Origin of the sequence: Burkholderia ubonensis, from assembly GCF_902833085.1 — a bacterium.
In the GTDB taxonomy this organism is placed as follows: domain Bacteria; phylum Pseudomonadota; class Gammaproteobacteria; order Burkholderiales; family Burkholderiaceae; genus Burkholderia; species Burkholderia ubonensis.
Genome location: NZ_CADFEB010000001.1, coordinates 1 through 230039 on the forward strand (window position 1 = coordinate 1; position 230039 = coordinate 230039).

At 68.1% G+C, this 230039-nt stretch carries 203 protein-coding genes and 2 pseudogenes (1 of these 205 running past the window's edge); 95 read left to right on the forward strand and 110 right to left on the reverse strand.

Annotated features, from left to right (window positions below; translation table 11 throughout):
- Positions 1-464: 464 nt before the first annotated feature.
- The gene (locus HWX31_RS00005) at positions 465-716 is read right to left on the reverse strand and encodes a hypothetical protein (protein WP_059728689.1); all 252 of its coding nucleotides are present in this window, start codon (positions 714-716) and stop codon (positions 465-467) included.
- 97 nt (positions 717-813) lie between these two features.
- On the opposite strand from HWX31_RS00005, the gene HWX31_RS00010 reads away from it, so the two are divergent.
- Positions 814-1620: an AraC family transcriptional regulator gene (locus tag HWX31_RS00010; RefSeq protein WP_174965575.1), complete on the forward strand. Its 807-nt coding sequence runs from the start codon at positions 814-816 to the stop codon at positions 1618-1620.
- Between the two features lie 60 nt (positions 1621-1680).
- Here HWX31_RS00010 and hpaI read toward each other — a convergent pair whose 3' ends face one another.
- From hpaI to HWX31_RS00045, 7 genes are read right to left on the reverse strand one after another with little or no spacing between them, the layout of a single operon-like run.
- A complete protein-coding gene (gene hpaI, locus HWX31_RS00015; protein WP_174965574.1) occupies positions 1681-2487 on the reverse strand; it encodes a 4-hydroxy-2-oxoheptanedioate aldolase in 807 nt (268 codons plus the stop codon).
- Positions 2488-2493: 6 nt separating this feature from the next.
- Positions 2494-3297 (reverse strand): 2-oxo-hept-4-ene-1,7-dioate hydratase, encoded by an 804-nt coding sequence (hpaH, locus tag HWX31_RS00020; protein ID WP_059635807.1) that lies wholly within the window; start codon positions 3295-3297, stop codon positions 2494-2496.
- Positions 3298-3317: 20 nt separating this feature from the next.
- Positions 3318-3710 carry a 5-carboxymethyl-2-hydroxymuconate Delta-isomerase gene (locus tag HWX31_RS00025; RefSeq protein ID WP_174965573.1) on the reverse strand — a complete coding sequence of 131 codons (393 nt, stop codon included), beginning with the start codon at positions 3708-3710 and terminating at the stop codon, positions 3318-3320.
- 36 nt (positions 3711-3746) lie between these two features.
- Complete coding sequence (gene hpaD / locus HWX31_RS00030; RefSeq protein WP_174965572.1) at positions 3747-4595, reverse strand: 3,4-dihydroxyphenylacetate 2,3-dioxygenase; 849 nt, start codon at positions 4593-4595, stop codon at positions 3747-3749.
- A 43-nt stretch (positions 4596-4638) separates the two neighbouring features.
- A complete protein-coding gene (gene hpaE / locus HWX31_RS00035; protein ID WP_174965571.1) occupies positions 4639-6102 on the reverse strand; it encodes a 5-carboxymethyl-2-hydroxymuconate semialdehyde dehydrogenase in 1464 nt (487 codons plus the stop codon).
- 22 nt (positions 6103-6124) lie between these two features.
- Complete coding sequence (locus tag HWX31_RS00040) at positions 6125-6889, reverse strand: fumarylacetoacetate hydrolase family protein (protein ID WP_174965570.1); 765 nt, start codon at positions 6887-6889, stop codon at positions 6125-6127.
- Positions 6886-7575, reverse strand: coding sequence for a fumarylacetoacetate hydrolase family protein (locus HWX31_RS00045; RefSeq protein ID WP_174965569.1), 690 nt, complete (start codon positions 7573-7575; stop codon positions 6886-6888). The genes HWX31_RS00040 and HWX31_RS00045 overlap by 4 nt, the downstream gene beginning before the upstream one ends.
- Positions 7576-7729: 154 nt before the next feature.
- Here HWX31_RS00045 and hpaR point away from each other — a divergent pair, with 154 nt between their 5' ends.
- Positions 7730-8173 (forward strand): homoprotocatechuate degradation operon regulator HpaR, encoded by a 444-nt coding sequence (gene hpaR, locus HWX31_RS00050; RefSeq protein ID WP_174965568.1) that lies wholly within the window; start codon positions 7730-7732, stop codon positions 8171-8173.
- A 21-nt stretch (positions 8174-8194) separates the two neighbouring features.
- Here the strand turns inward: hpaR and HWX31_RS00055 are convergent, their stop codons facing one another.
- Complete coding sequence (locus HWX31_RS00055; RefSeq protein ID WP_174965567.1) at positions 8195-9400, reverse strand: SDR family oxidoreductase; 1206 nt, start codon at positions 9398-9400, stop codon at positions 8195-8197.
- A 582-nt stretch (positions 9401-9982) separates the two neighbouring features.
- On the opposite strand from HWX31_RS00055, the gene HWX31_RS00060 reads away from it, so the two are divergent.
- The 4 genes from HWX31_RS00060 (at position 9983) to HWX31_RS00075 (ending at position 14387) form a co-directional block, all read left to right on the forward strand.
- Complete coding sequence (locus HWX31_RS00060; protein WP_174965566.1) at positions 9983-10327, forward strand: DUF3564 family protein; 345 nt, start codon at positions 9983-9985, stop codon at positions 10325-10327.
- A 335-nt stretch (positions 10328-10662) separates the two neighbouring features.
- Positions 10663-12459, forward strand: a complete 1797-nt coding sequence (locus tag HWX31_RS00065; protein WP_174965565.1) for a peptidoglycan D,D-transpeptidase FtsI family protein — start codon at positions 10663-10665, stop codon at positions 12457-12459.
- Between the two features lie 138 nt (positions 12460-12597).
- Positions 12598-13602 carry an arabinose ABC transporter substrate-binding protein gene (locus tag HWX31_RS00070; protein ID WP_174965564.1) on the forward strand — a complete coding sequence of 335 codons (1005 nt, stop codon included), beginning with the start codon at positions 12598-12600 and terminating at the stop codon, positions 13600-13602.
- A 20-nt stretch (positions 13603-13622) separates the two neighbouring features.
- Entirely contained in the window at positions 13623-14387 is a 765-nt protein-coding gene (locus HWX31_RS00075; protein WP_174965563.1) for an SDR family oxidoreductase, read from the forward strand.
- A 21-nt stretch (positions 14388-14408) separates the two neighbouring features.
- Here the strand turns inward: HWX31_RS00075 and HWX31_RS00080 are convergent, their stop codons facing one another.
- The 4 genes from HWX31_RS00080 to HWX31_RS00095 form a co-directional block, all read right to left on the reverse strand.
- Positions 14409-16130, reverse strand: a complete 1722-nt coding sequence (locus tag HWX31_RS00080; protein WP_060187110.1) for a cation:proton antiporter domain-containing protein — start codon at positions 16128-16130, stop codon at positions 14409-14411.
- 212 nt (positions 16131-16342) lie between these two features.
- Complete coding sequence (locus HWX31_RS00085; RefSeq protein ID WP_174965562.1) at positions 16343-17740, reverse strand: cytochrome c; 1398 nt, start codon at positions 17738-17740, stop codon at positions 16343-16345.
- Positions 17737-19515 (reverse strand): GMC family oxidoreductase, encoded by a 1779-nt coding sequence (locus tag HWX31_RS00090; protein ID WP_174965561.1) that lies wholly within the window; start codon positions 19513-19515, stop codon positions 17737-17739. The genes HWX31_RS00085 and HWX31_RS00090 overlap by 4 nt, the downstream gene beginning before the upstream one ends.
- Positions 19515-20255 (reverse strand): gluconate 2-dehydrogenase subunit 3 family protein, encoded by a 741-nt coding sequence (locus HWX31_RS00095; RefSeq protein ID WP_174965560.1) that lies wholly within the window; start codon positions 20253-20255, stop codon positions 19515-19517. Before HWX31_RS00095 ends, HWX31_RS00090 begins: the two co-directional genes overlap by 1 nt.
- Positions 20256-20774: 519 nt before the next feature.
- Here HWX31_RS00095 and HWX31_RS34800 point away from each other — a divergent pair.
- Positions 20775-21266 (forward strand): RNA 2'-phosphotransferase, encoded by a 492-nt coding sequence (locus HWX31_RS34800; RefSeq protein ID WP_244143641.1) that lies wholly within the window; start codon positions 20775-20777, stop codon positions 21264-21266.
- Here HWX31_RS34800 and HWX31_RS00105 read toward each other — a convergent pair.
- The gene (locus tag HWX31_RS00105) at positions 21160-21576 is read right to left on the reverse strand and encodes a DUF3995 domain-containing protein (protein ID WP_059527288.1); all 417 of its coding nucleotides are present in this window, start codon (positions 21574-21576) and stop codon (positions 21160-21162) included. The genes HWX31_RS34800 and HWX31_RS00105 overlap by 107 nt on opposite strands.
- Before the next feature lie 380 nt (positions 21577-21956).
- Here HWX31_RS00105 and HWX31_RS00110 point away from each other — a divergent pair, with 380 nt between their 5' ends.
- The gene (locus HWX31_RS00110; protein WP_174965558.1) at positions 21957-22391 is read left to right on the forward strand and encodes a hypothetical protein; all 435 of its coding nucleotides are present in this window, start codon (positions 21957-21959) and stop codon (positions 22389-22391) included.
- A 114-nt stretch (positions 22392-22505) separates the two neighbouring features.
- A complete protein-coding gene (gene ald / locus HWX31_RS00115; RefSeq protein WP_174965557.1) occupies positions 22506-23621 on the forward strand; it encodes an alanine dehydrogenase in 1116 nt (371 codons plus the stop codon).
- A gap of 36 nt (positions 23622-23657) precedes the next feature.
- Here the strand turns inward: ald and HWX31_RS00120 are convergent, their stop codons facing one another.
- From HWX31_RS00120 to HWX31_RS00145, 6 genes are all read right to left on the reverse strand, one after another.
- Positions 23658-24992, reverse strand: coding sequence for a nicotinate phosphoribosyltransferase (locus tag HWX31_RS00120; RefSeq protein WP_174965556.1), 1335 nt, complete (start codon positions 24990-24992; stop codon positions 23658-23660).
- On the reverse strand, positions 24992-26776 hold the full coding sequence (polX, locus tag HWX31_RS00125; protein WP_174965555.1) for a DNA polymerase/3'-5' exonuclease PolX: 1785 nt from the start codon (positions 26774-26776) through the stop codon (positions 24992-24994). Before polX ends, HWX31_RS00120 begins: the two co-directional genes overlap by 1 nt.
- Positions 26777-27103: 327 nt before the next feature.
- On the reverse strand, positions 27104-29350 hold the full coding sequence (locus HWX31_RS00130; protein ID WP_174965554.1) for an FAD-dependent oxidoreductase: 2247 nt from the start codon (positions 29348-29350) through the stop codon (positions 27104-27106).
- Positions 29351-29401: 51 nt separating this feature from the next.
- Positions 29402-29794 (reverse strand): TraR/DksA family transcriptional regulator, encoded by a 393-nt coding sequence (locus HWX31_RS00135; protein WP_174965553.1) that lies wholly within the window; start codon positions 29792-29794, stop codon positions 29402-29404.
- A 112-nt stretch (positions 29795-29906) separates the two neighbouring features.
- Complete coding sequence (locus HWX31_RS34805; protein ID WP_244143601.1) at positions 29907-30434, reverse strand: hypothetical protein; 528 nt, start codon at positions 30432-30434, stop codon at positions 29907-29909.
- A gap of 34 nt (positions 30435-30468) precedes the next feature.
- Entirely contained in the window at positions 30469-30735 is a 267-nt protein-coding gene (locus tag HWX31_RS00145; protein WP_174965552.1) for a hypothetical protein, read from the reverse strand.
- A 283-nt stretch (positions 30736-31018) separates the two neighbouring features.
- Here HWX31_RS00145 and HWX31_RS00150 point away from each other — a divergent pair, with 283 nt between their 5' ends.
- The 3 genes from HWX31_RS00150 to HWX31_RS00160 all read left to right on the forward strand — a co-directional run bounded on the left by HWX31_RS00150 (position 31019) and on the right by HWX31_RS00160 (position 35425).
- Positions 31019-31192 carry a hypothetical protein gene (locus tag HWX31_RS00150; RefSeq protein WP_174965551.1) on the forward strand — a complete coding sequence of 58 codons (174 nt, stop codon included), beginning with the start codon at positions 31019-31021 and terminating at the stop codon, positions 31190-31192.
- A 919-nt stretch (positions 31193-32111) separates the two neighbouring features.
- Positions 32112-34313, forward strand: a complete 2202-nt coding sequence (locus HWX31_RS00155) for a glycoside hydrolase family 3 C-terminal domain-containing protein (protein WP_174965550.1) — start codon at positions 32112-32114, stop codon at positions 34311-34313.
- Between the two features lie 131 nt (positions 34314-34444).
- Positions 34445-35425 carry an aldo/keto reductase gene (locus HWX31_RS00160; RefSeq protein WP_059660295.1) on the forward strand — a complete coding sequence of 327 codons (981 nt, stop codon included), beginning with the start codon at positions 34445-34447 and terminating at the stop codon, positions 35423-35425.
- 326 nt (positions 35426-35751) lie between these two features.
- On the opposite strand, the gene HWX31_RS00165 is transcribed toward HWX31_RS00160, so the two are convergent.
- Positions 35752-36405, reverse strand: coding sequence for a pyridoxamine 5'-phosphate oxidase family protein (locus tag HWX31_RS00165; RefSeq protein ID WP_174965576.1), 654 nt, complete (start codon positions 36403-36405; stop codon positions 35752-35754).
- 144 nt (positions 36406-36549) lie between these two features.
- Positions 36550-37854 carry an ankyrin repeat domain-containing protein gene (locus tag HWX31_RS00170; RefSeq protein ID WP_174965549.1) on the reverse strand — a complete coding sequence of 435 codons (1305 nt, stop codon included), beginning with the start codon at positions 37852-37854 and terminating at the stop codon, positions 36550-36552.
- Positions 37855-38132: 278 nt separating this feature from the next.
- Between HWX31_RS00170 and HWX31_RS00175 the strand changes: the two genes are divergently transcribed.
- Together HWX31_RS00175 and HWX31_RS00180 are read left to right on the forward strand one after the other, a co-directional pair.
- The gene (locus HWX31_RS00175; protein ID WP_059491031.1) at positions 38133-38720 is read left to right on the forward strand and encodes an IMPACT family protein; all 588 of its coding nucleotides are present in this window, start codon (positions 38133-38135) and stop codon (positions 38718-38720) included.
- 305 nt (positions 38721-39025) lie between these two features.
- Entirely contained in the window at positions 39026-39316 is a 291-nt protein-coding gene (locus tag HWX31_RS00180; RefSeq protein WP_174965548.1) for an H-NS histone family protein, read from the forward strand.
- A 48-nt stretch (positions 39317-39364) separates the two neighbouring features.
- Here HWX31_RS00180 and ppk2 read toward each other — a convergent pair whose 3' ends face one another.
- From ppk2 to HWX31_RS00215, 7 genes are all read right to left on the reverse strand, one after another.
- Entirely contained in the window at positions 39365-40294 is a 930-nt protein-coding gene (gene ppk2, locus HWX31_RS00185) for a polyphosphate kinase 2 (RefSeq protein WP_174965547.1), read from the reverse strand.
- A gap of 101 nt (positions 40295-40395) precedes the next feature.
- Complete coding sequence (locus HWX31_RS00190) at positions 40396-41793, reverse strand: OmpW/AlkL family protein (protein ID WP_175933856.1); 1398 nt, start codon at positions 41791-41793, stop codon at positions 40396-40398.
- Positions 41794-41797: 4 nt separating this feature from the next.
- The gene (locus HWX31_RS00195; protein WP_174964325.1) at positions 41798-43093 is read right to left on the reverse strand and encodes an HlyD family secretion protein; all 1296 of its coding nucleotides are present in this window, start codon (positions 43091-43093) and stop codon (positions 41798-41800) included.
- A gap of 21 nt (positions 43094-43114) precedes the next feature.
- The gene (locus HWX31_RS00200; RefSeq protein ID WP_174964324.1) at positions 43115-44119 is read right to left on the reverse strand and encodes a lysophospholipid acyltransferase family protein; all 1005 of its coding nucleotides are present in this window, start codon (positions 44117-44119) and stop codon (positions 43115-43117) included.
- Complete coding sequence (locus tag HWX31_RS00205; RefSeq protein WP_174964323.1) at positions 44116-46236, reverse strand: peptidase domain-containing ABC transporter; 2121 nt, start codon at positions 46234-46236, stop codon at positions 44116-44118. Before HWX31_RS00205 ends, HWX31_RS00200 begins: the two co-directional genes overlap by 4 nt.
- 133 nt (positions 46237-46369) lie before the next feature.
- The gene (locus tag HWX31_RS00210) at positions 46370-46570 is read right to left on the reverse strand and encodes a hypothetical protein (protein ID WP_415493899.1); all 201 of its coding nucleotides are present in this window, start codon (positions 46568-46570) and stop codon (positions 46370-46372) included.
- Between the two features lie 212 nt (positions 46571-46782).
- Positions 46783-46956, reverse strand: coding sequence for a hypothetical protein (locus tag HWX31_RS00215; protein WP_088507726.1), 174 nt, complete (start codon positions 46954-46956; stop codon positions 46783-46785).
- A gap of 282 nt (positions 46957-47238) precedes the next feature.
- On the opposite strand from HWX31_RS00215, the gene HWX31_RS00220 reads away from it, so the two are divergent.
- Positions 47239-48660, forward strand: coding sequence for a TolC family protein (locus HWX31_RS00220; RefSeq protein WP_174964322.1), 1422 nt, complete (start codon positions 47239-47241; stop codon positions 48658-48660).
- An 11-nt stretch (positions 48661-48671) separates the two neighbouring features.
- Here HWX31_RS00220 and HWX31_RS00225 read toward each other — a convergent pair whose 3' ends face one another.
- On the reverse strand, positions 48672-49142 hold the full coding sequence (locus tag HWX31_RS00225; protein WP_174964321.1) for a winged helix-turn-helix transcriptional regulator: 471 nt from the start codon (positions 49140-49142) through the stop codon (positions 48672-48674).
- 249 nt (positions 49143-49391) lie between these two features.
- Between HWX31_RS00225 and HWX31_RS00230 the strand changes: the two genes are divergently transcribed.
- Positions 49392-50312, forward strand: a complete 921-nt coding sequence (locus HWX31_RS00230) for an alpha/beta fold hydrolase (protein ID WP_174964320.1) — start codon at positions 49392-49394, stop codon at positions 50310-50312.
- A 43-nt stretch (positions 50313-50355) separates the two neighbouring features.
- A complete protein-coding gene (locus HWX31_RS00235; RefSeq protein ID WP_174964319.1) occupies positions 50356-51552 on the forward strand; it encodes an MFS transporter in 1197 nt (398 codons plus the stop codon).
- 147 nt (positions 51553-51699) lie between these two features.
- On the opposite strand, the gene ggt is transcribed toward HWX31_RS00235, so the two are convergent.
- On the reverse strand, positions 51700-53421 hold the full coding sequence (gene ggt / locus HWX31_RS00240) for a gamma-glutamyltransferase (protein WP_059612289.1): 1722 nt from the start codon (positions 53419-53421) through the stop codon (positions 51700-51702).
- A 12-nt stretch (positions 53422-53433) separates the two neighbouring features.
- On the opposite strand from ggt, the gene HWX31_RS00245 reads away from it, so the two are divergent.
- The 4 genes from HWX31_RS00245 to HWX31_RS00260 all read left to right on the forward strand — a co-directional run bounded on the left by HWX31_RS00245 (position 53434) and on the right by HWX31_RS00260 (position 60149).
- A complete protein-coding gene (locus HWX31_RS00245) occupies positions 53434-53661 on the forward strand; it encodes a hypothetical protein (RefSeq protein ID WP_174964318.1) in 228 nt (75 codons plus the stop codon).
- 55 nt (positions 53662-53716) lie between these two features.
- On the forward strand, positions 53717-54241 hold the full coding sequence (locus tag HWX31_RS00250) for a metal-dependent hydrolase (RefSeq protein ID WP_059612291.1): 525 nt from the start codon (positions 53717-53719) through the stop codon (positions 54239-54241).
- Positions 54242-54368: 127 nt separating this feature from the next.
- Complete coding sequence (locus HWX31_RS00255; protein ID WP_174964317.1) at positions 54369-58745, forward strand: DEAD/DEAH box helicase; 4377 nt, start codon at positions 54369-54371, stop codon at positions 58743-58745.
- 114 nt (positions 58746-58859) lie between these two features.
- Positions 58860-60149, forward strand: coding sequence for an APC family permease (locus tag HWX31_RS00260; RefSeq protein WP_174964316.1), 1290 nt, complete (start codon positions 58860-58862; stop codon positions 60147-60149).
- Between the two features lies 1 nt (position 60150).
- Here HWX31_RS00260 and HWX31_RS00265 read toward each other — a convergent pair whose 3' ends face one another.
- The 4 genes from HWX31_RS00265 to HWX31_RS00280 form a co-directional block, all read right to left on the reverse strand.
- On the reverse strand, positions 60151-60447 hold the full coding sequence (locus tag HWX31_RS00265) for an XRE family transcriptional regulator (RefSeq protein ID WP_059774702.1): 297 nt from the start codon (positions 60445-60447) through the stop codon (positions 60151-60153).
- Between the two features lie 45 nt (positions 60448-60492).
- Entirely contained in the window at positions 60493-60852 is a 360-nt protein-coding gene (locus HWX31_RS00270) for a type II toxin-antitoxin system RelE/ParE family toxin (RefSeq protein ID WP_174964329.1), read from the reverse strand.
- A gap of 110 nt (positions 60853-60962) precedes the next feature.
- Complete coding sequence (gene pcaQ / locus HWX31_RS00275; protein ID WP_174964315.1) at positions 60963-61958, reverse strand: pca operon transcription factor PcaQ; 996 nt, start codon at positions 61956-61958, stop codon at positions 60963-60965.
- Positions 61959-62083: 125 nt separating this feature from the next.
- Positions 62084-62821, reverse strand: a complete 738-nt coding sequence (locus tag HWX31_RS00280; protein WP_174964314.1) for a helix-turn-helix domain-containing protein — start codon at positions 62819-62821, stop codon at positions 62084-62086.
- Between the two features lie 121 nt (positions 62822-62942).
- On the opposite strand from HWX31_RS00280, the gene HWX31_RS00285 reads away from it, so the two are divergent.
- The 10 genes from HWX31_RS00285 (at position 62943) to treY (ending at position 83391) form a co-directional block, all read left to right on the forward strand.
- On the forward strand, positions 62943-63620 hold the full coding sequence (locus HWX31_RS00285) for a YebB family permuted papain-like enzyme (protein ID WP_174964313.1): 678 nt from the start codon (positions 62943-62945) through the stop codon (positions 63618-63620).
- Positions 63621-63907: 287 nt separating this feature from the next.
- Positions 63908-64615 (forward strand): protocatechuate 3,4-dioxygenase subunit beta, encoded by a 708-nt coding sequence (pcaH, locus tag HWX31_RS00290; RefSeq protein ID WP_059612303.1) that lies wholly within the window; start codon positions 63908-63910, stop codon positions 64613-64615.
- Positions 64616-64618: 3 nt separating this feature from the next.
- A complete protein-coding gene (gene pcaG / locus HWX31_RS00295; RefSeq protein ID WP_174964312.1) occupies positions 64619-65212 on the forward strand; it encodes a protocatechuate 3,4-dioxygenase subunit alpha in 594 nt (197 codons plus the stop codon).
- A 607-nt stretch (positions 65213-65819) separates the two neighbouring features.
- Entirely contained in the window at positions 65820-69083 is a 3264-nt protein-coding gene (locus tag HWX31_RS00300) for an alpha-1,4-glucan--maltose-1-phosphate maltosyltransferase (RefSeq protein ID WP_174964311.1), read from the forward strand.
- A complete protein-coding gene (treS, locus tag HWX31_RS00305) occupies positions 69080-72406 on the forward strand; it encodes a maltose alpha-D-glucosyltransferase (RefSeq protein WP_174964310.1) in 3327 nt (1108 codons plus the stop codon). The genes HWX31_RS00300 and treS overlap by 4 nt, the downstream gene beginning before the upstream one ends.
- Entirely contained in the window at positions 72384-74624 is a 2241-nt protein-coding gene (gene glgB / locus HWX31_RS00310; RefSeq protein WP_174964309.1) for a 1,4-alpha-glucan branching protein GlgB, read from the forward strand. Before treS ends, glgB begins: the two co-directional genes overlap by 23 nt.
- Positions 74625-74628: 4 nt before the next feature.
- Complete coding sequence (gene glgX / locus HWX31_RS00315) at positions 74629-76845, forward strand: glycogen debranching protein GlgX (RefSeq protein WP_174964308.1); 2217 nt, start codon at positions 74629-74631, stop codon at positions 76843-76845.
- Positions 76842-78632, forward strand: coding sequence for a malto-oligosyltrehalose trehalohydrolase (treZ, locus tag HWX31_RS00320; RefSeq protein WP_174964307.1), 1791 nt, complete (start codon positions 76842-76844; stop codon positions 78630-78632). The genes glgX and treZ overlap by 4 nt, the downstream gene beginning before the upstream one ends.
- Positions 78629-80773, forward strand: a complete 2145-nt coding sequence (gene malQ / locus HWX31_RS00325) for a 4-alpha-glucanotransferase (RefSeq protein ID WP_174964306.1) — start codon at positions 78629-78631, stop codon at positions 80771-80773. The genes treZ and malQ overlap by 4 nt, the downstream gene beginning before the upstream one ends.
- On the forward strand, positions 80770-83391 hold the full coding sequence (gene treY, locus HWX31_RS00330; RefSeq protein WP_174964305.1) for a malto-oligosyltrehalose synthase: 2622 nt from the start codon (positions 80770-80772) through the stop codon (positions 83389-83391). The genes malQ and treY overlap by 4 nt, the downstream gene beginning before the upstream one ends.
- A gap of 65 nt (positions 83392-83456) precedes the next feature.
- Here the strand turns inward: treY and HWX31_RS00335 are convergent, their stop codons facing one another.
- On the reverse strand, positions 83457-83627 hold the full coding sequence (locus tag HWX31_RS00335; protein ID WP_174964304.1) for a CsbD family protein: 171 nt from the start codon (positions 83625-83627) through the stop codon (positions 83457-83459).
- 177 nt (positions 83628-83804) lie between these two features.
- On the opposite strand from HWX31_RS00335, the gene HWX31_RS00340 reads away from it, so the two are divergent.
- The gene (locus HWX31_RS00340; protein ID WP_076474806.1) at positions 83805-83951 is read left to right on the forward strand and encodes a DUF3096 domain-containing protein; all 147 of its coding nucleotides are present in this window, start codon (positions 83805-83807) and stop codon (positions 83949-83951) included.
- A gap of 33 nt (positions 83952-83984) precedes the next feature.
- Here HWX31_RS00340 and HWX31_RS00345 read toward each other — a convergent pair whose 3' ends face one another.
- Entirely contained in the window at positions 83985-85766 is a 1782-nt protein-coding gene (locus HWX31_RS00345) for a glycoside hydrolase family 15 protein (RefSeq protein ID WP_174964328.1), read from the reverse strand.
- Positions 85767-85771: 5 nt separating this feature from the next.
- The gene (locus HWX31_RS00350; protein WP_174964303.1) at positions 85772-85969 is read right to left on the reverse strand and encodes a hypothetical protein; all 198 of its coding nucleotides are present in this window, start codon (positions 85967-85969) and stop codon (positions 85772-85774) included.
- Positions 85970-86279: 310 nt separating this feature from the next.
- Between HWX31_RS00350 and HWX31_RS00355 the strand changes: the two genes are divergently transcribed.
- The 3 genes from HWX31_RS00355 to HWX31_RS00365 are packed head-to-tail and all read left to right on the forward strand — an operon-like array spanning position 86280 to position 89568.
- Complete coding sequence (locus HWX31_RS00355) at positions 86280-86618, forward strand: hypothetical protein (protein ID WP_174964302.1); 339 nt, start codon at positions 86280-86282, stop codon at positions 86616-86618.
- Entirely contained in the window at positions 86615-88807 is a 2193-nt protein-coding gene (locus HWX31_RS00360; RefSeq protein WP_174964301.1) for a VTT domain-containing protein, read from the forward strand. The genes HWX31_RS00355 and HWX31_RS00360 overlap by 4 nt, the downstream gene beginning before the upstream one ends.
- Positions 88804-89568 (forward strand): endonuclease/exonuclease/phosphatase family protein, encoded by a 765-nt coding sequence (locus tag HWX31_RS00365; RefSeq protein ID WP_174964300.1) that lies wholly within the window; start codon positions 88804-88806, stop codon positions 89566-89568. The genes HWX31_RS00360 and HWX31_RS00365 overlap by 4 nt, the downstream gene beginning before the upstream one ends.
- Before the next feature lie 76 nt (positions 89569-89644).
- On the opposite strand, the gene HWX31_RS00370 is transcribed toward HWX31_RS00365, so the two are convergent.
- A complete protein-coding gene (locus HWX31_RS00370; protein ID WP_244143603.1) occupies positions 89645-90016 on the reverse strand; it encodes a DUF3022 domain-containing protein in 372 nt (123 codons plus the stop codon).
- 218 nt (positions 90017-90234) lie between these two features.
- On the opposite strand from HWX31_RS00370, the gene HWX31_RS00375 reads away from it, so the two are divergent.
- Both HWX31_RS00375 and HWX31_RS00380 read left to right on the forward strand, forming a co-directional pair.
- The gene (locus HWX31_RS00375) at positions 90235-90591 is read left to right on the forward strand and encodes a DUF3175 domain-containing protein (protein ID WP_059650238.1); all 357 of its coding nucleotides are present in this window, start codon (positions 90235-90237) and stop codon (positions 90589-90591) included.
- 33 nt (positions 90592-90624) lie between these two features.
- Entirely contained in the window at positions 90625-91944 is a 1320-nt protein-coding gene (locus HWX31_RS00380) for a cation:proton antiporter (protein WP_174964299.1), read from the forward strand.
- Between the two features lie 4 nt (positions 91945-91948).
- Here HWX31_RS00380 and ligD read toward each other — a convergent pair whose 3' ends face one another.
- From ligD to HWX31_RS00410, 6 genes are all read right to left on the reverse strand, one after another.
- A complete protein-coding gene (gene ligD / locus HWX31_RS00385) occupies positions 91949-94738 on the reverse strand; it encodes a DNA ligase D (protein ID WP_174964298.1) in 2790 nt (929 codons plus the stop codon).
- Between the two features lie 22 nt (positions 94739-94760).
- Entirely contained in the window at positions 94761-95747 is a 987-nt protein-coding gene (gene ku / locus HWX31_RS00390) for a non-homologous end joining protein Ku (RefSeq protein ID WP_174964297.1), read from the reverse strand.
- A gap of 88 nt (positions 95748-95835) precedes the next feature.
- Positions 95836-96222, reverse strand: a complete 387-nt coding sequence (locus HWX31_RS00395) for a DUF3022 domain-containing protein (RefSeq protein ID WP_174964326.1) — start codon at positions 96220-96222, stop codon at positions 95836-95838.
- A gap of 38 nt (positions 96223-96260) precedes the next feature.
- Positions 96261-96422 (reverse strand): DUF1328 family protein, encoded by a 162-nt coding sequence (locus HWX31_RS00400; RefSeq protein ID WP_076474817.1) that lies wholly within the window; start codon positions 96420-96422, stop codon positions 96261-96263.
- Positions 96423-96465: 43 nt separating this feature from the next.
- Positions 96466-96654 (reverse strand): DUF3008 family protein, encoded by a 189-nt coding sequence (locus tag HWX31_RS00405; protein WP_059612342.1) that lies wholly within the window; start codon positions 96652-96654, stop codon positions 96466-96468.
- Positions 96655-96694: 40 nt separating this feature from the next.
- Positions 96695-98152: an RNA polymerase factor sigma-54 gene (locus tag HWX31_RS00410; RefSeq protein WP_174964296.1), complete on the reverse strand. Its 1458-nt coding sequence runs from the start codon at positions 98150-98152 to the stop codon at positions 96695-96697.
- Between the two features lie 355 nt (positions 98153-98507).
- Between HWX31_RS00410 and HWX31_RS00415 the strand changes: the two genes are divergently transcribed.
- Positions 98508-99272 (forward strand): DUF4397 domain-containing protein, encoded by a 765-nt coding sequence (locus tag HWX31_RS00415; RefSeq protein ID WP_174964295.1) that lies wholly within the window; start codon positions 98508-98510, stop codon positions 99270-99272.
- 64 nt (positions 99273-99336) lie between these two features.
- Here the strand turns inward: HWX31_RS00415 and HWX31_RS00420 are convergent, their stop codons facing one another.
- Positions 99337-99600 (reverse strand): hypothetical protein, encoded by a 264-nt coding sequence (locus HWX31_RS00420; RefSeq protein WP_174964294.1) that lies wholly within the window; start codon positions 99598-99600, stop codon positions 99337-99339.
- 290 nt (positions 99601-99890) lie between these two features.
- On the opposite strand from HWX31_RS00420, the gene HWX31_RS00425 reads away from it, so the two are divergent.
- Positions 99891-100103: a hypothetical protein gene (locus HWX31_RS00425; protein ID WP_174964283.1), complete on the forward strand. Its 213-nt coding sequence runs from the start codon at positions 99891-99893 to the stop codon at positions 100101-100103.
- A gap of 190 nt (positions 100104-100293) precedes the next feature.
- A complete protein-coding gene (locus tag HWX31_RS00430; RefSeq protein ID WP_174964293.1) occupies positions 100294-100785 on the forward strand; it encodes a PRC-barrel domain-containing protein in 492 nt (163 codons plus the stop codon).
- Positions 100786-100923: 138 nt separating this feature from the next.
- Here HWX31_RS00430 and HWX31_RS00435 read toward each other — a convergent pair whose 3' ends face one another.
- The 3 genes from HWX31_RS00435 to HWX31_RS00445 form a co-directional block, all read right to left on the reverse strand.
- Positions 100924-101313: a BON domain-containing protein gene (locus HWX31_RS00435; RefSeq protein ID WP_174964292.1), complete on the reverse strand. Its 390-nt coding sequence runs from the start codon at positions 101311-101313 to the stop codon at positions 100924-100926.
- Between the two features lie 65 nt (positions 101314-101378).
- The gene (locus tag HWX31_RS00440) at positions 101379-102461 is read right to left on the reverse strand and encodes a glycosyltransferase family 9 protein (protein WP_174964291.1); all 1083 of its coding nucleotides are present in this window, start codon (positions 102459-102461) and stop codon (positions 101379-101381) included.
- 328 nt (positions 102462-102789) lie between these two features.
- Positions 102790-103488 (reverse strand): BON domain-containing protein, encoded by a 699-nt coding sequence (locus HWX31_RS00445; RefSeq protein WP_174964289.1) that lies wholly within the window; start codon positions 103486-103488, stop codon positions 102790-102792.
- Positions 103489-103680: 192 nt separating this feature from the next.
- Between HWX31_RS00445 and HWX31_RS00450 the strand changes: the two genes are divergently transcribed.
- The 6 genes from HWX31_RS00450 (at position 103681) to HWX31_RS00475 (ending at position 112998) form a co-directional block, all read left to right on the forward strand.
- Complete coding sequence (locus HWX31_RS00450) at positions 103681-106152, forward strand: AsmA family protein (protein ID WP_174964288.1); 2472 nt, start codon at positions 103681-103683, stop codon at positions 106150-106152.
- Between the two features lie 29 nt (positions 106153-106181).
- Positions 106182-106550 carry a hypothetical protein gene (locus HWX31_RS00455; RefSeq protein WP_059725582.1) on the forward strand — a complete coding sequence of 123 codons (369 nt, stop codon included), beginning with the start codon at positions 106182-106184 and terminating at the stop codon, positions 106548-106550.
- Positions 106551-106641: 91 nt separating this feature from the next.
- The gene (locus tag HWX31_RS00460; protein WP_174964287.1) at positions 106642-107934 is read left to right on the forward strand and encodes a TolC family protein; all 1293 of its coding nucleotides are present in this window, start codon (positions 106642-106644) and stop codon (positions 107932-107934) included.
- An 11-nt stretch (positions 107935-107945) separates the two neighbouring features.
- Positions 107946-109448: an efflux RND transporter periplasmic adaptor subunit gene (locus tag HWX31_RS00465; RefSeq protein WP_174964286.1), complete on the forward strand. Its 1503-nt coding sequence runs from the start codon at positions 107946-107948 to the stop codon at positions 109446-109448.
- Positions 109445-112648 (forward strand): efflux RND transporter permease subunit, encoded by a 3204-nt coding sequence (locus tag HWX31_RS00470; RefSeq protein ID WP_174964285.1) that lies wholly within the window; start codon positions 109445-109447, stop codon positions 112646-112648. The genes HWX31_RS00465 and HWX31_RS00470 overlap by 4 nt, the downstream gene beginning before the upstream one ends.
- Positions 112648-112998, forward strand: a complete 351-nt coding sequence (locus HWX31_RS00475; protein ID WP_059617728.1) for a copper-binding protein — start codon at positions 112648-112650, stop codon at positions 112996-112998. Before HWX31_RS00470 ends, HWX31_RS00475 begins: the two co-directional genes overlap by 1 nt.
- 71 nt (positions 112999-113069) lie before the next feature.
- On the opposite strand, the gene HWX31_RS00480 is transcribed toward HWX31_RS00475, so the two are convergent.
- The 8 genes from HWX31_RS00480 to HWX31_RS00515 all read right to left on the reverse strand — a co-directional run bounded on the left by HWX31_RS00480 (position 113070) and on the right by HWX31_RS00515 (position 122420).
- A complete protein-coding gene (locus HWX31_RS00480; protein ID WP_059834278.1) occupies positions 113070-113897 on the reverse strand; it encodes a M55 family metallopeptidase in 828 nt (275 codons plus the stop codon).
- A 1-nt stretch (position 113898) separates the two neighbouring features.
- Positions 113899-114966: a DmpA family aminopeptidase gene (locus HWX31_RS00485; protein WP_174962582.1), complete on the reverse strand. Its 1068-nt coding sequence runs from the start codon at positions 114964-114966 to the stop codon at positions 113899-113901.
- On the reverse strand, positions 114966-115859 hold the full coding sequence (gene gsiD / locus HWX31_RS00490; RefSeq protein ID WP_059612365.1) for a glutathione ABC transporter permease GsiD: 894 nt from the start codon (positions 115857-115859) through the stop codon (positions 114966-114968). Before gsiD ends, HWX31_RS00485 begins: the two co-directional genes overlap by 1 nt.
- Before the next feature lie 7 nt (positions 115860-115866).
- Positions 115867-116787 carry a glutathione ABC transporter permease GsiC gene (gene gsiC, locus HWX31_RS00495; RefSeq protein ID WP_174962581.1) on the reverse strand — a complete coding sequence of 307 codons (921 nt, stop codon included), beginning with the start codon at positions 116785-116787 and terminating at the stop codon, positions 115867-115869.
- 46 nt (positions 116788-116833) lie between these two features.
- Positions 116834-118396 (reverse strand): glutathione ABC transporter substrate-binding protein GsiB, encoded by a 1563-nt coding sequence (gsiB, locus tag HWX31_RS00500; RefSeq protein ID WP_174962579.1) that lies wholly within the window; start codon positions 118394-118396, stop codon positions 116834-116836.
- A 126-nt stretch (positions 118397-118522) separates the two neighbouring features.
- Positions 118523-120466: a dipeptide ABC transporter ATP-binding protein gene (locus HWX31_RS00505; RefSeq protein ID WP_174962577.1), complete on the reverse strand. Its 1944-nt coding sequence runs from the start codon at positions 120464-120466 to the stop codon at positions 118523-118525.
- 35 nt (positions 120467-120501) lie between these two features.
- A complete protein-coding gene (locus HWX31_RS00510) occupies positions 120502-121479 on the reverse strand; it encodes an isoaspartyl peptidase/L-asparaginase family protein (RefSeq protein ID WP_174962575.1) in 978 nt (325 codons plus the stop codon).
- Positions 121476-122420: a MurR/RpiR family transcriptional regulator gene (locus tag HWX31_RS00515; protein WP_059728576.1), complete on the reverse strand. Its 945-nt coding sequence runs from the start codon at positions 122418-122420 to the stop codon at positions 121476-121478. The genes HWX31_RS00510 and HWX31_RS00515 overlap by 4 nt, the downstream gene beginning before the upstream one ends.
- 381 nt (positions 122421-122801) lie before the next feature.
- Between HWX31_RS00515 and HWX31_RS00520 the strand changes: the two genes are divergently transcribed.
- The gene (locus HWX31_RS00520) at positions 122802-123116 is read left to right on the forward strand and encodes a membrane protein (protein ID WP_042587683.1); all 315 of its coding nucleotides are present in this window, start codon (positions 122802-122804) and stop codon (positions 123114-123116) included.
- 10 nt (positions 123117-123126) lie between these two features.
- Here HWX31_RS00520 and HWX31_RS00525 read toward each other — a convergent pair whose 3' ends face one another.
- Both HWX31_RS00525 and HWX31_RS00530 read right to left on the reverse strand, forming a co-directional pair.
- The gene (locus HWX31_RS00525; protein ID WP_174962573.1) at positions 123127-123939 is read right to left on the reverse strand and encodes an alpha/beta fold hydrolase; all 813 of its coding nucleotides are present in this window, start codon (positions 123937-123939) and stop codon (positions 123127-123129) included.
- A gap of 105 nt (positions 123940-124044) precedes the next feature.
- On the reverse strand, positions 124045-124896 hold the full coding sequence (locus HWX31_RS00530; protein WP_174962571.1) for a class I SAM-dependent methyltransferase: 852 nt from the start codon (positions 124894-124896) through the stop codon (positions 124045-124047).
- A 309-nt stretch (positions 124897-125205) separates the two neighbouring features.
- Here HWX31_RS00530 and HWX31_RS00535 point away from each other — a divergent pair, with 309 nt between their 5' ends.
- From HWX31_RS00535 to HWX31_RS00570, 8 genes are all read left to right on the forward strand, one after another.
- Complete coding sequence (locus HWX31_RS00535; RefSeq protein ID WP_174962569.1) at positions 125206-125946, forward strand: ABC transporter ATP-binding protein; 741 nt, start codon at positions 125206-125208, stop codon at positions 125944-125946.
- Positions 125939-127153: an ABC transporter permease gene (locus tag HWX31_RS00540; RefSeq protein ID WP_174962567.1), complete on the forward strand. Its 1215-nt coding sequence runs from the start codon at positions 125939-125941 to the stop codon at positions 127151-127153. The genes HWX31_RS00535 and HWX31_RS00540 overlap by 8 nt, the downstream gene beginning before the upstream one ends.
- Positions 127146-128657 carry a TolC family protein gene (locus tag HWX31_RS00545; protein ID WP_174962565.1) on the forward strand — a complete coding sequence of 504 codons (1512 nt, stop codon included), beginning with the start codon at positions 127146-127148 and terminating at the stop codon, positions 128655-128657. Before HWX31_RS00540 ends, HWX31_RS00545 begins: the two co-directional genes overlap by 8 nt.
- Before the next feature lie 40 nt (positions 128658-128697).
- The gene (locus HWX31_RS00550) at positions 128698-129930 is read left to right on the forward strand and encodes an efflux RND transporter periplasmic adaptor subunit (protein WP_174962563.1); all 1233 of its coding nucleotides are present in this window, start codon (positions 128698-128700) and stop codon (positions 129928-129930) included.
- A gap of 286 nt (positions 129931-130216) precedes the next feature.
- Complete coding sequence (locus HWX31_RS00555; RefSeq protein WP_174962561.1) at positions 130217-130666, forward strand: hypothetical protein; 450 nt, start codon at positions 130217-130219, stop codon at positions 130664-130666.
- Between the two features lie 132 nt (positions 130667-130798).
- Positions 130799-131590: a hypothetical protein gene (locus HWX31_RS00560; protein WP_244143604.1), complete on the forward strand. Its 792-nt coding sequence runs from the start codon at positions 130799-130801 to the stop codon at positions 131588-131590.
- 280 nt (positions 131591-131870) lie between these two features.
- The gene (locus HWX31_RS00565) at positions 131871-133343 is read left to right on the forward strand and encodes a metallophosphoesterase family protein (protein ID WP_174962559.1); all 1473 of its coding nucleotides are present in this window, start codon (positions 131871-131873) and stop codon (positions 133341-133343) included.
- A complete protein-coding gene (locus HWX31_RS00570; protein ID WP_174962556.1) occupies positions 133340-134713 on the forward strand; it encodes a cytochrome-c peroxidase in 1374 nt (457 codons plus the stop codon). Before HWX31_RS00565 ends, HWX31_RS00570 begins: the two co-directional genes overlap by 4 nt.
- Positions 134714-134734: 21 nt before the next feature.
- On the opposite strand, the gene HWX31_RS00575 is transcribed toward HWX31_RS00570, so the two are convergent.
- The 4 genes from HWX31_RS00575 to HWX31_RS00590 all read right to left on the reverse strand — a co-directional run bounded on the left by HWX31_RS00575 (position 134735) and on the right by HWX31_RS00590 (position 141050).
- A complete protein-coding gene (locus tag HWX31_RS00575; protein WP_174962554.1) occupies positions 134735-135334 on the reverse strand; it encodes a recombinase family protein in 600 nt (199 codons plus the stop codon).
- A 55-nt stretch (positions 135335-135389) separates the two neighbouring features.
- Positions 135390-136034 carry a hypothetical protein gene (locus tag HWX31_RS00580; protein ID WP_174962552.1) on the reverse strand — a complete coding sequence of 215 codons (645 nt, stop codon included), beginning with the start codon at positions 136032-136034 and terminating at the stop codon, positions 135390-135392.
- A 97-nt stretch (positions 136035-136131) separates the two neighbouring features.
- On the reverse strand, positions 136132-140217 hold the full coding sequence (locus HWX31_RS00585) for a CheR family methyltransferase (protein WP_174962550.1): 4086 nt from the start codon (positions 140215-140217) through the stop codon (positions 136132-136134).
- A 95-nt stretch (positions 140218-140312) separates the two neighbouring features.
- Positions 140313-141050, reverse strand: coding sequence for a chemotaxis protein CheB (locus tag HWX31_RS00590; RefSeq protein ID WP_174962548.1), 738 nt, complete (start codon positions 141048-141050; stop codon positions 140313-140315).
- 462 nt (positions 141051-141512) lie between these two features.
- Between HWX31_RS00590 and HWX31_RS00595 the strand changes: the two genes are divergently transcribed.
- The 5 genes from HWX31_RS00595 to HWX31_RS00615 all read left to right on the forward strand — a co-directional run bounded on the left by HWX31_RS00595 (position 141513) and on the right by HWX31_RS00615 (position 143694).
- Complete coding sequence (locus HWX31_RS00595; protein WP_174962546.1) at positions 141513-141899, forward strand: hypothetical protein; 387 nt, start codon at positions 141513-141515, stop codon at positions 141897-141899.
- 99 nt (positions 141900-141998) lie between these two features.
- Complete coding sequence (locus HWX31_RS00600) at positions 141999-142196, forward strand: hypothetical protein (RefSeq protein ID WP_059610966.1); 198 nt, start codon at positions 141999-142001, stop codon at positions 142194-142196.
- Positions 142197-142327: 131 nt separating this feature from the next.
- Positions 142328-142882, forward strand: coding sequence for a phasin family protein (locus tag HWX31_RS00605; RefSeq protein WP_174962544.1), 555 nt, complete (start codon positions 142328-142330; stop codon positions 142880-142882).
- 112 nt (positions 142883-142994) lie between these two features.
- A complete protein-coding gene (locus HWX31_RS00610) occupies positions 142995-143231 on the forward strand; it encodes a hypothetical protein (protein WP_174962542.1) in 237 nt (78 codons plus the stop codon).
- Between the two features lie 187 nt (positions 143232-143418).
- Positions 143419-143694 carry a CppA family protein gene (locus HWX31_RS00615; RefSeq protein ID WP_174962540.1) on the forward strand — a complete coding sequence of 92 codons (276 nt, stop codon included), beginning with the start codon at positions 143419-143421 and terminating at the stop codon, positions 143692-143694.
- Between the two features lie 39 nt (positions 143695-143733).
- Here the strand turns inward: HWX31_RS00615 and HWX31_RS00620 are convergent.
- From HWX31_RS00620 to HWX31_RS00655, 8 genes and pseudogenes are all read right to left on the reverse strand, one after another.
- Positions 143734-144015 (reverse strand): annotated as a pseudogene (locus HWX31_RS00620) (PLP-dependent aminotransferase family protein); the annotation flags it as partial.
- Between the two features lie 28 nt (positions 144016-144043).
- Positions 144044-144466 (reverse strand): DUF6691 family protein, encoded by a 423-nt coding sequence (locus HWX31_RS00625; protein ID WP_059660371.1) that lies wholly within the window; start codon positions 144464-144466, stop codon positions 144044-144046.
- Position 144467: 1 nt separating this feature from the next.
- Positions 144468-144902, reverse strand: a complete 435-nt coding sequence (locus HWX31_RS00630) for a YeeE/YedE family protein (protein ID WP_095400331.1) — start codon at positions 144900-144902, stop codon at positions 144468-144470.
- Positions 144892-145242, reverse strand: coding sequence for an ArsR/SmtB family transcription factor (locus HWX31_RS00635; protein WP_174962538.1), 351 nt, complete (start codon positions 145240-145242; stop codon positions 144892-144894). The genes HWX31_RS00630 and HWX31_RS00635 overlap by 11 nt, the downstream gene beginning before the upstream one ends.
- Before the next feature lie 147 nt (positions 145243-145389).
- Positions 145390-146649 carry an NAD(P)/FAD-dependent oxidoreductase gene (locus tag HWX31_RS00640; protein ID WP_174962536.1) on the reverse strand — a complete coding sequence of 420 codons (1260 nt, stop codon included), beginning with the start codon at positions 146647-146649 and terminating at the stop codon, positions 145390-145392.
- Positions 146646-146879: a (2Fe-2S)-binding protein gene (locus tag HWX31_RS00645; RefSeq protein ID WP_059635967.1), complete on the reverse strand. Its 234-nt coding sequence runs from the start codon at positions 146877-146879 to the stop codon at positions 146646-146648. Before HWX31_RS00645 ends, HWX31_RS00640 begins: the two co-directional genes overlap by 4 nt.
- Complete coding sequence (locus HWX31_RS00650) at positions 146876-147994, reverse strand: NAD(P)/FAD-dependent oxidoreductase (RefSeq protein ID WP_174962534.1); 1119 nt, start codon at positions 147992-147994, stop codon at positions 146876-146878. The genes HWX31_RS00645 and HWX31_RS00650 overlap by 4 nt, the downstream gene beginning before the upstream one ends.
- A 5-nt stretch (positions 147995-147999) precedes the next feature.
- Positions 148000-148932 carry a 4-hydroxyproline epimerase gene (locus HWX31_RS00655; RefSeq protein WP_174962598.1) on the reverse strand — a complete coding sequence of 311 codons (933 nt, stop codon included), beginning with the start codon at positions 148930-148932 and terminating at the stop codon, positions 148000-148002.
- 252 nt (positions 148933-149184) lie between these two features.
- On the opposite strand from HWX31_RS00655, the gene HWX31_RS00660 reads away from it, so the two are divergent.
- The 5 genes from HWX31_RS00660 to HWX31_RS00680 all read left to right on the forward strand — a co-directional run bounded on the left by HWX31_RS00660 (position 149185) and on the right by HWX31_RS00680 (position 155362).
- Positions 149185-150105, forward strand: coding sequence for a dihydrodipicolinate synthase family protein (locus tag HWX31_RS00660; RefSeq protein WP_059528785.1), 921 nt, complete (start codon positions 149185-149187; stop codon positions 150103-150105).
- Positions 150106-150293: 188 nt separating this feature from the next.
- A complete protein-coding gene (locus tag HWX31_RS00665) occupies positions 150294-151919 on the forward strand; it encodes an APC family permease (protein WP_174962532.1) in 1626 nt (541 codons plus the stop codon).
- A gap of 67 nt (positions 151920-151986) precedes the next feature.
- Entirely contained in the window at positions 151987-153582 is a 1596-nt protein-coding gene (locus HWX31_RS00670; protein WP_174962530.1) for an aldehyde dehydrogenase (NADP(+)), read from the forward strand.
- The gene (locus HWX31_RS00675; RefSeq protein WP_174962528.1) at positions 153575-154594 is read left to right on the forward strand and encodes an Ldh family oxidoreductase; all 1020 of its coding nucleotides are present in this window, start codon (positions 153575-153577) and stop codon (positions 154592-154594) included. Before HWX31_RS00670 ends, HWX31_RS00675 begins: the two co-directional genes overlap by 8 nt.
- 234 nt (positions 154595-154828) lie before the next feature.
- A complete protein-coding gene (locus HWX31_RS00680; RefSeq protein WP_174962526.1) occupies positions 154829-155362 on the forward strand; it encodes a cytochrome b in 534 nt (177 codons plus the stop codon).
- 152 nt (positions 155363-155514) lie between these two features.
- On the opposite strand, the gene HWX31_RS00685 is transcribed toward HWX31_RS00680, so the two are convergent.
- The 4 genes from HWX31_RS00685 to HWX31_RS00700 all read right to left on the reverse strand — a co-directional run bounded on the left by HWX31_RS00685 (position 155515) and on the right by HWX31_RS00700 (position 158348).
- Positions 155515-156375, reverse strand: a complete 861-nt coding sequence (locus tag HWX31_RS00685; RefSeq protein WP_174962524.1) for an SH3 domain-containing protein — start codon at positions 156373-156375, stop codon at positions 155515-155517.
- Between the two features lie 66 nt (positions 156376-156441).
- On the reverse strand, positions 156442-156861 hold the full coding sequence (locus tag HWX31_RS00690; protein ID WP_174962522.1) for a hypothetical protein: 420 nt from the start codon (positions 156859-156861) through the stop codon (positions 156442-156444).
- A gap of 153 nt (positions 156862-157014) precedes the next feature.
- Positions 157015-158151 carry a CapA family protein gene (locus tag HWX31_RS00695; protein ID WP_174962520.1) on the reverse strand — a complete coding sequence of 379 codons (1137 nt, stop codon included), beginning with the start codon at positions 158149-158151 and terminating at the stop codon, positions 157015-157017.
- Positions 158148-158348, reverse strand: coding sequence for a DUF2905 domain-containing protein (locus HWX31_RS00700; RefSeq protein ID WP_059650155.1), 201 nt, complete (start codon positions 158346-158348; stop codon positions 158148-158150). Before HWX31_RS00700 ends, HWX31_RS00695 begins: the two co-directional genes overlap by 4 nt.
- A gap of 204 nt (positions 158349-158552) precedes the next feature.
- Here HWX31_RS00700 and HWX31_RS00705 point away from each other — a divergent pair, with 204 nt between their 5' ends.
- Positions 158553-159431: a helix-hairpin-helix domain-containing protein gene (locus tag HWX31_RS00705; protein WP_174962518.1), complete on the forward strand. Its 879-nt coding sequence runs from the start codon at positions 158553-158555 to the stop codon at positions 159429-159431.
- 299 nt (positions 159432-159730) lie between these two features.
- On the opposite strand, the gene HWX31_RS00710 is transcribed toward HWX31_RS00705, so the two are convergent.
- The 4 genes from HWX31_RS00710 to HWX31_RS00725 all read right to left on the reverse strand — a co-directional run bounded on the left by HWX31_RS00710 (position 159731) and on the right by HWX31_RS00725 (position 163134).
- A complete protein-coding gene (locus HWX31_RS00710) occupies positions 159731-160432 on the reverse strand; it encodes an HNH endonuclease (RefSeq protein WP_174962516.1) in 702 nt (233 codons plus the stop codon).
- Entirely contained in the window at positions 160413-161615 is a 1203-nt protein-coding gene (locus HWX31_RS00715; RefSeq protein ID WP_174962514.1) for an ATP-binding protein, read from the reverse strand. The genes HWX31_RS00710 and HWX31_RS00715 overlap by 20 nt, the downstream gene beginning before the upstream one ends.
- A 449-nt stretch (positions 161616-162064) precedes the next feature.
- Positions 162065-162679 (reverse strand): HAD-IA family hydrolase, encoded by a 615-nt coding sequence (locus HWX31_RS00720; protein ID WP_174962512.1) that lies wholly within the window; start codon positions 162677-162679, stop codon positions 162065-162067.
- Between the two features lie 20 nt (positions 162680-162699).
- Positions 162700-163134: a helix-turn-helix domain-containing protein gene (locus tag HWX31_RS00725; protein WP_174962510.1), complete on the reverse strand. Its 435-nt coding sequence runs from the start codon at positions 163132-163134 to the stop codon at positions 162700-162702.
- Positions 163135-163277: 143 nt separating this feature from the next.
- Here HWX31_RS00725 and HWX31_RS00730 point away from each other — a divergent pair, with 143 nt between their 5' ends.
- Positions 163278-163775, forward strand: a complete 498-nt coding sequence (locus tag HWX31_RS00730) for a DUF2938 domain-containing protein (protein ID WP_174962508.1) — start codon at positions 163278-163280, stop codon at positions 163773-163775.
- Between the two features lie 12 nt (positions 163776-163787).
- Here the strand turns inward: HWX31_RS00730 and HWX31_RS00735 are convergent, their stop codons facing one another.
- Entirely contained in the window at positions 163788-165302 is a 1515-nt protein-coding gene (locus tag HWX31_RS00735) for an acetyl-CoA hydrolase/transferase family protein (RefSeq protein ID WP_059610913.1), read from the reverse strand.
- A gap of 512 nt (positions 165303-165814) precedes the next feature.
- Here HWX31_RS00735 and HWX31_RS00740 point away from each other — a divergent pair.
- The 9 genes from HWX31_RS00740 to HWX31_RS00780 all read left to right on the forward strand — a co-directional run bounded on the left by HWX31_RS00740 (position 165815) and on the right by HWX31_RS00780 (position 175612).
- A complete protein-coding gene (locus HWX31_RS00740; protein WP_010089929.1) occupies positions 165815-166495 on the forward strand; it encodes a CDP-alcohol phosphatidyltransferase family protein in 681 nt (226 codons plus the stop codon).
- Entirely contained in the window at positions 166492-167301 is an 810-nt protein-coding gene (locus HWX31_RS00745) for a HalD/BesD family halogenase (protein ID WP_174962506.1), read from the forward strand. The genes HWX31_RS00740 and HWX31_RS00745 overlap by 4 nt, the downstream gene beginning before the upstream one ends.
- Positions 167298-168299, forward strand: coding sequence for an HpnL family protein (locus HWX31_RS00750; RefSeq protein ID WP_174962504.1), 1002 nt, complete (start codon positions 167298-167300; stop codon positions 168297-168299). Before HWX31_RS00745 ends, HWX31_RS00750 begins: the two co-directional genes overlap by 4 nt.
- 42 nt (positions 168300-168341) lie before the next feature.
- Positions 168342-169109 (forward strand): phosphocholine cytidylyltransferase family protein, encoded by a 768-nt coding sequence (locus tag HWX31_RS00755; protein WP_174962502.1) that lies wholly within the window; start codon positions 168342-168344, stop codon positions 169107-169109.
- On the forward strand, positions 169106-170794 hold the full coding sequence (gene aepX / locus HWX31_RS00760) for a phosphoenolpyruvate mutase (protein ID WP_174962499.1): 1689 nt from the start codon (positions 169106-169108) through the stop codon (positions 170792-170794). The genes HWX31_RS00755 and aepX overlap by 4 nt, the downstream gene beginning before the upstream one ends.
- The gene (gene aepY / locus HWX31_RS00765) at positions 170791-171978 is read left to right on the forward strand and encodes a phosphonopyruvate decarboxylase (protein ID WP_174962497.1); all 1188 of its coding nucleotides are present in this window, start codon (positions 170791-170793) and stop codon (positions 171976-171978) included. The genes aepX and aepY overlap by 4 nt, the downstream gene beginning before the upstream one ends.
- A complete protein-coding gene (locus HWX31_RS00770; protein ID WP_059613176.1) occupies positions 171978-173042 on the forward strand; it encodes a 2-aminoethylphosphonate aminotransferase in 1065 nt (354 codons plus the stop codon). Before aepY ends, HWX31_RS00770 begins: the two co-directional genes overlap by 1 nt.
- Positions 173043-173316: 274 nt before the next feature.
- Positions 173317-174531, forward strand: a complete 1215-nt coding sequence (locus HWX31_RS00775; RefSeq protein WP_174962495.1) for a phospholipase D family protein — start codon at positions 173317-173319, stop codon at positions 174529-174531.
- Positions 174532-174799: 268 nt separating this feature from the next.
- Positions 174800-175612 carry a PA3715 family protein gene (locus tag HWX31_RS00780; RefSeq protein WP_174962493.1) on the forward strand — a complete coding sequence of 271 codons (813 nt, stop codon included), beginning with the start codon at positions 174800-174802 and terminating at the stop codon, positions 175610-175612.
- Positions 175613-175649: 37 nt separating this feature from the next.
- Here the strand turns inward: HWX31_RS00780 and HWX31_RS00785 are convergent, their stop codons facing one another.
- Positions 175650-176801 carry an acyltransferase family protein gene (locus HWX31_RS00785; protein ID WP_059613155.1) on the reverse strand — a complete coding sequence of 384 codons (1152 nt, stop codon included), beginning with the start codon at positions 176799-176801 and terminating at the stop codon, positions 175650-175652.
- Positions 176802-177052: 251 nt separating this feature from the next.
- Here HWX31_RS00785 and pip point away from each other — a divergent pair, with 251 nt between their 5' ends.
- Positions 177053-177985: a prolyl aminopeptidase gene (pip, locus tag HWX31_RS00790; RefSeq protein WP_174962491.1), complete on the forward strand. Its 933-nt coding sequence runs from the start codon at positions 177053-177055 to the stop codon at positions 177983-177985.
- Positions 177986-178199: 214 nt separating this feature from the next.
- Here the strand turns inward: pip and HWX31_RS00795 are convergent, their stop codons facing one another.
- From HWX31_RS00795 to HWX31_RS00825, 7 genes are all read right to left on the reverse strand, one after another.
- The gene (locus tag HWX31_RS00795) at positions 178200-178949 is read right to left on the reverse strand and encodes a hypothetical protein (RefSeq protein ID WP_174962489.1); all 750 of its coding nucleotides are present in this window, start codon (positions 178947-178949) and stop codon (positions 178200-178202) included.
- A gap of 63 nt (positions 178950-179012) precedes the next feature.
- A complete protein-coding gene (locus HWX31_RS00800) occupies positions 179013-180035 on the reverse strand; it encodes a transglutaminase family protein (RefSeq protein WP_174962487.1) in 1023 nt (340 codons plus the stop codon).
- The gene (locus tag HWX31_RS00805; RefSeq protein WP_174962596.1) at positions 180032-182650 is read right to left on the reverse strand and encodes a circularly permuted type 2 ATP-grasp protein; all 2619 of its coding nucleotides are present in this window, start codon (positions 182648-182650) and stop codon (positions 180032-180034) included. Before HWX31_RS00805 ends, HWX31_RS00800 begins: the two co-directional genes overlap by 4 nt.
- A 260-nt stretch (positions 182651-182910) precedes the next feature.
- On the reverse strand, positions 182911-186324 hold the full coding sequence (locus HWX31_RS00810) for a transglutaminase family protein (RefSeq protein ID WP_174962486.1): 3414 nt from the start codon (positions 186322-186324) through the stop codon (positions 182911-182913).
- A 96-nt stretch (positions 186325-186420) separates the two neighbouring features.
- Positions 186421-187395 (reverse strand): transglutaminase family protein, encoded by a 975-nt coding sequence (locus HWX31_RS00815; protein ID WP_174962484.1) that lies wholly within the window; start codon positions 187393-187395, stop codon positions 186421-186423.
- 8 nt (positions 187396-187403) lie between these two features.
- Positions 187404-188345, reverse strand: coding sequence for an alpha-E domain-containing protein (locus HWX31_RS00820; RefSeq protein WP_174962482.1), 942 nt, complete (start codon positions 188343-188345; stop codon positions 187404-187406).
- Positions 188346-188415: 70 nt separating this feature from the next.
- A complete protein-coding gene (locus HWX31_RS00825; protein WP_174962479.1) occupies positions 188416-189831 on the reverse strand; it encodes a circularly permuted type 2 ATP-grasp protein in 1416 nt (471 codons plus the stop codon).
- Positions 189832-189907: 76 nt separating this feature from the next.
- Here HWX31_RS00825 and HWX31_RS00830 point away from each other — a divergent pair, with 76 nt between their 5' ends.
- The 12 genes from HWX31_RS00830 (at position 189908) to HWX31_RS35125 (ending at position 204014) form a co-directional block, all read left to right on the forward strand.
- Positions 189908-190228 (forward strand): hypothetical protein, encoded by a 321-nt coding sequence (locus HWX31_RS00830; RefSeq protein WP_174962477.1) that lies wholly within the window; start codon positions 189908-189910, stop codon positions 190226-190228.
- 193 nt (positions 190229-190421) lie between these two features.
- Positions 190422-191411 (forward strand): LysR substrate-binding domain-containing protein, encoded by a 990-nt coding sequence (locus tag HWX31_RS00835; RefSeq protein WP_174962475.1) that lies wholly within the window; start codon positions 190422-190424, stop codon positions 191409-191411.
- Positions 191412-192405: 994 nt separating this feature from the next.
- On the forward strand, positions 192406-192825 hold the full coding sequence (locus tag HWX31_RS00840; RefSeq protein ID WP_174962473.1) for a hypothetical protein: 420 nt from the start codon (positions 192406-192408) through the stop codon (positions 192823-192825).
- 39 nt (positions 192826-192864) lie between these two features.
- On the forward strand, positions 192865-193575 hold the full coding sequence (locus HWX31_RS00845) for a hypothetical protein (protein WP_244143605.1): 711 nt from the start codon (positions 192865-192867) through the stop codon (positions 193573-193575).
- A 173-nt stretch (positions 193576-193748) separates the two neighbouring features.
- A complete protein-coding gene (gene pgaA, locus HWX31_RS00850; protein ID WP_244143606.1) occupies positions 193749-195746 on the forward strand; it encodes a poly-beta-1,6 N-acetyl-D-glucosamine export porin PgaA in 1998 nt (665 codons plus the stop codon).
- A gap of 17 nt (positions 195747-195763) precedes the next feature.
- Entirely contained in the window at positions 195764-197854 is a 2091-nt protein-coding gene (gene pgaB, locus HWX31_RS00855) for a poly-beta-1,6-N-acetyl-D-glucosamine N-deacetylase PgaB (RefSeq protein ID WP_174962471.1), read from the forward strand.
- On the forward strand, positions 197851-199122 hold the full coding sequence (pgaC, locus tag HWX31_RS00860; protein WP_174962469.1) for a poly-beta-1,6-N-acetyl-D-glucosamine synthase: 1272 nt from the start codon (positions 197851-197853) through the stop codon (positions 199120-199122). Before pgaB ends, pgaC begins: the two co-directional genes overlap by 4 nt.
- Positions 199100-199663: a Biofilm PGA synthesis auxiliary protein PgaD gene (locus tag HWX31_RS00865; protein ID WP_244143607.1), complete on the forward strand. Its 564-nt coding sequence runs from the start codon at positions 199100-199102 to the stop codon at positions 199661-199663. Before pgaC ends, HWX31_RS00865 begins: the two co-directional genes overlap by 23 nt.
- A 59-nt stretch (positions 199664-199722) precedes the next feature.
- A complete protein-coding gene (gene glmS, locus HWX31_RS00870; RefSeq protein ID WP_174962467.1) occupies positions 199723-201546 on the forward strand; it encodes a glutamine--fructose-6-phosphate transaminase (isomerizing) in 1824 nt (607 codons plus the stop codon).
- 20 nt (positions 201547-201566) lie between these two features.
- On the forward strand, positions 201567-202850 hold the full coding sequence (locus tag HWX31_RS00875) for a hypothetical protein (RefSeq protein WP_415494053.1): 1284 nt from the start codon (positions 201567-201569) through the stop codon (positions 202848-202850).
- A gap of 210 nt (positions 202851-203060) precedes the next feature.
- Positions 203061-203825, forward strand: coding sequence for an SDR family oxidoreductase (locus tag HWX31_RS00880; RefSeq protein ID WP_174962463.1), 765 nt, complete (start codon positions 203061-203063; stop codon positions 203823-203825).
- A gap of 54 nt (positions 203826-203879) precedes the next feature.
- Positions 203880-204014 carry a hypothetical protein gene (locus tag HWX31_RS35125; RefSeq protein ID WP_279613136.1) on the forward strand — a complete coding sequence of 45 codons (135 nt, stop codon included), beginning with the start codon at positions 203880-203882 and terminating at the stop codon, positions 204012-204014.
- A gap of 47 nt (positions 204015-204061) precedes the next feature.
- Here HWX31_RS35125 and HWX31_RS00885 read toward each other — a convergent pair whose 3' ends face one another.
- From HWX31_RS00885 to HWX31_RS00900, 4 genes are all read right to left on the reverse strand, one after another.
- Positions 204062-204904: a DUF3626 domain-containing protein gene (locus HWX31_RS00885; RefSeq protein ID WP_174962461.1), complete on the reverse strand. Its 843-nt coding sequence runs from the start codon at positions 204902-204904 to the stop codon at positions 204062-204064.
- 216 nt (positions 204905-205120) lie between these two features.
- Positions 205121-206380: a Zn-dependent hydrolase gene (locus HWX31_RS00890; protein WP_174962458.1), complete on the reverse strand. Its 1260-nt coding sequence runs from the start codon at positions 206378-206380 to the stop codon at positions 205121-205123.
- Positions 206370-206912, reverse strand: a complete 543-nt coding sequence (locus HWX31_RS00895; protein ID WP_174962456.1) for an L-2-amino-thiazoline-4-carboxylic acid hydrolase — start codon at positions 206910-206912, stop codon at positions 206370-206372. The genes HWX31_RS00890 and HWX31_RS00895 overlap by 11 nt, the downstream gene beginning before the upstream one ends.
- 19 nt (positions 206913-206931) lie before the next feature.
- Complete coding sequence (locus tag HWX31_RS00900; protein WP_059658645.1) at positions 206932-208098, reverse strand: branched-chain amino acid ABC transporter substrate-binding protein; 1167 nt, start codon at positions 208096-208098, stop codon at positions 206932-206934.
- Between the two features lie 176 nt (positions 208099-208274).
- Between HWX31_RS00900 and HWX31_RS00905 the strand changes: the two genes are divergently transcribed.
- A complete protein-coding gene (locus HWX31_RS00905) occupies positions 208275-209171 on the forward strand; it encodes a LysR substrate-binding domain-containing protein (protein WP_059610858.1) in 897 nt (298 codons plus the stop codon).
- A gap of 25 nt (positions 209172-209196) precedes the next feature.
- Here HWX31_RS00905 and cuyB read toward each other — a convergent pair whose 3' ends face one another.
- From cuyB to HWX31_RS00925, 4 genes are all read right to left on the reverse strand, one after another.
- Positions 209197-209898, reverse strand: a complete 702-nt coding sequence (cuyB, locus tag HWX31_RS00910) for a cysteate racemase (protein ID WP_174962454.1) — start codon at positions 209896-209898, stop codon at positions 209197-209199.
- A 10-nt stretch (positions 209899-209908) separates the two neighbouring features.
- Positions 209909-211195 (reverse strand): dicarboxylate/amino acid:cation symporter, encoded by a 1287-nt coding sequence (locus HWX31_RS00915; protein WP_174962452.1) that lies wholly within the window; start codon positions 211193-211195, stop codon positions 209909-209911.
- Between the two features lie 15 nt (positions 211196-211210).
- Complete coding sequence (locus HWX31_RS00920) at positions 211211-212116, reverse strand: substrate-binding periplasmic protein (protein ID WP_415494045.1); 906 nt, start codon at positions 212114-212116, stop codon at positions 211211-211213.
- A 178-nt stretch (positions 212117-212294) separates the two neighbouring features.
- Positions 212295-212576, reverse strand: coding sequence for a hypothetical protein (locus HWX31_RS00925; RefSeq protein WP_174962425.1), 282 nt, complete (start codon positions 212574-212576; stop codon positions 212295-212297).
- On the opposite strand from HWX31_RS00925, the gene HWX31_RS00930 reads away from it, so the two are divergent.
- From HWX31_RS00930 to ahpF, 3 genes are all read left to right on the forward strand, one after another.
- Positions 212457-212879, forward strand: a complete 423-nt coding sequence (locus HWX31_RS00930) for a transcriptional regulator (protein WP_174962448.1) — start codon at positions 212457-212459, stop codon at positions 212877-212879. The two genes, HWX31_RS00925 and HWX31_RS00930, sit on opposite strands and share 120 nt — an antisense overlap.
- A 191-nt stretch (positions 212880-213070) precedes the next feature.
- Positions 213071-213634, forward strand: a complete 564-nt coding sequence (ahpC, locus tag HWX31_RS00935; RefSeq protein WP_059610848.1) for an alkyl hydroperoxide reductase subunit C — start codon at positions 213071-213073, stop codon at positions 213632-213634.
- Between the two features lie 120 nt (positions 213635-213754).
- Positions 213755-215350, forward strand: a complete 1596-nt coding sequence (ahpF, locus tag HWX31_RS00940; RefSeq protein ID WP_174962446.1) for an alkyl hydroperoxide reductase subunit F — start codon at positions 213755-213757, stop codon at positions 215348-215350.
- Positions 215351-215431: 81 nt separating this feature from the next.
- On the opposite strand, the gene HWX31_RS00945 is transcribed toward ahpF, so the two are convergent.
- From HWX31_RS00945 to HWX31_RS00980, 8 genes are all read right to left on the reverse strand, one after another.
- The gene (locus HWX31_RS00945; RefSeq protein WP_341829906.1) at positions 215432-216340 is read right to left on the reverse strand and encodes an extensin; all 909 of its coding nucleotides are present in this window, start codon (positions 216338-216340) and stop codon (positions 215432-215434) included.
- 66 nt (positions 216341-216406) lie between these two features.
- Positions 216407-216961, reverse strand: a complete 555-nt coding sequence (locus HWX31_RS00950) for a carboxymuconolactone decarboxylase family protein (protein ID WP_174962444.1) — start codon at positions 216959-216961, stop codon at positions 216407-216409.
- 23 nt (positions 216962-216984) lie between these two features.
- Positions 216985-218319, reverse strand: a complete 1335-nt coding sequence (locus HWX31_RS00955) for an aspartate aminotransferase family protein (protein ID WP_059658667.1) — start codon at positions 218317-218319, stop codon at positions 216985-216987.
- Between the two features lie 15 nt (positions 218320-218334).
- A complete protein-coding gene (locus HWX31_RS00960) occupies positions 218335-219384 on the reverse strand; it encodes a C45 family autoproteolytic acyltransferase/hydrolase (RefSeq protein ID WP_174962442.1) in 1050 nt (349 codons plus the stop codon).
- A 20-nt stretch (positions 219385-219404) separates the two neighbouring features.
- Positions 219405-220133, reverse strand: coding sequence for a glutamine ABC transporter ATP-binding protein GlnQ (gene glnQ / locus HWX31_RS00965; protein ID WP_174962440.1), 729 nt, complete (start codon positions 220131-220133; stop codon positions 219405-219407).
- Positions 220130-220837, reverse strand: coding sequence for a glutamine ABC transporter permease GlnP (gene glnP / locus HWX31_RS00970; protein WP_174962438.1), 708 nt, complete (start codon positions 220835-220837; stop codon positions 220130-220132). Before glnP ends, glnQ begins: the two co-directional genes overlap by 4 nt.
- A 15-nt stretch (positions 220838-220852) precedes the next feature.
- On the reverse strand, positions 220853-221605 hold the full coding sequence (glnH, locus tag HWX31_RS00975) for a glutamine ABC transporter substrate-binding protein GlnH (protein ID WP_059610832.1): 753 nt from the start codon (positions 221603-221605) through the stop codon (positions 220853-220855).
- Between the two features lie 317 nt (positions 221606-221922).
- On the reverse strand, positions 221923-222294 hold the full coding sequence (locus HWX31_RS00980) for an MAPEG family protein (protein ID WP_174962437.1): 372 nt from the start codon (positions 222292-222294) through the stop codon (positions 221923-221925).
- Between the two features lie 249 nt (positions 222295-222543).
- Here HWX31_RS00980 and alr point away from each other — a divergent pair, with 249 nt between their 5' ends.
- The gene (alr, locus tag HWX31_RS00985; protein ID WP_174962435.1) at positions 222544-223686 is read left to right on the forward strand and encodes an alanine racemase; all 1143 of its coding nucleotides are present in this window, start codon (positions 222544-222546) and stop codon (positions 223684-223686) included.
- 31 nt (positions 223687-223717) lie between these two features.
- Here the strand turns inward: alr and HWX31_RS00990 are convergent, their stop codons facing one another.
- The gene (locus HWX31_RS00990; protein ID WP_059636040.1) at positions 223718-224512 is read right to left on the reverse strand and encodes an enoyl-CoA hydratase; all 795 of its coding nucleotides are present in this window, start codon (positions 224510-224512) and stop codon (positions 223718-223720) included.
- A 131-nt stretch (positions 224513-224643) separates the two neighbouring features.
- Positions 224644-225582 (reverse strand): hypothetical protein, encoded by a 939-nt coding sequence (locus HWX31_RS00995; protein WP_174962433.1) that lies wholly within the window; start codon positions 225580-225582, stop codon positions 224644-224646.
- Positions 225583-225848: 266 nt separating this feature from the next.
- On the opposite strand from HWX31_RS00995, the pseudogene HWX31_RS01000 reads away from it, so the two are divergent.
- Positions 225849-226058, forward strand: a pseudogene (locus HWX31_RS01000) (integrase core domain-containing protein); the annotation flags it as partial.
- Between the two features lie 46 nt (positions 226059-226104).
- On the opposite strand, the gene HWX31_RS01005 reads toward HWX31_RS01000, so the two are convergent.
- From HWX31_RS01005 to tssF, 4 genes are all read right to left on the reverse strand, one after another.
- Positions 226105-226947, reverse strand: a complete 843-nt coding sequence (locus HWX31_RS01005) for a hypothetical protein (RefSeq protein ID WP_174962431.1) — start codon at positions 226945-226947, stop codon at positions 226105-226107.
- A gap of 88 nt (positions 226948-227035) precedes the next feature.
- A complete protein-coding gene (gene tssJ, locus HWX31_RS01010) occupies positions 227036-227680 on the reverse strand; it encodes a type VI secretion system lipoprotein TssJ (RefSeq protein WP_175933857.1) in 645 nt (214 codons plus the stop codon).
- Positions 227681-227726: 46 nt separating this feature from the next.
- The gene (gene tssG / locus HWX31_RS01015) at positions 227727-228707 is read right to left on the reverse strand and encodes a type VI secretion system baseplate subunit TssG (protein ID WP_174962586.1); all 981 of its coding nucleotides are present in this window, start codon (positions 228705-228707) and stop codon (positions 227727-227729) included.
- Between the two features lie 98 nt (positions 228708-228805).
- Positions 228806-230039 carry the 3' portion of a type VI secretion system baseplate subunit TssF gene (tssF, locus tag HWX31_RS01020; RefSeq protein ID WP_175933870.1) on the reverse strand. The gene runs 581 nt beyond the window's last position, so 1234 of the gene's 1815 nt are visible here — the last part of the coding sequence; the start codon falls outside the window, past its right edge; its stop codon occupies positions 228806-228808.

Below are 230039 nucleotides of genomic sequence, written 5' to 3' on the forward strand. Positions count from 1 at the left end.
GATAGTGCAAACTGATGCGCGCTCCTGTTTTTTGAGATACATATCGCTATCCTGAATACGTCCAGCGACGGCCGATTCACGGCTGCACTTTCGCATCGACGCACTTCGCTCAGAACTTCTCCTGAATACCAATCTCAATACCGCCGCGTTGGTCGCGTGGACACTGGCGCACGCGGAGCCAGCCAACCAAGCACATCACGGTTCGCTCATACAGCAAGCCGGACAAAGAAAAGCCCCGCAAGTCCGAGAACTTGCGGGGCTTGTTCCGCCAGAAGTGGCGGAAACGGAGGCCGGCAAACCAGATCTCAAGCCGACCCAATCGCATCCAGCGTTTGCTGATGGGCTGAGCGATGGGCTAGAAAATCGATGCCATCCCTATCGCACCACCTACGGGACCGCTTACACCGTTCTCTTTCAACAGCCTGCCAAGCATTTCCCTGCCACACAAAGCGCGAGGCACGCGCTCATTGCGCGTCGACCCACGCGCGCAACGCGGCGTCGCGGATCTCGAAGACGTCGAACAGCCCGAGCGCGCGCAGCGCCGGCAGCACGTCGGCGGCGTCGGCCGCCGCGCGGGACCGCTCGCCCTCGTCCGCATGCGGGTCGGTGAGCACTCGCGCATTCGCGAGAAACGCGCCCACGCTGCCCTTGCGGATCGTCGTGCCGTTGAGGTCGAGCTGGTTGAGGTGGTCGGGAAGCATTTCGTCGGCTCGCATCGCGCGGCCCTCCTGAAGTGTTGAACGAGCACCCAGTGTAGGGATGCGAACACGGCCGGACTCCGGTATAAATGCCATTCCATACCGAATTCCAGCCATGCCTGACGATCCGCTTCTTCCCGCCGATCTCGTGACGTCGTCCGACGGCCCGTTCGTCGCCGCTGCCGAACTGACGCAGCGCGACGCGCGCGTGACCGCGCCGCATCGCCATGCGCGCGGCCAGTTGGTCGGCGCGCTGACCGGCCTGCTGTCGCTCGGCCTCGACGACCAGGACTGGGTCGTGCCGGCCGTCCATGCGATCTGGATTCCGCCGCATTGCATGCATTCGCTGCGCTCGTACGGGCCGTTCTCCGGCTGGAGCGTGTTCGTTGCGGAACCGCGCTGCGGATCGCTGCCGCAGGCGCCGCATGCGATCCGCACCTCTGCGCTGTTGCGCGAGGCGGTGCGGCGCGCGGCAAGCTGGCGCGGCGGCGCGCTCGACGCGGCGCAAACGCGCGTGGCGGAAGTGATCCTCGACGAGATCGCGGCATCGCCGCCGGTCACGCTCGGCCTGCCGCACCCGCGCGATCCGCGGGTCGGACGGATCACCGACGCGCTGGGCGCCGATCTCGCGGACAACCGTCGTCTCGAGGAATGGGCCGCGTGGGCGGGCATCGCGCCGCGCACGCTGAGCCGCCGCTTCGTCGCCGAAACGGGGCTGACGTTCGCGCAGTGGCGCCAGCAGGCGCGGCTGCTGCGCGCGTTGGAGAAGGTGGCCGATGGCGTGCCGGTGACGACGATCGCGCTGGATCTCGGCTACGACAACGTGAGCGCGTTCATCGACATGTTCCGGCGCGCGTTGGGGACGACGCCGGGGCGGTATATGGAAGCTGGACACGACGGACGCCGGGGCGACGCCGCGTAGCGCGTCATTGCGCGCTCACATGCACGCATCGACGGTGGCGACATTCGATTCGCCGCGCCTTCAATACGTGCCGCCGCCCTGCTTCGCGGCTTCGGCCGGGTTCCCCTTGAACTGCGCCGCCAACCGCTCGGCACTTCGCGCCAGCAGCGTCGTATCGACCCCGACCGCGACGAACAACGCACCCGCTTCGAGATATCGCCGCGCCGCCGCCTCATCCGCACTGAGGATCCCCGGCGCCTTGCCGGCCGCCTTGATCGCGCGGATCGCATGATCGATCGCTGCCTGCACGTCCGGATGCCCCGGATTGCCGAGATGCCCGAGATCCGCCGCGAGGTCGGCCGGGCCGATGAATACGCCGTCCACGCCCTCCACCCGCGCGATCGCGTCGATCGCGTCGAGCCCCGCGCGCGTCTCGACCTGCACGAGCACCGCCATTTCACCGTTCGCGCGCTGCAGGTAGTCGCCGACGCGATTCCAGCGCGACGCCCGCGCCAGCGCGCTGCCGACGCCGCGGATACCCTCCGGCGGATAACGGGTCGCCGCCACTGCCGCGCGCGCCTCGGCGGCGCTCTGCACCATCGGCACGAGCAGCGTCTGCGCGCCGAGATCGAGCACCTGCTTGACGATCACCGGGTCGTTCCACGGCACGCGCACGACCGGATGCGACGGATACGGCGCGATCGTCTGCAATTGCGCGAGGATCGTCGGCACCGTGTTCGGCGCATGCTCACCGTCGATCAGCAGCCAGTCGAAGCCGGCGCCCGCGACGACTTCGGCGCTGTACGGGCTGGCGAGACCGAGCCACAGGCCGATCTGCGCATCGCCGCGCGCGAGCGCGGCCTTGAAGGAATTCGATGGCATCTGCATCGCGCGTCACCCGAAATGGCATTGAATGGTGCCGAGCGGACCGTAGTCGACGCTGAACGTGTCGCCGGCGCGCGCCGCGCACGGCCGCGTAAACGACCCGCCGAGCACGATCTGCCCGGGCTCCAGCGCGACGTCGAAGCGCGCGAGCCGGTTCGCGAGCCACACGACGCCGTTGGCCGGATGGTTCAGCACGCCGGCCGCAACGCCGGTTTCCTCGACCACGCCGTTGCGCGACATGATCGCCGCGACCCAGCGCAGGTCGACGTCGGCCGGCCGCACGGGCCGCCCGCCGATCACGACGCCCGCGTTCGCCGCGTTGTCCGCGATCGTGTCGAACACCTTGCGCGGGCGCTGCGTATCGGGGTCGATCGACTGGCTGCGCGCGTCGATGATCTCGAGCGCGGGCACCACGTAATCCACCGCGTCGTACACGTCGAAGATCGTGCAGTTCGGCCCGCTCAGGCGCTTGCCGAGCACGAACGCGAGCTCGACCTCGACGCGCGGCACGATGAAGCGCTGGGTCGGGATCGTGCCGCCGTCCTCGAAGAACATGTCGTCGAGCAGCGCGCCGTAGTCGGGCTCGTCGATCTGCGACGTGTTCTGCATCGCCTTCGACGTGAGGCCGATCTTGTGCCCCTTCAGCACGCGGCCCTCCACGAGCTTGAGGCTCACCCACGCGCGCTGGATCGCATAGGCGTCGTCGATCGTGATGTCGGGATAGTCGAGCGAGATCTGGCGGATCTGCTTGCGTTCGCGCTCCGCGTCGTTGAGGCGCCGCGCGAGCAGGTCGATGGTCGCGGTATCGAACATGGTCGGGTCGGTAATGGGGTTCAGCCGGCCCGCTTGTAGCGGGCGTGGATGTTGTTGTGCTTGTACGAGCCGCTCTCGCTGAACTCGGTCAGCTCCATCGACAGCGCAAGATAGCGCTTCGCGTACAGCTCGGCGAAATGCGCCTTGATCGCGTCGAACAGCGCGTCGCAAGCGGCCTTCTTCACTTCATCGCTGCGGCCCGCGCCGATCTTCAGCGTCACGTGGACGAACGCGTCGTCCGCGGTGCCGTCCGCGACGCAATAGTCGTGCAGCTCGATCGCGCGCGAGCGGATGCCGCCGGTCGGAAACACGCCGCCCTGCGCGATCAGCGTCGCGTTGATCGTGCGCAGCAGCGCGGGGATGCGCGCGTCGTCGCGAAGATTCGCGGTGTACTCGACGACGATGTGTGGCATGTCGGTTCTCCTGTCGGATGCACGGCGCGGCGGCGCTCAGGGCAACGGAAAGATCGCGTTGATCTGCCCGGTGCCCGAGCTCGCGAAGTAGTCGGTGACGATTTCGACGGGCTTGTCGTAGCGGTCCCAGCCGAGCAGGCCGAGCAGCATCGCGGTGTCGTGCATGCCGCCCTCGCCGAAGCAGTGCTGGCTGTACTCGGGCAGCATCTTGCAGAAGGTCGCGAAATCGCCCTGCTTCCACAATTCGACGACCCGCAGGTCGACCTGCCGGAAGAACTCGCGGCTGATCTGGTGGATCGATTCCTCGGGGCTGCCGTTGTCGTTGAAGCGATGCGACAGCGAGCCGCTCGCGAGGAACGCGACGTTCGCATCGCTCTTGTCGATCGCTTCGAGCAGCGCTTCGCCGAAGCGGCGGCTCTCGTCGAGCGTGTGCCACATGCACCAGCCGGCGATCGACACGACCTTGAAGTGCTGGTCCGCGTTCATGTAGCGCATCGGCACGAGCGTGCCGTATTCGAGTTCGAGGCTGTCGATCTCGTGCGCGCGCGTCGCGATGCCGCGCGCGGTCGCGGTTTCCGCGATCAGCCGGCCGAGCGCCGGATTGCCCGGATACGCGTAGGCCATGTCGCGGATGAAATGCGGCAGCTCGTTGCTCGTGTAGACGCCGGAAAACCGCGCGTTGCAGTTCACGTGATACCCGGCGTTGACGAGCCAGTGGACGTCGGACACGACGATCGTGTCGACGCCGAGCGCGCGGCAGCGCTCGCCGATCACCTGATGGCCGCGGATCGCTTCCGCGCGGCAGCCGTGATGCCTGCCCGGCAGCTCCGACAGGTACATCGACGGCACGTGCGTGATCTTTGCGGCGAGGGACAGTTTGCCCATCGTGAGTCTCCGTAAGTCTGCGTCTCGTTCTTTCACGCGCCGCTTACACGCCCCAGCGCGGAATGTGATGCGAACCCATCGAAATGCAGACGTTCTTGATCTCGGCGAACACCTCGAAGCTGTACTCGCCGCCCTCGCGCCCGGTGCCCGACTCCTTCACGCCGCCGAACGGCTGGCGCAGGTCGCGCACGTTCTGGCTGTTGACGAACACCATCCCGGCCTCGATGCCGCGCGCGAGGCGATGCACCTTGCCGACGTCCTGGGTCCAGATATACGACGCGAGGCCATAGCGCGTGGCGTTCGCGAGGCGCAGCCCTTCGTCCTCGTCGTCGAACGGAATCACGCACGCGACCGGGCCGAAGATCTCTTCCTGCGCGATGCGCATCCGGTTGTCGACGTCGGCGAACACGGTCGGCCGCACGAAGTTGCCGTTGCGCAGGTGCGCGGGGAGGTTCGCCGGCTGGTCGGCGCCGCCCGCGACGAGCCGCGCGCCTTCCTGCTCGCCGATGCGGATGTAGCCCGTCACCTTCTCCCAGTGCGCGCGCGTGATCATCGCGCCGAGCTGCGTCGCCGGGTCGGCCGGATCGCCGACCACCAAATTGTTCGCGCGCCGCGCGAATTCCTGCACGAAGCGGTCGTAGATCGAACGCTGCACGAAGATCCGCGAGCCCGCAGTGCAGCGTTCGCCGTTGATCGAGAAGATCGTGAACAGCGACGCGTCGAGCGCGCGGTCGAAGTCCGCGTCGTCGAAGACCAGCACCGGCGACTTGCCGCCGAGCTCCATCGAATACTTCTTCAAGCCCGCGCGCTCGATGATCTTCTTGCCGGTGACCGTGCCGCCGGTAAACGACACCGCGCGCACGTCCGGATGCCGCACCAGCGCGTCGCCGGCGGTCGCGCCGTAGCCCTGCACGACGTTCAGCACGCCCGGCGGAATGCCCGCCTCGAGCGCGAGCCGGCCGAGCTGGTCGGCGGTCAGCGGCGACAGCTCGGACATCTTCAGCACCGCGGTATTGCCGAGCGCGAGACACGGCGCCGTCTTCCACGTCGCGGTCATGAACGGCACGTTCCACGGCGAGATCAGCGCGCACACGCCGACCGGCTGGTACAGCGTGTAGTTCAGCATCTGGTCGTCGACCGGATACGTGCGGCCGTTCATCTGCACGCACACTTCCGCGAAGAAATTGAAGTTCTCCGATGCGCGCGGAATCAGCTGCTTGCTGGTCTGCGCGATCGGCAGGCCGGTGTCCTGCGTCTCCAGCGCCGCGAGCATCGGCACGTTCCGCTCGATCAGCTCGCCGAGCCTGCGCATCAGCTTCGCGCGCTCCCTCGCGGGCGTGTTCGCCCACTTCGGGAACGCGGCCTTCGCCGCGCGCACCGCCGCGTCGACTTCCGCTTCGCCGCCGGACGCGACGTCGGTGATGACTTCGCCGGTCGCCGGATTCAGCGTCGTGAACGTCTCGCGGCTTTCGACTTCGCGGCCGTCGATCCAGTGCTTGATGGTCATCTGCTCTCCTTGTGCGGCGGGCTCAGCCGGCGCGATAGTAGTCGTGATCGCCGACGATCGTGTTCACGAGCCGGCCGATGCCTTCGATCTCGGTGACGACCTCGTCGCCCGGCTGCGTGTCCGCGAGCCCTTCGGGCGTGCCGGTCAGGATCAGGTCGCCCGGCGACAGCGTCATGAAGCCGCTGATGTGCTCGATCAGCGCGGGCACGTCGAAGATCATGTCGCGCGTGCTGCCGCGCTGGGTCTCCCGGCCGTTGACCGTCGTGCGCAGCGTCAGGCCGCCCGGGTCGCCGATCTCGTCCGGGCTGACGAGCCACGGCCCGAGCGGCGTGCAGGTGTCGCGGTTCTTCACGCGCAGGTTCGGGCGGTAGTAATTCTCGAGGTAATCGCGGATCGCGTAGTCGTTCGCGACCGTGTAGCCGGCGACGTAGTCGAGCGCCTGCGCGCGGCGCACGCCCCGCGCGGGGCGGCCGATCACGACCGCCAGCTCGCACTCGTAATGCATGTGGGTCGCGTCGGCGGGCCGCACGGTGCGCGACCGGTGGCCGATGAACGTGTTCGGGCCCTTCAGGAAGATCAGCGGCTCGCTCGGCGCGTTGAACGCGAGCTCCTTCGCATGGTCCGCGTAGTTCAGGCCGAGCGCGAACGTCGTGCGCGGCGCGACGGGCGGCAGCCAGGCCACCGCGCTCTCCTCGACGACCCGCCCCGTATCGAGGCGGATCAGGCCGTCGCCGGCCGGTTCGGCCGCATGCTGCGCGCCGTTGTAGATCACGCGTGCGGTTCTCATCGGGCCTCCTCCGCGATCAGCGCATGCCGCAACGTGCCGATGCCGTGCGCGGCGATCTCGATCCGGCTGCCCGGCTTCGCGCGCGGCGCGCCGCCCGCCACGCCGAGCAGCAGCACGTCGCCGGCGTCGAACGACATGAATGCCGACACGTCGGCGATCAGTTGCCGCACCGGGCGGATCAGCGTCGCCGTCGACGCGGACTGCGCGACGTTGCCGTCGATCCGCACGGTCAGCCGGATCGCGTCGACGTCGTCGAGCGCGCCGGGCGGGACGATCGCCGGGCCGAGCGGGCAGAACCCGTCGCGGCACTTGAAGCGCACGGCGGGACGGTAGTAGTCGGGATGCGGCACCGACACGTCGCTCGCGAGCGTGAAGCCGTGCACGTAGTCGAGCGCGCGGTCGGCCGTCACGCGGGTCGCGCGGCGGGCGAACACGACGGCGACCGACGCGCCGATCTCCAACGCGTCGACGCCGGCCGGCACGACGACGGCCGCGCCGTCGGCCGCATGGGTGTTGGCGGGCTTGATGTACAGGATCGACGCCTGCGGCGGCCGCCCGTAAGGCGGCTGGTGCACCGCGTCGCCGAGCGCGTCGAGCGCGGCGCGCTCGTTGAGCAGCGCGCCGTAGACGGTGCCGATGGCTACCGGCAGCGGCGGCGCCGCGGCGGTCGTGCAAGACAGCTCCATGCGTCATTCCCCTGCCGCGCGTCGCGGCGCATCGTCAATACTTAACATCTTAAGTAAACAATCGGGCGGTGACAACCTCGATTACCCTGATACACGAAATTCGCCGCGACCGCCTGTTAAGATTGGCGCGTCCCCGTCCATCCCCTTCATCTCGATGAACCGTACGCTCGACCACCGCAATCTGGCCATGCTGCTGCTCGAGGCCCGCGAAACGCTGATGGGGCGGTTCCGCCCCATTCTCAAGGAATTCGCGTTGACCGAACAGCAATGGCGGATCATCCGCGTGCTCGACGGCGAGCCGTCGCACGCGCTCGAAGCGGGACAGATCGCGCGGCGCTGCTGCATCCTGAGCCCGAGCCTGACGGGCGTGCTCGAACGGATGGAGCGCGACGGGCTGATCAAGCGCACGCGCGCGCAGGAAGATCAGCGCAGGCTGCTCGTCAGCCTGACGCCGCAAAGCCGGACGCTGGTCACGGAAATCGGCCCGCGCATCGACGAACAGTACCGGCTGCTCGAGGCGCGCTTCGGCCAGGATGCGCTCGACGACATCTACCGCGCGCTCGACCGGCTGATCGAACTCGGCGACAGCCCGCCGTAAGCCCCAGCCCCGCGCGCGGGCTCAGGCCTCGCCGCGCATCAGCGCGGTGAGCGGCACGCCGCGCGACGTGCGCATGCATTCCTCGACGTAGTCGACGAACGGCAGCGGTTCGAAATCGATTTCGTCGCGCACGCGCCGGTTGTCGAACACGCGGTCGACGGCCGCGAATTCCGCGAAGCGCCGCAGCGCCTTGCCCACCACCCGCTCGAGCGCCGGATCGGCGCGCCCCAGCACGTCGCGCACCACGAGCGGCAGCTCCGCCGCCGCGCACGCCGCGTAGCGCGGCGCGCTCGCCATCCCGGCCGCCTCGTCCATCGCCCGCACGATCTGCGCGACCATCGGCGCCTCCTCGCCCGCCGACACGTGATAGACGTCGTGCGCGAGCGCCGGCTTGACCGCCAGCAGCATCGTCGCGCGCGCGACGTCGTCGACCGACACGATGTCGATGCGCGTCATCGGCCGCGCCGTATAGCGGCGCGCCGCATGCGCGAGACGGAACACCCAGAACGAGTTCGGCGCGGGCCGCGTGCCGAGCACCGTATGTCCGACCACGTGCGACGGACGGACGACGACGAGCGGCAGCCCGAGCGTGCGCAGGCGCTGCTCCATCTCGCGCTTGGCGCGCAGGTAGTCGGCCGCCAGCACCGCGCCCGCGAGCGCTTCGCCCGGGTCCGCAGCGTCGGCCGCGCCGGATGGCGCATCTTCCTGCACCGAGCCGCCCCGGCCGCCGTGCACGAACGCGGTGCCGACGTACACGAAGCGCTGCAGCCGCGCGGCGTGCGCAAACCGGGCGGCGAAGCGCAGCGACTCGTCGACGTCGGCCTGCAGGTGCGCGCCGTCCGACGTCGATGCGTGGCCCGCGCAGTGGATCACATGCGTCGCCTGCGCAAGACGGGGCGCTTGCGCGCCTTCCCAAACGTCGCCGAGCGAGCCGACGACCACGTTCGCGTCGCTCAGGCGCGACGCCCAGTACGGCGCGAGGCCCGCGCGCAGCGCCGCCTCGCGCAGCCGCGAAACCGCGTGGCCGCGATCCTGCGCACGCACGACGCAGACGATGCGGTCAAGCAGCCCCGCATTGACGAGCGCCGCCAGCACGGTGCTGCCGATGAAGCCGGTTGCGCCCGTGAGCACCAGTCGCCCGACGTTCGCCGCGGCGACCGGCGCGCACGCCGGCGATACGAGGCTCGTGCGCCAGTTGAGCGACAGCGCGGTTTTCCAGATCAGCACGGGAATCTCCTTCGAAAAATCGGCCGGACGGCGCGACGCCCGGCGCACTCGCGCCGGGTGTACGGCTGTCGGTCTGCGGGCCGTCGAGCGTGCCCGGCGTCCCGAACCGGCATCCGCCGCGCGACGAGTCGGCACGAGGGGCGACGCGGGCGGCGCCGCGAATGAGGGCCGCAACGCCAGCCGGGACCTTGCCAGTGTGGGGCCGGGTTCGCGACAAGTCTGTCCTGAAAGTTTTGCGAAAGTGTGCGGATTTGTATGAGATTGTCTGCGTGTGTGGCTCCGGCGGCCGCGCGCGATCCGGGCCGGCACCGGCCCCTCGGATCAGGCGCGACAGATCGACGCGCCCGCGGCCCCCGCGTGCAGTCGCGCGACGCGGGGCGACGCACCGCCACCCCGCGCTACGCCGCCTGCGGCGGGCGTCACGCGGCAGGCGCGATTTTCATCAGACATCATTTCATGTCGAATGCGGATGTGCGCTATGTTCATTTATTGCGCATTGCGTCTTGCGTTTCACCGCAGTCTATCTAGACTATCCAAGCCAACCTGGTCGAATGAGTCATTTTCTTATTAGGAGACGATCCAATGCGCCTCACCATTCGGATTAATGGCAGCGAACCGGCAACTCGACAGTCTTTTGCGGTGCTGTGGGTGGACACCGACGAAGGGCTGTGGTCTCGCGAGGCACATCAAGGCATCGATCTTCCGACGTGGGGCAAGGTCAAGGACGTCGAAGGCGCAATGGCGCTCTGCGCGGCCGACAGCGGCAAGGCCGTCTGCAAGCTGCAGGGGCTGTCGTTCGACGCGACGCAGCGCGAACAGGGCACCGCCGTGCTCGCCGACGAGCACGAAGGGGCCTGGCGGCTGCAGGAAATCGACACTTGCACGGTCCAGCCGGAATACCGGGAATTTATTTCCGTCGATCGATAGCCAGGTATTTTTGACGCATATTGTCTGCGGGCTTCGGGTTTATTCCAGTTTTATCGATTTTGTTTTTCCTGTTTTGAAAAAAAATCAACGCCCCTCCGGGGGCGTTTTTAATTGACCCGCATCAAGAAAATTAATCAGGGACGGGTCATTTCAGGCCTCGTTCCGATTCCGGCAAGCGGGTCGCACGCGCCCCTCCCGGCTTCAGCCCCGCATCCGCATCCGAGAAATCGGGGCCGGAGTCACGCACTTTTCCCCCACATGCCGATTACTCATTTATTACAATCACATTATTCAGACTGACAGCCCGCCGCCAGGCGGCTCGCCCCGGCCCTCGCATGAGCGTGAAAAAGAAGACCCATCCCGCCGATCCGTACGCAACGGCGACCAAGCACCCGATGCTCGCTTCGCGCCTGCCGATGTGGCGCTCGAAGCTGGTCGTGATCATCGTGTTCCTCGCGTTCGCCGCGCTGCTCGCCCGTGCATTCTGGGTCCAGATCGCCAACCAGGATTTCTATGTCGGCCAGGGCCAGAAGCGCTACCAGCGCACGATCGAACTCGACGCGATGCGCGGCCGCATCGTCGACCGCAACGGCGCGATGCTCGCCGTCAGCCTGTCGACCTACGAAATCTGGGCGAACCCGAAACAGGTCGCCGAGACCGACTACCCGCAGATCGCGAAGCTGCTCGACATGCCGCTCGCCGAGGTCAAGCGGCGCCTGCGCAACGACCGCACGTTCGTGCTGCTCAAGCGCCAGATCGACGCCGACACCGCGAGCCGTCTCGACAAGCTCGCGATCGACGGCGTCACACAGATCGCCGATTCGAAGCGCTACTACCCCGAAGGCGAATCCGCTGCGCACGTGGTCGGCTTCACGAACGTCGAGGACCGTGGGCAGGAAGGCGTCGAACTGGCGGCGAACAGCCCGCTGTCGGGCACCGCCGGGCAGCGCGAGGTGATCCGCGACCGGCTCGGCCGCATCGTGTCCGACACGCGGCCGCTCGTGCCCGCGCAGCACGGCGCGACGATCGAGCTGACGATCGACCGGCGCATCCAGCAGCTCGCGTTCAGCCAGCTCAAGGCCGCGGTGCTCGAGAACAACGCGCAGGCCGGCAGCGTCGTCGTGCTCGACGCGCAGAACGGCGAGATCCTCGCGCTCGCGAACTATCCGACCTTCGATCCGAACGACCGTGCGCGCCTGACCGGCCAGCAGCTGCGCAACCGCGCGGTGATCGACACGTTCGAGCCGGGCTCGACGATCAAGCCGCTCGTCGTCGCGCTGTCGATCGACGAAGGCAAGGTGCGCCCGAACACGATCGTCAACACGTCGCCCGGCACCTACAAGATCGGCCCGGCCGTGATCCACGATACGTCGAACCACGGCTCGCTGACCGTCGCGCAGGCGCTGCAGAAGTCGAGCAACGTCGCGCTCGCGAAGCTCGCGCTGAACCTGCCGGCCGAGACGATCTGGAACAAGTACCAGGAATACGGAATCGGCCGCGCGCCGGAGCTGACCTTCCCCGGCGTCGCGTCGGGACGGCTGCGGCAGTACAAGCGCTGGCGGCCGATCGAGCAGGCGACGATGGCGTACGGCTACGGGCTGTCGATGTCGCTGCTGCAGATCGCGCAGATGTACACCGCATACGCCGGCGACGGCACGCTGCATCCGGTGTCGCTGCTGAAGAACGGCACCGACAGGCAGACGATCGACGCGCATCGCGGCCATCGCGTGACGACGCCGCAGACGGCGGCGGCGATCCGCTCGATGCTCGAGATGGCGGTCGGCGAAGGCGGCACCGGGCGCCGCGCGCGCGTCGACGGCTACCGGATCGGCGGCAAGACCGGCACGGCGCGCAAGCAGGTCGGCAAGTCGTATGCGCAGGGCAAGTACCGTGCGCTGTTCGCCGGGATGGCGCCGATGAGCAACCCGCGCCTGATCGTCGCGGTGATGATCGACGAGCCGCGCGGCAAGGGGTATTACGGCGGCACCGTCGCCGGGCCGGTGTTCTCGTCGGTCACGAGCGGCTCGCTGCAGCTGCTCGGCGTGCCGCCCGACGTGCCGGTCGAGGCGGACAAGCTCGCGCCGCCCCAGCTGCCCGTGCAGGCGCAGGCGACGGCGGCCGCGCGCTCGTAAGGCGGCCCGTCGCCGCCGCCGGCATCCCACTTTCCGGGAACGCCTCGCAACATTTGAGCGTTCCCGCCGCGCTCTCCTACAATTTTTTCGCGCCGCAGGCACCCTGCCCGCGCGAACAAGTACAACAAGGAGAGACGCATGCGATTCCGCTGGAAAACGCTCGTGCTGGCCTGTACGAGCCTCGCGCTGTTCGGCGGCGCGCCCGCCCGGGCCGCCGGCTCCACCGATGCAGCCGACGTGAAGATCGGCTTCGTCGTCAAGCAGCCCGACGATTCGTGGTTCCAGGACGAGTGGCGCTTCGCCGAGCAGGCGGCGAAGGACAAGCACTTCACGTTGATCAGGATTGCCGCGCCCAGCGGCGAGAAGGTGTCGACCGCGCTCGACAGCCTCGCCGCTCAGAAGGCGCAGGGCGTGATCCTGTGCGCGCCCGACGTGAAGCTCGGCCCCGGGATCGCCGCGAAGGCGAAGCGCGCGGGGATGAAGCTGATGTCGGTCGACGACCAGCTCGTCGACGGCCGCGGCGCGCCGCTCGCGGACGTGCCGCACATGGGCATTTCCGCGTACCGGATCGGCCGGCAGGTCGGCCAGGCGATCGCCGCCGAGACGAAGCGGCGCGGCTGGAACCCCGCCGAGGTCGGCATCATCCGCGTCGCGTACGACCAGTTGCCGACCGCGCGCGAACGCACGATGGGCGCCGTCGACGCACTGAAGGCGGCGGGCTTCCCCGCCGCGAACGTGATCGACGCGCCCGAGATCACGGCCGACACCGAAGGCGCGTTCAACGCGGCGAACATCGCGCTCACCAAGCACCCGAACTTCAGGCGCTGGGTCGCGTTCGGCTCGAACGACGACACGACGGTCGGCGCGGTGCGCGCGGCCGAAGGGCGCGGAATCGGCGCTGATGCGATGGTCGCGGTCGGCATCAACGGCAGCCAGGTCGCGCTGAACGAGTTCGCGAAACCGAAGCCGACCGGCTTCTACGGATCGATCCTGCTGAACCCGCGACAGCACGGCTACGATACGTCGGTCAATATGTATGACTGGATCACGAGAAACCAGGCGCCGCCGCCGCTCGTGCTGACGTCCGGCACGCTGATCACGCGCGACAACGAGAAGCAGGCGCGCGCGGCGCTCGGCCTGTGAACACATCGCAAGGAGTCGACATGACACGCACCACCCTCGTCACGGGCGCCGCGGGCGGCATCGGCCAGGCGCTGTGCCGGACCTTCCTCGCCGCCGGCGACCGCGTGCTCGCGCTCGATCGGGACCGCTCGGCGCTCGACCGCTTCGTCGATGCGCTCGGCGAGCCGCGCGCGATTGCGGTCGTCGACGACCTGGGCGATCCCGAGCGGCTGTGCGCGCTGCTCGAAGCGCATCCGGCCGTCGACGTGCTCGTCGCGAACGCGGGCACCGCCGCGTCGGCGACGCTGCGCGAAACCACGCCCGCGTCATGGCGCACCGATCTCGACGCGAACCTGACCACGACCTACGTGAGCGTCGAGGCCGTGCTGCCCGGCATGCGCGCGCGCCGGCGCGGCGCGATCGCGATCATCGGCTCGGTGAACGGCGTCCACGCGCTCGGCCACCCCGCGTACAGCGCCGCGAAGGCCGGGCTGATCAGCTATGCGAAGTCGCTCGCGATCGAGTTCGGCCGCGACGGCGTGCGTGCGAATGTCGTGCTGCCCGGCACCGTGAAGACGCCCGCATGGGAAGCGCGCGTGCGGCGCAACCCGCAGGTATTCGAGCAATTGAGGAAGTGGTATCCGCTCGACGACTTCGCGACGCCCGACGACGTCGCGCAGGCCGCGCTGTTCCTGTGCTCGCCGGCCGCGCGGATCATCACGGGCGTGGCGCTGCCGGTCGACGGCGGCCTGCTGGCCGGCAATCGCGTGATGGCGCAGGAGCTGACGCTCGACACGTTCTACTAGGAAGCGGGCCGCCGCCCGCCGTCAATGCGCATGCGCGGCCGCGGCCGGCTTCGTCATCCGGCCGAGCACGTGCTCGGTCATCCCGCGAGCGAGCTCCGTCTCGCCCATGAACACCGTGCCGACGCCCTCGCTCGCGAGCAGCGCCGCTTCGTCGCCGCTGTTCGTGCACAGCGCGACCTCGAGCGACGGATTGAGCGTGCGCGAGATCTCGACGATCTGCCGCACGTCGAACACGTCCGGCAGCGTGACGACCAGCATCCCCGCGCGCGCGATGTGCGCCTGCACGAGCACGATCGGCTCGATCGCATCGCCCGACACCGCCGCGACGCCGTCGGCGCGCAGCTTCTCGACGATCTCGCGATTCTGCTCGACCACCACGCAGGCGATCCCGCGCTCGTCGAGCGCCTGCGCGATCCGCGCGCCGACCTTGCCGTAGCCGACGATCACGACTTGCCCGGTCAGGTGCGTCTGCGGCGTGGACATCGGCAGCGCGGCGAGCGGATCGTCGCGCGCCTCGAGCCGCCGCGCGAACGCCGAATGCCGGCGTATCCATGCGAGCGCCGGATCGATCATCGCGAACAGGAGCGTATTCAGCGCGATCGAGATCAGCGCGACCGCGAGGATCAGGCTCTGCCCTTCCGCCGACAGCAGCCCGAGCGCGCGGCCGAGACCGGCCAGGATGAACGAGAACTCGCCGATCTGCGCAAGCCCCGCGCCGACCGTCAGCGCGGTATTGAGCGGATAGCGGAACGCGAGCACCAGCGCGACCGCCGCGAGCGTCTTGCCCACCAGCACGATCGCCGCGACCTCGATCACGTGCAGCGGCTCGTCGAGCAGCACCTGCGGGTCGAACAGCATGCCGACCGAAATGAAGAACAGCACGGAGAACGCGTCGCGCAGCGGCAGCGTCTCGTCTGCCGCGCGCCGGCTGAACTCGGATTCGCGCATCATCATCCCGGCGAAGAACGCGCCGAGCGCGAACGACACGTCGAACAGCTTCGCCGCGCCGAACGCGATGCCGACCGCCGCGGCAATCATGCACAGCGTGAACAGCTCGCGCGAGCCCGTGCGGGCGACGAGCCACAGGATGCGCGGAAACACCCGCTTGCCGACCACGAGCATCAGCGCGATGAACGCGGCGACCTTCAGCATCGTGACGCCGAGCGTGCTCCATACGCTGCCGCCGCCCGCATGCGCGTCGCCGGGCGGCGTGCCGCCGAGCAGCCCGGCGACGGGCGGCAGCAGCACGAGCACGAGCACCATCACGAGATCCTCGACGACCAGCCAGCCGACCGCGATGCGCCCGTTCACGGACTCGACGAGCCCCCGGCCCTCCAGCGCGCGCAGCAGCACGACCGTGCTCGCGACCGACAACGCGAGACCGAACACGAGCGCCGCGCCGAAGCTCCAGCCCCACAGCAGCGCGAGCCCGCCGCCGAGCGCCGTGGCCACCGAAATCTGCACGATCGCGCCCGGCAGCGCGATCTTGCGCACCGCGAGCAGGTCGCCGAGCGAGAAATGCAGCCCGACCCCGAACATCAGCAGCATCACGCCGACCTCGGCGAGCTGCTGCGCGAGCGACAGATCGCCGACGAAGCCCGGCGTGCCGGGGCCGATCACGATCCCGGCAAGCAGATAGCCGACCAGCGGCGGCATCTTCAGCAGCGACGCGAGATAACCGAACACCATCGCGAGACCGAAACCGGCCGCGAGCAAAGCAATCAGGCTGACGTCATGTGGCATCCCCTCTCCCTCGTATGTGTAACCGTTTAGTAAGGTTCAAGGATAAGGGATGAGGTGGGGAAAATGGCGCGCCGCCGCGAAAAATTCACGGGCGACGGCGCGACGCCGGGGAATGTCGGGAAATCGGAGAGGAAATCCGCGGTGATTCGGCATGCCGCCGGCCGCGGACGCGACGGACGCGGCCGGCGCCACGGCCCGTCGCCGGTGCCCGCTCAGCGCGCGGCTTGCGGATAGCGCGCGCCCGGCGGCGGCTCCGGCCGCGTGCCCGGCGTCGTCTTGCGCACCTTCGCGACCTGCGCGGCCGAGATCGGCGAGCCGGTATTGCCCCAGCTCGTGCGCACGAAGTTCGCGACGTCCGCGACTTCCTGGTCCGACAGCCGCCAGCCGAACGGCGGCATCGTGAAGGTCGACGGCGCGGTGTGCGTGCCCTGCAGCGCGCTGCCTTCCAGCACGACGTGGATCAGCGAGGTCGGATCGCTGCCCTGCACGACCGGGTTGCCGCCGAGCGCCGGGAACACGCGCGTGTAGCCGCGACCGTCGCTGCGGTGGCAGGCCATGCAGTTGTCGCGGTAGACCGCCGCGCCCGGCTTGCCCGCGTCGCCGGCCTGCAGCGCGTTGGCGGCTGCGGCGTCGTAGGCGTAAGGCGTCTCGCCCTGCACCTTCGGCGGCAGCTTCTTCAGGTAGCGCGCGATCGCGGTCAGGTCGTCGTCGGTCATGTGCTGCATGCTGTGGCCGACCACGTCCGTCATCCCGCCGAATGCGGCGCTGCGCGGCGTGCGGCCGGTCTTCAGGAACTGCACGATCTCAGATTCCGTCCACGTGCCGAGCCCCGTGCGCGGCTCGCCGCGCAGGCTCGTCGGCACCCAGCCGTCGATCGCCGCGCCGCCGGCGAGGAAGTCCGGGCCGTCCGCGTCGGTCAGCCCGCGCTCCTGCATCGTCGGCGCGCGCGGCGTGTGGCACGCGCCGCAGTGGCCGAGCCCCTGCACGAGGTATGCGCCGCGCGCGAGGACCGGATCGGGGTACGGCGCCGCCTCGAACGGCTTCGGCGCCGGCGCGAACAGCTTGCGCCAGAAGCCGAGCGGCCAGCGCATCGACAGCGGCCACACGATGTCGACCGCGCGGTTCTCCTGCTGCACGGGCGCGACGCCGTGCATGAAGTACGCGTAGAGCGCCTTCACGTCGTCGTCGGTGAGGCGCGCGTATGACGGGAACGGCATCGCCGGATACAGCGTGTCGCCGTTCCTGCGCACGCCCGAGCGAAGCGCGCGGTCGAACTCTTCGAGTGTCCAGCCGCCGAGGCCCGTCTTCGGGTCGGGCGTGATGTTGGTCGAATAGATCGCGCCGATCGGCGTGTCGAACTTCAGCCCGCCCGCGAACGGCTTGCCGCCGCTCGCGGTGTGGCACGCGACGCAGTCCCCGGCGCGGGCCAGGTATGCGCCGCGCGCGACGAGCGCATCCGCGGATCGCGCCGCCGAAGCAGCCGCCGCAGGCGCGGCCGCCGGTTGCGCGACGGCCGCCCCGCTCGCCAGGCAGAAGGCCAGCCACGCCGCGCCGGTCGCCAGCGCGCGCGCCGTGCGGCGCGCGGCGTTGTCTGTCGTCGTTCTCTTCATGCGCTCACCAGCGGGGCGGGGTTTTTCAGGTATTGCTCGCGGATCGCGCGCGCCGACCAGTAGGCCAGCGCCGCGATGATCCCGGTCGGGTTGTAGCCGATGCCCTGCGGCAGCGCCGACGCCCCCATCACGAACACGTTGTGCACGTCCCAGCTCTGCAGATAGCGATTCAGCACGCTCGTCTTCGGATCGGTGCCCATCACCGCGCCGCCGACCAGGTGGGTCGTCTGGTACTGGCGCGAATCGAAGTGCTTGCCGAACTCGCGCGTCGACACGCCGATCGCCTTCGGCCCCATCGCCTCGGCGATCTTCTTCATCCGGCCGGTCACGTACTGCGCCATCCTGATGTCGTTGTCCTTCCAGTCGAACGTCATCCGCAACAGCGGCTGGCCATACGAGTCGCGGTAGGTCGGATCGAGGTCGAGATACACGTCGCGGTACGACATGTTCGTGCCGTGCGCGTCCATCGAGACCGTGTGCGCGTAGTTGTCCTTGACCGCCTTCTTCCACGCGGCGCCCCACGAGGGCGTGCCGGGCGGCGTCGCGATGCCGCTGATCGGCTTCACGCCGGCCTGGTTCACCCACAGCGGCGAGCCGCCGACGAAGCCGAGCGGGCCGTGGTCGAAGTTGTCCGCGTTGAAGTCGTCGACCGCGACGCCGTTACCGCCCGCGCCGATGAACGGGTTCGTGTAGGTGTCCTTGTCGAAGAACGCCTTGATCGTCGACAGGTTCTGGTACGCAAAATTGCGGCCCACGACGCCTTCGCCCGAGATCGGGTCGTACGGCTTGCCGATGCCCGACAGCAGCAGCAGGTGCACGTTGTGATACTGGAACGCGGCGAGGATCACGAGATCGGCCGGCTGGTGTACTTCACGGCCGGCCGGGTCGACGTAGGTGACACCCGTCGCGCGCTTCTTCGTGTCGTCGAGATCGACGCGCAGCACGTGGCACTTCGAGCGCAGCTCGAAGTGCGGCACCTGCTTCAGCGCGGGCAGGATGTTCAGGTTCGGCGACGCCTTCGAGTACATGTAGCACGCGTAGCCGCTGCAGTAGCCGCAGAAGTTGCACGGGCCCATCTGCACGCCGTACGGGTTCGTGTACGGACCCGACGTGTTCGCCGACGGCAGCCGGTACGGATGCAGCCCGAGCGATTTCGCCGCGTCGAAGAAGCGCTGCGCCGAATACGTGTTGAGCTGCGCGGGCAGCGGGAAGTGGTCGCTGCGGTGCGCGTCGAATACGTTGCCGTCGCCGACCACCCGGCCGTCGACCTTGTACGCCTGCCCCGACGTGCCGAACACCTTCTCGGCGAAATCGAAGTGCGGCTCCAGCTCGTCGTAGCTGACGCCCGTGTCCTGGATCGTCATCCCTGCGGGGATGAACTTCTTGCCGTAGCGCTCTTCGTAGTGGCTGCGCAGCCGCAGCTCTTCCGGCGCGATGCGAAAGTGCACGCCGGACCAGTGCAGCCCAGCGCCGCCGACGCCCTCGCCCGGCAGGAACGCCGCGAGCTGGCGATACGGCAGCGCCGTGTCCTGCACACCGTGGCGGATCGACACGGTGGTCTTCGACAGGTCGAGGAACAGCTTCTTGCGGACGTTGTAGGTCAGCTCGTCGATCGTGTTCGGATACGCGCCGTCCGGATACGTGTCGCGATACTCGCCGCGCTCGAGCGCGACCACTTTCAGTCCCGCTTCGGTCAGTTCCTTCGCGAGAATCGCGCCGGTCCAGCCGAAGCCGACGATGACCGCGTCGACATGCGGCTTCTTCTCTGCGGCCATCAGGTACGCTCCCCATTGATCGAAACCGGCCCGTACGGATAGGGCTTGCCGTTCTGGTTGACGAAATCCATGAAGTCGGCCCGCGCGCCGGGGAAGCCGATCATCTTCCACGCGGCCATCCCGCGATTGCCGCCGTGGACCGGATCGCAGAAGTAGCCTTCGCGCGTGTTCTGCAGCAATTGTCCGAAGAACACCGCGGGCGGCACGTCGTCGATCTGCGCGCTGCCCTTTTCGAGCGCGCCGAGCACCGCGTCGCGCGTCGCCGCGTCGAGATCGGCGAACGGCTTGCCGTGGGCCTTCGTGCAATAGCGGTCGACCGCCGCGATACCGAGCCGATAGATGTCGCGCGGCACGAGCTTCAGTTGGTAGCCGAGCTCCGGCACGCCCTGCTGGAACGGCCCCTGCATGTACCACAGCGCGCCGTGCGCGTATGGCGTTTCCATCTGACGGTCGATGAACTCGGGCACGCCGGCCTCGAGCGCGCCGGGGCCTTCGGCATCGGCCGGAATCAGCCGGTCGACGGCCGCCTGGACGAACGCCCACTCCCTGGCGTCGAAGAAAGTCGGTTTGTACGGTGTCGGCGCGGCGTCGGCCGATGCGGCAGTCGCGCCGCCGGCCGTGGTCGTGGTGGCCGACGACGGCCGCAGGTCGCAGCCGGCGAGCGACGCGATCGGCACGAGCGCGACCGACGAGCGCAGAAAGTGACGGCGCGAATTGGGTTTGTCGGGTGGCGTGGACATGGTCGGTTGATGATGTTGGGGACAGCGCTTCGAACGCGTGCAAACAGTCGGTGCCGCGCGCGACGGCCGGGCCGCGCCGGGACGCGATACGCCCTGCCGCCCTTTTTATTTCGTGTTGCGAATTACCTCGGTGACGCCGGCGGATTCGCGCAATGCGCAACGGCCGCCGTTCCATCGGACTCCAAAGCGGTCAAGCCTCTTGCGAGCCTTATCGTCAGACAAATGCGCGCCTGCCGGGCCGGATCTGCCCGATCGTCGTCATGGCCATTTCAATCTAGTCGCCGGTTCCGGCGAAGGCAAAGCCGGTAAGAACCGATAAACGCGCCCCGCTCGACGGCCCGAATCGACGCTCCGCGAATCATAAATGGAACCGGTTCCATTTGAAAGTGTTTTGACGCAACTCATTGGGTCGAAAAATGCAACAATCGCAACGCTTCAGATGCGGGGGCGTAAAGATGAGGAAAATTGCGGGCTGACGGCCGGCGCATTCGTGCGGTGCAAGGCCACTCGACGCCGGCCGTGCAGCGGCAATACGCGGAGCAGCGCCCGCCCGACGTGCTCTATCACGGCACCGCCACGCGCTTTCTCGACGCCATTCGCGAACAGGGGCTGAAGGCCGGCGCGCGCCATCACGTTCATCTGTCCCGGGACGTGACGACGGCCATCGCGGTCGGCACGCGCTACGGCAAGCCGGTGGTGCTGGCGATCGACGCGCAGCGCATGCACGCGCGCGGCTTCAGGTTCTTCGTGGCCGAGAACGACGTGTGGCTCACCGACGCGGGCCTGCCGAGTTCCTGTCGCCGCTCGACACGCCCGCCGCCTGAACCGCCTGCGCGGCCGCGCGCCGCGTCATGCCGGATGAACGCCGCTGCCGCACCGCGGCAGACTGCACGCGCCGCAACGGTCAGCGCATCCAGAACATCGATGCGATCGACAGCGACAACGCCGCGCACAGCGGCGAATAGCACAGCGTATCCATCCGGGCGAACCGTGATCCGCGAATGTGCTTGAAGAAACCCACGTAGCGGAAGTCGCCGATCGCCCGCACCGCGAAGATCAGTGCGAGCGCAACGGTCGCGAACGCGACCGCGCTCGCATGCGGGCTCGCCCCCAGCCAGCCGGCCCGCGCGGCGATCACCCCGGCGCCGGCGAGCAGCGCCGCCGCCACCGCGAACGTGCCGGCGGCACTCGGCCGCAGCACCGGCTCGCCGTCGAGTTCGGGAATCGCCGCCCCCTTGCCCACTCGGCCGCCGCATGCCCAATAGACGTGGATCAGCGCGATCGCGCACAACGTCGGCACGATGAAATACGCAGCGGTCATGGTGAATCCGTCTCCTTGTATCCGGGTGATTCGCCGGCCCTCGATCCGGCGCGCGGTGCGCATGCCGCGAAGCGTATGACGATACCGAAATCGCGCGCGCCGCGCATTGCGGCGTCCGGTCGCGGGCCCGGCCATGGCCGACGCCGCTTCGCACCGGCCTTCCGCCGCGGCCGCGCGCCATGATCGACACCCGGCCATGCGCGAGCCTTCCGCTGCGCAGCAGCAAAAACCGCTCGCTGCGTTGCCGGCCTCCGCGCCGCTGCGTTCATGCGCGCCCGCCGCTTGACTTCCATCCATGCGCTACTACCCTTTTATTCCAGGACTGCAGTCGAGGGATGAACGCGAAACCGCTCACACCTCCCTGCCGGAGGAACCGTTCAATGAATGAAGCCCTCGAACGCCGCGCGCTGCTGCTGCATCTCGGCAGCGTGATGCGTACGCTCAGTTGCCTGCTCGAAAGCGAACGCGACGACGCCGCCATCGGTGCGCTGATCGAGACGCGGCCGATGCTTGCCGACCTGCCGCTGCTCGAACACGTGTTCGATCACATGACGGTGCGCGAATTCGCGAGCGCCGTGCTGCACGCGTTCTGCCTGTGGCCGCAGTTGCTGCTCGATGCGCAGCTCGATCGCGACGCGCTCGCCGCGCCGGTCTGCGCGAAGCTGTTCGCCGGCAATCCGCGCGGCTGGGCACGCTATGCCGAGTCGCTCGCGGCCGACGTGCCATGGTTCGGCGCGGGCATCCAGCCCGCGGAACCGCGCCCCGAGCACGCGGCGCCGGCGGAACGGGCGGACCCGATCGCGAAGACCGCATAAGGCCGCCGCGACAGGACACGCCGACGCGCACGCATCGCCGTGCGCGCGGACGAACACGGCCGCCCGCCCGGGCCGCCGCGGAACACAGATAACGAAGGCCCGTGGAGGTGACCCATGCTGATCGGAGTGCCGAAGGAGATCAAGAACCACGAATACCGCGTCGGGCTCACGCCGGCCGGCACCCGCGAACTGACCCGTCATGGGCATCGGGTCCTGGTGCAGCGCAACGCAGGCACGGCGATCGGGCTGTACGACGAACACTATGCGGCGGCCGGCGCGACGCTGTGCGACAGCGCGGCCGACGTGTTCGCGCAGGCCGACATGATCATCAAGGTCAAGGAGCCTCAGCCGGCCGAATGCGCGATGCTGCGGCGCGGCCAGATCCTCTATACGTACCTGCATCTCGCGCCCGATCCGGAACAGGCGGCGGCGCTCGTCAAGTCCGGCGCGGTGTGCATCGCATACGAGACCGTGACCGGCCCCGGCGGCGGCCTGCCGCTGCTCGCGCCGATGAGCGAGGTCGCCGGACGCATGTCGATCCAGGTCGCGGCAACCCATCTCGAGAGCCCGCGCGGCGGGATGGGCCTGCTCATGGCGGGCGTGCCCGGCGTGCCGGCCGCACACGTCGTCGTGCTCGGCGCGGGCGTGGTCGGCACGGGCGCGCTGCAGATGGCGGTCGGCATGGGCGCGCGGGTCACGGTGCTCGACAACAACGTCGGCCGCCTGCGGCAGCTCGACCTGGTGTTCGGCAACCGGATCGCGACGGTCTGCTCGAACGCGCAGACGATCGAGGAATCGGTGTGCGACGCGGACGTCGTGATCGGCGCCGTGCTCGTGCCGGGCGCCTCGGCGCCGCGGCTCGTGACGCGCGACATGATCGCGCGGATGCGCGCCGGCGCGGTGGTGGTCGATGTCGCGATCGACCAGGGCGGCTGCTTCGAGACGTCGCATGCGACCACGCATGCGAAGCCGACCTACGTGGTCGACGGCGTCGTCCACTATTGCGTCGCGAACATGCCCGGCGCGGTTGCGCGCACGTCGACGTTCGCGCTCGTCAACGCGACGATCGGCCATGCGCTCGCGCTCGCCGACAAGGGCTGGAAACACGCGATGGCCGACGATGCGCACCTGCGCGCCGGCCTGAACGTGTGCGACGGACAGATCACCTACGAAGCGGTTGCCCGCGCGCTCGGGCTGCCTTATGTGCCCGCGGAGGGCATGCTGGTGTGACCCCGGCCCGCGCGTGGGCGCCCCGGACGCGCGCCGTCACGCAGCGCCGTCGTCCATCCGCTTCACGAGCGCCGCCAGCCCCGCCGATATGTCGACGGCAACCGGCTCCGCCGCCGTCAGCGCACGCGTGCGCCCGGGCAGCGTCGCGAGCTGGCTGGCCGCATGCGCGCGGCTTGCGTCGAGCGACGGCGACGCGAGCCGCGCCCCGTCGATCATGACCGGCTGCAGCAGCGCGACGCCCGGCTGCGCGTCGCCGTCCAGCGCCAGGCAGTCGGCGTCGATCCGCCCATTCGCGGCGAGCCGCCGGAACACCTGCTTGCGGCCCGGCCACGTCGCCTTGCCTTCCGAGCGCTTGCGGCGCGGCACGCCTGCGTATTCGACGAGCTTGTACGCGCAGTCGAGCGACGGCGCATCGGACGACGTGTTCATCCGCGTGCCGATGCCGAAGCCGTCGATCGGCGCGCCGCGCGCCAGCAAGTCCTGCAGCCCGTATTCGTCGAGGTTGCCGCTCGCGAAGATCGTCACCTTCGCGAGACCGCCGCGGTCGAGAATCTCGCGCACGCGCCGCGCGTGCATCACGAGATCGCCGCTGTCGAGACGCACGCCCTTGATCGCGATCCCCTCCGGCGCCAGCATGCGCGCGGTCGCCACGACCGTCTGCGCGGCCTGCTCCACGTCGTAGGTATCGATCAGCAGCACCGCGTTGTCCGGCTGCGAGCGCGCGAAATGCGCGAACGCCTGCGCCTCGTCGCCGTGCGCCTGCACATACGAATGCGCCATCGTGCCGAACGTCGGAATGCCGTACGCGATTCCGGCCAGCACCGTCGCCGTTCCGGAAAAGCCTGCCAGGTAGCTCGCCCGTGCGGACAGCAGGCCCGCCTCCGCGCCGTGCGCACGGCGCAGCCCGAAATCGACGAGCAGGCTCCCGGGCGCCGCGAGCACCGAGCGCGCCGCCTTGCTGGCCGCGAGCGTCGCGTAGTGCAGCAGGTTCATCACGCGGCTTTCGACGAGCTGCGCCTCGCGCAGCGGCGCGGTGATCCGCAGCAGCGGCTCGTCGGCGAAGCACACCGTGCCTTCGGGCATCGCGTGCACCGTGCCGGTGAACCGCCAGTCCGCGAGCGACGCGAGAAAGTCGGCGCGAAAGCGCCCGGTCCGCGCGAGACCCGCGAGGTCGGCGTCGGTGAAGCGCGCCCGCTCCAGGTAGTCGAGCACGGGCGCGAGCCCCGCCGCCATCAGGAAGTTGCGCTGCGGCGGCAGCGCGCGCACGAAGAACTCGAAGCTCGCGACGTCGTTCATCGCGGCGTCGAAGTACGCCTGCAACATCGTGAGTTCGTAGAGATCGGTCAGCAGCACGCTGTCGCCGTCAGCCATCAGCCCCCCTTCGCGCGACGCGGCGCCGATGCGCGGCCCGCGCCCATCGTGCGCGCGAGCAGCGGCCGCAACTGCGCGAGCGTGCGCGTGTTGAGCACGTCGGCCCGCGTCAGCCAGCCGCGCCGCGCCTGATCGACGCCCAGCCCGAGATCGTCCAGCTCGTCGGCGCGCTGCGCGTCCGAGCCGATCGACACCAGCACGCCGGCGCGTGCGGCCTCGCGGCACCAGATGTCCGCGAGGTCGAGCCGCTGCGGCTGCGCATCGAGTTCGAGGAAGCAGCCCCGCGCGTGCGCATGCTCGATCACGCGCGGCACGTCGAGGTCGCACCCGTCGGTCTCGCCGAGCACGCGGCCGGTCGGATGCGCGAGGATCGTGAAATGCGGATGGTCCATCGCGCGCAGCACGCGGCTGGTCTGCGCGGCGCGCGGCAAGTCGAGCGCGTCGCGCACCACGCCGACGACGAGATCGAGCCGGCCGAGCATGTCGTCCGGCACGTCGAGGCTGCCGTCTTCGAGAATCCCGGCTTCGACGCCCTTCAGCAGCACGAAATCGTCGTACGACGCGTTGACGCGGTCGATGTCGTCGAGCCGCCGCGCGAGCCGCTCGCCGTCGCCGCCGCGCGAGCCGGGCCGTGGCGCCGGATCGGTGATCGCCAGATACGAGAGCCCGCGCGCGCGCGCGGCCTCCGCCATCGCCCGCAAGCCGTCCTGGCCGTCCTGGCCGTCCTTGCCGTCCGATGGGCCTGCATGCGCATGCAGGTCGCCGCGCAATTGCCCGCGCTCGACCAGCGCCGGCAGGCGGCCGACGCGCGACGCATCGATCTCGCCGCGATCCTCGCGCAGCTCGGGCGGCACCCAGCGCAGCCCGATCGATTCGTAGACCGATGCTTCGGTCGAACCGGCGATCCGTTCGTCGTCGCGGAACACGCCGTACTCGTTGATCTTCAGGCCGCCTGCCTGCGCGATGCGGCGCAGCGCGATGTTGTGCGCCTTCGACCCCGTGAAGTAGACGAGTGCCGCGCCGAATGCGTCCGCTTCTACGACGCGCAGGTCGACCTGGATGCCGCTGTGCAACACGACGCTCGAACGCGTCGCGCCGCTCGCGAGCACGCGCTCGACTTCCTCGTAGCCGACGAATGCGTCGGTGACCGCGGCCGGATCGCGTGTGGTGACGAGGATGTCGAGGTCGCCGACGGTCTCGCGCCGGCGCCGGAAGCTGCCGGCCGGCACCGTGTCGCCGACGCCCGGCACTGCGCGCAGGCGTTCGAGCAGCGGCGTCAGGCACTGTTCGGCGAACGGCAGCAGGAAACGCTGCTGCGCGTGAGTGAGGCGCGCGTCGATCGCTTCGAGCAGGTGCGCTTCGGATTTCGCGCCGAAGCCCGGCAATTCGCGCACGCGTCCGGTTTTCGCTGCGGCCTTCAGTTGTTCGAGCGTATCGACATGCAGCCCTTCATGCAGCGCCTTCACGCGTTTCGCGCCGAGCCCCGGCACGTCGAGCAGCTCGACGACCGCGGCCGGCAGCGCATGGCGCAGCGTCTGCTGCAGCTCGCAGGTGCCTGTCGCGGCGATCTCGCGCAGCTTCGACGCGAGGTCGGCGCCGATCGACGGAATCCGGCCAAGGTCGTCGCCGTGCGCGAGCATCGTCGGGATGTCGCGGCCATAGTCGGCGATCGTGCGCGCGGCGTTGCGGTACGCACGCACCCGGAACGGATTGGCACCCTGGATTTCGAGCATGTCGGCAATCTCGGCGAAGACCGCCGCACACTCGGCATTGTGGATCGACATGATCGGCGCGGCTCCTTCCACGTGGATCGCGCCGCGCGCCATGCGGCGGCGCCTGCCCGCCCGGCGCGATGGCGACCAGCGCCGGGCGGCCCGATCCCATCCTACGCCCGCGGCGCCGTCCGTGCAGAAGGCCGGCCGAACGCACGTGCGCTGACCGTTGTCGGCGTGCACCGGCCCGCGACATGCAACGGTCGTGCCGGAACGCGGGCGGCGACGCCCGCCGGCCGACGGCGCGACGATCGGTCCGCACGGCGTCCGGCACGACACCTTCAGTATGGACCGCGGCAGCGCGATTGCATTACCGGGATCGATTCGTGCGCCTCGCCGTCACGCCGCGTCGCGATCGGCCAGCGCCTTGATCGCGGCCGCATGGCCGCGCGCCTGCAGCTCGGCGATCGTCGTGGCGGAAAAATCGTAGTCGGTGACGAACGACACCGGCCCGGTGCGCTGCAGCGCGATCCGCTCGACGCGGATCGGCGCGCGGTTGCCCATCAGCCGGATGTAGAGCGGCATTTGCCGGATCGCGCTGGCGGCCGGCTCATCGACGTGCGTCATGATGTTGCCGACGAGATCGCTGAAGTCGTTCGCGTACTCCTCGAAACGCAGGTCGCTGCGCACGCGGTCCATGTAGCTGATCTCCTCGCGCCGCAGCATCACCTCGACGAGGTTTTCCGGCATCCGCTTGCTGCCGCTGAACAGGTCGACGATGAAGATCCGCCCGCCGATCCGGCCGCAGCGCTCGACGATCAGGTCGAGCGGCGAATTGCTGACGATGCCGCCGTCCCAGTACGCATGCCCGTCGAGCTTCGTCCACGGGATGCCAGGCGGCAGGCTGCCGCTCGCCAGCAGATGCTCGGGCGTCAGCCGGTCGACGTAGCTGTCGAAAATGCGCGGCTCGCCGCTCTTCACGTCGACCGCGCTGATCAAGAGGCGCGTCGGGCTCGAACCGAGCCCAGCGAAATCAACATACTTTTCGATCAGCTTCACGATCGGACGCGCGTCGTACAGGCTCGTCCCGCGGCCGTAGAGCCAGTCGAGGCCGCTCAGCGGATTCCACCAGCGCGGCTCAAGGAAATTGGGCACCCCGAACCACAACACGTAGGCTGACACCAGCATCTGGTGCCAGCGCGGGTCGCCCGTCGACGGCAGCGGAATCGCCAGCTCGCGCCAGAACGCGTCGAGCGCGCGCGACGGCGCCTTCGGATGGCTCGCGATGATCGCGCCGTTGAACGCGCCGATCGACACGGCCGACACCACGTCCGGCCGGATGCCGTGCTCGTCGAGCGCCCGCACGGCGCCGCATTCGAACGCGCCGAGCGCGCCGCCGCCCTGCAGGATCAGCAGCGTCTGCACCGGCAGCCGGTCGAGCTGGAAACGGACATCCTGCAGGCGCACACGCTCCGCCTTCAGGTCGAGCCGCATCGAGATCGCATCGGCCAGCGACGCGATGCTCGCGGGCGGCTGCCCGACCGCGAACGCGGCGCACAGCGCGTCGCCCTTCAGGTACAGCAGCGCATACGGGCCGTCGCCGAGCGTGCCGCGCTCGATCGTCTCCGTCGCGCCGCGCAGGTCGCCGAGAAAGTTGTAGGTCAGGCCGAACACGTCGCCGAAGAAGATCGACACGTCGCGATACGGCACCGGCCGCCCGGCCATGTTGTGCGCGGCGATCCTGCCCTGCCGCATCGCGTTGTCCCAGTGCTCGATGCGGCGCCGCGCGCCGAACACCGGATCGGGAAAATTCGCGACGTCCCCCGCCGCGTAGATGTGCGGATCGGCGCTGCGCAGGAACGCGTCGACTTCGATGCCGTCGCCGATCGGCAGGCCGCTGTCCGCGAGAAAATCGCAGTTCGGCGTCACGCCGATCGCAATGAGCGCGAGGTCGCACGGCAAGGTCGCGCCGTCGCTCGTCAGCGCCGCTTCGACGCGGCCTTCGCCGATCAGCGCGCGCAACTCGCAGCCGGTTCGCACCGCGATGCCGCGCGCCGCGCAGCACGCCGCGAAGAAGCGCGACAGCACGGGCGCCTGCAGCATCGGCATCACGTCCGGCTCGCGCTCGATCAGCGTCACGTGCACGCCGCGCGCCTGCAGCGTCGCGGCGACCTCGACGCCGATGAAGCCCGCGCCCAGGATCACGACCCGCTGCGCGCGCTCGGCTTCGCGTCGCAGCGCCAGCATATCGGCCAGCGTATGCAGGCAATGCACGCCGCCGAGCTCGAGGCCCGGCAGCGACGGCAAACACGGCGACGTGCCGGTCGCGATCAGCAGCTTTCCGTAGTGGAATTCGCCCTGTGTATCGGTGCGCACGATGCGCGCATGCCGATCGACGTGCGTCGCGCGCGCGCCGAGCAGCAGCGCGATCCGCTGCTGCTCGTAGAACACCGCGTCGTGCAGGATGATGCCGGTCGCGCCATCGCCGACATCCGGCAGTTTCGTGAGCGGCGGACGGCGATACGGCGGCACCGGCTCGCCGCACAGCATCGTGATGGTGGCCGCGTCGTCTTCACGGCGCAGCGTCTGCACGGCCGTCGCGCACGCGACCCCGCCGCCGATCGCCAGATAGCCGACTTCCCGCATCGCGTCCCCCGGTTGCGCCGCCGTGCGCCGGCGCGTGAACGAGGCATGGCGTCAGAGCGACGCGCGTGTGCCCGTCGCGTAGCGCCGTTCGTGCAGCTTCTGGCAATAGGCGCAGCGCTCCGCGGTCGGCCGCGCGAGCAGGCGTTCGTAGTCGACGGGCGCGTCGCAGTCCACGCAATCGCCGTAGCTGCCGTCACGCATCCGCTGCAATGCGCGCGCGACCGCGCGCAACTCCGCCAGCTTCATGCCGATCAGCGCATGATCGACGTCGACGAACAGATCGGCGTTTGCTTCGTCGCCCTCGTCGGGCGCCGCGCCGGCCAGGTCCGCATACGACTCCGACGCGCGCTGGTGCTCGCTCGCGCGAATCTCCGCACGCAGCGTCTGCTCGCTCTCGGTCAACCGTCGATGCAGGGTTTGCCATTCGCGTTCGTCGAGCGCCATCGTCGTTCTCCTTGTTCGGGTTCCGCGTGTCCGCTTCGGCGTCCGATCGCAAGCATCGCCGGACGCTTCCGACGCAGCATAAACCCAATGCGCGGGCGCGTGTTGACCGACCTCACGCGACGCGGGAACGGGCCTCGTTCGCAAAAAGCGGGGACCGACGCGAAATCGTTTCGCATTGGCGTGCTGCGCTGCGTGCGGCAAGCCGCCGGACTTCGCGGCTTGCGCCCTGCACGCCCGTCGACGGATGGCGGGACGTGTCGACGCCGATGCGCGCCAGCAGGCCGCAGCCCTGCGCCGTCAGCGCCGGATGCGGCGCTTCGCCCGGCGCATCGGAAACGAGTTCGACGAACGACTGCGCGACGAGCGCATCGAAATCGGGACTGAAGCAATCGACATGCTGCGGTGCGTACGCGACCAGCAGCAGCGTGGAAAATTCGTGCGGGGTCAGCATCTTGACGAGCTCCTCGTGACGAATGTCGCGCCGCGCCTTCTGGCACGAAAGTGACGGCGCGAACCGTGCTGCGCAGTTTGACGGGAATGATTTCCGCGGAACAGTGAGTGCTTTCCACGACATCGGAATGGCCGACGATATGCTTGTCGCCGCACAGGTTTCACCCCGCATTCGACGATCGCGCTGCATTTCGCAAGTCGTGCATGCGACCGCATCAGGCACGCTAACGTTTGCGCTTTCCGCTCGCACCGTCACGCCATTGCCTGCGGTCCAGTTCGTCGAGACGATCGCCCAGCATCTGCGCCAGCGTTGCCGCCCGGCTGCCCGCACGCACCCGCGCACGGATCGCGTCGAGGCGCGCGCGCCAATACGCGGGGTGCATCACCGAGGTCGCGGCGACCGGCCGGTCGCGGACATCGACGCGGGACAGCTCGTCGATCATCGCCGCGACATGCCGCAGTTCGCGCTCGTCTTCATCGTTGCATGCCATCGTCGGCTCCGGTGCCGACGCGCGAGTTTCGTCGTCGCGCTCGCGCGTCCTTGCCCTTGCAAGTGTAGGAACCTCGTTTGACGGAAGTCTGACCGTCAATCGTCAACCCGATGACAGGCGAAGCGCAATCGTCTGACGCACGGCGGCTTGAGATCGATCAATCCCCTGCATAGAGCTGCGCCGTAGAGTGGGACGAACGGGACAGATCGCTCGCGCGGTTCGTGCGAACGAGCGCGCGAGTGCTTTTTGCGCAGGTCCTTTGCTCGACACGCGGGAGGCAGCCATGGTTTTCGGCGTCATCATCTGGGTCGCGCTCGCGGCCCTCTTTCCGACGATGGTCGTGCCGACGATTCAGCACGCCATTGCGCCGTCCAGCATGCCCGTCGCGCCGGATGCGCAGCCGAAGGAGACTACTCCCGGCGCACCGCATGCCGACGCATCGGCGCCGTCGGGTTGACGGCCCTGCGCATCGTCCGCGCCGGCTTCCGATCTCATTGTCATGGACTGCCAATGAATTGGAATGCGCCCGGCGTTGCGATGCGCCGCCGGACGCTTTAATGCCGAACGGCGTTCATTCGCTGCGGTGCGCGCCTCCGGCGCCTCATGCGCCCCTTCCCGTTCCCGAATCGACGTTGACATGACCGTGCCTGCCCCGATGGCGGCGACGTGACCGCACGCCGCCGGCATCCCGCGGCGAGCGGGATGCGGTTTGCCGTGCCGTCAGTATGTGCGGCGCGCGATCCATCCGCTCGACCGCACAAGCGCGTTCGGGCATAGCACATCGCCGCACCTGCGCGCTGCTGGGGCGCCGTCCGCATGATCGATGCGCCGCTCGACGACTACCGCGCGCGCCATGCGGTCGCGCGCGTCGCCGACGGCCCGACCGGCGGCTCGGGCGACCTCGCGTTCGCCAATGCGGAAGACCGCGCGACCGGCGCACCAAAGCCGTGGCGCACCAGACGGCGCTGCGCACGCTCGTCCAGGACTCGGCGACCGCGCGATACGCCACGTCGCGCCGGTACTTCTTACGCCGCGCGCGACGCCCAACCGGGAACGTTGACTGCTTCTTCGGTGCTGCACACGGCGGCCGCACAAAAAATCGGACGTATCGGTATAAACACCGATGCTGTAGTCAAACTACATTCATACCATTGGTCGCTGCAGAGGATCGCTACACCCGATCCGGCGGCACGCGACCGACCTCGTGCCCGACCGGCCGCGCCTAACCGGCCGTCCCGATCCCCTGCCCGGCCCGGCATGCCGACACGGAAGCCACCCTGCATCGCCGGCCGGAAGCATCCGGTGCGATTCCACCGGACGCGCGCAGCTCCTGACCTCACCCGAACAACCGGCATCACGATCATGGAGACAGCAACATGGGGGCAACTTTCTGGGCAGCCACCGCACTGGCGGCGGCTTTCTGCGGCAGCGCCTGCGCCGGCGCGGCCGATTTCGGCAACGCATCCGACAGCGTCGACACGTTCGCGTCGAGCGCCGCGCACCGGCGCGCGGATGCGCTCGTGCGCAAGATGACGCTCGACGAGAAACTCCGCTTCATTCACTCGCAGTACGAAATGTCGAAGGTGCCCGGCGGCGGCGCCGGCTACATCCAGGGCGTGCCGCGCCTCGGCATCCCCGACCTGAACATGGTCGATTCGGCGACGGGCTCGGGCAGCACGTCGCAGGCGAGCACGACCTTCCCGGCGACGCTCGCCGTCGCCGCGAGCTGGGATCGCCGCCTCGCGTACGACTACGGTGCGCAGGTCGCGATCCAGTTGCGCGCGCAAGGATTCGGGATGGGCCTCGGCGGCGGCACCAACCTCGCGCGCGAGCCGCGCGGCGGCCGGCTGTTCGAGTATCTCGGCGAGGATCCGCTGCTTGCCGGCGAGCTGCTCGCGGAACGCACGCTCGCGACGCAGCGGCACAAGGTCATCGCGACCATCAAGCATTACGCCGGCAACGAGCAGGAACACGGCCGGATGGGCGGCAACAGCCAGATCGACGAGCGCACGCTGCGCGAGCTCTACCTGCTGCCGTTCGAGATCGCCGCGAAACGCGCGCAGCCCGGCAGCGTGATGTGCAGCTACAACCGGCTGAACGGCGACTACGCGTGCGAGAACGCGCACCTGCTGAACGACGTGCTGAAAAACGAATGGGGCTTCCAGGGCCAGGTGCAGTCCGACTGGGGCGCGACGCACAGCACCGCGAAGGCGATCAACGCGGGGCTCGACGAAGAGGAAGACGTCGGGCCGAGCGTGTTCCTCACGCCCGCGGCGGTCAAGCAGGCGATCGCGAACGGCTCGGTGTCGACGGCGCGGCTCGACGACATGGTGCGGCGCAAGCTGTTCGTGATGATCCGCACCGGCGTGATGGACGACCCGCCCAAGGGCGGCGGCGCGATCGACTTCGCGGCCGCCGGCCGGTTCGCGCAGGCGGCCGCCGAACGGTCGATCGTCCTGCTGAAGAACGACGGCAACCAGTTGCCGCTCGCCGCCGCCGCGCTCGCGCGGATCGCGGTGATCGGCGGCCATGCCGATGCGGCAGTGCTGTCGGGCGGCGGCTCCGGCAACACGCGCGACCCGGTCACGGGTTCGTTCGCGGGCTGCGGCGGTCTCGCGTTCGGCGCATCGGCCGGCTGCAGCTGGTGGCGCAACCCTTGGACGAAGGTCGACGTGCCGATCGTCGCGGCGATTCGCGCGCTCGCGCCCGCCGCGCAGGTCACGTTCGCGGGCAACAGCGACCAGCAGGCGCCGTTCCGTGCGTACACGCAGCAGGAGATCGACCAGGCCGCCGCGCTCGCCGCTCGCTCCGACGTCGCGATCGTCGTGGTCGCGCAGCCGGCCGGCGAAGACTTCGGCGACCTGCAGAGCCTCGGCCTCGCGAATCCGTCGAACCAGGACGCGCTCGTCGACGCCGTCGCGCGCGCGAATCCGCATACGGTCGTCGTGGTCCAGAGCGGCAATCCGGTGCTGATGCCGTGGAAGGACCGCGTCGCCGCGATCGTCGAGGCGTGGTACCCGGGCGAAGGCGGCGGCAACGCGATCGCGAACGTGCTGTTCGGCAAGGTCAACCCGTCCGGCAGGCTGCCCGTCACGTTCCCCGCGCGCGACCAGGACACGCCGACCTGGAAAGCGGGCGGCGCATTCGACAACGATCCCGTTTACGCGGAACGGCTGAACATGGGCTATCGCTGGTACGACGCGAACAACATCAAGCCGATGTTCGAGTTCGGCTACGGCCTGTCGTACACGCACTTCTCGTACTCGGGCTTGTCCGTGTCGCGGCAGCGAGACGGCTCGCTCGGCGTGTCGTTCACCGTGCGCAACGACGGGCCAGTGGCCGGCGCGGACGTGCCTCAGGTGTACGTCGGCGTGCCGTACAAGGATGAGCCGCCGCGCCGGCTGGTCGGCTGGGAGAAGATCGACCTGAACCCGGGTGAAGCGCGGCGCGTACGCATCACCGTCCCGCCGCGGATGCAGAGCGTGTGGGACGCCTCGCGCAACGGCTGGCGCTACGTGCCGGGCGGGACGGTGTTCGTCGGCGCGTCGTCGCGCGACATCCGGCTGCAAGGGAGCTGAGCGCCCGACGCAGCGACGCCCGACGTATCGACGCCCGACGCGTTTTCGCGTGCGGTAATACACTTGCGAGGGTTCGCCGCGCGTGCGCGCGCGGCGAACGTCCAACCGGAAAATCGCAAGGAGCATCAGCAATGGAATATGTCAGGCTCGGTTCCACAGGGCTGCAGGTTTCGCGTCTGTGTCTCGGCTGCATGACTTACGGCGTGCCCGAACGGGGCACGCATCCGTGGACGCTCGACGAAGCCGCGAGCCGTCCCTTCATCCGCCAGGCGCTCGACGCCGGCATCAACTTCTTCGACACCGCCAACATGTATTCGGACGGCACGTCCGAAGAGATCGTCGGCCGCGCGCTGCGCGACTTCGCGAAGCGCGACGACGTCGTGATCGCGACCAAGGTGTTCTACCGCATGCGCCCCGGCCCGAATGGCGCGGGCCTGTCGCGCAAGGCCATCCTCACCGAGATCGACCAGAGCCTCAAGCGTCTCGGCACCGATTACGTCGATCTGTACCAGATCCATCGCTGGGACTATCACACGCCGATCGAGGAGACGCTCGAAGCGCTGCACGACGTCGTGAAGGCCGGCAAGGCGCGCTATATCGGCGCGTCGTCGATGCACGCGTGGCAGTTCAGCAAGGCGCTCTACACGTCGAAACTGAACGGCTGGACGCAGTTCGTCAGCATGCAGGATCACCTGAACCTGCTGTATCGCGAGGAAGAGCGCGAGATGCTGCCGCTGTGCGCCGACCAGGGCATCGCGGTGCTGCCGTGGAGCCCGCTCGCGCGCGGCCGGCTCACGCGCGACTGGGATGAGTCGAGCGAGCGGCTGCAGAGCGACGTTTACGGCAAGACGCTTTACGACGCGTATGCCGACAGCGATCGCGCGGTCGTCGAAGCCGTCGCGACGATCGCGCGTGCGCGCAACGTGCCGCGCGCGCAGGTGGCGCTCGCGTGGCTGCTGCAGAAGTCCGGGGTGACCGCGCCGATCATCGGGGCGTCGAAGGCCCGGCATCTCGATGACGCGGTCGCGGCGCTGTCGCTCGAACTGAGCGCCGAGGAACTCGCGGCGCTCGACGCGCCGTACGTGCCGCACGCGGTCGCGGGGCACGATTAAGCGGCACGCGCGCGCCCGGCGACTGCATCCGATGCCGATGCCGGCCGCGCGCCCGTGACGCCCACCGCGTCGCCGTTCTCCATTTGCGGCAGTTCATCCGATTGCCCTGAGCGCCCCGGTTTTTCCAGCCTGCGTTTTCGTTCTCGTCTGATTGGTCGGGAAAGCGCCAACCGGTATTCTTGCTTTTTCCGATGCGGCTTAGGCGCGGGCGCTCAGCGATGGTCGGTGGGCGCGGCCATATGTTTCATGAGCGAGTTGCAGTTCGAGAACGCTGCCATATGCGGGCGTTGAGCGTCCGCTCCTAAGCCTTGCTTCAACGAAAGCGGTTACGCGTGCGCGCTCCACTGCTTCACATACTCCGGCGTCCCCGTCGGCGCAGCATCGACGACCGGCGCCTGCGGTTGCAACGCCAGCGGCAGTACACCCGCCCATACCGGCAACGACAGGTCGTCTTCGCCGTCCTCCGGTCCGCCCGCGCGGACCTTGCACGCGGCCTCTTCCAGCGGGATGCGCAGCACCGTGGTCGCGGCAAGCTCGTTCGCGTCACCGGGGCGCACCTCGCGTGAACGACCGGGCGCAAGCCGCTCCAGGAACGTATCGAGCACCGCGGCCTTGGCCTCGCCTTCCACTGCGTCGAATGCGCCGTAGATCACGGCCGAGCGATAGTTCATCGAATGCTCGAATGCGGACCGCGCGAGCACCAGTCCGTCCAGATGCGTGATCGTCACGCAAACCTGCGCGCCGTCGGTCGCCAGCTTCAGCATGCGGCTGCCGTTCGAGCCGTGGATGTAAAGATGATCGCCGTCACGCCAGCATGCGGTCGGAATGCAGTGCACGCCGTGTTCGTCGGCGAATGCGACGTGGCACACATACGCCGCGTCGACGATCGCGTGGAGCGTCGCGCGGTCATAGCGGCCGAGTTTGGCGATGCGGCGGATGCGGGTACGCGCGGATGGCGACGTTGTTTCGGTGACGGTCACGGCGGGAATCCTCTCAGGTGTTCGTGAAAGGCGCCACGATAGGGCAAGCGTGGCTCCGATTGTAGACCCAGGATTCACCGGATGATTGGAGCCACGATCGGTTGCCGCTTGAGATTCGACATCGACGTCACCCACGCGGCCACGTTATTGATAGGGCCCTCCCCCGTCGACGCTCTCATCCGCGCCCCACTGGGTGCCGTTTTGTTTCGCGCCGTTTGCCTGCAGCAACGTGACCAACTGCGGCTTTCCCGGATAGTAGGACGGAGCGGCCGACAGCAGCGTATCGCGATCATGCGACGACAGGCGCTTGACTTGCATGGCGACGATGCGCCATGCCTTCGCCCTGATCGCCTCGTCTACCCACGCGGTTTCCGGTGACGAATCATTCCATCCGCCGCCAATAGGCACCAGCCTCCAACCGAGCGATGCGCAATAGTCCAACTGCGCGCACTCATGCCAAGCTGCTTCGTATGCCGACGGATCGTCATGATCGATCGCTGTTCGCAAGCGCAGCAGAACCGGTTCAATATCATTCGGATCTGCGCCATGCTTCAACAACATTGCGGAAATCACCGGCTCGCAGTGCATGATGGCCGCGAGCGAGAGCAGCGAGAACCGCGGGTCATGGCTGTCGTTGAAGCCTCGCTTGTCCTCATAGTACCGATCCCATGGTCCGCTTTCATCACGACCGGTATACCGGCCTCGAGGCGCCGCGCCATGTTCGAGGAGTCGTTGTGTCATGCCGGCTCGACAGTAGTACACGGCATTGGCCAGCGCCATGCCGTCGGCACTGGCGCCATGGCTCAGCAGCGTCTCGACCAGTCCCGTCGAGCCTGCATAGCTGCGGCCTCCCGCCATGCGAAGCAATCGCTGGCGCCGCTCCGGCGACGTCTGCTGCAGTTGGACCGCAAGGACGTGCCACGCGCGGCGATCGATCGCTTCATTGATCCAGTCTGCCTCGGTTTGCCCGGTCGACAAGCACGTGTCACCGCATGCGTTCCTGGCTGCGATATAGCCCGCGGCATCGTCGCGCTGGAGTGCTTCCCGCACGTGATCGATCCTTGCCGACCGCTCCTCCGCGGCGCGTTGCCGAACCCCGCTATACATCTGGACGAGCAACGGCAGCATGACGGGCAGACTCACGAACAACAGCAGAATGCCGATCGCAGTGCGTCGACGCTTTGCATGACATAGCGCCCGATAGCCGAAATATACGCAGGCACTCAGTCCACCGAGCAACGGAAATCCGAAGAGCCAGATGCCGGCAAGGTACGGATTGCCCTCGCTCATCTGGGCGTCGATACCGACGCCCGCTGCCCCGAAGAGGACAACGACGAACAGGCTCGCCAGCGTGGGAATCAGCAGCGTGAACACCGTCAGCAGAGTGATGAGCCAACGATCATTCCATTGAGCTGAAGGCGAAGGTCGAGGGGTGTCTTGAAGATTCATGGGACGCTATCTTCAGGGGGAAAATGCGAATCGGCAAGCGCGTATGCCGGCCACTTGATCCAGCGACCGGCCACGCCGGCTGGACGGCAACAATCGGGCACGCCGAAGCCGACCTCGTTTGTCCGTCGACCGACTCCGTTGCAGACGAAACGCGCATGACGCGCGTCGCGGTAAAATCACCCTCTTTCGACCGACGCACCGCGCGCCGCCACCCGCTGCCCGCACGCTTGCGTACCGATGCCGCTGAATCCGTCCGGTGGTTTCCCGGCATACAGGACATGACCTACTCACTCGCCACCACCTACAGCCGCGAGCTCGAAATCCGCAAGAGCCGCTTCATCGCGCACGCCATCCCCGTCGAAGACCGCGACGCCGCCATGCAGGCGCTGCAGCGCCTGCGCGACGAACACCCGACCGCGACGCACGTCTGCTGGGCGCTGCTCGCCGGCGGCCAGTCGGGCATGTCGGACGACGGCGAGCCGTCCGGCACCGCGGGCCGGCCGATCCTCGAGGTGCTGCGTCACCATGATCTCGACGGCGTGCTGGGCGCGGTCGTGCGCTACTACGGCGGCGTCAAGCTCGGCGCGGGCGGGCTCGTGCGCGCTTACACGGATGCGATCGCGTCGGCGCTGCTCGACGCCGAGCGCGTCGAACGCATCCGCCGCACGCAGCTCGCGATCGAAATCGGCTATCCGGATGAAGCGCGCGTGCGCCGCTGGATCGAGCAGGCCGGCTACGAACTGGCCGACAGCGCATACGGAATGACCGTGCGCCTCGTGATCCGCCTGCCCGTCACCGCCGAGGCCGACGCGCGCACCACCCTGTTCGACCTCACGCAAGGCCGCTCGGGTTTTCCCGAACTGTGAGCACGGGCGCCGCCGCCGCGCCCCCCTCGCTCCGCCCTACATCCCGCCTGTACGTCCTGTCGCCCCCCTCCGCACCGCGACAATCGGCATCAAACCGGGTAATTCAGTCGATTTTCCCGAAATTTCGGAAAAGTCCCATAGAAAAATTACTTGTAGATATTTAATCTCATCCCGTTTTCCGGATCGTCGCCGCGCAAACGTTTCGCCGGCCAGCCGGACTGGCGCGCCTGGCCGGGCACGCCAACGGGCGGGGATCCGCATGAAGCGTCATCAATAATCAAATCTCAGCGACGGAAAAACGACGCATGCAGACCATTCAAAAACTGCAAGCCCAGCTTGCGGAACTCGACAAGCGGATCAAGGCGGCTCGCCGCGACGAGCGCAACGACGCGCTGACGCAGGCGCGCCAATTGGTCACGAGCTACGCGCTGACCGCGCGGGAAATCTTCGGGCAAGGCTACAGCGACCGCGCGAAGCTGTTCACGGTCGGCCCCAAATACCGCGACCCGGTGACCGGCGCGACGTGGAGCGGGCGCGGGCGCGCGCCGTCGTGGATCGTCGGGCGCGACCGGGCCGCGTTCCTGATCCGGGAGTAACGGCCGCGCCGCGCGAAGCGGCGCGCGCGGCCCGGCGCCGCGATCCATTCAATAGACGTCGGGCACGATCATGTCCTCCGGCACCGGCCGGCGGATGTAATCCTCGTGATGCTCGCGCTGCGGCAGGTCGATCGGCGAGCGCGGGACTTCGTGGTACGGCACCTGGCTCAGCAGATGGTGGATGCAGTTCAGCCGCGCGCGCTTCTTGTCGACCGCCTGCACGACCCACCAGGGCGCCTCGGGAATGTGCGTGCGCTGGAGCATCTCCTCCTTCGCGGCCGTGTACGCCTCCCAGCGGCGCCGGCTTTCCAGGTCCATCGGGCTCAGCTTCCACTGCTTGAGCGGATCTTCGATGCGGTTCTGGAAGCGGCGCTCCTGCTCGGGATCGGTGATCGAAAACCAGTACTTCACGATCTGGATGCCGCTGCGCACCAGCATCTTCTCGAATTCCGGCACCGAACGGAAAAACTCCTCGTACTCGTCGTCGCTGCAGAAATTCATCACCCGCTCGACGCCCGCCCGGTTGTACCAGCTGCGGTCGAACAGCACGATCTCGCCGCCGGCCGGCAAGTGCGCGACGTAGCGCTGGAAATACCATTGCGTGCGCTCGCGGTTGCTGGGCGCGGGCAGCGCCGCCACGCGGCATACGCGCGGATTCAGGCGCTGCGTGATGCGCTTGATCGCGCCGCCCTTGCCCGCCGCGTCGCGCCCCTCGAAGATCACGACGAGCCGGTGCCCGGTGTTCACGACCCAGTCCTGCAGCTTGACCAGCTCGCCCTGCAGCCGGAACAGTTCGCGGAAATACTGCTTGCGCGCCTCGCGCCGCTCCGGCGAGAACAGCATGTCGTCGTCGTCGAAGCGACGATCGTCGAGTTCCATCTCGAGTTCCTCGTCGTACGCATCGACGAGATCTTCCTCGAGCCTGCGCTGGCGCGCCTCGATCGATTCCATCTCGATGCGGCTGTCGTTGTCGCTCATGGGGCCTCCTTCAGTGACGCAGCGTATCCGCACCATTATCGCAGGCGGGCGCGCCAGAATGATGAAAGCCACATGTCAGCACGCGGCGTGGCGCCGCCCGCTCAGAAGCGGAAATTGAGCAGCACGGTCGCCAGCACCGGATTCGCCGAAATGTCGAACGTATTCGACGCGAGCGTCCGGTTCTGCTGGCTGATGTCCAGCGTGATCTTCGTGCGCAGCGGAATGTACGTGACCATCCCCGTGATCCAGAGGCGGCGCGTGACCTGATAGCTCGCGCCCAGCATGAACACGGGCTCCCAGACGCTCTTCACCTTCGCCGATACATTGGTGCGGCCCGACAGCAGCAGGTCGCCGCCGGCGTTCCACACCCGCTGGAACCACGCGGGATCGAGCAGCAGCCCCTGCAGGCTGCCGACGTCCGCGCCCGCCCCGAGCAGCCCGCCGAGCGACGCGAGCTTGCGCTGGAACACCGGATTCAGGTTGGTGTTCGTGAACCGCGTATAGCTGACGCCGAGGCCCGCGAACGGCCGGAACCGGTCGTCGCGCTCGCCGAGGTAGTACTTGAACACGACGGAGGCGAGCCACGCGCGCGTCGTCGCGAGCGGATTGCTGTCCGGATTGGCGAGATCGATCAGCGGCAGCCGCCCCTTGGCGCCCGGAAAGATCCGGTCGAGCGGCAGCCCGATGCTGCCGTGCCCGCGCAGCGTCAGCACCGGCGGAATGCCCCCGTCGAGTTCGGTCGCCCAGTTTTCGCTGAAGAAATGCGTGAACGTGAACGCCAGCGTGTTCGTGTTGCTGAGCGACAGGCTCGAGCCGCGGTTTTCGAAACTGTAGAGCCCGAGCGCATCGGTGTGCGTCGTGACGGGTGTCGAGCGGCCGGTCGTCGCGACGAAGTGCCAGCCGAGGCCGACCATGTTGCGGTCGTCGCCGGTCAGCTGCTCCATCAGCGACGGCGCCTGCGCGGCGGGCAGGTCCGGCAGCCGCGACGGATCGATCGGGCGCAGCTCGTACGGCATCCGGTCCGCGTGCACGACGCCGGCCGGCTGCGGCGCACGCGCATCGTCGCGCGCCGCAGCCACCGCCGCCCCGCAGGCGCCGGCGTCCGTCACGTCGACGTCGAAGCCGATGCCGTCCGCGCCGTCGTCCCGCGCCAGGCCGCAAGCGCGGCGGCCAGGCAGCGCGGCGCGCCGGCCGAGCGTGATCGCGCCCGCGCTCAGCGGCGCGGGCGGCGGCCCGCCCGGAGCGGCTGCGCCGCCGTCCGTGCGCGTGGGCGCGTCGTCCGTGCGCCATGACGACGCATCGAACCCGTCCGCATCGCCGCCCGGCCAGAACCCGATGCCGTCCGCGCCCGCCTGCCAGCGCGTGTCGCCGCCGTCGGGCAGCGGCGCGGCGTGCGCGGCCGCCCCGCACGCGAACAATGTCGCGCCGAGCCAGCACGACAGCGGACGCGCCCAGCCCTGGCGCCGGCGGCGCCGGATGCACGTGTCGCGGCTCGCCATCGGGTCAGGCCGGCGCGCCGAAGATGCGCTGGCGCATCCGGTACAGCGGCTCGAACAGCCATTCGAGCAGGCTGCGCCGCTCGAGCACGACGTCGGCCTTCAGCATCATCCCGGCCTTCAGCGCGAGCGCCTTGCCTTCGAACGACGGCGTGCGGTCGGCAAGCTCGACCCAGGTCTTGAAGTAGGTCTGCGGCGCGGCGGCGTCGCCGGGCAGGTTCAACTCCTTTGCGGAGAACGCGACCGGCGAGATCGACAGCACCTTGCCGCGGTACGTGCCGAACTTCTCGACCGGATAGCTCGCATACGCGACCTTCACGTCCTGCCCCGGCTTGACGAAGCCGGCCTTCGACGACGGGATGTACACCTCGGCGATCAGCCCGTCGGCCTTCGCCGGCAGGATCTCGACGACGCGCGTGCCGGCCGGGTCGATCACGCCGCCCTGCACGACGTCGAGCCGGACGATCTGCCCGTCCGCCGGCGCATACAGCACCTGGTCGACGTTCTCGTCGATGTTGTATTCCTTCGAGTTCAGCTCCTCCTGCTTGATCTTCAGCTCGGCGTTCGCGCCGTCGTACTTGCTCTGCATCGTGTCCAGGTCGCCGCGCAGCTTCATCGCGTTCTTCGCGAGCTCCGCGCGCCGCAGCAGCAGATCCTGGTAGGCCTGGCTCGCCTGCAGGTACTGCGTGTTCACCTGGTTGTACTGCTCGAGCGTCACCACCTGCTCGTCGAGCAGCTGCTTCACGCGGTCGCGCCGCTCGCCGTATTCGCCGACGATGCGCTTCTGGTCCTGGATCTGCCGGTCGATCAGCGCGCGGCTCTCGCCCTGCGCCGCGATCTGCTGGTTGATCTGCTGCACCGACGACCGGTATTCGAGCCGCGCGGCGTCGATCTGCTGCGTGACCTCGACGCGCTGGCGCGCGAGCGCCGCGCGCATCCCCTGCACGTTGTTCGCCTGGCTGACGAAGCTCGTGTCGCGCGTCACCGCCAGCAGCCGCTGCCCCGCCTTCACGTGCTGGTCCTTGCCGACGTACACCTCGCGCACCGCCCAGCCCGGCGGCGCGCCGACGCCGATCAGGCCGGCGCGCGGCGTCAGCATCCCGGCGACGCTCTCGGTGTTCGCATAGCTCAGCTCGACGAGCGCGGTCACGAACATCGCGAACATCGCGAGCGACAGGTAGCAGAGGAACCGCATCGATACCGGCACGTCGACGACGCCGTTGATCACGGTGCCGAACGTCGTGCCGCGCGCGAGCTTGCGCGACGGCTTCTGTTCTCGGAGGGCGGAATACCAGATCGGCATGGAATCGGCTCGTCGGGGGCGTCAGGAATGTCGGCGGGCGGCGGCATCGAGCAGCGGCGACGGCATCAGGTAAGGCGTGAAGTGTTCCCAGAAATGCCATTGCTCGGGCTGGCGCACGAGCGCCTGCTCGAGCCGGTCGACGATCCGCTGGTGCGTCGCGCGCACCGGCGACGCATCGTCGTGCGCGCCGAGCATCGGCGCGAGCGCGCGCGTTTCCAGCTCGGCGAAATGCACGGTGCAGCGGTCGCGAAACGGCACGCCGGTCGCATACGCGACGAGCACCGGAATGCCGTGCTCGACCGCGAGCTTCACGCCGCCGCCCGCCATCCGCACCCAGCGGCCGCCGAGCCGGCAGCGGTTGGTCTTGCCGAACTTGCCGTGCAGGTCGGAGAACAGCAGGAACACCGGCTGCTCGCGGCGCAGGCTCGTCAGCAGCCGCCGCAACTGCACGCGCTCCTCGATGTCGATCAGCTCGCACTGCCCCGCGCCGTATTCGCTAACGAGCCGCAGCGCGTCGTCGAAGAACGCGCCCGGCGCGTCCTTGTGCAGCACCACGATCAGCTTGCGATCGGCGGGCAGCAGGAAACGCAGCTTCGTGACGAACAGCATCAGGTTGCCGAAATGCAGCCCCGCGAGCATCAGCGGGCCGCCGCGGGCAAGCGCCGCGCGCAGCTGCGCGTCGCCTTCGCACGCCATCGCGTCGATCATCGCCTTCATCGATTCGAGGCTGTGCGTGCGCAGCTTGAGCCCCGCGAACTCGGCCTCGAACAGCTCGCGCACGATTGCCGCCGCGACCTGCCGCACGCGCTGCGGATCGTCGTTCAGGTGGCCGCTCAGCATGTGCGCGACCGCGCGCTCGATCGATTCGAGGATCGACGGGAAGCAGCGCAGGCACGCGGCCGAGCACCAGCGCATCAGCCGCAGCCCGCGCGCGGGCGACGTGCGCAGCGCGAGCGCGCGCACGGTGCGCCGGACCAGGTACGCGTACGAGAACGCGTTGAACAGGAACAGCCGCGCAAGCGTCATGCCGTCTCCTCGCGCGCATGCCACGCGGCCGTCGCGTCGGTCAGCACGCCGTCGTGCATCTGGTAGATCCGGTCGACCATCGACAGGATCGACGCGTCGTGCGTGACGAGCACGATCGTGCACGGCAGCGTCAGCACGTTGCGGCAGATCTCGTGCGTCGTCGCCTGGTCGAGGTTCGACGAGAACTCGTCGAGGATCAGGAGCCGCGGCTCGCAGTACAGCGCCCGCGCGATCAGCAGCCGCTGCATCTGCCCGGCCGACAGGAACTTCTGCGTATCGCCGAGCGGCGTGTCATAGCGATGGTCGAGCCGCTCGATCTCGTCGTGGATGCACGCGAGCTTCGCGGCGTCGAACATCGCGCCGAGGCGCGGCGCGGGCGCGAAGTTCGTGATGTTGTCGCGGATCGTGCCGCGAAACAGCTGGTCCGACTGCGTGACCGCGGCCAGGTGCTTGCGGTATTGCCGCAGGTTCACTTCCGCGAGATCGGCGCCGCCCGCGCGCAGCGTGCCGGGCTCGGGCCGCACCAGCCCGCAGATCAGGTTCAGCAGCGTCGTCTTGCCGCTGCCGGTGCGCCCGACGATCGCGATCTTGCCGCCGGCCGGCACGTCGAGATCGATGCCGCGCAGGATCGGCCGGTTGCCGCCCTTCGGCGTATACGACAGGCCGCGAATCGACAGCGCACCGTCGAAGCCGTCCACCGGGCGCACCGGCGCATCCGGCGCCGGCTCCTCGGTTTCGGTCTGCAGCACGTCCGCGACGCGGTCCATGTGCACCTGCAGGACCTTGCGGCGCACATAGAGCTGGATCGAATCGATGAACTTGTCCGCGAACAGGTTCTTGTACTGGATGAACGCGTAGATCACGCCGATCGTGCTCTTGCCGTGCATCACGAGCCATGCGCCGTAGGTGACGATCACGAGCTGCTCGACGTGCACGATCCCCTTCGAGATCGCGTCGAACATCAGCTGCAGCCGCTCCTGCTGGCGCATCGCCTGCAGCTTCTGCGTGAACGCGTTGACCCACAGGCTGCTGCGCGCGGTCTCGGCCGACAGCAGCTTGATCGAATGCGCGGAGCGGATGTTCTCGATCAGCAGCGCGTCGGCTTCCGCGCCGCGCGTGAGGATCTGCGACATCGCGTCCTGCAGGTGCGGCTGGATCGCGAGCCGGCTCAGCGCGAACAGCACCATCCCCGCGACGCTGATGGCGGCCAGCACCGGGCTGTAATACAGCATCAGCACCAGCGTCAGTACGCAGGTGACGATGTTGAGCAGCCCGCCGACGAGGCCGTCGACGAGAAAGCGCCCGACCTCCGACACCGACGACACGCGCGAGATCGAATCGCCGGTGTTGTGGAACAGGTAGTAGCCGATCGGCAGCCGCGCGAGATGGCCGACCATGTTCGACGACAGCTGCTGCGACACGATGTTGCGCAGGTAGCTCTTGATGTTGCCGACGAGGTTCGCGTACAGCGTGTCGAACAGGAACACGATCGCGAACACGATCGTCAGCAGCGTGAGGATGTCGACGTCGGTCTTCTTCAGCGCCTCGTCGATCGTCAGCTGCACGTACGACGGGCCGAGCAGCAGCAGGAGCTGCGCGGCCACGCCGCCCGCGATGCCGATCGCGAGGCTCTTGCGGATGCCGGTCAGCCCTTCGAGATAGTCGCGCAGGCGGATGCGGTCCGCCGGCCCCGCGTGCGTGAAGCCGATGTCCGGGTTCAGCTCGAGCGCGTAGCCGGAGATGTGCGTGAGCGCCTGCGCGAGCGGCAGCTTCGTCTCGCCGAGCGCCGGGTCGACGATGTGCACGCTGCCGTAGCCGACCTTCGTCAGCACGACGTAATGGTTCATGCCCCAGTGCAGGATGCACGGCGTCTTGAGCGCGTCGAGCTCGGATGCGTCGAACTGCAGCCCGCGCGCGCGCAGGCCGAGATCGTTCGAGATCTCCATCAGGTCGAAAAACGACAGGCCGGAATCGATCCTGACCGGATAGCGGTTGCGCAGCGTGCGCAACGTCGTCTCGCGCCCGTGCCACGACGCGATCATCGCGAGGCAGGCCAGGCCGCACTCCGTCACCTCGTCCTGCAGGATCGGACGGACTTTACGCGGTTTGAAAAGCATGGGTCGGGCAGTCGCAGAACGCGGCGACACGGCGCCGGAGCCCGTCGAGGCGGGCCCGTGGCGCGTCGCGCGCAAAACGCAGGGGCGCAGCCGGGCGAGCCGGCTGCGGCGGCGGAACGGCGGGGCCGCCCGTTCAGTGTTCGGAGCCGAGCGACATCCGGAACTGCTCGACGACGCGGGCCTGGTATTGGGACATCAGCCCTTGCAGAGTGGAACCGATCGACTGGTTCACCAGGTCGACCGTATAGGCGGCTGAATTGGAGTACGACGACGCTCCGCCGCAAATCCGGCGGGCCTGATCTTCCGTGATGTCTCGCATTTTCGTGGCCTTCATCATGTTTTCGGAATGCCTTCAAACCGTCAGCAGATCGAAATCAACCGCGCGTTTGAATTCTTTCATTCATACCCGGCAGTCCTTCCTCCCGATAATCGCCGCACGAAAATCAGGCATTATGATTCCCTGTAATTATTTCCGCGGCGACTGCATTTTTTACTTCTTGCTCCATTACGCATCGCGCGGGGGGCGCCTCCCCGCGCACGGCGATATTACTTGCCGGTGTTATTGAAAGTCTTCGGGTTCTGCAGGTAATTGCCGAGGCTCGGCAGGAACTGGCCGAGCGCCGTCACCAGCGGCGCAGCGTCCACCGCAAGGCTGCCCAGCGAGCTGATCGGGCCGCCGCCATGCACGTTCCTGACCTGTTCCGTCGTCATGACCTTCATCATTCTCTCCTCGTAAAAAATAAAGATGATGCAAAGAACCTTCGTTGACATAAAAACGGCTTTTAATCATCGAGCGACTTTAAATGTAATAATCACTGCGATTACCAGCCGAATTCAGGCTATCATGCGAGCGCCTTCCAATTCAATGGAGGACACACTCTTACGCAGGTGCTTTCCCTCGCATCGAGTTCAGCGAAATTTCCGCTGTTTGAATTTTATTTTTTTTAAACGTTTAAATCCGGCCGCAATCCGTTGCGGGACGGGGACAGAACGGAGACGGCCATGTTTGAAACGAGGTGCGCGCGCCACACATCGATTTCTCGATATACGGGTAATTACCTATCAAGAAATCGATTTAGGAGGAATATTCGAATCGCGACGCTATCATTGGCCGCTGTAATCGTGGTAGCCGGCACCTCGAACGCGCAGGCGTTCTGCCTCGACGCAGCGTACCAGTACGCGGTCGCGCACGATCCGCGCTACCAGCAGGCGCAGAGCGAATACGACGCGGCGCGACAGAAGTTTCCCGAGGCGCGCGCGCTGATGCTGCCGCAGGCCACCGCGCAGCTCGAATGGGGCCGCTACGGCACGCACGCGAACCTGTTCGGCATCGACGTCAGCGGCTCGAATAACGCCGCGTACGGCGCCGCGCAGGTCACGCAGGCGCTGTTCAACCTCCCCTACCTGTACGACATGCGCCGCGCGACCGAATACGAGGAATCGGCGAAGCAGAAGCTGGAAGTCGCGAAGCAGGACCTGATCCTGCGCGTCGCGAACGCGTGCTTCGACCTGCTGAGCGCGCGCGAGAAACTGCAGTCGGCCGACGACGAAGTGAGCGCGTTGACGCGGCTCGAAAGCGATACGCGCCGCATGGCGCAACTGGGCATGAAGACGATCGGCGACACTGCGGAGATCGAGGCGCGCCGCAGTCTCGCGCAATCGGACGAAGCGCTCGCGCAGACCGACGTGGATGCGCGCCGCGCGCGCTACGAAACGCTGCTCGGCGCGACGATCGATTTCGCGCGCTGGCCGCGCCTCGCGCTGCGCGGCACGTCGCCGCGCATTCCGTCGGGCGACTACGCGCCGCAGGACAACCCGGCGTACCGGCAGGCGTATCGCGATGTCGAGGTCGCGCGGCTCGCCGCGAAGCGCATCGGCGCGGAGCACCTGCCGACCGTCGACCTGTTCGCGTCGTATTCGCGCGGGCTCAACCCGAACCTGCGCGGGCTGACCGATCGCTCGGACTTCCACCAGAGCGCGGTCGGCGTGCAGGTGACGATCCCGATCTTCTCCGGCGGCAGCGTGTACTACCGGCAGGTCGAGGCCGAGCATGTGACGGCGCAGTATCGCAACCGGCTGCGCGAGGTCGAGGAGCAGTTGAGCACCGATCATCGCGAAGCGCTGTCCGCGCTGGACTCGATCGGCACGCGCATCCGCGCGCTGCAGCAGTCGCTGCAGGCCGCCCGGCTCGCGTATGACGCGTCGCTGAAGGCGCATCAGGTCGGGTACAGCACGACCTACGAAACGCTGAACCTGCGCCGCGACATCTCGGGCATCCGGCAGAAGCTGTTCGACAGCTATCTCGACGCGCTCAAGCTGCAGCTGAAGCTGAAGAGCGTGCTGGGGACGCTCGACGAGCAATCGCTGGTGGCGGTGGACAGCTTCCTGCAGAGCAATGCGGCGGGCGGCGCGCGCGTGGAGTGACGGGCGCGGCGTCAGCCCCGTGGCGGCGCGTCCGCCGCCGGGGGCAGCAGCACGACCGTGTCTTCCGGCCCGAGCACGCGCCCGTCCTGCGCGCGCAGCTCCAGCCTCCTGACGGGCAAGCCGTTCTTCCGGTCGACCAGCAGCACGTGCGCCTCGTCCGGCTCGAAGAAGAAATCCTCGCCCCACTGCCGGAGCGCCACGAGCAGCGGAAACAGGCCGCGTCCCTTCTCGGTCAGCACGTATTGCTGGTACGCGCCGCCGTCGGCCGCGGGCACCGCATCCAGGATGCCGTGCGCGACCAGGTTGCGCAGCCGGGCGGCCAGGATGTTCTTCGCAAGGCCGAGGCTCTTCTGGAATTCGCCGAACCGGCTCAGGCCGTCGAACGCGTCGCGCACGATCAGCAGCGACCACCAGTCGCCGATCGCGTCCAGCGGGCGCGCGACGCCGCATGAAGAGTCCTGGTGAGTGGTTCGCCTGTTCATCGATACGTCCTGCCTGCCGTACATGCAATCGGTTGCAATATAAAACCCTTCAAGCCGGAAATCAATTGCTTTCGAACGACGTGGCGTGACGCGTGATCGCGGCAATTGCAGCGCTCCGTGCAGCCCGACGATCCCGCACGACCTGACAATTCTCACGGTTGCAAATTGAAACCACCTTGCCTAGGATGTCAATCGGTTTCAACTTGAAACCACATTCTCCACTCACCCTACTATCGAAAGGAGCGCCCGATGATCCGGTCCGACGCCACGTTCGGCGGCACTTTTCCGTTCGCCCCGCATTTCGACGACGCACCGGGTTTCCGGATGCACTACGTGGACGAAGGGCCACGCGACGGCGAGACGGTGCTGTGCCTGCACGGCGAGCCCACCTGGGGCTATCTGTTTCGCCACCTGATCCCGGTGCTGAGCCCCACTCACCGCGTCGTCGTGCCGGATCACATGGGGTTCGGAAAAAGCGCGACGCCGCCGGATCGCAGCTACTGGCTGCAGGACCACATCGACAATCTGGAGCGGCTCGTCCTCGCGCTCGACCTCGACCGCGTGACGCTCGTCATGCACGATTTCGGCGGCCCGGTCGGCATGGGGCTTGCCGCCCGCCATCCGCACCGCATCCGCCGCATCGTGTCGGCCAATGCGCCGACGCCGTTCGGCCAGCCCGACCTCGTCGAGCGCGTGACGGCGAACGGCCGCGCTTCACCGTGGTTCCGCTGGATCGCCGGCGCGGCGGCGGACGGCAGCCTCGCGGCCGTGCTCGGGCAGCTCGGCTTCAACATCCTGAGCACGCTGAAGCTCAACGGCTTCGAGAACCCCGCGATCATCACCGACGACTGGCTCGCCGCCTACGGCGCGCCGTTCGCGAGCCCGCCCGATTGCCTCGGCGCGATCGGCTGGGCGCAAGGCTTCGCCACCGGCGCGCACCGCTTCGAAGCGCCGGGCGAAGCGACCGTGCGCGCGATCGCCGACAAGCCCGCGCTCGCGATCTGGGGAGAAGCCGACCGCACGCTCGCGGCCGAGCATTTCCTGCCGCTCTTCACCGCGCTGTTCCCGGCCGCGTCCGTCGAGCGTCTCGCGGGCGTCGGCCACTACTGCCTCGAAGACGCGCCGCAGGCCGTCGCCAACCGGATCGCGCAGTTCATCCGGAACACCTGAGCGCGCTTCGTCCGCCCCATCCATCCCAACGGAGCCTACCGTCATGTCCACCTGCACTGCACCGGCCCGGCGCGATGCGGTCTCGCCGCTGCACCGCTGGCTGGCGATCGCCGTCCTCGCCGTCGCCACCTTCACCATCGTCGTCACGGAGTTCGCGCCGATCGGGCTCCTGTCGTCGATCGCCGCCGACCTGCACGCACGTCCGGCAACCGTCGGCCTCATCGTGTCGGCCTACGCGTGGATCGGCGCGGGCAGCGCGCTGCTGTCGGCCGTGCTGCCGAATCACTTTCCCCGCAAGCCGCTGCTGATCGGCCTGATGCTGCTGCTCGCGGCGTCGAGCGGCGTGTCCGCCGTCGCGCCCGCGTTCCCGGCGCTGATGCTGGCGCGCATCGCCGGCGCGCTCGCGCACGGCGTGTTCTGGGCGATGGTCGCGGCGCTCGCCACGCAGATCGCGCCGCGCGACCGGCTCGGCCTCGCGACCGCCGTCGTGTTCGGCGGCATCTCGATCGCGAGCGTGCTCGGCGTGCCGATCGTCAACGTGATCGGCCAGCACTGGGACTGGCGGGTGGCGTTCGGCGCGCTGAGCGGGCTGAGCCTGCTGACGGCGCTGCTGATGGCCGCCGCGTTGCCGACGATCCGGGCCGAGGGCTCGGTCGGCGGCGCGGCGCTTGCCGGGGTGCTGCGCAATCGCGCGCTGTGGATGGCCTATGCGGTCGCGATCTTCACGGTCGCCGCCCACTTCGGCGCGTTCACGTTCATCGAGCCGTATCTGCGGCAGATGCCGGGCGTCGCGCCCGCCGCCGTCGCGCTGCTGCTGTTTGCATTCGGCGCGGCGGGCCTGCTGGGCAACGTGCTGACGGGGCTTGCCATCGACCGTCATTTCAGGACGGTGATCGTGATGGCGCTGGCGTTCATGTGCGCCGCGCTGATCGGGCTGGGCTGGCTCGTGCCGCGCGCCGGGACGGCTGCGGCGGTGGCGTGCCTGCTCGCGTGGGGCGCCGCGATTTCCGCGTTGTTCGTCGGCATCCAGACGTGGGTGCTGCGCGCGGGCGGCGCGGCCGCGATACCGGCGTCGGCGCTCTACACGACGGTGTTCAACGGCGCATCCGGCATCGGCGCGATGCTCGGCGCGTCGATCCTTGCCCGCAGCGGGCTATCGGCGGTCATGCTCGCGGCGGGCGGCGGCGTCGCGTGCGCCGCGTGCCTCGTGGTCGCGGCCCGCCCGGGAGGCAAGGCGTGACGCGCGGAGCGCACGCGCGCGGCGCCGGCTGCCTGCACGCGTGCGGGGCGGCAAACACGGCAAACACCACACACGCGGCAGCCGCGCGCACCGCCCCGCGGCATCGAGCGCATGCGCGTCCGCTTGTGCGAACGCGCATGCGTGCGGTCAGTGAATCACCCGCGTCACCCCGCGCCCGCGCGGATCGGCGACTGCCTCGGGCGTCTTGCCGTCGATCTTGATCACCTGGATGTCGCCGCTGAAATCCTGCCCCTTCAGCGTATAGCCGCGCGCCTCGATCTGCTTCGCGAGGTCGCCCTCGATCGGGTGGTACGGCTCCCAGAAGATCGTGTTCGGCGGCAGCAGCTGGTGATGGAAGCGCATCGCGCCGACCGCTTCCTTCAACGGCATCTTGAAGTCGTAGATGTTGTTGATCACCTGGAAGATCGACGTGAAGATCCGCGAGCCGCCCGGCGTGCCGATCACGAGCGACACCTTGCCGTCCCGGGTCAGGATCGTCGGCGACATCGACGACAGCGGGCGCTTCTTCGGCTCGATCGCGTTCGCGTCGCTGCCGACCACGCCGAACATGTTCGCGACGCCCGGCTTCGCGGAGAAATCGTCCATCTCGTCGTTCAGCACGATGCCCGTGCCGTCGGCGATCACGCCCGAGCCGAAATAGCCGTTGATCGTGTACGTGTTCGACACCGCATTGCCCCACTTGTCGACCACCGAGAAGTGCGTCGTTTCCGCCTTCTCCGGCATCTCCGTGCCGAGGCCCGGCTGCACGCTCTTCGTGTCGGACGGCTCCTTCGGATTCACTTCGGCCGCGCGCTTCGAGATGTATGCGTCGCTGATCAGCCGCGAGACGGGCACCTTGTAGAAGTCGGGGTCGCCCAGGTATTGCGCGCGATCGGCGAACACGCGCTTCTCGATCTCCGCGATCAGGTGGATGTACTGCGGCGAGTTGAGCGCGACGCCCTCGAAGTCCTGCTTGCGGTCCGCCTTCATCTTCAGCAGCTGCACGAGCCCGATCCCGCCCGAGCTCGGCGGCGGCGCGGTGATCACCCGGTAGCCGTTCCAGCTCGCCTCGACCGGCTGCCGCCACGTCGCGCGGTATTGCGCGAGATCCTCGGTCGTGATCAGCCCGTTGCCGTCGCCGGTCTTCATCGACGCGGCGATCAGCTCGGCCGTCTTGCCTTCATAGAAGCCCTTCGCGCCGCCCTTCGAGATTCGCGTCAGCACGTCGGCGAGATCCGGCTGCTTGAAGTTCGCGCCCGCCTTCATCCCGGCGAAGTACTTGTCGAAGTTGGTCTTGCCGCCGAACTCCTTCGATGCGTCGACGCCGCGCTGCGCGAGCTGCTCGTCGACGACGAAGCCGTCGCGCGCATAGTGGATCGCCGGTTCGAGCACCTGCTGCCACTTCAGCTTGCCGAAGCGCTTCTGCGCTTCCCACATGCCCGCGACCGTGCCCGGCACGCCGACCGCGCGCGGGCCGTACAGGCTCATGCCCTTGACGACGTTGCCGTCCTTGTCGAGATACATGTCCTTCGTCGCCGCGAGCGGTGCGCGCTCGCGATAGTCGAGGAAGTACGGCTTGCCGTCCTTGTAGATGGTCATGAAGCCGCCGCCGCCGATGTTGCCGGCCTCCGGATACGTGACGGCGAGCGTGAACGCGATCGCGACCGCGGCGTCGATCGCGTTGCCGCCTTCCTTGAAGATCCGCTCCGCGGCATCCGCGCTGTACTTGTCCGCGACCGCGACCGCCGAGCTCGTCAGGATCGCGGGCTGCGGGCCCTTCGCATAGGCGGGCGCATTCGGCAGGAAGCCGATGCCGGCCACCGTCGCGAGCGCGACGGCGGACGATTTGAAGCGATTCAGCGTAGTCATTGCATGTCTCCCATGTCGATCTCCTTCAGGCTGGAAAAAGCACCTGATCCGCTGATGGCCGCCGGCGCGCCGACGGCCATGCACCGGCTTCGTAGTATAGGGGGACAAAAAGGGTCAAACACGGCGGCCACGCTGAAATGCCCGCAATCCGCATCACGCACTGCATCACGCATCGCATCGCATCGCGGCGCGAAATTCTTCGGACAACCGCCCACGACGCGCGCCGATCTGCGAAGATAGCGCCCCCTCGTTTTCGCGCCGCGCGTTCTTCTTCGTCTTTCCGTCGTCTTTCCATATGGCATCACACAACGCACATCATGCGAGCGGCTTCGCGGCCGGCCTGATCGCAGCATTGCTCGTCGCGCAGGCCGGCGCGACCGGCCCCTGGCACCTCGGCATCCCCGCCGCATTCGCGGCCGGCGTCGCCGGCGGCACGGCGCCCGACTGGCTCGAGATCGCCTGGTGGAGCCGCAAGCGCCGCCTGTGGATCACGCACCGCACCGTCACGCACTGGGGCGTCGGCTGGGCCGCGCTGCTCGCGCTGGCGTGGCATGCGCTCACCCATCATCCGCACCCGCTGTGGGCCGCGCCGCTGTTCGGCTTCGCGTGCGGCGGCCTGATGCACCTGCTCGCCGACTGGCCCAACCCGCTCGGCGTGCCGTGGATCTGGCGGCGGCATTCGCTCAAGCTGTGGAACAGCGGGCACTGCGACCTGATCGTCGTCGCCGCCGCGTGGGGCGGCGCGCTGTGGCTCGCGCAGTCGGTGTGGACGCGCGCGCCGGCGCTGCAGCACTGGCTCGGGTGGCTGCATCGCGTGTAGCGGTTTCCGGCGCGCACGCGCCGCGTCTGGCACACTGACGGTTCGCGCGCGCCGTGCGGCATCGGCGCGCTTGCACTTCGCATGAGCCGGGCTTGAGCCCTGGCTTGAGCCCTATTTAGCCGCATCGATGGACGTCACCGCCACCCGCCCCGCCGCCAGCGTGCTCGACGTGTTCCACCCCGCCGTCGCCGCCTGGTTCCAGCGCACGTTCGCCGCGCCGACCGGCGCGCAGGCGCTCGCGTGGCCGCACATCAAGGCCGGCCGCTCGACGCTCGTCGCGGCGCCGACCGGTTCCGGCAAGACGCTCACCGCGTTCCTCTGCGCGATCGACGAACTCGTGCGCGACGCGCTCGCGCACGACGGCACGCTGCCGGACGCGACGCTCGTCGTCTACGTGTCGCCGCTGAAGGCGCTGTCGAACGACATCCACGTGAACCTCGACGCGCCGCTCGCCGGCATCGCCGAATCGCTCGCGCGGCTCGGCCTGCCGGTGCCCGCGATCCGCACCGCGGTGCGCACCGGCGACACCACGCAGGCCGAGCGCGCGGCGCTGCGCAAGCGCGCGCCGCACATCCTCGTGACGACGCCGGAATCGCTGTACGTGCTGCTGTCGTCGACGTCGGGCCGCCAGATGCTGTCGAGCGTGCGCTCGGTGATCGTCGACGAGATCCATGCGCTCGCCAACAGCAAGCGCGGCAGCCATCTCGCGCTGTCGCTCGAACGGCTCGACGCGCTGACCGGACGCGCGCTGCCGCGCATCGGCCTGTCGGCGACGCAGAAGCCGATCGACGCGGTCGCGCGCTTCCTGGTCGGCGGCCCCGCCGACGCGCCGCGCGACTGCACGGTGGTCGACACGGGCCACACGCGCGAGCGCGATCTCGCGCTGGAGCTGCCGAACGTGCCGCTCGAACCGGTGATGGCAACCGACGTGTGGGAACAGGTGTACGACCGGATCGCGGGGCTCGCCGCCGCGCACCGCACGACGCTCGTGTTCGTCAACACGCGGCGCACCGCCGAGCGCATGGCGCGCCATCTCGCGGACCGGCTCGGCAAGGACGCGATCGCCGCGCATCACGGCAGCCTCGCGAAAGAGCATCGCTTCGACGCCGAACAGCGGCTCAAGCGCGGCGAGCTGAAGCTGCTCGTCGCGACCGCGTCGCTGGAGCTGGGGATCGACATCGGCGACGTCGATCTGGTCTGCCAGGTCGGCTCGCCGCGCGGCATCGCGCCGTTCCTGCAGCGCGTCGGCCGCTCGGGGCACCACGTCGGCGGCGTGCCGAAGGGGCGCCTCTTCCCGCTGTCGCGCGACGAGCTCGTCGAATGCGCGGCGCTGCTCGACTGCGTGCGGCGCGGCGAGCTCGACACGCTGCGGATTCCCGAAGCGCCGCTCGACGTGCTCGCGCAGCAGATCGTCGCCGAGGTCGCGTGCGCCGAATGGCGGGAAGACGCGCTGTATCGCAGCTTCACGCAGGCCGCGCCCTATGCGCGCCTGTCGCGCGAGCGCTTCGACGACGTGATGAGGATGCTGGCCGAAGGCTTCACCAGCCGGCGCGGCGTGCGCGCGGCGTACCTGCACCGCGACGTGGTCGGCGGCACGGTGCGCGGGCGGCGCAACGCGATGATGACCGCGACGACGTCCGGCGGCACGATCCCCGACATGGCCGACTACGCGGTGCTGCTCGAGCCGCAGGGCATCCAGGTCGGCACCGTCAACGAGGATTTCGCGATCGAGAGCCTGGCCGGCGACGTGTTCCAGCTCGGCAACCAGTCGTACCGGATCATCCGCGTCGAGACGGGCCGCGTGCGCGTCGAGGATGCGCAGGGCCAGTCGCCGAACATTCCGTTCTGGCTCGGCGAGGCGCCGGGACGCAGCGACGAGCTGTCGGCCGCGGTCGGCCGGCTGCGCGCGCGGCTCGACGCGCTGTTCGCCGAGGGGGATCGGCAGGCGGGCGCCGCCGAGGGCCGCCTCGCGCCCGCGCTGCGCTGGCTCGTCGACGCGCTGCGGCTGTCGCCCGACGCCGCACGGCAGATCGTCGACTACCTGGCGCGCAGCCGCGCGGCGCTCGGCACGCTGCCGACGCAGGACACGCTCGTGATGGAGCGCTTCTTCGACGAATCGGGCGGCACGCAGCTCGTGATCCATTCGCCGTTCGGCAGCCGCATCAACCGCGCGTGGGGGCTCGCGCTGCGCAAGCGCTTCTGCCGCACGTTCAATTTCGAGCTGCAGGCCGCCGCGACCGACGACGCGATCATCCTGTCGCTGTCGCTCGCGCACAGCTTCGCGCTCGACGAGGTGTGGCGCTACCTGCGCGCAGTCAGCGCCGAGCACGTGCTGGTGCAGGCGCTGCTCGACGCGCCGCTGTTCGGCGTGCGCTGGCGCTGGAACGCGACGACGGCGCTCGCGCTGCCGCGCTTCACCGGCGGCAAGCGGACCGCGCCGCAACTGCAGCGGATGAAGAGCGACGACCTGCTCGCGACCGTGTTCCCCGATCAGGTCGCGTGTCTCGAGAACATCGTCGGCGAGCGCGAGATTCCGTCGCACCCGCTCGTCGACCAGACGCTCGACGACTGCCTGCACGACGCGATGGACACCGACGGCTGGCTCGCGCTGCTGCGCCGGATCGAAAGCGGCGCGATCGCGCTGGTCGCGCGCGACCTGCCCGCGCCGTCGCCGCTCGCGGCCGAGATCCTCAACGCGAAGCCGTACGCGTTCCTCGACGACGCGCCGCTCGAGGAGCGCCGCACGCAGGCGGTGCAGGCGCGCCGCTGGAGCGACCCCGAATCCGCGGACGATCTCGGCGCGCTCGACGCCGACGCGATCGCCGCGGTGCGCGACGAAGCGTGGCCGCTCGTGCGCGACGCGGACGAAATGCACGAGGCGCTGCTCACGCTGGCCTGCATCGCCGACGACGAAGCGCGCGCGCATGACGGCTGGCCCGCGTGGCTCGCGGAACTGGCCGAGCGCCGCCGCGCGACGAAGCTGGTCGCGCCGGACGGCGCGGCGCTGTGGGTGCCGGTCGAACGGCTCGTCTGCGTGCGCGCGCTGCATCCCGACGCGCGCTGCACGCCCGCGTTGAAAGTGCCGGCCGCATGCGCCGAACCATGGGAAGCGGACGCCGCGCTCGTCGACGTGATCCGCGCGCGGCTGACCGGCTTCGGGCCGCTCGCGCTCGACGCGATCGCGCGGCCGCTCGGCCTGCCCGTCGCGGCGCTCACGTCCGCCCTCGCCGCGCTCGAGCAGGAAGGCTACGTGATGCGCGGCCGGTTTACGCCGGCCGCGGCCGGCGACGAATGGTGCGAACGCCACCTGCTTGCGCGCATCCACCGCTATACGGTGAAGCGCCTGCGTCGCGAAATCGAGCCGGTCGAGCGCGCCGATTTCATGCGCTTCCTGTTCCACTGGCAGCACCTGACGCCGGACACGCGCGGCGCCGGCCGCGACGCGCTCGCCGCTGTCGTCGAGCAGCTCGAAGGCTACGAAGCGGCCGCGAGCGCCTGGGAAGACGCGCTGCTGCCCGCGCGGCTGGCCGACTACATGACCGGCGGGCTCGACGAGCTGTGCCGTTCCGGCAAGCTCGCGTGGACCCGCATCGGCGCGCCGGCGCGCGCGGCGGGTACGCCCGTGAAGACGACGCCGATCGTGCTGCTGCCGCGCCGCGATCTCGCCGCGTGGCAGGCGCTGCGCGATCCGGCCGCGCAGCCCGTGCTGTCGGCGCGCGCGGCACAGGTGCGTGACGCGCTCGCCGCGCATGGCGCGATGTTCTTCGACGAACTGCTCGGCGACCTGCACATGCTGCCCGTCGAACTCGAACAGGCGCTCGGCGAACTCGTGTCCGCGGGCCTCGTAAACGCGGACAGCTTCGCGGGATTGCGCGCGCTGCTGAAGCCGGCGGTCAAGCGCAGCGCCACCCATGCGCCGCGCACCCGGCGCGGCGGCGCGCTGATCGGCGGCATGGACGACGCCGGGCGCTGGGCGCTCGTGCAGCGTCCCGCGCCGCCCGCCGGCACGCCGCAGCGCCCGCCGGCGCGCATGCTCGCCGCGACCGATCCCGAAGCGCTCGAACACATCGCGTGGACGCTGCTGCGCCGTTACGGCGTCGTATTCTGGCGGCTGCTCGAACGCGAAGCCGACTGGCTGCCGGGCTGGCGCGAACTGGTGCGCGTGCTGCAGCGGCTGGAAGCGCGCGGCGAGATTCGCGGCGGGCGCTTCGTCGCCGGGCTGGCGGGCGAACAGTTCGCGCTGCCCGAAGCGATCCCGATCCTGCGCGAGCTGCGGCGGCAGCCGGGCAGCGGCCAGTTCGTCTGCGTGACGGGCGCCGATCCGCTGAACCTCGCCGGCACGCTGCTGCCCGGCGACAAGGTGCCCGCGCTGGCCGGCAATCGCGTGCTGTTCCGCGACGGCGTGCCGGTCGCGTCGCTCGTGGCCGGCGCATTCCACTACGCGCCCGAGCTGTCGCCCGCCGCGCGCGAGGACGCGCGCGTGCGGCTCGCGCGCCGCTCCTGACATCCGCTGACTACTGAACGGCCGCACGCAAGGGGCCGCGCGTTCCGCTACCATCGGGCGTTCTGCTGCGCCGGCTTCCCGCGCCAATTCCAACGATTCCGGAGACATCCCCTCATGCGTTCCTCGGCCGACCCGCACGTCGCGGCGTCATCTCCCGCTCATCACGCAGGCTCGCTGACGATTTTCCAGGGCGCTGCGCTATATGTCGGCGCGGTGCTCGGCACCGGCGTCATCGCACTGCCCGCGCTCGCCGCCGACGTCGCCGGTCCCGCCTCGCTGCTCGCGTGGGCGGCGCTCGTCGTGCTGTCCGCGCCGCTCGCGGCGACGTTCGCGGCGCTCGGCGCGCGCTTCCCGGACGCCGGCGGCGTCTCGACCTACGCGCGCCGCGCGTTCGGGCCGAAGGCCGCGGCGATCGTCGGCTGGTGCTTCTACTTTGCGGTGCCGGCCGGCGCGCCGGCCGCGGCGATGTTCGGCGGCGCGTACGTCGCGGCCGTGACGGGCGGCGGCCATGCGACGGTCGTCGTCACGGCCGCCGTGCTGATCGCGATCGTGGCGGCGGCCAACGCATTCGGCGTCACCGTGTCGGGACGAATGCAGCTCGTGCTGTCCGCACTGCTCGTGACGCTGCTGCTCGCCGCCGTGCTCGCGTCGGCCCCGCACGCGCGCGCGGCGAATCTCCAGCCGTTCGCGCCGCACGGCTGGCTCGCGATCGGGCAGGCGGCCGCGCTGCTGGTCTGGAGCTTCGCCGGCTGGGAAGCGATCACGCATCTCGCGGCCGAATTCCGCCGCCCCGCACACGACATGCCGCGTTCGGCCGGCATCGCGGTCGTGGTGGTCGGGCTGCTGTATCTGTCGGTGGCGGCGGCCAGCGTGACGGTGCTCGGCCCGTCGGCGGGCGCGTCCGGCGCGCCGCTCGCGGAGCTGATCGCGCGCGGCATCGGCGCTCATGCGCAGGTGCTGGCCGCCGCGGGCGCGCTGCTGTTGACGCTCGGCACGATGAACGCGTATTTCGCGGGTGCGGCCAAGCTCGGCGCGGCGCTCGGGCGCGACGGCGCGCTGCCGGCCTGGCTCGCGCAGGGCAGCCAGGTCGGCGGCGTGCCGCGCCGCAGCCTCGGCGTGATCGCCACGCTCGCGGCGCTGGCGCTGGTTGCGACGACGCTCGCGGGCGTGGGGCCGAAGCCGCTGGTGCTCGTCACGTCCGGCTGCTTCGTGATGGTGTATGCGCTGGGCGCCGCGGCGGCGCTGAAACTGCTGCCGCGCGGCGGCATCGCGCATCGCTGCGCGTGGATCTCGCTGGTTGCGGTCGCCGGGCTGTTCCTGACGTCCGGATGGTATATCGTCTGGCCGCTGCTGCTGGCGGGTGCGGCGCTGCTCTATCTGCGAGTGGCCGGCCGCGGGCGTTGACTCAGGCCGGCACCAGCTCGAAGTTCAAGCGCTTGCCGAGCGCCGCGGCAGCGCTCGCGAGCGTCGTCAGCGTGAGGCTCGTGTCGGTTTCGTCGAGCAGGCGGTTGAGCGCCGCGCGGCTGGTTTTCATCCGCGCGGCCATCGCGGTCTTCGTGATGTGCTGCGCCTTCATTTCCTGCCCGATCTGCCACGCGATCACCCGCTTGATGGCGGTCGCGGTGGCCTCCTCGAGGAGGCCTTCCTCTTCGAGGAAAGCGTCGAAGTCACTGCCGATGTGGCGGTTGGTCGTGGTCGTCATGTCGTACTCCTTTGCTTTGCGTTGCCTGCTGTCCGGCCGTCCCTTTCAGATGCCGTTGCTCACGGCTTTCAGCCGAGACCTTGCGACGTCGAAATCGTCCGTCGGTGTGGTCGGCGACTTCTTGATGAACCCGTGTAACAGGACCATCGCATCGTCGACGACGGTGAAGAAAACTCGCGCGATTCGCGTCGGAAGCGTGACCCGGATCTCCCACAGATCCTTCGACATCTTCCGGACCAGCGGCATGCCGAGCGGCCAGCCGAATTGAACGGTCTTGATCTCTTCGCCGATCGCCCTCCGCTCCGCCTGATCGAGCCCCTTGAGCCATTCGCGGACCGGTTCGTTTCCGCCAGCCGTGCAGAAGAACCGCACGCTCAACGTCGCCTGTAACTGTTGCCTCGTCATCGTCTTGACACCTATCGTACCAAAATTGATACGATATGCCAAGTGCGACGAAAGCGAACCTCGGCCGTCCGGCCAATCTCGCGCGACGGACGCCGCGGTACGATTCGGCGCTATTCCGATGCCTTGTCGCCGCGCGCCCGCTTGCGGCCGCTTTGCGATACCTCCCCTGGCCGCCCGTCGCCGAACCGTGCCCGCGCAATCTCCCGCACCGCGTCGATCAGCGTGCGCGCGACGGGCGACGGCTCGGCATCGGTGCGCAGGATCAGCCCGACCGGCTCGTCGGTGCCGGCCGACGGCAGCGGCAAACGCGCGAGCGCACCGGTCGACAGGTCGTATTCGGCTGCGTACTGCGGCACGAACCAGACCGCGTCGTTCTCGAGCGCGAGCGCGCGCGCGACCGACACGGACAGCACTTCGATGAACGCGTCCAGCGGCGGCGCGCCGCACGCGCCGAGCAGCTGTTCGGCCGATTGCCGGATCAGCGTGCCGTACGGCGGCAGCACGACCGGGTAGCGCGCAAGCTCGGCGGCCGGCGCGGCGCTCGCCATCAGCGGGTGTCCGGCGCGCACGACCGCGACGAGCGGCTCGTTGTACAACTGCTCGAACGCGAGCCCGACCATCCGCTCCGGCTCCGACAGCCGCCCGATCGCACACTCGATCGCGCCCGCCTTCAGGCGTTCGAGCAGGTCGGCATTCGCGGCGGTCGCGAGCCGCACGACGACGCGCGGCCAGCGCACGGCAAGCGCCTTCATCAACGCCGGCGCGAGCGACGCCGCGACGGTCGGCAGCATCCCGATCTCGAGCGTTGCCACCGCGCCGCCGCCGTCGTGCGCGAGCAGCCCGACGCCTTGCCGCAGCGCGAGCACGCACGCGTTCGCATGCGGCATGAAAAGCTGCGCTTCGCGCGTCGGGCGCGCGCCCTGCCGGCTGCGCTCGAACAGCCTGACGCCGAGGATGGACTCCAGCTCGGCGATCGTCTTCGAAACGGCCGGCTGCGTGATCGACAGGCTCTCGGCCGCCTTCTGCACGCCGCCCAACTGCGCGACCGCGAGGAAACACTGCAGGTGCCGGAACTTGACGCGGCCGTCGGCGATACGGTTAGTCATAACAAACGGTTATGCAAAGGATATTGAATTGCCATTTTGCATAACTTTTCGGATACACCCAAGCGCTGCCTTCCGATTTTCGTCCGCCGCTGCGGGTCGTTCGCTCCCCGCCTGCCGCCGCCCCGTCACGCCGCCCGCCGCAGCGCCTCGAAACCGGCCGGCTCCCAGATCCGCTTCGCGATCAGCAGCCCGGTGCCGTGCTTCTGCCCGAGCGGCGCGGACGACGATTCCGCATGCAGCGCGGCCGCCTTGCTGCGCAGCCGGCGCAGCTCCTGTTCGAGCTCCGCGGCGGCGGCCTCGGTCAGCATCCCCTGCGAGAACGTCATCGTCTCGCCGGGGCCGTCGAAGCGGCTGTCGAGGAAATCGCCGAGCGCATGCGCATGGAAGTAGCGGCGGATCGGGCCGCCCGGCAGCCAGTCGAAGTCGCGCGCGACGCGCACGCGGATCCGGTCGCCCGGCAGCAGCGCGACCACGTTCATCCGGTCGAGCATCAGCAGGTACTTCAGGCATTCGGCCTTCGTCACGCGATAGGCCGCGACGATGTCGTCCACGGTCCAGTAATTGATCGCGCAGACGGCGACGAGCAGCAGCTTCTCGTCCGACACGAGCAGCGCTTCCTGCTGTTCGGTCAGCACGTGCAGCCGCGGCGCGGACGCCGACGCTTCCTGCACGAGCTCGGCGAGCGTGTAGCCGAGCAGTTCGCCGATCTGGACGACGCGCTCGAGCGTGAAGCGCTCGCTCGCGAACAGGCGCTTCACGCTTGTCTCGGACACCGCGAGCGAACCGGCGACGTCGCGGTAAGTCATGCCCTGCGCCTTCAGCAGGCGCTTCAGCGTATCGATGAGCTGGGCGATTTCGGTCATGGTTGGTATCTAAAAATGATGCTTAAAGTGAAACTCAAGGCTACCGGCGCGTACTGTCGCACGGTTTTCGATACTTGTCTGCATAATCCGCTCCGACCTGTCACTGATCGACGGAGATGCGATGACGATCCGAACCGAAACAGCCGCAACCGCCCCGCATCGCGCCGCACCGCGCGACGCCCGCGAAACCGGGCGCGCGTTGCCGCTCGCGACCGTGCGCACGCTCGCCGCAAGCGCGCACGTCGGGGATCTCGTGTTCATCCGCGTGCCGGTGCGCCCGTTCCGCGAAATCGCGGACGCGACGGGGACGTGGACCAACCATGTCGGAATCGTCGTCGACACGTCGGGCGCGGAACCCGTGGTCGCGGAGAGCACGTTTCCGTGGGCGAAGCTGACGCCGCTCACGCGCTTCGTCCAGCGCTCCGAAGGCGGCCGCCTCGCGCTGGCGCGGCTCGCGACGCCGCCCACCGCCGACGAGCAGCGCCGCATGCAGGCCGCCGCCGAACGGCGGATCGGCACGCTGTACGACACCGGCTTCAACCTGCGCTCGCGGCGCCAGTTCTGCTCGCGCTACGTGCGCGAGGTGCTCGGCGACGCGACGGGCATCGAGGTCGGCGACGTCGAGACGTTCTCGACGCTGCTCGCGCGCCGCCCCGGCGCGAAGCTCGGCTTCTGGCGGCTGTGGTATTTCGGGCGCATTCCGTGGGCCCGCGAGACGGTCACGCCCGCAAGCCTGCTGCGCTGCGTCCGGCTGACGCTCGAATTCGACGGGATCGTGTTCGATCCGCGCCGCGCCTGACGCGCCGGATACCGCGCGCGACGGAGACCACGCAGGACAACCACAAGAAAAACGAACAACAAGCAGCGACGGGCTGGCTGGAGGGCCGTGCAACGTTCGTCACCGACGATACGCGAGCCCGATCGCTTTATCCGCCGGAGCGGCAGCCGCCGTCCGGCGGTTTCTTCATTGGCGCGTCACATAACGATTGGTTATGCGTCCAGCGAAAAAACGTCATTTTGCATAACTTTCCGGATTGGCTAAAGTCCTCCCATCACCTCTCTCGAAAACCTATCAGGAGACGCCCGATGGATTCCCCCACGATCCTCACACCGCGCGACTGGCCGTCGCATCCCGCGTACATCCACCCCGAATACCGCTCGTCGGTGAAGCGCGGCCCCACCCGGCCGCTGATTCCGCTGAAGGAGAAGCTGCGCGACCAGTACGCGCCCGTGTACGGCGCCGAAGATCTCGGCGCGCTCGATCACGACCTGACGAAGAACGCGGTGAAGAACGGCGAGCCGCTCGGCGAGCGCATCGTCGTCACGGGCCGCGTGCTCGACGAAGGCGGCAAGCCGGTCCGCAACACGCTGGTCGAAGTCTGGCAGGCGAACGCCGCCGGCCGCTACGTGCACAAGGTCGACCAGCACGACGCACCGCTCGACCCGAACTTCCTCGGCGCCGGCCGCTGCCTGACCGACGACGAAGGCCGCTACCGCTTCCTGACGATCAAGCCGGGCGCGTATCCGTGGGGCAACCACCGGAACGCGTGGCGTCCGAATCACATCCATTTCTCGCTGTTCGGCGACTACTTCGGCTCGCGCCTCGTCACGCAGATGTATTTCCCCGGCGATCCGCTGCTCGCGTACGACCCGATCTTCCAGGGCACGCCCGAAGCGGCGCGCGACCGGCTGATCTCGCGTTTCTCGCTGGACATCACCGAAGAAGGCTATGCGCTCGGCTACGAATTCGACATCGTGCTGCGCGGCCGCGACGCCACCCCGATGGAGCGCTGAACCATGACGACGCTGAAACAAACCCCTTCGCAGACGGTCGGCCCGTACTTCGCCTACGGCCTGTGCCCGCAGCAGTACAACTACGATCTGAAGAGCCTGTTCACGCCGACGATCGCCGCGCCGCACGCGGCGGGCGAGCACGTGCTGCTGGTCGGCCGGGTATTCGACGGCGACGGCAACGTCGTCAGCGACGCGATGCTCGAATTCACGCAGGTCGACAGCGCGGGCCGCTTTCCGGCGTCGCGCGCGGACATCGCGCAGACCGGTTTCACGGGCTTCGCGCGGGTCGGCACCGGCCCCGACGCACAGCATCGCTTCGTCGTCGAAACGGTCAAGCCGGGCCGGACCGGCGCTGACGCCGCGCCGCACGTCAACGTGACGGTGATGATGCGCGGGATCCTCACCCATGCGTTCACCCGTATGTACTTCGACGACGAAGCGGCGGCCAACGCGGCCGACCCGGTGCTGAACGCGGTGCCGGCCGAGCGCCGCGCGACGCTCGTCGCGAAGCGCGAAACGCAGCCGGGCGGCCCGACGATCTATCGCTTCGACATCCGCATGCAGGGTCCGGACGAAACGGTGTTCTTCGACGTCTGAGCGATGCGCCGGCGCGGGCCGGCCCCGTGCTTGCCCTGCCGCCGCGCGTGGCGATGCGTTCCGCATCGTCGCGCGCGGCGGTTTCGTTTTGCGGGCGGCAGCGCGACGTCATTCGGCGAACGCCGAATTGCGCAGCAACGGAAAGTCGGATGAAAGGCCGCGCAGCCCCGCCAATCGGGGCTCTGGCGGATATTGAAAACGTTTGCCGCGATTTCCCTTGCGCGTTATGCGGCATAGCCTATGCTATCGGCATTCGACGGACGATATTGCATCATCACGAGCAATAATTCCGTTCAGCATGCGCTGCCGCTCAACCGCGGATTGGCGCGGATGTTCAACCGAGTGCCTTTGAGCGCGGCTGTCCGACCATATGGCAGGCGCGCGTTTTTTTTGCCCGCGCGGGTTGTGTGCCGATCGTACCTGCACGGCCAATTTCTACAAGCGCTTGAAGTTCTTTCCTGACGGGGAGACGGACTGCGCCGACGCGACGCCCTTCAGCGCGGGCGCGCGTGTCCGGCCCGCCGGCAGGACGAATCGAATCCAGTCACGCAGCGGAACGGAAATTGCGCGGCCCCGATGGTGCCGTCCATTCCGGAGATCGCTGCCGATGACACGACCGCCAAGCACTACCAGCGGTGCCCCGCGCATCTATTGCCTGCCGCTTGCGTTCGCACTGGACCGCGAGGCGTGGTTGCAGTGCGTCGGCCGTGCCGCCGAGATGGGCTTCTCGCGCATCCTGACGACGCTCGCCGCATGCGGCGCGTCCCTGCGCCAGCCCGTCGAGCCGCTCGCCGCTTACGCCGACGCCGCGCGAGCCAACGGCCTGGCGCTCGATCTCGTGATCGAGCGCCAGGCCGCCCCCGCCGCACCGTCATTCGCCGTCGACGGCGCATACGCCGAGCATCCCCTGCCCGATCCCCGCCGCGCGCTGCCGCTCGCGGCATCGCCGCCCAAGGCGCCGGCTGCGCCGCGTGACGACGACCTGGCCGAGCGCCTGATCGCCCTGGCCGGATACGGCGTTGCCGGCTTCTGCCTGCGGGGCGTCGATGCGATGCCGATCGCGCAATGGTCGGACTGCCTCCGACGCGTGCGCGACGCGCGGCCGGGCACGGCGTTTTTTGCATGGACGCCGGGCCTGCCTCGCGCGCGCATGATCGATGCCGCCGCCCGCTTCGACGGCGTGTTCCTGTCGTCGTGCTGGTGGGATCTGCGGGCCGCATGGCTGCTCGACGAGCATGCGGACCTGGCGACGAGCCCATGCCGCATCGCGCTGGCCGACGATCCTTTCGGCGGGCGCGCGCTCGACGCCGCGCCGCCCCGGCACCGCATGCTGGCGTGCCAGCGCGCACTCGCCGTCGCCTTCGAACTCGGTGACGGCATCCTCGTGCCGGCCGGAATGGAATTCGCGTGGTCCGGTCCGGTCTGGCGCGCCATTCGCACGCCCGCCGACTTGAGTGCCGCGTGGCAGGCCGCGGCGTTCAACCTCGCCCACGCCATCGCACGCGGGAACGCTCGCCTTGCGCGCCGGGCCGCCGACAGGGCTGACCTGGACGGCGGTGTCGAGCTGCAACGCCTGGCCGGCCCGTCCGCGCCGATCGCGGTATTCGCGCGCGTGCCCGGCAACCGTCAGCGCCGCGAGCCGCTACGGATCGTCGCCGCCAACATCAGCCTGTCGGACACGGCGTCGCTCGACGCGGCCGGCTGGTCGTGGCACGACTGCACGCACGTGCAGCCGCTCGACGACGACGACGCACCGGTCGGCACGCCGCAGCCGCTCGACACCCTGAGGCTGGCGCCCGGCGAGGTGCGCGCGTGGCGCGCCACGCGCCCGGCGCCGGTGGCCGGCCGCGCCGCGCGCACGCACGGCGGCGGTCATGCCGCCGACAAGGCCGTGCGGGTCGCGGAAGACGCGGTGCGCGCACCGCGCCTCTTCATCGATGCGATCACGCCCGCCGTGGACAATGGCCGTTTCGCGGTCAAGTGCATCGCCGGCGAAGCGGTCCGCGTCGAGGCCGACGTCGTCATCGACGGCCACGACGTGCCGTCGGCCGTGCTGCTCTGGCGCCCGGTCGACTCGGCCGACTGGCGCGAAGTCGACATGGCGCCGCTCGGCAACGATCGCTGGATGGCCGAATTCCGGCCCGACCGGATCGGCCGCTACGAATTCACGATCGAGGCGTGGCGCGATCCCTACGTCAACTGGTGCCGCGAAGTCGGCAAGAAGGTCGATGCCGGGCTGGACATCACGCTCGAACTGCGCGAAGGCGCTCTGATCCTTGCCGACATCGCGCGCCACGCCGTCACCGCCCGCGCGCGGCTGGCGCTGGAGCACGCGTGCCGCGTCGACGATTCGCTCGATGCCGGCCACACGCTCTCGGCGCTGACGGCCCCGACGCTGGCCGACGCGGTGGCGGCGGCCCGCTTCCGCCCGTACGTATTGCGCCACCTGCCGCCGCAGCCGGTCGACGTCGAGCCGGCGCTGGCCGGCTTCGCGAGCTGGTACGAGCTGTTCCCGCGTTCGCAGAGCAACGATCCGTCCCGTCACGGCACGTTCGACGACGTGATCGCGCGCCTGCCGGCGATCCGCGCGATGGGCTTCGACGTGCTCTACTTTCCGCCGGTCCACCCGATCGGAACGAAGCACCGCAAGGGCCGCAACAACAGCAAGTCCGCGGCGCCCGGCGACCCCGGCAGCCCGTATGCGATCGGCGCCGAGGCAGGCGGCCACGACGCGCTGCACCCGGCGCTGGGCACGTTCGACGATTTCCGCCGCCTGAACGAGGCCGCGCACGCTCATGGCCTGGCCCTCGCGCTCGACTTCGCGGTGCAATGCTCGCCCGACCACCCGTGGCTCACGTCCCATTCGGGCTGGTTCGACTGGCGCCCCGACGGCTCGCTGCGCTATGCGGAGAACCCGCCGAAGAAGTACGAGGACATCGTCAACGTCGATTTCTATACCGACGACGCGATGCCGGGCCTGTGGCTCGCGCTGCGCGACGTCGTGCTGTTCTGGATCGGTCACGGCGTCACGCTGTTTCGCGTCGACAACCCGCATACCAAGCCGCTGCCGTTCTGGGAATGGCTGATCGCGACGGTGCGCGCGGATCATCCCGAGGTGGTGTTCCTGAGCGAAGCGTTCACGCGGCCGAAGATGATGTACCGGCTCGCGAAGATCGGCTTCTCGCAGTCGTACACCTACTTCACGTGGCGCCATTCGAAGCAGGAATTCATCGACTACCTGAGCGAGCTGACCCGGCCCGACATCGCCGCGTACTTCCGGCCGCATTTCTTCGTCAACACGCCCGACATCAATCCGCTGTTCCTGCAGACGAGCGGCCGGCCCGGCTTCCTGATCCGCGCCGCGCTTGCGGCGCTGCTCTCGGGGCTATGGGGCGTCTACAACGGTTTCGAATTGTGCGAATCGGCCGCACTGGCCGGCCGCGAGGAATATCTCGATTCCGAGAAGTACCAGCTGCGCGCGTGGGACTGGAACCGGCCCGGCAACATCGTGCAGGAGATCGCGCAGCTCAATCGCATCCGGCGCGCCCATCCGGCGCTGCACACGCATCGCGGGCTGACCTTCCACAACGCGTTCGACCCGCACATCCTTTACTTCGCCAAGACCACGCCGCGCCGCGACGACGTCGTGCTCGCGGCGATCAATCTCGACCCATTCGCCGCGCACGAGGCCGACTTCGAGGTGCCGCTATGGGAGTGGGGCCTCGCCGACGACGCCGTGCTGGCCGCGGAGAACCTGCTCGACGGCACGCGCTTTGCGTTCCACGGCAAGCGCCAGCATGTGCGGCTCGCGCCCGACGCGCCCTACGCGATCTGGGCCGTGCGCCCGCTCGACGGCGAGGCTACACCATGAAACGAGAACCGTATTTCGAACGCCTCACCTCCGATCCGCTCTGGTACAAGGACGCGGTGATCTATCAGCTCCACGTCAAGTCGTTCTTCGACGCGAACAACGACGGCATCGGCGATTTCGCGGGGCTGCAGGCCAAGCTCGACTACATCGCCGAGCTCGGCGTCGACGCGATCTGGCTGCTGCCGTTCTACCCGTCGCCGCGTCGCGACGACGGCTACGACATCTCCGCCTATCGCGACGTGCACGCCGACTACGGCAAGCTCGGCGACATCAAGCGCCTGATCGCCGCCGCGCACGCGCGCGGCATCCGCGTCATCACCGAGCTCGTCATCAACCACACGTCCGACGAGCATCCCTGGTTCCAGCGCGCGCGGCGCGCCAAGCCCGGCTCGTCGCATCGCAACTACTACGTGTGGTCCGACACCGGTCGCGAGTATGCGGGTACGCGCGTGATCTTCCTCGACACCGAGGTCTCGAACTGGTCCTATGACGAGGTTGCCGGCGCGTACTTCTGGCATCGCTTCTACTCGCACCAGCCCGACCTCAACTTCGACAACCCGCAGGTCGTCAAGGAAGTGCTCGGCGTGATGCATTTCTGGCTCGACCTCGGCGTCGACGGGCTGCGCCTCGACGCGGTGCCTTACCTGGTCGTGCGCGAAGGCACGTCGAACGAGAACCTGCCCGAGACGCACGAGATCATTCGCCGCATCCGCGCCGATCTCGATGCGCGATACCGGAACCGCATGCTGCTCGCCGAGGCCAACCAGTGGCCCGAGGACGTGCAGCAGTATTTCGGCAGCGGCGACGAATGCCACATGGCGTTCCATTTCCCGTTGATGCCGCGCATGTACATGGCGATCGCGCGCGAGGACCGCTTCCCGATCACCGACATCCTGTGGCAGACGCCGCAGATCCCGCAGACGTGCCAATGGGCGATCTTCCTGCGCAATCATGACGAGCTGACGCTCGAAATGGTGACCGACAGCGAGCGCGACTATCTGTGGGAGGTCTACGCGAGCGACCGGCGCGCGCGGCTCAATCTCGGCATCCGGCGCCGCCTCGCGCCGCTGCTCGAACGCGACCGTCGCCGCATCGAACTGATGAACAGCCTGCTGCTGTCGATGCCCGGCACGCCCGTGATCTACTACGGCGACGAGATCGGCATGGGCGACAACATTCACCTCGGCGACCGCGACGGCGTGCGCACGCCGATGCAATGGTCGTACGACCGCAACGGCGGGTTTTCGCGCGCCGATCCGGAGCAGCTGACGCTGCCGCCGATCCAGGGGGCGCTGTACGGCTACGAATCGGTCAATGTCGAGAGCCAGTCGCGCGATCCGCACTCGCTGCTGAACTGGACGCGGCGCCTGATCGCCACGCGCCGCAATCACCACACCTTCGGGCGCGGCACGATCGAGTTCCTGCAGCCGGTCAACCGCAAGGTGCTCGCCTACCTGCGCGAATACGAGAACGATCCTCCGCTGCTGTGCGTGGCCAATCTGTCGCGCGCGTCGCAGGCGGTCGAGCTCGATCTTTCGCGCTTCGCGAGGCGCACGCCGGTGGAATTGCTCGGCGGCTCGGCGTTTCCGTCGATCGGCCAGCTGACCTACCTGCTGACGCTGCCGCCGTACGGCTTCTACTGGTTCGAGCTCAGCGACGATACGCAGGCGCCGCGGTGGAACGCCGAGCCGTCCGAGCAACTGCCGGAATTCATCACCCTGGTCTGGCGCGCCGGCGAACCGATGCTCAGCAGCGCGCACCGCCAGGCGCTCGAGCAGAAGGCGCTGCCGCAGTATCTTCCGAGGCGGCGCTGGTTCGCCTCCAAGAACGGCAAGCTGCATCGCACCCGCCTGGACGGCATCACGGCGCTCGAAGGCACGCCGACGCCGACGTTCCTGTGCGAGGTGGAAAGCGAAATCGAGACGGACGGAAAGACCGCCACCGAGCGCTATCTGCTGCCGCTCGCGGTGGCGTGGGATCAACCGGGCCTGCCGCCGCTGCCGGGCCAGCTGGCGCTGGCGCGTATCCGGAGCGGGCCGCAGGTCGGCTTCCTGACCGACGCGTTCGCCGTCGCGCCGTTCGCGCGCGCCCTGTGCGACGCGATGCGCCGGCAGGCGCGCCTGCCCGTCGGCGGCCACGCCGACGGCGACACGATCGAATGCGACGCGTCGGCCGCGCTCACGGCCGAGATGTATCGCGCGGATGCGGAGATCAACTGGATCGCCGCCGAGCAGACCAACAGCACGCTGGCGATCGGTCACGCGCTTGCGCTCAAGCTCGTGCGCCGCGTCGTCGCGGGCGTCCACCCCGAGGCGGAGATGGGGCGTTACCTGAGCGAGCACGGCTTCGCCAACGCCCCGGCGTGGCTTGGCGAAGTGCGCCGCCGCGATGCCGCCGGCGCGCCGCACACGCTCGCCATCCTGCAGGCTTTCGTCGAGAACCAGGGCAACGCGTGGGACTGGGCGTTCGAGACGCTGACCCGCCTGACCGAGGAGCTGTCGCACGAAACCGAAGCCGCCGACGCATCGGACGACGAGACCGCCGATTACACGCGCTTTGCCGGCGTGGTCGGGCGGCGCCTCGGCGAAATGCACGGTGTGCTCGCCCAGCCGAGCGACCAGCCGGACTTCGCGCCGCGACTGGCCACGCCGGACGACTGCGACGTCTGGGCCGTCCGTGTCCGGGCCCAGGTCGACGATGCGCTCGATCTGCTCGCGCTCGACCGGCCATGGAACGACAAGGCGACGGCGCAACTGGCCCGGCGGCTCGTCGATCAGCGCGCGCCGCTGCTGGCGCTGGCCGAACGGCTGTGCCGGGATGGCGCCGGCACGTCGTGCCAGCGCATCCACGGCGATTTCCATCTCGGCCAGGTGCTCGTGGTGCAGGGCGACGCCTGCCTGATCGATTTCGAGGGAGAGCCGGTGCGGCCGCTTGCCGAGCGGCGCGAAAAGGCCAGCCCGCTGCGCGACGTGGCCGGCCTGCTGCGCTCGCTCGACTATGTCGGCTACGCCGTCACCAATACCGGCGAGCAGATGCCGCAGCCGCTGCTGGCGCGCCGCGATGCGTTCCTGCGCGATGCGATGGACCGCGCCGCCACGGCGTTCCTCGACGCGTACCGCGCCGCCGTCGCCACGGCGCCGCCCGGCCTGGCCGAATGCGCGGGTCGCGCGACCCTGCTCGATGCGTTCCTGCTCGAAAAGGCCGCCTACGAGATCGTCTACGAATTCCGCAATCGTCCGGCGTGGGTGCCGGTGCCGCTGCGCGGGATGGCCGAGCTCGCCCGGCGGCTGCTTGCCCGGCATGGGGAGGCGCCCCGTGGCTGAGGACCGCCCCGACCCGCTCGCCGGACTCTGCACGGCGAGCCTGCAAGCCCTGATCAGCGGGCGCGCCGCCGATCCGTTCGCGTTGCTCGGGCCGCATCGCGTCGACGGCCGCTGGCTCGTGCGCGCGTTTCTGCCCGGCGCTCACGCGGCGTCGCTCGAGCTCGACGGCGACATCCGCGTGCCGATGGTGCACGCGCACCCCGACGGCCTGTTCGTCGGCGCGCTGCCGGAAAACGGCCGGGCCGCCGCGCCCGCGTACCGGCTGCGCGTGCGCTGGCCGGCCGCCGAGCACGTTGCCGAGGACCCGTACAGCTTCGGGCTGCTGCTCGGCGACCTCGACCTGCACCTGCTCGCGGAAGGCCGGCATCTCGAACTCGGCAACTGCCTCGGCGCGCAGCCGATGACGATCGACGGCACGGCGGGCGTGCGTTTCGCCGTGTGGGCGCCGAACGCGCGGCGCGTGTCGGTGGTGGGCGACTTCAACAGCTGGGACGGCCGGCGTCATCCGATGCGGCTGCGCCATCACGCCGGCGTCTGGGAACTGTTCGTGCCGCGCCTCGGCGTCGGCGAGCGCTACCAGTACGAGCTGATCGGCCCGCACGGCGGCCTGCTCCACCCGAAGGCCGACCCCGTCGCGCGCGCGGCGGAGCTGCCGCCGGCGACCGCATCGCGGGTGGCCGATCCCGCGCCGTTCGCGTGGCGCGACGACGCGTGGCTCGCGACGCGCGCGCAGCGCCAGGCCGCCAACGCCCCGCTGTCGATCTACGAGGTCCACGCCGGTTCGTGGCTGCGCGATGCCGGCGACGGCGCGCGCAGCCTGCGCTGGGACGAGCTGGCCGACCGGCTGATCCCGTACGTCGCCGACATGGGGTTCACGCACATCGAATTCCTGCCGATCACCGAACATCCGTTCGCCGGCTCGTGGGGCTACCAGCCGCTCGGCCTGTTCGCGCCGACCGCGCGCCTGGGCGAGCCGGCTGCCTTCGCCCGTTTCGTCGACCGCTGCCACGGCGCCGGCATCGGCGTGATTCTCGACTGGGTGCCGGCCCACTTCCCGACCGATCCGCACGGCCTGATGCAGTTCGACGGCACCGCGCTCTACGAGCACGCCGATCCGCGCGAAGGCTTTCACCAGGACTGGCAGACGCTGATCTACAACCTCGGCCGCAACGAAGTCGCCAATTTCCTGCTCGCCAGCGCGCTCGAATGGCTGACGCGCTATCACGTCGACGGCCTGCGCGTGGACGCCGTCGCGTCCTTGCTGTACCGCGACTACAGCCGCGCCGCGGACGCGTGGGTGCCCAACGTCCACGGCGGCCGTGAAAACCTCGAGGCGGTCGAGTTCCTGCGCCGCTTCAATACGGTCGTCGCCGAACGGTGTCCGGGCGCGGCGACCTTCGCCGAGGAATCGACCGCGTGGCCCGGCGTGAGCGCACCGGTCGCCGCAGGCGGGCTCGGTTTCAGCTACAAATGGAACATGGGCTGGATGCACGACACGCTGCAGTACATGTCGCGCGACCCGATCTACCGGCGCCATCACCATGACGAGATGACCTTCGGCCTCATCTACGCGTTTTCCGAGCGCTTCGTGCTGCCGCTGTCGCATGACGAGGTCGTGCACGGCAAGCGCTCGCTGCTCGGCCGCATGCCCGGCGACCGCTGGCAGCGCTTCGCCGGCCTGCGCGCCTACCTGGGCTTCATGTGGGCGCATCCGGGCAAGAAGCTGCTGTTCATGGGCGGCGAGTTCGGCCAGGATTCCGAATGGAATCACGATGCGTCGCCGGCCTGGCACCTGCTCGACGATGCGGACCACCAGGGCGTGCAGCGCTTCGTGCGCGACCTGAACCGCTGCTATCGCGGCATCCCCGCGCTCCATGCGCGCGACGCCGAGGCCGACGGCTTCGCGTGGGTCGTCGGCGACGACCGCGACAACAGCGTGTTCGTGTTCCTGCGCCGCGGCGGCGCGCCGGATGCGCCCGGCCCGGTGCTGGTCGCGATCAACCTGACGCCGGTGCCGCGCGTCGGCTATCGCGTCGGCGTGCCGCGGCCGGGCCGCTGGCGCGAAATTCTCAACAGCGACGCGACCTGCTACGGCGGCAGCGGCATCGGCAACGGGGGCGGCGTGACGGCCGTGCCGGAGCCGAGCCACGGCCTGCCCGCCTCGCTCAGCCTGACGGTGCCGCCGCTCGCCTGCGTGTTCCTGCTCCCGGAGGCGTGATCCGATGGCGCGCTTTGCCGACCATCTCCTGCCCGGCGTGGCCGCGCCGCTCGGCGCGCACTGGGACGGCCTCGGCGTGAATTTCGCGGTGTTCTCGGCCAACGCGTCGCGCATCGACCTGTGCGTGTTCGACGACGGCGGCCGCAAGGAGCTCGCACGCATGACCCTGCCCGAGTGCACCGACGAGATCTGGCATGGCTACCTGCCCGGCGCGGGGCCCGGCCTCGCATACGGCTATCGCGCCTACGGCCCCTACGACGTGGCGCACGGCCACCGCTTCAACCCGGCCAAGCTGCTGCTCGATCCCTACGCGAGGCAGCTGACGGGCCGGCTGCGGTGGTCCGACGCGCTGTTCGGCTACCGCCTCGCGTCGCATCGCGCCGATCTCTCGTTCGACCGGCGCGACAGCGCGCCCGCGATGCCGAAGGCCGTGGTGGTCGACGACGGCGTCCACTGGGACGACCCGGACCGGCCGCGCATACCGTGGGACGACACCATCATCCTCGAGGCGCACCTGCGCGGCCTGACGAGGCAGCTCGACGCGCTGCGCGGGCCGTCGCGGGGCACCTTCGAAGCGCTCGCGTCGCCGCGGGTGATCGAACACCTGCAGCGCCTGGGCGTCACCGCGATCGAGCTGCTGCCCGTGCATGCGTTCATGCAGGACCGCTTCCTGCTCGCGCGCGGCCTGCGCAACTACTGGGGCTACAACACGATGGCCTTCTTCGCGCCCGAGCCGGCCTACCTCGCCAGCGGCAGGCTCGACGAAATGCGCCACGCCGTGCGCAGCCTCCATGCGGCCGGCATCGAGGTGATCTTCGACGTCGTGTACAACCACACCTGCGAAGGCAACGAGTTCGGGCCGACCATCTCGTGGCGCGGTCTCGACAATGCCAGCTATTACCGCCTCATACCGGGCGACGAGCGCCGCTTCATCAACGACACGGGCTGCGGCAATACGCTCAACCTGTCGCATCCGCGCGTGCTGCAGATGGTGATGGATTCGATGCGCTACTGGGTCGAAGCGCTCCACCTCGACGGATTCCGCTTCGATCTCGGCGTCACGCTCGGTCGCGAGGGCAAGGGCTACGATCCGGGCGCGGGCTTTTTCGACGCGATCCTGCAGGACCCCGTGCTGTCGCGCCTCAAGCTGATCTCCGAACCGTGGGACGTCGGGCCGGGCGGCTACCAGCTCGGCAATCATCCGCCCGGCTTCGCCGAATGGAACGGGCGCTTCCGCGACACGGTGCGGCGCTTCTGGCGCGGCGACCGGGGCATGCGGCCCGAGCTCGCGGCGCGCCTGCTGGCGTCGGCGGACGTGTTCGACCGCCGCCACCGCAAGCCGTGGGCCTCGATCAATTTCGTCACGGCGCACGACGGTTTCACGCTGGCGGACCTGGTGGCTTACGAGCACAAGCACAACGAAGCAAACGGCGAGAACAACCGCGACGGCACGCCTGACAATTTCAGCGCGAACTGGGGTGTCGAGGGCCCGGCGCACGACCCGGCCGTCCGTGCGCTGCGCGCCCGCGTGCTGCGCTCGCTGCTGCTGACCAACGTGCTCGCGAGCGGCACGCCGATGCTGTTGTCCGGAGACGAGTTCGGCCGCACGCAGGCGGGCAACAACAACGCGTACTGCCAGGACAACCCGCTGTCGTGGCTGGACTGGAACCAGGCCGCGTCGCCCGAGGGCGCGGCGCTGACGGCGCTCGTGGCGCGCGCGACGGCGCTGCGGCGCGCCATTCCGCTGTTGCGCGTCAAGCAATTCGTGCACGACACCAGGGAAGTCGCGCCGAACCTCAAAGGCACCGCCTGGTTCGACGAGCGCGGCGCCGAACTGACGCCTGACGACTGGCACAACCCCGAGGGCCGCGCGCTCGTGCTGCGGCGCGCGGCGCGCAACGCGCACGGCGATGTCGAACTGGTGTTGTGGCTCATGAACGGCGCCGGCATGTCGCTGTCGTTCACGCTGCCGCCCCCCGGCGCGCACTGGCACATGGAAATCGGCACGGCCAGGCCCGAGATCCTCCCGCATGCGATCCATACGCCAGCCATCGAGATCGCCGCGCATAGCCTGGCCATCGTGACGGGCTGCATCCGCAAGGACCGGCGTCCGCCGGAGGCCGCACCGGCCGCGCCGCCGGAAGATCAGGCCGAAGCGCCGGCGGCGCCTGCCGGCGACGCCTCACCGCCGGCCACGCCCGACAGCGGGGAAACCGCATGACGACCCGCACCTATCGCCATCCGCTGCCGTTCGGCGCCGCGCCGCAAGCCGACGGCACCACGCGCTTTCGCCTGTGGGCGCCGAGCCACCGGGCGGTGATGCTGGCCGTCGAAGGCCAGGCCCGCGTGCCGATGACGGCGCAGGCCGACGGCTGGCACGAGGCCGTGCTCGCCTGCGCCGCCGGCGCGCGCTACCGCTACGTGCTCGCCGACGGGACGGCGCTGCCCGACCCGGCCTCGCGCGCCCAGGATGGCGGCCCGCACGACGCGAGCATCGTCTGCGACGCCGGCGCGTTCCGCTGGCGCCACACCGCCTGGCGGGGCCGGCCCTGGCACGAAACGGTGCTGTACGAGCTGCACGCCGGCGCGTTGGGCGGATACGCGGGCGTCGCCGCGCAACTGCCGCGGCTCGCCGGGCTTGGCGTCACGGCGATCGAGCTGATGCCGATCGCGACCTTCGGCGGCACGCGCAACTGGGGTTACGACGGCGTGCTGCCGTTCGCGCCGTCGGCCGCCTATGGTTCGCCCGACGCGCTCAAGTCGCTGATCGACGATGCGCATGGTCTCGGCCTGATGATGTTCCTCGATGTCGTCTACAACCATTTCGGCCCGGACGGCAACGTGATGGGCCGTCTGGCCGCCCCGTTCTTCGACGCGTCGCGCCGCACGCCGTGGGGCGACGCGATCGATTTCAGCCAGCCGGCGGTACGCGAATTCTTCATCGAGAACGCACTGTACTGGCTGTTCGAATACCGCTTCGACGGTCTGCGCCTCGACGCGGTCCACGCGATCGGCGACACGTCGTTTCTCGTCGAGCTGGCCCGCCGGGTTCGCGCTCAGACGGCGCGGCGCGAACCCGACCGGCACATCCACCTCGTGCTCGAGAACGAGGACAACCGCGCGAGCCTGCTCGCGCACGATTTCACCGCGCAATGGAACGACGATGCGCACAACGCGATCCACGTGCTGCTGACGGGCGAGCACGACGGCTACTACCGCGACTTCGCCAAAGCCCCAACCGCGCGACTGGCCTGCTGCCTCGCCGACGGGTTTGCATTCCAGGGCGAGCGGGTCGCGCGCCTCGGGCGCCTGCGCGGCGAACCGAGCGCGTGGCTGCCGACGACCGCGTTCGTGATGTTCCTGCAGAATCACGACCAGATCGGCAACCGTGCCCACGGCGAACGGTTGACGGCACTGTGCGACGCGCAGGCGCTGCGCGCGGCCGTCGCGCTGCTGCTCCTGTCGCCGCAGATCCCGTTGCTGTTCATGGGCGAGGAATGGGGCTGCGCGCAGCCGTTCCTCTACTTCACCGATTACCACGACGCACTGGCCGACGCGGTGCGCGAAGGCCGGCGCACCGAGTTCGCGCACCAGCGCGCGTTTGCCGACCCCGCTGCGCGCGCGGCGATTCCCGACCCGAACGATATCGGCACGTTCACACGCTCGTGCCCCGCGCCGAACGACGCGAACAAGCCCGCGCACGCCGCGTGGCTTGCGTGGTACCGGACCTTGCTTGCCACGCGGCGCGCGATGCTCGTGCCGCGCCTGCCCGGCACCCGCGCGCTCGGCGCCGAGGTGATCAGCGCCGGCGCCGTGCGCGCGCGCTGGCGCATGAACGACGGCGCCGCATTGACCCTGTACGTGAACCTGCACCGGCAATCCGCCGGCTGCACCGCCATGCCGGCCGGCACGACGTTGTGCAGCACACCCGACGACGCGGCGAAGCGGCTCGCGGCCGGCGAGCTGGCGCCGGCCAGTTGCGTGGCGTGGCTGGAGGCGCCGCCGTGAGCGCCGCTCGCGACGCCCTCGTGCAGTTGGCCCGGCAGGCCGGCATCGCGATCGACTGGCAGGACGCCGCCGGCAACGCGCGCCGGGTCGACGTGGATACGGTGCGCGCCATCCTGTCGGCATTCGGGCTGCCGTGCATGACGGCGCGGCAATGCGGCGACAGCGCGGCGCGGCTGCGCGCGGCGGCGTGCGTCGTCGACGCGCCGCCGCTGCTGATCGCACGCTGCGGCGAGCCGACGCCGCTGCCGTGGCTCGGCGGGCGCGGCCGCATGCGCTACCGGCTGCATTGGGAAGACGGCGACACGCACGACGGCCACGTCGCCGCAGGCGCCGGCGGCGACGCGCCGCGGCTGCCGCCGCTCGCCCGGCCCGGCTATCACGGCCTCGAAATCGGCGGCAGCCGCCTGACGGTTGCCGTCGCGCCGCCCCGTTGCCATGAGCTGCCGCATCGCGCGCGCCGATGGGGCCTGGCGGTGCAGATGTACAGCTTGCGGCGCGCGCATGACGGCGGACTCGGCGACTTCAGCGCGCTGGCCGAGCTGGCGCGAGCAGCGGCGCCGCTCGGGGCCCAGACGCTCGCCGTGAGCCCGGTCCATGCGATGTTCGCAGCGAATCCGGCGCATTACAGCCCCTATTCGCCGTCGAACCGGCGCTGGTACAACGTGGCTCACGTCGATCCGGCCGCGTGTTGCGGCACGCATGCCGTGCGTGAAGCGGTGGCGTCCCTCGCGCTGTCCGCCGGCTTCGCCCGCCGCGAGTCGCAGCCGCTCGTCGCGTGGGCGCCGGCGGTGCGCGCGCGGCTGCGCGTCCTGCGGTTCCTGTTCGCGCGGCGAGACCGGTGGTTGAGCCGGGCGCAACGCGAATCGCTGGACGCGTTCCGCGACGCGGGCGGTGCGTCGCTCGAGCATCACGCCCGCTTCGAGATGCTGCATGCCCGGCTGCGCCGCGAGCATGGCGACGACTGGCGCGGCTGGCCGGCCGACGTGCGCGCGCCCGAGTCGCCGCAAGTCGAATGCCTGGCCCGTGAGCATCGCGACGAGGTGGCGTTTCACGTCTTCCTGCAGTGGCTCGCGCGCGACGGCCTCGCGACGGCGCAGCATGCCGCGCGCGACGCGGGGATGACGATCGGCCTGCTGGCCGATCTCGCGGTCGGCGTCGACCCGGCCGGCAGCGAGAGCTGGTGCCACGCCGCCGACATGTTGAGCGGCGTGGCGCTCGGCGCGCCGCCCGACCCGTTCAATCCGCTCGGTCAGTCGTGGGGCCTGTCGACCTTCGCGCCGTGGGCGTTGCGGCAGCATGGCTACCGCGCGTTCATCGACATGCTGCGGGCCGTGCTCGCCCATGCGGGCGGCGTGCGCATCGATCACGTGCTCGGTTTCGCGCGCCTGTGGATCGTGCCCGACGGCATGCCGGCCGCCAACGGCGCGTACCTGCGCTACCCGCTCGAGGACATGCTCGCGCTGGTCGCGCTCGAATCGTGGCGCCATCGCGCCATCGTGCTCGGCGAGGATCTCGGTACGGTACCGCCGGACCTGCGCGCGCACTTGTCCGCGGCGGGCCTGCTCGGCCTGGACGTGCTCTGGTTCGCGCGCGACGGCGACGGCTTCGCGTCGCCCGCCCGGTGGCGCGCGGACGCCGTCGCGACGACCAGCACGCACGATCTGCCGACCATTGCCGGCTGGTGGCGAGGGCGCGATATCGCGTGGCGCAAGCGCGTCGGGTCCGGCGCGCCCGGCGAGCTCGCGCGAGACGCGTCGCGCGAGCGGCGCACGTCACGCATTGCGCTGTGGCACGCGCTGCGCGACGAAGGGCTCGCGCCCGGCACGCCGGGTGCGCCGCTGCATGAGCCGCAACATGAGCCGCAACATGAGCCGCAACATGAGCCGCCGCATGAGCCCCCACCTGAGCCGCCGCTGGCGGAAATTGCCGCGTTCGTGGGCCGCACGCCGGCGCCGCTCGCGCTGCTGCCGCTCGAGGACGCGATCGGCCAGCGCGAGCCGGTCAATCTGCCCGGCGTGGTGACGGGCCACCCGAACTGGCGTCGGCGCCTGCCGGCCGCGGCGCCGCGGCTGCTGGCCGACGCCCGCGTCGCCGCGCGGCTGCGGGCGTTCGCGCAGGCGCGCGACGAGGCAGCGCGATGACGCCGACAGCGACACTGCGGCTCCAGTTTCACCACGGTTATCCATTCCGTGCCGCGGAAGCTGCGATCGACTATTTCGCGGCGCTGGGGATCAGCCATCTCTATGCGTCGCCGATCTTCGCGGCACAGCCCGGCTCGCGTCATGGCTACGATGTCGTCGATCCGAACCTCGTCAATCCCGAACTCGGCGGCGAGACGGCCTTGCGGCGTCTTGCCGCGCGGCTGCACGGCGTGGGCATGGGCCTGATCGTCGACATCGTGCCGAACCATATGGGCATCGGCGCCGCGAACCGTTGGTGGCAGGACGTGCTGACCCATGGCCGGGCGAGCCGCTACGCATCGTTTTTCGATATCGACTGGGCGAGCCGTGCGCTCGATGCGCGCGGCAAGGTGCTGTTGCCGGTGCTCGCCGAGCCGCTCGCCGTCGTGCTCGCGCGCGGCCAACTGCAACTGGCGCGGGGAACCGACGGGGAACCCGAGATCGACTATGCCGGGCAGCGGTTTCCTTTGTCCCCGGCGACGCGCGACGCGGCATCGTTGACGCGCTCCGCCGACGACTGGCATGCGCTGCTCGAACGCCAGCATTACCGGCTCGCCTGGTGGCCGCTCGGGCGCGATGCGCTCAACTGGCGGCGATTCTTCGACATCACCACGCTCGCGGCCGTGCGCGTCGACGATCCGGCGGTATTCGACGCGAGCCATGCGCTGCTGATCCGCCTGTTCGGCGACGGCCTGATCGACGGCGTGCGCATCGATCACGTCGACGGCCTCGCCGATCCGAGCGCTTATTGCCGGCGGCTGGTGCGCGCGCTGCGGCGCGCGGGCCGCCGCCAGCCTTATGTGCTCGTCGAGAAGATCCTCATGCGCGGCGAGACGCTCGACCCGGCCTGGGGCACGGACGGCACGACCGGCTACGATTTCATGAACGACGTCGCCGCCGTGCTGCATGACGACACGGGCGCCGAAGCGCTCGCCGGGATCTGGCGGGACCACACCGGCGACGCGCGCGACCTCGCGACGCACGTCGTTGCCGCCCGCGCGCAATTGCTCGACGAGACGTTCGGCAGCGAAATCGCACGGCTGATGACGGTACTCGGCGATATCGCCGGCCGCGAGCCGTCCGTGTGCGATGCCAGCCCGGCCGCCATCGAGCGGTGCGTGCGCGCATTGGCGCGCCACTTTCCCGTCTATCGCGCGTATCCGTCTGCCGGCCCGCGCAGCGCGACCGACGCGGCCGTATTCGCGGCGGCGCTGCCACGCGCACGGGCCGAACTGCATCCGCTCGACCGGCCGGTGCTTGCGCAGCTCGACCGCTGGCTCGGCGCCGACGCGCCGGGGCGGAGCCGGCGGCTGCGCGAGGCCCAGATCCGCTTCGCCCAGGTCACCGCGCCGCTCGCGGCGAAATCGGTCGAGGACACGGTCGGCTATCGCTGGTGCCGCGCGCTGTCGCGCAACGAGGTCGGCGCAGACCTCGCCACGCTCGGCATCTCCGTCGCCGCCTTCCATGCGGCCAACGCGGCGCGGGGCGCCACCTTCCCGCGCACGATGCTCACGACCGCCACCCACGATCACAAGCGCGGCGAAGACGTGCGCGCGCGCCTGGCCGTGCTGAGCGAAGTGCCCGAGCGCTTCGCAGCGGCCGTGTCGAGATGGTTCGACGACAATGCGCGCCATCGGGCGACGCTGGCTTCCGGCCCCGCGCCCTCGCCGGCCGACGAGCTGATGCTCTATCAGACGCTGATCGGCGCGTGGCCCGCCGCATGGCTCGCCGGGCCCGCTCGCGGCGCCGCGGCGCCGGCCGGGATCGACGCATTTTGCGAACGCATCGCCGCGTGGCAATTGAAGGCGATTCGGGAAGCCAAGCTGCGCACGTCGTGGCTCGCGCCCGACGACGCCTATGAAGCCGGCTGCCGCCGCTTCCTCGATGCGATCCTGCATGCTCCCCCGTTCGTCGCCGGACTCGACGACTTCGTGCGCGGCATCGCCGCGGCAGGCGCGCTCAACGGCCTGGTGCAGACGTTCCTGCGCATGACCTCGCCGGGCGTGCCCGATCTTTATCAGGGGTGCGAATTCTGGGATGAAAGCCTCGTCGATCCCGACAACCGCCGGCCGGTCGACTTCGCGGCACGGCGGGCCGCGCTCGAATCCGTGAGCGATGCGTCGCGGGCCGCCGGGCTCGACGAACTCGCGCATTGGCATGACGGCCGCATCAAGCTGACGCTGATCCACGACTTGCTCGCGATTCGACGCGCCCACGCGGCATGTTTCGACGGCGGCGCGTATAGGCCGCTGCCGGTCACCGGCGCAGCGGCCAACCATGCGATCGCCTTTGCCCGTTGCGCCGGCGACCGCACCGGCGGCGCTGTCGTCGCGGTGGCAAGCCGGCTGGCCGCGCGTTGGCTCCAGGCAGGCGCGGCGCCTCGCATTGCGCCGCACCATTGGCGCGACACGGCCATCCTCCTGGCGCGTCCCGCCGCCGCGTTGCCGGCAATGCCGGGGCAGCCCGCCGCATGGCGCGACGCGCTCACCTCATCCATCCATGTGCCGTCCGAGGGCGCACTTGCGTTGCGCGACGTGCTGCACACGTTGCCGGTCGCGCTGCTGGTGCCGGCCGGCTGACGGGGATGTTCCCGGTTGCCGTGTATTTTGCAGGCGGGGGCAATCCGCGTCGTCAGGCCCCGCGATTACTTCTTGAATCGCTCCTTCGCATCGCCGTATGACGCCTGTGTCTTGCCGGCGGCCTGTTGGGCCTTGCCTTTCAATCGGGTCCCCCAGTTTCCCAGGATCTTGCCGGCCAGCGCCTTCAGCTTGCCCTTCATTTCCTCGATGCGACCCTTTACCTGATCCTCGTTCATGGCATGGCTCCTTGAAGTTGACGGATGCCCGAACTACGCAAGCATGTCCTGCGCCGCGATGAAAAATGCCGGCCCGGGCACGGCGCTTGCGCCCCTTGAGGCGTTCGCGCCCGCGGACAGCGCGTTGACGGCCGGCAGGCTGTGCCCGCTCATTGTCAATCTCGCGGAGGAAAGAACATGAACATGCTCACTAGCGCCGGCCCGCTGGTTTCGCTGATCGCCGGCATTCTCATCCTCATCGTGCCCCGCTTGCTGAATTTCATCGTTGCGATCTACCTGATCGTCATCGGGCTGCTCGGGCTGTTCGGGGGACGTATCCATTAGACTGCGCACGTCGCGTCGCGTCGCATCGCGGCGTCACGCACCGGCGTCGACCTCGTCGCGCCCGGCGCCCGACAGTGCGAGCGCCACGTTGACGAGCGCGACCTGCGCGAGCATGAACGGGAAATTGCCGCACATCCGCGCCGCGCGGGTGTCGTATTCCTCGGCGAGCAGCCCGACGTCGTTGCGCAGCGCGACCAGCCGCTCGAACAGCACGCGCGCGTCGCGCCTGCGCCCCTGCATCCAGCGCACCTTCGCGAGCCAGAAGCTGGCCGCGACGAACGCGCCTTCGTCGCCCGGGCAGCCGTCGACGAAGCGCGCGGGCCGGTAGCGCCGCAGCAGCCCGTCGTCGAGCAGTTCCGCCTCGAGCGCGGCGACCGTGGCCGCGACGCGCGGGTCCGACGCGTCGAGAAAGCCGGTCAGCGGAATCAGCAGCAGGCTCGCATCGAGGCCGTCGCCGTCGTAGCGTTCGACGAACCGGCCGAGCCGCGCATCGTAGCCGTGCGCGAGCACGTCGGCCCGGATCTCGTCCGCCCAGCGCCGCCACGCGTCGAGCGGTGCGCGCTGGCCGAACGCGTGCGCGGACCGGCACGCGCTCTCGACGGCCGCCCACACCATCACTTTCGATGACGTGAACTGGCTGCGGCCGCTGCGCACTTCCCAGAACCCTTCGTCCGGCTCGCGCCAGATCGTGCTCAGGTGCTCGAGCAGCCGCAGTTCGAGGGTCCACGCGTCCTCGTCCGGCGGCAGGCCGTGCAGGCGCGCCTGATAGAGCGCGCTCAGCACCTCGCCGTAGACGTCGAGCTGCTGTTGCTGCGCGGCCGCGTTGCCGAACCGTACCGGCCGCGCGCCCTCGTAGCCCGCCAGGTGGCCGGCGATCCATTCGTCCGCGCGCCGGCCGCCGTCAGGCGCATACAGCACCTGGAGCTGCGACGGATGGTCGGCGATCGCGCGGACGAGCCAGTCGCGCCAGCGCGCGGCCTCGTCGCGGTAGCCGCAGCGCACGAGCGCGCGCAGCGTGAAGCTTGCGTCGCGCAGCCAGCAGTACCGGTAGTCCCAATTGCGTGCGCCGCCGAAATCCTCGGGCAGCGAACTCGTCGGCGCCGCGACGATGCCGCCGGTGCGCACGCTCGACAGCAGCTTGACGGTGACGAGCGCGCGCTCGATCGGGTCGCGATACGGCCCGCGCGCGGTGTTGCGCGCGCTCCAGCCGCGCCAGAACGCGTGGGTCGCATGCAGCGCCGCGTAGGGGTCCGGCACGGGCGGCGGCGGCTCGTACGAGCGCGCATAGCTGATGCAGAAATCGATGCGGTCGCCGGCCGCGATCCGCTGCGTGCCCACGAGGCGATCGTGCCTGCACGACAGGTCGGCCATCGAGTCGACCCAGACCGCATGACCGCCCGTCAGCATCCGCCAGCGGCGGCCGAGCCGGGTGCACCACGGCAATGCACGCCCGCAATCGAAGCGCACCGCGAGATCGACGTCCAGCGTCACCGCGCCGCGCTCGCCGCGCACACTGCGGACCATGCACGGGGCGGACGACGCCCAGCACATCCAGTCGCACAGCACGATGCGCCCCGATGCCGTGTCGAACGTCGTTTCGAGGATCGCGGTGCCCGGCAGATAGCGTCGCGTCACGCGCGCGACCCGCTCGCGCGGCGTCAGCCGGAAGCGGCCGTTGTCGGGCGTGCCGACGAGCGCCACGAAGCACGGGTCGGAATCGAAGTCCGGCCAGCATAGCCAGTCGATGCTGCCGTCGCATCCGACGAGCGCCGCGCTGCGGCCGTCGCCGATGAGCGCGTAGTCCTCGATCCGCATCGGGGTCACCCGCGTCGCCGCGATCGGGCGAACGCACCCGACGGCGCGGTGCGCTGCCGGCTGCGCAGCGCGTGACAGGCGAGACGGCGGCCGAGGCAGCCGGGCGCGAAGCCGTTCGCGACGATGGCCGCGAGCGACGCCCGGCCGCCCCGGTAGTCGCGGCGCGCATGGCGGGCCGCGTGCCCGATCGTGGCGCGCTTCATGTTCGCGTTCCTTCCGTTGTGATGTCTGATGGGGGCCGCGGGCTCCTCCCTGGCACTGCATGCGCCGCGCCCCCACCCGCTTCGGAGCAAGCTTCGTGCCGCCACGGCCGGGCGGTCGCACACGTCGAGCGCGTGCGCTTTTTTACAACGGCGCTGTAACGTGCGCGCGGCCGTGCCGGCGCCCCGGCCGATCGCTGCGGCGCAACGGGGCGGGAACGCGATATGCGGGCCGGCGATCGACTGCCCGGCGATCTTCGAAACCGCGCCGGCGTACGCACATTCCCCCCGACGCCTCGGCAAGGAGGCTCGCATGACCCGATTCGACCTGCTCGCCCATCTCGTGACGAGCCAGCTCGCGGCCCGCATCCGGACCGGCCGCTGGCTCCCGCCCGATGTGCTCGTCGCGAGCATGCGCACCTGGCTGTCAGACCACCGGATCGAATACGACTGGCTTGAACGGGTCCGGATCGGTGCGGCATCCGTCACGCTCTCGCACGACATCTACGACATGGCGACCGCGCGCGACGACCGGGGGGACGACAGCGGCCGCAGCCCTGCCGACCTGGACGCGCCGCAACTGAAAGCCCTGCGCGCACGCTGCGAAGCGCTGCTGCAACACCTCCACGGCGACGGCGAAGACGCGTCATGACGTCCGCGACGCAATCGCTACATCCGGACCACGGCGCCGAAACGGGCAACCGCCGGCGCGATGCGGGGCGTCACGGCATGCTCGAATGCGGCTGGAACTGCGACGTGATCCGTCATGCGGACCGCTTCACCACGCTCATCGACGGCGCCGCCTATTTCGCGACGCTGCGCGCGGCGCTGATCCGCGCGAGCCATACCGTGTTCATCGTCGGATGGGACATCGACAGCCGGATGCGGCTCGTGCCCGACGGCGCGAACGACGGCTTTCCGGAGCCGCTCGGCGCGTTTCTGTGCGCGCTCGCGGCGGCCCGTCCGCGCCTGCGCATCTACGTGCTCGCGTGGGACTTCGCGATGATCTACGCGCTCGAGCGCGACTGGCCGCCCGTGTACCGCACGGCGTGGCAATCCCACCGCGGGATCATGTTCCAGCTCGACGGCGCGCATCCGCGCGGCGCATCGCATCACCAGAAGCTGGTCGTGATCGACGACCGCGTCGCCTTCGTCGGCGGGCTCGACCTGACGCGCGCGCGCTGGGACACGCCGTCGCACGCGGCCGACGAGCCGCGGCGCCGCGACGCGGACGGCGCGTCGTACCGGCCGTTTCACGACGTCCAGGCGATGTTCGACGGCGACGCGGCGGCCGCGATCGGCGAACAGGCGCGCCAGCGCTGGCGTTACGCGTGCGGGCGCCGCGTCGCGATCCGCGCGCAGCGGCGCCGCAACGACGGCGGCGATCCGTGGCCGCCCGGCACGCCCGTCGACGTGCGTGACGTGCGCATCGGTGTCGCCTATACGGCGCCGGCGCAACGCGGCCGCGAACCGGTCCGGCAAATCCATGCGCTCGTCGCCGACGCGATCCGCGCGGCCCGGCGGCATCTGTATATCGAGAACCAGTACCTCACGGCGGCCGTCGTGCGCGAAACGCTGTCGTCGCGCCTCGCCGACGCGTGCGCGCCGGACGTGACCGTCGTCGCGCCGCCCGCCCACAGCGGCTGGCTGCAGGAAGCGACGATGGGCGTGCTGCGCGCACGCCTGCATGCCGCGCTCGTCGCGGCCGACCGCTTCGATCGCTACCGGCTGCTGTATCCGCACGTCGACGGTCTCGACGGCGATTGGGTGAACGTCCACAGCAAGGTGATGATCGTCGACGACGAGTGCATCGTGATCGGCAGCGCGAATCTCAACAATCGCTCGATGCTGCTCGACACCGAATGCGACATCGCGCTCGTGGCCGCGGGCGACGCGCGCATCCGCGCGGCGATCGCGCATATCCGCGACCGGCTGCTCGCCGAGCATCTCGGCACGAGCGTCGAGCGGGTCGCCGAGGCGCTCGCGCATGCGCCCCGGCCGAACGAAGCGATCGAGCGGCTGCGCGCGGCGCGCGGCCGCACGCTGCGGCCGCTGGACCCGGCCGTCGCGCCGCAGCTCGACGCGCTCGTGCCCGTCAGCGCGCGGCTCGACCCCGAGCGGCCGATCGAGCCCGAGCGGCTCGTGCGCGAATTCGTGCCGCTGGAACAGCACCGCTCGCTGAGCGCGCGTCTCGTCGTGCTCGGCGCATGCGTGCTGCTGATCGCCGCGCTCGCGGCCGCGTGGCGTTTTTCGCCGCTGGCCGCGCACGTGAACGCCGCGACGCTGTCGGAAGCGGCGCTGCGCATCGCGCGCCTGCCGGTCGCGCCCGTGATCCTGTTGATCGGATACGTCGTCGCGGCGACGCTGTCCGTGCCGATCACGCTGCTGATCACCGTCACGGGGCTCGTGTTCGGCGCGTGGCCCGGTTTCGCGTATGCGGCCGCGGGCACGATGGCGGCGGCCGCCGTCACCTACGGCCTTGGCCGCTGGCTCGGGCGCGACGCGGTGCGCCGGCTTGCCGGCGCGCGCGCGAACCGGCTGAGCCGGCATCTCGGCAGGAGCGGCATCGTCGCGATGACCTTGCTGCGGCTGCTGCCGATCGCGCCGTTCACGGTCGTGAACCTCGTCGCGGGCGCTTCGCACATCGGGCTGCGCGATTACCTGGTCGGCACCGCGATCGGCATGCTGCCCGGCATCGCACTGACCGTGACGTTCGCCCACCAGCTCAGCGCCGCGCTCGCGCATCCGGGGCCGGCGGCATTCGCGTGGCTCGCCGCGATCGGCGCCGTGCTCATCGGCGCGTCGGTCCTGCTGGTGCGCATCCTCCGGCGGCTGCAATGAGTCCGGCCATCGCCCCTCCCCCAAGCCCGCCGGCCCCTGCCGGCGCGCGCGACCTGCGCATCGCCACGTACAACATTCGAGGCGGCTTCGGCATCTGGCATGCGGCGGCCGCCGACCGCATCGCCGCGGTGATCGACGAGCTCGACGCGGACGTGATCGCGTTGCAGGAAGTGCCGCTCGGCGGCTCGCGCGGCGCCGACGTGCTCGCGCACCTGCGCGCGGCCACCGGCCTGAATGCGGCGGCCGGCGTGACGATCGACACCACCGAACGGCGCTACGGCAACGCGGTGTTGTCGCGCTGCCCGATCCGCGCGGCGCGCACGCTCGACCTGTCGTTCCGCCATCGCGAACCGCGCGGCGCGCTCGACGCCGACATCGATTGCGGCGCCGGCCTGATACGCGTGGTGGCGACCCATCTGGGGCTGTCGGCCGCCGAACGCAGCGAGCAGGTGCAGCGCCTGCTCGCTGCATTCGATACGGGAGCGATGCCCGTGATCCTGCTTGGGGACATCAACGAATGGCTGATGCGCGGCCGCGCCCTGCGCGCGTTGGTGACCCGCTTCCGGCGCGCGCCCGCGCCGCGCACTTTCCCGACCCTCTATCCGCTGTTCGCGCTCGACCGGATCTGGATCCATCCGGGCGAGCTGCTGATCGACGTCGCCGTGCATCGCTCCGCACGCGCCCGCCGGGCGTCGGATCACTACCCGCTCGTCGCGCGCATGCGCGTGCCGGCCCCGCCGGGGACGGTCGCGAGGGCGTGATGCGCGTCATCGCGCCCCCGAATGGAACACCGTGAATTCTTTTCAAACGGATGTAACGCGCGACAGCCGAGTGTCGTCAATGCAGGCGGGTCGCCGCATCAAGCAGCGCATTCGTGATTTCGACGGTCAGCCTGCATTCGTCCGCTTGCTCGGGCAGGCATTCGACCGTCTGCTCCACGGCGTCGTGCAGCAGTGCATGGACGCGCCCGCGTGCGGCGGCATCGAGATTCGCATAGCGCTCCATCGCCCAGCAATCGAATACGAGGTCGATTTCCGGACCGGGGGAGCCGCCGGGCGCGGTATGGGCCGCGGCGGCCCACGCCGCATGAAAAGTGATCGTGCCCGTCTCCGGGTCGAAGCGGACGGTTGTGTCGAGTTCCCTTTCGGCATTCGAATGCATGATGTTCTCCGTTGAGTTGACCGAACGATCCCTCCGTCGGCGGCGCATCCTGCAGTGCCTGTGTCGACGCGCCCGGGAGGCGCTCGATCATGGTCCGGGTCGGATTGCGAATACCAACGTTTCTGTCCTCCGTGGAAACACGTATCCGTGTGAGATTCCCGCAATCATCGTGCCCGCCCCTGTCGCTTGTGCGGCATGCGAATTGCGGCATGCGACGAGGCGCCAACGCGCCGGACTGTTTCACCTGCTTCGACGGGGAATCATCGATGACTCATCTTTCAGCAGCACAAGGCCATGGAAAGCGCCTGACGCGACGGGCCGGCCGCAGTCGCAGTGCCGATCCACGGCAACGCAGGCGCTGGTCCGCCGAGGTCACGCGTGCCAGCGACGTGCTCGACATCGAGCCGGACATCTTCAAATCCGACGATCCGGAGGCCGTCGCGGCATCGCTGAAGCGCTCGGCCGAGCGCAGCCGGCGGCGCAAGGGGACGCCGTTCCAGTCGGCCATGTCGATGCTGAACTTCTACATCAACCGCGCCGGCCGCAATCTGCCGAAATCGCGGCGGGCGACGCTCGAGCGCGCGAAGCGGAAGCTGCGCGAGGCCTTCGGCCGCAAGCCCTGACGCGGTCCGCGGCCGCCTGCACGGAGACCGCGCATGCACGAAACTCTGTGGTACCTGATCGTCGGCGCGGTGCTGATGGGCATGGGCATCGCCACCTCGGCGCTGCGCCATCTGCCGTGCAGCACGGCGATGATCTACCTGCTGCTCGGCGTGCTGCTGGGCCCGGCCGGCGCGGGCCTGCTGCACCTCGACCTCGAACGCGACGCGCCGCTGCTGCGCAGCGTCGTCGAAGTCGCGCTGCTCGTGTCGCTGTTCGCGATCGGGCTGAGGCTGCGCGTGCCGCTGTTCGACCCGCTCTGGCGCATGCCGTGCCGGCTCGGGTTGCTGGCGATGATCGTCACCGTGCCGCTCCTTGCCGGCTGCGCGGTGCTCGCGCTGGGGCTCGCCTGGGGGCCCGCGGTGCTGCTTGCGGCGATCCTCGCGCCCACCGACCCGGTGCTCGCGCACGACGTGCAGGTGCGCGACCCGGGCGACCGCGACCTCGTGCGCTTCGCGCTGTCCGGCGAAGGCGGCCTGAACGACGGCATTGCGCTGCCGTTCGCGCTCGCGGGGCTCGCGCTGTGCGGCAATCCCGACGCGACGCACCGGATGCCGCTCCTGTCAGCCGGCTTCGCGCTCGCGGCGCTGTGGGGCATCGCGGGCGCCGCCGCGATCGGCGGCGCACTCGGCTGGGTGACGACGAAGACGATCGGATGGCTTCGCACGCAACACGCGCAGGCCCTCGGCCTCGAAGGATTTTTCGCGCTCGCGCTGATCGTGCTGTCGTTCGGCGCGGCGCAGCTCGCGCATGCGTTCGGCTTCATCGCGACGTTCGCCGCGGGCGTCGCGATGCGGCGCGTCGAGCATCAGGCGAGCGGCGACCGCGCGCCGCACGACGTGATCGGCAAGATCGACGCGGCGGACGTCGTCGCCACCGAGCAGCACCCGGAAAAGGCGCATGCGTACATGGCCGAATCGGTGCTGGGCTTCACGATCGAGCTCGAACGCATCGCGGAAGCGGTCGTGATGACGATGGTCGGCGGCGTGCTCGCGACACTGCCCGGCCCGGTGTTCACATGGCGCACGGCCGCGCTGACCGCCGCGCTGTTCCTGGTGGTTAGGCCGTTCGCGGTGCTGCTGTCGCTCGCCGGCTCGGGCGCGACGCGCGCGCAGCGGCGGCTGATGGCGTGGTTCGGCATCCGGGGCATCGGCTCGTTCTACTACCTCGCGTTCGTGCTCGAGCACGGGCCTGCCGACGCGGTGCGCCCGCTCGCGGCGCCGGTGCTCGCGGTCATCGCCGCATCGGTGATCGCGCACGGGGTGTCCGCGACGCCGCTGATGAACTGGTATCACCGGCGCCCGCGCCGGCACTGATCCGTCACGACGGCCCGAGCCGCGACCGCATCTGCGCGGTCACGCGCTGGCGGACGTCGCGATAGCCGTCCCACGGGTCGCGTGCAAGCCGCTCGAGCCGAGCGTGCAGCGTATCGATCGTCCATTGCGCGGCGCCCGTCGTCGCGGGCACCTCGTCCCAGCCGATCGGCACGGACACGGCCATCCCGGGCCGCGCGCGCGCCGAATACGCGGCGATCGTGCTGGCGCCGCGACCGTTGCGCAGGTAGTCGATGAAAATCCGCCGCCGCCGGTTCCGCGGCCCCATTTTCGCGGAGAAGCGATCGGGCAGCGCGGCCGCGACATGCTCGGCGACGGCCTTCGCGAAGTCCTTCACGTCGTCCCAGCCCGCGTGGCGCACGATCGGCACGACCACGTGCAGCCCCTTGCCGCCGCTCGTCTTGCAGAACGATGCGAGGCCGAGTTCGTCGAGCAGCCCGTGAAGCAGCTGCGCGGCCTCGATCATCGCGCTCCACGGCAGCGCGGGATCGGGGTCGAGATCGAACACGATCCGGTCGGGCCGCTCGACGTTCGACGCGTGCGCGTTCCACGTATGCAGCTCGATCGCGCCCATCTGCGCGACGCCGATCAGCGCATCGACGCTGTCGATCGTCATCAGCGGTTCGTGGCCGGGATCGAGGCCCGCATGCAGCGTGACGAACGGGATCTCGTGCTTGTCCGCGTGCCGCTGGAAGAACTGCTCGCCGCCGACTTCGCCGGGCACGCGCACGAGCGACACGGGACGGCCTTTCAGGTCCGGCAGCAGCCACGGCGAGACCCATTCCCAGTAGCGGGCCAGGTCGATCTTGCGCGTGCCGCCGTGCGGATCGATCACGCGATCCGGATGCGTGATCCGCACCCGTTCGATCGTGACCGGCTTCGTTGCGCGATCGGCGCTGTCCTTGCCCGCGGCCTTGGTCTTGTGTCCGTTGCCGGCGTGCGCGCGACGGGCCGCCCGGCCGTGTGCCCCGGCGCCGGATTTTCCGGTTGCGTGCCTGCCCGCGGGGTCGCCGCCGCGATCGTCATCGCTCATCGTTTCCTCCTTGGTCGATTGCGGCGTCTCCCTGACCACCTGCCGCGCCGGCTTGTCGTCGCGCAATGCGACGAAGGCCGCCTGCCGGACGATGCCGTCGACGGTCCACTCCGCGAATTCGCATTCGGCGACGAGCGTCGGCTCGACCCAGTGCACACGGCTGCGCGCCCGCTCGCGCGGCGGCGTCGCGAACGGCATCGTCGCGCGTTCGCGCTCACGCAGCAGCGCCGACAGCCGGTCGAGCGTGCGGGTATCGAAGCCCGTGCCGACGCGGCCGACGTAGCAGAGCGCCACGCCGCCCTTGCCGCCGTCCTTTGCGGCCGAGCCCCGCCGCGCGCCCGGCGCCCGCTCGTGCACGCCGAGCAGCAGCGCGCCGAAGCCGTGCCGGCTGCCGGAAGGCTCGGTATAGCCGGCGATCACGAACTCCTGCCGTTGGCGGCACTTCAGCTTGATCCAGGCGCGCGAGCGGCCCGCGCGATACGGCGCGTCCGCGCGCTTGCCGACCAGCCCTTCGAGCCCGACCTCGCACGCGCGCGCCAGCAGCGCCTGCGCGTCGCCGCCGAGATCGGGCGAATAGCGCAGCAGCGCCGGTTCGCTGTCGGCCAGCAACGGTTCGAGCAACCCGCGGCGCACGGCGAGCGGTACGTCGCGCAGGTCGTAGCCGTCGAGAAACGGCAGGTCGAACACACAGTACGTCACCGCGTCGGCGCGTCCCGCGCCGAGCGCGTTCTGCAATTGCTGGAAATCCGCCACGCCGTTGCGCTTCAGCACCACCGCCTCGCCGTCGAGCCACGCGGCGCCGACGTCGAGACGGGCGAGCGCATCGCGCTGCGGGCCGAGCTTCGCCGTCCAGTCGCGGCCTTCGCGAGTCGTCAGCTTCACGCGGCGACTGGCCCCCGTGCCGTCGATCCGGGCGAGGATCCGGTAGCCGTCGAACTTCATCTCGTAGCGCCAGTCGCCGTGCGACGGAGGGCCATCGACCAGCGTCGCGAGCTGCGGGGCCAGGCGATCCGGGAGCGCCGCGCGTTTCGCGCCGTCGATGTCCGCCGGCTGCCGGCGCCGGCGGCGCGCCGGTCCCGCGTCGGATGTGCCGGACGTGTCGCGGCGCCGCTTGCCCGAGCGGGTGTGCGCGGGCGCGACGGGGTTCGGCTCGCGCCCGTCGCCGTCGTGGAGCACGCTCCCCGGCCGCGCGGCGACGACGTCGAATTCGGCCGTGCCGCGCGCGTCGTCGTCGCGTTCCTTGACGAGCAGCCACTGCTCCTGCCGCGCATTGCGCCGGCCGCTGCGCACGAGCGCCCAGCCGCCGTGCAGCTTCTCGCCGTCGATCCGGAACGTCAGCTTGCCCGCGCGATAGCCCTTGCGCGCCTGCGCAACGCCGCCGTCCGGCGTCCAGACGCCGGCGTCCCACACGATCACGGCGCCCGCGCCGTATTGACCGGCCGGGATCTCGCCCTCGAATGCCGCATAGTCGACCGGATGATCCTCGACATGCACGGCGAGCCGCTTGACCGACGGATCGAGACTCGGCCCCTTCGGCACCGCCCACGATTTCAGCGTGCCGTCGAGCTCCAGCCGGAAGTCGTAATGCAGCCGGCGCGCGTGATGCTCCTGAATCACGTAGCGCAGCGGCGCGGCGTCCGCCTTCTTGCGCGGCGTCCTGCGGCGGCCGGCGCCGTCGCCAGCCGGCTCCGGCGTCGCGTCGAAGCGGCGCTTGTTCCGATACGGATCGAGCTTGCCTGCCATCGCGTGATCCTCCGTCGCCGCGTCACGCCGCGCGCTTGCGGTGCGACGACGCGGTTTTCTTCGCCGCGCTCCGGGCCGTGCGCGCGCCGCCGGCCGCGGTCTTCGCACCCGCGCGCTTCGCGGCCGCCTTCTTTGCAGGCGTACGCGCTCGCGCGCGCGGCGCACCGCCGTCGCGGGCGGTCGCGGCCTCGGCGCCGTTTTCGCTGCCCTGGTCGGCGCCGCGCCGCAGGCTGCGCTTGAGCAGCTCGGTCAGGTCGACGACGTTCGCGGCCGCGCGCGCAGTGTCGGCCGGCTGCTCACCGATCTCCTCGATCTTGCCCGAGCGCACCTTGCGCTCGACCAGCTCGAGGATGTCGTCCCGGAACGTGTCGCGGTACTGCTCCGGCGTCCAGTCGCCGGACATGTCGTCGATCAGCTTCTTCGCCATGCCGAACTCGCGCGCCGTCACGCCCGCACGCCGGGCGTCGCCGGCAGGCGCCGACAATTCGTCGAGCGGGCGCAGCTCCTCCTGCCAGCGCAGCGTATCGAGCGCGAGAAGCGGCCCCACCGGAATCAGCGCGCCGAGATGCTGCCGGTCGTGCAACACGACGTGGGCGATGCCGATCCTGCCGCTCTCCTTCAGCGCGTCGCGCAACAGCGCATAGACCTTCTCGCCGTTGCGGTCCGGCACGAGGTAGTACGGCGTGTCGAGATACAGGAACGACACGGCGCCCTCGTCGACGAACGTGAGGATGTCCACGGTCTGCGTGGATTCCGGATTCGCCGCGCGAATCTCGTCGTCGGACAGGATCACGTAGCGCTCCTTCTCGTATTCGTAGCCGCGCACGATGTCTTCGCGCGTGACTTCCTTGCCGGTGCGCTTGTTGATCTGCCGGTAGCCGACCGGGTCCATCGACCGCTTGTCGAGCAGCCGGAACGACGGCTTGACCGTGCGCGTCGCCGGATACAGCTGCACCGGCACGTGCACGAGCCCGAAGCTGATCGCGCCTTTCCAGATCATGCGTGCCATGGGCTTTTCCTCCTTCTGCCGCTGCGGGGCCGTTGCAGGGCCGTCGCGTCTCGCGCCGGATCGCGCCGACGCGCCGACGTGCCGCTCGTCACGGGCCGCGGGCTGCGTCGTCGACCATCTGCGCCGTCACGGCGACGCTTACGCTGCAGTCGATCGCCGCGTCCTCGACGCGCGGCTTGCGCTCGTCCACCGCGCGCCGCGCGACGTCGCAGAGGTGCGCCTTGACGCGCAACCGGCCCGACGTGTCGAGCGCCGCGTAGCGCGCGAGCACGCCCGGCTCCAGCACGAGGTCGACCGCGCAACGCCACTCGCGGCCGCTCTCGCCGACCGGCAGGCGGACCCACGAAACCTGGATCGTGAGGCGGCCCGACGCGTCGTCCGCGTGCGCGACGACGGTCGACTCCGACGGAAAGCCGTTCGCGAGCGCGCGCTCGAGTTCGGCCAGGCGCCGCGCGAGATCGGGCGACGCGGCCATTTCGCCGGGCTCGCGCCCGGATGGTGCGCGGCGGATCGTCATCGTCGGGCCGCGCCGAGGATGAGCGTGACGAGGAAGATCACGATGAAGATATAGAACAGGATCTTCGCGATCTCGGCCGCGCCCGCCGCGATCCCGCCGAACCCGAGGACCGCGGCGATGATCGCGATGATGAAGAAGATGATGGCGTATCGAAGCATGGGTTCCTCTCGTGGTTGAAGGCCGTCGGAACGGCTGCGCCGGTCAGGCGTCGTGCCGGTGTTTCGGCTTGCCGCGCGTCGGTGTCGACGCGAAGTCCTCGAGCTGCTGCTCGCTCATCGATTCGTACATCGACTTCGCCGCCGGCTTGAGGTTCTTCACTTTCGTGCGGCCGCGTTTCGCCGACAGCGCGGCGCCCGCTGCGCGTTGTTGAGACTGGGATTTCGCTGGCATGGCGAAGCTCCTTTTCGATTGCGAGAACGTCAGGCGCGAATCAGACCGAATCGCGCCGCCGCAGCCCGGCGGGCGGAATCTTCATCGCCTGCCGGTACTTGGTCACGGTGCGGCGCGCGAGCAGGATCCCGCGGCCCGCGAGGCGCTGCGCGAGCGCGACGTCCGACAGCGGCTCGGCGTGCCCCTCCGCGGCGATCATGTCGCGGATCAGCACCTTCGCCGCGGCGGCCGAGCACGCGCCGTTGCCGGCCGCCTCGAGCCGCCGCGGGAAGAAGTGCTTGAACTCGAACGTGCCGTACGGGGTCGCCATGTACTTGTTGCCGGTCGCGCGCGACACCGTCGATTCGTGCAGGTCGAGCTCGTCCGCGATGTCGCGCAGCACGAGCGGCTTCAGCGCGATTTCGCCGTAGCGGAAGAAATCCCGCTGGCGCGCGACGATGCAGGCGCCGACGCGCTGGATCGTGTCGAAGCGCTTCTGCGCGTTGCGGATCAGCCAGCGCGCCTCCTGCAGCTGCTGGCCGAGCGGCGAATCGCGCTCGCCGCTCGCGCGTGCGAACAGTTCCGCATACCGCTGGTGCAGCCGCGCGCGCGGCAGCACGGCCGGGTTGATCGTCACGATCCATTCGCCGCGCACCTCGCGCACGATCACGTCCGGCACGACGTAGTCGCCGCGCGTGCTGCCGTAGTGATCGCCGGGACGCGGATCGAGCCCGCGCACGAGCGCGCACGCGGCGTGCAGCGTCGGCGCGTCGCAGCCGAGCCGCCGCTGCAGCTCGGCCGTCTCGCGATGGGCAAGACGTTCGAGATGGTCGCGGGCAATGGCCTTCGCGTGCGCAAGCGCCGGCGTGCCGGCCGGCAGCGCATCGAGCTGCAGCAGCAGGCATTCGGCCAGCGTGCGCGCGGCGATGCCGGGCCGGTCGAGCGCCTGCACGAGCCGCAGCGCGACGGCGAGATCCTGTTCGTTCAGCAGCAGCGCCGCGTCGGCCGCGAGCACGAGATCCGGCAGCGCCTGGCGCAGGTAGCCGTCGTCGTCGAGCGCGTCGATGATCAGGCGCGCCGCCGCGCGATCGCGCCGGTTCAGCGGATAGAGCCGCAGCGCGTCGTGCAGGTACGCATGCAGCGACGGTTCCGCCGCGCTCCATTCGCCGGCCGCCGCATCGGACACGTCGTCGTCCGCGCGGCCTGGCCCGCGCGCCGCGGGCTCGGCCGTATAGGCGATCTCGCTGGACGGCGGCTGCGCACCGTCGAGCGCGGCGGTTTCGGGCGCGGATGTTTCGGATGCTTCGGATGTTTCGGATGCTTCGGCTGCGGACGACGGGTTTGCCGCGCCGTCCTCGTCGTCGATCCGGACGTCCTCGAGAAACGGATTGCGGTCGAGCGCCTGCCGCAACTCCTGCTGGAACTCGAGCGAAGACATCTGCAACAGGCGCAGCGACTGCTGGAGCCTCGGCGTGAGTGCGAGATGCTGCCGCATCTGGAGCGCAAGCGTGACGGACATCGACACCCTCCTGTTATTCATCGCATTGGTGTGCGAATGGCACGCAACATCCGCGCCAATGCCGTCGGCGCGCGCGCCTGCTGATGCCCGCGCGGGTTCGTACCCTCACGTCACGGCCGGTTTCCGCACTTTTTTACAAGCGATCGGCAAGTTTGCTCGTCGCATACGGCCTATGCGAGCCGGAACCCTTATCCATCCGGGTTCACGCGCGGGCACGGACGATGCGCCGGTTGGCGCGCCGTCTGGCGCGTGCCGCGCCATTGCGGCATTCGTTCCAACCAACAACCTGTGTAGCGATTTGCGCGCCCATGCGTTGATTGCGCAAGGCAAGCGGGTTCCCATCCGAGAGGACGACATGACATCCATCCGAATGGTTGTGGCGGCGTGCGCGGTGATCTCCGCGTTCGCGGCATGCGGCGGCGGCGGCAACGACGTCGGCACCGAGCTCGGCATCTCCCATCCGCAGGGCCGCTTCATCAATGCGGTGCCGAGCGGCCCGAACCTCGACTACTACCTGAACGCGAAGATCGACGCGTCGGGCGTCGCGTACAAGGGCGTGACGCGCTATCACGACATCGATTCCGGCACGGAGAACGCCAGCTACGACGTGTCGGGCACGACGGCGACCATCGCGGCGCAGACCTTCAGCGCCGCGAACGGGCACCACTACACGACGATCGCGCTGCCGAGCAAGTCGACCCTGATCTCGGTGATCGACGATCCGTTCGCCAAGGGCCTGCTGTCGGACAAGGCCCGCGTGCGCAGCTTCAACGCGTCGCCGAATGCGCAGAACGTCGACGTCTACGTCGTGGCGCCGGGCACCGACATCACGATGCAGAGCCCGACGCTGAGCGGCGCCGCGTACCAGAACGCTTCTCCGTCGTCCGGCGAGGACTCGGTCTACCTGAGCGGCGGCACCTATCAGGTGATCGTCACGACGGCCGGCAGCAAGGCGCCGATCCTGAAGACCGCGCCCGTCACCCTCAACAACAATGCGGACTGGCTGCTGCTGACGATTCCGTCGGGCGGCATCGCCGACGTCACGCCGAACGACATTCACGTGCTGGTCGCGCAAGGCAATGACGCGGATACGTCGGCCATCGAGCTCGGGCCGCAGTGATGCGGCGGTGGTAGCGGTGGTAACGGCGGCGGCGGGTGCGCGACGGCGCGCCCGCCGGCAATCGTCAATAAACCGTGGGCGGCTGCGAGCCCGGGTTGCGGTGTTCGTCCGTCGACGGCGCCGGAGCCGTTCCGCTGGTTGGGGGACGCGTGTCGTAACGGCTGTTTGCGTCCTGCATCGAATGAGACTGCATCGCGCCGGTTTGCTCGCTTTGCTGCGAGGCAACGTCAGGACGCGATCCATAGGGGCTCGTATGCGAGCATGCTGCGACACCAAACGCGGCGGCGATCGCCCATGCGGCGGCGCCGTGTGTCAGATTCGGTTTCATCGGAGTCCTCCAGAAAATGTAGCCGCCCATGAGCCTGGCCAGGATGTTCCCCGATATGGAACGCCACGCTCGTCGAAGTACCGGCCGCCACGGTGTCCCGTCCAGCCGCAAGCGGCGTACCGCCTGCGCCGCGCGTCACGGAGGCGCACGTCTGCAGCTTCGGGCCGCCGGCCGTTGAAATACCTACTGCGACCGCTGCAAAACTTTCAACCGGCGCATGGCGCTCACGCCGTCCCCCGGGAACGCCCGTTGCACTTGCGAACGCATGCCCCCTTGAAGGAACGACCGACATGACGAAGCCCCACCACGCCGGCGGCGATGCGCCGGCCCACGGACGCCGCACCCAGCATTCGCCGCCGCCGCGGAAACATCGCGGCGACACGCACGCTCGCCATTCGGAGCGCCACATCGACGAAGCGCTCGACGACACGTTCCCTGCCAGCGATCCGCCGGCGATCGGCGGCGTCACGCGCATCGATCCGTCGAAGCCGGGCCGGAAGTAGTCGCCGACACGTTGCCCGAATGCGCTGCGCGCCAAGGTACGCCACATGCTCGTTGATTCGGCGCGCACCTGCGCGTATCGAAGCCCCAGGCGGACGTGACGACGCACCGCGCGTCACGCCCGCCTGGACACTCCCCCGCGCGACCCACCGCCCGACACGGGTGACGTTCGCGCCAGCCCGGAGGATCACGATGAACACACCCGACCAAGGCAGAACCCTCATCATCCGCAAGGGACGCGAAACAGCGCGCGGCCCCGGCCCGGACCTCATGACCGCGAGCACGCTCGAAGGCGACAAGGTCCTCACCACCGACGGCGACGACGTCGGCAAGCTCAAGGAGATCATGCTCGACGTCGGTTCCGGCCGCATCGCCTATGCGGTGCTGTCGAGCGGCGGCCTGCTCGGGATCGGCGACAAGCTGCTCGCGATTCCATGGAACGCGCTCACGCTCGACACCGAGCGCAAGTGCTTCCTGTTGTCGGCGTCGACCGAACAGGTTCGCAGTGCAGCGGGATTCGACAAGGACCACTGGCCGGCGCTGGCCGATCTGGAATGGGCCGGGCCGATTCACGACGACGCCGGCAGCGCCCCTTACGGGAGCGTCGAAGACGAGTTCGGCCCCGATATGCCGAACGACGGGATGCCGCCGAACTATCCCGGGCGCGACGAACGCCTGCGCTGACACGCAACGGCCGCATCGTCGCGGGCGCCGCACGTGCCCCCTCGTCCCCTTATGACGTCGCAGGGCGGCCGGCGCCTCTGTTCGCCGGCCGGTTCGAGCATGCCGTTCATCGAATGGACGTGCTGCCGGGTTCAGCCGTCATTTCGGCCGGATCGTGAGCTGGTCGTGGACGTCCTGCACGCCGTCGACCTGCTTCACGGTATTGACCGCGAGCTTGCGCTGCTGCAGGTCCGGCACGCTGCCCGTCAGCACGACGTTGCCGCTCCGCGTCTTCACGTGAATGTCGCCGGACGACAGGTTGTCCGTGCCGACGAGCGCTGCCTTCGCCTTGGTCGTGATCGCCGCGTCGCGGATCCTGGCGCCGGCCGTCGAGAGCGCCGACGACGCGTCGTTGTCGCCGGCCACCGCCACGTGCGGGGCGGCGGCGGCACAGAACGCGGCCGTCGTGATCGCGACCGCCGCGCCGAGCCGTTTCGCCGGATGGCGCTTCAGCCATTGGGTCCAGGTTTGCAACTGTCTTGCGTTCATCTTGACCTCCTTCGTCATGCCGGCATTGCGCCGATCCGATCACGGTGACGCAATTCGCGTGCCGCTTACCGCCCGTGGCGCCCGTCCTTGCCGAGCAACTGATAGGCCTGGCCGATCACTTCGTCGACGCCGATCGCAGCCTCGCACACATGCTCATACGGACACGCATCGAACATGCACGGCCGGCAGGCGGGATAGACCGCCAGCACGCGATGCCGCTCGCCATCGAGCGGCGCCCGGCGGGTGACGTCGCTGCCGCAGGCAATCACGATGCTCGGCGTGCCGAGCGCCGCCGCGATGTAGGACACGCCGGTGTCGTTGGAGACGAGCAGCCGCGCGCGGCCGATCAGCGCCGCGAGTGCGCCGAGCGGCGTGCCGCCGCAAAGATTGACGCACGGCTGCCCGAGGCTCGCGACGAATGCGGCCGCGAGATCCTCCTCGCCGCGCGTGCCGGTCAGCACGATCTGCAGGCCGTGCTCCGCGAGCCAGCGCGCGACTCCGGCAAAGCGCTCGACCGGCCAGCGCCGCGACGGCATCCGCGCGCCCGGATGAACGACTGCATAGCGGCGGGGCTTCAGCTCGTGCTTCTCGCCGAGCACCTGCCAGATCGCATAGTCGAGGCCGCCGAGCGGAAACTCGAGATAGTCGCCCCAATCGTCGTAGCCGAGACTGTGCATCAGCTGCAGATAGCGCGCGATCTCAGGCTGGTCGGCGGGCCACGGAATCGCGTGGTCGAGCGCCACGGCATGGCCGCTCGCCGGCACGAAGCCCGCGGTGCGCGCCGCGCCGAGCGATGCGACGACCGCGTTCGCGTGCTCGCCGCTGCCGTGAAGCTGGAGCGCGAGGTCGAACCCGCGCGCGCGGCACGTCGAGCGGAACGTCTCCGCTTGCGCCGCATCGGGCTCGGCTTGCTCGACGAGGCCCGGCGCACCGGGAAACTTGATGAAATCGTCGATATATTCACTGAATCGCGATGCGAATTCGCGCGCCCACGGCAGGCCGATCAACGTGATGCGCGCCTCAGGCTCGCCGCGCCGTAGCGCTCGCAGCGCGGGCACCGCGCACAGCATGTCGCCGAGTTGCAGTGCCCGGAACACTGCGATGCGGGGTCGGCCGGGAAAATCGGGCAACGATTGATCGTATGTCATGACAACGGCATCCTGAAATGCAGCGCGCCGCGCACGCGTGAAAATTCAGAAGAGCAACGCGGGAAGAATTGCGAGCGAGGTTCGTCGAGGAACGCGCCGCTGAACGGGAAGCAGCGATTTCCATGCCAGCCGGTCATCGCGCTCGCCCCGGCCGCCGCATCGGCGTTGCGTCGCGATGATCGAGGGCGTCGCGGCGTTTTTTATAAGCTCGCTGTAAATTCGCCCCGCCGGCGCTCCGGCACGAGCGCACGGGCATCGCATGCACGCGTCGGACGGACGCAATCGCGCTCGCGTCGAACGAACGCGATCACGGTTTGTCAGGCGAATGTCAGCGGCGTGTCTTTCGTTCGGACCGGGCGCCGTCGGGTTCCTGCCTGCGGGGTTGCAGCGACAGCGTGACGGTCCGTTGATCCGGACGCAACACTTGCGGCCGGGTGTCGTCTTCGGCTCGACGGACCTTCACATGGTTTTCGACATCGCGCACGTACATGCAGCTATCGGCGATGTCCTCGATGCCGTGCCTCATCCAGCGCGCCGGCACGGTGCCGTCGAGCTCGACCCGCCCATCCTGCACCTTGACGCTGACGTCGCTCACGTCGATGCCGAGCGCGCGGGCGAGCCGCTCGCAGACATCCTCGCGAATGCGCTCGTCCGAGCGCGTATAGCCTTTCGGCCCTCGACGCCAGCGCGGGACGCCGCGTTCGATACCCGGGCCGCCGAAAGACGGCAGGTATTGGTGGCCGTCATAGCCGTTGTGGCCGTCGTAGCCATCGGCGCCGTAAGCGCGCCGACCACGAGCAGGCGGTACGCGATCCGCCCGCTCGCCCCATTCGCGGCCCCAGTCCTCCGGGTCCGTCCGTTCGGAGGCGAAGCGATATGCGGACTCGTATTCGTCCTCCGGCAACAGTGATTCGTCGTAGTTCGGCTCATCGCGCTCGCCGGCGCCCCAATACGCGCGTTCGTTGCGCTCTTGCCAGTTCTGCGGGCCGCGCCGGTCCGTTGGCCGGCCGGGATATCGTTTTTGCATCACATTTCTCCTTGGTCGCTTCCGATGCGGACCGTTTCATGCCGCCCTGCCGGCGGAAGCAACAGCCGGCTGCGCAATCCGCGTGCCGCGTACCGGTCGCATCGACAGATCGGTCGAACGCTTTTTCCTGCCCCGGATGCGGGAACACGGATTGCGGTGTAGCTGTCGTTCGTGAGCAATCCGGAGTGGACAATGCGTATCGCACGCCCGTTCGGCAAGATCGTCGCGGGGCTGATCGTGACCGTCGCCGTGGTGGTCGGCGCGCTGGCGGTCTTCGTCCAGACGTTTGACTGGAACCACGCCCGCCCGTGGATCGATGACAAGGTGTCCGAAGCCATCGGACGGCAATTTGCGATCAACGGCGACCTGCGCGTGGACTGGCACCGGCCGCCGTTCGAGCACGGGTGGCGTGCGTGGGTGCCGTGGCCGAGGTTCAGCGCGCGCAACATCGTGATCGCGAACCCCGACTGGGCGCGCGCGAAGGACTTCGCGACGCTCGACGCCATCGGCTTCGACGTGGCCGCGCTGCCGCTGCTCGACAAGCACATCGTCATTCCGTCGATCGAGCTCGTCAATCCGTCGGTCGATCTCGAACGCCTGAAGGACGGGCGCGATAACTGGACGTTCAAGCTGAAATCGACCGCCAGGCCGCGCACGTGGACGCTCGACCTGCATGACATCGCCTTCATGAAGGGCCACGCCGCCTATTACGACGAGGTCAAGCGCGCCGACCTGAAGGCCGCGATCGATACGCTCGGCCAGCCGATTCCGTTCGGCGACGTGCTCAGGCAGCAGGAGAAAAGCTCGCGCGAGGAATCGGCCGGGGTCGTCGGCAGCGCGAACGCAACGAAGCTCAACGCACAAGTGCGGGCCAAGGCCGCGCACGGGGCGTCGAAGACGTCAGGCGCGCCCCCGGCCTCCGGCGGATTGCCGGCGGCGTCGGCAGCGTCGGCACCCTCGCCTTCCGCAGCCGCGCCCCCGGCGGCTTCCGGCGCTTCCGGCGCCTCCGGCGCCGCCGCGGCATCCGGCGCGAGCCGTGCGGGCGCGTCTTCCGCTCGAGGCTCGATCGGGGGTTATGCGATCGGCTGGACCGTCGATGGGACGTACAGGAAGATGCCGCTCACCGGCAGCGGGAAGGTTGGCGGCGTGCTTGCATTGCAGGACGCGCGGCGGCCGTTCCCGGTGCAGGCGAGCCTGCGCATCGGCGACACGCGCATCGCGCTGGTCGGCACGCTGACCGATCCGGCCCACCTGGCGGCGCTCGACTTGCGCCTGTGGCTGGCGGGAATCAGCATGGCGCATCTGTACGAGATCAGCGGCGTCACGTTGCCGGAAACGCGCCCGTTCGCGACCGAGGGCCGGCTCGTCGGCCAGTTCCGCGAAGCGGGGAACATCTTCAAATACGACAATTTCACCGGGCGCGTGGGCGGCAGCGACCTGAACGGCTCGTTGACCTACGAGGCGCGCGAGCCGAGACCGGTGCTGTACGGCAAGACCGCGTCGAATCTGCTGCAGTTCACCGATCTCGCGCCGATCATCGGCGCGGATTCGAACGCGAGCAAGAGCCGCCGCGGCGAGGCCGCGCACCAGCCCGCCGCCAAGGCGGTGCCGGTCGAGGCTTTCCACACCGAGCGGTGGAAAGCGATCGACGCGAACGTGACGTTCACCGGCCGGCGCATCATCAAGAACGTCAACCTGCCCGTCACCGCGCTGGACACGCACGTCATCCTGCGCGACGGCGTGCTGGCGCTCGATCCGCTGAAGTTCGACGTCGCCGGCGGCACCCTCGCCTCGACGATCCATCTCGACGGCAACACCACGCCCCTGAAGGCGCGCGTGTCGATGCAAGTGCGGCACCTGCGGCTCAAGCAGCTCTTTCCGACCTTCGCGGTGATGCAGACGAGCCTCGGCGAAATCAACGGCGACATCGCACTGTCGGCAACCGGCAATTCGCCGGCGGCGCTAACTGCGAGTTCCAACGGCGAGGTGAAGACGCTGGTCACCGACGGCACCGTCAGCCGGCTGCTGATGGAGGCGGCGGGGCTGAACGTCGCGAACGTGGTGTACGAGAAACTGTTCGGCCAGCGGGACGTGAAGATCAATTGCGCGGCGGCCGACCTGGTTGCGACCAACGGCGTGTTCGATTCGCGCGTATTCGCCATCGACACCGACGACGCCGTGATCGACATGGACGGCAACATCAACATGCGCGACGAGACGATGGACCTGCGCATCCACCCGCATACCAAGGGCTTCCGGGTGATTTCGCTGCGCTCGCCGCTGTATGTGCGCGGGACTTTCAAGCAGCCGCACGTCGGTGTTCAGCCGGGCGCGCTGATCGCACGCGGCGGCGCGGTGGTCGGACTGGGGTTGCTCAATCCGTTCGCGTCGCTCATCGCGCTGATTCAGCCGAGCAACAACCGGCCCCTGCCATGCCAGCAGATGCTTGCCGACATGGAAAAGCGGCCGACGGCGCCGCCGCCGGGCATGCGAAAGAAGCCGGCACCGGCGCCGGCGTACATGAAGGCGGCTTCCGGCGTGTTGGGGGCGCCCCCTGCCGGACGCGCGGCGGACGCGGCCAGCGGCGCGGCGGCGCCGCCGTCGAAGGCCGCGGCGAATCCGGGCGTGGCCGAAGGTTCCCCGTCGACGTCCAAGGGACACTGATCGCCGGGCGGCACGCTATAATCGCCGCCATGAAACTGCTCCGGACCTTCATCCTGCTGCTGCTCTGCGCGGCGCTGCCCATCAGCGGGCTGGCAGCCAGCGGCTTGACCGGTGAATGTCCGATGCAGCAGGCGATGTCCATGGATGCGGACGCCGGCATGTCCGCCGACATGCCGGGCTGCGAATCGATGGCGCCCGCGTCCGTCGACAAAGCCAAGGCCAAGGGCGCGTTCTGCAAAGTGACGGCCCAATGCCAGTTCGGCAGCCTCTACCATCCGGCCGCCCGGGCCGACATCAGCCGGCCGTCGGTGTTCGGCACGCCCGTCGTCTTCCACTACATCCAGTCTCTGCCGGTCCGCGACCCGAACGGGTTGTGGCGACCTCCTCGTCTCGTCTGATCCCTCGCTGACAGGCTCACCGCGGTTGCGGTGAGGTTCGTCCTATGCCGGACGTGGAATCCCTATGGGATTTCGCCTTTGGGGTTAGACCATGCCATTCATTTTCGGCACGCCGCTGCGTCGGCGTGTCCCGTTGCGCGTGCACACGCTCGTTGCCGCGCTTCTCGTCGCGGGCGTCGCGCACGCCCAGCAGGCGCCATTCACGCTGGACGCCGCGCTGCAGGCGGCGACCGATCGCTCTGCGTCGATGCAGGCCGCGCAGGCGTCGGTGCGCGCCAGTTCGGAGGCGGCCGTCAAGGCCGGCCAGTTGCCGGACCCGATGCTCAAGGCGGGCATCGACAACCTCCCTGTCAACGGTCCGCAACGCTTCACCATCGGACAGGACTTCATGACGATGCGCCGCATCGGCATCGAACAGGAGTGGGTGTCCGGCGAGAAGCGGCGGCTGCGTTCCGCGCTGGCCAATGAGATGGTCGGGCGCGAGCGCGCCGGCTATCTCGTGCAACTCGCCAACGTTCGCCAGCAAACCGCCGCCGCGTGGCTGAACGCCGTGTATGCGAAACAGGCGCTCGCCTTGCAGCGGGCGCTGCTCGACCACATGCGCCACGAGCTGGCGGCGACGAACGCGTCGTATCGCGGCGCCAAGGCGAGCGCCGCCGACGTCGTGCAAGCGCAGGCGATGCTCGCGCAGACCCAGGACCAGGCGCTCAAGGCGCAACAGGCTTATCAGATCGCGCTCATCGGGTTGTCGCGCTGGACGGCCGTTCCCGTTTCGGAGGTGAGCGGCGAACCGCCGCCGCCCGAGTCGTTCGTGTCGTCGCTCCCGCCGGACGAACTGCGCCTGTCGCAGCCGACGCTCGTGGCCGCCGCGGACGACATCGCGGTGGCCGAAGCCGATACCGCCGTCGCCGACAGCGAACGCAGCCCGAACTGGACCTGGGAGCTTGCATACCAGCAACGCGGCGGTGCGTACTCGAACATGGTGTCGGTCGGCGTCACCATTCCGTTGCCGCTGAACCGTAAAAACCGCCAGAACCGCGACGTCGCGGAGAAAGCCGAGCTCGCCACCAAGGCGCGGCTGATGTACGAAGACGCGCTGCGACAGGTTCAGGCCGACATCCGCGCGCAATCCGCCACGCTGGCGAGCGGGCGCGAACGTATCGCCAACCTGGGCCGGTCGTTGCTGCCCGCCGCGGACCAGCGCGTGCAACTCGCGAATGCCGCCTATCGCGCGGGCAGCGGTTCGCTCGCGGATACGTTCGCGGCCCGCCGTGCGCAACTGGAAGCGCAGCTTCAGGTGCTCGACCTCAAGCGCGAGGTGTCGCAGACCTGGGCGCAGCTCGAATATCAAATCGTGCCATCGACGATGGCCGCCGCTCGGTGACGGAGAACAACATGACCAAGAAACCACTGGTGCGTGCGGCGTTGGCGCTATTCGCCGCTGCGGCGCTGCTCGGCGCAGGATACGTCGCGGGGACGCGCAGCGCGGCAGCCCCCGCTGCGACAGCCTCGCCGGGCGACAGGATCGACCCCAAGACCGGCAGGAAGGCGCTGTACTGGCACGACCCGATGGTGCCGAACCAGCACTTCGACAAGCCCGGCAAGTCGCCTTTCATGGACATGCAGCTGGAGCCCGTTTACGCGGACGAAGGCGGCGGCTCCTCCGGCATCAGGATCGACCCGGGCCTGCAGCAGAATCTCGGCATTCGCTATGCGACCGTACGCCGGCAGGACACGGCGGGCGGGTTCGACGCCGTCGGCACGACGCAATTCGACGAATCGCGCGCGGCTGTCGTGCAGTCGCGCGTCACCGGCTACATCGACCAGCTGTATGCGAGCGCACCGATGCAACGCATCGCGAAGGGCGCGCCGGTCGCGTCGCTGTTCGTCCCGGATTGGCTCGCGCCGCAGGAGGAATATCTCGCGCTCAAGCGCGGCGGGATGGACGCCGGCCTGCTCGAAGCGTCGCGCGCGCGGATGCGCGCGATGTCGATTCCGGACGGCATCATCGCGAGCCTCGACCGAACCGGCAAGGCCCGGACGCACGTCGTGCTGACGTCGCCGGAAGCCGGCGTCGTCAGCGAGCTGAACGTTCGCGACGGCGCGATGGTCGCGCCCGGCCAGACGCTCGCGAAGATTGCGGGCCTGTCGACACTCTGGCTCATCGTCGAGATTCCCGAGGCCCTTGCGCTGAGCGTGCAACCCGGCATGACTATCGACGCGGCGTTCGCAGGCGATTCGACACAACACTTCAACGGACGCATCCGCGAGATCCTGCCCGGCATCAGCACCACGAGCCGCACGCTGCAGGCGCGCCTGGAAATCGACAACGCCGCGCTCAGGCTGACGCCGGGCATGCTGATGCGTGTGCGCGTTGCCGGCCAGAAGGCCGTGTCGCGACTGCTGGTGCCTTCCGAAGCGGTCATCACGACCGGCAAACGGTCGGTCGTCATCGTGAAGAACGGCGACGGGCGCCTTCAGCCGGCGACGGTGACCGTCGGCAATGACATCGGCAACGAAACCGAGGTGCTGAGCGGCCTGAACGACGGCGACACCGTCGTCGCGTCCGGCCAGTTCCTGATCGATTCCGAAGCGAGCCTGAAGTCCGTACTGCCGAGGCTGGAAGGCGGCACGGGAGCGGACGCGGCCGCGCCTGCCGCCGCCGCGCAAAGCTACGAGACCACCGGCAAGGTCGAGAAAGTGACCGCCGCGGACATCACGTTCTCCCATCAACCCGTGCCGGCGCTCGGCTGGGGCGCGATGACGATGGCGTTCAACAAGCCGGCACCCGGCGCATTCCCCGACGTCAAGGCCGGACAGACGGTGCACTTCGTCTTCACGCAGTCGGACGACGGCTACCGGTTGACGAAGGTCGAACCGATCGGAGGCGCGCAATGATTGCCCGGCTCATCCGCTGGTCCATCCGCAACCGCTTCCTGGTGCTGCTCGCGACCGTGCTCGTCGCGGCGTGGGGCGTCTACTCGCTGAAGCAAACTCCGCTCGACGCCCTGCCCGACCTGTCCGATACCCAGGTCATCATCAAGGCATCGTATCCGGGCAAGGCGCCGCAGGTCATCGAGGACCAGGTCACGTACCCGCTCGCGACGACGCTGCTCGGCGTGCCGGGCGCGAAGACGATCCGCGCGTACTCGTCGTTCGGCGATGCGTTCGTCTACGTGCTGTTCGACGACAGGACCGACCCGTACTGGGCGCGTTCGCGCGTGCTCGAATACCTGAACCAGGTGCAGAGCCGGCTGCCGCAGGGCGCGACGGTCTCGCTCGGGCCGGACGCGACCGGCGTGGGCTGGGTGTACGAATACGCGCTGGTCGACCGGACCGGACGGCACGACCTCGGGCAGCTGCGTGCGCTGAACGACTGGTTCCTGAAGTTCGAGCTGAAGGCGGTGCCGGACGTCTCCGAGGTCGCGAGCATCGGCGGCATGGTGCGCCAGTACCAGGTCGTGCTCGATCCGGACAGGCTGCGCGCGTACGGCATCACGCAGGCCGCGGTGGCCGATGCGCTCGCCAACGCGAATCAGGCATCGGGCGGCTCGGTCGTCGAGCTGGCCGAGTCCGAGTACATGGTGCGCTCGTCCGGCTATCTGCGCTCGCTCGACGATTTCCGCAAGGTCGTCTTGCGCACCGACGACGCCGGCACGCCGGTTCTGCTTGGCGACGTCGCGCGCATCCAGATCGGCCCCGAGATGCGTCGCGGCATCGCGGAGCTGAACGGCCAGGGCGAAGTCGCCGGCGGCGTCATCGTGATGCGCTCGGGAAAGAACGCGCTGACGACCATCGACGCGGTGAAGGCGAAGCTCGCCGGTCTGAAGCGCTCGCTGCCGCCCGGCGTCGAAGTCGTCACGACCTACGACCGCTCGCAGCTCATCGAGCGCGCGGTGGACAACCTGAAGGACAAGCTCGTCGAGGAGTTCGTCATCGTCGGGCTCGTCTGCGCCGTGTTCCTGTTTCACCTGCGCAGCGCATTCGTCGCCATTCTGTCGTTGCCGCTCGGCGTGCTGGCCGCGTTCATCGTGATGCGCTACCAGGGCGTCAACGCGAACCTGATGTCGCTCGGCGGCATCGCGATCGCCATCGGCGCGATGATCGACGCGGCGATCGTGATGATCGAGAACGCGCACAAGCACCTGGAGGCGTTCGAGCATGCGCATCCGAATGCGCGGATCACGGCGGCGCAGCGCTGGGAACTCATCGCGACGTCGGCCGCCGAGGTGGGGCCGGCGTTGTTCTTCTCGCTGCTCATCATCACGCTGTCGTTCATTCCGGTGTTCTCGCTGGAAGGACAGGAAGGCAAGCTGTTCTCTCCGCTGGCGTTCACGAAGACCTACACGATTGCGGCGGCAGCCGGTCTGTCGGTCACGCTCGTACCCGTCCTGATGGGCTACCTGATCCGCGGCCGGATTCCGCACGAGAACGCGAACCCGATCAACCGCATGCTGATCCGGCTGTATCGTCCGTTGCTCGACGCGACGCTGCGCCGGCCATGGGCGGCGATTGGCCTCGCCGTCGTTGCACTGCTGCTCACGATCGTACCGATCTCGCGCCTGGGCGGCGAATTCATGCCGCCGCTCGACGAAGGCGACCTGCTGTACATGCCGACCGCGCTGCCCGGCATTTCCGCCGGGAAGGCCGGCGAACTGCTGCAGCAAACCGACCGGCTCATCAAGACCGTGCCCGAGGTTGCGACGGTGTTCGGCAAGTCGGGCCGGGCGGATACGGCCACCGACCCGGCGCCGCTCGAGATGTTCGAGACCACCATCCAGTTCAAGCCGCGCAGCCAGTGGCGGCCGGGCATGACGCCGGAGAAGCTGGTCGACGAGCTGGACCGGACGGTCAAGGTGCCCGGGCTGTCGAACGTCTGGGTGCCGCCGATCCGCAATCGTCTCGACATGCTGTCGACCGGCATCAAGACGCCGGTGGGCGTCAAGATTTCCGGATCGGACCTGACGCAAATCGACCGACTCGCGACGCAGGTCGAAACGGCCGTCAAGGCTGTGCCCGGCGTGACGTCCGCACTCGCGGAACGGCTGAACGGCGGACGCTACATCGACGTGGACATCGACCGGCTCGCGGCCGCCCGCTACGGACTGTCGGTGGCCGCGATCCAGTCGGTCGTGTCGTCGGCGGTGGGCGGCGAGAACGTCGGCGAGGTGATTGCCGGCCGCGAGCGCTTCCCGATCAATATCCGCTACCCGCGCGAGATTCGCGACTCGCTCGAGAAGCTGCGGCAGTTGCCGGTCGTCACGGATCGCGGCGCGCAAATCCAGCTCGGCGACGTTGCGCACATCGCGATCGCCGACGGTCCGCCGATGATACGCAGCGAGAATGCGCGGCTCGCCGGGTACGTCTACGTCGACATCCGCAACACCGACCTGCAGTCCGCCGTGAAGGCAATGCAGAAGGCCGTGGCCCGGCAGGTTCAATTGCCGCCCGGCTACTCGATTGCGTGGTCGGGCCAGTTCGAGTACCTGGAACGCGCGGCGGCCAGGCTGCGAACCGTCATTCCCGTCACGCTGGCCGTCATCTTCGTGCTGTTGTTCCTGACGTTCAACTCGGCCGCCGATGCGCTGCTGCTGATGTCGACCGTGCCGTTCGCGCTGGTCGGCGGATTCTGGCTCATCTGGATACTCGGCCACGCGGTGTCGGTCGCGACGTCGGTCGGCTTCATCGCGCTCGCGGGCGTCGCTGCCGAGTTCGGGGTCGTCATGCTGCTCTACCTGAAAGGCGCGCTCGATCGCCGGCTGGAAGACGGCGAGCCGCTCACCGAGGCGCTGCTGCTCGACGCGATTCGCGAAGGCGCCGTGCTGCGCGTGCGGCCGAAGGCCATGACGGTGGCCGTCGTGCTCGCCGGCCTCGTTCCGATCATGGTCGGACACGGCGCGGGGTCGGAGGTCATGCAGCGCATCGCCGCGCCGATGGTCGGCGGCATGGTGACCGCCCCGCTTCTGTCGATGTTCGTGATTCCCGCGGCATGGTTCCTGTTGCAGCGCCGTGGCGCACGACAGGCCGGTGCCGTCCATTTTCCCCACGCAGTACCTTCCGGCACGAACGTGCCCGTCAACCCAACTGGAGAAGTCTGATGAAGAAGATGATCGTCGTATCCGCTGCCCTTGCGGCCGCTTTCGCCACGCCCGCATTCGCCGGCAATGACATGGCCGGCATGGACATGTCGACCAGGGCTTCCGCGACGAAGGTGTCGTCGAACAACGCGCTCACCGACGCGGAAGTCAGGAAGGTCGACGCGGCGACCGGCATGGTCACGCTGAAGCACGGCGCGCTGGAAAACGTCGGCATGCCGCCGATGACGATGGCGTTCAAGGCGAAGGATGCCGCGATGGTCAAGCAGGTCAAGGAAGGCGACAAGGTCAAGGTGCGTGTTGAGGAGGTGAACGGCACCCTGACCATCGTGAAACTCGAAAAGCGCTCCTGACGAAGCGTTGACGGCCGGTGCGCGGGCTTCCGTTCGCGCACCGGCACGTCAGGAAGACGGACGCCCGCCGATCACCGCAACATGAACGACATCGCCGACAGGCTGTTCAGCGTGCGCACCGCATGCTCGACCGACGGCGCATCGAAGCGCAGCGTCACCGCATCGATCCGCTCCAATGCCGGCAGCATGCCGAACAGGTCCGCGAGCGCGGCGCTCTGCACGCGCAGCGTGCACGCGGCCGGCGCGGGCCGATGCGCACCGGCGCGCAGGCCGGCCGCCGCCGCGCCCGCGACGGTCTCGCGCGCCGCGGCCGCGATGCATGCGCACGCGGCCGCGGGCGTCAGCGTGCTGCCGCACGACGCGCCGCCCGCCGTCTTGACCGTCTCGAAACGCGCGGCCGGAAACTGCGGCCGCGTCTCCTCGGCGAACACGTCGTCGCCGGACGCCAGCGCAACGTGCGCGCCGTATTCCTGCGCCAGCGCGCCATACAGCCCCGCTTCGCCGAGCTCGACGCCGTTCAGCCAGACCTGCGTGAACGCAAAGCTGTTGATCGTATGCGCGAGCACGCCGCGCGTCTGCGACTTCGCGTGATAGCCGATCATGAACACGAGGTCGGGCCGCTGCTCGAGCCCCGCCATCATGCCAAGCATCCGCGGCTTGCCGAGCACCACGCGCGAGCGCGCATCGAGCGCGTCGGGCAGCAGGTTGCGAAAGCCGCCGTGCGAATCGTTGACCCAGACGGCCTGCGCGCCGCCCGCGAACGCGCCCTCGATCGCCGCGTTCGCCTCGGCCGTCATCCAGCGGCGCGCGCGTTCGTATTCCGGGTTGCCGGGCCGCGTCTGCTCGACGGCAAACACGCCGGCGACGCCTTCGATATCGGTCGAGATCAGGATCTTCATGTCATGAATGGAAGGCGCGTCCTTCGTGGAGCACGCGGTCGAACTCGGGAACGGCGTCGCGCAGCGCCTGCCGCACATGGCCGTCGCGCCCCGTAACGGTCACCGCCTGCAGCAGCGCATCGACGATCGCATGTTCGACGCTTTCGGCCGCGGCCTGGAACAGCGGATCGAGCACGCTGTCGGCGAGCAGCGCCGGCAGCGTCACGAACTGAGCATCATGGGCGATCGTGTATGCGGTCGAGAACGCGAGCGCGATATCGCCGCTGCCGTGGCCGTACACCGAGCCCGTGCGCGCGAGCCCCGCCGCCGCGCGGCGCGCGAGCCGCGCCAGTTGCCGCGCGTCGAGCGGCGCATCGGTCGCGAGCAGCATGATGATCGACCCCTGTTCGGGCGGCGCGGCCGGCGCCGGCGCCGCGCGCGCGGTCACGATCCGTCCGACCGGCACGCCGCCGAGCGTCAGCATCGGCAGCCGGCCGAAATTCGCGAGCACGAGCGCGCCGACCGTATATGAACGCCCGGCGGCCGCCGCGATCCGCGAAGCCGAACCGATCCCGCCCTTGAGATCGAAGCACGACATCCCGCGCCCCGCGCCGACCGCGCCGCGCACGACGTCGCGCGTCGCGGCGCGGCACGCGTCGTCGTAGTGCGACGCGCTCACCGCGAACGCATGCAGGTCGTTCAGGTAGCCGTCGTTGCATTCGAACACGAGCGGGTTGACGGTCGGCCAGTCGCGGCCGATGCGCGGATTCGCGGCGATCGCCGCGCGGATCTGCGCGTGCGCGACCGCCCCGACGCCGAACGTATTCGTCAGCGCGATGGGCGTATCGAGCACGCCGAGCTCGTCGACCTGCACGAGCCCGACGCTCTTGCCGAAGCCGTTGATCACCGCCGCGCCGGCCGGCGCCTTGCTGCGATACGCGTCGCCCGCGTGCGGCTTCACGACGGTGACGCCGGTCTGCACCGCGCCGGCGTCGAGCGTGCAATGGCCGACCGTCACGCCGGGCACGTCGGCGATCGTGCCGCGCGGCCCCTCGGGCAGCGTCGCGGCCCACATCGTCGGCATGGCCATCAGCGGCGCTCCAGCTTCGGATCGAGCGCGTCGCGCAGCCCGTCGCCGAGCAGGTTGAACGCGAGCACGGTCAGGAAGATCGCGAGGCTCGGAAAGATCGCGACGTGCGGCGCCGTCACCATGTCCGCGCGCGCCTCGTTCAGCATCGCGCCCCACTCCGGCGTCGGCGGCTGCGCGCCGAGCCCGAGGAACGACAGGCTCGCCGCCGTGATGATCGACGTGCCGATCCGCATCGTGAAGTACACGACGACCGACGACACGGTGCCCGGCAGGATGTGCCGCATCAGGATCGTCCAGTCCGACGCGCCGATGCTGCGCGCGGCCTCGACGTAGGTCATGTGCTTGAGCACCAGCGTGTTGCCGCGCACGAGCCGCGCGAACGCCGGGATGCTGAAGATCGCGACCGCGCAGATCACGTTGATCATCCCGTTGCCGAGGATCGCGACGACGCCGATCGCGAGCAGGATGCCCGGGAACGCGAACAGCACGTCGGCGACGCGCATCGTGATGCGGTCCCACCAGCCTTCGTAATAGCCGGCGAGCAGCCCGAAGAACGTGCCGACCACCGCGCCGAGCGCGACCGAAAAGAAGCCCGCCTCGAGCGAGATGCGCGTGCCGGCGACGATCCGGCTGAAGATGTCGCGGCCGAGCGAATCGACGCCGAACCAGTGCGCGGCGGACGGCCCCGCGTTCAGCGCGTCGTAATCGAAATAGTTTTCCGGGTCGAACGGCACGACGTGCGGGCCGACGAACGCGAGCACGACGAGCAGCAGCACGAAGCCGCCCGCGACGAGCGCGACGGTCTGCTTGCGGAACTTGCGCCAGAATTCGCGCCACGGCGTGCGGATCGCGGCGGACGCGGCGCTCGCCGCGGTCTGGACGGTCGCGTTCATGCGTGCCTCACTTGAACCGGATGGTCGGGTTGATGACCGCGTACAGCACGTCGACGGTCAGGTTGATCAGGATGAATTCGAGCGAGAACAGCAGCACGATCGCCTGGATCACCGGGTAGTCGCGCATCGTCACCGCATCGACGAGCAGCCGCCCGAGCCCCGGCCAGTTGAACACCGCCTCGACGACGATCGAGCCGCCGAGCAGGAAGCCGAACTGCAGCCCCATCATCGTGACGACGGGGATCATCGCGTTGCGCAGGCAGTGCTTGAGCACCACCATCGGCTCGTGCACGCCCTTCGCGCGCGCGGTGCGCACGAAATCCTCGTTCAGCACCTCGACGAACGACGCGCGCGTGAAGCGCGCCATCACCGCCGCGACGGCCGCGCCGAGCGTCAGCGACGGCAGCACGTAGCTCTTCCACGTGCCGTCCGGCACGACCGGCAGCCAGCCGAGCTTCACCGAGAAGATTTCCATCAGCAGCATGCCGAGCGCGAACGCGGGAAACGAGATGCCCGACACCGCGAGCGTCATGCCGACGCGGTCCGGCCACTGGTTGCGCCACACGGCCGACGCGATGCCGATCGCCATCCCGAACAGCGTCGCCCAGCCCATGCTGACGATCGTCAGCAGCAGCGTCGGCATGAAGCGCTCGCCGATCTCGGTGGACACCGCGCGCTTGCTGCGCGTCGACACGCCGAAATCACCGTGCGCGATCTTCACGAAGAAATTCGCGAACTGCGCCGGCATCGGCTTGTCGAGGCCGAGATCGGCGCGCACCAGCGCGACGGTCGCTTCGTCGGCCTCGGGGCCGGCCGCGAGCCGCGCGGGATCGCCCGGCAGCAGGTGCACGAACAGGAACACCAGCACCGCGACGATCGCGAGCGTGGGCATGAGGCCGAACAGGCGCTTGACGATGAAATTCAGCATGAGGGCACCGAACCAGGGCGGCGCGCCGTGGCGCGCCCGAATGCGCTTACTTCAGCGAAATCTCGTCGAAATTGAACGAGCCGTCCGGCATCACGTACATGCCCTGCAGCCGCTTGCTGCGCGCGTAGACGATCTTCTCCTGCACGAGGAAGATCCACGGCGCGTCGGCCCAGATCTGCTTCTGCGCGGTCGCGTAGTACTCGGCCTTCTTCGCGCGGTCGGTGGTCGCCAGCGCCTTGTCCAGCGCGTCGTCGAGAATGCCGTTCTGGTAGTACGCGGTATTGAACAGCTTCGGCGGCTTCGACGCCGACGCGAGCAGCGGCGTGAGCGCCCAGTTCGCCTCGCCGGTCGACGACGACCAGCCGATGTAGAACATCCGCACCGGTGCGGTTGCCGGGTCCTGCGCGCTCTCGACCTTCGAGACGCGCTCGCCCGATTCGAGCGCCTGCACCTGCACCTTCACGCCGACCTGCGCGAGCTGCTGCTGGACGAACTGGATCACCTTCTGCGACGTCGTGTTGTTGTAGCCCGACCAGAGCGTCGACTCGAAGCCGTTCGGATAGCCGGCCTCCTTCAAGAGCGCGCGCGCCTTCGCGGGGTCGTACGGCCACGGGCCGGTCTTCGTCGCGTACTCGACGCCCGGCGGCACGACGCCCGGCACCGGCATCGCGAAGCCCGAGAAGGCGACCTTCGCGAGCGCGTCCTTGTTGATCGCGTAGTTGAGCGCCTGGCGCACCTTCGGATTGTCGAACGGCTTCTGCAGCGTGTTCAGCGAAATGTAGCGCACCACGATCGACGGCCGCTCGACCACGTCGAGCTTCGGATTGGTTTTCAGGTCGGCGACCTGCTCGTAAGGAATCCGGAACGCAAGGTCCGCCTGGCCGGCCTTCATCAGCGCCGCGCGCGTGTTGTTGTCGATCACGGGCTTCCAGTCGATCATGTCGATCTTCGGATAGCCCTTCTTCCAGTAGCCGGCGTATTTCTTCACCTTCATGTCGTCGGTCTGCTTCCACTCGACGAACTCGAACGGCCCGGTGCCGACCGGATGCAGCCCGATCTCGCGGCCCCACTTCTTCAGCGCCGCCGGCGAGATCATCACCGCGGACGGATGCGCGAGCGTGTTGATGAACGCCGAGAACGGCTCGCGCAACGTGAACTTCACCGTATACGGATCGACGACCTCGGTCTTCTCGATCACCCGGAACAGGTTGTAGCGCTTCAGCTTGTTCGCCGGATCGGTCACGCGGTCGAACACGACCTTCACCGCATCCGCGTTGAAATCGGTGCCGTCCTGGAACTTCACGCCCTGGCGCAGCTTGACCGTGTAGACCTTCGCGTCGGGCGACGCCGTGTAGCCCGTCGCGAGCACGTCGACGAGCTTCATGTCCTTGTCGAAGCCGAACAGCCCCTCATAGAACGACTTCGCGGCCGCCTGCGACACCGTGTCGTTCGAATCGTACGGGTCCATCGTCGTGAACGTCTCGCCGACCGCGATCACCGCGGTCTGCTGCGCGAACGCGGGCGGCGCGACCGCCAGCGCGAACGCGCTCGCGCCCGTGGCGAGCAGCGCGCGCGGACGGAACATCGGGAACGAAAGCGATTTGTTCATGTGGGCCGGCTCCTGTGCGTGATTCGATGACGCGTGGTGGGAATCGCGGATTGACTGCCTCCGCTCGGGAAACAACCGTCTCTGCCTGGCGCGCGCGCAACTGCGGTCCATCGCCGCCTCCGCGCGTCAGTACGCGCCGCCGACGCGATGCGTCGCGACGAAATGATCGGGGCCGACCGCGACGAGCGGCGCGACCGCAGGCTCGTCGCCGGCCGCGCGGATCGGGCTCGGCACCTCGTCCGCCGGCAACTGGCGCGGCGCGTGCCGGCGTGCCGGATCGGCGACCGGCACCGCGCTCATCAGCTTCTTCGTGTACGGATGCTGCGGCGCCTCGAACACCGCGCGGCGCGGGCCGATCTCGACGATCTGGCCGAGATACATCACCGCGACGCGATGGCTGACGCGCTCGACCACCGCCATGTCGTGCGAGATGAACAGGTACGCGACGCCCAGCTCGCGCTGCAGGTCGAGCATCAGGTTGACGATCTGCGCCTGCACCGACACGTCGAGCGCGGACACCGACTCGTCGGCGATCACGACCTTCGGGTTCAGCGCCAGCGCGCGCGCGATCGCGATCCGCTGGCGCTGGCCGCCGGAGAATTCGTGCGGATAGCGGCGCGCGGCCTCCGCCGGCAGCCCGACCTTGTCGAGCAGCCAGTCGACCCGCTGCTGCGCGGCCGCGCCGCTCGCGACGCCGTGCACGAGCAGCGGCTCCATGATCGAGAAGCCGACCGTGAGGCGCGGGTTCAGCGACGCGAACGGGTCCTGGAAGATGAACTGGATATTGCGGCGCAGCGCCTGCAGGTCCGGGCCTTTCAGCGCGCTGATGTCGCGGCCGTCGAATTCGATCGAGCCGCTTTGCGACTCGACGAGGCGCAGCAGCGAGCGTCCGGTCGTCGATTTGCCGCAGCCGGATTCGCCGACGAGCGCGAGCGTCTCGCCCGCGCGCAGCTCGAAGCTCACGCGCTCGACCGCATGCACGTATTGCGACACGCGGCCGAACAGGCCGCTCCTGACCGGAAAGCGCGTGACGAGGTCGCGCACGCGCAGGATCGGCGGCGCGTGCGGATCGACGCGCGGCTGGGCGAGCGCGGCCACCTCGTTCGCCTCTTCCGCCACTTCGGCGATGGCCGGGCCCGCCGGCGCCACCGCCGTGCCGTTCACCGGCGCGGCCACGTCGACCTTCAGCAGCGGGAATTTCTCCGGCGCGTCGGTGCCCTGCATCGAGCCGAGACGCGGCACCGCCGCGAGCAGCGCGCGCGTGTAGCGATGGGCGGGCGCGGTGAAGATTCGCTCCGACTCGCCCTCCTCGACCTTTTCGCCGCGATACATCACGAGCACGCGATCGGCCACCTCGGCAACCACGCCCATGTCGTGCGTGATGAACACCACGCCCATGTTCATCTCGTCCTGCAACCCGCGAATCAGCTGCAGGATCTGCGCCTGGATCGTCACGTCGAGCGCGGTGGTCGGCTCGTCGGCGATCAGCAGCGCCGGCCGGCACGACAGCGCCATCGCGATCATCACGCGCTGCCGCATCCCGCCCGACAGCTGGTGCGGATAGCGCGCGAACACGCGGCGCGCCTCCGGAATCCGCACGAGATCGAGCAGCCGCAGCGTTTCGGCGCGCGCCTGCGACGCGCTCTTCGACTGATGCAGCGCGATCGCCTCGCTGATCTGGTCGCCGACCGTGAAGACCGGATTGAGCGACGTCATCGGCTCCTGGAAGATCATCGCGATGTCCGCGCCGCGCACGCCGCGCATCGTCGCGGCGCTCGCCCGCGCGAGGTCGAGCAGTGCGCCGTTGCGCCGCCGGAACGCGATCCGGCCGCTCGCGAGCGTGCCGCCGCCGTGCTCGACGAGCCGCATCAGCGCGAGCGACGTGACCGACTTGCCCGAGCCGGATTCGCCGACGATCGCGAGCGTCTCGCCGCGATCGACGTGGAACGACACGCCGCGCACCGCGTCGAACGTCGCGCCCTCGCGCTGGAACGTCACCGACAGGTCGTCGACCGCGACGACGCGCTGCTCGGGCAAGGCGAGCGCGGGCGGAGTTCGGTTCGGAGTCATGCGTGCATCTCCTGCATCGGGGGGGCGAAACGGAATCAGGCCGCGTCGTCGCGGTAGATCCCGACGACGGGCGCGGCGCCGACGCGCGCGTAGCCGCGGTACATCCCTTCGGTGTTGAACGGCATCGTGACGTTGCCGTGCGCGTCCACCGCGATGATCCCGCCGCGGCCCGCGATGCGCGGCAGCTTGTTCATCACGACGTCGTACGCGGCCTCGGCGACCGACACGCCGCGGTACGCCATCTGCGCGGCGACGTCGTGCGCGGTCGCCAGCCGGATGAACATCTCGCCGGTGCCGGTCGACGACACCGCGCAGGTCGCGTCGTCCGCGTAGCAGCCCGCGCCGATGATCGGCGAGTCGCCGACCCGCCCCGGCTGCTTGTTGGTGATCCCGCCCGTCGACGTCGCCGCCGCGACGTGGCCGTGCAGGTCGCGCGCGACCGCGCCGACCGTGCCGTGCTTGCGGTCCGGGTCGAGCGGCGCGCCGTCGCCGAATGCGAACGTCGCGGCGTCGTGATCGAGCAGCGCGCCGGCGGCGTCGCGCGCCTTGAGCCACTGCGCGTGACGCGCTTCGGTGCCGAAGTAGCCGGGTTCGACGAGTTCCAGCCCTTGCGCGGCCGCGAACGCGTCGGCGCCCGCGCCGGCGAACAGCACGTGCTCGCTCGCCTCCATCACGCGCCGCGCGGCGAGCACCGGATTGCGCACGCGCGTCACGCAGCACACCGCGCCGGCGGCGAGCGTCGCGCCGTCCATGATCGCCGCGTCGAGCTCGTGCGTGCCGTCGGCCGTATACACCGCGCCCCGCCCCGCGTTGAACAGCGGGCAGTCCTCGAGCATCCGCACCGCGACGCTCACCGCGTCGAGCGCGCTGCCGCCGTCGGCGAGCACGGCCTGCGCGGCGCGCAGGATCGCCGCCAGCTCCGCGCGGTATTGCAATTCGGTGTCGGTGTTCATCGCTTCGCGCAGGATCGTGCCTGCGCCGCCGTGAATCGCGACGATCGCGGGTGAAGTCATGATTTCCTCGAACCGGTGGATGAAGGGTCCGTCGCCGGCAGCGCCGCCTGCGGCTGCGTGAGCCACGGCAACAGGAATTCGGTCATTTCCGCGGCGGCCTTCGCGGAGCGATGCGTGCGCAGCGCGACCGCGTCGATCAGCGCCTCGATCATCGCGAGCACGGCCGCTTCCGACGTCGCCGCGAAGCGCCGCTGCGCCGTCACGAACAGCGTCAGCGGCGTGAGCGGCGCGAGCGGCGAATGCGGGCCGTCGGTCAGCGCGAGCACCCGTGCGCCGCGCGCGGCCGCGCGGCGCGCCAGCTCGATCGTGTCCTCGACGTAGCGCGGAAACGCGATCGCGATCACGAGGTCGCGCGCGTCCGCCGTGTACAGGCGCCGCGCCGCATGCGACGGGCCGCCGAGCAGCGCGAGCGACTGCACGTTGTCGTGGCACACCGACAACCCGTGCTCCATCAGCCCCGCGAGAAACGCGCTTGATCCCGCGCCGAGGATCAGCACGCGGCGCGCGGCGACGATCGCCTCGACCGCCGCCTCGATATTGGCCGTGTTCAGTTGCGCACGCGTGTCCTCGATGTTCTCGACCGCCTGGTTGAACACCGCGTCGATCCACGCGGCGTCGCGCACGCCGGCTTCCTGCTCCTGCGCGGAGCGCAGCCGTTCGACCGGCGCGAGCGTCGCCTCGAAGCCGCGCACCAGCGCCGCGCGCATCGCCGGATAGCCGTCGAAGCCGAGCGCCTTCGCGAAGCGGTTCGCGGTCGCGATCGACGCGTCGACGGCCTGGGCGAGTTCGTCGATCCGCATCGTCGCCGCGCGGAACGGATTGGCCAGCACGTATTCGCCCATCCGGCGATGAATCGGCGTCAGCGACGGCATCGCCGACGCGATGCGTGCGGCGATCGACGGTTCGGCATCGGACGCGGTGGACGGATCAGGTGTCGGCATGACGGCATGCGGTCAGGCAATTGAAAGTGAAAGTAAACTTACACAATCCACATTAGGAAAAAAATAAATTTCCAGCGACTCAGGGATTCCCCGATGCGGCGCGCGCGAGCGGATGCGCTTCCCGTTCACGGGGTAACATCACACGCGTCCGCCGCATCCGGGCTTGCCGCGCGAATGCGTGCGGCGGCCGGCGTTCCGTCTCGTGTTCCTCTTCTCGATGCCAACCATGTCAGATTCCCGTCCCTTGCCGCAAACGACGTTCAGGCCGCAGGTCGTCCCGCCGTCGCTCGCGGCCGGCAAGCGCACGCATCTGCCGATGCCGCGCGTCCGGACATGCGACGCAGGCGCAATGACGGCGTGCTTCGTTTCCGCGGGCGCGCGATGAGCGGCGTGTCGCACGATCTCGTCGGCGATACCATCGCGCTCGGCACGTTCGCGCTGCTGTATCTCGCGGGGCTCGGGCTTGCGCTTTGGCGAATCCGGGCGGCCGGACGGCGCGGCAAGGTCTACTGGATCGTCTGCGCGGCGCTGCTGATCGGCGGCGCGGGCGCGATGTTCGCCGGGCAGTCGCCCGGATCGAACCTCGGCGAGATGCCCGGCGGCTTCGCGCTCGGCGTCGAAGCGGTGCTCGGCGGGCTGGCGATGGTCGCGGCCGGATGCGCGTGGCTGATGCTGCGCGCGCGGCGGGAGCCGTAGGTCCCGGACGCTAACCCCGCGTTTGACCGAGAAACGCCTGCATCGCCGCATTGAACCGGGCCGGGCGCTGCAGCGGCGCGAAATGGCTGACGCCCGGCAGGATCGTCAGCGTCGCACCCGGAATGGTGCGGGCGAGGTAAGCCGCATGCTCGGGCCGGATGAATTCGTCATGCTCGCCGTGCACGATGGCGACGCGCACGTCGATCGCGGCGAGCGCCTTCGCCGAGTAGTCGGGCTGCGTGCGCATCATCTCGCTGACGGCGGCCACGAACGGCTCGAAGCCGTCCGGCGTCGCCGACAGCGCCGCGTAATCGTTCCGGTGCCGGGCAAAGCAGCGGTCGACCACCGCGCTCGGCGCCATCGCCTTCACGCCGCCCGGGTCCATGTTGCAGGCGAAGAAGAACACGCTCTCCACGCGTGCGGGGGCCATGGAAGCCAGCACGAGGGCGATGCACGCGCCGTCGCTCCAGCCGACGAAGCGCGCCCGGTCGAGGCCGAGCGCATCCATCACCGCGAGCACGTCCGACGCCATCCGCTCGTAGGAATAAGGCCGCCCGTCGCGCGTGCTGCGGCCGTGGCCGCGGCTGTCGATCAGGACCGCGCGATAGCCGGCCGCCAGCACGGCCGGCACCTGGTAGCCCCAGTTTCCGGCGTGGCCGAGGCCGCCATGCAGCAGGATCACCGGCGGGCCGTCGCCGTAGCACGCATGCCAGATGCGCGCGCCGTCGTGTTCCAGCCAGCCCTCGAAGCCGGCCGCCGGCAGCGGCGCGGCGCCATGCGCCGCGAACCGTCCGAGGTCGTCGTCCTCCATCTCCGCACTCATCGTTCTTTTATCCTTGCGACGAAGCCGAAGACGCGATTGTAATGCGCGTCCCGGCGCGCTCGCGCTGACCGAAGCGGCAGCGCCCCGAACCGCCCGCGCGCCCGCCTACGCGCCGTGCTTGTGCGCGCGGATCATCCAGCACGCCGCGTCGAAACGCAGCTCGTCGCCGTGCACATACGGCTCGAAAGCCGCACAAGCCGTTTCGACCACGCGCACGCGCGTCGCGTCGTCCACGTCGCGCAGCGCGAGACCGACGGGGCCGAGCCGCGACACGTAATCGGCCAATGCGTGCGTCGGCAGCACGCATCGCACGTCGATCGGCCGAAGGTCGATGCCGGTCCAGCCGCTCGCATCGAGCATCGCCGCCACCCGCTCCCCGTCGCCGAACGCAAACTGTCCGGGCGCGCCCGGCATGCGGGGCGGCAGGCCCGGCAGCAGCGGCGCCGCGGCGCGCTCGGCGGTCGTCATGAACGGATTGTCCGCCGCGCTGCGCCAGGCGATCGCGCACAACCGCGCGCCGTCGGCGGCCGCGTGCCGCAGGTTCGCGAACGCACGGACCGGATCGTCGAAGAACATCACGCCCAGGCGCGACACGATCAGGTCGAAGCTCGCGGACGCAAACGCGTGCGTCTGCGCATCCGCGCGGACGAACCCGGCGCCCACGCCTGCGCGTTCGGCGCGCGCCCGCGCTGCGTCGAGCATCGGCGCCGATACGTCGACGCCGGTACAGTGCCCCTGCGCGCCGAGCCGCCGCGCGATAGCGACCGTGAGGGCGCCCGTGCCGCAGCCGACGTCGAGCACCTGCCGCGCCTGCGTGGAGGCGGCCGCTTCGACGAGCAGTTCCTCGAACGGCTCGAACATCCGGTCGAGCACCGCTTGCATGTCGACCCACGCGCGGCCGGACGGGCCGTTCCAGAGTGCGGCCAGTTCACCGTTGGCTGGCTGGGTGTGGTTCATGAACGTTTTCCTGTGGATTTGCCCTCGAAAGGCGAGCCGCCAGTGTGCTGCTTCAAGCCGGCTTGAAGTCAAGCGGCGGCAAGCCTCATGCGCCGGCATTCCGGAAATAAGACCGGAATGGCAAATTGATTTTACGAGTGGCCTAAACCCGGGGCAGTCAGCTGCCGTTAACCTTCCTTGCAAACGCCCTTCATGAATTGACAGGTAAATCGACCGTATGGCTGGAGACCGCTGCATATCCGCTCGCCTGCCCGGAAATCAATTCCGGAAAACAGCGACCGCGAAAACGGCGTAGGACGACTGTCGCGCATGGTCGAAGCCATCGGGAATACACATCGGCGTTCTTGCGATGACGTGATCCGTCTCGAGGGAATATCCCACGCGTACCGCACTGGAGCCGGATCGCAGCAGGTCATTCATGACGTCACCCTGTCGGTTGCGCCCGGACAAAGCTGCGCGATCGTCGGCGCCTCCGGCTCCGGCAAAAGCACGCTCCTCAACATCATCGGCCTTCTGGATCGCCCGACCAGCGGACGCCTGTTCCTGAAAGGCCGAGACATGACGCTGGCCGAATCCGACGTTCGCTCGCGAGCGCGCAACGAAATCATCGGCTTCGTCTTCCAGAGTTTCAATCTGCTCCCCCGCCTCAGCGCGCTCGACAACGTGGCGCTGCCATTGACGTACCGGGGGTACGCGCGTGATTCGGCACGCATGGAAGCGCAACGTCAAATCGAACGCGTCGGGCTGGGCCATCGCGCCCAACATCGCCCCGCCGACCTTTCGGGTGGCCAGCGGCAACGCATCGCCATTGCCCGTGCACTCGTCACGCAACCGTCGCTGATCCTCGCGGACGAACCCACCGGCAATCTCGATACGGCAACGGCGAGCGAAATACTCGATCTGCTGCTGGCCTTGAACCGCGACCAGCACGTCACGCTGGTCGTCGTGACGCATGACGCATCGATCGCCGATCGCATGCAGCGATGCCTGCAAGTCCAGGACGGTCGCCTGGCGGAATTGGCCCGTGAAACGAGGCTGACGCATGCCTGAGCAACAGTCGGACCGGTACGGCCCCAGGCTTCGTCATGTGCTTGTCGAACCCTTCGACAATCTTCGCCTGCTGCGAAGCCGCGCGCTATTGGCCTTGCTGGGCATCGCGGTCGGCTGCGCATCGGTCGTATGCCTGCTCAACATCGGCCACAATGCCGCCGACGAGGCGATCCGCACGTTCAAGGGACTGGGCAGCAACATCATGGTCGCCGGTTTCAACGCGCCACCCGGTATCCGCGTACCCCGGGGCCCCGCGACGCTCGACACGCACGCCGCCACGCAAGCCTTGCCGGGCATACAACATATCGCGCCGGTCATCGTGAGTGCGATGTCGGCGCGGCTCGACGGCCGCACCGTCAATGCCAGCGTCATCGGCACGACCAGCGATTTGCGGGACGTCCTCAAACTGTCCGTCGCCCGAGGACGGTTCCTTTCCGGATACGACCGGCAAAGTACCTATGCGGTCGTCGGGGCCAAGGCATTCGGCGAGCTGAACAGGTCCGGCAGGCCGATATCCGTCGGCGACCGAATCGCACTGGGCAATTACACCTTCGAAATCGTCGGGGTGCTGGCCGAGCAGGGAGCCAACCCGATGATTCCCGTTCCGTTGGACGAAGGGATACTCATCCCCATCGAGGGCATGCGCCGTATCGTCCCGGCTCCCGAGATCAACACCCTCATTGCGCTCGGAAGACAAACGGAATCGCTCCAGAGCGACGCCGCAGCCTTGCGCGATTACCTGACTCCGCTGGCGCGCGGACGCGACGTCCAGGTTCAGGTCGCGCAGCAACTGCTGGACGGGCTCGCCCGGCAAAACCGGACCTTCTCCTGGCTCCTGCTCGGACTGGGCATCATCTCGCTGCTGATCGGCGGGATCGGCGTGATGAACGTCATGCTGATGAGCGTTGCGGAACGCCGTCGTGAAATCGGCGTGCGCATGGCCCTTGGCGCGCGCCCGCGAGACATCGCGACGCTGTTCGTGCTGGAAGCCGCGATGTTGGCCGTCGCAGGCGCGCTGGCGGGCGCGGCCGTGGGTCTGGCCGGTAGCTGGCTATTCGCGAAGCTTTCCGGTTGGGCGTTCTCGCTATCGGCGCCGTCGCTCCCGCTCGGGATTGCCAGCTCACTTGCGACGGGCGTGTTCTTCGGGCTGCACCCCGCCCTGATGGCTGCGCGACTGGAGCCGGTACGGGCGTTGCGCGATGATTGAAGTGCGCCCCCGTCTCGTCCATCTCGCCCATCTCGCCCGTCTCGGACGGATATTGCTCGGCGCCGCCGTCCTTGGCGCGTCGATGCCGGCAATGTCGGCCGACGCTCCCGAGGCGCTTGCGCGATCCCGGGCCAGCATGCCGACGCGATCGGTCTCGCTCAATGGGCAAACCGTCAACCTGACGCTGAACGATGCGGTCTTCCTCGGCCTGCGCAACAACCGCTCGATCCATAGCGCGTATATCCAGCGCACTGCGCAGAAATTCGATCTTCGGGTAGCCGAAGACATCTTTACGCCCAAGCTCGCCCTCAACGGCAGCTATATCGCCGAGCGCAACCAGGACGGCGGATATCGCGGGGCGAATGCCGCGCCCGAGGTGTCGATGCTGGGGCCTTACGGCACACGCTTGCGCCTTGCATGGAACAGTCAGCTCACGCAGGACAATCGTTCCGGACGCTTCCGTCATGACGGCGCGTCGCTGACCATCATTCAGCCCTTGCTTCGGGGCGCGGGCCGCGATGTGACCGAGGCGCCGGTGCGACTGGCTCGACTGACCGAGCAGGCAAACCGCCTTTCCCTCAAATCCGCCGTGTCGGATACCGTCACGCAGATCATTTCCGCCTATCGCGACCTGGTGCGTGCGCAGGAGCAGGTACGCATTGCCCGCGACGCGCTGCAACGGTCGAATCAGCTGCTGGAAGCGAACAAGGCGATGATCGATGCGGGACGAATGGCGCGCGTCGAGATCGTCCAGACGGAAGCCGATATCGCCAACCAGGAGCTCGCAGTCGAGGAGGCAAACAACCAGCTCGATTCGAGCCGGCTGGCACTCCTGCAATTGTTCGCGCTGGATCTGCGTACGCAGGTTCGGGCGATCGATACGCCCGATGCGAGCCATATCGAAGTCGGCCTCGCACAAGCATTGACGACTGCCCGCGAGCATCAGCCCGCCTACCTTGCTCAACTGATTGCGGTCGAGCAGGCCGGAATCAACCTCACGACCGCGCGCAATAGCCGGCTGTGGGACGTATCGCTGATTGCCGGCGCGAATCAGAACCGGGAACGTTACGCCGGCATCGGGAATCGCAATTGGGAAAATTATGCGGGAGTGCAAATCAGCATCCCGATCGGGGATCTGAGCCAGCGCCAGGCAGAAGTTCATGCGCGCGCCGACATCGAGAGCCAGAACGTCCGTCTTGCCGAGATCGCCCAGACGATGGAGCGGGACGTCGATGATGCGGTACGCAATCTGAACACGCGATGGCGCCAATACGACATTGCCAGGCGGGCGTGCGACCTGTCGCGCCGCAAGCTCGAAATCGAGCGGGAGAAGTTGCAGGCGGGCCGCTCCAGCAACTTTCAGGTGCTGAGCTTCGAAGCCGATCTTCGTAGCGCGGAGAACGCTCGGCTGAACACGCTGATCGCTTACCTCAATACCCAGACTACGCTGGACAGGACACTGGGAACGACGCTGGAGAGCTGGGAAATTGAACTCAACGATTAGGAATCGGGCGCGCCAGTTCATCCGGCGCCGGACATGGCGGATGGGCGGCCTGATTCTCGTTTTCGCCGCGGCCTCCTCCATCCTTGCCTATCATGCGCGGCCATCGACGCCGCAGCCCGATGAACGGTGGGTGCCGGTGCAGCCTCGATTGCTGGAAAACCATCTGGGCCTGGTGGGCAGTATCGACGCGGCCTCGCGCATCACGATCACTGCTCCGTTCGACGGTCTCATCGAAAGCATCGCCGTTGCGGAAGGGCAGAAGCTTGCCGTCGGGCAACGCATCCTGACGCTCGATACGACGCAGCTCGACCTGCAAGTTCGCGATGCACTGGCCGCGCAACTCGCAGCACGGCGAGCGGTGCGCGACATGGAAGACTGGTCGCACAGCGAAGAGGTGATGCGCGCGCGCCGTGTGGTGACGCGCAGCCAGCTCGAACTCGGCGACACGGCAACGAAACTTGCCGAAACCCGCCGGTTGTTCGATCGCGGAATCGTTGCCCGCACCGAGGTCGATGCGCTGGAACAGCAGGCCAGGACGCAGCGGCTCGACCTGACTGCATCGCAGGCGGATCTCCAGGCCGCCCTGAGCAAAGGACAGGGAGAAAGCCGAAAGATCGCCGAGATGCAACTGGCCAACGCGGAATCGCGCTATCGCGTCCTGCAAGCCCAGCGCGCTCAGCGTGAAATCCTCGCACCGTTTCCCGGCTTGATATTGCGGCCCCGGAAGATCGACGGAGCCGGCAGCACCCCGCCCGTCCAACAAGGCATGCGCGTCGCTCAGGGCACGCCGCTTTTCGACCTGATCGGCCTCGATCGAATCAAGGCAATCACCCGCGTCGAAGAAGTCGATCTGCATCAGCTTCGCGAAGGCATGCCGGTACAGGTCAGCGGCGACGGTTTCGCGGATACGACGCTTCAGGGGCACATTGCGTCGATCGGCGTCCAGGGCGTCTCCCCGGAACCCTCCGGCGGAAGCGCAACTTATGAGGTGGCGGTGCTCATCGACCCGCTGACGCCGGCGCAACAGCAGCAAGTGCGCCTCGGCATGAGCGCCCAATTGCAGGTCGCCACCTACCGCGCCGAGCGCGGCCTTGCCGTCCCGGCGGAGGCTTTACGCCAGGATGACGCGGGGCGCACGTTCGTTGCATACCGCAAGGACATGGCCACGGCGCCCGAGTTTGTCCATGTCACCACCGGACGAACCGTTCCCCAGGGTATCGAGATTTTCGGCCTGGCTCCGGGGTACGTGGCATTGCCCGGCGGCGCCTCCTGATCGCTGCTTCGCGGCCACGGCCGAACACGCGCCGCACCAGCGGCGTACTGCAGCCGAACGATCAATGTAATTGAAAATTTAAAACAAAAGCTGCATCGCGATTGAAAATCACCTTACGACATCCGTAAAGTTAACTTTCAAATTGCCGATATTCATTACGTCGGGTGCCCTGTATTGCCGGCATTCGACCGCTCACGGCAAAGCGGACTGACGCCGATCCGTCGATCGCATTCGAATCATTGAGAGATTGATTCGCCATTCATTGCATCTTGCAAGGAAATAGAATATGAAAATTCGCAAACCTCTGATTGCACTGTTCGCCATCACTGCCCTGTCGGTCGCGGGAACCGCATACGCGGGCCCCAAGGTGACGGTCACGTTCAAGAATCAGGGTACCGATCCTGCAGTCTATAAAATCATCTCGACGAACGAATCGAGTACGTATGCGAATGCGGCGCCGAAGCCTGAGAAAAACGTCCTGGGAGGCTCGACCGATACCTATACGGTTCAAAGCCTGCTGTCGACTGACGTGAACTATGCCGCGGTGCGCTACAGCATCGGCGCGAAGGAATGTCAGTTTTATACGGCCTATGTGAATACGATCGGCAGCGGCGGCGTCAAGATCCCGAAGTGGAGCAAGACTGCCACGCCGAGCGGCGGCGCGACCTGCACGGCAACCATCACTTCGACGAACATCGCGACCCATGAATGGGCGGTCGAATTCGACATGAAGTAACGATGTCCGGGGTTGATGAAAATCCGTCAACCCCGCTCAGATTGCCACGAGCGCGCAATGCCACGCTCGTGGCATCCATGTCGGGGTCGCTTGCCCAAGTCGTCGGGCGCGTATTCCAATGAAGAGGGTTCCATGACGATCTCCATCTCCAGCTCCACCAGCAGCACGCCGCTGTACACGCAGCAAACTCAGGCTCAACCCGCTTCAAGCCAGGACAAATCGTCAGTCGGCACTACGACCAAGGCAAGTTCCGTTTCCGTCTCGTGGCTCGCTCAGCAGTTGAGTGATGCGGAATCACGCGCTCAAACACGCAATAGCACACTCGGCCGAAAAGAACTGGGCGCAAGGGCCGAAACCATCGTTGATCAAATCGCCGGCGAGTCCTGGGCAGCGAACCGGGCCAAGCACGATGCCGAGCTTCCGAAATCGGACGACCCGCAAGCTTTGGCGCTGGCCAAGCAAGCAACGGATTTTTCCCATGGCATCGGCACCAATCCGTTCAAGGGCATGTCTCGCGAGCAGCTGGACGCCATTGCCTACGACGATAGCGGCTCATTTACCGTCAACGAGCGTCAAGCGGCCTGGCACGAAGCCTACGATCAGGAACAGGCATGGCGCGTCCGGGTCATTGCGGAAGGCGATCTCGAATATCAGAGAACCGGGAAGCAGAACGACTTCTTTTCTGAAGTGCTCAAGCACTACAAGGGCTTGCCGGCGATCGAGCAAGCGCAATACCCCGACGACTACGCGTCGAAATTGCAGCACTGGATCTCGCTCGACTTCAACTTCCACACGAACCAGGCTGAAGGCAGCGGGACTTCCCACAAGAGCGTGGTCGAGACGCTGCTCGCGCAAGGCCCGCATGCCCGGAATGGCGCGAAGATCGCTGCGTCGGCAACCCAGGGCACACCGGCTGCCCACTGACTAGCGCTTCGCGGCGAACACCACGCAGGGCGTCGGCCGAAGCCGCGATCATCGAAAGGCGACGCGCCAGTGCGTCGCCTGCCGCCCGCGCCCGCTCGGCGCGGGACGCCATCCACGCCAGCCCCCGCCCGTCGCCCCGCCCCCGCCCCCGCCCAAACATCGATCGCCGAATCGCGCAAAATGCGTCGACGGCGCACCGAATTGCCGCGCCCCGCCGAATCGTTTTCACATTTCTTACATTCGCGTTGCGTATGTTGACGGCTTTTCAACGGTGACCACCATGCGACGACTCTCCCTGCGCGCCGTGACCGCGCCCCTGGTCTCGCTGGCGGCGATCGCGGCCCTCGCGACGCTGCCGGCATGCTCGAATCACATCGATACGCCCGCCGACCCGGCGAGCGCCGCGATCAACGTGCAGGCCGCGTGGGTCGAGATCGGCGACGCGAACCAGCCGATCGCGCGCGTCGTCACGAACTTCACGCCGGCATCCGCCGGCGACCCGCTGTGCCCGCAACTCGTCGTCGACGGCAACGTGTCGCGCATGACGCTGCGCGCGGGCGCGGCCACCATGCCGCAACGCCCGACCGCGAGCGATCCGGCGGATTCGAAGCCGTCGAGCTTCCCGGTCTCGGTCTGCGAAACGACGCTGCCGGCCGGCGCGCAAAGCGCGAGCGTCGCCGGCCGCGCATTGCCGCTGCCGAAGGCGCAGCCGCAGCGCATCGCGATCATCGCCGACACGGGCTGCCGGATGAAGAAGGCCGACAACGCATGGCAGGCGTGCAACGATTCGACGGTCTGGCCGTTCGACACGATCGCCGCGAGCGTCGCGAAGCTGTCGCCGGATCTCGTGCTGCACGTCGGCGACTATCACTACCGCGAAAACGCGTGCCCGCCCGACATCGCCGGCTGCAAGAGCAGCCCGTGGGGCTACGGCTGGGATACGTGGCAGGCCGACCTGTTCCGCCCGGCCGCGCCGCTCTTCGCGCAGGCGCCGTGGGTCGTCGTGCGCGGCAACCACGAGGAATGCGCGCGCGCCGGCCAGGGCTGGTTCCGCTTCCTCGATCCGCGCCCGTACAGCGATGCGCGTTCGTGCAACGATCCGGCCAACGACGGCAACGCGAACTATTCGGAACCCTATGCGGTGTCGCTCGGCAGCGGCACGCAGGTGATCGTGTTCGATACCGCGAAGGTCGGGCGCAATGCGCTGAAGACGACCGACACGCAATTCCAGATCTACCAGAAGCAGTTCCAGACGGTGGCCGCGCTCGCGTCGAAGGCCGGCATGTCGACGACGATCTTCACGAACCATCATCCGATCCTCGCGTTCGCGCCGATCGCGGGCAGCACGCCCGCGCCGGGCAACCTCGCGCTGCAGTCGGTGATGTCGAGCCTGAACGCGCAGGCGTACTACCCGCCCGGCGTACACGTCGCGCTGCACGGGCACGTGCACGACTTCCAGGCGATCAACTTCGCGTCCGGCCACCCGGCGACGATCGTGTCGGGCAACGGCGGCGACAACCTCGACGTCGCGCTGCCCGACCCGTTCCCGGCCGGCCTGACGCCCGCGCCCGGCGTCGTCATCGACAAGCTGTCGCACAACAACAGCTTCGGCTTCCTGATCATGGAGCGCCGCCCCGCCCCGGCGACGGGCTGGGTGTTCCATGCGTACTCGGCCGCCGGCAAGCTGCTCGCGTCGTGCACGCAGGCCGGCACGACGCTCGCCTGCGACAAGACGGGGTTCATCGCGCCGTGACGAAAGGTCCTGCACGCAGCGGCCAAACGGCCCGCTCGGCCCTCACGGCCCTGCTCGCGGCCGCGACGCTCGCCGCCGCCGCCGCGCCCCTTGCCTGCCGCGCCGCACCGTCCGACACCGTGCTCCTGCCCGGCGCCCCGCCCGCGCGCGTCGTCGGCACGATCGGCAACGGCACGCCGCAGGTCGCGGCCAGGATCGACGCGGCCGCCGCGCGCTTCGCGCCCGACCCGACGCTCGTCGCGCTCGGCCGCCGCATCTTCTTCGACTCGCGCCTGTCGGAGCCGCGCGGCATGTCGTGCGCCGGCTGCCACGATCCCGGCCGCGCGTTCGCGCCGACGCTGTCCGCAGCCGCGCTCGCGGGCCCGGGCGTGCCGCAGGGCAGCCGCCCGGGGCGCTTCAGCCAGCGCAACGCGCCGTCGCTGCTCTATGTGCGCTACGTGCCGCGCCGCCACTTCTACCAGGACGACGACGCGCCCGCGCCGTCGCCGTTCGGCGGCCTGTTCAGCGACGGCCGCGCGGACACGCTCGCCGAGCAGATCCGCGGGCCGCTGCTCGATCCGAACGAGATGAACAACCGGTCGCCGGCCGCGCTGCTGCGCAAGATCGACGCGACCGAGCTCGCGCCCGCGCTCGCCGCGCGCTTCGGCGACGGCGTGCGGCGCGATCCGGAGCGCATGGTGCGCGCGCTCGGCGCGGCGGTCCAGGCGTATCTGCAGAGCGACGAGATGGCGCCGTTCACGTCCCGCTTCGACGCGTACCTGCGCAACCGCACGCCGCTCGCTCCGCAGGAGATGCGCGGCCTCGCGCTGTTCAGGAATCCGGACAAGGGCAACTGCATGAGCTGCCATACGCTGTCCGACACGTCGAGCCGGCCGGAGCGCTCGCTGTTCACCGATTTCGGCTACGACGCGATCGGCGTGCCGCGCAACCGCGCGCTGCCGGCCAACCGCGACCCGCGCCACTTCGACAACGGCCTGTGCGACACCGCGCGCCGGCTGCGCTGGCCGGAGCCGGACCAATGGTGCGGCTACCTGCGCACGCCGGGCCTGCGCAACGTCGCGGTGAAGCAGACCTTCATGCACAACGGCGTGTTCACGTCGCTGCGCGACGCGGTGGCGTTCTACAACACCCGCTCGACCGATCCGAAGCACTGGTATCACGGCGCCGCGACCTTCGACGACGTGCCGCCCGCGTACCGCGGCAACATCAACGTCAACTCGACGCCGATGAACCGCCGCCCCGGCACGCCGCCCGCGCTGACCGAAGCGGAAATCGACGATCTCGTCGCGTTCCTCGGCACGCTGACCGACGCGCGCTATGCGGCTGCCGGCGCGCCGCCCCAGGCCGCCGCCCGCGCGCCGGCGCGCTGACGTCGGCAAACCATCGGAACGTCAGCGCTGCGCTGCGGCAGCCGCCGCGGCGGATGCCCTGATCCGCATGACGGTTTGACGCGAGGTGCCGAACCTGCGGGCGATCTCGCTGATCGACAGGCCCTTGTCGAGCGCGCGCATCACGCGTTCCCGATCTTGATGCGAAAGCGACGCCGGCCGGCCGGTGCGCCGTCCGCTGTCCTGCGCGGATTTCAACCCGTCCCTGCTGCGCTGGCTTCTCGTCACGATTTCCATCCGGACGATCGCCTTCAGCGTTCTGACCGCCTGCGGTTCCGAACGGCCGGCCAGGTCCACGTTGCCGAGCTCGACGCATCGAACCGAAATTCTTTCGCTGCGGCAATGCATCAGGGTCGACAGCACGTCCCGCGCGCTGCATCCGAGCGCGGCGAGTTCGAGCACCACCAGCAGGTCGCCGGGCGCGGCGCGTCTCAACAGGCCCTTGAGTTCGGGCCGCTCCGCCGCGGCGACATGCGACGACACATGATCGGTTGCGATGCGATTGAGCACGATGGTGTAGCCGGCCTTGTCGAACGCAATCAGCTCCTGCTCCGGAACATGGCCATCGGCCGCACTGTTGATGTAGAAGTAGGTTCGCTGCAAAGCCAGCTCCGAAGGATGCAACGCTGTCGGCCGATCGATGGTTCGCTACCTTGCTCTATGACGCTCCGGCATCGCCCGTGATGGCCCGCACGATCATGTCGATCGAGGCCGGCTTCACGACGACGGCGTGAAACTCCCTCCAGTCGCAGCGCTCCAGCGTCTGCGGAATCATGCCGACGATGCGGGTGCCCGGGTACGTCCTGAGCGTGTCGGCGGCGAGCACCCGCGCCCGGCGCGGATCTCGCTCGATGTCGACGATCACCGCCGCGACGGGCCCGTGCGCGACCGTCTCCTCGAGGCGATGCTTCGGGAGCACGGTCGTGCTGAATCCTCGCAAGCGCAACAACAGTGCAATCGATTCCCCGACGTGCTGGTTGCCCCGGAGAATCACGATGCTCTTGCCCGCGTGCCGCGGCGCGTCGTCGACGATCGCCGCGCTGCGCAATACGGCTTCGCTGCTCAGCCAGAGCAGGCGAGCCGCCTGGTAGGATTCCAGCGCCGTCTGCCGCGCAGTTTCGTCCGCGAACGGATTGGCGAAAAGCGCCTGCAAGCGTGCCTCGGCGGCCTCGAACCGTCGGGCAGCTTCGTCGAATTGCGCCTTCGCATCCTTGTCGCGATTGTCGATGCTATTCGTCATTTCTCGCTGGGCTCCCGTCGCTCGGTACGGGTCGGAACGGACATCCGGGCCTGGGTGACGCATGCCGCGCCGCGTCCCGCGGCATGCCATCCAGTTGCAGTATGCGCTGCCTGCGCGATTCGCGCGCGCTGCCGCCGCTTCGGCGGCCGCACTCCGCCTCCTAGCCGCGCAGCCGCGAGAACACGGATTGCAGGTTTTCGAGCGTCACGGGTTTCTTCAGGTGCGCATCGAAGCCCGCCTGCTGGGCCAGCCTGACGTCGGCTTCCTGGCCGAAGCCGCTGAGCGCGATGCAGATCACCGATTTCATGGCCGGCGCTTCGCGCAGCTTCCCGACGAATGCCAGCCCGTCCATGCCCGGCATGCCGATATCGGACAGCACGATGTCCGGCACATTGCCGTCGAGCATCGACAGCGCCTCTTCGCCGCTGGTCGCCGTCCGAACGATCGCGCCTTCGCTTTCCAGCAGGAGCTTGAAGGTCTCGACCGTCTCCGTATCGTCGTCGACCATCAGGATATGCAAGCCATGCAACGATTCGGCGAGAATCCCGCCGACCGCATTCGCATCGGCGTGCGCGCGATGCGTCGGCAGCGTGACCGTGAACGTCGCGCCGCGGCCGGCGCCCTCGGACTCCGCCTGCACCGTGCCGCCATGGAGATTCACCAGCTCCCGGACCAGCGCGAGGCCGATGCCGAGGCCGGCGCGGCGTGCGGCCGGGTCGCGGCTCTGGCGGAACATGTCGAAGATGTGCGGCAACAGCACCGGCTCGATGCCGCTGCCGGTATCGGCCACGCGCAGCACGGCCTCCGCATGCCCGTTGACCTGCAGCGACACGTCCACCTTGCCGTGGCTCGTAAACTTCAGCGCATTGCTGATCAGGTTCCAGACGACCTGTTCGATGCGCGTGAGGTCCGCGAGGATGATGACGGGCGACTCGGTCATCGCGACCTCGAGCGCGAGGCCGCGCTGGTTCGATTCGTCCTGCACGGCGCTGGCGACGCGCCGCACGATCTCGCGCATGTCGACGGGCGTGCGCACCACGGACAGCTTGCCGGTCCGCACGCGCGACACATCGAGCAGATCGTCGATGATCTGCGCCTGGCCGATCACCGTGCGCCGGATCGTCTCGGTCGCGCGCGAGATGTTCAGGCTTTGCCGCGCCTCGGGCGAACGCGCAATCAGCTCCGCGCTCGCCGAAATGAGGTTGAGCGGGTTCTTCAGCTCGTGGGAGACGACGGCGAGGAATTCGTCGCGACGCCGCTCGGCATCCTGCTCGCCGGTGATGCGAAGCGGTTCGACCTGTACGTCGCGGCCGACGTTGGCGACCTGGGTGGATTCCCCGAGATCGCGGGCGATTTTTGCAAACCCGCTGACGCCCGGTTCGTCGAGACGCGACAACACGCCGCTCGCGAAGAAACGGGTGCCGTCCTTGCGCCGGTGCCAACGCGCCTCTTCGATGCGCCCGTTCGCGCGCGCCTCCGCGAACTCGCGCTCGGCAACGTGACTAGCCCGGTCCTCGTCGGTCGAAAGCACCTCGGCGGACTGCCCGATCATTTCCGCTGCGGCGTACCCGAAGATCCGTTCCGCGCCCGCATTCCAGCTCGTAATGATGCCGTCGTCGTCGAACGTGATGATCGCGTAGTCCTTGGTGCCCTCGGTCACGATCCGCATGCACCGCTCGCCTTCGCGCAGCCGTTCTTCCGCCAGGCGCCGGTCCGTGATGTCGATGAAGGACAGCACCGCGCCGTCGATGCGGTCTTCCGTCGTCCGGTAAGGCACGAAGCGCGCGAGATACCAGCGCCCGTCGTTGCTCTTCAGTTCGCGCTCGATCAGGCGCAGCGAATCGAATGCCTCGGCCGCATCGTCGGCGAGCTTGTCGTATTCGAGCCGATGCGTGATGTCGAGCAGCGACCGGCCGATGTCGGACGGAATGATGCTGAACACGTCCGTCGCGCGCGGCGTGTAGCGCTTGATGCAGATATTGCGATCGACGAAGATCGTGCCGATGTCGTTCGCGGCGATCAGGTTCTGCAGGTCGTCGTTGATCTTGCCGGTTTCCTCGACCTTCGACTTCAGCTCGGCGTTGACGGTGGTCAGCTCCTCGTTGATCGACTGCAGTTCCTCCTTGCTGGTCTCGAGCTCTTCCGTCGCCGAACGCAGCTCCTCGTTGATGGCCTGCAGCTCCTCGTTGGAGGCCTTCAGCTCTTCCGTCGACGTTTCCGATTGCTCGATCGTGGATTGCAACTGCTCCTTGGTGCGCTGCAGCTCGCGCTCGAGCTGGGTGATGATCGGGTCCTTCTGCGCGTCGGCCGTCGCCGTCTCCGCACTGCTCATGCTGTCTTCGACTTCATCGAACAGCACCAGCACGAAATCCGCATTGGCTTCGGAGTCGTGCACCGGGCGCGCCGTCATGTTGACGAAATACGACCGCGCGTCGCGCTCGATCCTCACGCGCCGCGCTTCCACGCTGCGGTTCGTGTGCAGCGCCTGGTAGATCGCGGTGCGCAGTTCGAGCCGCAGTTCGGGGCGCACCGCCGCGATGATGTTGTGCGACGGCTCGCCGCCCGAATACTGCAGGAAGCGCCCCGCGCGATCGGACAGGTGGACGATTTCGGAGTCGCGGTTCACGAGCACGCTCGGCGGCGCGTATTGCTCGACGAGGCGCTGGTGCAGGTCGCCGAACGAGAAGCGGCGGCGCCCCGGCAGCTGCACCGTCGCGACGACCGGCCGCGCGCTCATCATTCCGGTGATCGCGACAGGCATCGGCGTGTCGCCGCGCACCGCCACGTTCGCGCGATAGATGCGGTTGCGCTTGTCGATCACGCTGAACATCGAGCTGACGCTGTCGGCCGACTCCGAACTGCCGAGGAACAGCACGCCGCCCGGACGCAGCGCGAAGTGGAACATCTTCAGGATCTCGATCTGGGCCTCGCGGTCCAGATAGATCAGCAGATTGCGGCAGCAGATCAGGTCGAGCCGCGAGAACGGCGGGTCGCTCAGCACGTTGTGGTGCGCGAACAGCATGTGCTCGCGCAGCTCTTTCTTGATGCGATAGTGCGCGGCGTCCTTCGAAAAGAACTGGCGCACGCGGCCCGCCGTCACGTCGGCGAGAATCGAATCGGGATAGAGGCCGGCACGCGCGAAGGAGATCGCCCGCTCGTCGATGTCGGTCGCGAAGACCTGGAACGAAATGCCCTCGGACGACTTCAGCGACCGTTCCTGCAGCAGCATCGCGAGCGAATACGCTTCTTCGCCGGTCGCACAGCCGACGGACCAGACGCGGATGCGGTCCTGCTCGCTGCGCCCCTCGAAAAGCTGCGGCAGGACTTCGCGCTCCAGCACGTCGAACGCTTCCTTGTCGCGGAAGAAGTTCGTGACGCTGATCAGCATGTCCTGCAGCAGCGCCTGGGTTTCGTCCGGGTGCAGATGGAGATAATCGCGATACGCCTGGAGATCGGTGATGCCGTTGACCTGCAGGCGGCGCTCGATCCGGCGCAGCACGGTCGCCCGCTTGTAATGACGGAAATCGTGCGCGGTGCGCGTGCGCAGGATGATCATGATCTCGCGCAACGCACGCTCGGCCGACTCGTTCAGCAAGTCTTCCTGGCGCTCCTCGTTTTCGATGGCGGGCAGGTGAATTTCCTTCGCGGTCAGCCATAGATCCAGCAGCCGTTGCGGCATCTCGGCCGCCGTGAGCACGAAGTCGACCATGCCGGTGGCGATGGCGCTGCGCGGCATGCTGTCGTATTCCGCTTCGGCCGGGTCTTGCGCGAACGTGATGCCGCCCATTTCCTTCACGCGCGACAGCCCGACCGAGCCGTCCGACCCCGCGCCGGACAGCACGATGCCGATCGCGCGTTCGCGGTGGGCTTCCGCGAGCGTGCGGAAGAACAGGTCGATGGCGGACCTGCGTCCCCCTTCTTCGTGGCCGCTGGGTGCGACGCGCAGGTAGTCGTCGACCATCGTCAGTTCGAGCGAGGGCGCGATCAGGTAGACGTGGTCGGGCTGAATCGGCGTGGCGGCCGTCACCTCCAGCACGGGCATGCTGGTGACCTTCTGCAGCAGGGAAGCCAGATTGCTTTCGTGATCGGGCGCCAGGTGCACGACCACGACGAACGCCATCGACGTGTGCGCCGGCAGCGCTTCGAAGAATTCCAGGAGCGCGCTCAACCCGCCGGCCGATGCGCCGATGCCGACGATCGGATAGTCTGCCTGGCTCGGGAGAGTCTGCCCACGTCGTTTCGGCATTGCTGCTTGTCCTGTTCGATGAATAATAGGATGTGTCGCGACCAAGGCCGGAGAGGCTCCTGGCCTGCTTGCGCCAAGATGCGCTTAGACCTCTATTATCCTTCGCCTCGCTTCGACTGCAAGAACTTTGCCGCCTCCCCTTGCCGGTCCCGCGCCGCGTTGTCGCCGCATCGGCCGACCTGCTCGTCGAGTGCGCGGCTCGCCATTTCGCTCTTGTGCAACGAGCACCCGACGGCACGCTGCCGCGCGATCTCGTCAGTCGCCGATGCCAGCGCCCCGCCTGTCGTCAGCTCGATCAGCCGGAGCGCGAGGCCGTCGAGCGACAGCACCTGGTCGGCGTAGCGAGCCGCGTGCAGCGGCATTTCACCGGCGAAAGCTTCGTCGGGATCCTGGACGATGGTCGAGCCCCCGCACGACTGGATCGCCTCGAGACCGGCCGCGCCATCGTCCAGCATGCCCGTCAGGATGACGCCGATGACACGCGCGCCCATCTCGGCGGCCGCGCTGCGAAACAGCGGGTCGATCGCCGGTCGCGCAAAGTTCTCCTTCGCCCCGTTCAGCAAGCGAAAATGCGCGCCTTCGACGATCAGATGCCGATCCGGCGGCGCCACGTAAATGCTGCCGATCCGGTACGTCTGGCCATCCGCGGCATGCTCGGCGCGCAACGGCCCGGAGTCGCACAGCAGCGACGGCAGGCAACTGGCATGGGCGCCGATATGCATGACGATCGCGATGGTCGCCGGCAGGTCGCCGGGAAGCAGGGAGGCAAGAACACGAAGCGCATCGACGCCCCCCGACGACGCGCCTATTGCGATGAAGTCTCGGTGGGTCATTCGGGCTCCAATCCGCGGAACGTCTACGTGCAGCAATACGCGTGCCCGCGGCATGCGCGCATTCGTCGATCGGCCGCCGGGATATGAACGTCCGACCCCGGCGGGATTCGGCCGGCTCGCCGAATCATGTTGCGGTGGATGTATCCGTTTCCATTGCACGCCGTCTGCGGGTTTTGCGCAACCGCACATTGCGCGCGCCATCTCGTCGACATCGGAACGTGATAGCGAGCCCGCGCGCCGCGGCGACACCGATTCATCGGACATTACCTGACCGACATGCAACGCCCCCCTTCCGCCACGACGACGACCGGGCAAGACGCACCGCCCGCCTGCATCCGGCACCTCTGTCCGAAATGCCGACCATACGGACACATTCCCGTCGTGTACTTTTCCGAGGGCCGTGACATATGCTTGGTACGGTCATTTTCCGCTCGAGAAAGTCATCTCACAGGACACCCAAAGATGATCGTCCAAAGGCTGTCGTTCCGCGCTGCCCAGGGCAAGCTGCGAGTCATCTCGGTATGGCGATGCCTCGCAAAAAGCGGAGCAAAGGTCTATCGCTGGAGCATCAGTGTCGATCGCATCAACGGCGTGGAATCGATGACGGTCGACCTTGTCGAATCCGGGCCGCTGTGCACGGCCGACATCGCCGACATGTTCATCGAGGCACCGCTGGAATTGAGCGTCACCCTGTTTCATTTGACCGTGGTCTCGAATCCCGCAACCCATCGACACGAGAAGGAAGATGCACATGAAACGGCGGATTCGTTCCCGGTCGCTCGTCCCCACCCGAAGCTGACGGTAGTCAGGGATATCACGCATCACATCGCGCGTTCCGGGCAGGATTGATCGCACGCGACGCGCAGGCAGTGCACGCGACTCGATGTCGCGAAGGCCGACTCAGTGCCGAGCGGCAACGCCTGCTTATTCCAAATATCGGAGACAACAATGCTGAGCCCCCATGAATTTGCGGCGCTCATGCTGGTCAAGTCATCGCCTGACCAGATCGACATGAGCCGCGACGAACTCGACACCCTGCTCGAGCAACAGCTCGTCGTACTCGAGAGACTCGTTTCCGGCGCACGCCGTGCACGCGTGACGAATGACGGGGAATTGCTGCTGCGGGCGATGACGCGAAAACGCTGACCGTCGCCCGGGCGGCCGGGCCGGTCATGCCCATCATGGGCCGAGGTTCGAATGGCTGCGATGCGGCTCATTCGGCACGCCGCGCAGGCGCAGGTCCACGGAAATTCAATCAATCCAGGAGATCGCTGATCATGCAAGCCCATGAGTTGGTTTCGAGCGCGCAGCGCGCCAATCTCGACGTCGTTTTCGGTCTGGTCGGCAAGATGGTCGATGAAGTCGGGAAGCTGGCGGAACTCAACGCGCGCTTCACGCAATCGACGCTGGAGGACGCGCTGGAAGTCGCGCGGAGCACGGCGGAAAAACCGCAGGACTGGTTCGCGATCCAGCACTCGATCGCCGCGCCGCTGGCCGAGAAGGTTCAGTCCTACAGCCGCGAGTTTTTCTGCATCCTGTCGTCGGCCCAGGCTGAAATGCTGAAGGCCGCCCAGGCCGGAAACGAGTCCTACGTGCGTCGCTTCCAGACGTTCGTCGAAGACGCGACGAAACACGCGCCGGCCGGCTCCGAGGCCGCCGTGGCCGCATGGAACTCGGCGATCGTCGCCGCCAATACGCTCTATCAGACGCTGGAAAAAACCGGGCAGCAGGCGGTCGAAGTCGCGCGAAGCAACATCGACGTGGTCGCCGCGGCGGCGTCGAAGAGCGCCAAGCGCGCCATCGAGCAGGAACAGCAGGCCGCCAAGCGATAGCCATAGCCGGCTTGACGGGCATTACCGCATGCCGTTCACCTGTGAACGGCATGCATCACGAGCGCGATGCCGACGCCCGTCGGAACGATGGCGCGAGCCATTGATAAAAGGCATGAATTACCACAATCCCGCGGCGCAGGAATTGGTACACATCGATGCCATGGTCGCGCGGCTCGAACAGCTCGTTCGAGATGAGAGCCTCGACTGGAAAGGAACGATCGTGACGCAGCCGGACTACTGGCGTGCACGCATCAACGGCATTGCCGATCTTCCGCCGGGGCTGCAGCCGCAAGTCGACACGCTGCTGGCACGGCTCGACGCGATCGAAGCGGCGAACCGGCATCGCTAGCACGCTCGCCTGCCGTCGTTCGAGGCCGTTTCGACTCGCACGGCGCTTCTCCGTTCGTCTGGACCCGAACCGCCCCCCCTATCGTCCCGAATCACCGCCCGCGCATCGGACAGATACGTGCTGCTTGCTGCCGCACGAGATACTGGTTATATTTACAGTACTGTATTTATAAACAGTGAGGTGCGCGATGGAACATCTGGTCCGGATCGTCAACGACACCGATCGCCAAGTGCTGGCCTGGCTGCGTACGCAAGTCGGCGATACGCGCGTGGAGCGCGCGGCGCGGCAGCTCGGGCACACCCGCAAACCCTTTCCGTCGGCCCTGTGCCGGTACCTGGGTGTCAGCGCGCCGGCGACGCTGCGCCACACGGTTCGGCCGCGAGCGGTGCGCGATTTCTCGGTCGGCGATCGCTATTTGTCGCTGATCCGCCAGCACCTCGCCGCCCACACCGCCGGCCGCTGAGCCGGGCTGCCGATCGGGCAGGCGCAACGGCGCGGCTGCTTATACGGCCACCGCGGCGCACACGAGGCGGCCAAGCGTCCCGAAAGCCGCTTCGAGCTGCGCGTCGAACGGTCGCGCGCAGCCGATGCGGATGAAGGCGTCGAAGCGGTCGGTGTTGGAAAAGATCGCGCCGGGCGCGATGCGCACCCCCTGTTCGAGCGCCGCGTTGAACAGCGCCTCCGAACACACGCCGTCCGGCAATGCGACCCACAGCATCAGGCCGCCCGGCGGCTGGTTCAGCCGCGTGCCGGCCGGAAAGTGGCGCGCGATCGCGTCGATCGACTTGAAAGCCGGCCTCGCGGCCGGACCGTCACCGCGCGGCGCGGCGCCGCTCGATCCACTCGAACGCAGCCATCCCCGCCAGCATTGCGACGACGAAGCCGATCCCCTTGAGCGATCCGAAGCCGATCGACACGATCGCGGGCCCCGGACAGAAGCCCGCCAGCCCCCAGCCGGCTCCGAACGCCGCGCTGCCCGCCACCAGACGCACGGTAATCGCACGCGCGGCCGGCAACTGCATCGGCAGGCCGAGCCACGACCGCGTGCGGCGCTTCGCCCATGCGAACGCGAGCACGCCGACGCCCGTCGCGCCGGCCATCACGAACGCAAGCGACGGATCCCAGCTCCCCGCGAGATCGAGAAAGCCGAGGACTTTCTGCGGATTGGCCATGCCCGACACGACGAGCCCGCCACCGAACACCAGCCCCGCGAGGAATGCGAACCATGCCGCCATGTCAGCCTCCCAGCAGGTGCCGCTGCACGAACACGGTCAGGAACCCGACCGCCATGAACGTTGCGGTCGCAACCAGCGAGCGCAGCGACCCGCGCGACAGCCCGCACACGCCGTGGCCGCTCGTGCATCCGCCCGCGTAGCGCGTGCCGATGCCGACCAGCAGGCCGGCCGCGATGACGACGGGCCAGCTCGCGTCGACCTGCGGCGTCGCACCGATTCCGGCCGCGCGCAGCATGAGCGGTGCGACGATCAGCCCCGCGACGAACGCCAGCCGCCAGTCGCGCCCGTCCGCGCGGCGCGCGAGCAAACCGCCGACGATGCCGCTGATCCCGGCCACGCGGCCGTTGAACGCGACGAACCCCGCGGCCGCGAGCCCGATCAGCACGCCGCCCGCGAGCGACAGCCACGGCGTGAAATGAACTGCATCAAGCTGCATTGCGCTTCCCCTTCGCAGACGGCCCGCAGAATTGCTCGTACAGCACCCCCATCACCGCGATCGCGGCCGGGCTGTCGAGCGAGTAATGGATGTTCTTGCCTTCGCGGCGCGTGCGGACCAGCGCGTTGTCCCGCAGCACGCCGAGTTGCTGCGACAGCGTCGGCTGGCGAATGTCGAGCCGCGCTTCGAGATCGCCGACGCAGCGTTCGCCTTGCGACAGCTCGCACAACAGCAACAGCCGGTCGGGATTCGACAGGACCTTCAGCAGCGCGCAGGCCGATTCGGCGGCGGCGCGCATCTGCTCGGGGTCGGGAAACGGAGATGAAGCGTCGGGTTTCATCGAGGGCGTCAACGATTTACGAAACGACATTATATTAATTTATATATCGTTTGTCGCCAAGAAGCCCCTCAGTACGAATTGCCCCCGGCCACTGCGCTTTTTCTCGCTCCCAAGCCGGCGGTCGTGCAACGACCGCCCGGCCCCGCCTCAAGCGTCGTCGCCCCCATCCAGCACCAGCGTCCCCACCCGCGCCGGCACGAGCGGCGGACGCGGCACCGGCGGCGTCCAGCCGAACAGCGCCTGCGCGGCCGCGCCGCACACGCGGCCCTGGCACGCGCCCATCCCGCAACGCGACTGCAGCTTCGCGGCCGTCCAGCCGGCTTCGTTCACGAGCGCGTCGTAGCGCACGTCCTCGCAACGGCAGACGAGCGTATCGGGCCGCGCGAGCTTGCAGACCGGCTCGCGGATCGCGAACCGGACGCGCACCGCATCCGCGAACGCCTGCCAGCGGGCGCGGCGTGCAATCAGCCCGGCAAGCCGCGACGTCTGCCCGGTCGCCGCACAACCGGCGATCTCGCCCTCGACCATCGCCAGCTCGCTGCCGCCGACGCCCGTGCATTCGCCTGCCGCGAAATGCCCTTCCCGGCTCGTGCGCTGGTGCGCATCGACCGCCACCGCACCGTGTTCGATCCGGCAGCCGAGATGGCTCGGCAGCGCCGTGTTCGGCACGAGTCCGAATCCGCACGCGAGCCGGTCACATTCGACGTCGAATTCGCGGCCGGCCTGCCTGATCCGCACGCCTTCGAGCCGCTGGTCGCCGAAGGCTTCGACGACGCAAGCATCCGGCCGGTACACCGGCGTCATCAACCGCGCCGCCTGCGCGAGCTTGGACGGCCAGCGCCACAGCCCGAACCCGAAGCCGATCACGTCCGCCCGCGCGGCCTGTTCGAGCACGTGCAGCACCTGCGCGCCCCGCTCGCGCGCCGTCGCGGCGCTCGCCAGCAGCAGCGGCCCGCTGCCCGCGATCACGGTGCGCTGCCCGCGCACGTCGAGGCCGTGCTTGACCAGCGCCTGCAAGCCGCCCGCGCCGGTGACGCCCGGCAGCGTCCAGCCGGGAAACGGCAGCAGCAGCTCGCGCGCGCCGCAGCACAGGATCAGCGTCCGGTATTCGAGCAGCAGCCCACGTTCGTCGTCTTCGAGCAGCAGCGTGCCCGGGCTCGCTTCGGCGACGATGCGCGTCGCCGCGAGATGCCGCACGTTCGGTTGCCGCAGCACGTCGAACCGCGCGGCCGCAACCGGCGGCGCAGCGACGCCCGGCCCCTGCCGCCAGATCTGCCCGCCCGCGCGCGGGTTGTCGTCGACGATCGCGACCGACGCGCCGCTTCGCGCAGCCGCCTGCGCGGCGGACAGCCCGGCCGGCCCCGCGCCGACGATCGCGACGTCGACGCTCAGATTCTCGTGTTTCATCGCGTGCGCTCCACGTGCATCCCGTCGCGGCACAGCGTCTGGCACGCAAGCCGGCGGCGTCCGTCGATCGTCATCCTGCACTCCTGGCAGATGCCCATCCCGCAAAACGGCGCGCGCGGCGCGCCGGTGCACGACGTGCGCGTCGTGTCGTCGCCGCTCGACGCGACGGCGGCGGCGACCGTCAGGCCGTCCGTCACCGTCAGCGCGCGGCCGTCCAGATGAATGATCATGAAAGCGCTCCGACTACAGGGGACGTCGACAGGAAACGTCCCGGCAAATACGGTTCGACGTCGATCGGCGGCCGCTCGCCGAACATCTGCGCGGCGACGAGCCGCGCGCTGCCCGGCGCGGTCGTCACGCCGAGCCCTTCGTGCCCGACCGCGAGCCACACGCCCGGCCGCGCCGGATGCTCGCCGAGCAGCGGCAGGCCGTCCGGGCTCGCCGCGCGGAAACCCGTCCATGAACGAATGCCGTTCAGGTCGGCGAGCGCCGGCAGGTAGCCGACCGCGCGGCGCAGCATGCGCGCGAGCACCGGCGGCTCGACGCGCGGATCTTCCGTGTCGAACTGGCGCGACGAGCCGATCAGCAACTGGCCGGTCGGGCGCGGCTGCACGTTGAACGCGACCGACGTGCCGTCGCTCGCATGCGCGCTCGCCGCATAGCCGAGCTCGACGAGCTGGTGCGACACCTGCCCCGGATAGCGGTCGGTAATCAGCAGATGCCCCTTCTTCGGCCGCAGCGGCAGTTCGGGCAGCAGCGTGCGCGCGGCGACGCCGTTCGCGACGATCACGCGTTCCGCGCGCAGCACGTCGCCGTTCGCAAGCGTCACGCTCGGCCCGTCGACCGCGACTGCCTTGTCGCGGCGCAACTCGATGCCCGGTACGCGCTGCAGCAGCCAGTTCGCCGCCACGGGTGCGTACAGGATGCCGTCGCCGGGAATCCTCAGCGCGCCGCCGAGCCCGGGACGCAGCATCGGTTCGAGCGCGGCGAGCACGCCGCTGTCGACCAGCTCGCCGGCCACGCCATGCGCGGCGAGCGTCGCCTGCTTCGCGCGCGCGAGGTCCATCTCGTTCGAATCGGCCGCGAGCCACAGCGTCCCGCAGTTGCGATACGCACAGCCTTCCGGCATCCCGTCGCTCAGCCCTCGCCACAATTCGATCGAGAAATGGCTGAGCGCCAGCTCCGCCGCGTTGTCGTCCATCGCGACGAGATGCCCCATGCCCGCGCCCGTCGCGCCGCCGCTGGCGTCGTCGAGCACCAGCACGCGCAGGCCGCGCCGCGCCAGCTCGTGCGCGCACGCCGCGCCGACGATGCCCGCGCCGATCACGACGACATCGTTCTTCATCTGGCTCACGACACGATGCCCCAGCCGAACGGATCGTCGTCCTCGATCAGCAGCGTCGCTTCCGCGCTCAGGTGCGCGGTGCCGCGAATCGTCGGCACGATACCGCCGTCGCTTTCCGCGTAGCTCGCATGGAACACGCTGCCGATCACGCTCGCCTGCCGCCACACGACGCCCGGCGCGAGCTTGCCGTCCGCGGCGAGGCACGCGAGCTTCGCGCTCGTGCCGGTGCCGCACGGCGAACGGTCGTATGCGAGGCCCGGGCACAGCACGAAGCTGCGGCTGTCGTGCTCGGGATCGTCGGCGAACAGCTCGATGTGGTCGATCTCGCCGCCGTTCGCGCCGGTGATGCCCGCGCGTTCGAGCCCTGCGCGCACGGCCGACGCATACGCGGTGAGCGCCGCGACGTTGTCGCCGGCGACGCGCTGGCCGTGGCCGCTGATCAGGAAGAACCAGTTGCCGCCCCACGCGATGTCGCCCTTCACGGGGCCGTGGCCCGGCACGTCGACGACGACGTCCTTCGCATGGCGATACGCGGGCACGTTGCGCACGCTGACCGACAGGTCGTCATGCAGCGTCGCCTCGACGGTGCCGACCGGCGTCTCGATCCGGTGCACGCCCGGCTGGATGCGCCCCATGTGGTGCAGCGTGCGCACGACGCCGATCGTGCCGTGCCCGCACATGCCGAGATAGCCGCTGTTGTTGAAGAAGATCACGCCGGCGGCCGCGTCGGGCGACACCGGCTCGCACAGCAGCGCGCCGACCAGCACGTCGCTGCCGCGCGGCTCGAGGATGCACGCGGTGCGATAGCGGTCGTGCTCGCGCGCGAGCAGGTCGCGCCGCTCGGCCATCGAGCCGTTGCCGAGCGCAGGAAAACCGGACACGACGAGCCGCGTGGGTTCGCCGCCGGTGTGCGAATCGATGATCTGGATGCGCTTCATCATGCGTCGTCCGAAAGTGGGGAAAGGAGCACAGCTTCCTCCGTCGCGCGTCCGCCCGCTTGTGGATTTTCATTGAGGACGACGACGAAATCGGCATAGTGCGCGGCGCCCTCCGCACACCTTTTCGAGACTGTGCCGATTTCGTCATTTTGCTCCGGGAAACGACTCAAGCGCGACGGGCGTTTGCGCGGCGATACTGGTTGCCGCACCGACACCCCTGTCGGCCGACCGATACGAACGTAGGAGATTTCAGTGAGCCGAAACGCCATTCAGTGGACCGGGGTTTTCCCGGCCGTCAGCACCCAGTTCAAGCCGGACTTTTCCCTCGACATCGACGCCACGCACCGCGTGGTGAAGAACCTGGTGAACGACGGCGTGTCGGGCCTCGTGGTCTGCGGCACGGTCGGCGAGAACACGTCGCTGACGACGAGCGAGAAGCTCCAGGTGATCGAGGCCGCGCGCGACGCGGCCGGCGGCAAGGTGCCGGTGATCGCCGGCATCGCCGAATTCACGACCGAGTTCGCGCGCAACACCGTGCGCGAAGCGCAGCGCGTCGGCGTCGACGGCGTGATGGTGATGCCGGCGCTCGTCTACTCGGCGAAGCCGCACGAGACCGCCGCGCACTTCCGCGCGGTCGCGACGGGCACCGACCTGCCGGTGATGGTCTACAACAACCCGCCGATCTACAAGAACGACGTGACGCCGGACGTGCTGATCGCGCTGCAGGACTGCGAGAACATCGTCTGCTTCAAGGATTCGTCGGGCGACACGCGCCGCTTCATCGACCTGCGCAACGCGGTCGGCGACCGCTTCGTGCTGTTCGCGGGCCTCGACGACGTGGTGGTCGAGAGCATTGCCGTGGGCGCCGAAGGCTGGGTGTCGGGCATGTCGAACGCATTCCCGAAGGAAGGCGAGACGCTGTTCCGCCTCGCGAAGCAGAAGCGTTTCGACGAAGCGCTCGCGCTGTACCGCTGGTTCATGCCGCTGCTGCACCTCGATGCACGCCCGGACCTCGTGCAGTGCATCAAGCTGTGCGAAGAGCTGGTCGGCCGCGGCAGCGCGGTCACGCGCCCGCCGCGCCTCGCGCTGCAAGGCGACACGCTCGCGGAAGTGAAGGCGATCGTCGCGAAGGCGCTCGAAACGCGCCCGGCGCTGCCCGACGTCGGTCTCTGACCGGCTTCCCCCGGCGGCGGCGCAACGGCTTTCCCCGTCGCGCCGCCGCCCTCGGTCCGGCATGGCCCGCACGGGCCCGCCCCGGTCGATCGAACCGGGCGCCGCCGGCCGGCAGGCGCGCGCCGCCGCTCCGCCGAAGCGCGGCGCGGTTTCCGCCTGTGCCGACATTCCCATAGGAGACAAAGCCCATGCCAGGCCAAGGCAATGCACAACCGTCCGTGCCGCTTTCCCGTTCCGCGCACCCCGACGCGGGTCACGGCAAGTTCAAGAAACAGCTGTCGCTGACCGACCTCACGTTCATCGGTCTCGGCGCCATCTTTGGGTCGGGGTGGCTGTTCGCCGCCAGTCACGTATCGACGATCGCGGGCCCGGCCGGCATCTTCTCGTGGCTGCTCGGCGGCTTCGCCGTGCTGCTGCTCGGCATCGTCTACTGCGAGCTCGGCGCCGCGCTGCCGCGCGCGGGCGGCGTGGTCCGCTATCCGGTGTTCTCGCACGGGCCGCTGCTCGGCTACCTGATGGGCTTCATCACGCTGATCGCCTTTTCGAGCCTGATCGCGATCGAAGTCGTCGCCGCGCGCCAGTATGCGGCCGCATGGTTCCCGGGGCTGACGGTCGAAGGGTCGAGCGACCCGACCACGCTCGGCTGGCTCGTGCAGGCAGCGCTCCTCGGTTTCTTCTTCTACCTGAACTATTCCAGCGTGAAGACGTTCGCGAAGGCGAACAACATCATCAGCCTCTTCAAGTTCATCGTGCCGCTCGCGGTGATCGCGGTGCTGTTCACGTTCTTCAAGCCCGCGAACCTGACCGTGCACGGCTTCGCGCCGTTCGGCATGCCGGGCATCGAGATGGCGGTGTCCGCCGGCGGCATCATCTTCGCGTACCTCGGGCTCACGCCGATCGTGTCGGTCGCGAGCGAGGTGCGCAACCCGCAGCGCACGATCCCGATCGCGCTGATCCTGTCGATCCTGCTGTCGACGCTGATCTACGTGCTGCTGCAGCTCGCGTTCATCGGCAGCATTCCGACGGACATGCTCGCCGCCGGCTGGCACGACGTCAGCAAGGCGTTCTCGCTGCCGTACCGCGACATCGCGCTCGCGCTCGGCGTCGGCTGGCTCGCGGTGATGGTCGTCGCCGACGCGATGATCTCGCCGAGCGGCTGCGGCAACATCTACATGAACGCGACGCCGCGCGTCGTCTACGGCTGGGCGAAGACCGGCACGTTCTTCAAGGTGTTCACGCGCATCGACGAGGCGTCCGGCATTCCGCGCGCGGGCCTGTGGCTCACCTTCGGCCTCGCGATCTTCTGGACCATGCCGTTCCCGTCGTGGGAAGCGCTGATCAACATCGTGTCGGCCGCGCTGGTGCTCAGCTACGCGGTCGCGCCGGTGTCGGTCGCAGCACTGCGCCGCACCGCGCCCGACCTGCCGCGGCCGTTCCGCGCGAGCGCGTTCGCGATCACCGGCCCCGCGTCGTTCGTGATCGCCGCGCTGATCGTCTACTGGTCGGGCTGGAGCACCGTGTCCTGGCTGCTCGGCCTGCAGATCGCGATGTTCGTCATCTATCTCGCGTGCCGCCGCTGGGTGCCGACCGCCCACCTGAGCCTCGCCGAACAGGTGCGCTCGTCGGCGTGGCTGATCGCGTTCTATGCGGCAATGATCGTCGCGTCGTATTTCGGCGGCTTCGGCGGCACGGGCCAGCTCGCGCATCCGTACGACACGCTCGTCGTCGCGGCGATCGCGCTCGTCATCTATTACTGGGGCGCGCATACCGGCGTGCCGTCCGCGAAGCTGCAGCTCGAGGACGACGAAGGCTGACGCCCCCTTCCCTTTTTTCTCATCGGCCGGGCCGCTCGCCCGGCCCGCACTTTTTCCGAGGAGAACCATGCGACTCACAGGTCAGCTTTTGATCGGCTCCGCTGCCGTCACCGGGCAGAACGGCACCCTCCACGCGATCGCCGCCGCGACCGGCGAACGGCTCGAACCCGCATTCGGCGGCGCGAGCCTGCACGACCTGGAGACGGCCTGCGCGCTCGCCGACGACGCGTTCGACGCGTATCGCGAGACGAGCCTCGAAGCGCGCGCCGCGTTTCTCGACGCGATCGGCCGCAACATCATGGCGCTCGGCGACGAACTGATCGAGCGCTGCGTCGCCGAATCGGGGCTGCCGCGCGCACGCGTCGAAGGCGAGCGCGGCCGCACGGTCGGCCAGCTCGGGCTGTTCGCGTCGGTCGTGCGCGACGGCGGCTTCCTCGACGCGCGCATCGATCCCGCCCGCCCCGACCGCAAGCCGCTGCCGCGCGTCGACCTGCGGCTGCGCAACGTCGCGATCGGGCCGGTTGCCGTGTTCGGCGCGTCGAACTTCCCGCTCGCGTTTTCGGTTGCGGGCGGCGACACGGCGTCGGCGCTCGCGGCCGGCTGCCCGGTGATCGTCAAGGCGCATTCCGCGCATCCGGGCACGTCGGAGCTCGTCGGCCGCGCGATCCAGCAGGCGGTGCGCGAGTGCGGCTTGCCGGCCGGCGTGTTCTCGCTGCTGTTCGACGCGTCGCGCGAGATCGGCCAGGCGCTCGTCGCCGATCCGCGCATCAAGGCGGTCGGCTTCACCGGCTCGCGCCGCGGCGGCGTCGCGCTGATGCAAATCGCGGCCCAGCGCGACGAGCCGATTCCCGTCTACGCGGAAATGAGCTCGATCAACCCGGTGCTGCTGCTGCCCGACGCGCTCGCCGCGCGGCACGATGCGATCGCGCAGCAGTTCGTCGCGTCGCTGACGCTCGGCGCCGGCCAGTTCTGCACGAACCCGGGCCTCGTGCTCAGCGTCGACGGACCCGCGCTGCGCGCGTTCGAGGCAGCCGCGGCGGCCGCGGCGCGCGCTGCTGCTGCGGCGACGATGCTGACGCCGCACATCCACGCGAGCTACTGCGACGGCGTCGCGCGCCTGCGTGCGCATGCTGCCGTCGACACGCTCGCCGAAGGCGTCGAAGGCGACCGCTACCAGGCGCGCGCCGCGCTGTTCGCGACATCGGCCGATGCGTTCATCGCGCGCCACGAACTGCGCGACGAAGTGTTCGGCCCCGCGTCGCTGATCGTCCGCTGCCCGGACGCCGACACGCTGCACCGCGTGCTGAAGTCGCTCGAAGGCCAGTTGACGATCGCCGCACATCTCGCCGACGGCGACGCCCCGCTGTTCGCGAAGCTGCTGCCGACGCTCGAACGCAAGGCCGGCCGGATTCTCGTCAACGGCTTCGGCACCGGCGTCGAGGTCGGGCATGCGATGGTGCACGGCGGCCCGTTCCCGGCCACGTCCGACACGCGCACGACGTCGGTCGGCGCACGCGCGATCGAACGCTTCCTGCGCCCGGTGTCGTATCAGGACGTGCCCGCCGCGCTGCTGCCGGCGGCGCTGCGCGACGGCAATCCGCTGCACGTCGCGCAGCGCATCGACGGCGTCGTGGTGCTGCCGAAGGAGGCGCGCGATGTCTGACGCGAACGAAGTCGTCCTGTCGCTCGACGACGTGCACGCGCTCGCGCTGCGCGTGCTGACCCGCCACGGGATGTCCGACGCGCATGCGCGCGCGATCGCGAACGTGATCACGCAAGGCCAGCGCGACGAATGCCATTCGCACGGCGTGTACCGGCTGCTCGTCTGCGTGCGCTCGCTGAAAAAGGGCAAGGTCGATCCGCAGGCCATACCGACGCTGCGCCGGCTGTCGGCGTCGATCGTCGCGGTCGACGCGCATCGCGGCTTCTCGCTGCTGAGCTTCGAGACGGGCCTGCCGGTGCTGGTTGAAATGGCGAAGCAGCACGGCATCGCGGCGATGGTGATCAACCATTGCTATCACTTCTCCGCGCTGTGGCCCGAGGTCGAGGCGATCGCTGCCGAGGGTCTCGCCGGCATCGCGATGAATCCGAGCCATAGCTGGGTCGCGCCGGAAGGCGGCAACCGGCCTGTGTTCGGCACCAATCCGATCGCGTTCGCGTGGCCGCGGCCGGGCGGCCTGCCGTTCGTGTTCGATTTCGCGACGAGCGCGATCGCGCGCGGCGACATCGAGCTGCACGCGAAGCAAGGCAAGCCGATCCCGCCGCACTGGGCGATCGACGCCGACGGCCGGCCGACCACCGACCCGAAGGCCGCGCTGCAGGGCGCGATGCGCACGTTCGGCGGCCACAAGGGTTCGGCCCTCGCGGCGATGGTCGAGCTGCTCGGCGGCGCGCTGATCGGCGACCTGACGAGCCAGGAGTCGATGGCCTTCGACGAGGGCGTCGGCGCGACGCCGTGCCATGGCGAGCTCGTGATCGCGTTCGACCCCAAGGTGTTCCTCGGCAACGATCTCGACGCGGGGCTCGCGCGCGGCGAACGGATGCTCGAATCGATCGTCGCGCAGGGCGCGCGGCTGCCGTCGCAACGGCGCTTCGACGCCCGCGCGCGCAGCGCGGCGAACGGCGTGCGGATTCCACGGCCGCTTTACGAGGAAATCCTCGCGCTGCTCGATTGATACGCGACACGCATCGTCCGCGGGTGCAATGCTTGCGGACGATGCGGTTCCGCCCGCTGTTACGTGCTTCCCTTCCTCCGGTCGTCTCCGCTTTCCCGCCACGCACGACCGCTGCGCGTTCGCGCACCTTAAGGCTGTCATAAGGCTCGCGCTACGATGATGCCGTCAGCAGCGGCCCGTCGCCCCGTTCGTCGTGCCGCGCCCCGCTCAACTGATTCGCCCGAAGGAGTCGCCATGTCCGATACCCCGCGCCAGACCGCCCGCCACGACCGGCTCACACGCCTGTTCCACTGGAGCACGGTGCTGCTGGTGGCCGCCCAGTTCGCCATCGGCTGGACCATGCCGGACGTCCACGGCACTGCGCCGCCGCTCGGACTGGTGCTGCTGCACGTGAACCTGGGCGTGTTGCTGCTGCTGATCGCTGCGCCGCGCCTGCTGTGGTCCGGCGCACGCAAGCCCATCGCGCCGGTCGAGCAGTCTCCGGCACTGGCGTTCATTGCGAACGTCACGCACAAGCTGCTTTACGCGTCGCTGATCGTGGTGCCGGTGCTCGGCTGGCTGAACGCGAACGGCCGCACCTGGCATGTCGGGCTCGGCAACGCGCTTCCGTTGCCGGCGATCGCCGCGCCGCATACGCTCGGCGCGTCGATCGGCGAGTTGCACAGCGCGTGGGCAACCGCGCTCGCGATCCTGATCGGCCTGCATGCGTGCGCGGCGCTTGCACACCGCTTCGTCATGAAGGACGGCGTGCTCGCACGGATGCTCTGACGCACGGTTCGGTTCCACGCGAAGCGATGTCGTGCCCGCCGGCGTCCGCCGCCGACGGCACGCATCGTCCGCTTTCAGCCCGGCGCATCCGGGCTCTTTTTGCGTCGCACTTTTTTGCGTCGCGCTTCGGTCGGGCGGCAAGCCCGATCCCGTCACTCGTGCCGGAATTCCCCGCCGCGTGCGCCGCCACCGCCACCTCCGCCTTGCCGGCCGTCGAAGCTGCCGCGTTCGCCACCGCCACCGCCTTGCCGACCGCCGAAGCTGCCGCGTTCGCCGCCTCCGCCGCCTTGACGGCCTTGCGGCGGCATCACGACGGCTGGCGCCGGAGCGTGCGTGGTGGCCGCCGGGCCCGGCGCGCGCACGTTCCCGCCGCCTTGCGGCGCGGGCATCGGTGCCGGCGCCGGCATCGGGGCCGGAGCCGGCGTGCGGATGCCGCCGGTCCAGCCGCCGCGCGTGGCCGACGGCCGCGTATCGTGGCCGCCGTCACGCCCGCCGTGCTCGGGCGGCCGCCCGCCCACGCCCGGCATCACGACCGCCGGCGGCTCGTTCAGTTGCGGATGACCGCGTCCCGGCCCGACACCGCCCGGGCCGATACGCGGCTCGGCGTGGCGGTGCATGAAGCGGTCGCGGTCGTGGAAGAACGGCCGGTCGCGATAGAAATTGTCCCAGTACGGCACGATCGCGAACGCCACGATCGGAAAGCCGATCTCGGCCCCGTAATCAAGCAGCGGCACCTCCCCGCCCTGGTACGAATAGTCGAGCAGCCCCGCGTAAATCCACCCGCGCAAGCCCGGCACGGCGACGTCGCACCACGTGTAATCGCTGATGCAGCCGATCACGGACACCAGCGTGCCCTCCGGAAGCTGCGCGACGAGCGGATAGTCCGGCGCCGGCCCTGCCCGCAGGTTGGCCGGTGCGTTCGTGTACGCCGCGGTCTGCGCGTCGGCCGCGCCCGGCACGCCCAGCAGGCCGAAAAGGACGATGCACAGGCATCGGACGATCGTGTTTCTCATGGCATTCTCCTGCGCCGCTCAGGCGCGCATCGCGTCATCGGATGTCGCGCCGCCACCGCCCGCGGCTCAGCGCCCATGCCCGCCGCCGAAATGACCGGTGTTCCAGTGGCCGCCGCCGCCCCAATGTCCGCCGCCCCAGTGCCCACCGCCCATGTGGTGATGATGGAAGTGGCCGCCGCCAAATCGGCCGCTGAACCCGAAGCCGATCGCGAGCGGCGGCCAGCAGCAGTCATACCATCCGGGGTAGTAATACGGATACGGATACGGTGCATAGACCGGTGCCGGATAGACGGGCACGGTCGTGGCCATCACATCCGGCGGCGTGGTTGCATCGTCCGGCGTGGCGGGCGCCTGCGATACCGTCGCCGGTGCGTAATACGGCGTGGTGTACGGCGCGTAGCCGTACGGACTCGAGTAATAGCAGCCGCCGAGCGTCAGCGCAGCCAGCGCAACGGCAGCGGGCCTGATCGCGGAAATCGGTTTCATGTCACGCTCCGGCAGAATCGGCGCGACGCAATCCGGCGCGCGCCCACGCTTCTAGCTTATGTCTCCCGCACATTTCGGTACGTATGATCGGTTACTGTTTGTTTCATGCGCCGGCGGGCCGGCTCGCGCCGCCGAAACACGCTCCGGCCGGCGTCAGTCCCGCAGCGTCAGCATCCCGGTCGCATCCGCGCGCACGTGCGTGCCGAACACCGCGCTTTCCCGTTCGAGCGTGTCGGCGAGCCACGCGACGCCCTCGTCCGGCGCGCGACGCACGCTCAGTTGCCGGATCTGCATCGGCGCCATGAACAGCTCGCACAGCGCGCCGCTTGCCGTGTCGACCAGCGGGAAGTACATCAGCGCGAGATCGGGCCGGTACGCGCGGTAGCCGGCAATGCCTTCGTAGTCGTTCAGGAAATCGCCGCAGCCGTAGAGGATCAAGCGGCCGCGATAGCGTTCGATCCCGCGCACGTGATGCGACGAATGGCCGTACACGATGTCGACGCCGCCGGTGTCGATCAACTGGTGCGCGAATGCGCGCTCGTCGGCGCTCGCCGCGTATCCCCAGTTGCCGCCCCAATGCAGCGACACGACGTTCACGTCGCCGGCCGCGCGCCGGGCTTCAGCGAGGCCGCTGCCGATCGCCTCCGCACGCTCCGGCGACAGGTCCGGCAGCAGGTTCACGCCCGCGTGCGGGCCACGCGCGGCCCATGTGTCGGGCACGCCCGCGCTCGGCAACGCGAACGCGCTGATGCGGACCCGCACGCCGCCCGCGCACTCGACGACGGCCGGCGCGGCCGCCTCCGCTGCGTCGCGCCCCGCGCCGACTGGCCGGATTCCCGCGCGCACGAGCGTCGCGAGCGTGTCGCCGAGGCCTGTGCGCCCCCAGTCCAGTGTGTGATTGTTCGCGAGCACGCAGCAGTCGAGGCCCGCGCGCAGCAGGCAGCCGACATTGTCCGGATGCATCCGGTACAGCACCGTCTTGCCGGGCCAGCGGTCGCCGCTGGTGGTGACGGCCGTCTCCAGATTGACGATCCGCGCGTCCGGCCGCACGTGTTCGAGCACGCCGAGCGCGTCGCCCCATGGATACGCGTCGTCGCGCGCGGACGGCAGCCGGCCGTTCACCTGCTCGGCGAGCCGCACGTAGTCGCGCGCGGAGCCGCAGACCGGCTCGAACAGGCGCGGGTCGCCCGGATGCGGCAGGATCTGGTCGATCCCCCGCCCCGTCATCACGTCGCCGCACAGAAACAGGCGCGCGCAGCCGGCGGGCCGCGCGTCGCGTGCCGCGCTCATCGCCGCAGCAGCCAGACCAGCACCGTCAGCGCGACCGACAGCACCGCGCACGTCGCCAGCGGAACGTAGACGCTGAACCCGTCGCGCACGATGTGGAAGTCGCCCGGCAGGCGGCCGAACGGAATCCGCGCGAGCCAGCGCCAGCCGAGGCTCGCCGCGATCAGCAGCAATCCGCAGATCAGAAGCGTCCGTTGCATCGCAGCCCTCCTGCGTCGCATCCTTTCGTATAGCGTAACGCCGCGCCGCCGGGCCGGGGGATCATGACCGCACGCCGACAGCGCCCTGTGCAACGTTTGCCATTGACGCGCATCAATTTTTCGCGTTTTGTGTTCCGGACAATCGTGAATGGCCCGGACGGCGCGACGCGCCCCTCCGTTTGCACCCAACGCGCTTGATCGCCCATGCAGACGACCGAAAGCCGTATCGACGAGGAAAACCGGCAGATCGCCAGTTGCCTGCGCGAGGCGGCCGAGCGTCTGGCCGACCAGGGGGCGAATGCGTACCGGGCCGGCGCGTACCGCGCGGCGGCGGACACGATCGACGGTCTCGGACAGGATGTCCGGGCGCTCTTCAATGCCGGCGGGGTCGATGCGCTCGACGCGCTGCCGCGGATCGGCACGGGCATTGCGCAGGCGATCGCCGAGCTGCTGCTTGCCGGCCGCTGGCGCCAGTTGGAACGGCTGCGCGGCGACACGGCGTCGGCGTCGCCGTTCGAGGCCGTGCCCGGCATTGGTCGCGAACTCGCGATGCGCATTCACGATGCGCTGCACATCGGCACGCTCGAGGATCTCGAGGCGGCGGCCCGCACCGGCCGGCTCGAAACCGTCGCGGGCGTCGGCCCGCGCCGCGCGGCGGGCATTCGCGCGGCGCTCGACGAGGTGCTGAGCCGCCGGCGGCGGTGGCACGGTTCGACGCAAGACACCGGGCTTGGTGCGGAGCCGCCGGTCGAGTTGCTGCTGTATGTTGATCGCGTCTATCGCGCGCGGGCCGGCGCCGGAGTGCTGCCGACCATTGCCCCGAAGCGCGTTGTACCGGATGCACGGCCGCCGCTTCCGGTGCTGCATCTCACGAAAGGTGGGTGGCATTTCACAGCGCTGTTCATGCACACGGGGCGCGCGCATGAGTCGGAACGCACGGCCGACTGGGTTGCGATGTACTTCTATGACGACGTGCTGCGAGAGCATGAGCGCACGGTGTTCACCGAAGCGCATGGTGCGCTGGCTGGCAAGAGAGTTGTGCGTGGGCGGGAAAGGGAGTGTGAGGTGTATTACGCGGGCTGAGCCGGCGCAATGGGCCCTGAATCAAGCTTCGTCGAGGCTAACCGGGGAATGCGCGGCTGACCGACCGCGTTCGGCCGAGGCTGCGCGAAAACGCGAAACTATTCGGTTTTCGGATGTCGCCTTACCCCTCCCGGACCGCTGCCAAGCCAATATAGGGCGATCTGAGGGGGCGAGTTTTTCGACTGGCGCGTTCGGCGTGCGTTTTCACACAGCTTCGGCCAAAAGCTGCCGTTAGTCGCGGAGCCTGGACCGTCTGCTTGCACTGTATAACGGACGACCGGCGGGTAGGTGCAATACGGTCATCGTGCTGCCTTTTTGGTGGCGCGCTCTTGCGCCTTCTGTGCCTTTCGAAGCGCATGGCTTTTCTCGAACTGCTCCGCGAGATAATCTCGAATCTTCGAGCTTTCCAGGGCCAATATTGTGCTGGGTTTTCTAACCCTCATTTTTTTCATCAAATCGAATCGCTCAAGCTCTCGAAGGTCGAATTCATCATAGGTAAACCACGCCTTCTCCGGTGAGGGAACGTTTGCTTTCGGAATTGGCAGATATTTTACGAAATGATCATTATTTATCGACACTCGAGCTAGCTTTATGTAGTCAGTGTAACGATCCAGATTTGGATGAACGAATTTATATGTATATGATGATTGGTACTCACCTTCTGGGTTCAAGGTGGTGACCATATTGGCGATTGCGTTCTTTTTAAAATTGCAGCGTCGACAGGAGATCGTGAGATTTGCGATATTGAAGGTGAGCCGAGGGAAGTTGTCCTTTTCAAGAATATGCTCTATGTCAAGAACCATGTTATGTTCGCCACTTATGACGCGGCGACAATATGCGCAGCAATTATTATTTATAATCTTCAAATACTCTTTGAGCTCTTTCTTTAATTCCGAAAAACTTTCAGCATCCCAAAAATCCGGATCATTGGAAACCACAGCAGCAGCAGCATGAATTCGAGCCGCGATCGATTTGATAGAGTCACCCTTTTTGTTTGTCATTACAGGCAATCCTCAGTGTATCCTTAAAGACATCAATCACTTCTCGCTGATCTTGGCCAACGCACCCCTCGATGAGGTTGTCCATGGTCAGCAATGCTTGGTCAAAGCTGATTTCGTCCCTGCAATATTGGTTGATTAAATCAATCAAAAGCCCGGAAAGATACTGATTATTAGCTGGAAGTGTTCCAAATGCTGCCCAAGAGACTCCCTCCAACCCAGAATCAACTGTGTCGATAGCTAATGCCATCCGACCTTCTTCTATTTTGTAGGGAAGGATATCGACAGACTCCGACTCCTCACCTGCCAAAAGAAGCGGACTATGGCTTGCAATGACAACGAGCGGGCGCTCATATCGGAACAAGGCCTGAAGGCATTGAATATACCTCACCTGCCATTTGGGATGCAAGCTGTTCTCCGGCTCGTCGATTAGCAGCACACTATGTGCCGATACCTTTGACGAAGCCCAGGCCATCGTAGCCAAATAGGAAATCTCCCCAGAACTTGCGGCTTGAAGATCTATCTCCCTTTTATCGAGGTTTGCAGAGGAAACCTTCTTTCTAAGAATTATTCTAATTCCTGTGCACGCACCATTCGCTATGAGTCTGTTTTCATTGCTCAACAGGCTTGGCGCAAAGGACGCGCCCGTTTGAGCTTCTGCATGATTATCAAGATTCAGCCAGACGACTGGCGTAGTAGTTCCGAAGAGCTTATCTGTGACGGTTGAAGCCACCTTCATAATCACGCTGGACGCTGCAACGCTGGAATCATCAGAATCGAATGTGACATGGGGATCGAAACTTTCCAAAGCCAAGCCGATCACTCGATCGTACCCCATCAGCTCCAATACTTCCGCTAGCTTGCGTACCCTTGTCGCAATCTCATTACGAGGAGATCTGAGGGACTCCTTGATCGCCTCAGATGCATAGCGGTTACCGTCTCGCTGACCGAGGTAGTGGACTCCGTGGTCGCCAGGTGAAAATTTGTCGTGTGGCGTATTGGATATGGCGATGATCTGGGTTCCTTTGTCCTGCTCGACAAGGTGCTCGGCGAACTGTGCCAAAAGAGTGCTCTTGCCTACACCGTTTTCGCCAATCAAAACAACTACTTTCATACGATCCGCATCGAGGGAAAGTATCTCTTCGATTAGCTCACTCGCAGTGAGCTTGCATGCAGGTTTCACCATCACTTCCTCCTGAGTGTCATTATGACACCATCACAGCACCTGAATTTGTGCCCGGCGTGCGTAATAGTAGTTGTTTCCGGCAATCTGCAATATGGTCGCAGACGTATACGGTGACGCTCGATGGTTGCCGGGTAACGTAATGTAGATACGAGGTGCGTATTGCCCAGTATAAAAGTCGCACACATCAACTCCCTGTGATCGCTCCCCATGCACGCTTTGTAGCAATCCGGATTTCTTGTCCGCTCACATATTCCTACAGCCCTGCACTTGGACGCCTCTAGCGGGCAACGTGGCGCGATAGGCAGCAAAATCCTCGGCAGTAGCTCGATAGACTGAGAAGCGGCCGTAGCGCTGACACTTGAATATCCGAGTAAAAATGCTTGCGAATGACGCTTCCTGGCGGAACGCCGACAGTCCCCTCGGCGTTCCGCCGCAGTTCCGCGAAGCACTTAAATCAACCCATACCGCCGCAACTCGTCCGCAAGCGCCCCCGCATCGACAAAGCGATAACCGAGCAGCCCGGCAGCAACCGCCCCCGCGACATTCGCATCGGTATCGTCGATAAACAGCGTCGCATCCGGCCGCGCACCGAGCACCCCAACGCAGCCGAGATACGCGCGCACAGCCGGCTTGACCGCGCCAAACGACGCCGACGAATACACACGCGCACCAAACAGCCGCGCGACCTGCGGATTCAGATAGTCGAGATGATCGGTAACAAGCCGGCAGTTGTTCGTGAGCACCGCGATCGGGCACCTCCCCGCAACCCGCTCCGCCAGCGCGAGCGTGTCAGGATTCGGCGTAATCGACGCATGACGCGCATCGAGCCACGCATCGCGGCTGACGCGGCATTTCAGCAGATCGCCGAGCGCGTCCAGATACGCATCCGGCGTGATCTCACCAGCGTCCGCGCGCGCTTCGAGCCCGGACTCCCAGATCGCGTAGCGCACGGCCTCCGGCGGCCGGCCCGTGAGCGCCGACAGGCGCGCGACCCGCGCCGCGCGATCGTAGTGCGTCAGCACGCCCTCCATATCGAACAGCACCCACTCGATCGGCACGCTCATCGCGCCTCCTCGGGCTGAATTCACGCGCCGACCGTACCGGCGGGTTTCGCACGACGCGTGACGCCGCGGTGCTCGGCAATACGCAGCAGCTTCTGGAAACTCGGGCATTGCAGATGGCTCGGCGCCGGACACGCCGCCGCGTGCCGCAGGCCGTCGCGCACCGCGCTGAGCCGGCGGATCGTGCGATCGAGCTCATCAGCCTTCGCGTCGAGCTTCGCGCGGTCGATGTCGGGCTCGCCGCCCGCGCCGAACATCGCGCCGATCTCGTCGAGCGAGAACCCTGCCTCGCGGCCGAGCGCGATCAGCGCGAGCCGCTGCAACACTGCTTGATCGTACTGCCGCCGCAACCCGCGACGCCCGTTCGACGCGATCAGCCCCTTTTCCTCGTAGTAGCGCAGCGTCGACGCGGGCAAGCCCGCATGACGCGCGACGTCGGCGATATCCAGACGGCCCATGCTTGACCTCAAGTGAACTTGAAGCTGCAAGATAGCCGCTCGCCTCCATTGGAACAAGCAGGAGTTGCCATGAAACCGATCCAAACCGCGCGTCGCGCCGACGCGTCCGCCCGCTGCCTGCCAACGAACATCGGAGGCAACCAATGAACGACACGGCCGACGCCCTGCTCCGCCTGCTGCTGATAGGCGCAGGCGGCACGCTCGTAATGGATCTCTGGGCACTGTTCCGACGGCGCGCGTTCGGCATTCCGTCGCTCGACTACGCGCTGGTCGGCCGCTGGCTCGGCCATATGGCGGGCGGCCGGTTCCGGCATGCGTCGATCGTCGCGGCTGCGCCGGTGCGGCACGAACGGCCGCTCGGCTGGCTCGCGCACTACGCGATCGGCATCGCGTTCGCCGGGCTGCCGGTCGCGCTCGCGGGAACGCAATGGATCAGCGCGCCGACGCTGCTGCCCGCGCTCGTCGCGGGCATCGGAAGCGTGGCCGCGCCGTTCTTCGTGATGCAGCCGGCATTCGGCTTCGGCATCGCCGCGGCGCGCACGCCGCAGCCGAGCGTCGCGCGCCGCCGCAGCCTCGTCACGCATCTGTCCTACGGGCTGGGGCTGTATGTCGCCGCGCAGACGCTCACGCTGATGCGATGACGCCGGGCCCGGTCAGCCCTTCATCGACCCGGTCCGCACGAACCGCTCGTGCCACGACAGCGCCTCGCCGAGCAGGTGCGGCGTCTGCTTGCCGAAGCTCTCGCGGCACGCGCGCTCGAAGTAGTCCTCGAGCATCGGCCGGAAGTCCGGGTGCGCGCAGGTCGAGATGATCTTGCGCGCGCGCTGCTTCGGCGACAGCCCGCGCAGGTCCGCGAGGCCCTGCTCGGTGACGACCACCGCGACGTCGTGCTCGGTGTGGTCGACGTGGCTCGCCATCGGCACGATCCGCGAGATCGCGCCTCCCTTCGCGGTGCTCGCCGACATGAAGCACGACAGGTAGCCGTTGCGGGCGAAGTCGCCCGAGCCGCCGATGCCGTTCTGGATCTTCGTGCCCATCACGTGCGTCGAGTTCACGTTGCCGTAGATGTCGGCCTCGATCATCCCGTTCATCGCGATGCAGCCGAGGCGGCGCACGAGCTCCGGATGGTTGCTGATCTCTTGCGGGCGCAGCAGGATCTTCTCGCGGAACGTCGCGATCTCGTCGGCGAAGCGCTTGACCGCGTCCGGGCTCAGCGACAGCGCGGTGGCCGATGCGAAGCCGAGCGTGCCGTCCGCGAGCAGGTCGAGCATGCCGTCCTGGATCACCTCGGTGTACGCGCTGAGGTTCGAGAACCCGGCCGTGCTCAGTTCCGCAAGCACCGCGTTCGTGATGTTGCCGACGCCCGACTGCAGCGGCAGCAGGTTCTCGGGCAGCCGGCCGCGCTTCACTTCGTGGCGCAGGAAATCGATCAGTTGCGTCGCGATCTGCTTCGACGTCTCGTCCGGCGCGGAGAATGCGTTGCTGCGGTCCGCCGCGTCGGTCTCGACGATCGCGACGATCTTCTCGGCCGGGCAGCGCAGGTACGGCTCGCCGATGCGGTCGTCGCTCTTCGTGAGCGGGATCGGCTTGCGGTGCGGCGGCAGCGCGGTGCCGTAATAGATGTCGTGCATCCCGTCGAGGCCGAGCGGCTGGCGCGCGTTGACCTCGAGGATCACGTGCTTCGCGCGGTCGAGCCAGGTCTTGTTGTTGCCGACCGACGCGGACGGAATCAGCAGCCCGTCCTCACGGATGCCCGCAACCTCGACGATCGCGACGTCGAGATCGCCGTACAGCCCGAACCATGCATATTGCGCGACGTGACTCAGGTGGACGTCCTGGTAGTCGACTTCGCCGGCGTTGATCTTGTCGCGCAGCGTCGGGTCGGACTGGTACGGCAGGCGCATCGAGATGCCGTTCGTCCGGGCGAGCGCGCCGTCGAGCTCCGGCGCGGTCGATGCGCCGGTCAGCACGTTGATGCGGAATTCCTCACCCCGCGCGTGCGCGGCCTCGATGTGCGCGGCGAGCGCGGCCGGCACGGCCTTCGGGTAGCCCGAGCCGGTGAAGCCGCTCATGGCGACGGTCATGCCGGGACGGATCAGGGCGGCGGCTTCGTCGGCGGTGCGGACGAGCGAACGCAGGGCGGGAGCGAGGATGCGGGATGAAGACATGGCAGTTTGAACGAATGCGTTTTGGTCTGTCGTTGACGCCGCGGGGGGTGTCTCCTGAGCGGCGTGGAAACCTTGGGGCCGCGGTCGGCGGCCGGCACCACAGGTACGTCCGGAGTATCGCAGAGGCCGCATCGGCGAAATGTCCGCCGGATGCAAAAGACCCTTTCGGAATTTGCCGGGTATCGGACGGCCGTTCTGTGACAGGCGCCGGATTGTCGCCCGATGCGCGGGCGGCCGGCATGATCGGCGTCAAGCGTGCGCGGCGGAGGTCGCCCGGCCCCGCCCGGTTCGTCGACGGCGCGCCTTGCGCATGCGAGCGGCGACGACGAAACTTGAACATAACGCGCCGGGTCGGCGCGGACCGAGCGGAACGGCCCCGTGTGCACCATATGTGTGCCTGCCATGCACGCGTGGCGCGCACAATCCCTTCCGAAATGGTCGGTAACACCGAAAAATGTCAGGAGATTGAGCGGAAAAAAGCAACATCTTACAAATCCGTATATATTTCGCCGATGGACCAAAGAAAAACCGCCAAACGTTCCGAGCCACCGCTACCCCGCACGTGGGATGCGCGGCTCGCGCGCGCCCTCGTCCGGCCGCTCGTCGACACACCCGTCACCCCGAATCACCTGACCACCGTCCGCCTGCTGATCGGCCTGGCCGGCGCGTGGTGCCTTGCCCAAGGCGGCTACGGCTGGAGCAACGCCGGCGCATTCCTGATCGTGCTGTCGAACTTCGTCGACCACACGGACGGCGAACTTGCCCGCATCAGCGGCAAGTCCAGCAAGATCGGCCATTTCTACGACCTCGCGGCGGACGCGCTCGTCACGATCGCGCTGTTCGTCAGCATGGGCGTCGGCATCATCGCCCAGGGCGGCCAGATGGCCGCGTCGCCGGTGCTGCTCGGCGCGGCGGCCGGCGCGGCGGTCGCGCTGATCTTTTACCTGCGGATGCGGATCGAATCGTTCGCCGGCAAGGCCGGCACCAAGCAGGCGTTCGTCGGCGGCTTCGAGACCGAGGACGTCCTCTACCTGCTGCCGCTCGTGACGCTCACGAACGGCGTCGAACCGTTCCTGCTGGCGGCGTCGATCGGCGCGCCGCTGTTCGCCGCCTGGGTCGTGATCGACTGGTGGCGCATCGTCCGTCGCGGCGCCCTGCCGCAGAACCCAACCGAAATCCAGGCAAGCAAATGACTCCCAGCACCCGCGACGACTCCGTGCTGAACCCGGCACGCCCCGCGCCTGCGCGCGCAGCGGCGGCCACCGCGGACCGCACCGTGGCCGACTGCGTCGGCCGGCTCGACGTCGGCCAACTGCGCGACGACTACACGCGCCAGGGGTCGTTCCTGTATCTCGACACGTTCCTGCCGCCCGACGCGCACGCGAAGCTCGCCGACGCCGCGCGCGCGCTCACGGCCGACATCAACCGCAATTACCTGCCCGGCCACAAGCAGGGCGGCAGCGTGAGCCGCCACACGATCGATGCGAAGGCGCCGTACATCGCCGAGCTGTACCGCTCGAAGGCGCTGATCGGCCTCCTCGAGAAGCTCACCGGCGACACGCTGCTGCTGTCGCCGGACGACGATCCGCACGCCTACGCGCTGTATTACTACACGAAGCCGGGCGACCACATCGGCTGGCACTACGACACGTCGTACTACGACGGCCGCCGCTACACGCTGCTGATCGGCGTGATCGACGACTCGTCTTGCCGCCTCGACTACGAGCTGCATACGCGCAACCCCGACGTGCCCGACGAACCGGGCACGGTGCAGATCGCCGACGGCGGCATCGTGCTGTTCGACGGCGACAAGCTGCGCCATCGCGTCACGCCGATGGGCCAGAACGAGATGCGCGTGTCGCTCACGTTCGAATACGTGACCGACCCCGGCATGCGGCCGTGGAAGCGTTTCATCTCGAACATGAAGGATGCGATCGCGTACTTCGGTTTCCGCCAGGTGTTCAAGCAGCTGGCGACGCGACGCGCGACCGGGTCATGACACGCGCCGGCATGATCCTGCTGTCCCTCGGGACGGCCCTGTTCGTGGCCCTTCTGGCGTGGCAGGGCGTCGGCGCGGTCGCGTCGACGTTCCTCGCGGCCGGCTGGGGGCTCGCGCTCGTCGCGGCGTTCCACATCGTGCCGCTCGTGATCGACGCGGCGGCGATCTCGGTGATGTTCCGCAAGGGCGAGCCCGGCGCCGAGCTCGGCAATGCGCTGCGCGCGCGCTGGGTCGGCGAATCGGTGAACAGCCTGCTGCCCGCCGGGCAGATCGGCGGCCCCGTGCTGATGGTGCGCCACCTCGCGCAGCGCGGCACCCGGATGGCGGATGCCGCCGCGGCGATCACCGTCAGCACGACGATGCAGGCGCTTGCACAAATGGCGTTCGCGCTGCTCGGCATCGCCGCGTTCAGCATGGTCGCGACGCACGAATCGGCCGCGCACCTGCGCACGCCGGCGCTGATCGCGACCGGCGTGCTCGGCGGCTGCGCGCTGCTGTTCTATGCCGCGCAGCGGCGCGGGCTGTTCGGCCGCGGCCTGCGCGTCGCGTCGAAGCTGCTCGGCCCGCGCGACTGGTCGTCGCTCGCAACTCGCGCGGACGCGATCGACGCGGCGGTCGGCACGCTGTACGGCGAGCGCCGCAAGGTGGCGTCGACTTTCGCGCTGAGTCTCGTCGGCTGGATCGTCGGCACCGCGGAAGTGTGGCTCGCGCTGCATTTCCTCGGGCATCCGGTGAGCTGGCTCGACGCGCTGCTGCTCGAAAGCGTCGGCCAGGCGATCCGCGGCGCCGCCTTCGCGATTCCCGGCTCGCTCGGCGCGCAGGAAGGCGGCTACCTGCTGCTCGCGCCGCTCGTCGGCCTGCCGCCCGACGCGGCGCTCGCGCTGTCGCTCGCGAAGCGCGCGCGCGAACTCGCGCTCGGGCTGCCCGGCCTGCTCTATCTGCATTTCAGTGAAAGAAACTGGCAGCGGCGCCGTGCGCCGCAGCCCCTCGCCGACTGATCGGTCAAGCATCGATCGGTCGATTTTTTGGTTGGAGAACACATGCGAGCCATCATTCTTGCGGCAGGCCTCGGCTTGCGCCTGCAGCAACCTCCCGAAGCGCAATTCCCGAAGTGTCTGCTGCGCTTCGACGACGCCTCGCTGCTCGAACGCCACCTGCGCGTGCTCGACGCGGCCGGCGTCGACGAGATCGTGCTGGCGCTGGGCTTCCAGTCCGGCAAGGTCGAGGAAGAACTGAAGCGCCTCGGCCGCCGCGCGGAAATCGTGCTGAACGAGCGCTACGATCTCGGCAGCGTGCTGACCGTGCATACCGTTGCCGACGCGATGACGCGCGGCGGCGACGTGCTGCTGATGGACGCCGACGTGCTGTACGACGAAAGCATCCTGCACGCGCTCGTGGCCAACCCCGACCAGCCGGTCGATCGCCTGCTGATCGACCGCGACTTCGAAGCGGGCGACGAGCCCGTCAAGCTGTGCCTGAAGAACGGCGTGCCCATCGAGCTGCGCAAGCAGCTCGCGGTCGACCTCGACTACGACACGATCGGCGAATCGGTCGGCTTCTTCCGCTTCACCGAACACACCGCGCGCCGCCTCGCGGCGATCGTCGCCGGCTACGTCGACAGCGGCCGCGCGAACATGCCGCACGAGGAAGCCGTGCGCGACCTGCTGCTCGAAGGCGGCCATTCGTTCGACGTCGCCGACGTGACGGGCGCGCCGTGGATCGAGATCGACTTCCCGAACGATGTCGCGCGCGCCACGCAGGACATCCTCCCCCTGATTCAACGCACCACCGCCGGAGCTGCACGATGAACGCACGCGAACCCAACTTCACCGAATCGCGCAGCGCGCGCCTGCGCCGCATGCTCGTCAGCAGCGACCTCGAATTCCTGATGGAAGCGCACAACGGCCTGTCCGCGCGGATCGTCCGCGAGGCGGGCTTCAAGGGGATCTGGGCGTCCGGCCTCGCGATCTCCGCGCAGTTCGGCGTGCGCGACAACAACGAGGCGAGCTGGACCCAGGTCGTCGACGTGCTCGAGTTCATGGCCGACGCGAGCGACCTGCCGATCCTGCTCGACGGCGACACCGGCTACGGCAACTTCAACAACGTGCGCCGCCTCGTGAAGAAGCTCGAGCAGCGCGGCATCGCCGGCGTGTGCATCGAGGACAAGCAGTTCCCGAAAACGAACAGCTTCATCGACGGCGAACGCCAGCCGCTCGCCGAGATCGACGAGTTCTGCGGCAAGATCAAGGCCGGCAAGGATTCGCAGAGCGACCCGGACTTCTCGATCGTCGCGCGCGTCGAAGCGCTGATCGCCGGCTGGGGGATGGACGAGGCGCTGCGCCGCGCGAACGCGTATGCGGAAGCCGGCGCGGACGCGATCCTGATCCACAGCAAGCTGTCGCGCCCGGACGAGATCCTGCAGTTCGCGCGCGAATGGAGCGGCAAGGCGCCGCTCGTGATCGTGCCGACCAAGTACTACAGCACGCCGACCGACGTGTTCCGCCAGGCCGGCATCAGCACCGTGATCTGGGCGAACCACCTGATCCGCGCATCGGCGTCCGCGATGCAGGCCGTCGCGCGCGAAATCCACGAGAACGAAACGCTGATCAACGTCGAAGACCGCGTCGCGTCGGTCAACGAGATCTTCCGCCTGCAGGACGCCGACGAGTATTCGGCGGCCGAGCGCATCTACCTGTCGTCGTCGTCGCGCGCGTCGAACGCCGCGATCGTGCTCGCCGCGAGCCGCGGCAAGGGGCTGGAAGCCGTCACCGAGGACAAGCCGAAGGTGATGCTGCCGGTCGCCGGCAAGCCGCTGTTGCGCTGGCTCGTCGACGGCTTCAAGAAGCACGGCGTGAACGACATCACCGTGGTCGGCGGCTACCGCGCCGACGCGATCGACACGTCGGGCATCAAGCTCGTCGTCAACGAGCGCCATGCGCAGACGGGCGAGCTCGCGTCGCTCGCGTGCGCGGCCGAGCGCCTGACCGGCGACACCGTGATCTCGTACGGCGACCTGCTGTTCCGCAGCTACATCCTGCGCGACCTCGCGGAAAGCGAGGCGGAATTCAGCGTCGTCGTCGATTCGTCGCTGACGCAGCCGACGAACCAGAGCGTGCGCGACTTCGCGCTCTGCTCCGCTGCCGACGACCGCGGCCTGTTCGGCCAGAAGACCTATCTGCAGCGCGTGTCGAGCGATGTCGCCGAAGGCACGCCGCACGGCCGCTGGATCGGCCTGCTGAACGTGCGCGGCGCGGGCGTCGACCGTCTGAAGGCGATGCTCGCGACGCTGCAGGCGCGTCCTGATTTCGACACGCTCGACATCCCGTCGCTGCTCAACGAACTGATCGCCGCCGGCGAGAAGATCGAGGTGCAGTACGTGCACGGCCATTGGCGCGGCGTCAACGATCTCGAAGACTTCCGCCGCGCGGGCGACTTCGCGCACGGCCAGACGCCGCTGTCCGAACCGGGCGCCGGCAACGGAGGCGCGCAATGATCGAAGCGGCCCAGTTCGTCGAGGCCGCCCGCGCGCGCGGCTTCGACTGGTACGCGGGCGTGCCCTGCTCGTACCTGACGCCGTTCATCAACTACGTGCTGCAGGACCCGACGCTGCACTACGTGTCGGCCGCGAACGAAGGCGATGCGGTCGCGCTGATCGCTGGCGCGACGCTCGGCGGCAAGCGCGGGATCGCGATGATGCAGAACTCGGGGCTCGGCAATGCGGTGAGCCCGCTCACGTCGCTCACGTGGACGTTCCGCCTGCCGCAGCTGCTGATCGTCACGTGGCGCGGCCAGCCGGGCGTGCCCGACGAGCCGCAGCACGCGCTGATGGGGCCGATCACGCCCGCGATGCTCGATACGATGGAGATCCCTTGGGAGACCTTCCCGACCGATCCCGACGCGGTCGGCCCGGCGCTCGACCGTGCGATCGCGCACATGGACGCGACGGGCCGCCCGTACGCGCTCGTGATGCAGAAAGGCAGCGTCGCGCCGTATGAGCTGAAGGCCAATCCGGCGGCGACGCCGCGCGCGCACGTTGCCGCGCAATCGTCGTCGCGCGCCGCGTCGGCCGACGCATGGCCGACCCGCCACGACGCGCTGCAGCGTGTGGTCGCGCACACGCCGGTCGATTCGACCGTCGTGCTCGCATCCACCGGCTTCTGCGGCCGCGAGCTGTACGCGCTCGACGATCGCCCGAACCAGCTGTACATGGTCGGCTCGATGGGCTGCGTGACGCCGCTCGCGCTGGGCCTCGCGCTCGCGCGGCCCGACCTGAAGGTCGTCGCGGTCGACGGCGACGGCGCCGCGCTGATGCGCATGGGCGCGTTCGCGACGCTCGGCGCCTACGGCCCTTCCAACCTCACGCACGTACTGCTCGACAACGGCGCGCACGAATCGACGGGCGGCCAGGCCACCGTGTCGCAGCACGTGTCGTTCGCCGGCGTCGGCGCCGCGTGCGGCTACGCGTCGGCGGTCGAAGGCGACACGCTCGACGTGCTCGACGCTGCCCTCTCCCGCTCGTCGCGCGCGGACGGCGCGCAATTCGTGCGCATCGCGATCCGCACCGGCGTGCCCGACGGCCTGCCGCGCCCGACCGTCACGCCGGTCGAGGTCAAGACCCGCCTGATGCGGCACATCGGCGCCGCGCAGACCGAAGCCCAAGCCGAAGGAGCCCAATGATGCTGTTGCTGAATCCCGGCCCGGTCACGCTGTCCGAACGCGTGCGCCGCAGCCTGCTGCAACCCGACCTGTGCCATCGCGAAAGCGAGTTCTTCGACCTGCAGGACGAGGCGCGCGCGCGGCTCGTCGCCGCGTACGAGCTCGACCCGGCCGAATGGGCCGCCGTGCTGATGACGGGCTCGGGCACCGCCGCCGTCGAAAGCATGATCGCGGCGCTCGTGCCGCAGGGCGGCAAGCTGCTCGTGATCGAGAACGGCGTGTACGGCGAGCGAATCGCGCAGATCGCGACGCAGTATGCGATTCCGCATGAAGTGCTCAAGCACGAGTGGATGCAGGCGCCCGACCTCGCGCAGATCGCCGCGCGGCTCGACGCGGGCGGCTTCTCGCACGTCGCCGTGATCCATCACGAAACGACGACCGGCCGCCTGAACGATCTCGGCGCGATCGCCGACGTGTGCCGCGCGCGCGGCGTGAAGCTGCTCGTCGACGGCGTCAGCAGCTTCGGCGCGGAAGCGATCGATTTTGCCGGCGGCGACATCGACGCGGTTGCCGCGACCGCGAACAAGTGCCTGCACGGCGTGCCGGGCGCGGCGTTCGTGATCGTGCGCCGCAGCGCGCTCGCGCAGGCCGCGAGCCGCACGTACTACCTCGACCTCGGCCGCCTCGCGAAGCTGCAGGACCAGCGCAACACGCCGTTCACGCCGTCGGTGCACGCGTACTATGCGCTCGTCGAGGCGCTGCGCGAATTCGACGAAGCCGGCGGCTGGCGTGCACGCCACGCACGCTACAAGGCGCTCGCCGACCAGGCGCAGGCGGGCCTGGCCGCGCGCGGGATGCCGCTCGTGCTGCCGGAGGGCGCGTCGTCGGTCGTGCTGCGCGCGTACCGTCTGCCGCAGGGCGTGACGTACGAGCAGCTGCACGACGGGCTGAAGGCGCGCGGCTTCGTGATCTACGCGGGGCAAGGCGGGCTGTCGAAGGAACTGTTCCGCATCTCGACGATGGGCGCGATCGAAGCGGCCGATGTCGAGCGGTTGCTGGATGGGTTCAGTGCGTTGACGCGCTGACGTCCGCGCGCCCTTCGTCGCAATAAGGCCCGCATGGGCCTTTTTTCTTGCTTCTTTGTGGATTTCCGTGGAGGTCGCTTGCCGACCCATACCGGCCCTTGGATGCGGTGCGAGCTTAACGGCGGCTTCCAACGCACAACGGCCGCTAATCAACTAGCGCAACACGGCAAAGTCCGGTTCACACAATGGTCGTTTCGAACTAATATCACATGCGATCCGATTCTCCTTCGCAGTGGTTGAACTTCCTCGAAAAATTTCTACGAAAGGATAAGTGATGACGGGACATCGTGTACGCCTGCTATTCAATGCGGAAAGCAGTCACGGTGACGAACTGGCAGATCTTTTTTCGCGCGCCTCCCGGTTTGATTGCATGGTGGCTTTCGCGAATTTGTCCGGTCTTATGCACATCGTCAGCGCACTGGAGGCGGCCCTGTCCAATGGGATGGAAGCGCGATTCGCAGTCGGTCTCGATTTCTACCAAACTTCCCCTAATTTACTTTACAAGCTACTCTCGCTTGAAAAGACGAAACGGTTACAACTCTTTATCAGCGTGTCCCGCTATACCTTTCACCCTAAGGTATACGCCTTTGCCTTCGACTCGGGATGCACCATAGTCACCGGCTCTGCCAATCTCACGTCGGGTGGCTTTGCAGGCAACTACGAGGCATCAACAGTCGTAGAGGATCCCAGTGGCCAGTTGATGAGCACGCTGAGCCAGTACTTCGACGGGCTAATCGAAGAAAATGAACTGATCCCCGCAAACAAGAAACTGATCGACGATTATGCGCAGAGACATACTTTGTATCACGCACATCACTTCGTGGCAAACAAGCGCTTTAGCCGCGCGATCAATGACGCAGGCGCTGAGATGCTCACGCTGAGAGAAATCCTTGCCGAAATGAAAACTGACATGTCCGAGTCAGGCTTTGCTTCCCAGATTCAAGTGCGGCGCGCGTGTCGAGAAGGAGCCCGTAAAATCATTCAGGATCTTGCGACGGGCCGGCGCCTCGGACCGGAAGACTTTGTGCTTCGATATGAAGATCTAATCAGCCACTTCCATTCCGGCGGGCTACATCGAGGCAAAAATGTTATCGCAAAGAGCCCCGGTTCATTTCTTGATGGATTAGCCAGCATCACCAAAAGCATTCCAGATGAGCCGTCGGATGCCTATCGCTTGTTGCATGAGCATTTCCTAGATGTCGACCGTGCGGGCGTGAATGTAATCACGGAAATCCTTCACGCGATCGACAGCGATAAATTCGCCGTGATGAACCAAAATGCGGTGTCCGGGTTGAGGAAGGCAAAAATCACTGACTTCCCACCGAAGCCAACGAAAAAAAACGTCAACCCGGACACCTATGCTTCGTTCTGCGAGAAGGCCACGCATGTGCGAAATCAATTGGGTCTCCGCGATTTCACTGAACTGGACGCGCTATTTAATTACGCTTACTGGCACCCAATCGAGGAGTTGGACGAGCCCGAAGAATGATGCGCTCGCGATCGCGACCTCAATCTGCGCCAAACCCTATATGGTAAGAACGCGAACTCACCGACGCCACTTATCGAGCGATCGACTACAGTACATCCGTACCGATTGGCGATGCGGCCGGCATATTCAGCGCGCAAGTGGCCGATAACTTATGCAGAGCCGACACCCAAACGCCGGGCCTGCGATCGCGGTGAAAGTCCCTTCCTGGCCGAACACCGACAGTCTGAGCCGCGTTCCCCCGGTAATCTGCGATGAACTTCTTTCAGCCATGACCACGCTCGTTCGCTTCGCCCCGTTGCTGGCGCTTGCCGCCGCTCCCCTCGCCCATGCCGCCGACGCTCAGCCTTGCGGCGACGACACGATCGCCGCCGTCGCCCGCTGGGCCGGCATCGCCGACTCGAGCATCGTCGCGCGCGCAACGAACGGGCTCGTCGTCGCGTCGGCCTGCAAGGTCATGCCGAACGCGCCGGGCACGACGATCGCGGCCGCCGCGTTCGATTCGCTCCCGAAGAGCAAGAATCCGGACGACAGCAACAAGCTGCAGGTCATCGCGCTTGTCGAGAGCGGCAAGGTGGTGGCGGCCGAGCGCTCGATCATCGAGGAAGACGCCGCCACGGAAGTCGGCCCGGACAGCTATCGCATCGATACCGCGCCTTACCGGCTGTCGCCCGACGATCGCGCGTTCTGCGTCGTCTTCACGAGCAGCGCCCGCGGTGCGAGCTGCCCCGACGCCGACGCCGGACACGAACTGACCCTGTGGATACGCGAAGGCAACCGCATCCGCCCGGTGTTCGGCACCAACCTCTACGGCTGGGTCAGTGTCGAAGGCACGGCATGCGGCCCCGGCGTCGGCGACGCGCGCAGTGAATCCGCACACCTGACGATCGCCGTCGAGAAGACCTCGAGCCACGGTTTCGCGGACCTGTCGCTCACGGCCCGCATCACGAAAACGCAGCGCAAGGACAACGCATACTCGGACACCGGCAAGCGAACCGCACGCACGATCGTCCGCTACGACGGCAAGTCGTACGGGATCGATATGTTCCGGAACTTCTGGTATCCGCGCTCCGCGATGCAATGATGCGGCGACGGGATCGCGCCGCCGTGACTCCGCCCGCCTACTCCGCGACCTTGGGCCCGATCGCATCGGTCCCCGCCGGCATCCTCAGCCCGCCGTCGCGCGCGCGTTGCGCGCCGCGCGCCGAATAGCGGTCTTTCAGCCGCAGGAACGGCTTTTCGATAAGGAAGTAGCTGGCTGTGGCCGCCGCGAACGCCTCCAGGATGCCGAGCGGAAACCCATGCGGGATCGGCAGGTTCGGATTGGCGAACGGTTGCTGCCACAGATACAGGCTGAATGAAATCGTGCCGATAAACACCATCGGCCTGGTTTGCAACAATCTGGAACACCATAAATCGTTTCGAAAATTGAGCACGACGATCAGAACGCCGATCAATGCCGCTTCGATCGTCACGCCGTAAGTGATATTCCAGATTCCCCGCAATTCCGATTCGATCACCGGCATCGCGAACAGCACGATGCAGACGATCGCGGTGACGATGCGCGACTCGCCGCGCCATGATCCGATCCACGCCTCCAGCCGCTGCCGGTTGAGCGCCACGTAGCAGCCGATCAGGATCGGATCGATGCCCGTATGGAACATCATCCGCAGTTGGCCGCGCAGCGCCGGCGCGGCGAAATAGGTGCCCGCGCGGACGAGCGGAACGATCAGGATCAGCGCCGCCAGCCAGCGCGTGTTGTTGCGCCGCACGGCGAACAGCAGCAGCAGCGGCCAGAACCAGTAGAACTGCTCCTCGAGCGCCAGCGACCAGAAATGGCCGAGATACCACGCGCCGTCGGGATGCAGCGCGGTGTCGGCGGTCAGACCGAGCCCGACCGAATAGTTCCACAGGTGCAGCGCGGCAAGCGCCCACTGGCGCGGGCTGACGTCGACCCACCCCGCCACCGCCAGGAGCGCGACGACCGCGAGATACGCGTAGCATGCCGGCCAGATCCGCAGCACGCGCCGGACATAGAACGGCGCCAGCGCGATGCTCCCGGTACGCTTCAGTTCGCCCAGCAGCACGTTGGTGATCAGGAATCCGCTGAGGACGAAGAAGATCAGCACGCCGAGCCGGCCGTCGGCGAGCAGCCGCAGCGGCGCGAGCCAGCCCGTATAGCCGCCGGGTGTGACGTGCTCCGCGTGCCCGACGACGACCATCGCCACCGCGACGGCGCGCAACCCGGTAAGCTGCTGGACGCGATGTGTCATGGACTCGTTTCCATCGGAATGGCGAATGGCCGGTTTGTTGATTGGTGTTTCTGAATGGCGTGCCGAATGTCGTCGTCAGTTTCGTCGAAAAATATCGAAATAAAATCTATTAAAAAAATGCTGCCTTAAACGACACGCCATTCAGGTCGCACAACGGCCGGCCGCAGGCAACGCGGATTGGGCATAATGGCGAATCGCTTCCGGCCTCGCTGCCACGGCAGCCGGGCGACCTTCATTCCAGGGGAAATTCCATGTACCCACCCATCGAACCCTACGCCCACGGCTACCTCGACACCGGCGACGGCCACCAGGTCTACTGGGAGCTGTGCGGCAACCCGCAAGGCAAGCCGGCCGTGTTCCTGCACGGCGGCCCCGGCGGCGGCTGCAGCCCCGACCATCGCCGGCTTTTCGATCCCGCCCGCTACAACGTGCTGCTGTTCGACCAGCGCGGCTGCGGCCGGTCGACGCCGTACGCGAGCCTCGACCACAACACGACCTGGGATCTCGTCGCCGACATCGAGCGGCTGCGCGAGATGGTCGGCGCCAGCCAATGGCTCGTGTTCGGCGGTTCGTGGGGCAGCGCGCTCGCGCTGGCCTACGCGGAAACCCACCCGGAACGCGTGAGCGCGCTGATCGTGCGCGGCATCTTCACGATGCGCCGCGCGGAACTGCTGTGGTACTACCAGGAAGGCGCGTCGTGGCTGTTCCCGGACCTGTGGGACCAGTTCCTTGCGCCGATCCCGGAGCACGAGCGCGGCGACCTGATGGCCGCGTACCACCGCCGCCTGACCGGCGACGATGAAGCCGCGAAGCTGGAAGCCGCGCGCGCGTGGAGCCTGTGGGAAGGCCGCACGATCACGCTGCTGCCCGATCCCGCGCTCGCCGAGCATTTCGGCGACGGACACTACGCGCTCGCGTTCGCGCGCATCGAAAACCACTACTTCATGAACCGCGGTTTCGTCGACGAGGGGCAGTTGCTGCGCGATGCGCATCGTTTGGCCGGCATTCCGGGCGTGATCGTCCAGGGGCGCTACGACGTCGCGACGCCCGCGCGCACCGCGTGGGATCTGTCGAAGGCATGGCCCGAAGCATCGTTCGAGATCGTGCCCGATGCCGGCCATGCATATAACGAGCCGGGGATTCTGAAGGCGCTGCTCGCGGCGACGGACCGGTTCGCGAACTAGTCAGCCTATAAGCGTCGTCAGGAGGTCGATTCTCGACGTCGAGCGTCTGCATCCGCGGAAGCGTCGGGAATCGACCACGGTTCCCGGCCGTTGACCTTCGGCGGTTTCGACGCGCGAATCAGCACCAGCGCGATGCAGAACGTCACCGCTCGCCGGCATGAACATGCCGGGTGCGCGGGATTGGTGATTTGAAAAGAGACGGCGAGGCGTTTGGTTATCGCTGACCAATCACGAGCCACAAGCCAGTGACTTCAGTCGCAGTTACGGCGTAACGCAGTTTGCCAATTGCACGCTGGAACATTTTGGGTTGTTTGCGTTGTTCCAGTGCACGCAGAATTATGCCGGTCAATTTTTCGGTGTTTTCCTGTGAAGACATGGCCGGATCGAGCGCGACCGCCATCGCGCCAAGTACCGCAAAGTACTTCACCGTCATTCCGGATTCGTTTGGCGCGACGTTGACAATGAGTTCGCCAAGCGTTCCATCGACCTCGTTGACCCGGCCTACTATCCCGACGTTGGGACCGACCGCCTGCTTGAAGCCATCATAGCCGGCATAGCCCTTGTAGCCATGATCGCGACCGATTTTCAATTCAGCGAGCTCATAATCGCTGGATGCCCTGCGATTGTATTCGGCGCGAAACTGTTTCGGCGTTATCCCGAGGGATTCGCGCGGATCTGGCTCGACGGTTGCTGTCGACGCAACCGATGCAAGATCAGCGACGGAAATTGCTTCGCTCGACTGGTCGACCACTGCCTTCGCCGCTGCCTTTCTTTCCGGAACGACGAACGCCGCCAGGCCCACCCCAATCATCAATGCCAACATGCCGCCGAGGAGCACCTCGCCACGGTTCGGCACTGCGCCCGTCCTCTTGTTTTCAATTGCTGACGGGAAAATCGAGCCGATAACCGCGCAAACGAACAGCAGAAGGCCAGTCAAAAACGAAACCCAAGCAACAAGCAGCATTGGCTGGTCCAATTTGAATTTGAATTAATTTTCGATGATACCAGCGCACGAAGCCCCGAACATTCACCCGTCGCCGTCCCCCTCCAGCGGCTCGACCGTCACCCCCACCCTCAGCTCCTGATCGGCGCCGCCGCCGCGGATCACGCCGCGCAGCGGCGTCACGTCCGCGTAGTCGCGGCCGATCGACAGCATCACGTAGTCGTCGCCCGGCGCGCGATCGTTGGTCGGATCGAGCTGCAGCCAGCCGCCGTCCTCCGGCCACGCCGGGTCGTACACCTCGACCCACGCATGCGACGCGTCCGCGCCGATCAGCCGCGGCTGCCCCGGCGGCGGCTGCGTCAGCAGATAGCCGCTCACGTACCGCGCGGCCAGCCCGAGCGAGCGCAGCGCGCCGATCATCACGTGCGCGAAATCCTGGCAAACGCCCTGACGCAGCGCGAGCGCATCGAGCGCGGTGGTCGTCACGTCGGTGCTGTTCGGCGCATACGTGAATTCCGCGTGGATGCGCCGCATCAGGTCCCACGCCGCCTGCACGAGCGGCCGGCCGGGCGTGAAGCTGACCGCCGCATACGCGGCCAGCGCCGGATCGCACGCGACGTGCGGCGACGCGAAGACGAATTCGCTCGCCTCGTCGTAGGGCTGCCCCGCCCGAAAACAGAACCGCTCGCGCACGGCTTCCCACGCGTTCGCGTGCGCCGGTTCCGGCTGCGCGATCGCGGGCGGCGGTTCGCCGCGCGCGCCGGCCGACCAGACGGGCGGCGTCACCCGCACGACGCTGCGGCTGCGCACGAACAGCGCGTCGTGCGGCTGGTTCAGCGCGAACGACGTGCGCGCGTTGCCGAACGCATCGGTCTCGGCGCCGACGCTTTCCGGCGCGGGTTCGATGTCGAGCGCGAACGACAGCACCTGCTGGCGCGGCGTCGCGAGCGGCGTCAGGCGCGCCTGGTGCTGCGCGGATTCGACCCGCGCCGCGTAGCGGTACTCGGTGTCATGCGTGACGCGCAGCAGCCGGCCCGTGACGGGGGCGGCAGAAGCCGCCGCGTCCGGTGCGGGCGGCGCCTTCGCCGCGGATTTGGTCGTCGTCACCATAGCGTCCTGCCCGCCTCGCGCACGTGGCTGAAATAGCGTTCGCCGATCCGGTTCGACAGTTCCCACACGGCCTTCGCGGTCGTGTCGAGGCGCTCGAGCAGCCGGTCATGGCGGCCGTCGTCGCCGGTTTCGCACAACTCGTGCAGCGACCAGCCGGGCACGTCCGGTATCGCGTCGGCCAGCTCGGACAGCGCGTAGCCCTCGCTGTGCTCGACCTTCGTCAGGCGCCCGCGCATCGCCTGCACGACCCACGCGAGCGAGCGCGGATTGTCGGTGTCGAGCACGACGAGCGACAGCAGCGGCGCGACGTCGAAGCCGCGCTGGAAGCGCGAGCGGAACGTGATCGCGCTGTCGAACAGCTCCAGCACCAGCTCGAAGCCGTCCTGCTTGTGCACCGCGCCTTCCTCGAACGCGAAGCGCAGCACGCTGCACAGGAAGTCCAGCCGGTCGATCTGCCGGCCGATCGACAGCAGCCGCCAGCCGTCGTCGCGCGTCATGTTGTCGGTCTGCGCGCCGGTGATCGCGCCGAGCAGCAGGCCGAGCCGTTCGAGCAGCTGCAGCGCTTCGTTGCCGAGCTGCTCTTCCGCTTCTGCATTCCCTGTGCTGTCGGCGAACAGCTGGGTCGCGTCGTCGATCAGCCGCCATTGCTCGCTCGACAGCCGCTCGCGGATCGCGGCCGCCGCGCCGCGCATCCCGTACAGGCACGACGCGATGCCCGCCGCGCGGTCCGCGCTGCGCGTCAGCGATGCGGCGAGCGCAAGCTGGAACGCGCGCGGCGCGTCGACGGCGCTCGGCGCGTCGGCCGCGATCAGGCCCGTGTCGCGGCACAGCGTGTCGATCAGCTCCAGATGCGCGGGGCTGTCCGCGTCGTCCTCGCCGCGCAGCCGTTCGAGCGCCGCGCGCGCGAGCCGCGTCAGGTTGGTCGCGCGCTCGGTGTAGCGCCCGAGCCAGAACAGGTTCTCCGCCGCGCGGCTCGCGATCGCGCGCGGCTGCGCGGTGGTCAGGTCGTCCGCGCTGAGGTGGGTCTGCAGCAGCGTCGTCGCGTCGACGACGCCTTCCGTCATCACCCACGTATCGACCGTGCTGCCGCCGCGCGGCATCGGCGCGTTGAACAGCGCGTCGCGCGCGCCGACCCGCGACAGCCCGCCGGGCAGCACACGCCAGCGCGCCGCGCCGTCCGCGAGCGCGAACACGCGCAGCAGCAGCGGCTTCGGCACGATCCGCGCGCCGCCGTTGCCGTAGCCGTCGCCCGGCTCGCGGTGGCCCGGCCACGTCGGCGCCTGCGACAGCGGCAGGTCGGCCTGCACCGTGTAGTGCGCGGGGTTCGCGAGGATCCGCGCGCGCCATTCGGCGAGCTGCGCGTGCGTGAGCCGTGCGCCGATCACCGGCTCGAAGCCGCCGCCCGCCTGCACGTCCGGCGGGAACGACGGCTTGATGATGCAGCGCGCGAGCTGCGGCAGCGCGTCGTCGCACGCGGCCGGCTCGCCGCACCACCACGAATGCACGGCCGGCAGCGTCAGCGTTGCGCCGAGCAGGCTTTCCGCGAGACGCGGCAGGAAGCCGAGCATGCCCGGCGATTCGAGGAAGCTCGAGCCCGGCGCATTCGCGAGCAGCACGTTGCCCGCGCGCACCGCCTGCAGCAGCCCCGGCACGCCGAGCAGCGAATCGGGCCGCAGCTCCAGCGGATCGAGCCACGCGTCGTCGACGCGCCGCAGGATGCCGTGCACGGGTTCGAGCCCGCGCAGCGTCTTCAGGAACACGCGGTTGTCGCGCGCGGTCAGGTCGCCGCCCTCGACCAGCGTGAGGCCGAGGTAGCGCGCGAGATACGCATGCTCGAAATACGTCGCGCTGTGCGGCCCGGGCGTCAGCAGCACGATCCGCGAGTTCTTCCCCGCCGGGCTCAGCGCCTGCATGCTCTGCAGCAGCGCGCGGTAGCTCGCCGCGAGCCGCTGCACGCGCAGCCCGCGGAAGGTGCGCGGCAGCAGGCGCGACACGATCAGGCGGTTTTCCAGCAGATAGCCGAGCCCGGCCGCGCCCTGCGTGTGATGCGCGATCACCCGCCACTGGCCGTCCGGCCCGCGCGCGAGATCGAACGCGACGACGTGCAGCCACGTGTCGCCGGGCACCCGCGCGCCGCGCATCGCGCGCAGGTAGCCGGGATGCCCGGTGACGAGCGCGGGCGGCAGCAGCCCGCGCCGCAGGATGGTCTGCGGCCCGTAGAGGTCGGCCATCATCGCGTTGAGCAGCCGCACGCGCTGCAGCACGCCGCGCTCGATCGCGGCCCAGTCCTGCGACGTGACGATCAGCGGCAGCAGGTCCAGCGACCACGGGCCGGTCGCGCCGTCGCCGGCGCGCTGCTCGTGCAGCTGGTAGAACAGGCCGTTCTCGCGCATGCGCCGCTGCAGCGCGTCCGCGCGGCGGTCGAGATCGGCGACGCCGTCGCTGCCGAGGTGCGTGAAGAATGCGCGCCACGCGGGCGCGAGCGCGGGCGCCTGCAGGCCGGCCGCGCTGCCGCGCAGCTCGTCGTAGCGGCCGGCGGCGGCCGGCGCGGCAAGCGCGGCGGCCAGCTCGGCGGCGTCGGGCTGCGATCCGGTATCGAAAAGCGTGTGCATCGCGTCGGCGGCGGCGAGATCGTCGGGGTGAATGGGCGGCACGGTATCGGTCCGTCTTGAGTCAGGAGGCGCGAATCAGCAGCAGCGAATGGCGGTCGATCCCGCACGCGCACCGCCACGGTGCGCGGCGCGCGTGCGCGACCGCGCCCTGCCGGCATCCTAGCATTCCGGCGGGGCCGCCATCGGCCGGCGCGCGCTGTCGTTCCGGCCACCCCGGCCGCCCGCGCATCGTCATCAGGTCTCCTCCATGCATGCAGCGCTCAGGGCCGCCGCAGGTCCAGCGTGAACGGGAACTCGCGGCTCGGCGCGGCCGCCGCCACCGTCATCCTGCCCGGCGTATGCCCCATCGCGACGAAACGCGCGAGCCGCCGGCTCTCGGCCTCGTACGCGTTGACCGGGAACGTCGCGTAGTTGCGCCCGCCCGGATGCGCGACGTGATACCGGCAGCCGCCGAGCGAGCGCTGCATCCACGTATCGACGATGTCGAACGTCAGCGGCGCATGCACGCCGATCGTCGGATGCAGCGCGGACGGCGGCGCCCACGCCTTGTAGCGCACGCCCGCGACGTATTCGCCGGCGGTGCCGGTCGGCTGCAGCGGCAGCGCGCGGCCGTTGACGGTCACGACATGGCGGTTGTCGTTCAGGCCCGTGACGCGCACCTCGAGCCGCTCCAGCGACGAATCGACGTAGCGCACCGTGCCGCCGCTCGCGCCCTCCTCGCCCATCACGTGCCACGGCTCCAGCGCGCCGCGCAGCGTGAGCTGAATCCCGCTCACCGCGATCTGCCCGAACAGCGGGAAGCGGAACTCGAAGTGCGGCGCGAACCACGCCGCATCGAAATCGAAGCCCGCGTCGCGCAGCTCGGCCAGCACGTCGTCGAAATCCATCTTCAGGAACGTCGGCAGCATGAAGCGGTCGTGCAGCGCGGTGCCCCAGCGCGTGAGCGGCGTCGTGTACGGCGCGGCCCAGAAGCGCGCGACCAGCGCGCGCAGCAGCAGTTGCTGCACGACGCTCATCCGCGCATGCGGCGGCATCTCGAACGCGCGCAGTTCGAGCAGCCCGAGGCGGCCGGTCGGCGAATCGGGCGAATACAGCTTGTCGATGCAGAACTCGCTGCGGTGCGTGTTGCCGGTCACGTCGATCAGCAGGTTGCGCAGCACGCGGTCGACGAGCCACGGCGGCATGTCGTGCCCATGCAGCAGCCGGTTGCGCTGGATCTCCGCGAACGCGATGTCGAGCTCGTAGAGCTGGTCGTTGCGCGCTTCGTCGACGCGCGGCGCCTGGCTCGTCGGGCCGATGAACAGGCCCGAGAACAGATAGGACAGCGACGGATGGTTGTGCCAGTACGCGATCAGGCTCGCGAGCAGGTCCGGACGCCGCAGGAACGGGCTGTCGGCCGGCGTCGCGCCGCCGAGCACGAAGTGGTTGCCGCCGCCCGTGCCGACGTGGCGGCCGTCGACCATGAACTTCTCGCTGCTGAGCCGCGACTGCCACGCCGCGTCGTACAGGAATTCGGTATGGCCGACGAGCTCGTCGAAACTGTGCGCCGGATGGATGTTGACCTCGATCACGCCCGGGTCCGGCGTCACCTGCAGCAGCTTCAGGCGCGCGTCGCGCGGCGGCGGATAGCCTTCGAGCACGAGCTTCACGCCGAGCGCGCCGGCGGTCAGCTCGATCGCGTCCAGCAGGTCGAGATAATCGTCGAGCGCGGCGAGCGGCGGCATGAACACGTACAGGATGCCGTTGCGCACCTCGACGCACAGCGCGGTGCGCGTGATCCACGCGGCCGATTCGAAGCGCTCGGGACGGCGCGTCGCGTCCGAAGCGGCACGGCGCCCGTCGCCCGCCGCGCCATCGTCGCGCCACTGCATCACGGTCTGCGCGGGCGCCTCGCGATGCACGCCGGCCAGATAGCGCGGCGCATCGCCCGTGCCGGCATGGCGCGCGCGGACCGCATCGGCGTCCGGCAGCGGCTCGCGCGGCGCGAACGGGTCGCGCTCGACCAGGACCGGATAGTCGGCGCGGCCGACCCACGGCAGCGAGTCGAGCGGCAGCCGATAGCCCATCGGCGAATCGCCGGGCACGAGGTACATCCGCTCGTCGCGGAAGAACCACGGGCCGGTCTGCCAGCACGGGCCTTCGAGCCCCGGGGATTCATCCGCGCGCCTGAGCGGCAGCACGTAGCCGACCACGCTGTCGAGCTTCTGCTCGAACACCCTGCGCAGCCGCGCGCGCTCCAGTTCGTCGTCGAGCCGCGCGTCGAACGGATCGACGTTGACCGGCAGCCGGCGCTCGCGCCACAGGTAGTACCAGACGTCTTCGTATCCGGGACGGATGAATTCGCCGGTCAGGTTCAGGCGCGCGGCCAGCGCGTCGATGAAGCGCTTCGCGTCGTCGGTCGTCAGGGCCGACGGCGCGCGCTCGTCCGCGAACAGCGACGGATCGCGCCAGGCCGGCTGCCCGTCCGCGCGCCAGAAGATCGACAGCGCCCAGCGCGGCAGCTGCTCGCCCGGATACCACTTGCCCTGCCCGAAATGCAGGAAGCCGCCATGGCCGTACTCGGCGCGCAGCCGCTGCACGAGCTCGGTCGCATAGCCGCGCTTGGTCGGCCCGAGCGCGTCGGTGTTCCATTCCGCGCCGTCGCGGTCGTCGATCGACACGAAGGTCGGCTCACCGCCCTGCGTGAGCCGCACGTCGCCGGCCGTCAACGCCGCGTCGACCCGGGCGCCGAGCGCGCGCACCGCGCCCCATTGCGCGTCGGTGTACGGCTTCGTCACGCGCGGCGATTCGTACACGCGCGTGACCGCCATCTCGTGCTCGAACGCGACGTCGCATTCGTCGATCAGCCCCTCGACCGGCGCGGCGCTGGTCGGCTGCGGCGTGCAGGCGAGCGGAATGTGCCCTTCGCCGGCGAGCAGGCCCGACGTCGGGTCGAAGCCGATCCAGCCCGCGCCCGGCAGATAGACCTCGCACCACGCGTGCAGGTCGGTGAAGTCGACCGCCGTGCCGCTCGGGCCGTCGAGCGACTTGACGTCCGGCGTGAGCTGGATCAGGTAGCCCGACACGAAGCGCGCGGCGATGCCCAGGTGCCGGCACAGCTGCACGAGCAGCCAGCCGCTGTCGCGGCACGAGCCCGACGCGAGTTCGAGCGTCTGCTCGGGCGTCTGCACGCCCGGCTCCATCCGCACCAGATAGCGGATGTCGTGCTGCAGCTTCTGGTTCAGCGCGACGAGGAAGTTCACGGTGCCGGCCGGCGTGCGGTCGATTCCGTCGAGATACGCGCGGAACGCGGGCGACGCGCTCGTCTGCGGATCGCACGCGAGGTACGGCGCGAGCTCGGTGCGCAGCGCGTCGTCGTACTGGAACGGGTATTGCTCGGCGCTGCCTTCGAGGAAGAAGTCGAACGGGTTGTAGACCGACATCTCGGCGACGAGATCGACCGTGATCTCGAACTCGCGCGTGCGCTCCGGAAACACGAGCCGGGCCAGGTAGTTCGCGAACGGGTCCTGCTGCCAGTTGATGAAGTGCTGCGCGGGCCGCACGGTCATCGAATACGCGACGATCGGCGTGCGGCAATGCGGCGCGGGACGCAGCCGCACGACCTGCGGGCCGAGATTGACGAGCCGGTCGTAGCGGTAACGGGTGGTGTGATGCAGCGCGACGTGAATGGGCATGGCGAAGCGGCTCGGCTCAGGTTGGATCGGGCCGCTGCGCCGCGCCGGATCGGGCGCGGCGCAGCGGCGCGACGGGTTCGTCGGCTGACGGGCGCGTCAGACCAGTTCCGGCGACTGCACGACGCTGATCTCGATGCCGACCGGCGTCGCGCCGGCCCCGGTCACCGGCTGCGCGTCGCGGGCGTCGAGGCCGGTCGCGATGCGCACGTAGCGCTCGTCCGGGCAGCGGTTCATGAACGGATCGAAGCCGACCCAGCCGAGCCCGTCGACATACGCTTCGGCCCATGCGTGGCCGGCGGGCTGCTGCATCGGCGCGGCCGCCTGCTGCTGCGCGCCGAGCGCCGGCCGCGGCATGCCCTGCGACTGCGACGCGTGCGACGCGCCGAGCGCCTGCTGCATCCCGTCACCGCTTTGCAGCGCAACGGCCTCTTCCTCGTGCGCGCCGCCGCCGTGCTGCTTCGCATCGGCGATGCGCTGCATCGCGCTGTCGGCCAGCACGTAGCCGGAGATGTAGCGGGCGGGGATCTTCAGCACCCGCGCCGCCGCGATGAACGCGTGCGCATGATCGCGGCTCGTGCCCTCGCCGCTTTGCAGCGCGGTTTCCGCGTCGACCGGCGTGTCCGGCGCATGCGGCGCATACGCGATGCGGCCGTGCACCTCGGTCATCAGCCAGTGCAGCGCATCGAGGCTGCGCTGCTCGATCGGCAGCGCGTCGGCCAGCGCGCGGACCGTGTCGCCCGCTTTCGTGAGCGCGGTCTCGCGCTCGAAGATCCACGGCGGCGCGTAGCCCTCGGTGTGGCCGAGGATGCCCGCGCGGTCCTGGGTCTCGACGACGCCCGCCGCGACGATCACGATCTCCGGCTTCTTGCCCTGGTCGTGCCGCACGAGGTCGGTGCGGTTGCCGAGCCCGTCGGCATAGGTGAGCGTCGGCTCGACGCCGTCGATCGTGACCTGCCACGCGCGCACCGTCTGGCCCGGCCCCGATTGCGGACGCAGCCGCAGCCGTTGCAGCACGTGGGTGACCTGATCGTCGAACTGATAACGCGAGATGTGTCGGATGGCGAGTCGCATGGCAAGTCTCAGTCGAAGTTGTATGCCTGGGCGATTTCGAGCCCCAGGCTGTTGTTGCGGCCGATGAAGTCGGTCAGGAATTCGTGCAGGCCGCTCTTGAAGATCCGCTCGACGCTGGTGTCGGACAACATTTGCAGGATCTTCGTGGCGGTGTCGTGACACGGGTGCGTGACGCCGTAGTCCTTCGCGAGCAGGTTGAGGCTCGACACGACGCGGCCGTAGCAATAGCGCAGCGAGCGCGGCATCCGGCCGTTGAGGATCAGGTAGTCGGCGATGTTCATCGGCTTGTACTGCACGTCGTAGACCCAGCGGTACGAGCGGTGCGCGGCCACGCAGCGCAGGATCGTTTCCCACTGGTAGTTGTCGAGGATCGTGCCGACGTGCGAGACGGACGGCAGCAGCAGGTGGTACTTCACGTCGAGAATCCGCGCGGTGTTGTCGGCGCGCTCGACGAACGCGCCGATCTGCGCGAAATCGAAGATCTCGTTGCGCAGCATCGTGCTGTAGAAGCTGCCGAGGATCAGCGCGGTCTCGCGCTTCACCTGGTCGAGCACCGCCGGCAGTTCGCCCTCCGGCACCGGCTGCGCGAGCACGCGGCTGAGCGACAGCCATGCGCCGTTCACGCTCTCCCACGCTTCCCGCGTGAGCGCCGTGCGCACCATCCGCGCGTTCGAGCGCGCGGCCTCGATGCACGACAGCACGCTCGACGGGTTGTCGCGGTCGCGCAGCAGGTAGTCGGTCACGGTGTCGGCCGCGTAGGCGTCGTATTTCTCGCGGTAGCCGTCGTCCGCGCCCGAGCTGACGAGCACCGACGACCATTCGGCCGGCGCGTCGGAGGTGCGCGTAAGCGCCATCCGCAGGCCGGCGTCGACGATCCGCGCGGTGTTCTCCGCGCGCTCGATATAGCGGTACATCCAGTAGAGACCGCTCGCTGTGCGTCCAAGAAGCATCTTGTGTCCACTCCGTCTGGTTTCCGTTCGCGCGCCGCCGTTGCCGGCGCGCGCTGTCGCCGCGTTCCGTTCAGTCGGCCAGCACCCAGGTGTCCTTGGTGCCGCCGCCCTGGCTCGAATTGACGACGAGCGAGCCCTCCTTCAGCGCGACGCGCGTGAGCCCGCCCGGCGTGATGCGGATGCGATCCGACACCAGCACGAACGGCCGCAGGTCGACGTGCCGCGGCGCGAGGCCCGCTTCGGTCAGGATCGGCGTCGTGGACAACGCCAGCGTGGGTTGCGCGATGTAGTTCGCGGGCCGCGCGCGCAGCTTCGCGGCGAACGCCTCGATCTCGGCCTTCGACGCGCACGGCCCGACGAGCATCCCGTAGCCGCCCGAGCCGTGCACTTCCTTCACGACCAGTTCGTCGAGATGATCGAGCACGTACTTCAGGCTGTCCGCCTCGCCGCAGCGCCAGGTCGGCACGTTCTCGAGCAGCGCCTTGCGGCCCGTGTAGAACTCGACGATTTCCGGCATGTACGAGTAGATCGCCTTGTCGTCGGCGATGCCGGTGCCCGGCGCGTTCGCGATCGTGATGTTGCCCGCGCGGTACACGTCCATGATCCCCGCGACGCCGAGCACCGAATCGGGGCGGAACGTCAGCGGGTCGAGGAACGCGTCGTCGACGCGGCGGTACAGCACGTCGATCGGCCGGAAGCCCTCGGTGGTGCGCATCGCGACGCGGTCGTCGATCACCTGCAGGTCGCTGCCCTCGACGAGGTGCACCCCCATCTGGTCGGCGAGGAACGAATGTTCGTAGTACGCGGAATTGTGGATGCCGGGCGTCAGCACGGCGATGGTCGGATTATCGGCGTTGCCGCCCGGCGGGCAGACGGCCGCGAGCGACTGGCGCAGCATCTGCGGATAGGTCTCGACCGGCCGCACCTTGACCTGCTGGAACAGCTCGGGGAAGAGCTGCATCATCGTCTCGCGGTTTTCCAGCATGTACGACACGCCGGACGGCGTGCGCGCGTTGTCCTCGAGCACGTAGAACTGGTTCTCGCCGGTGCGCACGATGTCCACGCCGATGATGTGCGTGTAAACGTTGCCGGGCGGCCGGAAGTCGATCATCTCGGGCAGGAACGCGTCGTTGTGCGCGATCAGGTGCTTCGGCACGATCCCGGCGCGCACGATTTCCTGGCGGTGGTAGATGTCGTCGAGGAATGCATTGAGCGCCATCACGCGCTGCTCGATGCCGAGCGACAGCCGATTCCACTCGTTCCCGGAAATAATGCGCGGCACGATGTCGAACGGGATCAGCCGCTCGGCGGCGTCCGCGTCGCCGTAGACGGCGAACGTGATGCCCGTCTTGCGGAATACGTTCTCCGCGTCGCGGGCTTTCTGGGCGAGGCTCGCGGGGTTCTGCGTGTCGAGCCACTGCTTCAGGCGCGCGTAAGGCGCCCTGACCATGTCGCCGGATTGCAGCATTTCATCGAATGGCTTCATCGATTTGTTCTCCATCGTTTTTCCCGGCATTGCGCATGCCGGACCGGCGTAACGACTGCTGAGCAAGGAGCGTGCCTTGCCATTCCCCGATTTCGCCGCGCCGCCGGCACGCTCCGGCGGCATGCCGCACCACGACGGTGCAGCGCGCGACGCGATTCGCGGCATCGGTGCGCCGCGTGTCACGATCATGGTTCTCCCGCGCGTCATCGATGTGCAATCTGCAGTGCAGCATTCGCGGCCGGCCAGCCCGCGCGGCTGCTCCGGCGCGATGCCCCGCGCGCCGGGTTGCCGCACCGCGTCGGCGAAAGAGGCGGGCCGGCGCGCGCACGGCGCAGCCGAGCCCGGGGGGAAGTACCGACCACGGCCAGCCGGCTGGTTCAGACGCGAGATGAACTAACCGGTTAGCCTTGTCCGGCATGACAACGTTATGCAGCCGTATTTATGGCGACAACGCTCATGCATATTTCGACTAACACCCATCGAAAAAAAACATCGGTATGCTCGACACGAGGCGCGGTAGGCTAGAAGGTTCCGCAGAAACCCGCGCCGGCTTCGGCAAGCGCCCGACTATATAAAAGACGACGATCGATATGGAAGCAAAGTGGCTGGAAGATTTCCTGAGCCTTGCCGATACCAAGAGTTTTTCCCGGGCGGCGCGTAACCGGCATCTCACGCAATCGGCATTCAGCAGGCGAATCGCGTCGCTCGAGACCTGGATGGATGCGAAGCTGGTCGACCGGAGCATCACGCCGGTCGCCCTCACCCCGGCCGGACAGATGTTCCGCGGGCTGGCCGCGGACATCCTGCGCAGCATGTATGCGGCGCGCAACCTGGTGAACGGCTACGACCAGTTCGCGGCGAGCGACCAGGTCGTGCGGTTCGCGGTCGCGCATACGCTCGTGTTCACGCTGTTCCCCGAATGGCTGAAGCAGCTCAACGGCGAAGTCGGCCACGTGACCGCGCGCGTCAACGCGGTGAACGTGCCGGAGGGCGTGCAGCAGCTCGTCGAGGGCGAATGCGACATGCTGCTCGGCTATCACCATCCGCAGTTGCCGATCGTGCTCGACCCGAATCATTTCCCGTTCGTGAATCTCGGGGTCGAGCGGATCCTCCCCGTCTCCACGCCCGACGCGCACGGCAAGCCGCTGTTCCAGTTGCCCGGCCGGCCGGGCGAGCCGTTGCCGCTGCTCGCCTATTCGTCGGGGGCCTTCCTCGGCAACGTCGTCGAGATGCTGCTGCTGAACGCGGCCGAGCCGTACGCGCTGCACCGCTGCTTCGAGACGCACATGTCCGAGGCGCTGAAAGGGATGGTGGTGGCGGGCCACGGGATCGGCTGGCTGCCGGAAAGCTGCGTCGCGAAGGAGCTCGCGGAAGGCAGCCTCGTGTGTGCCGGGTCGGCCGACTGGATCACCGAGCTGGAGATCCGGCTGTACCGGTCGGCGCGCAAGCGCGGGCTGGCGGCGGAGCAGCTGTGGACGTACATCATGAACCGGCCGCGCGGCGCGGCGACGGCGACGGCCGATCCGCCAGCGCCGGCGACGCGGGTCGCGAGACGGGCTGCGAGCGGCGGCGGGCGGTAGCGCCGGCCGGGCGGGTGCGGTGCCGTTGACCGGTTGCGCGGGGGAATATCGGCCCGCGCCATCTCAAACTACGTCTTCCTTGCCCTTCCGTCAGGATGACGAATCTCCTGCCGGCCTGATCGCGCACGGCACCCTGCCACCGAATTGGTCTGGTGATACCACATCCTCCTCGCGTTTCAGCGCGTCGTCTCGGGGACCATCCCGGGACGACGCGCCCGCGCATGAGCAGGTTGCGCCGCCGATCCCGGCCAATATTCAGTCTTGATCCGCTGCCAATAAGTAAATATCCCGTCGGCGTTAACACCGATGATCCATTTCAAATGCCGAATATCAATCAGGAGCGAAAACCCCTATTCCCGAACGCGCCCACCCCGTTGCCTCACCGGGAATTTTCACGAGATTTTCATTGAAATCACACAAATACGATTTCGATATCACAAACGAAACAGCCAACCATCAAAAATGCCTCACCGTTGAAACCACATCATTTATTCAACCAAACAACCAGGACCAAAAATACAATTCCACGCGTCAACCCAAAGCATCTCCTCCCACATGGCGGAAAATCTTCAATCGTCAGTCGTTATCAGTGATGCAAATTCAATCGCAACCCCATTAGCAGGCGCCGCGCGTCGAACGTCCCGCGCCACGCAATACCGCAGACGGATTGGCGGAAAAAATTGCCATTCGTCGGCTACGCCGCCGGAACGAAGTGCACCTCAACCTTCTTTCCATATTATGTTCTGCAGGTTGAAACGACCATGCGATCCCGCAAACTGGAGAGGTTTTCATTTTTCGGCCGTTATTGATCGCACGAAACGGCCTTAATTCCCATTTCAGATATTACGTTCCCGACCATCGTCACTCCCACGTCATGCACGGCATTTTATTAATCGATCCGTGAAAGTGAATAGTGCGTTGGAAAATGGCGAATGGTCTTTGCGTTTTACGTTCCGGAATGTATGCTTGCTATCAAATGCGAACGGAGGTCCCGATGTTATCTTCGTTTCGAAAGCAAGCTGTTCCTGCTGCAGCCGCTGTCGCTTCGATGCTTTGCATGGGCGCAGCGGCAATGGCCCAGACGACTCCCGCGTCACAGCCGGACACGCAGCGTTATGTGATTTCATACATCTGCGGTGACGCACGGATCGACGGCACCGCACCGCTTCCACCCGACGGGCGTCCTTACAACCTGGGCGTGTCATTTGCTTCCGCCCAATCCGGCAATCCGCTCGTCAACGTTCAAGTGCGGCTGAGGCGCCACGGTCGCGTGCTCGCCGAATTCAACGCGGCAGGACCGCGCTGCCTGTTCAGCGTTCCCGATGCCAGCTACCGGATCGAGGGCACGTACCAGGGCGAAACGAAATACGCGATCGTCGAAACGGGTGTGCTGAATACGCAGCTACGGTGGTAAGCGTTCCACCGGCAACGGCACGGAATCGAGGAGCAATGCATGACAAGTATGAATCGACAGCATATGCACTCCACCGGCCATCCGAAACCGGGCTGGGGCCCGGGCAAGAACGCAGCGCTCAGCTTCGTGGCTTTTGCCGTGATTTTCGGCATATTCGCCTATGTCAAGCGGGATGTCGTCGACGAGGTTTCCAGGGCATCGCATGAAGCATCGGGCGTGGTCGGCATATCTGTCAGGAGCACTGACAAGCTCGCTGTTGCAGCGCCACCACCCACCGGCATGACATCGCCGGTGACGATCGAAATCGAGCCGGAGGCCGCGCCGCGCGTCGACACTCAGCCGACGGCAATGCCCCCCGCACCCGTGCCCGCCCCCGCCCCGCCGGTTGCCGCCGCGGCCAACCCGCATGCGGCACATCCGGCGCCATCCGGCGGCGCCGTCAACGGAAAGCATGCCGGCCTGCATCGCCAGCCGCATCAGCATCCACGGCCTCATGACGTTGCCAATACAAGGACACGCATGACTGTCGCGGCAAGGCCGCATTCGTTCAGCGAAGGCGGCCACGCGCACACCGCAGGCGTCACGCACGAGGAGCTGGAGAGCGCCCGTGCGCTCACGAAGGCGCGCTCGTGCGCGGTGCTCGAACAATGGGACTGTGTTGAACAGAACGCGAGCCGGGTGCTCGCCATCGACCCGCAGAACGGCGAATCGCGGGCACTGCTCGGGGAGGCCATCCGAAACCATCCTTGACGTTGTACTCGGGGAACCAGAATCACCAACAAACTCGACCGCAGATCGAGCGCATTGATCGGCGCATGACCGATCTAACCGTTTCGAAGTGAGGACACCCCGTGGCCAACATCAACAATCGCAGACTCACTGCCATTCCGCGCAACCGGCGGATTCTTGTTCAGGCGCCGCTCATGTTGCTGCTGATCGCATCCGGCACCTGCATCGCCGCCGAAGGCGAAACCGAGTCGAGCCAACCCCGGAACGTCGCCGAGGCGCAAGGCGCGCCGCGCGCGCAACCGGCCGACGCAGCATCCGTGCGCGACGAAGTGTTCGGTCTCGCCACGGGCGGCGGCGCCGTCAAGGCGCTCGAAGAGGCGAAGTCCCGGCCCGACATCTTCTCCGCATTCGATCTCGCGCAGCTGGAGGAACTCTCGATCCGCCAGCAAGTGCGCGGCGGACGCGACAAGGCGCGCTCGATGACGAGCACCGATCGCTTCGACGGGCTCGACACCGCGCTGCGCGCGGCGGACGAGCTCAACGCGAAAATGCCGATCACGCCCGAGTATTCGCCGGTCAGGACGGCGCTCGCCGGAGATCGCACGGTCGCCTACGCCGCCCGCGGCGACATGAAAAAGGCGGTGGCGTCGTTCGAAACGATCCCGCCCGACGCGGAGATTTCGATCGATGCGCTGGCGGGCGCAGGCGACGCGTACCTGTACCTGAACGAACCGGGCAAAGCCGAGGCCGTCTATCGGCGTGCGCTCACGCAAGCGAGCGCGTCATCGGCCGACCAAGCGACGCGCGGCTACCAGTATGGCGCGCGCACGCGCCCGATCGAACTGCGCGAAGGGCTGTTCTGGTCGTATATCGATCAGGGGCGGGCGCAGGATGCGGGCAAGGTGCTCGACGAGATGGGCAAGTCGCTGCCGCCGGCCGCGCAAGTTCATCCGTGGGACCCGGCAAACGACGATTACCTGCGCTACTACCGGCTGCGCGCGCAGCTCCTGATCAATACGGGCAGGACCGAGGAAGGAATCGCGGAACTGGAAAAGATCGAGAAGGAAGTGCCGTTCAACGCCGAGGTGCTCGCCGCGCATGCCGACGCGGTGTCGGGACAGTCGCATCCGCGTCAGGCCATGGCGATGTACAACGCCACCCTGACCGATCACCCCGACAGCGTCGAAGTCCTCGCCGGGCTCGGTCGCGCGTCGCTCGTGGCGGACGACTATGCGACCGCGCAAAGGGTCGACCAAACCCTCGACAACACGTTTCCGGACAGCGGCGCGGTCCGCCAGTTCAAGCGCGACTACAACGCGTACCGCAGCCCGGTGCTGACCACGGAGCTGAGCTACGAGCACGGCAACGGCGCACTGGCGGACAACGCGTTTACGTCGGATACCTATCTTTATTCGCAACCGTTCGGCAACAACTGGCGGGTGTTTTCCCATACGTTCTTCGGGTATGCGCAAACCGACATCGGCAGGATCAGCCGCACCCGCACGGGGGTCGGCGGCGACTACCGGCACGGGCCGCTCAGCCTGCAGGCCGAAGCCACCCGCTCGTTCGGCGCCGACGGGCGCACCGGCGGCCGCGGTTCCGTCACCTACAACTTCGACGACTACTGGACGGTATCCGGCGGGCTCGACAGCAACGACAACTCGCTGCCGTGGAAGGCCTATGTCTCGCACATCTGGGGCAAATCCGCGAACGTCGAGGTGGCGTACCGCCAGAACGATCGCCGCGAGGTCAAGCTGAGCTACGGCGTGAGCCGCTACTCCGACTCGAACTTCCACCAGGAAATCGCGGCGACCGGCACGCAGCGCGTGTACACGTCCGCGAACCAGCTCGTCAACGTTTCGTTGAACGTCGGCACCGACAGCAACACGCGGCAGGACGCCCCCTACTTCAGCCCGAGGCGCGACTACGCGGCCGCGGCGACCGTCATGCATCAATGGATGGTCTGGAAGAAGGGCGACATGTCGATGCGGCAGCGCATCTCCGCGTCCGGCGGCACATACAACGAGAGAGGATTCGGCACCAGCGCGCTGTGGAGCGCGCGCCTCGAACACGCGTGGACGTTCAAGCACGACATCACGCTGACCTACGGCGTCGAGGTCAGCAGCCATGCGTACGACGGCCAGCGGGAGCGCTCGGAAACGGGCTTCCTCGCGCTCAACCTGCCGTTCTAGAACCAGGAGCCCAGCGAATGCAATCGAGACGGACCTTCATGTGTGGTTGCCTTGGCACAGCTGCTGCTTGTTCGCTGTTTCCGGGCGTGACCCAGGCAAGGATGATCGACCTCCTTCCGCCGTCGGACCCCGCCGACGGCAAGACCTTCCGCGTGATTTGCATGCACGACGTGCGCGACAACCTGCTGTCGACGTTCGCGAACGCCACGATGATCGATCCGTACGCGATCGACACCGGCACGCTGACCGCGGTCTTTTCCTGGCTGCAGACCAACAACTATCACACGATCACCGTCAAGCAGATCGAGGCATCACGGCACGGCGGCAAGCCGTTGCCGCCCCGCTCCGTGCTCCTCACGTTCGACGACGGCTTTCGCAGCCACTTCACGAAAGTGCTGCCGCTGCTGAAGCGGTTCCGCTATCCGGCGGTGATGGGCATCGTCACCGCCTGGATCGACGCCCCCGCCGACGCGCCGATCCGCATCAGCGACAAGATCCAGCTGCCGCGCGATTACTTCATGTCGTGGGACGAGGTCAAGCAGGTCGGTTCGTCGGAGCTGGTCGAGCTCGCCTGCCACACGCACAACCTGCATCATGGCGCGGTGGCCAATCCGCAGGGCAACGAGCTGCCCGCCACCACGTCGCACCTCTATCTGGCCAACGAGAAGCGCTACGAAACCGATGCGGAATTCGAAGCGCGGGTGCACGACGACCTGCAGACCTGCATCCGGCAGATTCACGAACGCACCGGGCTCGTCGCGCGCTCGATGGTGTGGCCGTACGGCGCGGAAAACCAGCCGGTGCAAAAGATCTCGACGTCGCTCGGCATGGATATCCAGTTCAGTCTCGATGCCGGACCGAATACGCCGGACGTGCCGCTCGATCGCTTGCGACGCATCCTGATGATGTATGACGTCGATATCGGCGGGTTCGAGCGCTCGATGCGCGAGCCGGCGACCAACCGCGGCGAAGTCGAAGGCGCCGAGCGGATCGTGCAGGTCGATCTCGACCAGGTGTACGACCCCAACCCGGCGCAACAGGAAAAGAATCTCGGCGAACTCATCGAGCGCATCTACCGGATGCAGCCGAAGTCGGTCTACCTGCAGGCATTCGCCGATCCGAAGGGCACCGGCGTCGCGGAGTCCGTCTATTTTCCGAACCGGCACCTGCCGATGCGGGCCGACCTGTTCTCTCGCGCCGCATGGCAGCTCAATACCCGGTCCAATGTCCAGGTCTATGCGTGGATGCCGGTGCTGGCCTTCCGCCCGCCGCCGGAAAAGCTGCACAGCCTCGAGACGGTCACCGCCTATAGCGGCGCACCGGCACGCGAGAACGGCACGCGCGTGTTTCGCCTGAGTCCGTTCGACCCGAACGCCCGGCTGCTGATCGAGCAGATTTACGAGGATCTCAGCAAATATGCGTCGTTCAACGGCATCCTCTTCAGCGACGACGCCGTGCTCGACGACTACGAGGATGCGGGCCGGCACGCGCTGCAACTGTATGCGCAATGGGGCCTGCCGCGCGACATCGGGCAGATTCGCGCGAAGCCCGACCTGATGAGCCGCTGGACGCGGCAAAAGACCCGCTATCTGCTGGACCTGACGCGGCAACTGGTGCAGGTCGTGCTGGCGAACCAGAACGCCGGCGACGTGCTCACCGCGCGCAACATCTTCGCGCAGCCGGTGCTGAATCCCGAATCCGAAGCGTGGTACGCGCAAAACTACGACGATTTCCTCAAGGCGTACGACTTCGTCGCGCTGATGGCGATGCCGTACATGGAGCAGGCATCGGACCCGGATCGCTGGCTGGACAAGCTCGCCAGCGTCGTCGCCACCAGGCAGCACGGCTTCGCGAAGACCGTGTTCGAATTGCAGGCCTACGACTGGCGCGCCCGCAAGGAGATTTCCAGCGCCACGCTGCTTGCGCAGATGGGGCGGCTGAGAAGCCGCGGAGCCTTGAGCTTCGGCTACTACCCGGACAACTTCCTGCACGATCAGCCGAAACTCGCGACCATACGCAGCGCCATGTCGCTCAAGTCGCGTCTCGACCCGACTTCGATCAATGCGCTGATGCAGGCGCAACAGCACCAGGGGAAGCCGGCAAAATGATCACACATGACTTCATCCGGCGCCTGCAGGACTTCGTCTTCTATTACCCGTTCTTCATGTCGTATCTGTGGATGATCGGGGGCGTCGTGCATTACCTGCTGCTCGAGGAGGGGCGCGTGCTGTCCAAGCGCATGCTCGCGGCGAGCGGCATGCCGAAAGTGTCGATCGTCGTGCCCTGCTTCAACGAAGAAGCGAACGTGCGCAGCGTGATCACGCACCTGAACGGCATGGACTACCGGAACTACGACATCATCGCGGTCAACGACGGAAGCCGGGACCGCACCGGCGAAATACTCAACGAGCTGGCCGCCGCCATCCCGCGGCTCATCGTCATCCATCACGCGCGCAACGAGGGCAAGGCGGTAGGCCTCACGACCGCGGCCGCCGTGTCGAACGCGGAGTACCTGCTCTGCATCGACGGCGATTCGCTGCTCGCGCACGATGCGATCGACTGGATGCTCGAGCATTTCATCGCCGACCCCGGCGTCGGCGCGGTCACCGGCAACCCGCGCATCCGCACGCGCACGTCGCTGCTCGGCCGCATGCAGGTCGGCGAGTTTTCGTCGATCGTCGGGCTGATCAAGCGCACGCAGCAGGTGTACGGCCGCATCTTCACGGTATCCGGCGTCATCACGATGTTCCGCAAGACCGCGCTCGCCGATGTGGGCTACTGGAGCTCGGACATGCTGACCGAGGACATCGACGTCAGCTGGAAGCTGCAGTGCCGCGACTGGCGCGTCGTGTACGAGCCGCATGCGCTCAGCTGGATCCTGATGCCGGAGACCATCCGGGGGCTCTACCGCCAGCGGCTGCGCTGGGCCAAGGGCGGCATCCAGGTGCTGCTCAAATATGCGAGCACGGTCGCGCGGCCCGCGCAGATGATGATGTGGCCGATCTACGCCGAGTACCTGATCGGCATCGCGTGGGCGTACTCGATGTCGTTCATCCTGCTGCTGTCGGTCGTCGGCCTGTTCCATCCGCTGCCGCCGGACTGGCACGTGTCGCTGGTGCCGCGCTGGCACGGCATGCTGCTGGTGGCGACCTGCGTGCTGCAGCTGATCGTCGGCTGCATGATCGATCGCCGCTACGACGAAAAGCTCCTGATGTATTTCCTGGACACCGTCTGGTATCCCGTCGCCTTCTGGTTGATCAGCATGATCACCACCGTCGTCGCCCTGCCCGCCATCGTATTGCGGGGCCGGGGCAAACGCGCAATTTGGACCAGTCCCGACCGAGGAATTCAGCATGAAGAACGCGCCGATTATTGACCTCTCGCTCCGTTCGCCCGCCCGGATGATCGCCGATCGCGGCATCATCTCCGGGTGCTCGCAAATCGTGTGGTTTCGCTTCATTCGGCCAGCGCTGGTCGGCGCGGTATGGGCGTCGATCTGCATCTATACGTACCGCTATCTGCTGCCGATCAACGACGCCGAAATGCCGATCGAGCAACTGGTGTTCTACGTGACCTGCATCTCGCTCATCGCCGGCGGGCTGGTCACGTGGCTGATCGCCGCACGCGTCATCCACCCGCTCACCTTCCGGTGGCACGTCACGAAGATGCTGCGGCGCTCGGCCAGCCTGAAGTCGAAGTCGGGACCGACGACGGCTCTCGCGAAATCCGGACACCCCGACGGGAAACAGGCATCGCGCATTCTCGTCGCGTCGCATGACGCCGACGGCTCGATTTCCGCGCTCGAATGGAAGCGCCACGAACGCCGTGCCGCGCCGCACGCGCGCGAACGGGACGACGAGGAATCGGACGAAACCGTCTGGGACGGCGTCGGCCGGACGACGCGTCACGGCACCTGAAGTCGACGTCCGCCGCACCGCGCGGGCGTTCCGATCACTATTTCTGGACGAGGTGAACCATGTGCGGAATCGTCGGAGCAAGCGGCCGGAACAATCAGGTGCCGCAACTGGTCAAGGCGCTGAGCCGGCTCGAATACCGCGGCTACGACTCGTGCGGGATTGCGCTGCAGAACGGCGGCAACCTGCGCAGCGAGCGCACGCTGCGGCGCGTGACGGACCTTCAGGAACGCGTGACGATGCTCGGCCTCGAAGCCGGAACCTGCATCGCCCATACGCGCTGGGCCACCCACGGCGCGCCGTCCGAGACCAACGCGCACCCGATCATGTCGGGCGTCTCGATCGCGGTCGTGCACAACGGCATCATCGAGAACCACGAGGCGCTCAGGGCCGAGCTGCGGCAGCGCGGCTACGTCTTTCGCGGCGAGACCGATACGGAAGTGATCGCCCACCTGATTCACGGCGAGTATCGCGACGACCTGTTCGACGCCGTCGTTCGCGCGGTCAAGCGCCTGCGCGGCGCGTACGCGGTCGCGGTGCTGAGCGCGCGCGAACCGCAGCGCCTCGTGGCGGCGCGCGCGGGCTCGCCGCTCGTGATCGGCATCGGCGCGCAGCAGAACTACCTCGCGTCCGACTGCGCGGCGCTCGGCGACCTGACCGACCGCTTCATCTATCTCGAGGACGGCGACGTCGCGTTGCTCACCCCGGAGCACATCCGGATCGTCGATGCGCTCGGGCGCGACGCGAAACGCCCGCTGTGCCAGGTCAAGGCGCGCGACGGCGATGCCGGCCTCGGCCCGTTCCAGCACTTCATGCAGAAGGAGATCTTCGAGCAGCCGCAGGCGATCGGCAACACGCTGGCCGGCGTCGATACGATCTCCCCGGCCCTGTTCGGCTCGCGCGACGAAGCGCAGGCGCTGCTGTCGCGCGTGACGAGCGTGCTGCTGCTCGGCTGCGGCACCAGCTATTACGCGGGGCTCACCGCGAAATACTGGATCGAGAGCATTGCGGGCGTGCCGGCCCAGGTCGAGATCGCCAGCGAATACCGCTACCGGGAATCGGTGGCCGACCCGGGCACGCTCGTCGTCGGCATTTCGCAATCGGGCGAGACCGCCGACACGATCGGCGCGATCGAGCACGCGCGCGGCCTCGGCCAGGACCTGTCGCTGGCGATCTGCAACGTCGCGACGAGCACGATCGCGCGCAACGCGTCGCTGCGCTTCCTGACGCAGGCCGGCATCGAACTGGGCGTCGCGTCGACCAAGGCCTTCACGACGCAGCTGGTCGCGCTGTTCCTGCTGACGGTGACGCTCGCGCAGCTGCGCGGCCGGCTCGACCCGGCGCGCGCGGCAGCCTGCCTGCAGCAGCTGCGCGGGCTGCCGGCGCGCGTCGGCAATGCGCTGGCCCTGGAAACGCAGATCATGGGCTGGGCCGCCGATTTCATGCAGCGCGAGAATGCGCTGTTCCTCGGGCGCGGCATTCATTTCCCGATTGCGATGGAAGGCGCGCTGAAGCTCAAGGAGGTGTCGTACATCCATGCCGAGGGCTACCCGGCGGGCGAGCTGAAGCACGGCCCGCTCGCGCTCGTGACGAGCGCGATGCCGGTCGTCACGATTGCGCCGGACGACGGCCTGTTCCAGAAGCTGAAGTCGAACATGGCCGAAGTGCGCGCGCGCGGCGGGCGGCTCTACGTGCTCGCGGGCAGCCATCTCGAGATCGACGACGCCGACGACACGCGCCTGATTCGCCTGCGCGAGCCGGGCGACCTGCTGTCGCCGGTCATGCACGTCGTGCCGCTGCAGCTGCTCGCCTATCACGTCGGCTGCGCGCGCGGCGCCGACGTCGACAAGCCGCGCAACCTCGCCAAATCCGTGACCGTGGAATGACGCCGCTGCGCGCGCGGATCATGGCCGGATCGAAGGAGAACCGGTGGAAGGCGGCGCAGGCCGCCGCCAGCACGCTGTGCGCCGCCTGCTGTCTCGTCGTCGCGGCGAGCATGGCCCCGCCGGCCGCGCTCGCGGGCGCGACCGCCGGACACAAGGCCGCGCCCCGCCCGTCCGCGCAACGCAAGGACACCGGCGACCCGCGGCGCTTCATGCACGGCATCGGCGTGGCCGACGCCGGCAACGGCAAGCGCTGGATCTTCTTCAGCAGCTCGGGCCTCCCGCCGCGCGGCGCGCTGTCCAACGGCAACTGGCCGCATGACGTTTACGTCGGCGAGTGGTCGCCCGGCAGTGCCCGCCTCACGCACGTCCGCACGTTCATCAGCCGGCCCGAAGCGCAGGAGCCGGTGTCGGTCGCGCAGAACGACCACGGCGACCTCTTCGTCACGTTCGAGGACGGCTGGAACGCGCCGCAGGAAGTCAGCCAGCGGTACGGCGTCTATCGCCGCGACCTGAAGCCGGTCAAGCCGTATCCGAACGACGTCGAGTCGGGCGGCCACTCGGGGCACGTCGCCGCGGTCGGCGAGCGCTTCGTCGTGTTCTATTCCGCCGACTGGGTCGACGGCGGCGGCGTCGACAACCTGGGCACCGGCGGCGGCGTCTACCTGAAGACCTACGATGCCGCCGGCCGGCTGCTGAACCACGTCCCGGTCGCGCCGCACAGCCGCGAGTGGTGGCCCGTGATCGCGGGCTCGCCGCGCAACGCGCTGCTGGTCTGGCAGAAATTCATCGAAGGCAGCACGGACGCGACGCTCGAATACGCGATGTTCGATCCGGTGACGGCGAAGCTGGAAAGGCTCGGGCGGCTGAACGATGCGATCCAGTACTACGTCTACTCGTCGGCCTACGTGCCGGCGATCGACCGCTTCGTCGTCGTCACGACGGCGGCGGACCAGCGCGGCGTCGCGATGCTGATCGCCCCGGACGGCCGCCGCACTGCGACGCTCGACTGCCTGCCGGCGTCGGTGCGCGAATCCGGCATCGGTGTCGCCGGCACGCATGCGTATGTGCCGACCCGCGACGGGCGGCTGCTGACGCTGGCGCTGGCGCCCGCGCGAATCACCGTGAGCGGCGCGCAGCGCTCGCCGATTCCGTGGGGCACGACGGGTATCGCCGGTTTCCCGGCGCGCGGCGCGGCGATGCATTTCGTGTCGCTGACGCCGGCCGGCGTGCGGGAAGCCGATTTCGAACCGGGGCGGGAAAGCGCGCTTGCGGAGCCGGAAGCGCAATGCGCCAACCGGCAATGACGAAGCGGCACGCCCCCGCCTCTTCATCGTGACACCGCGGACGATTCGCCCAAGAGGTCAGTTCAAAATCGCTTGAGTCGGTTTTTTACTTTCCTGGCGAGCAGTTAGCCATAGAAAATTCCGCCCGAATTCAATAGCAAGAAACGGAGTGCTCGCGCGTCGAGATGCGACCAGACTAACAACTGACCAATCCGAACATGAGAAAAGACAATGAACGTGCTTGCAAACAAGGTCGCCATCATCACCGGCGCCAGTTCTGGAATTGGACGCGCGACCGCGTTGCTTTTCGCTCGCGAGGGCGCAGCGGTGGTAGTTGGCGCCCGTCGCAAGGCCGAGCTGGAAAGCCTTGTGACGGAAATCACCGCACAGAGAGGAACGGCGATATACGTCGCGGGCGACGTCAGGGATGAGACATATGCGCGGACTCTCGTTCAGACGGCCGTTGACCGCTTCGGTGGCCTGGACATTGCGTTCAACAACGCGGGGACGCTTGGCGAAATGGGTCCCACGCCACAAATATCCGAGACGGGTTGGTGCGAGACGATTGACACCAATCTCACAAGTGCGTTCCTCGGCGCGAAGCATCAGATCCCCGCGATGATGCTTCGTGGCTCCGGAAGCATCATCTTTACTTCGACTTTTGTTGGGTACACGGTCGGCTTCCCCGGCGTCGCGGCCTACGCTGCCAGCAAGGCAGGATTGATCGGGCTGACCCAGTCACTCGCCGCGGAGTTTGGACCGAAGGCCATTCGCGTCAACGCAATTCTTCCTGGCGGAGTCGACACCCCCATGGGGCGCACAATGAGTGCGTCGCCCGAAGCAATGGCTCATGTGGCGGGACTACACGCGCTCAAACGTATTGCTACGCCGGAGGAACTTGCGCAGTCGGTCCTCTACATGGCTTCCAGCGCCTCTTCATTCATGACCGGCGGGGCGCTGCTGGTTGATGGAGGGGTATCGATCAATCGCACCTGATGTCGGAGCATGGGCCGCTTTAAACAACCCGGGAACGAATTCAGCAACTTCGACGTGAACGCATCCCCGGCGCGCAGCGCGACGATGCATTTCGTGTCGCTGACGCCATCCGGCACGCGCGAAGCCGACTTCGAGCCGCAGCGCGAAACGCCTTTGCCGAAGGCGGAAGCGCAGTGTTCGAGTCGGTGACGCGACGGCGAGCGCGGCGTCGCGTGGCGCGCGCCGGATGAACGCGTTCAGTCCGCGATCCCGCTACCCTGTCCGAACCGCGCCACGCAGTGCCACACCCATTTGGCCGTCTGATAGTCGAGTACGCCGTCCCGCGCGCGGCCGATCAAGGCCGGCGTCACGATGCGATCGACGGCGATGCGCGCGATTCCGTCGGCGGCCGCCCGTCCACGGAACTGCTCGCACTCGGGAAGCCGATCCAGCGACAGCCGGAAACCGCCGTGCCACTCGACCCGGCAGCCCGAACGCGCAGCCGCCGCCTCGACCGGCGTATCGCGATAGCTCGGATCGAGCACGATCGCGTCGACGTCGTCGGCCAGGCTGACCACGCCGTGCACCTGCGCCTCGATGTAGTTGTCGAGCAGCGGATCGAGGCCGTCGCGGTTTTCGGCCGCGAGCGCGATCAGCGCCGTGCAGTCGTGAACCGCGAAATGCGCGGGCCGGTAAAAGCTGTCGGGGTAGCAGAAGGTCGTTCGCCGATGCGCATCGCTTCGCAGGCGCAAATGACACGATCCGAAGCGGCGCGACCCGCCGACAGGATCGAGACGATGGTTCAGCGCGCCGTACTTCGGCCGCAGCGCGGGATCGGCGTCATCGTATGCCTGCCCGAACATCCGGCTTTCCCAGAGCCAGCGATCGCCGCCGGGATGCGCGGTCAGGCCGCCGTTGCTCGTCGCCGTCTCGAACTGGGACCGGTAGATGCCGTCGCGGACGATCCGCTCGAGCGTGCCGACGCCGTCGGCCCGCGTGTCCGGATGGAAATTGAGCGTGACGGGAAATTCCGGGCCCGGCCGCGCCGGCGGCAGGGATCGTCGGATATGTGAGAGCGCCCGCTCTGCGGGAGTGTCCATGCGTGTCGTCCGGTAGCGTCGAACGTTGCCGGGTGTTGCTGGCCGTGTCGGAGCACGATACTACAGCTTGTGCTGCTTCGTGTCGTTGACGCCGGCCGGCGTGCGGGAAGCCGATTTCGAACCGGGGCGGGAAAGCGCGCTCACGGAGCCGGGCGAACCCTGTTCCACCGGTCGATGACGGAGCGGCGCGCGCAGGATGCCGCCGCCCCTGCACCATCAATCGCCCGCTTCCTGCGCGCTTTGCAGCACCGCGCGCAGCAGCACGTCCGCACCGGCCGCCGCCCACTCTGGCGTGATCGCCTCGGCCTCGTTGTGGCTCAACCCGTCGACGCACGGCACGAAGATCATCCCGGTCGGCGCGACGCGCGCGATATAGCACGCGTCATGGCCCGCGCCGGACACGATGTCCATGTGCGGCAGTCCGAGCGCGTCGGCCGCGTCGCGCACCGCGTCGATGCAGGCCGGCGCGAACGGCACCGGCGGATATTTGAAGATCTGCTCGATCTGCGCGCCGAGGCCGGCCTCGCCCGCCACGCGCGCGAGTTCCGCGCGCAGCGCGGCGTCCAGCGCGTCGAGCACCGCGTCGTCCGGATGCCGGAATTCGACCGTGAAAAAGCACCCGCCCGGCACCGTGTTGCGCGAGTTCGGGCGCGCGTCGATCATCCCGACCGTCGCGCGCGCATGCGGCGCATGACGGCGGCCCAGCGCGTCGACGAATGCGATCATCCGCGCGGCGCCGACCAGCGCGTCGCGGCGGAATTCCATCGGCGTCGTGCCCGCGTGCGCGTCGACGCCGGTCAGCGTCACCTCGTACCAGCGCTGCCCTTGCCCGGCCGTCACGACGCCGATCGTCTTGCCCGCGCGCTCGAGAATCGCGCCCTGCTCGATATGCAGCTCGTAGGCCGCGTGCACCGGATAGCCGCCGACCGGCTCGCCGCCCGCATAGCCGATCCGCGCGAGCTCCTCGCCGATCGTCTTGCCCGCGGCGTCGGTGCGCGACAGCCCGTAGTCGAGCGTATAGACGCCCGCGAACACGCCGGCCGCGACGATCGCCGGCGCGAAGCGCGAGCCTTCCTCGTTGGTCCAGATCACCACGTCGATCGGCCGCCCGGTCTCGATGCCCGCATCGTTCAGCGCGCGCACCACTTCGAGCCCGCCGAGCACGCCGTAGATGCCGTCGTAGCGGCCGCCGGTCGGCTGCGAATCGGCATGCGAGCCGGTCATCACCGGCGCGGCGTCCGGGTTGCGGCCCGCGCGGCGCGCGAACACGTTGCCCATCCGGTCGACCCGCACCGTGCAGCCGGCGTCGCGCGCCCATTGCACGAACAGGTCGCGCGATTCGCGGTCGAGGTCCGTCAGCGCGAGCCGGCACACGCCGCCCTTCGGCGTCGCGCCGATCTGCGCCATCCGTTCGAGCGACGCCCACAGCCGCTCGCCGTTCACGCGCGGTACGCGCAGGTTGTCGTCACGCCGCATCGCCCGCTCCCTGCTCGCCGCCGCGCGCCGCATCCGTCAGCCGATAGCGGAAATCGCAGCGCTTGCCGCCCTGCATGATCGTGGTGGTGCGCGTGAGCGCGATGCGCGGATCGTAGCCCTGGATGAAATAGCTGTCGCGTGCGCAGCTCAGCAGATGGCCGATTTCGCCGAGCCCCATCGCGTGATACATCTCCGCATAGCTGCAGCGGTTCACGTCGTAGTCGAAATGCGCGTCGTCCTCGCGGCGCACCTCGACGTCGAGCGCGTCGTCCTTCTCCCACAGCACCTGCAGCGCGACGAACGACTTTACGCTCGTGCCGCCCGGTTCCTGCGCGGCGAACGTGCGCCCCGCGTCGACGGCCGCGCCGCGCACCGCTTCCGCGATCACCGCCTGCGCACGCTCGATGCCGAACTCGCGCTTCATGATCTCGTAGATCGGCTTGATGATTTCCGCCTCGATGCGGCGCCGCGCGAGTATGCCGAGGCGCGTGTCGTCCGGCGCGGCGGCCGGAGCCTGGGTGGGTTCGGTCATTGTCGAGGTCTCCATGAGGTCATTTGGACGCGGCGCGCGCGCCGCCGAGCACGTCGACGACGGTCCACTTGCCGCCGCGCACCTGGTAGATCGTGAACGCGGGGTTCTTCAGGTTGCCCGCGTCGTCGAACGCGATCCGGCCCGTCACGCCCGGCCGGTCGATCGCGCGCACCGCGGCGACCAGCTTCGCCGGCTGTGTCGTGCCGGCCTTTTGCGTCGCGGCGATCAGCGTCGCGGCCGCGTCGTACGCGAACGGCGCGTGCAGCTCGATCGGCGCGTGGTAGCGCGACTGGTACTGCGCATCGAACGCGCTGCCGCCCGGCATGCGCGCGAGCGGCAGGCCCGGTTCGAGCGCGGTGACGCCCTCACCGTCCTTGCCCGCGAGCGACAGGAAGGTCTGGCTCACGAAGCCGCCCGCGCCGAGCAGCGGCGCATTCACGCCGAGCTGGCGCATGCGCCGCGCGAGCGGCGCGGCCTGCGCGTCGAGGCCGCCGAAGAACACGAGATCCGCGCGCTTGCCCTTGATCGCGGTCAGCACGCCGCTGAAATCGGTCGTCTTGTCGTTCACGTACTGGCGATCGACGATCGCGCCGCCGCTCGCCTCGACGCCCTTGATGAACTGGTCGGCCAGGCCCGCGCCGAACGACGTGCGATCGTCGATCACCGCGATGCGCTTCGCCTTCAGCGTCTTCACCGCGTAGGCACCCGTGAAGTTGCCGCCCGCATCGTCGTGACCCATGATGCGGAACGCCGTCGCGTAGCCCTGCTGCGTGTATTGATGACCGGTCGACGCGGGTGCGATCTGCGCAATCCCGGCGTCGCGATAGACGCGCGACGCGGGCACGCTGCAGCCGGTGTTCCAGTGGCCGACCACGCCGATCACGTGCTTGTCGACGAGCTGCTGCGCCACCGCGACGGCGGTGCGCGGGTCGGACTGGTCGTCCGCCGCGACGAGCTTGTAGACCACCGGCTTGCCGCCGATGCTCGGGTGCTTCGCGTTCGCGTCGTCGATCGCGAGCTGCGCGCCGTTCTGCAGGTCCTTGCCGATCCGCGCGGACGGGCCGGTCAGCGGCGCCGCGAGGCCGATCAGGATCGTCTGCGGCGCGGATTGCGCGACGGCGGGCGTGGAAGCGATCAGGGCAGCCGCGGACCACGCGAGGCTGGCGGGAACGAAGGAGATTTTCATGTGGGAACCGGGAGTGAATCGGGAAAACATGAAAAATATTAAATAATCGGCTTCCACACCCCAAATATCCAATTGTTGGATGCTTATGCCATTCCCGACACAATAGCGCAACACCCTGTAAACACAAGCTATTTTCAGCTTGTCGCTTACCCCGACTTTTCGATAAAATTTGACACATGAAAAATATCGAACAATTGCCACACGATCCGCCGCTGCGCGCCGTCCGCGCGTTCGAGGCGTTCGCGCGCCTCGGCTCGGTCACCGCGGCGGCGGCCGAGCTCGACATCACGCCGTCCGCGGTCAGCCACCAGCTGCAGTTGCTCGACGCGTTCATCCAGACGCCGCTGACCGTGCGCGACGGGCGCCTGCTCGCGCTTACCGACGAAGGCCGCGACTACTACCGGTCGATCAGCGCCGCGTTCTCGGTGCTGCGCAGCGCGACGCGCTTCGTGCGCGACCGCTCGTCGCTGCGGCAGATCACGATCAGCCTGATCCCGCTGTTCGGCATCGGCTGGTTCATCCCGCGCCTGCATGCGTTCCTCGCGGAGAACACCGACGTCGACGTGACCGTGCTGTATGCGCACCACCGCAACTACCGAAGCGATGCGTCGGACCTGTCGATCCGCTTCGGCACCGGCGACTGGCCCGGCTATCGCTGCGAGCGCCTGCTGCCGGGCGCGATGACGCCGATGTGCAGCCCGTCGTTCCTCGAGCGTCACGGGCCGTTCCGCACCCCGGCCGATCTCGCGCACGCGCCGCTCGTGCACGACGAGGATCGCAGCGCGTGGGTCAACTGGCTGCAGGGCGCAGGCGTGCGGCACGTTTCGCACGCGGTCGGCCCGATGTTCGAGGACGGCCAGCTCACGCTGAGCGCGGCGCGCGCGGATCTCGGCGTCGCGCTGCTGCGCGCGCCGCTCGTCGAACGCGAGCTGGCGAGCGGCGAGCTCGTGCGGCTGTTCGATCACGTGCTCGACGACGGGCGCGACTACTACCTGTGCACGCGGGAGGACACGGACTTGCCGGATGGCGCCGGGCGGCTCGCGGCGTGGTTGAGGCACATGGCGGCGGCGTGATGCCGGGCGCCCTTGGCATCGTCGTCTACATCGCCCTGCCCCAGCCTCGTTCGACCGCATAGGCGACCGTCGCGCGCGCCAGTTCCTGCGTGCTGTCGATGAGCATGACCCTCGCGTTGCGCAACGCGCGCGCCGCGATCGGAATCTCCGTGCAGCCCATCACAGCGACGGAAACCTTGCGCCGCTCGAGCGTCGCCAGCGCCCGCGACAGATGCCCGGCGGCGGCTTCGATCTGCGTTGCCTTGACGGCCTCGATGCATGCGGCGATGTCGCGCTGGGCGGCCGCGGCCGGCATCACCGGCTCGATGCCGCGCGAGCGCAGCGACGCCTGATAGAACCCGGACACGAGCGCGCCGCCCGTCGCGAGCACCGCGACCCGCCGGATGCCCGCCGGCAACGCGGCCACCGCCGCGTCGACGATATGCAGGATCGGCGCGTCGCTCCGTTCGGCCATCTGCGCGTACCAGTGATGCGCCGAATTGCACGGGATCACGATCACGCCGGCGCCGCACCGGTTCAGCAGGTCGATGCCGTCGAGCAGCGCCGGCAACGGGTCGACGCCGCCGGCGACGATCGCGCGCGAGCGATCGGGCGTATGCGTCAGGTTCGCGACGATCATCGACAGATGCTCCTGATCGCAGCGTGCGCGCGTCAGCTGCATCACGCGGTGCATGAAGTCGACCGTGGCGAGCGGCCCCATTCCGCCTAGAACGCCGATGAGTGCCATGAGTCGTCTCCTAGTTTCGCGACGGCCGCGAACAGATGAACGAAACGACGGCCGCATTGCCGATCACCAGCAACAGGGTCCGCAGCATCTCGCAAACCGGATCGACCGCGGCGAACAGCACGAACGCGGCCTCGAACGGCAGATGCAGATACGCGCACGTCATGCCGGCCAGCGACACGGTCACGAGGCCCGACGTGCCCGCCGACGCAAAACCGGCGAGCACCGACGCGAGCAGCACGAGCCCGAGCTCGCCCGCATCGAGGGGACGCTCGTAGAGCTGCGCGATGAACAGCGTCGCGCTGGCGTAATAGACCATCGGGCCGACGCGCAGCAGCGATACGGTCAACGGCACGAGCAGCTCGACGCGCGCGCGGGCAAAGCCGAACCCGTCGACGAGACACTGGATCATCCCCGGCATGCAGGCCATGCTGCTGCGGGTGGCAAGCGCGAGCGCGAACGGGATGCGCAGCTCGGCGAGCGTCACGGCCAGCGTGCGCCCCGAGCGCTTCCAGATCACGACGACCGCCGCCCCGATCAGCAACGCCGACACGACAAGGAACGCCGCGACGAAGCGGATCATCGCTTCGAGCGGCCCGATGCCGGACGTGCCGATGTGCGCGGCGCCCATGCAGAACAGCACGACCGGCGTCGGATAGGCGAGCCAGTGCATGAGCTTCTGGCACGTGAAGTAGACCGTCTCCAGCGACTGGGCGAGCGCCGTCGACGCGCTCGCGGGGACCCGCCCGGCCGCGAAGCCGAAGAACAACGAGAAGACGAGCGCTTTCAGCGTATCCCCGTTCGCCAGCGCGGCGAAGAAGTTGCCCGGCACGAGCGCGATCACCATGTCGGCGAAACCGGAGGTCTTCTCCGACGGATCGGCGCCGTACAGGCTCATCACGGTGTCGCTCGCCGCGCCGTCGCTGCCGACCATCGCGCCGAAGGCCCTGAGCGTGTCGTTCGACAGGTGCTCGCCCGGCCGCATCGCGAGCAGCACGACCGCCCCGACGACGACGACGAACACCGACACGCCGACGAACATCACCATCACGCGCCCGACGAGATCCGCCGCGCTGCCGTCGCGCATCAGCCGCTGCAGGCTGAAGATCACGGCCGCCACCATGAACGGCAGCGCCGTCATCTTCAGCAGGCCGACGTAAATGTCCCCGACGAACGCGAATTTCGGCGCGGCTTCCGGCAGCAGCATGCCGGCCATCACGCCGAGCGCGAGGCTGCCGAACACGGTCCACGGATTGACGGCGAAAGCATGAAGCCATTGGGAACGGGTTGTCGTTTTCATTTTTTGATGTCCATGTCAGCGACTCGTCGCATTGAGCAGCGACTTCACGTCGAACCGTCTGCCACGGTCCTCCAGGAACTGGTTGACGAAAGCCAGCAGCGTCGGATCGGAGACGCGCACGCCGATCGCGAGCGCATCGTTGAGATCGGCGAGCGTCGCCACGCGCAGGCGAATCGGCGCTGTCGGCTGCTCTTTCATCACGCGCTTGATGGCGAGCTCGTCGCGATAGGTCGCCGATACGGCGCCGGCGTTCAGCGCATCCAGCACCGCGCTCCAGCTCGAGTAGGTGCGGATCCGCGCTTTCGGAAAGTCGGTCTGCACGTAGTCCGCGTAGGCCGAGCCCGCCACGATGCCGATCGTGCCGTCGTAGTCGCGCACGACCTCCGGCACGGGGCGCCCCCTCGCAAGCTCGGCGAACCGGACGCGATTGAACAGCAGCGCACGCTTCAGGCTCACGTACGGCGTGCTGAAGCGGATGACCTGCGCGCGCGGCAGCGTGCGCGACAGCTTGCTGACGGCGAGATCGGCACGCCCCGTCGCGAGCAGTTGCACGACGCCGTCGAACGTGGCGGCCTCGCGGTCGAAACGCACCGCCACGCCGAGCTTTTTCGCGATCTCGTTCGCGAGGTCGATGTCGACGCCGGCCAATTCGCCGTTGCGCGACTCGAAGAACGGCGGCTGGTCGACGCCGAGCACCGCGACGACGAGTTCGCCCCGCGTGACGATGCGCGCGAATTCCGGCGCGAGCAGCCTGCCGTCGGGCATCTGCACGAGTCCGGCCGGCGTCGCGGCCGGAGGCGTCGCCGCGACCGGCGCCGATGCCTGCGCATCGCGCGAGTGCGCCGGGCCGGCGAACAGCGCGACGACGAGCGCGCCGAGCAACCAGCCCGCAGGCACGCGGGCCGGCCAACAGGAATGCATCGCGTCACGGGCCCATGCCAGCAGAACACGGGCGACGCGTCCGGGAACGTGGTTCATATCGCAAAGAAGAGAAATCGGACGTTGCGCACGATGCGCCGATCCGTTCAGGTCGAACGGGCTTCAGGACGACGCGCGTCGGGTCGCGCTTTCGGTCGAGGCGGCAGCACTGCCCGCCCGTTCAATGTCTCAAATGCGCCCGCCGGTTGAAATCCGTCGGATGGCCCGGGCGAGGCGGCACGGGCCGGTTGGTTCGCGCATCGTCGTGCGCGGCGACGCCGGCGGGATACATCTCACCCGACCGGTTGCCCGGCGCGTGTCGGCCAAAATGCACAATCGCGCCATGCCGACACCCGAAGAAAAAGCGGCGTTCAGCGAACGCCTGAAATTCGCACTGCGACGCGGTCCACAGAAAGTCGCGGGCGCGACGGATCTGGCGCGGCACTTCAATCTCCGCCACCATGGCGCGCATCCGGTGTCGACGCAGACCGTGCACAAATGGATGACCGGGCGCACGATCCCGACGCCGGACAAACTTCGCACGCTCGCGACGTGGCTGCGCGTCGACCTGCACTGGCTGCGCTACGGCCCGCCGCCGAGCGTCGCGTCGTGCATGACGCCGCCGCCGCTGCCGCGCGACGAGCACTATCCGCCGACGCCCGAGACGATCGAGCTGGCGTCGAAGATCGAGACGCTGTCGGCGCACCACCGCTACCTGCTCGAGGAGCTGATCGAGCAGTTCTACGGCGACGCGCCGAAACGATAGGGCCTGTTCACGCTAATAACGGGCTTGCGCTGCGACAATCCGCCGCGCCCTTCGCATCTCCTGCGCACACCGGCGCATGCAGATAGGAATTCACGATCCCGGGGATTGAAACAAGCAATTTCACAAACTCAGGGTGAACCCGGATACTGGCGACTCGTTAATTCAACACCGCAACGAGCAAGGAAACCCAGATGCCGATCATCAACACCCAAATCAAGCCGTTCAAGGCAACCGCATACCACAACGGCGATTTCGTGCCCGTCTCCGACGAGAACCTCAAGGGCAAGTGGTCCGTCGTCGTGTTCTACCCGGCCGACTTCACGTTCGTCTGCCCGACCGAGCTGGGCGACCTCGCCGACCGCTACGCGGAATTCCAGAAGCTGGGTGTCGAAATCTACGCGGTGTCGACCGACACGCACTTCACGCACAAGGCCTGGCACGACACGTCGGACACGATCGGCAAGATCAAGTACCCGATGATCGGCGACCCGACGCTCACGCTGTCGCGCAACTTCGACGTGCTGATCGAGGAAGAAGGGATGGCGCTGCGCGGCACCTTCGTGATCAACCCGGAAGGCGAGATCAAGCTGTGCGAGATCCACGACAACGGCATCGGCCGCGATGCGGGCGAGCTGCTGCGCAAGGTGCAGGCCGCGCAATACATCGCCGCGCACCCGGGTGAAGTGTGCCCGGCCAAGTGGACCCCGGGCGCCGAGACGCTGACGCCGTCGCTCGACCTGATCGGCAAGATCTGACGACACGCCCCGCGCGCCTCATGCGAGGCGCGCATCGGCCGGCCGCCGCATCGCGCGGCCCGCCCTCCCCTCCGGCACGACGTGCCCGAACAGAATCATCAATACGGAATCCGAAACGCCATGCTCGACGCCAATCTCAAGAACCAACTCAAAGCGTACCTGGAAAAGATCACGCGCCCGATCGAGCTCGTCGCGTCGCTCGACGACGGCGCGAAGTCGCAGGAACTGCTCGCGCTGCTCAACGAGATTGCGTCGCTGACGACGCGTGTGACGGTGATCGAACGCCGCGGCGACACCGAGCGCAAGCCGTCGTTCTCGATCGGCGAACCGGGCAAGCCCGCGGGCATCCGCTTCGCCGGGATTCCGATGGGCCATGAATTCACGTCGCTCGTGCTCGCGCTGCTGCAGACGGGCGGCCATCCGGTCAAGCTCGACGACGATGTGATCGAGCAGATCCGCGCGCTCGACGGCGACTACGCGTTCGAGACGTATTTCTCGCTGTCGTGCCAGAACTGCCCGGAAGTCGTGCAGGCGCTGAACGTGATGTCGCTGATCAACCCGCGCATCCGCCACGTCGCGATCGACGGCGCGCTGTTCCAGAACGAAGTCGAAGCGCGCCAGATCATGGCGGTGCCGACGATGTTCCTGAACGGCGAATCGTTCGGCCAGGGCCGCAGCAGCGTGAAGGAAATCCTCGCGAAGCTCGACACCGGCGCAAGCGCACGCGCCGCGAAGGCGCTCGAGAACAAGCCGGTGTTCGACACGCTGATCGTCGGCGGCGGCCCGGCGGGCGCGGCAGCCGCGATCTATTCGGCGCGCAAGGGCATCGCGACCGGCGTCGTCGCCGAGCGCTTCGGCGGCCAGGTGCTCGACACGATGGCAATCGAGAACTTCGTGTCGGTGCAGGAAACCGAAGGGCCGAAGTTCGCGACCGCGCTCGAACAGCACGTGAAGCAGTACGACGTCGACGTGATGGACGTACAGCGCGCGGAAGTGCTGATTCCCGGCGCGGTGCACCAGATCCGCCTCGCGAACGGCGCGGTGCTGAAGGCGAAGACGATCGTCCTCGCAACCGGCGCGCGCTGGCGCGAAATCAACGTGCCCGGCGAGCGCGAATACCGCAACCGCGGCGTCGCGTACTGCCCGCACTGCGACGGCCCGCTGTTCAAGGGCAAGCGCGTCGCGGTGGTCGGCGGCGGCAACTCGGGCGTCGAGGCCGCGATCGATCTCGCGGGCATCGTGAAGGCGGTCACGCTGATCGAATACGGCGCACAACTGCGCGCGGACGAAGTGCTGCAGCGCAAGCTGCGCAGCCTGCCGAACGTGACGATCGTCACCCAGGCGCAGACGATGGAACTGACCGGCGACGGCAGCAAGCTCGACGGCCTCGTCTACAAGGACCTGCGCAGCGGCGACGTGAAGCGCATCGATCTCGAAGGCGTGTTCGTGCAGATCGGCCTCGTGCCGAACACCGAATGGCTGAAGGGCACGGTCGAGCTGTCGAAGCACGGCGAGATCGTCGTCGATGCGCGCGGCGCGACGTCGGTGCCCGGCGTGTTCGCGGCCGGCGACGTGACGACGGCGCCGTTCAAGCAGATCGTGATCGCGGTCGGCGAAGGCGCGAAGGCATCGCTCGCCGCGTTCGACCACCTGATCCGGCAGGACGTCGCGGCCGTCGACGCGAAGCCGGCCGTCGAGGAGGCGGTCGCCGCGTAATACCCGTCATACCCAAGGTTGTCTCTCTTGGCCCCGCATGCTCTGGTCAGCGTGCGGGGTCCTTTTTTTGTGCTGCCCGGATCACTGGGTTGCGGCAGGATTGTCCTTTGGCGGGGAAGAAGACGGCTTGAAACTGCTCGATTCCCTGACGAGCCGCTCGGTCATCGCAGCGGCGACGGCGTTCGAACCCGTGGACGAGCCGTGCCGGTCCGCGCCTGCGCCGGTGCCTGCACCCACCGGAAGTTGCGGCGCCGGCAACGACGGGTCGAGCTTCGCCGACTCCCTGATCAGCGCGGCGGTCTCGGGCGTCTCAGAGGTCCTGGCCGAATTCGTCGCGGCGTGACGCTCGAGGCCGTCGCGCTGACGCGACGCGTGTTGCGCCGGATTCGCGGGCGAAGCGGCCGACTTCTGCGCATCGACCGACGCGACGGCGGCGGACGGCGGCTCGCTCGGCTGGACCGGAGGCTGGGGTTTTTCGCTGACTTTCGGAGCTGCCTGCCCGGGTACGAGCGTCGCGCTCATGCGCGCAGGCGGCTGCTCGGGTGGTGGCGCAGGCGGCGGCTTCTGCAGAAGGCTCACGGGTGCCGGCGGTGGCGGCGGCACGGCGCTCACGGGTGGTGGCGGCGGTACCGCGCTCACGGCGACAGGCGGCTGTTGCGGCGCCGCGTCGGCATGCGTCGCGGTTGCGGGGGCAGACGCCGGTTGCCCGATGCTGCCCTGCACCGCGTGATCGTCGCCCGCTCGGGGTTCGGCCACTTGCGCTGGTGCGGCTGGTGCGGCCGGCGCGGCATCGCCGAAGCCGGCTTCCGCTATCGCACGGTGGTCCGCCCTGAGGAGCATCAGGTACGACACGCTGGTCGCGACCACCAGCAGCCCCCCGGCGATCATCACTTTCCTACGGGTATTCGTCATGCTTCGCTCACCGGTCGTCAATCGAAGTGAACGATCGATGATAAACGACCGCCGGCGCGTCATATCCGACGAATACATTTGGTTGCATTGATGCCGACCCCAACGCGCTCATGGGGTCGGTGCCGGATATCGCGCAAGCGCCGCTTACTCCGGAAACGGCAATTCCGTCTGCCCTTCCGCGCGCATGCCGAACGTATTGAGCGTCATCGCGACGAGCGCGTAATAGCCGAGCAGCGCGACGAGATTGACGACCACCTCGTGGCCGAAGCGCTCCTCCGCGCGTGCGAACGTCGCGTCGCTGACGCGCCGCGCATCGTACAGCTCGCTCGCGAACGCGTAGACCAGCGCATCGTCGTCCGACTCGAACATCGGTTCGACGCCGTCGCGGATCGCCTCGGCGGTCGCGGCCGGCAGGCCGGCATCGAGCGCGATCGGATGATGAATGTGCCATTCCGCCTGCGAGCGCCAGCGCGCGGCGGTGACGAGGATCGCGAGCTCCGACAGGCGCAGCGGCAAGCCGGTGCGATACCGGCAGAACGCGCCAAGCCGCTGCGCATGCTGCGCCAGCTCGGGGCTCGCGATCCAGCCGAGGAACGGGCCGTTCAGGTTGCCGCGCGGGCCGCTGAGAATCTCGGCCAGCACCGCCTTCTGCGCATCGGTCGCGGATGCGGGGTCGAATGGGGGAAGTCTCGAAGTCATCGTGTGTCCGTTCGCTGAATCGGTCATGCGCCGACCGCCGCCACCGCCGCGTCGATCGCGCCCGCCAGGCGCTCGACGATCGTGTCGATCTGCTGCTCGGTGCAGATGAACGGCGGCGCGAGCAGCACGTGGTCGCCCTGGCGTCCGTCGATCGTACCGCCCATCGGATACACCATCAAACCGCGCTGCATCGCCTCGCGCTTGATCACCGCGTTCAGCTTCAGCGCCGGATCGAACGCCGCCTTGCTCGCGCGATCGCGCACGAGTTCGACGCCGACGAACAGCCCGCGCCCGCGCACGTCGCCGATATAAGGATGCTGCGCATAACGCTCGCGCAACAGCGCACGCAGTTGCTCGCCGCGCGCCTTCACGTTGTCGAGCAGGCGTTCTTCCGCGATCACGCGCTGCACTTCGAGCGCCGCCGCGCAGGCGGTCGCATGGCCGATATACGTATGACCGTGCTGGAAGAAGCCCGACCCGCCGACGATCGTCCGGTAGATCTCGTCGCTGACGAGGGTCGCGCCGATCGGCTGGTAGCCCGCGCCGAGCCCCTTCGCGATCGTCAGCAGGTCCGGCGCGACGCCGTCTTCCTCGCACGCGAACAGGTAGCCGGTGCGCCCCATCCCCGACATGATCTCGTCGAGGATCAGCAGCACGCCGTACTTGTCGCACACCGCGCGAATCTTCTTCAGGTACGTGCGCACCGGCGGCACCGCGCCGGCCGTCGCGCCGACCACCGTCTCCGCGACGAACGCGGCAACGCTGTCCGCGCCGAGTTCGAGAATCTTCTGCTCGAGTTCGTCGGCGAGACGCTGCGCGAACGCCTCCTCGGTTTCATCCGCGCGCTGCTCGCGATACGCGTAGCACGGGCTCACGTGATGCGCTTCGATCAGGATCGGCAGGAACGGCTCGCGCCGCCATGCGTTGCCGCCGATCGCGAGCGCGCCGAGCGTATTGCCGTGATAGCTCTGCCGGCGCGCGATGAAGTGACGCCGCTGCGGCTCGCCCTTCTCGACGAAATACTGGCGCGCGAGCTTGAGCGCCGCCTCGATCGCCTCCGAGCCGCCCGACACGAAATACACATGGTCGAGCCCCGCCGGCGCGGCGTCGACGAGCCGGTCGGCCAGTTCCTCGGCGACGTCGGTGGTGAAGAACGACGTGTGCGCGTACGGCAGTTGCTGCGCCTGGCGCTTGATCGCGTCGATCACGCGCTGGTTGCTGTGCCCGAGGCACGACACGGCGGCGCCGCCGCATGCGTCGATGTAGCGCTTGCCGGTCGAGTCGATGATCTCGATGCCGTCGCCGGCGACGGCGACCGGGAGTGTCGCGCGCGGGGCGCGATGGAAAACGGTTGTCATGCGTTGCCTCATGGTTCAGGACGCGTCTGTCGCGCGCCTGTCCGGCACGATGCGCGTCGCGAAACGCTGCGTGCCGTGTTGGTGGACTGTCATGTCGATGCCCGCTGCGCCGATCGCGAACACCGCGGTCGCAAGCGTGTTCTCGTCGTCGGGATCGTGCGGATCGTCGCGATAGATCGGCAGGCCTTCAGGCGCACGATCGCCGAGCACGTTCAGCAACGCGCGCTCGTCGATCGCATCGATGCCGGGCGTGAGCGCGTCGACGCGCCGCTGCCGATCCGCCGACGACTGCGTGACGATCTGGGCCTCCGCGTCGCAGCCCGCATGCACCATGTGATTCGCATGGCCGGACAGCCGCGCGACGTCGACGACCGAGCAGCGCGCGACGCTCGCCTCGATGCTCAGCAGCCGCGCGTCGTCCGTCGCGCCGAGCGTGTGATGAAAGCCGCTCGCCCGCGCATGCGTGCGCAGCACGTCGACGGCCGCGTCGAGCGACGTCGCATCGAGCACCGCGCGCGCGAGAATCATCCGCGGCACGCCGGCGGCCGGCGTCTTGATACGCAAATTGTTGATCGCCTGCGCGATGCCCGCGCGATTCGCGGCGAACGTGTGGCCCGGCAGCGAGCCCGGGTAATAGAAGCTGATGAAACCGGGCTTGCCCGCGGGCCGCACGTCGACGAGCAGGCAGCGCTCGCGCAGGAACGGGTCGCCGTCTTCGTTGTGCGCGATCCAGCGCGTGCCGTCCGCGCCGCGCGCGGCGAGCGTCGTGCAGCCGTCCGGCGCGTTGTGGATCAGCTCGCCGCGGCAATTCCACAGAAAGACGTCTTCCGCCGGCCAGCCGAGGCCGGCCGCGATCCCGTCGAGCTCCGCGACGAGATCGGGATACGCGGCGAGCGCCGCCTGCCGCAACGCGTGTACGAACGGATGGCCGCGCCAGCGGCTGACCGCCTGCCACGCACTGCTCTGCTGCATGTACGCGTCGAACACCGGCCGCGCGAGTTCGCCGAGACGCACGCCGATGTCGAACGGCGTGCCGGCGATGACGGGAGAAAGGGAGAGCTGCATGTCGGACGTCAGGGTCGTGCTCAGGACACGTGTTTCAGGAATTCCTTCAGGCGCGGCGTCGGCGGCCGGTCGATCAGGTCGGCCGGGTGGCCGTCCTCGGCGATGCCGCCCTGATCCATGAACAGCAGCCGCGTGCCGACCCGCTTCGCGAAGCCGATCTCGTGCGTGACGACGATCATCGTCATGCCTTCGTTGGCGAGATCCTGCATCACTTTCAGCACTTCGTGGCGCAGTTCCGGATCGAGCGCGGAAGTCGGCTCGTCGAACAGCATCAGCCGGGGCCGGATCGCGAGCGCGCGCGCGATCGCGACGCGCTGCTGCTGGCCGCCCGACAGCTCGGACGGGTAATGATTCGCGCGCGATTCGAGGCCGACCTTGTCGAGCAGCGCCATCGCCTGGTCGCGCGCGTCGGCGCGCGATGCGCCGCGCACCTGCATCGGCCCGAACATCACGTTCTCGAGCGCGGTCATCTGCGGGAACAGGTTGAACTGCTGGAACACCATCCCGGCCTCGAGCCGGATGTTGCGGATCGTCGCCGCGTGGCCGCGCACGCTCTGGCCGTCGACGAGCAGATCGCCGGACGTGATCTTCTCGAGCGCGTTGATACAGCGCAGCATCGTCGACTTGCCCGAGCCCGACGGGCCGATCACGACCACCACCTCGCCTGCGTCGATCTTCAGGTCGATGTTCTTCAGCACCGGCACGTGGCCGAAGCTCTTCGACACGTTCTGGAATTCGATCATGCTCATAAGATTTTCATCCGTTTCTCGACCACGCGCAGCGTCAGCGTCATCGCGCCCGTCAGCATCAGGTAGATGGCCGCCACCGCGGTCCAGATCTCGACTGCCTGGAAATTGCCCGCGATGATTTCCTGCCCCTTGCGCGTCAGCTCGCCGACGCCGATCACGATGAACAGCGACGTGTCCTTCAGGCTCACGATGCACTGGTTGCCGAGCGGCGGAATCAGCCGCCGGAACGCGAGCGGCCCGACCACCTTCAGCAGCACGCGCGGCATCGACAGCCCCATCGCGAGCCCCGCTTCCGTCAATCCCTTCGGAATCGACAGCAGCGCGCCGCGCACCACTTCCGCGAGATACGCGCCGGAGTTCACGGTGATCGCGATGATCGCGGCCGTCAGCCCGTCGATGCGGATGTGCGCGAGCAGCGGCAGCGCGAAATACAGGAACATCACCTGCACGACGATCGGCGTGCCGCGGATCAGCTCGATGTAGACCTGCGCGAGCACGTTCATTGCCTTCGGCCCGTACGCGCGGAACATGCCTGCGATCATGCCCACGACGAAGCCGCCCAATAACCCGAATAACGCGATGAACACCGTCAGCCGTACCCCATCCATCAGGTCCGGCAACGCCGTCCAGATCGCTGACCAATCGAAATTCACTTGCCGCTCCCCGTTCGATTCAAGACCGGCGCAGCCGCACGGCCGCGCCATGATGCACCGTCACGCTCACATCTTCGGCGGCTCGGCGCCGAACCACTTCTTGTAGATCTGTGCGTAGCGGCCGTCGGACTTGATCTTCACGAGCTCCTCGTTGACCTTCGCGACGAGCGGGCTGCCCTTCGGGAAGCCGATCCCGTACTTGTCGCCGCTGACCGGCTGGCCCGCGACCTTCACCTTGCCCTTGCCTTCGTTGTTCACGAAGAACAGCACGTTCGGCGTGTCGTGCATCGCCGCGTCGACGCGGCCGGCCTCGAGCGCGAGATACGCCTGGTCGATGTTCGGGAACTGGCGGAGCTCCTTCGGCTTCAGGTGCGCCTTGATCCAGTCGATCGTCGCGGTGCCCGTCTTCGCGGCGATCACCTTGCCGTTCAGGTCGTCGATCGACTTGATCGTCGTGTTGCCGGTCTGCACCATCGCGGCGAGGCCGCTGTCGTAGTACGGCGCGGAGAAGTCGATCGCCTTCTTGCGCTCTTCCTTGATGGTCATGCCCGACAGCGCGACGTCGATGTTCTGCGTCTGCAGCGCCGGGATCAGGCCCGCGAAATCCATCGGCTGGATCGTGTATTTCCAGCCCTGGTCCTTCGCGATCTCCGCCCACAGGTCGAGATCGAAGCCGACGTACTTGTCGCCCTGCTTGAACTCGAACGGCATGAACGACGTGTCGGTGCCGACGACGAGCGTCTTCGTGTCGGCGTGCGCGACGCTTGCGCCGAGCATCGCGACGACCACGGCAGTTTTCAGGAAGGAACGGCGACTCATGGCATTTCTCCGCATTGATTGGCGATGGACCCGGCACCCCGGCCGGGTGAAGCGACGACAGCAAGCCGCACCGCAACATGCGATGTCGAATTAGAACGTAGTGCAACATGTGTTGTCAACGCCGATACTACGACAACAAAAAAATGCGCAACAGGCAATTGCATCGAGAAAAACCCGAGCCTCGGCGCGGGAGCGTCGCAGCGCTTCGCTCAGACGAAACGGTGCGCAAATGAAAAAACGCCGCCGTGCCCGAAGGCACGGCGGCGTGATGAAACGATCGTTGCGAACGGCCGCCCGGTCGACCGGGCGGCGTGCGGTCACGGCCCGGCGAAGAACAGCCCGACGACGCAGGCCATGCCGGCAAACCACGTGAGCGAGCGCAGCGCGGCCCAGTTCAGCAGGTACAGCAGCGAATAGACGACGCGGATCACGACGAACGCGATCGCGAGCTGGTCGACGCGATGCGCGTTGGCGCCGGACTGCCACGCGATGACGAGGCCGGCCGTAAACAGCGCGAGCGCCTCCCACGCGTTGTGGTGCGCGGCCGCCGCGCGGGCGCGCCAGCCTTCGAGCTTCGCGAGGTATTCGCGCGGCGTGTGGTTGTCGTAGCCCTTCTTCGCCTTCGCGAGAATCGTCAGCGGGAACGGCAACACCGCCACGATGAACAGGCACAGCTGGGACGTCGTCATCAAAGCCTCCTCCGTGTTTATGATTACATTATTCAATGACAAGATCGCCGAGAGCTTAGCATCGCCCCGCCGCGAGTGCGCACCGGTTTTCTAGACGGGACGCTCGGCCGCTCACGCGCGCCGGAATTTCCACCAAATTGCCGACAAAAACATTAATTCAAACTGGTCAATCCCCAATAACATAGCGCTCATTGCTGGTCTGGCGCCGATCCGCGCCAGACCGACCGACCATCGATCCGAGCCCACGCCATGCCCCGCCCCATCGTCGCCCACATCCGTCCCGCCGCCGTTCGCCACAACCTCGAATTCATTCGCCGGAGCGTCGCGCCGTCGCGCGTGTGGGCGGTCGTCAAGGCCAACGCCTACGGCCACGGCATCGAGCGGATCTATCCGGGGCTCGCGGCGGCGGACGGCATCGCGCTGCTCGACCTCGACGAAGCGGTGCGCGTGCGCGCGCTCGGCTGGGACAAGCCCGTGCTGCTGCTCGAAGGGATTTTCGATCCGGCCGACGTCGAGCTGGTCGAGCGCCACCGGCTGACGGTCGCGGTCCACTGCGACGCGCAGCTCGACCTGCTGATCGCCGCGAAGCCGCAGCGGCCGATCGACATCCAGCTCAAGATGAATTCCGGCATGAACCGGCTCGGCTACCGGCCCGACGCATTCCGCGCCGCATGGGAGCGCGCGGCCGGCGCGCCGTCGATCGGTGCGATCACGCTGATGATGCACTTCGCGAACGCCGACGAAGGCGAGATCGACTGGCAGCTCGACCAGTTCGACGCGGCGACGGCCGGCATGCCGGGCGAGCGCTCGGTGTCGAACTCGGCCGCCGTGCTGTGGCATCCGCGCGCGCATCGCGACTGGGTGCGCCCCGGCACGATCCTGTACGGCGCGTCGCCGACCGGCGCGGCGCGCCACATCGCCGATACGCCGCTGATGGCGTCGATGACGCTGACGAGCCGGATCATCGGCGTGCAGACGCTCGCGCCGCAGGAAACCGTCGGCTACGGCCGCCGCTTCACGGCCGACCAGCCGATGCGGGTCGGCGTCGTCGCGTGCGGCTATGCGGACGGCTATCCGCGCCACGCGCCGACCGGCACGCCGATCGCGGTGGACGGCGTGCTGACGCGCGTCGTCGGCCGCGTGTCGATGGACATGCTCACCGTCGACCTCACGCCGTGTCCGAACGCGGGCATCGGTTCGCACGTCGAGCTGTGGGGCGATCAGGTGAAGGTCGACGACGTCGCCGAAGCGAGCGGCACGATCGGCTACGAGCTGATGTGCGCGGTCGCGCCCCGCGTGCCGGTCGTGGTCGAGCCGTTCGGCTCGTCCAGCACGTCCGGCACGTCGGCAACGCAGGACGAGCCGCTGCGCACCGGCAGCTACGGGCGGTAATTCCGGCGCACGGCGTCGCCGCGCGTCGGCATCAGGTCCGCCAGCGCGGCGGCCGCTTCTCCAGGAACGCGTCGATGCCCTCGCCCGCGTCCTCCTCCATCATGTTGCGCGCCATCACGTCGCCCGCATACGCGTAGGCGTCGTCGAGTGTCATCTCGCGCTGCCGGTAGAACATCGTCTTGCCGTAGCGCACGGCGGCCGGGCTTTTCGCGACGATCTCGGCGACCTTGCGCGCGACCGCGGCGTCGAGCGCGTCTTCCGGCACCGCTTCGTTGACGAGGCCCCATGCGGCGGCCGTCGCCGCGTCGACGAAACGCCCGGTGACGAGCATGTCGAACGCGCGCTTCGCCGCGACGCTGCGGCTCAGCGCGACGGCCGGGGTCGAGCAGAACAGGCCGACGTTGATGCCGGACACCGCGAAGCGCGCGGTATCGGCCGCGATCGCGAGATCGCACGCGGCGACGAGCTGGCAGCCCGCGGCCGTCGCGATGCCGTGCACGCGCGCGATCACCGGCACCGGCAGCGCGCGCATCGCGAGCATCACGCGGCTGCACTGCGCGAACAGCGCACGGTAATAGTCGAGGTCGGGCTTGCCGCGCATCTCGCGCAGGTCGTGGCCCGCGCAGAACGCCTTGCCTTCGGCGGCGAGGATCACGCAGCGCACGTGCGGATCGGCTGCGAGCGATTCGAATGCGTCATGCAGGCTCGCGAGCATCGCTTCGGACAATGCGTTGAATTGCTGCGGGCGGTTCAGGCGCAGCGTGACGACGCCGTCGCGGGCTTCGCGCTGCAGGATGGGTTCCGATGAAGCGGGATTCGAATCCATGGTGGCCCCCCGGATTGAGAGTGATCGCGGTGCGGTAACGGATCAATATAGTCCAATCGGGGCGCGGCTGGAGGATGTCGACGCCCGGGACAGTCCAGCCGGATCACGGTCCGCGCACCGCCGACGCCGCTTCAGCGAGGCAGATACTCGCCGTCGCGCGCCGACCAGCCAAACGTCTGGCGCCATTTGCCGCCGCGCTCGCGCAATTGCAAGTCGCGAAATCCGTCGGTCGACGTCGACAGTACGTTCAGCGCGTTGCTGCCGTCCGTGATGTCGTGATCGCGCGTTCCGTCGGCATGCCAGTCGCCGGCAATGTTCCGATAGAACATCATCGGCTGCGCGAACACGACGCGCAATGTGTTGCCGTCGATCCGGAACAGGTACAGCGCCTCGAACGACGCACCGCCGCCCGCATAAGGGATCGACCAGCCTGCGCGCACACCGAACGCCGCATCGCCCGCGCGAAGCAGATACGGCGCGAGATCGAAGCGCAGCCATTGCTCGGGACGCAACTTGCGATCGTCGGGCCGCACATCGTCGAGGCTGTCGGGATTGTCGAGATTCGTATTGCTCCAGTCGGTCGCTACATCGAGCGGTTGCCCGGTCCGCGCGACGAGGCGCGGCGCACCGTCCGGACCGCGCTCGAATACGCCAAGCCAGACGAGGCCCTTCACGGTATCGGCGCGGTAGCCGTCGCAATCGCTGGGTGCACGAAATCGCAGCACCTGTTCCGCACGCTCGGCGCTCGGCGCCGCGCAGACGATCGCGACAAATGCGCCCGGACGCTGCGGCCAAGGCTTCGCGCCGACCAGCACGACGCGCGCCGGGTCCTGGCCCGGTGCGAGTTGCGTGATCAGCGCCTGCCTCGTGAAGCCGGGCGGCAGACGCGTGCCGAAGCCGTCCACTTCGGGCGCGCCGCTCATGTCACGCGCGAAGGCTGCGCGCGTCTCGGGCGAATCGAGTTTCCCGGGCGCCTGGTCAAGCGAGTGCGCGGTGCCTGCCGCGTGCGCGGCGAGGCCCGCGAAGGCGGTACCGATCGCGATCAGCCACGGTGCGAAGCGAGTCGTCATACAGGACATTCCAGTGAAATGACGAGGCAACGCGCGACGACGTCGCTGACGCGCAGCAACGACGCTGGCTCAAGCAGGGTGGAAATGTGTCGGCGCACCGCTCTCGTTCTTGATACCGGTCGGTACGGACTTTGCTCGCTCCTGGCGAACACGTGCCGTCCCTCGGCTGCGAGGGAGGATACGAATATTCCATGCCGTTGTAAATCGCCCGCCCAATGCGGCGACGTCATGCCCGCCCGCATCCCGTTCTTCGCCTATCCGCCGAAAGTGTGCGGAGCAACGGGATGGCCGAGAGCTTCGTCAATACGATGAAGCGTGATTACGTTTCGTGGATGCCCAAGCCCGACGCCAGAACGGTGCTGCAGAACCTGGCCATCGCGTTCGACCATTACAACGAGTCGCATCTGCACGGCGCCTTGAAATACCGCTCGCCGCGCAAGTTTCGTCAGCAAGCAAACTCTCCAACCCAAGCGTGACCGCGTGTCCGGTCATGCAGGGGCAAGTCCATGCCCTGCATAGCACTCATTTGGCTCGCATCGCATCCCGCGGCACGGCATGTTGCCTGTCCGGTAGATATTTACAGCGCGTTTGCATCCGCGTACTGCGTTCCAGATTGGCGCATTGGGGGCACCAGTGTCCCCGTAGTATGACTTGGGGTTTCGTTGACCAGACGTGGCCCAGTCTGCACTGCCACTCCAGCGGATGGTGCGTCGAGACGTACTTTTCCGACAGACAGTGCCCTCCGCGTTGGGCTGCAATGTCACGCATTTTGTCGATGCCCAGTCGCCGCCCTTCCCGAAAGCAGCGCTGACACCAGTGCTTCTTTGCGGTAATCGCCGGCGACTCCCATTCATGTCCGCGGGCACAGCGCCAGCGCAATTGTTGCAGTTGGTTGTCATAGGTTTCTGACAAGCACTCGCCGCCGCGGCTTGCCGCCAGCGCACGCATCTCGTCTATCGTATGGCGCATCCGTTCGCGATAACACTGCCAGCACCATTTTCCGCTGTGGATACCACCGGGTGTGGTTAACCAGCGATGGCCGACCGCGCACTCAAATAGCAGTGGGGTAGTGGCATTCACATAATTTTTTGACAGGCACCGGCCGCCGCGGGCCTTAGCCGCTCGCTGGACATCATCCAGCGACCCGCGCATAGCTTGCACGGCGCATATCTTGCACCACGTACCGCGCTTAACACTGTGCGGGATCGCGAGCCAGCGATGGCCCTCCGCGCATTCCCATTCCAGCCGCGTCTTGGCATTGACATACCGTTTCGACAGGCAGCGCCCGCCACGTGTGGCCGCAATGGCCTGCATGTCCGCAAGCGTCGGCGTCGAACGGCTTTGCTGTTTCGGCGATTTTGTCATGGTGTCGCTCGTCTAATCGAATCGTGCGTGCTGGTTGGGCTTGCCGTGATCGGCTTGGATCGCAGCATTCCAATGCCTGGCTCAGCCTTCATCCAGTGTGCCCGGTTGCGCTCACCGCTTTCGGCTTCGGCGCCGTCGCGGCCGGCGCACTCTGCCGAGGCGCCGCCCGAGTGACGGGCTGATCCTTGGCATCGAGCAGCACAAGCACGTTGTCGCGCACCTCGACCTTGACGGGATCGGTCTGCTTCCATTGCTTTTTCGGCATGGTCAGCTTCCAGACTGCCCCCTCCCCCGGCTCACGGAAGAACGCCACGACGCCCACCACATGCGCGTCCGGGTGCATCGGTTCGCTCACGCTGGCATTCGCACCGGGGCGAAGCACCACATCCTTGGTGGCGAGCAAATCCGCCTTGAGCGCGTCGAGGTCATGGGTCTGCAACTGGGTGTAGTCGAGTTGGTCGAAAGTTTTCGCGTCCTTCAACTGGTAGAGCCTCACGACCGTCGACAAAGGCTGCCCAGCGGCATTTGCGTTTAACGACGACCGGGCGACGAGGTCTACATTCATCGTCTTCACTTGTGTCGTGAAGACCCATTTCGCCGCGCCCACCGTGCTGTCCTTCACGGCTTGCCCGACGCCGCAGCCGGCGGTTGCAAGGATGACCGAGGCGGCCGCTGCCCCGACCAGGCTTCGCCCGGTCGGTGTCCTGAGAGGGTTCTTTCGCTGCTTGTCCATATTTCGTGTCCTGCATCGCGTTGTCCTGCCGAATGGTGTATCGGGCTTATACGGCTTCCGTCGCGCCGTGCCAGCGGCCCAGCTGTACCGATGTCACGCATGGGCGTCCGTTTTGCCCCCTGGGCGGGGAGCCCAGTTGCGTGGTCAGACCCAGCTTCGCCTGACCGGACGCCAACAGCGGCTCGGGCATCAGGTCCGGGGGCACCCGCATCTCCAGCAGCGCTTCGCTTTCGTAGCCGAGGTAGAAGCGCAGCAACGCGGTGATCTGGCGGTACGTCGGTTGTCCCGGCACGAGCGCCGCGACTGCGTCGCGCGTGTGCGGCGTGATCACGATACGCAGTGTGTTCGCCCGATCGTAAAACCCGCGTCCGAGCAAGCATTGCTCGCCGAGCGCCGCCGGTTCGAAGTCGTTGACGGTACGCCACACCGGATGAAACTCCTCGACCGCAATGGCGGCGTCCGGAATCGCGGGGCGCAGCACGCCGGCAAGCCCTTCCGCGGTGCGCGTCTTCTGAGCGGCCAGTCCGAGCATCGACAACAGCGTGCGCGCCCCCACGTCCGGTGGAAGTCCCCAGTCCGGCGCACGCGTGTCCAGCGAACGGAACCCGAGACCCACCAGGCTGAGCACGCCCCGCGAGACGGTATCGAAGCCATCCGGCCGGAAGCCGGCCGGATACCGGTATTTGCGCCAGATCCGGTAGAACTGCGTGGCAATGCGATGGTGGAACAGGTCCAGGAACGCAGACAGCGGCTCGGCGCCGTCGCGGTTCTGCGCAACCTCGTCAATGAAATACGCCGGCATGCGTGCGTCGACGCCGTACAGGCCGAGGAACGTCGTGCGGACGGCGGGCGGCATCGCCGGATCGTCGAGATCGAATTCGACCGAATCGATCTCGCGCGCCGGAAATCCCAACTGCGCACGAGACCGGAAGCGGACCGGATCCGTCGCAGGCGAATCGGTGGTACCCAGCGGCGCGGCATCTGATGCAGCCAGTTCGATCAGCGCGCAGAAGCGATAGAAATTCATCCGGTGCGCCTGATTCAGCAGCGCCGGCAGCAACGTACGGTCCGCCCGGGGCGACGGCAGGGTCGTCAGGCTGCGCTCGGGCGCATTCGCGGGGGCGTTCAAAACGGCGCTCCTTCACCCTTCGTATCGGGCCATTCGAGGCGCCGGCCGGTCGGCTGCGACACGATCACCAGCTTCGTGTACAGGTTGACCGTCGCATACAGGCCCAGGAACCGATTGAGCATGGCGCCGAACAGCTCGAGATCGCCGTCACCCGCGAAGTGCGTGCTGTCGATCGTCACGGCAATTTCGACCCCGCGCATCAACCCACCCTTCACGAGCTTTTGCAGCGGCCCATGCCTCACGTCGAGGATCGCCTCGATCCGGCGGCGATTCAACTCGCCGTCGGTCCAGTCGTACAGGGCCAGCGACCCGCGCAGGATTTCCGCATCGAGCAGCGACAGGTAATTCGGCGCCAGATGCGAGAGCACCCGCCACTGGAAACGATCGGCTGTCGGCGGATACACCGGTAACGTGGGCGCGGTCAGGTTGCGCACCGACGCGATGTTCGTGAATCCGGCCCGCATGCGCGTGATGCTCGCTTCCCGCAACGCCTTGCGCGGCAGCATGCCGTTGGTGCCCGTGACCGACAGCGACAGTGTTTCCTGAGGCAACGCGTGCTCCGTTTCCCAGGCATGGCCGCCGAGCACCACCCAGGTGTCGAACCGTCCGGACGGTGCGCGCCGCACGTGCGCGTGGAAATACCGCTCCGGCATCGCATGGCGCAGCATGCCGCCGCGGTGACGGAATGCCGCGAACGGCACATATTCGAAGCGTCGGCCGCGCTCGATCCCGTGCACCGCGTCGACCGAGTAGATGTCGACCAGCGGCCCGTGCTGCTCGCGCGCCCGCACCCGATATTCGGTCTCGAACTGCGTGACCTTGACCGGATCGGCCTGGACGGGAAACAGGTTGATGATCGGCGTGCAGTACAGTCGCACGTTTTCCGCGTTGAAGCGCATGTCGTCCTGCCAGGGCTTTGCCAGCACGATCTCGACATCGACGTAGGGAGCGGACGCGGGAATGGCCTGGATGTCGAGCCCGAGCAGGTCGACGAACATGAACTTCTCGGGGAACGTGAAGTACTCCAGCAGCAACTGATAGCCGCCGAACGCGTTGTCGGCTTTCGGCCACAGGCGTTCATTGCCCGCGAAACCAGCCGCCTCCAGCCGCAGACCCGGCATATCCTGGGACGACCCCGGCCGATCCGCCGGGAAACCCGGGACGCGCACGTGCATCGCGAGCGGCTTCGCTGTCAACGCAGCATGCAGTGCGAGGGCCACTGGTCGATCC

Coding starts and splice junctions, on each gene's coding strand:
- HWX31_RS00005 (WP_059728689.1), bottom strand. CDS start 716: ATGCGAGCCGACGAAATGCTTCCCGACCACCTCAACCAGCTCGACCTC.
- HWX31_RS00010 (WP_174965575.1), top strand. CDS start 814: ATGCCTGACGATCCGCTTCTTCCCGCCGATCTCGTGACGTCGTCCGAC.
- hpaI (WP_174965574.1), bottom strand. CDS start 2,487: ATGCAGATGCCATCGAATTCCTTCAAGGCCGCGCTCGCGCGCGGCGAT.
- hpaH (WP_059635807.1), bottom strand. CDS start 3,297: ATGTTCGATACCGCGACCATCGACCTGCTCGCGCGGCGCCTCAACGAC.
- HWX31_RS00025 (WP_174965573.1), bottom strand. CDS start 3,710: ATGCCACACATCGTCGTCGAGTACACCGCGAATCTTCGCGACGACGCG.
- hpaD (WP_174965572.1), bottom strand. CDS start 4,595: ATGGGCAAACTGTCCCTCGCCGCAAAGATCACGCACGTGCCGTCGATG.
- hpaE (WP_174965571.1), bottom strand. CDS start 6,102: ATGACCATCAAGCACTGGATCGACGGCCGCGAAGTCGAAAGCCGCGAG.
- HWX31_RS00040 (WP_174965570.1), bottom strand. CDS start 6,889: ATGAGAACCGCACGCGTGATCTACAACGGCGCGCAGCATGCGGCCGAA.
- HWX31_RS00045 (WP_174965569.1), bottom strand. CDS start 7,575: ATGGAGCTGTCTTGCACGACCGCCGCGGCGCCGCCGCTGCCGGTAGCC.
- hpaR (WP_174965568.1), top strand. CDS start 7,730: ATGAACCGTACGCTCGACCACCGCAATCTGGCCATGCTGCTGCTCGAG.
- HWX31_RS00060 (WP_174965566.1), top strand. CDS start 9,983: ATGCGCCTCACCATTCGGATTAATGGCAGCGAACCGGCAACTCGACAG.
- HWX31_RS00065 (WP_174965565.1), top strand. CDS start 10,663: ATGAGCGTGAAAAAGAAGACCCATCCCGCCGATCCGTACGCAACGGCG.
- HWX31_RS00070 (WP_174965564.1), top strand. CDS start 12,598: ATGCGATTCCGCTGGAAAACGCTCGTGCTGGCCTGTACGAGCCTCGCG.
- HWX31_RS00075 (WP_174965563.1), top strand. CDS start 13,623: ATGACACGCACCACCCTCGTCACGGGCGCCGCGGGCGGCATCGGCCAG.
- HWX31_RS00080 (WP_060187110.1), bottom strand. CDS start 16,130: ATGCCACATGACGTCAGCCTGATTGCTTTGCTCGCGGCCGGTTTCGGT.
- HWX31_RS00085 (WP_174965562.1), bottom strand. CDS start 17,740: ATGAAGAGAACGACGACAGACAACGCCGCGCGCCGCACGGCGCGCGCG.
- HWX31_RS00090 (WP_174965561.1), bottom strand. CDS start 19,515: ATGGCCGCAGAGAAGAAGCCGCATGTCGACGCGGTCATCGTCGGCTTC.
- HWX31_RS00095 (WP_174965560.1), bottom strand. CDS start 20,255: ATGTCCACGCCACCCGACAAACCCAATTCGCGCCGTCACTTTCTGCGC.
- HWX31_RS00105 (WP_059527288.1), bottom strand. CDS start 21,576: ATGACCGCTGCGTATTTCATCGTGCCGACGTTGTGCGCGATCGCGCTG.
- HWX31_RS00110 (WP_174965558.1), top strand. CDS start 21,957: ATGAATGAAGCCCTCGAACGCCGCGCGCTGCTGCTGCATCTCGGCAGC.
- ald (WP_174965557.1), top strand. CDS start 22,506: ATGCTGATCGGAGTGCCGAAGGAGATCAAGAACCACGAATACCGCGTC.
- HWX31_RS00120 (WP_174965556.1), bottom strand. CDS start 24,992: ATGGCTGACGGCGACAGCGTGCTGCTGACCGATCTCTACGAACTCACG.
- polX (WP_174965555.1), bottom strand. CDS start 26,776: ATGTCGATCCACAATGCCGAGTGTGCGGCGGTCTTCGCCGAGATTGCC.
- HWX31_RS00130 (WP_174965554.1), bottom strand. CDS start 29,350: ATGCGGGAAGTCGGCTATCTGGCGATCGGCGGCGGGGTCGCGTGCGCG.
- HWX31_RS00135 (WP_174965553.1), bottom strand. CDS start 29,794: ATGGCGCTCGACGAACGCGAATGGCAAACCCTGCATCGACGGTTGACC.
- HWX31_RS34805 (WP_244143601.1), bottom strand. CDS start 30,434: ATGCAGCGCGATCGTCGAATGCGGGGTGAAACCTGTGCGGCGACAAGC.
- HWX31_RS00145 (WP_174965552.1), bottom strand. CDS start 30,735: ATGGCATGCAACGATGAAGACGAGCGCGAACTGCGGCATGTCGCGGCG.
- HWX31_RS00150 (WP_174965551.1), top strand. CDS start 31,019: ATGGTTTTCGGCGTCATCATCTGGGTCGCGCTCGCGGCCCTCTTTCCG.
- HWX31_RS00155 (WP_174965550.1), top strand. CDS start 32,112: ATGGGGGCAACTTTCTGGGCAGCCACCGCACTGGCGGCGGCTTTCTGC.
- HWX31_RS00160 (WP_059660295.1), top strand. CDS start 34,445: ATGGAATATGTCAGGCTCGGTTCCACAGGGCTGCAGGTTTCGCGTCTG.
- HWX31_RS00170 (WP_174965549.1), bottom strand. CDS start 37,854: ATGAATCTTCAAGACACCCCTCGACCTTCGCCTTCAGCTCAATGGAAT.
- HWX31_RS00175 (WP_059491031.1), top strand. CDS start 38,133: ATGACCTACTCACTCGCCACCACCTACAGCCGCGAGCTCGAAATCCGC.
- HWX31_RS00180 (WP_174965548.1), top strand. CDS start 39,026: ATGCAGACCATTCAAAAACTGCAAGCCCAGCTTGCGGAACTCGACAAG.
- ppk2 (WP_174965547.1), bottom strand. CDS start 40,294: ATGAGCGACAACGACAGCCGCATCGAGATGGAATCGATCGAGGCGCGC.
- HWX31_RS00190 (WP_175933856.1), bottom strand. CDS start 41,793: ATGGCGAGCCGCGACACGTGCATCCGGCGCCGCCGGCGCCAGGGCTGG.
- HWX31_RS00195 (WP_174964325.1), bottom strand. CDS start 43,093: ATGCCGATCTGGTATTCCGCCCTCCGAGAACAGAAGCCGTCGCGCAAG.
- HWX31_RS00200 (WP_174964324.1), bottom strand. CDS start 44,119: ATGACGCTTGCGCGGCTGTTCCTGTTCAACGCGTTCTCGTACGCGTAC.
- HWX31_RS00205 (WP_174964323.1), bottom strand. CDS start 46,236: ATGCTTTTCAAACCGCGTAAAGTCCGTCCGATCCTGCAGGACGAGGTG.
- HWX31_RS00210 (WP_415493899.1), bottom strand. CDS start 46,570: ATGAAGGCCACGAAAATGCGAGACATCACGGAAGATCAGGCCCGCCGG.
- HWX31_RS00215 (WP_088507726.1), bottom strand. CDS start 46,956: ATGAAGGTCATGACGACGGAACAGGTCAGGAACGTGCATGGCGGCGGC.
- HWX31_RS00220 (WP_174964322.1), top strand. CDS start 47,239: ATGTTTGAAACGAGGTGCGCGCGCCACACATCGATTTCTCGATATACG.
- HWX31_RS00225 (WP_174964321.1), bottom strand. CDS start 49,142: ATGAACAGGCGAACCACTCACCAGGACTCTTCATGCGGCGTCGCGCGC.
- HWX31_RS00230 (WP_174964320.1), top strand. CDS start 49,392: ATGATCCGGTCCGACGCCACGTTCGGCGGCACTTTTCCGTTCGCCCCG.
- HWX31_RS00235 (WP_174964319.1), top strand. CDS start 50,356: ATGTCCACCTGCACTGCACCGGCCCGGCGCGATGCGGTCTCGCCGCTG.
- ggt (WP_059612289.1), bottom strand. CDS start 53,421: ATGACTACGCTGAATCGCTTCAAATCGTCCGCCGTCGCGCTCGCGACG.
- HWX31_RS00245 (WP_174964318.1), top strand. CDS start 53,434: ATGTCGATCTCCTTCAGGCTGGAAAAAGCACCTGATCCGCTGATGGCC.
- HWX31_RS00250 (WP_059612291.1), top strand. CDS start 53,717: ATGGCATCACACAACGCACATCATGCGAGCGGCTTCGCGGCCGGCCTG.
- HWX31_RS00255 (WP_174964317.1), top strand. CDS start 54,369: ATGGACGTCACCGCCACCCGCCCCGCCGCCAGCGTGCTCGACGTGTTC.
- HWX31_RS00260 (WP_174964316.1), top strand. CDS start 58,860: ATGCGTTCCTCGGCCGACCCGCACGTCGCGGCGTCATCTCCCGCTCAT.
- HWX31_RS00265 (WP_059774702.1), bottom strand. CDS start 60,447: ATGACGACCACGACCAACCGCCACATCGGCAGTGACTTCGACGCTTTC.
- HWX31_RS00270 (WP_174964329.1), bottom strand. CDS start 60,852: ATGACGAGGCAACAGTTACAGGCGACGTTGAGCGTGCGGTTCTTCTGC.
- pcaQ (WP_174964315.1), bottom strand. CDS start 61,958: ATGACTAACCGTATCGCCGACGGCCGCGTCAAGTTCCGGCACCTGCAG.
- HWX31_RS00280 (WP_174964314.1), bottom strand. CDS start 62,821: ATGACCGAAATCGCCCAGCTCATCGATACGCTGAAGCGCCTGCTGAAG.
- HWX31_RS00285 (WP_174964313.1), top strand. CDS start 62,943: ATGACGATCCGAACCGAAACAGCCGCAACCGCCCCGCATCGCGCCGCA.
- pcaH (WP_059612303.1), top strand. CDS start 63,908: ATGGATTCCCCCACGATCCTCACACCGCGCGACTGGCCGTCGCATCCC.
- pcaG (WP_174964312.1), top strand. CDS start 64,619: ATGACGACGCTGAAACAAACCCCTTCGCAGACGGTCGGCCCGTACTTC.
- HWX31_RS00300 (WP_174964311.1), top strand. CDS start 65,820: ATGACACGACCGCCAAGCACTACCAGCGGTGCCCCGCGCATCTATTGC.
- treS (WP_174964310.1), top strand. CDS start 69,080: ATGAAACGAGAACCGTATTTCGAACGCCTCACCTCCGATCCGCTCTGG.
- glgB (WP_174964309.1), top strand. CDS start 72,384: ATGGGGAGGCGCCCCGTGGCTGAGGACCGCCCCGACCCGCTCGCCGGA.
- glgX (WP_174964308.1), top strand. CDS start 74,629: ATGGCGCGCTTTGCCGACCATCTCCTGCCCGGCGTGGCCGCGCCGCTC.
- treZ (WP_174964307.1), top strand. CDS start 76,842: ATGACGACCCGCACCTATCGCCATCCGCTGCCGTTCGGCGCCGCGCCG.
- treY (WP_174964305.1), top strand. CDS start 80,770: ATGACGCCGACAGCGACACTGCGGCTCCAGTTTCACCACGGTTATCCA.
- HWX31_RS00335 (WP_174964304.1), bottom strand. CDS start 83,627: ATGAACGAGGATCAGGTAAAGGGTCGCATCGAGGAAATGAAGGGCAAG.
- HWX31_RS00340 (WP_076474806.1), top strand. CDS start 83,805: ATGAACATGCTCACTAGCGCCGGCCCGCTGGTTTCGCTGATCGCCGGC.
- HWX31_RS00345 (WP_174964328.1), bottom strand. CDS start 85,766: ATGCGGATCGAGGACTACGCGCTCATCGGCGACGGCCGCAGCGCGGCG.
- HWX31_RS00350 (WP_174964303.1), bottom strand. CDS start 85,969: ATGAAGCGCGCCACGATCGGGCACGCGGCCCGCCATGCGCGCCGCGAC.
- HWX31_RS00355 (WP_174964302.1), top strand. CDS start 86,280: ATGACCCGATTCGACCTGCTCGCCCATCTCGTGACGAGCCAGCTCGCG.
- HWX31_RS00360 (WP_174964301.1), top strand. CDS start 86,615: ATGACGTCCGCGACGCAATCGCTACATCCGGACCACGGCGCCGAAACG.
- HWX31_RS00365 (WP_174964300.1), top strand. CDS start 88,804: ATGAGTCCGGCCATCGCCCCTCCCCCAAGCCCGCCGGCCCCTGCCGGC.
- HWX31_RS00370 (WP_244143603.1), bottom strand. CDS start 90,016: ATGCGCCGCCGACGGAGGGATCGTTCGGTCAACTCAACGGAGAACATC.
- HWX31_RS00375 (WP_059650238.1), top strand. CDS start 90,235: ATGACTCATCTTTCAGCAGCACAAGGCCATGGAAAGCGCCTGACGCGA.
- HWX31_RS00380 (WP_174964299.1), top strand. CDS start 90,625: ATGCACGAAACTCTGTGGTACCTGATCGTCGGCGCGGTGCTGATGGGC.
- ligD (WP_174964298.1), bottom strand. CDS start 94,738: ATGGCAGGCAAGCTCGATCCGTATCGGAACAAGCGCCGCTTCGACGCG.
- ku (WP_174964297.1), bottom strand. CDS start 95,747: ATGGCACGCATGATCTGGAAAGGCGCGATCAGCTTCGGGCTCGTGCAC.
- HWX31_RS00395 (WP_174964326.1), bottom strand. CDS start 96,222: ATGGCCGCGTCGCCCGATCTCGCGCGGCGCCTGGCCGAACTCGAGCGC.
- HWX31_RS00400 (WP_076474817.1), bottom strand. CDS start 96,422: ATGCTTCGATACGCCATCATCTTCTTCATCATCGCGATCATCGCCGCG.
- HWX31_RS00405 (WP_059612342.1), bottom strand. CDS start 96,654: ATGCCAGCGAAATCCCAGTCTCAACAACGCGCAGCGGGCGCCGCGCTG.
- HWX31_RS00410 (WP_174964296.1), bottom strand. CDS start 98,152: ATGTCCGTCACGCTTGCGCTCCAGATGCGGCAGCATCTCGCACTCACG.
- HWX31_RS00415 (WP_174964295.1), top strand. CDS start 98,508: ATGACATCCATCCGAATGGTTGTGGCGGCGTGCGCGGTGATCTCCGCG.
- HWX31_RS00420 (WP_174964294.1), bottom strand. CDS start 99,600: ATGAAACCGAATCTGACACACGGCGCCGCCGCATGGGCGATCGCCGCC.
- HWX31_RS00425 (WP_174964283.1), top strand. CDS start 99,891: ATGACGAAGCCCCACCACGCCGGCGGCGATGCGCCGGCCCACGGACGC.
- HWX31_RS00430 (WP_174964293.1), top strand. CDS start 100,294: ATGAACACACCCGACCAAGGCAGAACCCTCATCATCCGCAAGGGACGC.
- HWX31_RS00435 (WP_174964292.1), bottom strand. CDS start 101,313: ATGAACGCAAGACAGTTGCAAACCTGGACCCAATGGCTGAAGCGCCAT.
- HWX31_RS00440 (WP_174964291.1), bottom strand. CDS start 102,461: ATGACATACGATCAATCGTTGCCCGATTTTCCCGGCCGACCCCGCATC.
- HWX31_RS00445 (WP_174964289.1), bottom strand. CDS start 103,488: ATGCAAAAACGATATCCCGGCCGGCCAACGGACCGGCGCGGCCCGCAG.
- HWX31_RS00450 (WP_174964288.1), top strand. CDS start 103,681: ATGCGTATCGCACGCCCGTTCGGCAAGATCGTCGCGGGGCTGATCGTG.
- HWX31_RS00455 (WP_059725582.1), top strand. CDS start 106,182: ATGAAACTGCTCCGGACCTTCATCCTGCTGCTGCTCTGCGCGGCGCTG.
- HWX31_RS00460 (WP_174964287.1), top strand. CDS start 106,642: ATGCCATTCATTTTCGGCACGCCGCTGCGTCGGCGTGTCCCGTTGCGC.
- HWX31_RS00465 (WP_174964286.1), top strand. CDS start 107,946: ATGACCAAGAAACCACTGGTGCGTGCGGCGTTGGCGCTATTCGCCGCT.
- HWX31_RS00470 (WP_174964285.1), top strand. CDS start 109,445: ATGATTGCCCGGCTCATCCGCTGGTCCATCCGCAACCGCTTCCTGGTG.
- HWX31_RS00475 (WP_059617728.1), top strand. CDS start 112,648: ATGAAGAAGATGATCGTCGTATCCGCTGCCCTTGCGGCCGCTTTCGCC.
- HWX31_RS00480 (WP_059834278.1), bottom strand. CDS start 113,897: ATGAAGATCCTGATCTCGACCGATATCGAAGGCGTCGCCGGCGTGTTT.
- HWX31_RS00485 (WP_174962582.1), bottom strand. CDS start 114,966: ATGGCCATGCCGACGATGTGGGCCGCGACGCTGCCCGAGGGGCCGCGC.
- gsiD (WP_059612365.1), bottom strand. CDS start 115,859: ATGAACGCGACCGTCCAGACCGCGGCGAGCGCCGCGTCCGCCGCGATC.
- gsiC (WP_174962581.1), bottom strand. CDS start 116,787: ATGCTGAATTTCATCGTCAAGCGCCTGTTCGGCCTCATGCCCACGCTC.
- gsiB (WP_174962579.1), bottom strand. CDS start 118,396: ATGAACAAATCGCTTTCGTTCCCGATGTTCCGTCCGCGCGCGCTGCTC.
- HWX31_RS00505 (WP_174962577.1), bottom strand. CDS start 120,466: ATGACTCCGAACCGAACTCCGCCCGCGCTCGCCTTGCCCGAGCAGCGC.
- HWX31_RS00510 (WP_174962575.1), bottom strand. CDS start 121,479: ATGACTTCACCCGCGATCGTCGCGATTCACGGCGGCGCAGGCACGATC.
- HWX31_RS00515 (WP_059728576.1), bottom strand. CDS start 122,420: ATGCCGACACCTGATCCGTCCACCGCGTCCGATGCCGAACCGTCGATC.
- HWX31_RS00520 (WP_042587683.1), top strand. CDS start 122,802: ATGAGCGGCGTGTCGCACGATCTCGTCGGCGATACCATCGCGCTCGGC.
- HWX31_RS00525 (WP_174962573.1), bottom strand. CDS start 123,939: ATGAGTGCGGAGATGGAGGACGACGACCTCGGACGGTTCGCGGCGCAT.
- HWX31_RS00530 (WP_174962571.1), bottom strand. CDS start 124,896: ATGAACCACACCCAGCCAGCCAACGGTGAACTGGCCGCACTCTGGAAC.
- HWX31_RS00535 (WP_174962569.1), top strand. CDS start 125,206: ATGGTCGAAGCCATCGGGAATACACATCGGCGTTCTTGCGATGACGTG.
- HWX31_RS00540 (WP_174962567.1), top strand. CDS start 125,939: ATGCCTGAGCAACAGTCGGACCGGTACGGCCCCAGGCTTCGTCATGTG.
- HWX31_RS00545 (WP_174962565.1), top strand. CDS start 127,146: ATGATTGAAGTGCGCCCCCGTCTCGTCCATCTCGCCCATCTCGCCCGT.
- HWX31_RS00550 (WP_174962563.1), top strand. CDS start 128,698: ATGGGCGGCCTGATTCTCGTTTTCGCCGCGGCCTCCTCCATCCTTGCC.
- HWX31_RS00555 (WP_174962561.1), top strand. CDS start 130,217: ATGAAAATTCGCAAACCTCTGATTGCACTGTTCGCCATCACTGCCCTG.
- HWX31_RS00560 (WP_244143604.1), top strand. CDS start 130,799: ATGACGATCTCCATCTCCAGCTCCACCAGCAGCACGCCGCTGTACACG.
- HWX31_RS00565 (WP_174962559.1), top strand. CDS start 131,871: ATGCGACGACTCTCCCTGCGCGCCGTGACCGCGCCCCTGGTCTCGCTG.
- HWX31_RS00580 (WP_174962552.1), bottom strand. CDS start 136,034: ATGCGTCACCCAGGCCCGGATGTCCGTTCCGACCCGTACCGAGCGACG.
- HWX31_RS00585 (WP_174962550.1), bottom strand. CDS start 140,217: ATGCCGAAACGACGTGGGCAGACTCTCCCGAGCCAGGCAGACTATCCG.
- HWX31_RS00590 (WP_174962548.1), bottom strand. CDS start 141,050: ATGACCCACCGAGACTTCATCGCAATAGGCGCGTCGTCGGGGGGCGTC.
- HWX31_RS00595 (WP_174962546.1), top strand. CDS start 141,513: ATGATCGTCCAAAGGCTGTCGTTCCGCGCTGCCCAGGGCAAGCTGCGA.
- HWX31_RS00600 (WP_059610966.1), top strand. CDS start 141,999: ATGCTGAGCCCCCATGAATTTGCGGCGCTCATGCTGGTCAAGTCATCG.
- HWX31_RS00605 (WP_174962544.1), top strand. CDS start 142,328: ATGCAAGCCCATGAGTTGGTTTCGAGCGCGCAGCGCGCCAATCTCGAC.
- HWX31_RS00610 (WP_174962542.1), top strand. CDS start 142,995: ATGAATTACCACAATCCCGCGGCGCAGGAATTGGTACACATCGATGCC.
- HWX31_RS00615 (WP_174962540.1), top strand. CDS start 143,419: ATGGAACATCTGGTCCGGATCGTCAACGACACCGATCGCCAAGTGCTG.
- HWX31_RS00625 (WP_059660371.1), bottom strand. CDS start 144,466: ATGGCGGCATGGTTCGCATTCCTCGCGGGGCTGGTGTTCGGTGGCGGG.
- HWX31_RS00630 (WP_095400331.1), bottom strand. CDS start 144,902: ATGCAGCTTGATGCAGTTCATTTCACGCCGTGGCTGTCGCTCGCGGGC.
- HWX31_RS00635 (WP_174962538.1), bottom strand. CDS start 145,242: ATGAAACCCGACGCTTCATCTCCGTTTCCCGACCCCGAGCAGATGCGC.
- HWX31_RS00640 (WP_174962536.1), bottom strand. CDS start 146,649: ATGAAACACGAGAATCTGAGCGTCGACGTCGCGATCGTCGGCGCGGGG.
- HWX31_RS00645 (WP_059635967.1), bottom strand. CDS start 146,879: ATGATCATTCATCTGGACGGCCGCGCGCTGACGGTGACGGACGGCCTG.
- HWX31_RS00650 (WP_174962534.1), bottom strand. CDS start 147,994: ATGAAGAACGATGTCGTCGTGATCGGCGCGGGCATCGTCGGCGCGGCG.
- HWX31_RS00655 (WP_174962598.1), bottom strand. CDS start 148,932: ATGAAGCGCATCCAGATCATCGATTCGCACACCGGCGGCGAACCCACG.
- HWX31_RS00665 (WP_174962532.1), top strand. CDS start 150,294: ATGCCAGGCCAAGGCAATGCACAACCGTCCGTGCCGCTTTCCCGTTCC.
- HWX31_RS00670 (WP_174962530.1), top strand. CDS start 151,987: ATGCGACTCACAGGTCAGCTTTTGATCGGCTCCGCTGCCGTCACCGGG.
- HWX31_RS00675 (WP_174962528.1), top strand. CDS start 153,575: ATGTCTGACGCGAACGAAGTCGTCCTGTCGCTCGACGACGTGCACGCG.
- HWX31_RS00680 (WP_174962526.1), top strand. CDS start 154,829: ATGTCCGATACCCCGCGCCAGACCGCCCGCCACGACCGGCTCACACGC.
- HWX31_RS00685 (WP_174962524.1), bottom strand. CDS start 156,375: ATGAGAAACACGATCGTCCGATGCCTGTGCATCGTCCTTTTCGGCCTG.
- HWX31_RS00690 (WP_174962522.1), bottom strand. CDS start 156,861: ATGAAACCGATTTCCGCGATCAGGCCCGCTGCCGTTGCGCTGGCTGCG.
- HWX31_RS00695 (WP_174962520.1), bottom strand. CDS start 158,151: ATGAGCGCGGCACGCGACGCGCGGCCCGCCGGCTGCGCGCGCCTGTTT.
- HWX31_RS00700 (WP_059650155.1), bottom strand. CDS start 158,348: ATGCAACGGACGCTTCTGATCTGCGGATTGCTGCTGATCGCGGCGAGC.
- HWX31_RS00705 (WP_174962518.1), top strand. CDS start 158,553: ATGCAGACGACCGAAAGCCGTATCGACGAGGAAAACCGGCAGATCGCC.
- HWX31_RS00710 (WP_174962516.1), bottom strand. CDS start 160,432: ATGACAAACAAAAAGGGTGACTCTATCAAATCGATCGCGGCTCGAATT.
- HWX31_RS00715 (WP_174962514.1), bottom strand. CDS start 161,615: ATGGTGAAACCTGCATGCAAGCTCACTGCGAGTGAGCTAATCGAAGAG.
- HWX31_RS00720 (WP_174962512.1), bottom strand. CDS start 162,679: ATGAGCGTGCCGATCGAGTGGGTGCTGTTCGATATGGAGGGCGTGCTG.
- HWX31_RS00725 (WP_174962510.1), bottom strand. CDS start 163,134: ATGGGCCGTCTGGATATCGCCGACGTCGCGCGTCATGCGGGCTTGCCC.
- HWX31_RS00730 (WP_174962508.1), top strand. CDS start 163,278: ATGAACGACACGGCCGACGCCCTGCTCCGCCTGCTGCTGATAGGCGCA.
- HWX31_RS00735 (WP_059610913.1), bottom strand. CDS start 165,302: ATGTCTTCATCCCGCATCCTCGCTCCCGCCCTGCGTTCGCTCGTCCGC.
- HWX31_RS00740 (WP_010089929.1), top strand. CDS start 165,815: ATGGACCAAAGAAAAACCGCCAAACGTTCCGAGCCACCGCTACCCCGC.
- HWX31_RS00745 (WP_174962506.1), top strand. CDS start 166,492: ATGACTCCCAGCACCCGCGACGACTCCGTGCTGAACCCGGCACGCCCC.
- HWX31_RS00750 (WP_174962504.1), top strand. CDS start 167,298: ATGACACGCGCCGGCATGATCCTGCTGTCCCTCGGGACGGCCCTGTTC.
- HWX31_RS00755 (WP_174962502.1), top strand. CDS start 168,342: ATGCGAGCCATCATTCTTGCGGCAGGCCTCGGCTTGCGCCTGCAGCAA.
- aepX (WP_174962499.1), top strand. CDS start 169,106: ATGAACGCACGCGAACCCAACTTCACCGAATCGCGCAGCGCGCGCCTG.
- aepY (WP_174962497.1), top strand. CDS start 170,791: ATGATCGAAGCGGCCCAGTTCGTCGAGGCCGCCCGCGCGCGCGGCTTC.
- HWX31_RS00770 (WP_059613176.1), top strand. CDS start 171,978: ATGCTGTTGCTGAATCCCGGCCCGGTCACGCTGTCCGAACGCGTGCGC.
- HWX31_RS00775 (WP_174962495.1), top strand. CDS start 173,317: ATGACGGGACATCGTGTACGCCTGCTATTCAATGCGGAAAGCAGTCAC.
- HWX31_RS00780 (WP_174962493.1), top strand. CDS start 174,800: ATGACCACGCTCGTTCGCTTCGCCCCGTTGCTGGCGCTTGCCGCCGCT.
- HWX31_RS00785 (WP_059613155.1), bottom strand. CDS start 176,801: ATGACACATCGCGTCCAGCAGCTTACCGGGTTGCGCGCCGTCGCGGTG.
- pip (WP_174962491.1), top strand. CDS start 177,053: ATGTACCCACCCATCGAACCCTACGCCCACGGCTACCTCGACACCGGC.
- HWX31_RS00795 (WP_174962489.1), bottom strand. CDS start 178,949: ATGCTGCTTGTTGCTTGGGTTTCGTTTTTGACTGGCCTTCTGCTGTTC.
- HWX31_RS00805 (WP_174962596.1), bottom strand. CDS start 182,650: ATGCACACGCTTTTCGATACCGGATCGCAGCCCGACGCCGCCGAGCTG.
- HWX31_RS00810 (WP_174962486.1), bottom strand. CDS start 186,324: ATGCCCATTCACGTCGCGCTGCATCACACCACCCGTTACCGCTACGAC.
- HWX31_RS00815 (WP_174962484.1), bottom strand. CDS start 187,395: ATGCGACTCGCCATCCGACACATCTCGCGTTATCAGTTCGACGATCAG.
- HWX31_RS00820 (WP_174962482.1), bottom strand. CDS start 188,345: ATGCTTCTTGGACGCACAGCGAGCGGTCTCTACTGGATGTACCGCTAT.
- HWX31_RS00825 (WP_174962479.1), bottom strand. CDS start 189,831: ATGAAGCCATTCGATGAAATGCTGCAATCCGGCGACATGGTCAGGGCG.
- HWX31_RS00835 (WP_174962475.1), top strand. CDS start 190,422: ATGGAAGCAAAGTGGCTGGAAGATTTCCTGAGCCTTGCCGATACCAAG.
- HWX31_RS00840 (WP_174962473.1), top strand. CDS start 192,406: ATGTTATCTTCGTTTCGAAAGCAAGCTGTTCCTGCTGCAGCCGCTGTC.
- HWX31_RS00845 (WP_244143605.1), top strand. CDS start 192,865: ATGACAAGTATGAATCGACAGCATATGCACTCCACCGGCCATCCGAAA.
- pgaA (WP_244143606.1), top strand. CDS start 193,749: ATGTTGCTGCTGATCGCATCCGGCACCTGCATCGCCGCCGAAGGCGAA.
- pgaB (WP_174962471.1), top strand. CDS start 195,764: ATGCAATCGAGACGGACCTTCATGTGTGGTTGCCTTGGCACAGCTGCT.
- pgaC (WP_174962469.1), top strand. CDS start 197,851: ATGATCACACATGACTTCATCCGGCGCCTGCAGGACTTCGTCTTCTAT.
- HWX31_RS00865 (WP_244143607.1), top strand. CDS start 199,100: ATGAAGAACGCGCCGATTATTGACCTCTCGCTCCGTTCGCCCGCCCGG.
- glmS (WP_174962467.1), top strand. CDS start 199,723: ATGTGCGGAATCGTCGGAGCAAGCGGCCGGAACAATCAGGTGCCGCAA.
- HWX31_RS00875 (WP_415494053.1), top strand. CDS start 201,567: ATGGCCGGATCGAAGGAGAACCGGTGGAAGGCGGCGCAGGCCGCCGCC.
- HWX31_RS00880 (WP_174962463.1), top strand. CDS start 203,061: ATGAACGTGCTTGCAAACAAGGTCGCCATCATCACCGGCGCCAGTTCT.
- HWX31_RS00885 (WP_174962461.1), bottom strand. CDS start 204,904: ATGGACACTCCCGCAGAGCGGGCGCTCTCACATATCCGACGATCCCTG.
- HWX31_RS00890 (WP_174962458.1), bottom strand. CDS start 206,380: ATGCGGCGTGACGACAACCTGCGCGTACCGCGCGTGAACGGCGAGCGG.
- HWX31_RS00895 (WP_174962456.1), bottom strand. CDS start 206,912: ATGACCGAACCCACCCAGGCTCCGGCCGCCGCGCCGGACGACACGCGC.
- HWX31_RS00900 (WP_059658645.1), bottom strand. CDS start 208,098: ATGAAAATCTCCTTCGTTCCCGCCAGCCTCGCGTGGTCCGCGGCTGCC.
- HWX31_RS00905 (WP_059610858.1), top strand. CDS start 208,275: ATGAAAAATATCGAACAATTGCCACACGATCCGCCGCTGCGCGCCGTC.
- cuyB (WP_174962454.1), bottom strand. CDS start 209,898: ATGGCACTCATCGGCGTTCTAGGCGGAATGGGGCCGCTCGCCACGGTC.
- HWX31_RS00915 (WP_174962452.1), bottom strand. CDS start 211,195: ATGAAAACGACAACCCGTTCCCAATGGCTTCATGCTTTCGCCGTCAAT.
- HWX31_RS00920 (WP_415494045.1), bottom strand. CDS start 212,116: ATGCATTCCTGTTGGCCGGCCCGCGTGCCTGCGGGCTGGTTGCTCGGC.
- HWX31_RS00930 (WP_174962448.1), top strand. CDS start 212,457: ATGCCGACACCCGAAGAAAAAGCGGCGTTCAGCGAACGCCTGAAATTC.
- HWX31_RS00925 (WP_174962425.1), bottom strand. CDS start 212,576: ATGGTGGCGGAGATTGAAGTGCCGCGCCAGATCCGTCGCGCCCGCGAC.
- ahpC (WP_059610848.1), top strand. CDS start 213,071: ATGCCGATCATCAACACCCAAATCAAGCCGTTCAAGGCAACCGCATAC.
- ahpF (WP_174962446.1), top strand. CDS start 213,755: ATGCTCGACGCCAATCTCAAGAACCAACTCAAAGCGTACCTGGAAAAG.
- HWX31_RS00945 (WP_341829906.1), bottom strand. CDS start 216,340: ATGTATTCGTCGGATATGACGCGCCGGCGGTCGTTTATCATCGATCGT.
- HWX31_RS00950 (WP_174962444.1), bottom strand. CDS start 216,961: ATGACTTCGAGACTTCCCCCATTCGACCCCGCATCCGCGACCGATGCG.
- HWX31_RS00955 (WP_059658667.1), bottom strand. CDS start 218,319: ATGACAACCGTTTTCCATCGCGCCCCGCGCGCGACACTCCCGGTCGCC.
- HWX31_RS00960 (WP_174962442.1), bottom strand. CDS start 219,384: ATGCAGCTCTCCCTTTCTCCCGTCATCGCCGGCACGCCGTTCGACATC.
- glnQ (WP_174962440.1), bottom strand. CDS start 220,133: ATGAGCATGATCGAATTCCAGAACGTGTCGAAGAGCTTCGGCCACGTG.
- glnP (WP_174962438.1), bottom strand. CDS start 220,837: ATGGCGCGGCCGTGCGGCTGCGCCGGTCTTGAATCGAACGGGGAGCGG.
- glnH (WP_059610832.1), bottom strand. CDS start 221,605: ATGAGTCGCCGTTCCTTCCTGAAAACTGCCGTGGTCGTCGCGATGCTC.
- HWX31_RS00980 (WP_174962437.1), bottom strand. CDS start 222,294: ATGACGACGTCCCAGCTGTGCCTGTTCATCGTGGCGGTGTTGCCGTTC.
- alr (WP_174962435.1), top strand. CDS start 222,544: ATGCCCCGCCCCATCGTCGCCCACATCCGTCCCGCCGCCGTTCGCCAC.
- HWX31_RS00990 (WP_059636040.1), bottom strand. CDS start 224,512: ATGGATTCGAATCCCGCTTCATCGGAACCCATCCTGCAGCGCGAAGCC.
- HWX31_RS00995 (WP_174962433.1), bottom strand. CDS start 225,582: ATGACGACTCGCTTCGCACCGTGGCTGATCGCGATCGGTACCGCCTTC.
- HWX31_RS01005 (WP_174962431.1), bottom strand. CDS start 226,947: ATGACAAAATCGCCGAAACAGCAAAGCCGTTCGACGCCGACGCTTGCG.
- tssJ (WP_175933857.1), bottom strand. CDS start 227,680: ATGGACAAGCAGCGAAAGAACCCTCTCAGGACACCGACCGGGCGAAGC.
- tssG (WP_174962586.1), bottom strand. CDS start 228,707: ATGAATTTCTATCGCTTCTGCGCGCTGATCGAACTGGCTGCATCAGAT.